This is a genomic window from Pseudomonas sp. FBCC-B35 (assembly GCF_059133755.1).
Genome location: NZ_CP101439.1, coordinates 2,673,091 through 2,898,965 on the forward strand (window position 1 = coordinate 2,673,091; position 225,875 = coordinate 2,898,965).

At 61.4% G+C, this 225,875-nt stretch carries 218 protein-coding genes, 6 tRNA genes and 4 pseudogenes (2 of these 228 only partly in view); 118 read left to right on the forward strand and 110 right to left on the reverse strand.

The window, feature by feature from the left end:
* Both NMB38_RS12170 and NMB38_RS12175 read right to left on the reverse strand, forming a co-directional pair.
* Positions 1-273, reverse strand: partial view of an acyl-CoA dehydrogenase family protein gene (locus NMB38_RS12170; protein WP_028686368.1) — the beginning only. It extends 792 nt beyond the left edge of the window; the window shows 273 of its 1,065 coding nt (coding positions 1-273); its start codon is at positions 271-273; its stop codon lies off the left edge, out of view.
* 99 nt (positions 274-372) lie between these two features.
* Positions 373-936 carry a carboxymuconolactone decarboxylase family protein gene (locus NMB38_RS12175; protein ID WP_023535132.1) on the reverse strand — a complete coding sequence of 188 codons (564 nt, stop codon included), beginning with the start codon at positions 934-936 and terminating at the stop codon, positions 373-375.
* Positions 937-1,038: 102 nt separating this feature from the next.
* On the opposite strand from NMB38_RS12175, the gene NMB38_RS12180 reads away from it, so the two are divergent.
* Together NMB38_RS12180 and NMB38_RS12185 are read left to right on the forward strand one after the other, a co-directional pair.
* On the forward strand, positions 1,039-1,950 hold the full coding sequence (locus tag NMB38_RS12180) for an AraC family transcriptional regulator (protein WP_049695867.1): 912 nt from the start codon (positions 1,039-1,041) through the stop codon (positions 1,948-1,950).
* Positions 1,951-2,161: 211 nt separating this feature from the next.
* Positions 2,162-3,787 carry a methyl-accepting chemotaxis protein gene (locus NMB38_RS12185; protein ID WP_049695866.1) on the forward strand — a complete coding sequence of 542 codons (1,626 nt, stop codon included), beginning with the start codon at positions 2,162-2,164 and terminating at the stop codon, positions 3,785-3,787.
* Positions 3,788-3,835: 48 nt separating this feature from the next.
* On the opposite strand, the gene NMB38_RS12190 is transcribed toward NMB38_RS12185, so the two are convergent.
* Entirely contained in the window at positions 3,836-5,242 is a 1,407-nt protein-coding gene (locus tag NMB38_RS12190) for a purine-cytosine permease family protein (RefSeq protein ID WP_049695865.1), read from the reverse strand.
* A 316-nt stretch (positions 5,243-5,558) separates the two neighbouring features.
* On the opposite strand from NMB38_RS12190, the gene NMB38_RS12195 reads away from it, so the two are divergent.
* The 10 genes from NMB38_RS12195 to NMB38_RS12240 all read left to right on the forward strand — a co-directional run bounded on the left by NMB38_RS12195 (position 5,559) and on the right by NMB38_RS12240 (position 14,681).
* Positions 5,559-6,044 carry a flavin reductase family protein gene (locus NMB38_RS12195; protein ID WP_023535123.1) on the forward strand — a complete coding sequence of 162 codons (486 nt, stop codon included), beginning with the start codon at positions 5,559-5,561 and terminating at the stop codon, positions 6,042-6,044.
* Between the two features lie 99 nt (positions 6,045-6,143).
* Entirely contained in the window at positions 6,144-7,184 is a 1,041-nt protein-coding gene (locus tag NMB38_RS12200; protein WP_049695864.1) for an LLM class flavin-dependent oxidoreductase, read from the forward strand.
* 247 nt (positions 7,185-7,431) lie between these two features.
* Entirely contained in the window at positions 7,432-8,028 is a 597-nt protein-coding gene (locus tag NMB38_RS12205; protein WP_028686370.1) for an amino acid synthesis family protein, read from the forward strand.
* Positions 8,029-8,095: 67 nt separating this feature from the next.
* Positions 8,096-8,929 carry an alpha/beta fold hydrolase gene (locus NMB38_RS12210; protein WP_027914827.1) on the forward strand — a complete coding sequence of 278 codons (834 nt, stop codon included), beginning with the start codon at positions 8,096-8,098 and terminating at the stop codon, positions 8,927-8,929.
* Positions 8,926-10,407 (forward strand): aldehyde dehydrogenase, encoded by a 1,482-nt coding sequence (locus tag NMB38_RS12215; RefSeq protein ID WP_028686371.1) that lies wholly within the window; start codon positions 8,926-8,928, stop codon positions 10,405-10,407. Before NMB38_RS12210 ends, NMB38_RS12215 begins: the two co-directional genes overlap by 4 nt.
* 12 nt (positions 10,408-10,419) lie before the next feature.
* The gene (locus NMB38_RS12220) at positions 10,420-10,905 is read left to right on the forward strand and encodes a flavin reductase family protein (protein ID WP_027914825.1); all 486 of its coding nucleotides are present in this window, start codon (positions 10,420-10,422) and stop codon (positions 10,903-10,905) included.
* A 75-nt stretch (positions 10,906-10,980) separates the two neighbouring features.
* The gene (locus tag NMB38_RS12225) at positions 10,981-11,370 is read left to right on the forward strand and encodes a carboxymuconolactone decarboxylase family protein (RefSeq protein WP_028686372.1); all 390 of its coding nucleotides are present in this window, start codon (positions 10,981-10,983) and stop codon (positions 11,368-11,370) included.
* A 91-nt stretch (positions 11,371-11,461) separates the two neighbouring features.
* Positions 11,462-12,214: a GntR family transcriptional regulator gene (locus NMB38_RS12230; protein WP_023535134.1), complete on the forward strand. Its 753-nt coding sequence runs from the start codon at positions 11,462-11,464 to the stop codon at positions 12,212-12,214.
* A gap of 2 nt (positions 12,215-12,216) precedes the next feature.
* Complete coding sequence (locus NMB38_RS12235; RefSeq protein ID WP_028686373.1) at positions 12,217-12,780, forward strand: NUDIX hydrolase; 564 nt, start codon at positions 12,217-12,219, stop codon at positions 12,778-12,780.
* Positions 12,781-12,863: 83 nt separating this feature from the next.
* The gene (locus NMB38_RS12240) at positions 12,864-14,681 is read left to right on the forward strand and encodes an ATP-binding protein (protein ID WP_027914823.1); all 1,818 of its coding nucleotides are present in this window, start codon (positions 12,864-12,866) and stop codon (positions 14,679-14,681) included.
* 10 nt (positions 14,682-14,691) lie between these two features.
* On the opposite strand, the gene NMB38_RS12245 is transcribed toward NMB38_RS12240, so the two are convergent.
* Positions 14,692-16,875 carry a response regulator gene (locus NMB38_RS12245; RefSeq protein ID WP_490806066.1) on the reverse strand — a complete coding sequence of 728 codons (2,184 nt, stop codon included), beginning with the start codon at positions 16,873-16,875 and terminating at the stop codon, positions 14,692-14,694.
* Positions 16,876-17,011: 136 nt separating this feature from the next.
* Positions 17,012-17,716: an NUDIX hydrolase gene (locus NMB38_RS12250; RefSeq protein ID WP_027914821.1), complete on the reverse strand. Its 705-nt coding sequence runs from the start codon at positions 17,714-17,716 to the stop codon at positions 17,012-17,014.
* A 138-nt stretch (positions 17,717-17,854) separates the two neighbouring features.
* Between NMB38_RS12250 and NMB38_RS12255 the strand changes: the two genes are divergently transcribed.
* From NMB38_RS12255 to trbK (NMB38_RS12265), 3 genes are all read left to right on the forward strand, one after another.
* On the forward strand, positions 17,855-18,505 hold the full coding sequence (locus NMB38_RS12255; RefSeq protein WP_027914820.1) for an isochorismatase family protein: 651 nt from the start codon (positions 17,855-17,857) through the stop codon (positions 18,503-18,505).
* Positions 18,502-19,704: a nicotinate phosphoribosyltransferase gene (pncB, locus tag NMB38_RS12260; protein WP_028686376.1), complete on the forward strand. Its 1,203-nt coding sequence runs from the start codon at positions 18,502-18,504 to the stop codon at positions 19,702-19,704. The genes NMB38_RS12255 and pncB overlap by 4 nt, the downstream gene beginning before the upstream one ends.
* 96 nt (positions 19,705-19,800) lie before the next feature.
* On the forward strand, positions 19,801-20,046 hold the full coding sequence (gene trbK / locus NMB38_RS12265; protein WP_023535077.1) for an entry exclusion lipoprotein TrbK: 246 nt from the start codon (positions 19,801-19,803) through the stop codon (positions 20,044-20,046).
* A 152-nt stretch (positions 20,047-20,198) separates the two neighbouring features.
* On the opposite strand, the gene NMB38_RS12270 is transcribed toward trbK (NMB38_RS12265), so the two are convergent.
* On the reverse strand, positions 20,199-21,089 hold the full coding sequence (locus NMB38_RS12270; RefSeq protein ID WP_494354793.1) for a LysR family transcriptional regulator: 891 nt from the start codon (positions 21,087-21,089) through the stop codon (positions 20,199-20,201).
* A gap of 110 nt (positions 21,090-21,199) precedes the next feature.
* Here NMB38_RS12270 and NMB38_RS12275 point away from each other — a divergent pair, with 110 nt between their 5' ends.
* Together NMB38_RS12275 and ppnN are read left to right on the forward strand one after the other, a co-directional pair.
* Positions 21,200-22,261: a YeiH family protein gene (locus tag NMB38_RS12275; protein ID WP_490806067.1), complete on the forward strand. Its 1,062-nt coding sequence runs from the start codon at positions 21,200-21,202 to the stop codon at positions 22,259-22,261.
* Positions 22,262-22,393: 132 nt separating this feature from the next.
* Positions 22,394-23,767, forward strand: a complete 1,374-nt coding sequence (ppnN, locus tag NMB38_RS12280) for a nucleotide 5'-monophosphate nucleosidase PpnN (RefSeq protein WP_023535126.1) — start codon at positions 22,394-22,396, stop codon at positions 23,765-23,767.
* Positions 23,768-23,918: 151 nt separating this feature from the next.
* Here ppnN and NMB38_RS12285 read toward each other — a convergent pair whose 3' ends face one another.
* The 3 genes from NMB38_RS12285 to pssA form a co-directional block, all read right to left on the reverse strand.
* A complete protein-coding gene (locus NMB38_RS12285) occupies positions 23,919-25,067 on the reverse strand; it encodes a GGDEF domain-containing protein (protein WP_225806644.1) in 1,149 nt (382 codons plus the stop codon).
* A 195-nt stretch (positions 25,068-25,262) separates the two neighbouring features.
* Entirely contained in the window at positions 25,263-27,809 is a 2,547-nt protein-coding gene (locus NMB38_RS12290; RefSeq protein ID WP_490806068.1) for a bifunctional diguanylate cyclase/phosphodiesterase, read from the reverse strand.
* A gap of 101 nt (positions 27,810-27,910) precedes the next feature.
* The gene (gene pssA / locus NMB38_RS12295; RefSeq protein ID WP_404691291.1) at positions 27,911-29,236 is read right to left on the reverse strand and encodes a CDP-diacylglycerol--serine O-phosphatidyltransferase; all 1,326 of its coding nucleotides are present in this window, start codon (positions 29,234-29,236) and stop codon (positions 27,911-27,913) included.
* Between the two features lie 52 nt (positions 29,237-29,288).
* Between pssA and cahR the strand changes: the two genes are divergently transcribed.
* Positions 29,289-30,281, forward strand: a complete 993-nt coding sequence (gene cahR, locus NMB38_RS12300) for a transcriptional regulator CahA (protein WP_281211954.1) — start codon at positions 29,289-29,291, stop codon at positions 30,279-30,281.
* 15 nt (positions 30,282-30,296) lie between these two features.
* On the opposite strand, the gene NMB38_RS12305 is transcribed toward cahR, so the two are convergent.
* The 7 genes from NMB38_RS12305 to NMB38_RS12335 all read right to left on the reverse strand — a co-directional run bounded on the left by NMB38_RS12305 (position 30,297) and on the right by NMB38_RS12335 (position 38,411).
* Positions 30,297-31,508, reverse strand: a complete 1,212-nt coding sequence (locus NMB38_RS12305; RefSeq protein ID WP_242809511.1) for a M24 family metallopeptidase — start codon at positions 31,506-31,508, stop codon at positions 30,297-30,299.
* A 149-nt stretch (positions 31,509-31,657) separates the two neighbouring features.
* Complete coding sequence (locus NMB38_RS12310; RefSeq protein WP_023535082.1) at positions 31,658-32,536, reverse strand: DMT family transporter; 879 nt, start codon at positions 32,534-32,536, stop codon at positions 31,658-31,660.
* 167 nt (positions 32,537-32,703) lie between these two features.
* Entirely contained in the window at positions 32,704-34,116 is a 1,413-nt protein-coding gene (locus NMB38_RS12315; RefSeq protein ID WP_125922282.1) for a DOPA decarboxylase, read from the reverse strand.
* A 119-nt stretch (positions 34,117-34,235) separates the two neighbouring features.
* Positions 34,236-35,180, reverse strand: coding sequence for a LysR family transcriptional regulator (locus NMB38_RS12320; RefSeq protein WP_140174230.1), 945 nt, complete (start codon positions 35,178-35,180; stop codon positions 34,236-34,238).
* A gap of 100 nt (positions 35,181-35,280) precedes the next feature.
* Positions 35,281-35,991, reverse strand: coding sequence for a YebC/PmpR family DNA-binding transcriptional regulator (locus NMB38_RS12325; RefSeq protein ID WP_028686384.1), 711 nt, complete (start codon positions 35,989-35,991; stop codon positions 35,281-35,283).
* Between the two features lie 123 nt (positions 35,992-36,114).
* Complete coding sequence (gene tam / locus NMB38_RS12330; protein WP_027914809.1) at positions 36,115-36,891, reverse strand: trans-aconitate 2-methyltransferase; 777 nt, start codon at positions 36,889-36,891, stop codon at positions 36,115-36,117.
* A gap of 110 nt (positions 36,892-37,001) precedes the next feature.
* Positions 37,002-38,411, reverse strand: coding sequence for an amino acid permease (locus NMB38_RS12335; protein WP_027914808.1), 1,410 nt, complete (start codon positions 38,409-38,411; stop codon positions 37,002-37,004).
* Between the two features lie 323 nt (positions 38,412-38,734).
* On the opposite strand from NMB38_RS12335, the gene NMB38_RS12340 reads away from it, so the two are divergent.
* On the forward strand, positions 38,735-40,159 hold the full coding sequence (locus tag NMB38_RS12340; protein WP_140174228.1) for an aminotransferase-like domain-containing protein: 1,425 nt from the start codon (positions 38,735-38,737) through the stop codon (positions 40,157-40,159).
* A gap of 182 nt (positions 40,160-40,341) precedes the next feature.
* On the opposite strand, the gene NMB38_RS12345 is transcribed toward NMB38_RS12340, so the two are convergent.
* The gene (locus NMB38_RS12345; protein WP_050437964.1) at positions 40,342-41,319 is read right to left on the reverse strand and encodes a polyprenyl synthetase family protein; all 978 of its coding nucleotides are present in this window, start codon (positions 41,317-41,319) and stop codon (positions 40,342-40,344) included.
* A gap of 186 nt (positions 41,320-41,505) precedes the next feature.
* Here NMB38_RS12345 and fni point away from each other — a divergent pair, with 186 nt between their 5' ends.
* The 5 genes and pseudogenes from fni to NMB38_RS12370 all read left to right on the forward strand — a co-directional run.
* Positions 41,506-42,552 carry a type 2 isopentenyl-diphosphate Delta-isomerase gene (gene fni, locus NMB38_RS12350; RefSeq protein WP_110607221.1) on the forward strand — a complete coding sequence of 349 codons (1,047 nt, stop codon included), beginning with the start codon at positions 41,506-41,508 and terminating at the stop codon, positions 42,550-42,552.
* Positions 42,549-43,826, forward strand: a complete 1,278-nt coding sequence (locus tag NMB38_RS12355; RefSeq protein WP_494354794.1) for a glycosyltransferase — start codon at positions 42,549-42,551, stop codon at positions 43,824-43,826. Before fni ends, NMB38_RS12355 begins: the two co-directional genes overlap by 4 nt.
* Positions 43,811-44,977, forward strand: coding sequence for a lycopene beta-cyclase CrtY (crtY, locus tag NMB38_RS12360; protein WP_027914804.1), 1,167 nt, complete (start codon positions 43,811-43,813; stop codon positions 44,975-44,977). Before NMB38_RS12355 ends, crtY begins: the two co-directional genes overlap by 16 nt.
* Positions 44,974-46,464 carry a phytoene desaturase gene (locus NMB38_RS12365; RefSeq protein WP_028686387.1) on the forward strand — a complete coding sequence of 497 codons (1,491 nt, stop codon included), beginning with the start codon at positions 44,974-44,976 and terminating at the stop codon, positions 46,462-46,464. Before crtY ends, NMB38_RS12365 begins: the two co-directional genes overlap by 4 nt.
* Positions 46,461-47,393 (forward strand): annotated as a pseudogene (locus NMB38_RS12370) (phytoene/squalene synthase family protein); the annotation flags it as partial. The gene NMB38_RS12365 and the pseudogene NMB38_RS12370, both read left to right, overlap by 4 nt.
* Here the strand turns inward: NMB38_RS12370 and NMB38_RS12375 are convergent.
* A complete protein-coding gene (locus NMB38_RS12375) occupies positions 47,317-47,868 on the reverse strand; it encodes a sterol desaturase family protein (protein ID WP_080992844.1) in 552 nt (183 codons plus the stop codon). The pseudogene NMB38_RS12370 and the gene NMB38_RS12375 sit on opposite strands and share 77 nt — an antisense overlap.
* Positions 47,869-48,105: 237 nt before the next feature.
* On the opposite strand from NMB38_RS12375, the gene NMB38_RS12380 reads away from it, so the two are divergent.
* Entirely contained in the window at positions 48,106-49,041 is a 936-nt protein-coding gene (locus NMB38_RS12380) for a LysR family transcriptional regulator (protein ID WP_027914800.1), read from the forward strand.
* Here NMB38_RS12380 and NMB38_RS12385 read toward each other — a convergent pair.
* Positions 49,011-50,222, reverse strand: coding sequence for an MFS transporter (locus NMB38_RS12385; RefSeq protein WP_059183944.1), 1,212 nt, complete (start codon positions 50,220-50,222; stop codon positions 49,011-49,013). The genes NMB38_RS12380 and NMB38_RS12385 overlap by 31 nt on opposite strands.
* 192 nt (positions 50,223-50,414) lie before the next feature.
* On the opposite strand from NMB38_RS12385, the gene NMB38_RS12390 reads away from it, so the two are divergent.
* Positions 50,415-51,785, forward strand: coding sequence for an 8-oxoguanine deaminase (locus NMB38_RS12390; RefSeq protein WP_494354795.1), 1,371 nt, complete (start codon positions 50,415-50,417; stop codon positions 51,783-51,785).
* Between the two features lie 123 nt (positions 51,786-51,908).
* Here NMB38_RS12390 and NMB38_RS12395 read toward each other — a convergent pair whose 3' ends face one another.
* Positions 51,909-52,400, reverse strand: a complete 492-nt coding sequence (locus NMB38_RS12395) for a GNAT family N-acetyltransferase (protein WP_049695852.1) — start codon at positions 52,398-52,400, stop codon at positions 51,909-51,911.
* Between the two features lie 119 nt (positions 52,401-52,519).
* Here NMB38_RS12395 and NMB38_RS12400 point away from each other — a divergent pair, with 119 nt between their 5' ends.
* From NMB38_RS12400 to NMB38_RS12410, 3 genes are all read left to right on the forward strand, one after another.
* Positions 52,520-53,140 carry a biliverdin-producing heme oxygenase gene (locus tag NMB38_RS12400; RefSeq protein ID WP_028686392.1) on the forward strand — a complete coding sequence of 207 codons (621 nt, stop codon included), beginning with the start codon at positions 52,520-52,522 and terminating at the stop codon, positions 53,138-53,140.
* A 148-nt stretch (positions 53,141-53,288) separates the two neighbouring features.
* On the forward strand, positions 53,289-53,675 hold the full coding sequence (locus NMB38_RS12405) for a VOC family protein (protein WP_027914795.1): 387 nt from the start codon (positions 53,289-53,291) through the stop codon (positions 53,673-53,675).
* Positions 53,676-53,745: 70 nt separating this feature from the next.
* Positions 53,746-54,315: a hypothetical protein gene (locus NMB38_RS12410; protein ID WP_027914794.1), complete on the forward strand. Its 570-nt coding sequence runs from the start codon at positions 53,746-53,748 to the stop codon at positions 54,313-54,315.
* Positions 54,316-54,356: 41 nt separating this feature from the next.
* Here NMB38_RS12410 and NMB38_RS12415 read toward each other — a convergent pair whose 3' ends face one another.
* Positions 54,357-55,283 (reverse strand): alpha/beta fold hydrolase, encoded by a 927-nt coding sequence (locus tag NMB38_RS12415; RefSeq protein ID WP_027914793.1) that lies wholly within the window; start codon positions 55,281-55,283, stop codon positions 54,357-54,359.
* A 176-nt stretch (positions 55,284-55,459) separates the two neighbouring features.
* Entirely contained in the window at positions 55,460-58,012 is a 2,553-nt protein-coding gene (locus NMB38_RS12420; protein ID WP_128610426.1) for a UvrD-helicase domain-containing protein, read from the reverse strand.
* Positions 58,013-58,055: 43 nt separating this feature from the next.
* Between NMB38_RS12420 and NMB38_RS12425 the strand changes: the two genes are divergently transcribed.
* Positions 58,056-58,472 carry a hypothetical protein gene (locus tag NMB38_RS12425; RefSeq protein WP_494354796.1) on the forward strand — a complete coding sequence of 139 codons (417 nt, stop codon included), beginning with the start codon at positions 58,056-58,058 and terminating at the stop codon, positions 58,470-58,472.
* 766 nt (positions 58,473-59,238) lie between these two features.
* Complete coding sequence (locus NMB38_RS12430; protein ID WP_027915730.1) at positions 59,239-59,937, forward strand: pirin family protein; 699 nt, start codon at positions 59,239-59,241, stop codon at positions 59,935-59,937.
* 28 nt (positions 59,938-59,965) lie between these two features.
* Here NMB38_RS12430 and NMB38_RS12435 read toward each other — a convergent pair whose 3' ends face one another.
* Positions 59,966-60,457, reverse strand: coding sequence for a cysteine hydrolase family protein (locus tag NMB38_RS12435; protein WP_027915729.1), 492 nt, complete (start codon positions 60,455-60,457; stop codon positions 59,966-59,968).
* 279 nt (positions 60,458-60,736) lie between these two features.
* Between NMB38_RS12435 and mrdA the strand changes: the two genes are divergently transcribed.
* Positions 60,737-62,632 (forward strand): penicillin-binding protein 2, encoded by a 1,896-nt coding sequence (gene mrdA, locus NMB38_RS12440; RefSeq protein ID WP_027915728.1) that lies wholly within the window; start codon positions 60,737-60,739, stop codon positions 62,630-62,632.
* A gap of 14 nt (positions 62,633-62,646) precedes the next feature.
* On the opposite strand, the gene NMB38_RS12445 is transcribed toward mrdA, so the two are convergent.
* Positions 62,647-63,273, reverse strand: a complete 627-nt coding sequence (locus NMB38_RS12445) for a glutathione S-transferase family protein (protein WP_490806129.1) — start codon at positions 63,271-63,273, stop codon at positions 62,647-62,649.
* 227 nt (positions 63,274-63,500) lie between these two features.
* Between NMB38_RS12445 and NMB38_RS12450 the strand changes: the two genes are divergently transcribed.
* From NMB38_RS12450 to pdxR, 6 genes are all read left to right on the forward strand, one after another.
* Positions 63,501-63,821, forward strand: a complete 321-nt coding sequence (locus tag NMB38_RS12450) for a DUF2388 domain-containing protein (RefSeq protein WP_110606684.1) — start codon at positions 63,501-63,503, stop codon at positions 63,819-63,821.
* Positions 63,822-63,940: 119 nt separating this feature from the next.
* The gene (gene glcD, locus NMB38_RS12455) at positions 63,941-65,440 is read left to right on the forward strand and encodes a glycolate oxidase subunit GlcD (RefSeq protein ID WP_254286859.1); all 1,500 of its coding nucleotides are present in this window, start codon (positions 63,941-63,943) and stop codon (positions 65,438-65,440) included.
* Positions 65,440-66,495, forward strand: coding sequence for a glycolate oxidase subunit GlcE (gene glcE / locus NMB38_RS12460; RefSeq protein WP_490806130.1), 1,056 nt, complete (start codon positions 65,440-65,442; stop codon positions 66,493-66,495). The genes glcD and glcE overlap by 1 nt, the downstream gene beginning before the upstream one ends.
* Positions 66,496-66,504: 9 nt before the next feature.
* Entirely contained in the window at positions 66,505-67,755 is a 1,251-nt protein-coding gene (gene glcF, locus NMB38_RS12465) for a glycolate oxidase subunit GlcF (RefSeq protein WP_345956239.1), read from the forward strand.
* Between the two features lie 161 nt (positions 67,756-67,916).
* Positions 67,917-68,255, forward strand: a complete 339-nt coding sequence (locus tag NMB38_RS12470; protein WP_033695131.1) for a hypothetical protein — start codon at positions 67,917-67,919, stop codon at positions 68,253-68,255.
* Positions 68,256-68,336: 81 nt separating this feature from the next.
* On the forward strand, positions 68,337-69,770 hold the full coding sequence (pdxR, locus tag NMB38_RS12475) for a MocR-like pyridoxine biosynthesis transcription factor PdxR (RefSeq protein WP_281212177.1): 1,434 nt from the start codon (positions 68,337-68,339) through the stop codon (positions 69,768-69,770).
* On the opposite strand, the gene NMB38_RS12480 is transcribed toward pdxR, so the two are convergent.
* Positions 69,763-70,938 (reverse strand): CynX/NimT family MFS transporter, encoded by a 1,176-nt coding sequence (locus NMB38_RS12480; protein ID WP_490806131.1) that lies wholly within the window; start codon positions 70,936-70,938, stop codon positions 69,763-69,765. The genes pdxR and NMB38_RS12480 overlap by 8 nt on opposite strands.
* Positions 70,914-71,414 (reverse strand): nucleoside deaminase, encoded by a 501-nt coding sequence (locus NMB38_RS12485; RefSeq protein WP_490806132.1) that lies wholly within the window; start codon positions 71,412-71,414, stop codon positions 70,914-70,916. The genes NMB38_RS12480 and NMB38_RS12485 overlap by 25 nt, the downstream gene beginning before the upstream one ends.
* 193 nt (positions 71,415-71,607) lie before the next feature.
* Between NMB38_RS12485 and NMB38_RS12490 the strand changes: the two genes are divergently transcribed.
* Positions 71,608-72,045 (forward strand): carboxymuconolactone decarboxylase family protein, encoded by a 438-nt coding sequence (locus tag NMB38_RS12490; RefSeq protein ID WP_028686398.1) that lies wholly within the window; start codon positions 71,608-71,610, stop codon positions 72,043-72,045.
* Positions 72,046-72,422: 377 nt separating this feature from the next.
* On the opposite strand, the gene NMB38_RS12495 is transcribed toward NMB38_RS12490, so the two are convergent.
* Positions 72,423-72,884 (reverse strand): thioredoxin domain-containing protein, encoded by a 462-nt coding sequence (locus NMB38_RS12495; protein WP_088523204.1) that lies wholly within the window; start codon positions 72,882-72,884, stop codon positions 72,423-72,425.
* A 131-nt stretch (positions 72,885-73,015) separates the two neighbouring features.
* On the opposite strand from NMB38_RS12495, the gene NMB38_RS12500 reads away from it, so the two are divergent.
* From NMB38_RS12500 to NMB38_RS12515, 4 genes are all read left to right on the forward strand, one after another.
* Positions 73,016-73,507 carry a DUF1543 domain-containing protein gene (locus tag NMB38_RS12500; protein ID WP_027915717.1) on the forward strand — a complete coding sequence of 164 codons (492 nt, stop codon included), beginning with the start codon at positions 73,016-73,018 and terminating at the stop codon, positions 73,505-73,507.
* 35 nt (positions 73,508-73,542) lie between these two features.
* Positions 73,543-74,511 (forward strand): 5'-nucleotidase, encoded by a 969-nt coding sequence (locus NMB38_RS12505; RefSeq protein ID WP_110606680.1) that lies wholly within the window; start codon positions 73,543-73,545, stop codon positions 74,509-74,511.
* A gap of 44 nt (positions 74,512-74,555) precedes the next feature.
* Entirely contained in the window at positions 74,556-75,326 is a 771-nt protein-coding gene (locus NMB38_RS12510) for an SDR family NAD(P)-dependent oxidoreductase (RefSeq protein WP_027915715.1), read from the forward strand.
* A gap of 72 nt (positions 75,327-75,398) precedes the next feature.
* Positions 75,399-76,163, forward strand: a complete 765-nt coding sequence (locus tag NMB38_RS12515) for a hypothetical protein (protein WP_104926300.1) — start codon at positions 75,399-75,401, stop codon at positions 76,161-76,163.
* Positions 76,164-76,215: 52 nt separating this feature from the next.
* On the opposite strand, the gene NMB38_RS12520 is transcribed toward NMB38_RS12515, so the two are convergent.
* Both NMB38_RS12520 and NMB38_RS12525 read right to left on the reverse strand, forming a co-directional pair.
* Positions 76,216-76,533, reverse strand: coding sequence for a hypothetical protein (locus NMB38_RS12520; RefSeq protein WP_027915713.1), 318 nt, complete (start codon positions 76,531-76,533; stop codon positions 76,216-76,218).
* Between the two features lie 109 nt (positions 76,534-76,642).
* Positions 76,643-76,831 (reverse strand): hypothetical protein, encoded by a 189-nt coding sequence (locus tag NMB38_RS12525; RefSeq protein WP_033695128.1) that lies wholly within the window; start codon positions 76,829-76,831, stop codon positions 76,643-76,645.
* 113 nt (positions 76,832-76,944) lie between these two features.
* Here NMB38_RS12525 and NMB38_RS12530 point away from each other — a divergent pair, with 113 nt between their 5' ends.
* On the forward strand, positions 76,945-77,403 hold the full coding sequence (locus NMB38_RS12530) for a GNAT family N-acetyltransferase (protein ID WP_104926301.1): 459 nt from the start codon (positions 76,945-76,947) through the stop codon (positions 77,401-77,403).
* A 135-nt stretch (positions 77,404-77,538) separates the two neighbouring features.
* On the opposite strand, the gene NMB38_RS12535 is transcribed toward NMB38_RS12530, so the two are convergent.
* Positions 77,539-77,763, reverse strand: a complete 225-nt coding sequence (locus NMB38_RS12535) for a hypothetical protein (RefSeq protein WP_027916042.1) — start codon at positions 77,761-77,763, stop codon at positions 77,539-77,541.
* A 119-nt stretch (positions 77,764-77,882) separates the two neighbouring features.
* Positions 77,883-78,944: an aldo/keto reductase gene (locus NMB38_RS12540; RefSeq protein ID WP_027916043.1), complete on the reverse strand. Its 1,062-nt coding sequence runs from the start codon at positions 78,942-78,944 to the stop codon at positions 77,883-77,885.
* Between the two features lie 222 nt (positions 78,945-79,166).
* On the opposite strand from NMB38_RS12540, the gene NMB38_RS12545 reads away from it, so the two are divergent.
* Positions 79,167-79,673 (forward strand): GNAT family N-acetyltransferase, encoded by a 507-nt coding sequence (locus tag NMB38_RS12545; protein WP_027916044.1) that lies wholly within the window; start codon positions 79,167-79,169, stop codon positions 79,671-79,673.
* A gap of 3 nt (positions 79,674-79,676) precedes the next feature.
* On the opposite strand, the gene NMB38_RS12550 is transcribed toward NMB38_RS12545, so the two are convergent.
* Positions 79,677-79,847, reverse strand: coding sequence for a DUF2986 domain-containing protein (locus NMB38_RS12550; protein ID WP_080992843.1), 171 nt, complete (start codon positions 79,845-79,847; stop codon positions 79,677-79,679).
* Between the two features lie 78 nt (positions 79,848-79,925).
* On the opposite strand from NMB38_RS12550, the gene NMB38_RS12555 reads away from it, so the two are divergent.
* From NMB38_RS12555 to NMB38_RS12565, 3 genes are all read left to right on the forward strand, one after another.
* A complete protein-coding gene (locus tag NMB38_RS12555) occupies positions 79,926-80,792 on the forward strand; it encodes an AraC family transcriptional regulator (RefSeq protein ID WP_049695843.1) in 867 nt (288 codons plus the stop codon).
* 29 nt (positions 80,793-80,821) lie between these two features.
* Positions 80,822-81,208: a cupin domain-containing protein gene (locus NMB38_RS12560; protein ID WP_027916046.1), complete on the forward strand. Its 387-nt coding sequence runs from the start codon at positions 80,822-80,824 to the stop codon at positions 81,206-81,208.
* A 107-nt stretch (positions 81,209-81,315) separates the two neighbouring features.
* A complete protein-coding gene (locus NMB38_RS12565; RefSeq protein ID WP_027916047.1) occupies positions 81,316-82,479 on the forward strand; it encodes an AAA family ATPase in 1,164 nt (387 codons plus the stop codon).
* 74 nt (positions 82,480-82,553) lie between these two features.
* Here the strand turns inward: NMB38_RS12565 and NMB38_RS12570 are convergent, their stop codons facing one another.
* From NMB38_RS12570 to NMB38_RS12580, 3 genes are all read right to left on the reverse strand, one after another.
* The gene (locus NMB38_RS12570) at positions 82,554-84,128 is read right to left on the reverse strand and encodes an aldehyde dehydrogenase (NADP(+)) (protein ID WP_027916048.1); all 1,575 of its coding nucleotides are present in this window, start codon (positions 84,126-84,128) and stop codon (positions 82,554-82,556) included.
* An 88-nt stretch (positions 84,129-84,216) separates the two neighbouring features.
* Positions 84,217-85,206: an AraD1 family protein gene (araD1, locus tag NMB38_RS12575; RefSeq protein WP_132578402.1), complete on the reverse strand. Its 990-nt coding sequence runs from the start codon at positions 85,204-85,206 to the stop codon at positions 84,217-84,219.
* Positions 85,207-85,235: 29 nt separating this feature from the next.
* Positions 85,236-86,543 carry an MFS transporter gene (locus NMB38_RS12580; protein WP_027916050.1) on the reverse strand — a complete coding sequence of 436 codons (1,308 nt, stop codon included), beginning with the start codon at positions 86,541-86,543 and terminating at the stop codon, positions 85,236-85,238.
* Between the two features lie 184 nt (positions 86,544-86,727).
* On the opposite strand from NMB38_RS12580, the gene NMB38_RS12585 reads away from it, so the two are divergent.
* The 3 genes from NMB38_RS12585 to NMB38_RS12595 all read left to right on the forward strand — a co-directional run bounded on the left by NMB38_RS12585 (position 86,728) and on the right by NMB38_RS12595 (position 92,800).
* Positions 86,728-88,461: an IlvD/Edd family dehydratase gene (locus NMB38_RS12585; RefSeq protein ID WP_027916051.1), complete on the forward strand. Its 1,734-nt coding sequence runs from the start codon at positions 86,728-86,730 to the stop codon at positions 88,459-88,461.
* 234 nt (positions 88,462-88,695) lie between these two features.
* Positions 88,696-89,418, forward strand: coding sequence for a FadR/GntR family transcriptional regulator (locus tag NMB38_RS12590; RefSeq protein WP_027916052.1), 723 nt, complete (start codon positions 88,696-88,698; stop codon positions 89,416-89,418).
* A 244-nt stretch (positions 89,419-89,662) separates the two neighbouring features.
* Positions 89,663-92,800: an autotransporter domain-containing protein gene (locus NMB38_RS12595; RefSeq protein ID WP_140174223.1), complete on the forward strand. Its 3,138-nt coding sequence runs from the start codon at positions 89,663-89,665 to the stop codon at positions 92,798-92,800.
* Between the two features lie 189 nt (positions 92,801-92,989).
* Here the strand turns inward: NMB38_RS12595 and NMB38_RS12600 are convergent, their stop codons facing one another.
* Positions 92,990-93,703 (reverse strand): hypothetical protein, encoded by a 714-nt coding sequence (locus NMB38_RS12600; RefSeq protein ID WP_049695840.1) that lies wholly within the window; start codon positions 93,701-93,703, stop codon positions 92,990-92,992.
* 471 nt (positions 93,704-94,174) lie between these two features.
* Between NMB38_RS12600 and NMB38_RS12605 the strand changes: the two genes are divergently transcribed.
* Both NMB38_RS12605 and NMB38_RS12610 read left to right on the forward strand, forming a co-directional pair.
* On the forward strand, positions 94,175-94,417 hold the full coding sequence (locus NMB38_RS12605; RefSeq protein WP_027916055.1) for a hypothetical protein: 243 nt from the start codon (positions 94,175-94,177) through the stop codon (positions 94,415-94,417).
* A gap of 115 nt (positions 94,418-94,532) precedes the next feature.
* Positions 94,533-94,805, forward strand: coding sequence for a DUF3077 domain-containing protein (locus tag NMB38_RS12610; protein WP_028686410.1), 273 nt, complete (start codon positions 94,533-94,535; stop codon positions 94,803-94,805).
* Between the two features lie 23 nt (positions 94,806-94,828).
* Here the strand turns inward: NMB38_RS12610 and NMB38_RS12615 are convergent, their stop codons facing one another.
* Positions 94,829-96,007, reverse strand: a complete 1,179-nt coding sequence (locus NMB38_RS12615; RefSeq protein ID WP_104926306.1) for a multidrug effflux MFS transporter — start codon at positions 96,005-96,007, stop codon at positions 94,829-94,831.
* Positions 96,008-96,151: 144 nt separating this feature from the next.
* Here NMB38_RS12615 and NMB38_RS12620 point away from each other — a divergent pair, with 144 nt between their 5' ends.
* From NMB38_RS12620 to NMB38_RS12630, 3 genes are all read left to right on the forward strand, one after another.
* Positions 96,152-97,021 carry a LysR family transcriptional regulator gene (locus NMB38_RS12620; RefSeq protein ID WP_490806133.1) on the forward strand — a complete coding sequence of 290 codons (870 nt, stop codon included), beginning with the start codon at positions 96,152-96,154 and terminating at the stop codon, positions 97,019-97,021.
* 166 nt (positions 97,022-97,187) lie between these two features.
* Positions 97,188-97,598: a VOC family protein gene (locus NMB38_RS12625; protein ID WP_027916059.1), complete on the forward strand. Its 411-nt coding sequence runs from the start codon at positions 97,188-97,190 to the stop codon at positions 97,596-97,598.
* Positions 97,599-97,759: 161 nt separating this feature from the next.
* Positions 97,760-100,375 (forward strand): GAF domain-containing hybrid sensor histidine kinase/response regulator, encoded by a 2,616-nt coding sequence (locus NMB38_RS12630; RefSeq protein WP_494354797.1) that lies wholly within the window; start codon positions 97,760-97,762, stop codon positions 100,373-100,375.
* A 51-nt stretch (positions 100,376-100,426) separates the two neighbouring features.
* Here NMB38_RS12630 and NMB38_RS12635 read toward each other — a convergent pair whose 3' ends face one another.
* The 7 genes from NMB38_RS12635 to pcaQ all read right to left on the reverse strand — a co-directional run bounded on the left by NMB38_RS12635 (position 100,427) and on the right by pcaQ (position 105,997).
* Positions 100,427-100,597, reverse strand: a complete 171-nt coding sequence (locus NMB38_RS12635) for a hypothetical protein (RefSeq protein ID WP_166741483.1) — start codon at positions 100,595-100,597, stop codon at positions 100,427-100,429.
* Positions 100,598-100,823: 226 nt separating this feature from the next.
* Complete coding sequence (gene pcaC / locus NMB38_RS12640; protein WP_027916060.1) at positions 100,824-101,225, reverse strand: 4-carboxymuconolactone decarboxylase; 402 nt, start codon at positions 101,223-101,225, stop codon at positions 100,824-100,826.
* Positions 101,226-101,243: 18 nt separating this feature from the next.
* Complete coding sequence (gene pcaD / locus NMB38_RS12645) at positions 101,244-102,032, reverse strand: 3-oxoadipate enol-lactonase (protein WP_490806135.1); 789 nt, start codon at positions 102,030-102,032, stop codon at positions 101,244-101,246.
* Positions 102,033-103,403 (reverse strand): 3-carboxy-cis,cis-muconate cycloisomerase, encoded by a 1,371-nt coding sequence (locus tag NMB38_RS12650; protein ID WP_028686414.1) that lies wholly within the window; start codon positions 103,401-103,403, stop codon positions 102,033-102,035.
* Between the two features lie 206 nt (positions 103,404-103,609).
* On the reverse strand, positions 103,610-104,215 hold the full coding sequence (gene pcaG, locus NMB38_RS12655; protein ID WP_027916063.1) for a protocatechuate 3,4-dioxygenase subunit alpha: 606 nt from the start codon (positions 104,213-104,215) through the stop codon (positions 103,610-103,612).
* A 12-nt stretch (positions 104,216-104,227) separates the two neighbouring features.
* Positions 104,228-104,947, reverse strand: a complete 720-nt coding sequence (gene pcaH, locus NMB38_RS12660; RefSeq protein WP_027916064.1) for a protocatechuate 3,4-dioxygenase subunit beta — start codon at positions 104,945-104,947, stop codon at positions 104,228-104,230.
* 120 nt (positions 104,948-105,067) lie between these two features.
* A complete protein-coding gene (gene pcaQ, locus NMB38_RS12665) occupies positions 105,068-105,997 on the reverse strand; it encodes a pca operon transcription factor PcaQ (protein ID WP_027916065.1) in 930 nt (309 codons plus the stop codon).
* A 681-nt stretch (positions 105,998-106,678) separates the two neighbouring features.
* Between pcaQ and NMB38_RS12670 the strand changes: the two genes are divergently transcribed.
* The 4 genes from NMB38_RS12670 (at position 106,679) to NMB38_RS12685 (ending at position 112,116) form a co-directional block, all read left to right on the forward strand.
* The gene (locus tag NMB38_RS12670) at positions 106,679-109,096 is read left to right on the forward strand and encodes a glucose/quinate/shikimate family membrane-bound PQQ-dependent dehydrogenase (protein WP_206405382.1); all 2,418 of its coding nucleotides are present in this window, start codon (positions 106,679-106,681) and stop codon (positions 109,094-109,096) included.
* Between the two features lie 115 nt (positions 109,097-109,211).
* A complete protein-coding gene (locus tag NMB38_RS12675) occupies positions 109,212-110,492 on the forward strand; it encodes a carbohydrate porin (protein ID WP_125922245.1) in 1,281 nt (426 codons plus the stop codon).
* 329 nt (positions 110,493-110,821) lie between these two features.
* Positions 110,822-111,271 (forward strand): type II 3-dehydroquinate dehydratase, encoded by a 450-nt coding sequence (aroQ, locus tag NMB38_RS12680; protein WP_242809541.1) that lies wholly within the window; start codon positions 110,822-110,824, stop codon positions 111,269-111,271.
* Positions 111,268-112,116 (forward strand): shikimate dehydrogenase, encoded by an 849-nt coding sequence (locus tag NMB38_RS12685; protein WP_490806136.1) that lies wholly within the window; start codon positions 111,268-111,270, stop codon positions 112,114-112,116. Before aroQ ends, NMB38_RS12685 begins: the two co-directional genes overlap by 4 nt.
* A gap of 216 nt (positions 112,117-112,332) precedes the next feature.
* Here the strand turns inward: NMB38_RS12685 and NMB38_RS12690 are convergent, their stop codons facing one another.
* A complete protein-coding gene (locus tag NMB38_RS12690; RefSeq protein WP_027916070.1) occupies positions 112,333-113,004 on the reverse strand; it encodes a TetR/AcrR family transcriptional regulator in 672 nt (223 codons plus the stop codon).
* A gap of 128 nt (positions 113,005-113,132) precedes the next feature.
* Entirely contained in the window at positions 113,133-115,040 is a 1,908-nt protein-coding gene (quiC, locus tag NMB38_RS12695; RefSeq protein ID WP_028686419.1) for a 3-dehydroshikimate dehydratase QuiC, read from the reverse strand.
* A 302-nt stretch (positions 115,041-115,342) separates the two neighbouring features.
* Here quiC and NMB38_RS12700 point away from each other — a divergent pair, with 302 nt between their 5' ends.
* Together NMB38_RS12700 and NMB38_RS12705 are read left to right on the forward strand one after the other, a co-directional pair.
* Positions 115,343-116,719 (forward strand): MFS transporter, encoded by a 1,377-nt coding sequence (locus NMB38_RS12700; protein ID WP_323157856.1) that lies wholly within the window; start codon positions 115,343-115,345, stop codon positions 116,717-116,719.
* Between the two features lie 218 nt (positions 116,720-116,937).
* Positions 116,938-117,167 (forward strand): annotated as a pseudogene (locus NMB38_RS12705) (hypothetical protein); the annotation flags it as partial.
* A 71-nt stretch (positions 117,168-117,238) separates the two neighbouring features.
* Here NMB38_RS12705 and NMB38_RS12710 read toward each other — a convergent pair.
* The 9 genes from NMB38_RS12710 to thrS form a co-directional block, all read right to left on the reverse strand.
* Positions 117,239-117,315 (reverse strand) — tRNA-Pro (locus NMB38_RS12710).
* 111 nt (positions 117,316-117,426) lie between these two features.
* On the reverse strand, positions 117,427-117,783 hold the full coding sequence (locus NMB38_RS12715) for a MerR family transcriptional regulator (protein WP_003250681.1): 357 nt from the start codon (positions 117,781-117,783) through the stop codon (positions 117,427-117,429).
* Positions 117,764-118,066, reverse strand: coding sequence for an integration host factor subunit alpha (ihfA, locus tag NMB38_RS12720; protein ID WP_003250679.1), 303 nt, complete (start codon positions 118,064-118,066; stop codon positions 117,764-117,766). Before ihfA ends, NMB38_RS12715 begins: the two co-directional genes overlap by 20 nt.
* Positions 118,067-118,070: 4 nt before the next feature.
* On the reverse strand, positions 118,071-120,452 hold the full coding sequence (gene pheT, locus NMB38_RS12725; protein WP_059183861.1) for a phenylalanine--tRNA ligase subunit beta: 2,382 nt from the start codon (positions 120,450-120,452) through the stop codon (positions 118,071-118,073).
* A gap of 33 nt (positions 120,453-120,485) precedes the next feature.
* A complete protein-coding gene (pheS, locus tag NMB38_RS12730; RefSeq protein WP_027916075.1) occupies positions 120,486-121,502 on the reverse strand; it encodes a phenylalanine--tRNA ligase subunit alpha in 1,017 nt (338 codons plus the stop codon).
* Positions 121,503-121,611: 109 nt separating this feature from the next.
* Positions 121,612-121,968: a 50S ribosomal protein L20 gene (gene rplT / locus NMB38_RS12735; RefSeq protein ID WP_003250671.1), complete on the reverse strand. Its 357-nt coding sequence runs from the start codon at positions 121,966-121,968 to the stop codon at positions 121,612-121,614.
* Between the two features lie 27 nt (positions 121,969-121,995).
* Positions 121,996-122,190, reverse strand: coding sequence for a 50S ribosomal protein L35 (rpmI, locus tag NMB38_RS12740; RefSeq protein WP_003250667.1), 195 nt, complete (start codon positions 122,188-122,190; stop codon positions 121,996-121,998).
* Positions 122,191-122,252: 62 nt separating this feature from the next.
* A complete protein-coding gene (gene infC, locus NMB38_RS12745) occupies positions 122,253-122,804 on the reverse strand; it encodes a translation initiation factor IF-3 (RefSeq protein ID WP_173645890.1) in 552 nt (183 codons plus the stop codon).
* Positions 122,804-124,726: a threonine--tRNA ligase gene (thrS, locus tag NMB38_RS12750; RefSeq protein ID WP_027916077.1), complete on the reverse strand. Its 1,923-nt coding sequence runs from the start codon at positions 124,724-124,726 to the stop codon at positions 122,804-122,806. The genes infC and thrS overlap by 1 nt, the downstream gene beginning before the upstream one ends.
* Positions 124,727-125,062: 336 nt before the next feature.
* Between thrS and NMB38_RS12755 the strand changes: the two genes are divergently transcribed.
* Positions 125,063-125,368 (forward strand): hypothetical protein, encoded by a 306-nt coding sequence (locus NMB38_RS12755; RefSeq protein WP_027916078.1) that lies wholly within the window; start codon positions 125,063-125,065, stop codon positions 125,366-125,368.
* A gap of 162 nt (positions 125,369-125,530) precedes the next feature.
* Entirely contained in the window at positions 125,531-125,743 is a 213-nt protein-coding gene (locus tag NMB38_RS12760) for a cold-shock protein (RefSeq protein ID WP_027916079.1), read from the forward strand.
* Positions 125,744-125,848: 105 nt separating this feature from the next.
* Here the strand turns inward: NMB38_RS12760 and NMB38_RS12765 are convergent, their stop codons facing one another.
* Positions 125,849-126,169: an I78 family peptidase inhibitor gene (locus NMB38_RS12765; RefSeq protein WP_027916080.1), complete on the reverse strand. Its 321-nt coding sequence runs from the start codon at positions 126,167-126,169 to the stop codon at positions 125,849-125,851.
* A gap of 258 nt (positions 126,170-126,427) precedes the next feature.
* Here NMB38_RS12765 and NMB38_RS12770 point away from each other — a divergent pair, with 258 nt between their 5' ends.
* On the forward strand, positions 126,428-126,640 hold the full coding sequence (locus tag NMB38_RS12770; RefSeq protein ID WP_027916081.1) for a hypothetical protein: 213 nt from the start codon (positions 126,428-126,430) through the stop codon (positions 126,638-126,640).
* Here NMB38_RS12770 and NMB38_RS12775 read toward each other — a convergent pair.
* The 7 genes from NMB38_RS12775 to NMB38_RS12805 are packed head-to-tail and all read right to left on the reverse strand — an operon-like array spanning position 126,612 to position 133,527.
* Positions 126,612-127,613 (reverse strand): nucleoside hydrolase, encoded by a 1,002-nt coding sequence (locus tag NMB38_RS12775; RefSeq protein ID WP_104926313.1) that lies wholly within the window; start codon positions 127,611-127,613, stop codon positions 126,612-126,614. The two genes, NMB38_RS12770 and NMB38_RS12775, sit on opposite strands and share 29 nt — an antisense overlap.
* Before the next feature lie 49 nt (positions 127,614-127,662).
* Positions 127,663-128,061: a D-ribose pyranase gene (rbsD, locus tag NMB38_RS12780; RefSeq protein WP_027916083.1), complete on the reverse strand. Its 399-nt coding sequence runs from the start codon at positions 128,059-128,061 to the stop codon at positions 127,663-127,665.
* The gene (gene rbsK / locus NMB38_RS12785) at positions 128,058-128,966 is read right to left on the reverse strand and encodes a ribokinase (RefSeq protein WP_028686424.1); all 909 of its coding nucleotides are present in this window, start codon (positions 128,964-128,966) and stop codon (positions 128,058-128,060) included. Before rbsK ends, rbsD begins: the two co-directional genes overlap by 4 nt.
* Before the next feature lie 9 nt (positions 128,967-128,975).
* Entirely contained in the window at positions 128,976-129,998 is a 1,023-nt protein-coding gene (locus tag NMB38_RS12790) for a LacI family DNA-binding transcriptional regulator (RefSeq protein WP_494354798.1), read from the reverse strand.
* Between the two features lie 3 nt (positions 129,999-130,001).
* A complete protein-coding gene (locus NMB38_RS12795) occupies positions 130,002-130,997 on the reverse strand; it encodes an ABC transporter permease (protein WP_028686425.1) in 996 nt (331 codons plus the stop codon).
* Positions 130,994-132,547 (reverse strand): sugar ABC transporter ATP-binding protein, encoded by a 1,554-nt coding sequence (locus NMB38_RS12800; RefSeq protein WP_145279760.1) that lies wholly within the window; start codon positions 132,545-132,547, stop codon positions 130,994-130,996. The genes NMB38_RS12795 and NMB38_RS12800 overlap by 4 nt, the downstream gene beginning before the upstream one ends.
* Positions 132,548-132,567: 20 nt before the next feature.
* The gene (locus NMB38_RS12805) at positions 132,568-133,527 is read right to left on the reverse strand and encodes a sugar ABC transporter substrate-binding protein (RefSeq protein ID WP_027916088.1); all 960 of its coding nucleotides are present in this window, start codon (positions 133,525-133,527) and stop codon (positions 132,568-132,570) included.
* A gap of 375 nt (positions 133,528-133,902) precedes the next feature.
* Between NMB38_RS12805 and NMB38_RS12810 the strand changes: the two genes are divergently transcribed.
* Both NMB38_RS12810 and NMB38_RS12815 read left to right on the forward strand, forming a co-directional pair.
* The gene (locus NMB38_RS12810; RefSeq protein ID WP_028686428.1) at positions 133,903-134,991 is read left to right on the forward strand and encodes an asparaginase; all 1,089 of its coding nucleotides are present in this window, start codon (positions 133,903-133,905) and stop codon (positions 134,989-134,991) included.
* Between the two features lie 458 nt (positions 134,992-135,449).
* Positions 135,450-135,953: a hypothetical protein gene (locus NMB38_RS12815; RefSeq protein ID WP_088523184.1), complete on the forward strand. Its 504-nt coding sequence runs from the start codon at positions 135,450-135,452 to the stop codon at positions 135,951-135,953.
* A gap of 85 nt (positions 135,954-136,038) precedes the next feature.
* Here the strand turns inward: NMB38_RS12815 and NMB38_RS12820 are convergent, their stop codons facing one another.
* Complete coding sequence (locus NMB38_RS12820; protein WP_241015237.1) at positions 136,039-138,036, reverse strand: TonB-dependent receptor family protein; 1,998 nt, start codon at positions 138,034-138,036, stop codon at positions 136,039-136,041.
* 266 nt (positions 138,037-138,302) lie between these two features.
* Between NMB38_RS12820 and NMB38_RS12825 the strand changes: the two genes are divergently transcribed.
* Together NMB38_RS12825 and NMB38_RS12830 are read left to right on the forward strand one after the other, a co-directional pair.
* Positions 138,303-138,548: a DUF1654 domain-containing protein gene (locus NMB38_RS12825; RefSeq protein WP_028686430.1), complete on the forward strand. Its 246-nt coding sequence runs from the start codon at positions 138,303-138,305 to the stop codon at positions 138,546-138,548.
* A gap of 7 nt (positions 138,549-138,555) precedes the next feature.
* Positions 138,556-139,245, forward strand: coding sequence for an endonuclease (locus NMB38_RS12830; RefSeq protein ID WP_028686431.1), 690 nt, complete (start codon positions 138,556-138,558; stop codon positions 139,243-139,245).
* Positions 139,246-139,263: 18 nt separating this feature from the next.
* Here NMB38_RS12830 and NMB38_RS12835 read toward each other — a convergent pair whose 3' ends face one another.
* The 3 genes from NMB38_RS12835 to NMB38_RS12845 all read right to left on the reverse strand — a co-directional run bounded on the left by NMB38_RS12835 (position 139,264) and on the right by NMB38_RS12845 (position 140,280).
* Positions 139,264-139,833, reverse strand: coding sequence for an SPOR domain-containing protein (locus NMB38_RS12835; RefSeq protein ID WP_027916094.1), 570 nt, complete (start codon positions 139,831-139,833; stop codon positions 139,264-139,266).
* A gap of 133 nt (positions 139,834-139,966) precedes the next feature.
* A tRNA-Val gene (locus tag NMB38_RS12840) sits at positions 139,967-140,043 on the reverse strand.
* A 160-nt stretch (positions 140,044-140,203) separates the two neighbouring features.
* Positions 140,204-140,280, reverse strand: a tRNA-Val gene (locus tag NMB38_RS12845).
* Positions 140,281-140,479: 199 nt separating this feature from the next.
* Between NMB38_RS12845 and NMB38_RS12850 the strand changes: the two genes are divergently transcribed.
* Complete coding sequence (locus NMB38_RS12850; RefSeq protein ID WP_027916095.1) at positions 140,480-141,763, forward strand: NAD(P)/FAD-dependent oxidoreductase; 1,284 nt, start codon at positions 140,480-140,482, stop codon at positions 141,761-141,763.
* A 149-nt stretch (positions 141,764-141,912) separates the two neighbouring features.
* Here NMB38_RS12850 and NMB38_RS12855 read toward each other — a convergent pair whose 3' ends face one another.
* Positions 141,913-142,596, reverse strand: coding sequence for a peptidase C39 family protein (locus tag NMB38_RS12855; protein ID WP_027916096.1), 684 nt, complete (start codon positions 142,594-142,596; stop codon positions 141,913-141,915).
* A gap of 221 nt (positions 142,597-142,817) precedes the next feature.
* On the opposite strand from NMB38_RS12855, the gene NMB38_RS12860 reads away from it, so the two are divergent.
* The gene (locus NMB38_RS12860) at positions 142,818-142,994 is read left to right on the forward strand and encodes a hypothetical protein (protein ID WP_165919234.1); all 177 of its coding nucleotides are present in this window, start codon (positions 142,818-142,820) and stop codon (positions 142,992-142,994) included.
* Between the two features lie 49 nt (positions 142,995-143,043).
* On the opposite strand, the gene NMB38_RS12865 is transcribed toward NMB38_RS12860, so the two are convergent.
* Both NMB38_RS12865 and NMB38_RS12870 read right to left on the reverse strand, forming a co-directional pair.
* The gene (locus NMB38_RS12865) at positions 143,044-143,796 is read right to left on the reverse strand and encodes a TerC family protein (protein ID WP_027916097.1); all 753 of its coding nucleotides are present in this window, start codon (positions 143,794-143,796) and stop codon (positions 143,044-143,046) included.
* A 29-nt stretch (positions 143,797-143,825) separates the two neighbouring features.
* Positions 143,826-144,065 carry a hypothetical protein gene (locus NMB38_RS12870; protein ID WP_027916098.1) on the reverse strand — a complete coding sequence of 80 codons (240 nt, stop codon included), beginning with the start codon at positions 144,063-144,065 and terminating at the stop codon, positions 143,826-143,828.
* Between the two features lie 132 nt (positions 144,066-144,197).
* Between NMB38_RS12870 and nhaR the strand changes: the two genes are divergently transcribed.
* From nhaR to NMB38_RS12885, 3 genes are all read left to right on the forward strand, one after another.
* The gene (gene nhaR, locus NMB38_RS12875) at positions 144,198-145,091 is read left to right on the forward strand and encodes a transcriptional activator NhaR (RefSeq protein ID WP_028686432.1); all 894 of its coding nucleotides are present in this window, start codon (positions 144,198-144,200) and stop codon (positions 145,089-145,091) included.
* A gap of 82 nt (positions 145,092-145,173) precedes the next feature.
* On the forward strand, positions 145,174-146,385 hold the full coding sequence (sstT, locus tag NMB38_RS12880) for a serine/threonine transporter SstT (RefSeq protein WP_027916100.1): 1,212 nt from the start codon (positions 145,174-145,176) through the stop codon (positions 146,383-146,385).
* Between the two features lie 75 nt (positions 146,386-146,460).
* On the forward strand, positions 146,461-147,108 hold the full coding sequence (locus tag NMB38_RS12885; RefSeq protein ID WP_104926315.1) for a YceH family protein: 648 nt from the start codon (positions 146,461-146,463) through the stop codon (positions 147,106-147,108).
* A 3-nt stretch (positions 147,109-147,111) separates the two neighbouring features.
* Here NMB38_RS12885 and NMB38_RS12890 read toward each other — a convergent pair whose 3' ends face one another.
* From NMB38_RS12890 to NMB38_RS12925, 8 genes are all read right to left on the reverse strand, one after another.
* Positions 147,112-147,300 carry a hypothetical protein gene (locus NMB38_RS12890; protein ID WP_027916102.1) on the reverse strand — a complete coding sequence of 63 codons (189 nt, stop codon included), beginning with the start codon at positions 147,298-147,300 and terminating at the stop codon, positions 147,112-147,114.
* Between the two features lie 146 nt (positions 147,301-147,446).
* Positions 147,447-149,009: an alkyl hydroperoxide reductase subunit F gene (gene ahpF / locus NMB38_RS12895; RefSeq protein WP_027916103.1), complete on the reverse strand. Its 1,563-nt coding sequence runs from the start codon at positions 149,007-149,009 to the stop codon at positions 147,447-147,449.
* Positions 149,010-149,195: 186 nt separating this feature from the next.
* On the reverse strand, positions 149,196-149,759 hold the full coding sequence (gene ahpC / locus NMB38_RS12900; RefSeq protein ID WP_028686434.1) for an alkyl hydroperoxide reductase subunit C: 564 nt from the start codon (positions 149,757-149,759) through the stop codon (positions 149,196-149,198).
* Positions 149,760-150,007: 248 nt separating this feature from the next.
* Positions 150,008-151,363: a glutathione-disulfide reductase gene (gorA, locus tag NMB38_RS12905; protein WP_027916105.1), complete on the reverse strand. Its 1,356-nt coding sequence runs from the start codon at positions 151,361-151,363 to the stop codon at positions 150,008-150,010.
* 148 nt (positions 151,364-151,511) lie between these two features.
* Positions 151,512-152,351 carry a UTP--glucose-1-phosphate uridylyltransferase GalU gene (gene galU, locus NMB38_RS12910; RefSeq protein ID WP_027916106.1) on the reverse strand — a complete coding sequence of 280 codons (840 nt, stop codon included), beginning with the start codon at positions 152,349-152,351 and terminating at the stop codon, positions 151,512-151,514.
* Between the two features lie 183 nt (positions 152,352-152,534).
* Positions 152,535-153,446 carry a c-type cytochrome gene (locus NMB38_RS12915; protein WP_049695791.1) on the reverse strand — a complete coding sequence of 304 codons (912 nt, stop codon included), beginning with the start codon at positions 153,444-153,446 and terminating at the stop codon, positions 152,535-152,537.
* Entirely contained in the window at positions 153,443-154,093 is a 651-nt protein-coding gene (locus NMB38_RS12920) for a c-type cytochrome (RefSeq protein ID WP_490806145.1), read from the reverse strand. The genes NMB38_RS12915 and NMB38_RS12920 overlap by 4 nt, the downstream gene beginning before the upstream one ends.
* A 77-nt stretch (positions 154,094-154,170) precedes the next feature.
* Entirely contained in the window at positions 154,171-154,533 is a 363-nt protein-coding gene (locus NMB38_RS12925; RefSeq protein WP_104926717.1) for a hypothetical protein, read from the reverse strand.
* 159 nt (positions 154,534-154,692) lie between these two features.
* Between NMB38_RS12925 and NMB38_RS12930 the strand changes: the two genes are divergently transcribed.
* The 8 genes from NMB38_RS12930 to csrA all read left to right on the forward strand — a co-directional run bounded on the left by NMB38_RS12930 (position 154,693) and on the right by csrA (position 160,471).
* On the forward strand, positions 154,693-154,995 hold the full coding sequence (locus NMB38_RS12930; protein WP_027916110.1) for a DUF1883 domain-containing protein: 303 nt from the start codon (positions 154,693-154,695) through the stop codon (positions 154,993-154,995).
* 8 nt (positions 154,996-155,003) lie between these two features.
* Positions 155,004-155,174: a hypothetical protein gene (locus tag NMB38_RS12935; RefSeq protein WP_088523181.1), complete on the forward strand. Its 171-nt coding sequence runs from the start codon at positions 155,004-155,006 to the stop codon at positions 155,172-155,174.
* A gap of 39 nt (positions 155,175-155,213) precedes the next feature.
* A complete protein-coding gene (locus NMB38_RS12940) occupies positions 155,214-156,290 on the forward strand; it encodes an NAD(P)H-dependent flavin oxidoreductase (protein ID WP_104926318.1) in 1,077 nt (358 codons plus the stop codon).
* Positions 156,291-156,406: 116 nt separating this feature from the next.
* Positions 156,407-157,159, forward strand: a complete 753-nt coding sequence (modA, locus tag NMB38_RS12945; protein WP_027916112.1) for a molybdate ABC transporter substrate-binding protein — start codon at positions 156,407-156,409, stop codon at positions 157,157-157,159.
* The gene (modB, locus tag NMB38_RS12950) at positions 157,159-157,839 is read left to right on the forward strand and encodes a molybdate ABC transporter permease subunit (RefSeq protein WP_027916113.1); all 681 of its coding nucleotides are present in this window, start codon (positions 157,159-157,161) and stop codon (positions 157,837-157,839) included. The genes modA and modB overlap by 1 nt, the downstream gene beginning before the upstream one ends.
* A gap of 1 nt (position 157,840) precedes the next feature.
* Positions 157,841-158,932: a molybdenum ABC transporter ATP-binding protein gene (gene modC / locus NMB38_RS12955; RefSeq protein ID WP_028686440.1), complete on the forward strand. Its 1,092-nt coding sequence runs from the start codon at positions 157,841-157,843 to the stop codon at positions 158,930-158,932.
* Between the two features lie 71 nt (positions 158,933-159,003).
* Positions 159,004-160,026, forward strand: a complete 1,023-nt coding sequence (locus tag NMB38_RS12960; RefSeq protein ID WP_027916115.1) for a DNA topoisomerase IB — start codon at positions 159,004-159,006, stop codon at positions 160,024-160,026.
* 253 nt (positions 160,027-160,279) lie between these two features.
* Complete coding sequence (gene csrA, locus NMB38_RS12965; protein WP_027916116.1) at positions 160,280-160,471, forward strand: carbon storage regulator CsrA; 192 nt, start codon at positions 160,280-160,282, stop codon at positions 160,469-160,471.
* Between the two features lie 41 nt (positions 160,472-160,512).
* On the opposite strand, the gene NMB38_RS12970 is transcribed toward csrA, so the two are convergent.
* The 3 genes from NMB38_RS12970 to NMB38_RS12980 are packed head-to-tail and all read right to left on the reverse strand — an operon-like array spanning position 160,513 to position 163,488.
* Positions 160,513-160,866 carry a response regulator gene (locus tag NMB38_RS12970; protein ID WP_027916117.1) on the reverse strand — a complete coding sequence of 118 codons (354 nt, stop codon included), beginning with the start codon at positions 160,864-160,866 and terminating at the stop codon, positions 160,513-160,515.
* An 11-nt stretch (positions 160,867-160,877) separates the two neighbouring features.
* Positions 160,878-162,323, reverse strand: coding sequence for an ATPase domain-containing protein (locus NMB38_RS12975; RefSeq protein WP_028686443.1), 1,446 nt, complete (start codon positions 162,321-162,323; stop codon positions 160,878-160,880).
* A 10-nt stretch (positions 162,324-162,333) separates the two neighbouring features.
* On the reverse strand, positions 162,334-163,488 hold the full coding sequence (locus tag NMB38_RS12980) for a two-component system sensor histidine kinase NtrB (protein ID WP_027916119.1): 1,155 nt from the start codon (positions 163,486-163,488) through the stop codon (positions 162,334-162,336).
* Between the two features lie 290 nt (positions 163,489-163,778).
* On the opposite strand from NMB38_RS12980, the gene NMB38_RS12985 reads away from it, so the two are divergent.
* Positions 163,779-163,863, forward strand: a tRNA-Leu gene (locus NMB38_RS12985).
* Between the two features lie 59 nt (positions 163,864-163,922).
* Here NMB38_RS12985 and NMB38_RS12990 read toward each other — a convergent pair.
* The gene (locus NMB38_RS12990; protein WP_027916120.1) at positions 163,923-164,111 is read right to left on the reverse strand and encodes a hypothetical protein; all 189 of its coding nucleotides are present in this window, start codon (positions 164,109-164,111) and stop codon (positions 163,923-163,925) included.
* A gap of 432 nt (positions 164,112-164,543) precedes the next feature.
* On the opposite strand from NMB38_RS12990, the gene adhP reads away from it, so the two are divergent.
* Complete coding sequence (gene adhP / locus NMB38_RS12995) at positions 164,544-165,554, forward strand: alcohol dehydrogenase AdhP (RefSeq protein WP_028686444.1); 1,011 nt, start codon at positions 164,544-164,546, stop codon at positions 165,552-165,554.
* 99 nt (positions 165,555-165,653) lie between these two features.
* On the opposite strand, the gene NMB38_RS13000 is transcribed toward adhP, so the two are convergent.
* Positions 165,654-165,887: a hypothetical protein gene (locus tag NMB38_RS13000; RefSeq protein WP_088523180.1), complete on the reverse strand. Its 234-nt coding sequence runs from the start codon at positions 165,885-165,887 to the stop codon at positions 165,654-165,656.
* Positions 165,888-166,254: 367 nt separating this feature from the next.
* Here NMB38_RS13000 and NMB38_RS13005 point away from each other — a divergent pair, with 367 nt between their 5' ends.
* The 4 genes from NMB38_RS13005 to NMB38_RS13020 all read left to right on the forward strand — a co-directional run bounded on the left by NMB38_RS13005 (position 166,255) and on the right by NMB38_RS13020 (position 168,932).
* Positions 166,255-166,476 carry a hypothetical protein gene (locus NMB38_RS13005; protein ID WP_027916123.1) on the forward strand — a complete coding sequence of 74 codons (222 nt, stop codon included), beginning with the start codon at positions 166,255-166,257 and terminating at the stop codon, positions 166,474-166,476.
* A gap of 35 nt (positions 166,477-166,511) precedes the next feature.
* Positions 166,512-166,748, forward strand: coding sequence for a hypothetical protein (locus NMB38_RS13010; protein WP_490806146.1), 237 nt, complete (start codon positions 166,512-166,514; stop codon positions 166,746-166,748).
* A gap of 129 nt (positions 166,749-166,877) precedes the next feature.
* The gene (locus tag NMB38_RS13015) at positions 166,878-167,864 is read left to right on the forward strand and encodes a DUF1852 domain-containing protein (protein WP_494354799.1); all 987 of its coding nucleotides are present in this window, start codon (positions 166,878-166,880) and stop codon (positions 167,862-167,864) included.
* Between the two features lie 27 nt (positions 167,865-167,891).
* Positions 167,892-168,932 carry a methionine synthase gene (locus tag NMB38_RS13020; RefSeq protein ID WP_027916125.1) on the forward strand — a complete coding sequence of 347 codons (1,041 nt, stop codon included), beginning with the start codon at positions 167,892-167,894 and terminating at the stop codon, positions 168,930-168,932.
* Positions 168,933-169,154: 222 nt separating this feature from the next.
* Here the strand turns inward: NMB38_RS13020 and hcnC are convergent, their stop codons facing one another.
* From hcnC to NMB38_RS13050, 6 genes are all read right to left on the reverse strand, one after another.
* A complete protein-coding gene (gene hcnC, locus NMB38_RS13025; protein WP_494354800.1) occupies positions 169,155-170,393 on the reverse strand; it encodes a cyanide-forming glycine dehydrogenase subunit HcnC in 1,239 nt (412 codons plus the stop codon).
* 1 nt (position 170,394) lies between these two features.
* On the reverse strand, positions 170,395-171,789 hold the full coding sequence (gene hcnB, locus NMB38_RS13030; protein ID WP_028686448.1) for a cyanide-forming glycine dehydrogenase subunit HcnB: 1,395 nt from the start codon (positions 171,787-171,789) through the stop codon (positions 170,395-170,397).
* On the reverse strand, positions 171,786-172,091 hold the full coding sequence (hcnA, locus tag NMB38_RS13035; RefSeq protein WP_033736522.1) for a cyanide-forming glycine dehydrogenase subunit HcnA: 306 nt from the start codon (positions 172,089-172,091) through the stop codon (positions 171,786-171,788). The genes hcnB and hcnA overlap by 4 nt, the downstream gene beginning before the upstream one ends.
* A 210-nt stretch (positions 172,092-172,301) precedes the next feature.
* The gene (locus tag NMB38_RS13040; RefSeq protein WP_080992834.1) at positions 172,302-172,997 is read right to left on the reverse strand and encodes a lipopolysaccharide kinase InaA family protein; all 696 of its coding nucleotides are present in this window, start codon (positions 172,995-172,997) and stop codon (positions 172,302-172,304) included.
* A 207-nt stretch (positions 172,998-173,204) separates the two neighbouring features.
* A complete protein-coding gene (gene umuC, locus NMB38_RS13045; protein WP_028686450.1) occupies positions 173,205-174,479 on the reverse strand; it encodes a translesion error-prone DNA polymerase V subunit UmuC in 1,275 nt (424 codons plus the stop codon).
* Positions 174,469-174,897, reverse strand: coding sequence for a LexA family protein (locus NMB38_RS13050; RefSeq protein ID WP_027916131.1), 429 nt, complete (start codon positions 174,895-174,897; stop codon positions 174,469-174,471). Before NMB38_RS13050 ends, umuC begins: the two co-directional genes overlap by 11 nt.
* A 103-nt stretch (positions 174,898-175,000) precedes the next feature.
* Between NMB38_RS13050 and NMB38_RS13055 the strand changes: the two genes are divergently transcribed.
* Entirely contained in the window at positions 175,001-175,720 is a 720-nt protein-coding gene (locus NMB38_RS13055) for an SOS response-associated peptidase family protein (RefSeq protein ID WP_027916132.1), read from the forward strand.
* Positions 175,721-175,843: 123 nt separating this feature from the next.
* Complete coding sequence (trbK, locus tag NMB38_RS13060) at positions 175,844-176,089, forward strand: entry exclusion lipoprotein TrbK (RefSeq protein WP_042139095.1); 246 nt, start codon at positions 175,844-175,846, stop codon at positions 176,087-176,089.
* Positions 176,090-176,317: 228 nt separating this feature from the next.
* On the opposite strand, the gene NMB38_RS13065 is transcribed toward trbK (NMB38_RS13060), so the two are convergent.
* On the reverse strand, positions 176,318-177,577 hold the full coding sequence (locus NMB38_RS13065) for an MFS transporter (RefSeq protein WP_027916134.1): 1,260 nt from the start codon (positions 177,575-177,577) through the stop codon (positions 176,318-176,320).
* A gap of 349 nt (positions 177,578-177,926) precedes the next feature.
* Here NMB38_RS13065 and hglS point away from each other — a divergent pair, with 349 nt between their 5' ends.
* Together hglS and NMB38_RS13075 are read left to right on the forward strand one after the other, a co-directional pair.
* Positions 177,927-179,309 (forward strand): 2-oxoadipate dioxygenase/decarboxylase HglS, encoded by a 1,383-nt coding sequence (gene hglS, locus NMB38_RS13070; RefSeq protein ID WP_028686451.1) that lies wholly within the window; start codon positions 177,927-177,929, stop codon positions 179,307-179,309.
* Between the two features lie 81 nt (positions 179,310-179,390).
* On the forward strand, positions 179,391-180,278 hold the full coding sequence (locus NMB38_RS13075; RefSeq protein ID WP_027916136.1) for a LysR family transcriptional regulator: 888 nt from the start codon (positions 179,391-179,393) through the stop codon (positions 180,276-180,278).
* A 42-nt stretch (positions 180,279-180,320) separates the two neighbouring features.
* Here the strand turns inward: NMB38_RS13075 and NMB38_RS13080 are convergent, their stop codons facing one another.
* The 3 genes from NMB38_RS13080 to sohB form a co-directional block, all read right to left on the reverse strand.
* The gene (locus NMB38_RS13080) at positions 180,321-180,521 is read right to left on the reverse strand and encodes a hypothetical protein (RefSeq protein ID WP_027916137.1); all 201 of its coding nucleotides are present in this window, start codon (positions 180,519-180,521) and stop codon (positions 180,321-180,323) included.
* Positions 180,522-180,995: 474 nt separating this feature from the next.
* A tRNA-Cys gene (locus NMB38_RS13085) sits at positions 180,996-181,069 on the reverse strand.
* Positions 181,070-181,220: 151 nt separating this feature from the next.
* Positions 181,221-182,240 carry a protease SohB gene (gene sohB / locus NMB38_RS13090; RefSeq protein ID WP_027916138.1) on the reverse strand — a complete coding sequence of 340 codons (1,020 nt, stop codon included), beginning with the start codon at positions 182,238-182,240 and terminating at the stop codon, positions 181,221-181,223.
* A 196-nt stretch (positions 182,241-182,436) separates the two neighbouring features.
* Here sohB and NMB38_RS13095 point away from each other — a divergent pair, with 196 nt between their 5' ends.
* The 4 genes from NMB38_RS13095 to NMB38_RS13110 all read left to right on the forward strand — a co-directional run bounded on the left by NMB38_RS13095 (position 182,437) and on the right by NMB38_RS13110 (position 185,593).
* On the forward strand, positions 182,437-183,147 hold the full coding sequence (locus NMB38_RS13095; protein WP_027916139.1) for a histidine phosphatase family protein: 711 nt from the start codon (positions 182,437-182,439) through the stop codon (positions 183,145-183,147).
* 56 nt (positions 183,148-183,203) lie between these two features.
* Complete coding sequence (locus NMB38_RS13100) at positions 183,204-183,521, forward strand: SCP2 sterol-binding domain-containing protein (protein WP_027916140.1); 318 nt, start codon at positions 183,204-183,206, stop codon at positions 183,519-183,521.
* A gap of 199 nt (positions 183,522-183,720) precedes the next feature.
* Positions 183,721-184,788, forward strand: a complete 1,068-nt coding sequence (locus tag NMB38_RS13105; RefSeq protein WP_028686509.1) for a phosphotransferase family protein — start codon at positions 183,721-183,723, stop codon at positions 184,786-184,788.
* Positions 184,789-184,825: 37 nt separating this feature from the next.
* On the forward strand, positions 184,826-185,593 hold the full coding sequence (locus NMB38_RS13110; RefSeq protein WP_027916142.1) for an SDR family oxidoreductase: 768 nt from the start codon (positions 184,826-184,828) through the stop codon (positions 185,591-185,593).
* Here the strand turns inward: NMB38_RS13110 and NMB38_RS13115 are convergent, their stop codons facing one another.
* A complete protein-coding gene (locus NMB38_RS13115; RefSeq protein ID WP_104926322.1) occupies positions 185,594-186,415 on the reverse strand; it encodes a class I SAM-dependent methyltransferase in 822 nt (273 codons plus the stop codon).
* A gap of 104 nt (positions 186,416-186,519) precedes the next feature.
* The gene (locus NMB38_RS13120) at positions 186,520-186,870 is read right to left on the reverse strand and encodes a hypothetical protein (RefSeq protein WP_023535507.1); all 351 of its coding nucleotides are present in this window, start codon (positions 186,868-186,870) and stop codon (positions 186,520-186,522) included.
* 118 nt (positions 186,871-186,988) lie between these two features.
* Between NMB38_RS13120 and NMB38_RS13125 the strand changes: the two genes are divergently transcribed.
* The 3 genes from NMB38_RS13125 (at position 186,989) to NMB38_RS13135 (ending at position 190,805) form a co-directional block, all read left to right on the forward strand.
* Positions 186,989-187,276, forward strand: a complete 288-nt coding sequence (locus NMB38_RS13125) for an RcnB family protein (protein WP_027916144.1) — start codon at positions 186,989-186,991, stop codon at positions 187,274-187,276.
* Positions 187,277-187,434: 158 nt separating this feature from the next.
* The gene (locus NMB38_RS13130) at positions 187,435-189,264 is read left to right on the forward strand and encodes an SLC13 family permease (protein WP_494354801.1); all 1,830 of its coding nucleotides are present in this window, start codon (positions 187,435-187,437) and stop codon (positions 189,262-189,264) included.
* A gap of 119 nt (positions 189,265-189,383) precedes the next feature.
* Positions 189,384-190,805: a GGDEF domain-containing protein gene (locus NMB38_RS13135; RefSeq protein WP_027916146.1), complete on the forward strand. Its 1,422-nt coding sequence runs from the start codon at positions 189,384-189,386 to the stop codon at positions 190,803-190,805.
* 657 nt (positions 190,806-191,462) lie between these two features.
* On the opposite strand, the gene NMB38_RS13140 is transcribed toward NMB38_RS13135, so the two are convergent.
* Entirely contained in the window at positions 191,463-191,816 is a 354-nt protein-coding gene (locus NMB38_RS13140) for an SH3 domain-containing protein (protein WP_027916147.1), read from the reverse strand.
* 211 nt (positions 191,817-192,027) lie between these two features.
* On the opposite strand from NMB38_RS13140, the gene NMB38_RS13145 reads away from it, so the two are divergent.
* The 4 genes and pseudogenes from NMB38_RS13145 (at position 192,028) to NMB38_RS13160 (ending at position 194,994) form a co-directional block, all read left to right on the forward strand.
* A complete protein-coding gene (locus tag NMB38_RS13145) occupies positions 192,028-192,213 on the forward strand; it encodes a hypothetical protein (protein WP_494354802.1) in 186 nt (61 codons plus the stop codon).
* Positions 192,214-192,620: 407 nt separating this feature from the next.
* Positions 192,621-193,103, forward strand: a pseudogene (locus NMB38_RS13150) (MCP four helix bundle domain-containing protein); the annotation flags it as partial.
* 141 nt (positions 193,104-193,244) lie between these two features.
* Positions 193,245-194,246, forward strand: a pseudogene (locus NMB38_RS13155) (methyl-accepting chemotaxis protein); the annotation flags it as partial.
* Between the two features lie 220 nt (positions 194,247-194,466).
* Positions 194,467-194,994 (forward strand): ProQ/FinO family protein, encoded by a 528-nt coding sequence (locus NMB38_RS13160; RefSeq protein WP_027916150.1) that lies wholly within the window; start codon positions 194,467-194,469, stop codon positions 194,992-194,994.
* A 116-nt stretch (positions 194,995-195,110) separates the two neighbouring features.
* Here the strand turns inward: NMB38_RS13160 and NMB38_RS13165 are convergent, their stop codons facing one another.
* The 7 genes from NMB38_RS13165 to nicC all read right to left on the reverse strand — a co-directional run bounded on the left by NMB38_RS13165 (position 195,111) and on the right by nicC (position 203,841).
* Complete coding sequence (locus NMB38_RS13165; protein ID WP_104926323.1) at positions 195,111-197,327, reverse strand: TonB-dependent siderophore receptor; 2,217 nt, start codon at positions 197,325-197,327, stop codon at positions 195,111-195,113.
* A gap of 188 nt (positions 197,328-197,515) precedes the next feature.
* The gene (locus NMB38_RS13170) at positions 197,516-198,808 is read right to left on the reverse strand and encodes an OprD family porin (RefSeq protein WP_049695780.1); all 1,293 of its coding nucleotides are present in this window, start codon (positions 198,806-198,808) and stop codon (positions 197,516-197,518) included.
* Positions 198,809-198,943: 135 nt separating this feature from the next.
* Entirely contained in the window at positions 198,944-200,257 is a 1,314-nt protein-coding gene (locus tag NMB38_RS13175) for an MFS transporter (protein ID WP_028686515.1), read from the reverse strand.
* 209 nt (positions 200,258-200,466) lie between these two features.
* A complete protein-coding gene (locus tag NMB38_RS13180) occupies positions 200,467-201,108 on the reverse strand; it encodes an N-carbamoylsarcosine amidohydrolase (RefSeq protein ID WP_028686516.1) in 642 nt (213 codons plus the stop codon).
* A 15-nt stretch (positions 201,109-201,123) separates the two neighbouring features.
* A complete protein-coding gene (locus NMB38_RS13185; protein ID WP_028686517.1) occupies positions 201,124-201,876 on the reverse strand; it encodes a maleate cis-trans isomerase family protein in 753 nt (250 codons plus the stop codon).
* A 13-nt stretch (positions 201,877-201,889) separates the two neighbouring features.
* Complete coding sequence (gene nicD / locus NMB38_RS13190) at positions 201,890-202,696, reverse strand: N-formylmaleamate deformylase (RefSeq protein WP_027916156.1); 807 nt, start codon at positions 202,694-202,696, stop codon at positions 201,890-201,892.
* A complete protein-coding gene (nicC, locus tag NMB38_RS13195) occupies positions 202,693-203,841 on the reverse strand; it encodes a 6-hydroxynicotinate 3-monooxygenase (protein ID WP_027916157.1) in 1,149 nt (382 codons plus the stop codon). Before nicC ends, nicD begins: the two co-directional genes overlap by 4 nt.
* A 326-nt stretch (positions 203,842-204,167) precedes the next feature.
* Between nicC and NMB38_RS13200 the strand changes: the two genes are divergently transcribed.
* The 4 genes from NMB38_RS13200 to NMB38_RS13215 all read left to right on the forward strand — a co-directional run bounded on the left by NMB38_RS13200 (position 204,168) and on the right by NMB38_RS13215 (position 209,995).
* On the forward strand, positions 204,168-205,220 hold the full coding sequence (locus NMB38_RS13200; protein ID WP_028686518.1) for a 2,5-dihydroxypyridine 5,6-dioxygenase: 1,053 nt from the start codon (positions 204,168-204,170) through the stop codon (positions 205,218-205,220).
* 69 nt (positions 205,221-205,289) lie between these two features.
* Positions 205,290-205,766 carry a MarR family winged helix-turn-helix transcriptional regulator gene (locus tag NMB38_RS13205; protein ID WP_028686519.1) on the forward strand — a complete coding sequence of 159 codons (477 nt, stop codon included), beginning with the start codon at positions 205,290-205,292 and terminating at the stop codon, positions 205,764-205,766.
* 195 nt (positions 205,767-205,961) lie between these two features.
* Complete coding sequence (locus NMB38_RS13210; RefSeq protein ID WP_028686520.1) at positions 205,962-206,435, forward strand: (2Fe-2S)-binding protein; 474 nt, start codon at positions 205,962-205,964, stop codon at positions 206,433-206,435.
* Positions 206,432-209,995 (forward strand): molybdopterin cofactor-binding domain-containing protein, encoded by a 3,564-nt coding sequence (locus NMB38_RS13215; protein ID WP_494354803.1) that lies wholly within the window; start codon positions 206,432-206,434, stop codon positions 209,993-209,995. Before NMB38_RS13210 ends, NMB38_RS13215 begins: the two co-directional genes overlap by 4 nt.
* 2 nt (positions 209,996-209,997) lie before the next feature.
* Here NMB38_RS13215 and NMB38_RS13220 read toward each other — a convergent pair whose 3' ends face one another.
* Both NMB38_RS13220 and NMB38_RS13225 read right to left on the reverse strand, forming a co-directional pair.
* Positions 209,998-210,636: a TetR/AcrR family transcriptional regulator gene (locus NMB38_RS13220; protein ID WP_027916162.1), complete on the reverse strand. Its 639-nt coding sequence runs from the start codon at positions 210,634-210,636 to the stop codon at positions 209,998-210,000.
* A gap of 212 nt (positions 210,637-210,848) precedes the next feature.
* Positions 210,849-210,936 (reverse strand) — tRNA-Ser (locus tag NMB38_RS13225).
* Positions 210,937-211,069: 133 nt separating this feature from the next.
* Between NMB38_RS13225 and NMB38_RS13230 the strand changes: the two genes are divergently transcribed.
* From NMB38_RS13230 to NMB38_RS13265, 8 genes are all read left to right on the forward strand, one after another.
* The gene (locus NMB38_RS13230; protein ID WP_023534840.1) at positions 211,070-211,741 is read left to right on the forward strand and encodes a Bax inhibitor-1/YccA family protein; all 672 of its coding nucleotides are present in this window, start codon (positions 211,070-211,072) and stop codon (positions 211,739-211,741) included.
* A gap of 226 nt (positions 211,742-211,967) precedes the next feature.
* Positions 211,968-213,347 carry a nucleobase:cation symporter-2 family protein gene (locus NMB38_RS13235; protein WP_145279820.1) on the forward strand — a complete coding sequence of 460 codons (1,380 nt, stop codon included), beginning with the start codon at positions 211,968-211,970 and terminating at the stop codon, positions 213,345-213,347.
* A gap of 68 nt (positions 213,348-213,415) precedes the next feature.
* Positions 213,416-213,808 (forward strand): sulfurtransferase complex subunit TusD, encoded by a 393-nt coding sequence (gene tusD / locus NMB38_RS13240; protein WP_027916164.1) that lies wholly within the window; start codon positions 213,416-213,418, stop codon positions 213,806-213,808.
* A complete protein-coding gene (tusC, locus tag NMB38_RS13245; RefSeq protein WP_027916165.1) occupies positions 213,809-214,168 on the forward strand; it encodes a sulfurtransferase complex subunit TusC in 360 nt (119 codons plus the stop codon).
* Positions 214,168-214,464 (forward strand): sulfurtransferase complex subunit TusB, encoded by a 297-nt coding sequence (gene tusB / locus NMB38_RS13250; protein ID WP_027916166.1) that lies wholly within the window; start codon positions 214,168-214,170, stop codon positions 214,462-214,464. Before tusC ends, tusB begins: the two co-directional genes overlap by 1 nt.
* Positions 214,461-214,796: a TusE/DsrC/DsvC family sulfur relay protein gene (locus tag NMB38_RS13255; RefSeq protein ID WP_145279822.1), complete on the forward strand. Its 336-nt coding sequence runs from the start codon at positions 214,461-214,463 to the stop codon at positions 214,794-214,796. The genes tusB and NMB38_RS13255 overlap by 4 nt, the downstream gene beginning before the upstream one ends.
* Positions 214,793-215,794, forward strand: a complete 1,002-nt coding sequence (locus tag NMB38_RS13260) for a glycosyl transferase family protein (protein ID WP_145279824.1) — start codon at positions 214,793-214,795, stop codon at positions 215,792-215,794. The genes NMB38_RS13255 and NMB38_RS13260 overlap by 4 nt, the downstream gene beginning before the upstream one ends.
* A 94-nt stretch (positions 215,795-215,888) precedes the next feature.
* The gene (locus NMB38_RS13265) at positions 215,889-216,851 is read left to right on the forward strand and encodes a glutathione S-transferase family protein (protein ID WP_028686526.1); all 963 of its coding nucleotides are present in this window, start codon (positions 215,889-215,891) and stop codon (positions 216,849-216,851) included.
* 27 nt (positions 216,852-216,878) lie between these two features.
* Here the strand turns inward: NMB38_RS13265 and NMB38_RS13270 are convergent, their stop codons facing one another.
* Positions 216,879-217,661, reverse strand: a complete 783-nt coding sequence (locus tag NMB38_RS13270; RefSeq protein ID WP_033695162.1) for an SDR family NAD(P)-dependent oxidoreductase — start codon at positions 217,659-217,661, stop codon at positions 216,879-216,881.
* Between the two features lie 87 nt (positions 217,662-217,748).
* Entirely contained in the window at positions 217,749-218,780 is a 1,032-nt protein-coding gene (locus NMB38_RS13275) for a sigma-54-dependent Fis family transcriptional regulator (RefSeq protein WP_282478695.1), read from the reverse strand.
* 159 nt (positions 218,781-218,939) lie between these two features.
* Between NMB38_RS13275 and NMB38_RS13280 the strand changes: the two genes are divergently transcribed.
* Complete coding sequence (locus NMB38_RS13280) at positions 218,940-219,863, forward strand: LysR family transcriptional regulator (protein WP_042139073.1); 924 nt, start codon at positions 218,940-218,942, stop codon at positions 219,861-219,863.
* 69 nt (positions 219,864-219,932) lie between these two features.
* On the opposite strand, the gene NMB38_RS13285 is transcribed toward NMB38_RS13280, so the two are convergent.
* From NMB38_RS13285 to NMB38_RS13295, 3 genes are read right to left on the reverse strand one after another with little or no spacing between them, the layout of a single operon-like run.
* The gene (locus tag NMB38_RS13285; RefSeq protein WP_042139069.1) at positions 219,933-220,724 is read right to left on the reverse strand and encodes an SDR family NAD(P)-dependent oxidoreductase; all 792 of its coding nucleotides are present in this window, start codon (positions 220,722-220,724) and stop codon (positions 219,933-219,935) included.
* A 12-nt stretch (positions 220,725-220,736) separates the two neighbouring features.
* Entirely contained in the window at positions 220,737-222,617 is a 1,881-nt protein-coding gene (locus NMB38_RS13290) for a TRAP transporter large permease (protein WP_282478696.1), read from the reverse strand.
* Positions 222,617-223,648, reverse strand: coding sequence for a TRAP transporter substrate-binding protein (locus tag NMB38_RS13295; protein WP_028686529.1), 1,032 nt, complete (start codon positions 223,646-223,648; stop codon positions 222,617-222,619). The genes NMB38_RS13290 and NMB38_RS13295 overlap by 1 nt, the downstream gene beginning before the upstream one ends.
* 388 nt (positions 223,649-224,036) lie before the next feature.
* On the opposite strand from NMB38_RS13295, the gene NMB38_RS13300 reads away from it, so the two are divergent.
* Both NMB38_RS13300 and NMB38_RS13305 read left to right on the forward strand, forming a co-directional pair.
* Positions 224,037-225,206, forward strand: a complete 1,170-nt coding sequence (locus tag NMB38_RS13300) for an acetyl-CoA acetyltransferase (protein ID WP_049695770.1) — start codon at positions 224,037-224,039, stop codon at positions 225,204-225,206.
* Positions 225,203-225,875, forward strand: partial view of an acyl-CoA synthetase gene (locus NMB38_RS13305; protein ID WP_197873737.1) — the start only. Its footprint extends 908 nt past the window's final position; 673 of the gene's 1,581 nt are visible here — the first part of the coding sequence; its start codon is at positions 225,203-225,205; the stop codon falls past the right edge of the window. The genes NMB38_RS13300 and NMB38_RS13305 overlap by 4 nt, the downstream gene beginning before the upstream one ends.

Below are 225,875 nucleotides of genomic sequence, written 5' to 3' on the forward strand. Positions count from 1 at the left end.
CAGCCCGGCATTGGGGCTCTGCAGCAGGTACTCGATGAAGGCCCGCTGCCCCCAGCAAACGAAGGCCGTCGCCAGTGAACGGCTGGCAATGGCTGCGATGGCCTCCACGGCATCGGTGATCTGACCACCTGAACCACCCAGGGCAGGGTCAATACCAACGCGCAGCAGCTGCGACTGGGCGATCTGCGACAGCACCCGTTGCGGCTCGCACTGGCCTCGGTCGATGGCTTCGGCATTGGCATCCAGCCACTGTCCAAATGCGCACTCTTGCATGTGTTCTTGCTCCTTTTGAAACGCCGCGGCCGCCTGGCGACCCGTTCACGGCCAATGGCCGCTCCTGCACCGACCGCCGTGCGGCGGGTTGCCTGCGCCTTATGCAGACGGCTGTTGCCAGCGGTACTTACCCAACTCATCGTTGAGCGGCGTCTGGGCGAACACATTAGCAAAGTTGCACAGGGTTGCGAGGCTGACGCCCAGAATCACTTCCAGCGCATTGCCCTCGGTGAAGCCGGCGTCACGAAAAGCCTGGTAGGTTGCCGGGCTCACGTCGCCGCGGGTAGCGATGACTTCGCGGGCAAACGCCGCCAGGGTTTCATAACGCGCGTCGGGAAGCTCACCGCGCGCGCGCAGGGCGTCGACCACTTCATGGGGCAGCTTGGCTTTATTCAGGGCCACTGCGGTATGGCCCGCCACGCAGAAGTCGCAACCGTGCTGGGTGGCGGCGATCAACTGCACCACTTCGCGCTCGGCCAAGGTCAGCTCCGACTTACCGTTCAACGCCGAAACGGTGACATAGGTCTCCAGCGCAGCTGGCGCATTGGCCAAGACACGCAGCAGGTTGGGGATGAAGCCCGAGTTCTTCTGGGCGTTTTCAAGGAACGGTTTGGCCGCCTCTGGTGCGGTCTGCAGGTCGTGTAGGGTAATGCGCGAGGACATGGGGTAATCTCCTTTGCCGTGTATCAGTACAGTCTGTTGGTTATAAGAAGTACGCTCCATATTCATCAGTCGTTTTTACTTGCTCCTGAGTGTTTGCCTTAGATGATTTCGTCCAGCCATCTCGTCGAGCGGTTATTAGAAAGCCTCGAGCTAGACGCCAGCCTGTTTCATGTCGGCCGTTACTGCGGGGGTTGGCACGCCAGCACCCACGGCATGGGTCACGCCAGTTTTCACCTGGTCGTGCAAGGCGGCTGCTGGCTGCACGCCGATACCCTCGAACAGCCAGTGCGCCTTGAGCGCGGCGACGCCGTGTTCCTGCTGCGTGACGTAAGTTATCGGCTTGCCAGCGAAGCCGATGCAGCGCAGGCCTGCGCCCAACCACGCCAAACCATGCAGCCCCTGGATACCCAAGCCAGCGATGGGGTGGGCCTGGTCTGTGGATTCTTCCATTTCAGCAGCGGCCTCTCGGCACTGATCATCGACGCAATGGCCGACCTGATCATCCTGCGCGCCGAGGATCCCGCTGGCAGCGCTGCACGGGCGTTGTTCGATCTGATCCTGGAAGAATGCCGGCGCGCCAACGGGCCGTCTCAAGTCTTGCTGGAGCGGCTGACGCACCTGCTGTTCCTTTATGCCTTGCGCCAACAGGTGCATGGCGCTCAGCCGCTGGGAGGGCTGATCGCCCTTGCCCGCCAGCCGGCGTTTGCCGACTTGCTCGAACAGTTGATCAAGGCCCCTGGGGCCATCTGGACGCTGGAGCGCATGGCGGCGTGCACGGGCTTGTCGCGCTCGGCGTTCTTCAAGCGTTTCAGCGAGCTGGCCGGGCAGTCACCCGGCCAAGTGCTTTTGGCACTGCGCATGCGCCATGCCAGCCAGCTGCTGCGCGCTGGCCATACGGTCGAGCAGGTTGGCGTCCAGGCGGGGTATCAATCTGTAGCGGCGTTCACGCGTGCCTTCGCCAAGGCAGTGGGTGTTCAGCCGGGGGCGTATCGGCGTCAGCAAGGGCGAAGGTGAAGCCGCTTCCAGCGCCTGCGTGCAGGGCATTGGCGCTAGCATCTCGTTACATTGCATGACTGTCCTACAATAATGGCTTTATGTCATCATCCGCGCGTTTAAGTTCATCGCACTCCCCCTCCCGCCCCATAGCCTCTCCAGAGCCTGGCGCCGTCCCGAACGGCTTGCGCCAACGCGCCTCGCCCCTGCACGCCTTTCCTAGGAGCCTTCAATGCATTTCAGGAACATGAAGATCGGCATTCGCGCAGCCTGCGTGTTTGCCTTGTTGGGCATGCTGATCCTGACCATGGGGCTGGTCGCCCTGTATGAAACACAGCAGATGGATGAGTCCACGGATGAGATTCGCCTGACCTGGATGCCCACCGTCATGTCGCTCAGTGCAATCAACAGCAACCTGGGCCGTACGCGCGCCCTCACCCTGCGCGGTGCATTGGAAGAAGACGCCAGCGAGCGCACCCGCTACCTGAATACGATCCAGAACATCGAACGCGAATTGGATGAAGGCTTCGAGGCCTACGTGGCAACCATCGTGTCCAGTGAAGACCGCGCGCTTTTCGAAACGGCCCGCAGCGCCTACCAGCACTACCACGAGCTTCAGGAGACGGTCTTGGCCGAGCTTTCGGCCGGGCGCATGGACACTGCTCGCCAGCTGATCAACGGCCCGCTGACGGCGCGTGCCGAAACGATGATGCAAGCCATGTCCACGCTCATCGCCTTCAACGCCAAAGGCGCAGAAGCTGCCTCCCAGCTGAGCAGTGACGTGGCCGATGAGGCATTCGTGGCCATTATCACGGCATTGGTGGTGATCCTGCTGGCACTGGTGATGATCGCCTACCTGCTCACACGCAGCATCATCGTGCCGCTGGCCGAGGCCGTCACCGCCGCAGAGCGCGTGGCGGCCAGTGACCTGACCCAACCGATCAAGGCCCAGGGCCGCGATGAGCCCGCCTTGCTGCTGCAAGCCTTGGCCCGCATGCAAGCCAACCTGCGCCAGACCATTGCCCGCATCGCGGCCTCCTCGGACCAACTGGCGTCGGCGTCCGAAGAGCTGCACACCGTGACGGAAGACACCAGCCGCGGCCTGCACCAGCAAAGCGCAGAAATCGACCAGGCTGCCACGGCTGTCAACCAGATGACCGTCGCCGTGGAAGAGGTCGCCAGCAATGCCGTGAGCACGGCGGACGCGTCCAAAGGCGCAGACCGCACGACCCGTGACGGCCGCGATCAGGTCAACCAGGCATTGCAGTCTATCGAGCAGTTGGTCGCCGATGTCACCGGCACGTCGGCACAGGTGCAGCAGCTGGCCAGCAGCGCCAATGAAATCACCCGGGTGCTGGACGTGATTGGCGCTATCGCCGGGCAGACCAACCTATTGGCACTCAACGCCGCCATTGAGGCGGCGCGAGCAGGTGAAGCAGGCCGAGGGTTTGCTGTAGTGGCCGACGAGGTGCGCGCCCTCGCCCACCGTACTCAACAATCGACTGCGGAAATCGAACACATGATCGCGGGCATCCAGAACGGCACCGAACGCGCCGTGACGGCGATGTCCAGCAGTCAGGGTCGAGCGGCCGGTACGTTGGAGGTAGCGCAAGGTGCAGGGCGGGCGCTTGAGGTCATCGCCCAAGCCATCGCCTCGATCAACCAGCGTAACCTGGTGATCGCAAGCGCCTCGGAGGAGCAGGCTCAGGTAGCCAGAGAAGTGGATCGCAACCTGGTCAACATCCGTGATCTGTCCATGCAGACTTCGGCCGGGGCCAACCAGACCAGCGCAGCAGCGCAGGATCTGTCACGCCTGGCGGTAGACCTCAATGCCATGGTTGCGCAATTCAAGGTGTAATCCTCAGAAAGGGGCCGTCCAGCGGCCCCTCCACGTGGAGCCCTAGGCTCACTTGCTGACGCTGACCACGCGCCCCACGTTCTGCGCTACCTTGCCACGGGTCGCCAGGCAGTAGTACAGCGGCACCGTCACGAGCAAACCGAACAGCCACGACAGGTCGGCCCCTTCGACGATGTTCGAGTAGGGGCCGACATACAGTGCAGTGTTGGCGAATGGCAACTGCACCAGAATGCCGCAGGCGTAGGCAATGATCGCGTGGTGGTTGAAGCGGCCATAGATGCCACCGTCGGCGCTGAAGATCGAGGCGATGTCGTACTGGCCTTTCTTGATCAGGTAGAAGTCGACCAGGTTGATCGATGCCCAGGGCACCAGCACCAGCAGAAGCGCCAGGATCAGACCGATGAACTGGCCGATGAAGTCGGCCGATGCATTGAGCGCGACCAGTGCGCAGGCCACCAGGATGACGCTGGCCAGGGCCACACGCACCTTGATGCTCGGCGTCCACTGGGCGAAGAACGTCTGAATTGCCGTCACGATCGAAAGCACGGCGCCGTACAGGTTCAGGGCGTTATGGCTGATGATGTTGAGCAGAAACAGCACCATCAGGATCGGCCCGAGCCAGCCGGTCGCCTGCTTGACGGCATCCATTGCATCGGTGCCTTCGGGCACGCATAGCACGGCGACTGCACCGAAGCTGAAGCACAGGATGGTGCCCAGGGTGGCGCCGAAGTAGGTCGCCCAGAATGGACGCGCGATGCCCACTTCACGCGGCAGATAGCGCGAATAGTCGGAGGTGTACGGCGAGAAGCTGATCTGCCAGATCGTGCCCAGCGACACGGTGGCGATGAACCCGGACAGGTTGAAGGCGCCACGGCTGAAGAAGTCGCCCGGCAGTACCTGCGTGAACATCATGATGAACCCAGCCAGCAACGCCGAGCCCATGACCCAGGTGCCGATACGGTTCAGGATGTGGATGAAGCGATAGCCAACGATGCCAATGGCGGTGGCACTCAAGGCGCCGATCACGATCGCGCCGGGCATAGGGACCATGGGTGCGATGCCGTGGATCGTCTTGCCTGCCAGTACGATGTTGGAGATGAAGAAGCCCACGTAGATCAGCGCGGTGAAGAAAACGATCAGCAGCGCGCCGTAGCGTCCGAACTGCCCCCGGCTCTGCACCATCTGCGGGATGCCCAACTGCGGCCCCTGTGCAGAGGCCAGGGCAATCACCACGCCTCCGAGCAAGTGCCCCAGGACGATAGCGATCAGTCCCCATAGCAGGTTCAGGTTGAACACCTGGATCACCATGGCGCCGGTGACGATGGGCAGTGGCGCAATGTTGGTGCTGAACCAGAGGGTAAACAGGTCGCGCGCCTTCCCATGGCGCTCGGCAGGTGGAACGTAATCGACCGTGTGATTCTCGACAAACTGATGTTGCGACGACGGTTGGGACATGATTTTTAGCTCGAAAGGTCGTTTTTATCGTTGTAAGGAAACCGCATCTAGGCGGCCTCTCAGCTGAAGACCATATTATGGTATTCCAAGGTTTTGACAATACTGATCCGTATTTCAAATTGTCAGCTGATACGATTTAGCGAGTACCGCAATTCGTTCGTTTACGCGTATACCCCTTGAACTGCGCGGCTTTGAACCATTCATCGCAGTGTTAGCCAAGCCGAAAAATGTGCTTGCAAAAAAGGTATTACGGTATACCATCAGACACATCAACGATAAAAACCGCGGCCCACCGCAGCTTTAAGAGGTACATCAGATGATCGACGCAACCGTCTACAAGAACGTCCTGGGTTCCTTCCCTTCTGGCGTTACCGTCATCACCACCCTGGACGACGACGGCTCGGTTGTTGGCTTGACCGCCAGCGCCTTCTCATCCCTGTCGATGGACCCTCCCCTGGTGCTGTTCTGCCCCAATTACACGTCCGACTCCTACCCGGTGCTGATCAAGCACAAGCGCTTTGCCATTCATTTGTTGTCCGGTAACCAGCAGGCCGAAGCCTATGCTTTCGCCAAGAAGGGCAAGGACAAGGCGGCCGGTATCGAGTGGTCGTTGAGCGCGCTGGGCAACCCCATCCTCGCCGGCGCTACCGCCGTGATCGAATGCGAGCTTTGGCGCGAGTACGAAGGGGGTGACCACGCGATCATGGTCGGCAAGGTCCACAACCTGATCGTGCCGGAGCAAGCGCCGCTGCCGATGGTGTACTGCCGCGGAAAAATGGCCAGCTTGCCCGCGCTCGCCTGATCTCTGCACCGCTGAACGCACTTGGCGGGAAGCAATGTTCTGCTCGCCGCGATACCCGGCTTTACGCCGGGTGACACAACCAGTCCGAGGAATGCCCCCATGAAATTTTCGTTGTTCGTGCACATGGAACGTTGGGATGAACAGGTCAGCCACCGCCAGTTGTTCGAAGACCTCACCGAACTGACCTTGATGGCCGAAGACGGCGGTTTCAGCACCGTGTGGATCGGCGAACACCACGCCATGGAATACACCATTTCGCCAAGCCCCATGCCATTGCTGGCTTATCTGGCGGCGCGTACCGAGAAGATCCGCCTGGGCGCCGGCACCATCATCGCCCCGTTCTGGAACCCGATCCGCGTCGCCGGCGAATGCGCTTTGCTCGATGTGATCAGCAACGGGCGCATGGAAGTGGGCCTGGCCCGGGGTGCCTATCAATTCGAATTCGATCGCATGGCCAATGGCATGCCAGCCACCGATGGCGGCAAGGCACTGCGCGAGATGGTCCCGGTGGTACGCAAACTGTGGGAGGGTGACTACGCCCATGAAGGCGAGGTGTACAAGTTCCCGACCTCCACCAGCGTACCCAAGCCGTTCAATGCTACGCCGCCCATGTGGATCGCGGCCCGCGACCCTGACTCGCATAACTTCGCCGTGGCCAATGGCTGCAACGTGATGGTCACGCCGCTGATGAAGGGCGACGAGGAAGTGCTGGACCTTCGCAACAAGTTCCAGGCCGCCCTGGACAATAACCCCGACGTGCCTCGCCCACAATTGATGGTGCTGCGCCACACCCACGTGCACAGCCCGGCAGAGCCGGACGACTGGAAGGTAGGGGCCAGCGCGATCTCTCGTTTCTACCGCACCTTCGACGCCTGGTTCGGCAACAAGACCACGCCGGTCAATGGGTTCCTGGAGCCCAGCCCGGAAGCGAAGTTCGCCGAAGTCCCTGCCTTCGAACTTGAGAACATCCGCAAGAACACCATGATCGGCACACCGGAAGAAATCATCGCGCGCATCAAGTACTACCAGGAGCTGGGCGTCGACGAATTCAGCTTCTGGTGTGACAACAGCCTGCCCCACGCTGAGAAGAAAAAATCGCTGGAGCTGTTCATCAAGGAAGTGATCCCGGCGTTCACCTGAATCCCATTACCTGATTTCTTGCGGGACATGCCCGCTCGCGTGGGCCAATTGGCACCGCGCGAGCGGGTTTTTTTCAGCCCAACGTTAAGTGCTGCGCCGCTTGCTTGATACAGATGCGATGCAGACCTGCACATCAGCTCACCTTTCGTCCCGGCTGGATGAGAAAACACCACGCAGTGCTTGCAGAACAAATATTATGGTATACCATCAGACAACAAGATCTGATCACACCGTACAGGAGCCCCCCATGAGTTTTGAAATTCGCAAGATCGTCACCTACTCCGAAGAGACGCGTATCGAAGGTGGCAAGGCCACTGACAAGCCGGTCACCATGGTGGGCCTGGCGGTGGTCATCAAAAACCCTTGGGCTGGCCGTGGCTTCGTCGACGACCTTAAGCCCGAAATCCGCGAGCATTGCTCGGAATTGGGCGCGCTGATGGTCGAGCGTCTGACCGCCGCCATCGGTGGTGCCGACAAGATCGAGGCCTACGGCAAGGCTGCAGTGGTGGGCGCCGACGGTGAAATCGAACACGCTTCGGCCGTCATCCATACCCTGCGCTTCGGCAATCACTATCGCGAAGCCGTGCAGGCCAAAAGCTACCTGAGCTTCACCAACAAGCGTGGTGGCCCTGGCACGTCGATCCAGATTCCGATGATGCAAAAAGACGACGAAGGCCTGCGCTCGCACTACATCACCCTGGAAATGCAGATCGAGGACGCACCTCGCGCCGATGAAATCGTGGTAGTTCTTGGCGCTGCCGATGGCGGCCGCCTGCACCCGCGCATTGGCAACCGCTACATCGACCTGGAAGAACTGGCGGCCGAAAAGGCCAACGCTCAATAACAACAATCAAGCCGGGCCTGGGCGTGGCGATTCTTCCACCACGCCCGACCTCAAAGGAGCGCCCTCCATGATTCAGCCCGTCGCTGAACATACCCCCGCCGGCACCAGTTACCTGTCCGTCGGTCAGGGTCAACCCGTGGTACTCATTCACGGCGTGGGCCTGAACAAGGAAATGTGGGGCGGTCAGATCGTTGGCCTGGCCAACGACTACCGCGTCATCGCCTATGACATGCTCGGCCACGGCCAGAGCGCCTTGCCCCCGGCCGACGTCGGCCTCGAAGGTTATGCCGCCCAGTTGGCCGAGGTGCTCGATCACCTGCAACTGAGCCAAGCCATCGTCATCGGTTTCTCCATGGGCGGCCTGGTCGCACGTGCCTTCGCCCTGCACTACCCCCAGCGCATCGCTGCCCTGGTGGTGCTCAACAGCGTTTTCAACCGCAGCCCCGAACAGAGCGCCGGGGTCATCGCCCGTGCCGCTCAGGCAGCAGAGCTGGGCCCGGACGCCAATGTCGAGGCGGCACTGGACCGCTGGTTCAGCCGCGAGTACAAGGCGGCCAACCCGGCCCAGGTCGCTGCCATCCGTCAGGTGCTGGCCAGCAACGACCCACAGGGTTATCACACCACCTATTCGCTGTTTGCCACCCAGGACATGTACCGCGCAGGTGATCTGGGCAGCATTCAGGTGCCGACGCTGATCGCCACAGGTGAGCTCGATACCGGCTCTACGCCGGCCATGGCCCGCCAGCTTGCCGCCCGTATCCCGGGTGCGCACAGTGTGGTGCTGACCGAGCAGCGGCATATGATGCCGGTGGAGGCGCCGCGCGAAGTGAACAAGATGCTGCTGGACTTTCTCGCCAAAGCCCGCAGCCTGACCGAATCAGCCAAGGGGATTGTGGCATGACCCTCGTTCGTTTTCAGATGTGCATCGACGGCCAGTGGTGCGATGCACAAAGCGCCAAGACTTTCGACAGCCTGAACCCGGCCACCGCACAGCCCTGGGCACAGCTGCCGGACGCAGGCGAAGCCGATGTGGAGCTGGCGGTACAAGCCGCCCAGCGGGCATTCGAAAGCCAGGCCTGGCGGGCCATCACTGCCACGGCCCGTGGCAAGCTACTGCGCCGTCTCGGTGACCTGATCGCCGAGAACAAGGAACACCTGGCCCAGCTGGAAAGCCGTGACAACGGTAAGCTGATCCGCGAGACCCGTGGGCAGGTAGGTTACTTGCCAGAGTTCTTCCATTACACCGCAGGCCTGGCCGACAAGCTCGAAGGCGGCACGCTGCCGTTGGACAAGCCGGACCTGTTCGCCTACACCGTGCACGAGCCTATCGGTGTGGTTGCCGGGATCATCCCGTGGAACAGCCCGCTGTACCTGACGGCGATCAAACTGGCGCCGGCACTGGCCGCGGGCAATACCATCGTACTCAAGCCCTCCGAGCATGCCTCGGCGACGATTCTGGAGCTGGCGCGCCTGGCGTTGGAAGCCGGGTTTCCGGCTGGCGTTGTCAACGTGGTCACCGGCTACGGCCCGAGCACCGGCGCGGCGCTTACCCGTCACCCGCTGGTGCGCAAGATCGCCTTCACAGGCGGTGCGGCCACCGCTCGCCACGTGGTGCGCAGCAGCGCCGAGAACTTCGCCAAGCTGTCGCTGGAGCTGGGCGGCAAGTCGCCGAACATCATTTTTGCAGACGCCGACTTGGACAGCGCCATCAATGGTGCCGTGGCGGGGATCTATGCCGCGTCTGGACAGAGCTGCGTGGCCGGCTCGCGCCTGCTGGTGCAGGACGAAATCTTCGATGAATTCGTCAAGCGTCTGATCGAGCGTGCCCAGCGCATTCGCATTGGCAATCCCCAGGACGATGCCAGCGAGATGGGCCCTATGGCCACCGCTCAGCAATTGGCCGTGGTCGAGCAGCTGGTCGCCGCGGCCAAGGCCGAAGGCGCCAAGCTGCACCTGGGCGGTAAACGGGCCGAGGTCGATGGCGGTGGCTGGTTCTACGAGCCGACGCTGTTCGAATGCGACAGCAATTCGATGAGCATCATGCAGGAAGAGGTGTTTGGCCCGGTGGCGGCTGTCATCCGTTTCAAGACCGAGCAAGAGGCGCTGGCGATTGCCAACGATTCACAGTTCGGCCTGGCCGCTGGTATCTGGACCCGCGACCTGGGACGTGCCCACCGCCTGGCGCGCGACGTGCGCTCGGGGATCATCTGGGTCAATACCTACCGCGCCGTGTCTGCCATGGCGCCCATCGGTGGGTTCAAGAACAGCGGCTACGGACGCGAAAGTGGCATCGACTCCGTGCTGGCCTACACCGAACTGAAAACCGTGTGGATCAACCTGTCCACCGCCCCCATGCCCGACCCCTTCGTGATGCGCTAGGAGGTAATACCGATGATCGAACCCGGCATCTACAAAGACGTGATGGGCTCCTTCCCCTCCGGAGTGACGGTCGTCACCACCCTGGACGCCGAGGGTGGCATTGTCGGCATCACCGCCAGTGCCTTCAGCGCACTGTCGATCGACCCGGCGCTGGTGCTGTTCTGCCCTAACTACGCCTCCGACACCTACCCGATCCTGCGCGACAGCAAGCAGTTCGCCATTCACCTGCTGTCGGCAGGCCAGACGGCTGAAGCTTATGCCTTCGCGGGTAAAGGCAAGGACAAGGCCAAGGGCGTACAGTGGCACCTGAGCGCCTTGGGCAACCCGCTGCTGGACAATGCCACGGCGATCATTGAGTGCGAGCTGTGGCGAGAGTACGACGGCGGCGACCATGCCATCATTGTCGGTGCCGTGAAAAACCTGGTACTGCCCGCCGAGCCGATGACGCCCATGGTGTACCACAAAGGCAAGCTGGGCGCCCTGCCCCCATTGGGCTAAGGCCCGCCTCTTCCAGGGGCCGCGCTGGCGTCTCACCCTCGTTTGCGCCCCCTGTTCTATTTCGGAGTAGCGTGCATGAACAATGAAAAGTACGAAAAAGGCCTGCAGATACGCACCCAGGTCCTAGGCGAAGACTATGTGAACCGGTCAATCCAGAATGCCGACGCATTCACCCAGCCGTTGCAGGAACTGGTGACCGAGTACTGCTGGGGCCATGTCTGGGGCCGCGAAGGCTTGTCGCTCAAGGAGCGCAGCATGATAAACTTGGCCATGATTTCGGCACTCAACCGGCCACACGAGCTCAAGCTGCACATCCGCGGCGCCTTGCGCAACGGCCTGAGCCGCGAGCAAATACGCGAGATTCTGCTCCAGGTCGGCATTTATTGCGGCGTCCCGGCGGCGGTGGACAGTTTCCGCCTGGCCCGGGAAGCGTTCGCCGAGGCCGACGCGGAGTCCACCCGTTAACACCGGGCTGTTCGTACCCACGCAAGGAGCACCCAGGGCCGTGGTGCCCCGTTTCGGTCGTGGCCGGGCAGCCTTATTCAGAGCGCACTCGATGAAACGCCAGCCACTGGACGACAGCTTCAAGGTCAATCGCAACCCCGTTACCCTGCGCGAAATCGTGCTCGACAAACTGCGCGGCGCGATCATGAACTTCCACCTGCTCCCAGGCGATCGCCTGGTCGAGCGCGACCTGTGCGACCGCCTCGGCGTCAGCCGCACGTCCGTGCGTGAAGCCCTGCGCCACCTGGAATCCGAGGGCCTGGTGGAGTTCGCCGATGCCAAGGGCCCGCGTGTTGCGATCATCACCCTTGAAGATGCGCGCGACATCTATGAGTTGCGGTGCGTACTCGAGGGCCTGATCGTGCAGCTGTTCACGCTCAATGCCAAGGCCAAGGACATCCGCGCGCTGGAACGAGCCCTGGCCGTCAACCGTGAGGCGTTGGAGGAAGGTGAGCTGCAGCAGGTGCTCGAGTCGGTGCAAGGATTCTATGACGTGCTGCTGGAAGGTTCAGGCAACCAGGTTGCGGCGCAGCAGCTTCGTCAGTTGCAGGCGCGCATCAGCTACCTGCGTGCCACATCGGTATCCCAGGCCAACCGCCGCGGAGCCAGCAACCTGGAAATGGAAAAGATGGTCGAGGCCATCAAGAGCGGCGACCCGCTGGTAGCCCACCAGGCCTCGGTGGATCACGTGCGTGCCGCGGCCAAGGTTGCCCTGGATTACCTGCGCCAGAAACAAGACGACAATGCCAAGGTTCGCGATATCGTCGCCCCCCTGGCCCTCAAGGAACCTCGCATAGGCCGCTGATCATGCCCAGTGCTCCCCGCTACTGCCCTCATTGCACCACGACGCTGGCCCAGGGCACGCCTGCGGGAGACACCCATGAGCGGCTGCACTGCGCCAGCTGCGGCTACATCCATTACATCAACCCCAAGATCATTGCCGGTTGTATCATCGAGCGCGACGGTAAATACCTGCTGTGCCAGCGCGCCATCCCCCCTCGCCCCGGCACCTGGACGCTGCCGGCAGGCTTCATGGAAGCGGGCGAAACCACCGAGCAGGCGGCGCTGCGCGAGGTGTGGGAAGAAAGCGGCGTACGGGCAGAAATCGTCTGCCCCTACTCCATTTTCAGCGTGCCGAAGATCAGCGAGGTCTACATCATCTTCCGCGCCTTCGTCACCGAGGAAACGGGCCAGTTTGGCCCGGAAACCCTGGCCTATCGGTTTTTCGAGCCAGAGCAGATCCCGTGGGATGACATCTATTACCCCGCTATCCGGCAGATTCTCGAGCGATACATTCTCGAGCGTCAGGCCGGTGTCTACGGGATCTACACGGGCAACGATGACGTCGGCAAGGTGCATTTCATTCGCTGACTGGCCAAGCGCCATAAAACGCTCGCCAATCTTGCCTCAAGGGTGCACCCTAGAGCCCCCTGTTTCAATGATCGGCAGAGCAGATGGCGAAGTGGCTAGCAGGCGGCGGCGCGATGGCCGACCGTATTCTTGGGCATGACTGGGCGTGCACCTCGTTAGGTCCGCTGGAAAACTGGCCCGATACCCTCAAGACCACCTTGGCGCTGTGCCTGGGCTCGCACTTTCCACAGGCTGTGCTGTGGGGGCCCGATCTGCTGACCTTTCACAACGATGCCTTTCTTCCGATTCTAGGGCGCAAGCCGGTGGCGCTGGGAGTGCCGTTTGCAGAGGTCTGGCAGGAGGCATGGGACGATATCCGCTGCATGGCCGACAGGGCCTTCAAGGGCGAAGCGGTCTACATCCAAGACTTCCCCCTGGTCATCGACCGTAATAGCGGACCGGAGCGTGCCTACTTCACGTTCTGCTACAGCCCTATCCGTGACTTGCAGGGCAATGTGCTTGGAATGCTCGATACCGTTACCGAAACCACGGCGACCGTGCTCGCCAACCAACGGTTGGCGTTTCTGGACGAGCTCGGTCGGGCAGTGGCCCAAGCGGTTGATCCTCAGGAGATCATGGCGACGACCACACGCCTGCTCGCCAATCACCTGGGGCTATCAGGTTGTACTTACGCGGTCATGCAATCCGACGATGATACCTTTACGGTCTGTGGCGAAGCGCTGACCGACGCAAGCCCCTCATTGATCGGAGAGCATCGCCTGCGAGATTTCGGCAAGCAGGCGAATGAACGACTGCGCAGCGGGCTGGCATTGACGCTCGATGATTGCAGGCAGGAACTTCCCGATTCTGAGGCGGCTGTGTTTGCAGCCCTCGGGATCGCCGCCACGTGCTGTGTGCCGCTGATAAAAGGCGGGCGGCTTACCGCCTTGATGGCGCTCAACAGCACGTCGGCGCACGCGTGGACCGAATATGAGCGGGCGTTGCTCGGTGATGTGACCGAACGCAGTTGGGCACATATCCAGCATGCCCAATCCACGGGCGAAACGCAGGCCGCCCTGCTGGCGCTCGAGGCGCTCAATACGAGCCTGGAGCAACACGTACGGACCCGCACTACGCAACTGCTGCACACCGAAGCGGAGCTGCGCCAGGCCCAGAAGCTTGAGGCCATCGGCCAGCTTACAGGTGGTGTGGCGCACGATTTCAACAACATATTGACCATCATTCATGCCTCGCTGCACTTCTTGCAGCGTCCAGGCTTGGACGACGACCGACGCATGCGCTATCTACGCACCATGGTCGAGACGGTCGAGCGCGGCTCCAAACTGACCGGCCAGCTGCTGGCATTTGCACGGCGCCAGGCCTTGAACCCGCAGGTGTTCGACGCAGCGGCGCGGCTGGCAGCCATGGCCGACCTGTTCGACACCGCAGCAGGCGCCAGCATTGACGTCGAGCTGGACTTGCCCGCTTCGCCGTGCCATGTGCGCGCCGACGTTAGCCAATTGGAAACGGCGGTCATCAACCTGATGCTCAACGCCCGCGATGCCATGGCTGCGGTGGGCGTCGTGCGCATACGTCTCGAAGCCCACCAGCACTTACCGGTAGGCCGCGATGAGGTCCCCGATCCGTGCGCGTATGCTGCCATTTCTGTAACCGACACGGGCGTTGGCATCAGTACGGAGCTCTTCGAGCGTATATTCGACCCCTTTTTCACCACCAAGCCTGCCGGGCAAGGCACTGGTCTGGGCTTGTCCCAGGTATTCGGTTTCGCTAAACAGTCCGGCGGGGATATCAAGGTCAGCAGTGTTCAGGGCCAGGGGACTACCTTCACCCTCTACCTGCCGCAACAGTCGCCCGCCGCCTTGCTGGAGCAAGAGCAGATGTGCAGCCTGCAAAAAGGCTGATGCTGGCGTGTCAGCGTCGACTGAGGGAAGCCCCCGCCAGCAGGCGCGCCACACTCTGAGCGAGTTCGGCGCGTCGATAAGGCTTGCGCAGTACTTCGAAACCGCTTAGCTGGCGCGGCGTCAGGTTCGCATAGCCCGTAATGATCAGCACCGGCAGCTCGCTGTGATGCTGGCGCATTTGCTGGGCAAAGCGTACGCCAGTCATCTCGGGCATGACATGGTCGGTCACCAATACATCAGGCAGCCACCCCTTTTCCACCAGGCGCAGGGCGGCCACTGCACTTGGCGCCTCGGTCACCTCGTAGCCCAGGTCGCGCAATTGCAAGGCCGTTGCGTGACGCACGATTTCTTCGTCGTCCACCAGCAGTATCCGGCTCGGACGCTCGGCCACAGGCCCGTCGCAGGGCTCGATGTCACGGTGGGTGGGCAATGCGTCGCTGGCCGGCAACCATAGCGTCGCCTGAGTCCCTTGGCCTGGTATGGAATGAATCTCGAACCCACCGCCGGATTGAACCGCCAATCCTTGGACCATTGGTAAGCCCAAGCCAGTCCCCTTGCCCACCTCCTTGGTAGAAAAGAAAGGTTCGATGCACCGCCTGAGTTGTTCATCGTCCATGCCGCAGCCGTTGTCCCTGACCTGAATCCATACCAAACGTTTGCCCGCAAGGTCCTCGGGCGGCGCCAGGCAGTGGGTGTCATCACCGGCGATGATTTGCAGCTGGCCGGCGCCGCCGATGGCGTCGCGGGCATTGACCGCCAGATTCAATAGGGCCAACTCCAGTTGGTGCGGGTCGACCACGACGCAGGGTAATGACGGATTGATATTCACGTGCACGGCAATGGTGGGCCCGAGCGAGCGCGCCATCAACTCGTGCATGTCCTCGACCAGGGCTGCCAAGGACACAGGTTGCGGTTTGAGTGTCTGGCGGCGTGCGAAGCTGAGCAGGCGAGCGACCAGGTTGCGCGCACGTTCAGCTGCCTGCAGGCCACCGTCGATCAGCCGGGGCGCGCGATCGGTCTGCGGATGGCGGCGCAACAGCTCGAACGACCCAATGATCGGCGTGAGCATGTTATTCAGGTCGTGGGCGATACCACCGGTCAATTGCCCGATCATTTCCATCTTGTGGGCTTCGTGCAGTTGCATCATCACCGACTCGCGCTGGGCCAGCGCCGTGGCAACTCGCTCCTCAAGGCTCTGGTTGAGCAGATGCAACGCCTGTTCGGCGCGGGCGTGCAGGATTGCAGCCCACACTTGCTTGGCGGTCTCTTCCACAAGCTGGCAGTCCTCCTCGAAGCACCCTCGCGCATCACTGAAATGAACGGCCAACACGGCCTCCAGTCGCCCCCCGCGCAGCACAGGGGCATGCAAGGTGGTGCTTATGCCCGCCAGACAAGGCTCGGGCTGTTCATAGCTATGTTGAACGGTCCTGCCGTCGCTCAATTGCTCATACAAGTCGGTACCGAACGTCAGGTACGAATGCGTGCCCACCAACGACGTCACGCCCTCGGTCCAGTCGTGACTGACCTTGAAGCCGACACCGTCGCCTTTGTCTTCACCGAAGCAGACCCTGGCCGCCCCCAACTCCTGCGCCAGGCGTTGAACCGCATAGGACTCGATGCGCGCAGCATCACCCAGCCCAGGCAATGTGCGGCTCAATTCCAGAAGAAACGCCTGGCGCTGGTGGAAGCGCACGCGGTCAGTGGTCTCTGTGACCAGGCACAAGACACCGCCAACGCTTGCATCAGCCTCGCGCACGGCAGAATACGACACATCGAAATACACCGTCTCACCGTGCCCACGGCGCTCGATATAAAAAGCGCGGTCCTTGGCCGAAAACGTCTGCCCGGTGTCACGCACACCGCGCAGCAACGGTTCGAGGTCATCCCACAGCTCGGCCCAATTCTCACGCGCCGGGCGCCCGAGGGCTTGCGGGTGCTTGTTGCCGATGGTGGGCGCATAGGCATCGTTGTACAGCGCGACATAGTCCGGGCCCCAGAACAGCACGACCTGGGTCTGCGCTGGCAGGAGCGTGGCCATCGCGGCCTGAAGGTGCGGGGACCAGCCATGTGGCGTCCCAAGTGGAGAATCCTGCCAGTTCATCGTTTGAAGCAGACGGCCGATCTCACCGCCATTGAGCAGGAAGCTCAGCGGTGTGGAGGTGTCATCGATCAGAGAGGTTTGGAGCGATCTCATGTCAGGGGAATCCGCGGCACAGGCCATCCATCTCTGGATAAGAGGCATTGACTCGCGGTTCGTTCCACTGAGATTGATCAGTCGTTCAATGTCGGCACTGGCCCTACCTCGCGCGGCCAGTCTGCCGGGTCGATGCTCAACTGCCCTCCGGCAGCAAGCTACGGTCGAACATGAACGGCCCCTGCCCTTGCGCGGTGTACTGGTACAGTTGCTGCGGGCGCCCCATGGGTGGTTGATTCTTTTCGCCTGTGTCCTTGACCCAGCCCAGCACGCGCAAGCGCTCCAGGCGCTTGCGCAGCGATGTCGCGTTCACAGGCTGGCCCAGGCAGGCTTGCATGGCCCCCAGCGCATCGAGGACGGTGAACCGGGTGTCGAGCAGGTACAACGGCAAACTGCTGTAGACGGACTTGGCCGCGAGCCGCTCATGGGCTCGGCGCGCCAGCAGGTTGTGATCGAATGGCAGCAGCACCCTGCGTTCCACCACGTCGGCGAGGTCGAAAAAGGCCAGCTGCTCATTCTCGACTTCCTGGCAGGCGGGCAACAGCGCCAGGTAACAGGTGCTCAACGACCAGCCCCGTGGATCGCGAAAGGCATTGCCTTCGGTAACGACTTGCTCCAGATAGTGCGGCTGGACGCGCGCTTTCTCGCTCAAGGCGCGGTGGGCAGCGCTCTCAAGGCTGGTATCAGGGGTGCGCCCATTGATGATCACACCGGGTAGTGCCCATTGACCATGGTGCGGTTCTCGCTCACGGCGATGCAGAAGCACCTGCAGGTGCTCACTGCCAGGCGGCAGGCGCAGCGCGACGATGTCGACGCTTGCCAGGACTTCAGCTGTACTCACTCGTAACTCCTTGACTGAAGCTTTTTATAGTTCACTAGAGCGAATAAGTAAATCGGCATCATGCACCCTATTGACGGACACTTGACATACATAGTTCACCAGATGGATTATGTAGCCATTCCAGCGAGGAGAGCCACCATGAAAATCGCCAGCTTCGATGTCGACGCACAACTAGGCTTCACGTGCCATGCGCCTCAGGAACTCCCAGTCCCCGACGGTCACGAAATCGCACCCGACCTCAACGCCATGGCACAGCGGGCCGACCTGCGGCTGGGCAGCAAGGACGCGCATCCCGCCAATGCCGCATGGGTGGTGGCCGACGCCACGCAGATGCTGCAGCCGCTGACACTTGCCAATGCGGACCTCACCTGGGTCAGCCACTGCATCCCTGGTACCCCCGGTTTCGAGCTGCTGCCGGGCCTCCCTGCCCCCATCGAGTACGACTACTTTGTGTGGAAAGGCGTGGAGCCCGACCTGCATCCCTATGGCGCCTGCTATCACGACCTGGCCGAACGCCGCTCCACGGGTGTTATCGAATACCTCAAGGTGCATCAGGTGGGTGCCGTGATCGTAGGCGGCCTGGCGCTCGACTACTGCGTGCGCACCACTGCCCGGCAACTGCGTCAGGCCGGGTTCGAGGTGCTGCTGTACCTACCGGCTTGCCGTGCCCTGACCCAGGCCGGCGCGATAGAGGCCTGCGGCGCCCTGGCTGGCGAAGGTGTGAAGCTGTGCGGCGACGAGTCGGCCCTCGACCATCAACTGGCCCTGATCAAGGAGCAAGCAGCATGAGTGACAGCGTATTTGGCCCACGGATCGTTCAGAACCTGCTGGACACCGACTTCTACAAGATCACCATGATGCAGGCGGTGCTGCACAACTATCCCAATGCGGAGGTGGAGTGGGAGTTTCGCTGCCGCAACGGTGAGAACCTGGCCCCGTATCTTGCAGAAATCCGCTACCAGGTCGAGCAACTCGCCGAAGTCACGGTCACCCAGGACCAGCTTGCTTACCTTGAGAAGATCGCCTTCATCAAGCCTGACTTCATCCGCTTCCTGAGCCTGTTCCGCTTCAACCTGCGCTACGTGCATGTTGGCCTCGACGACGCCGGCCAGTTGGCGATACGCGTGCGCGGCCCCTGGCTGCACGTCATTCTGTACGAAATCCCGTTGCTGGCGATCATCAGCGAGGTTCGCAACCGCTACCGCTACCGTGAAGTGGTGATCGAACAGGTACGCGAACAGTTGTACCGCAACCTCGACTGGCTCAGGGCCGAGGCCAGCAGTGAAGAATTGGCAGGCTTTCAGCTAGCGGATTTCGGCACTCGCCGACGCTTCTCCTACCGGGTGCAGGAAGAGGTGGTGCACATCCTCAAGCGCGACTTCCCAGGCCGCTTCGTCGGCACCAGCAACGTGCACCTGGCGCGGGAGTACGAGCTGCGGCCGATTGGTACCATGGCGCACGAGTGGTTCATGGCCCACCAGCAGCTGGGCCCTCGCCTCGTGGACAGCCAGGCGGCAGCCCTGGAGTGCTGGGTGCGCGAGTACCGCGGCCTGCTGGGTATCGCCCTTACCGACTGCATCACCATGGATGCCTTCCTTGGCGACTTCGACCTCTATTTCGCCAAGCTCTTCGATGGCCTGCGCCATGACTCGGGCGACCCGCTTGCCTGGGCGGAGAAAGCCATCGCGCACTACCACCGGCTGGGCATCGACCCTAAGACCAAGACCCTGATCTTCTCCGACGGCCTGGACATGCCGAAAGCGCTTGAGCTTTACCGCGCATTGCATGAGCGCATCAACGTGAGCTTTGGCATCGGGACGCGACTGACCTGCGACATCCCAGGGGTCGAGCCGATGAACATGGTGATCAAGATGACAGCCTGCAACGGTGCGCCGGTAGCCAAGATTTCGGACAGCCCTGGGAAAACACAGTGCCGGGATGAAAATTTCGTGGCCTATTTGAAGCATGTGTTCAACGTAGGCGCGTGACTTTCTGCAGGTGGCATTGCAAGGCCTGGGTCCGTATCATGCCTTCCGGTTCAACACTCAACTCCACTTTCAGCGCACCAGGAGAACGATCGCGATATGGACATCAAATTGGCAAAGCTGGTCACGGCAATGGGCTTGGCAGCCTTGCTCGCAGGCTGCAGCGAGGAAACGGTGCCCGAGCCTACCGCTGACAACTGTACCCCGCAGATGCAGGAGAAAATTCTGGCGGATTTGTCCAAAGAGGCCAATCGCAATACCTTTACCGCCAACTGCAACAGCTTCCTCCAAGCGCGCAAGCACACCGACTGGACCTTCAAGAAGAGCCCGAAAGACGATTTCTGATGAAGTACTGGCGGCCCTGGCAGCACACGTGCGGCGTGGCCGCCGGGCCGCTGGCCCTGATCACCGGCGAGTTATTGCCTGGCTTCGCTCTACGCCAGCGAGCACGGTCAGCCTCAGTTCAACGGCCAGTATCGTCGTAACTCGCCGCGTCGCTAGGCCGAAGCGCCGAGGAAAGCCACACACAGATCGTGAAAGCGGGCAGCCGCTCGAGAGGGTGAGCCTGTGTGGGGCAGCACTATCGAGAACCGACGAGTCAGTGAACGCGGCCCCACCCGGACCTTGCGCAAGACCGTATTTTCATGACGAATCGACAGGGCGGACACGAAGCCTACGCCCATACCTGCGCGCACTGCTTCCTTCACCCCCTCTACGCCAGCAATCTCCAGGCCGATCTTCATCGGCAGTTGATTGTTGGCAAATGCTTGCTCGACGACCTGGCGCACGCCCGAACCCTGCTCACGGAGCACTAATGGGAAGCCTGCCACGTCCTTCAAGGAGCGAGGTTCGGCGCCAGCCAAGGGGTGTGCGACCGGGACGATGGCGACGATTTCGTCCTCAAGCCACTCCGTCACGCCAGTGCCCACGGGCAGGTCTCGCCCCGGTGGCCCTTCTATCAACGCCAAATCCACGCTACCCAGAGCACCGACGATTTCGGCGGTGTTGCCCTGTACGGTGGTAATCGCTACCTGCGGGTAGAGTGTCTTGAACTGGGCGATCAGGTACGGGAGCAGGTAGCTTGCAGGCGTAGTGCTGGCACCGATCCGCAATGTGCCTCGTTGAAGGCCGCGCATTGCTTCGCGAAGTAACCGGGCCTGATCGAATGTATCGCGCAGCCGAGTCGCATGCGCCAGGAGCTGTTCGCCTGCTGCCGTGAGGCGCACCCCGCGCCCGGCCCGATGATAAAGAGGCTCACCGAACGCTTCCTGCAGTAGCTTGAGTTGACCAGACACCGCCGGCTGCGACAGATGCAGGGCCACTGCTGCATGGCTGATGTTGCCATGTTCGGCGACGACGGCGAAGGTTATAAGCTGTTCAGGGGTCATTCCGCAAAACTATCAGCTAAATGGATACTCTGCATTCCAGATTACGATTTTTCATAAGCTTATAACCAAATTATTGTGGTGCTCATTGATTCCGCTCGCTGGAGAATCCCATGACACCCGCCCCTAGTACGCCCCCTGACGCACCTGTCGCGCACCGCTGCGCAGTGCTCAAGGGCGTGATTTTCGTTACGGTTCTCGCCCTTGGCGTCAGCCAGGTGGCTGCCCTGCCCCTTTTTGTCCAACTTGGCCTCAGCCCGTTGATCCTTGGCATTATTGCCGGGGCGTTCTGCGGCAATGTGCTGGAAGATCGCCTGCCGGCCGGCTATGGCCCGGGCATACACCTCTGCGCCCGGGCCCTGCTCCGTGTAGCCGTGGCCTTGTTCGGCCTGCGGATCAGCCTGCAGGAAATTGCACACGTTGGCTGGCCTGGCTTGGTGATCTCGCTGCTGGTGATCAGCAGCACATTGGCGATAGGCGTGTGGTGCGGCATGAAACTGCTCGGGCTTGACCGGGAGACGGCCCTGCTTACGGCTGCAGGCAGCGCCATCTGCGGGGCTGCGGCCGTTTTGGCTTTTGAATCGACGCTGCGCAGCGCGCCGCATAAAAGTGCGGTGGCCGTGGGCAGCGTGGTGCTGTTCGGCACGGCGTCGATGTTTTTCTATCCCTTTTTGATTCAGGCCGGCTGGCTGCACCTGGATGCCCAGACCGCTGGGCTTTGGCTGGGTGGCACGCTCCATGAAGTGGCTCAAGTAGTAGGCGCCGCCAGTACCCTTGGCCCTGACGCCAGCCATGTAGCAACCATCGTGAAAATGACGCGCGTGATGCTGCTGGTGCCCGTCCTGTTACTGGTTGGCTTGTGGATCAGCCGTACCCCACGGGCTGGCGTGGTGCCCGGCAAGGGTCGGCTCTCGGTGCCTTGGTTTGCTTTTGGGTTTCTGGCACTGGTGGCGATCAATTCCCTTCAGATTCTACCTTCCAACCTGCGCGAGGCCGTCAACGGCCTGGACACCTTCGCATTGACCATGGCCATGACGGCACTGGGCATGGAAACTCGGTTCGAGCAGATACGCCATGCTGGGCCTCGCGTGCTGGCGACTGGGGCGATTCTGAACATGTGGTTATTTGGGGGTGGCTTGGCCATTACCCTCGCCGTGCAACGGCTGGTGGGCTGATTGTTTGCCAATGCGCGCAGCTGGAGCGGCCATGAAGTACCGGGCTTTTTTTGCAGGCCTCTCGTTGCCGCTTCCATTTCTCGGTATGGTGTGGTGAAAGAAGGATGTTTTACCCGCACAGGAAAGACTTAGATGCCCCAACGCCATGTCATCAATGCATCCGTCAGCCCCAAGGGCAGCCTAGAAACGCTGTCCCAACGTGAAGTACAGCAACTGAGCGAAGCCGGCTCCGGCAGTCTCTACACCCTATTCCGCCAGTGCGCCCTGGCCATCCTCAACACCGGCGCCCATGTCGACAATGCCAAGACCATCCTCGAGGCCTATCAGGATTTCGAAGTACGCATCCATCAGCAGGACCGAGGCGTTCGCCTTGAACTGCTCAATGCCCCAGCGGACGCCTTCGTCGATGGCGAAATGATCGCCAGCACCCGGGAGATGCTGTTCAGCGCCTTGCGCGATATCGTGTATACCGAAAGCGAGCTGGCCAGCCAGCGCATCGACCTGGAAAGCTCTCAAGGCATCACCGACTACGTGTTCCACTTGCTGCGCAACGCCCGCACCTTGCGCCCTGGCGTCGAGCCGAAGATGGTGGTGTGCTGGGGCGGTCACTCGATCAGCACCGAGGAATACCAGTACACCAAGAAGGTGGGCCATGAACTGGGCCTGCGTAAACTGGACGTGTGCACCGGTTGCGGCCCGGGCGTCATGAAAGGCCCGATGAAAGGTGCCACCATTGCCCATGCCAAACAGCGCATGCAAGGCAGCCGCTACCTGGGCCTGACGGAGCCAGGCATCATCGCTGCCGAGGCGCCCAACCCGATCGTCAACGAACTGGTGATCCTCCCAGACATCGAGAAGCGCCTGGAGGCGTTCGTGCGGGTCGGCCACGGCATCATCATCTTCCCGGGTGGTGCAGGCACGGCAGAAGAGTTTCTGTACCTGCTGGGGATCCTGATGCATCCGGATAACCAGGATGTGCCCTTCCCGGTCGTGCTGACGGGCCCGCGCAGTGCAGAGCCCTACTTGCAGCAGTTGCATGCATTCGTCGGCGCGACGCTCGGCGAGGCAGCGCATCGGTTGTACGAGATCATCATTGACGACCCGGCTGAAGTGGCGCGCCACATGGTCGAGGGGCTCAAACAGGTCAAGCAGTTCCGTCGCGAGCGCAACGATGCGTTTCATTTCAACTGGTTGCTGCGGATCGAAGAGAGCTTCCAGCGCCCCTTCGACCCCACCCACCAGGCCATGGCTGACCTGGATTTGCGTCGCGAGTTGCCACCCCATGAGCTGGCAGCCAATTTGCGCCGGGCGTTTTCCGGCATTGTGGCGGGTAACGTGAAGGACAAGGGCATCCGCCTGATCGAAGAGCACGGGCCCTATCAGATTCGCGGTGACAGTGCTGTGTTGGATCCGCTGGGGCGTTTGTTGCAAGCCTTCGTTGACCAGCATCGGATGAAGTTGCCGGGCGGGGCGGCTTATGTGCCTTGCTATCAGGTGGTGACGTGACCCACGGTTCGCAGCGAGGCACCTAGCGACCTCCGTTGAGCGGCCTTGCCGGGGCCGCTCTGCGGCCCATCACGCGGGCAGCGAGACCTACAGGGCTGTACCGGTACGCCCACGGCGCACTAAGTTCAGGCCGGCAACGCTAATACGTCACTCAAGAAAACCCACCACTGGCGACCTGCCGTTCTACGAATCGAATGCTATTCCGCCCTGCGCGCTTGGACGCGTACAGCGCCGCATCCCCTTGCTCGATCAACGCCGCCAGACTCGCTGGCGCCTGGTCAAACACATTCACCCCAATGCTCAACGTCACCGCTGCAGGTGTCGGTACCGCCCCGCCGGCGTAGGCCTGAAACTGCTCTCGCAAACCCTTGGCCAACCCCAGGACGCCTTCACGGCTCGCCCCACTGAGCAAAATCACGAACTCATCCCCGCCTAACCGCGCGGCCAAAGAGCGCTCTGGTAACACCGTACGAATCATTTCACTCAACGCCACCAGCAACCTGTCCCCTGCCGCATGCCCATGCAGGTCATTGACCAGCTTGAAGTTGTCGATATCGATCAACAACAACGCCGCAGGCCGTACATTACTGACCTCCTTGAAGAAAGGCCCCGCACGCACTTCCAGGGCACGCCGGTTGTACAGCGCAGTCAGCGGATCCCGTGCTGCCAGCCGAGCGATACGTTCTTCGCGACGGTAACGAACCGTGCCTGTCATCGACAAGGCGATCATCATGATCGCCATGGCGCCTTCCACCAGGGAGACCTGGATGATCAACCCTCCGAAACTGGCCAGGTCAATCAACGTGCCCGGCGCAATCGCAATGATCGCCTTGATCACGTAGAACAACCCATGCACCAGAAGCACATACCGCAACTGGACTGCACCTACGCTCAGCGATTGCCCATGGGGCTGGAGCAGGCTACTGGCCTTGAGGGTCAGGGCGGCAACCAGAAGCGAGTTGGCCATCAGCATGACTTTCGACCACTCCGGGCCTGCAGGCAGCAATAACAGGGCGAACCAGATCAGCACGATCACCAGCCAGGCGCGCGAAATTCGGTCTTGGGTGAAGCGCAGCACGCCTAGCAGGAAAAGCCCATGGGCCACGACCAGCAGGCCATTCGCAAACCAGATGCCGATGAATAAAAGGCCAACGCCTCGCAGCAGCGCCAGCGTGCAACCGACGGTGATGGTCGCAAAACCGGCGCTCCAGTAAAGCAGCGACGACTCGCGGACACTGCGCCACTCTATCGCCAGGTAAAGCGCAGCCGCTGCCGCCAGGGCTATGGAAATGGTGAGCATGGTAGGTGGGTCTAGCGCCATGGCGGGTGTAGCCTATCGAAGTGGTTCGTAAAGGCGGCGATTGTATGCGCTCGCGCAGGATTTTCAGAGCAGTTGACGACCGCGTGCGCCAGACTTTCCTGCTGCTGTGACCGGGTGTGCATGAAACCGGAATCTTGCCGGTCCGGCGCCCCGGCAAGGCCCCTCCAGGCCTGTTCAATCCGAGGTATATGACGGAGTGGCCGCCGAGGTCATCAACTTGATCAGCGCCTGATTGTTCACCGGCCGGCTCAAAAAGTATCCCTGGACCTCATGGCACTGGTCATCACCGAGCAAGGCGAGCTGCTCAGCTGTTTCCACCCCCTCGGCCGTGACCGTCATGCCCATTGCGTTCCCCAGGCTGATGATCGCCTGCACCACGCTGCGGTCACTGCTGCTCTTGCCCAGCGACTGAACGAACCGACGATCGATCTTGATGCTGTCGAACGGGTAGGTACGCAGGTAGCCCAGTGATGAATAGCCTGTCCCGAAGTCGTCCATGTTCAAGCGCACGCCAAGTTCCTTCAACGCGTTCATCGTCTGCAGCGCGCCTTCGACATCGTTGAGCATCACGTTCTCGGTGATCTCCAACTCCAGCCGGTGTGCAGGTAGCCCGGTGGTGCGCAGAGCCTCGGCCACATCGCGCACCACGTCGCTACGGCTGAACTGGGCAGGCGACATGTTCACGGACACGATCACTTCGAGCGGCCAAGCGCCCGCCTCACTGCACGCTTGTTGCAGCACCCAATTGCCCAGCAACACGATCACATCGCTTTGTTCGGCCAAGCCGACAAAATCATCCGGCATCAACAACCCAAGGCGGGGGTGCTCCCAGCGCACCAGCGCTTCGGCGGAGGCGATCGTTACGCCATCCACCTTGAACCGCGGTTGGAAATGCAAACGTAATTCCCCACGGGGGATGCCCTCGCGCAGCTCCTGTTCGAGTACACGCTTCTCAAGCAGCGCAGCGCTCATCTGCGTGGAGAAATACCGCCATGTGTTCTTGCCCGATTGCTTGGCCCCGTACAGCGCCACGTCGGCATAACGGATCAGGTCGCTGGGGCCACCCGGGTAATCGTCGGACATGACCACACCCAGGCTGGCGCCTACCTGGACCTTATGGTGCTCCACCGCCATTGGCTGCTTGAGGGTGTCGATGAGCCGGGCGCAGAACCGGTCGAGTTCATCACGCGCGCCCGGTGCGATCAGGACAATCACGAACTCATCGCCACCCAGGCGCGCGACCAGATCGCTGGAACGGGTCATTTGACCGAGCCGCATCGCCACCTCCATCAACACCGCATCACCGGCCGGGTGGCCGAGGCTGTCATTGATCGGCTTGAAGTTGTCCAGGTCGAGCATCAGCACGGCCCGCGACACCTTGGCGCTGTCCTCGAGGAAGCGGAACAGCTTGTTGCGGTTGGGCAGCCCGGTCAGGGCATCATGTTGGGACAAGTGCTGAATTCGGGCATGGGCTGCCACCTCATCGGTGATGTCGGTACAGGTTCCGCGGAATCCCTTGCAGATGTTGTGCTCGATGATGGCTCTGGCCGCAATTCGGCATTCGCGTCGCTGCCCGGCCTTGTCCAGGTACTGGCAGCGCAGCGTGCCGGTAGACTCGCTGGCGCCCAGGCCGTGCAGCCAGGTTTCGACATGACCGGTTTCACAATCGAACAAGGCGCAGATCGGCTGATTCAGCCAGTTCTGGGCGTCGTGCCCGGTCAACTCGGCAAAGCGTGGTGAAAGATAGATCAGCTGCTGCTGCGCATCGGTCTCCCAGATCCAGTCGGAGGCCGCCTCGGCCACGGCTTTGAAGCGCGTTTCGCTGGCCTCCAGTGCCCGCTTGGAAATAGCCAGCTGATGGTAGCTGCGGTCAATGTCGGCGCTGGTGCGCATGGCATAGCGTGCGAGCAGTACCATCAGCGCCAGGATGATGAGCAGCGCCACAGCCAGCGGTGCGAACACCGCTTGCAGCAAATCGCTACCGGGCTGGTCCATGCGCCAGGTCAAACGATAGGGAACCTCCTGAAGTGGCAAATGCCCCATGTCTTGCGCAGCATAGTCGCTCGCGGTGATAACCAGGTCCGTGAGGCCGGCCGTCTTACCCATCTGACTCAGCAAGTCGGCTTCGATCATCCGAATGAAGACCATCACCGAGTTATGCTCCGCCAGGCTGTCGGCGAGCGCAGGAGGACGTATCACGGCAGAGGTGAAGACCGCAGGCTGGCCAGCAAACATGACGTAGCCCGATGCCGGTTGTTGTTGCGCCATGGCCTGGCGGGCCTGTTGCAGGACGCGATGGCCTTCGGGGCTGAAGTGATCGAAACCCAGGTCGGTCAAACGCCCTTGCACGACCGCATAGAGCGTACCCTGATCGTCAAGGACGAACACGCCTGCATAGCCATCATCGCTGTAGAGCGTGGCACCCACGTTACCTTCCTCGAACGCCCATTGCCGGTCTGCTGGACGCGCCAGATGATCGTAGGCAGCCTGCCAGGAAGCATGGGTCCACAGGTAGCTGCGCTCGGTCTTGTGCAACTGTGCCAGGGCCGCGCCCGCATGAAATCGGCTTTGTTCCAGCTCCCGCTCATCGAGCGAAACGGCGATGCGGTACAGCGACACCAGCCCCAGCGTCATCGCCAACAAAAGCAGGCTCGAAAAGGCAAATACAAGATGGCGCATCACACGGCTGCGCGGCGAATCAGTGCCAAAAGCTGCTTCCATTCCTTGAGCGCCTATTGTCTGGGATGCACTGGGTGGACCAACAGCGTGCCTGGCCGATCAACGCAATCGACCATCGAGCAGGCCAACTACCCGTCCCTGCCCTACAACACCCGCTTGATCAACGGTTCCAACCGACTATAGCGTAGCCTGCGCAGCAGCTTGCGCACGGGCTTGGGGTGTTCGGCCTTGACGCCCAATGCGCGGGCAGAATCGATAGCCGGGGCGTGCTCACGCAATGCGCTGAGTTCCTTCTCGCACGGCTCCCGCCATTGCCCAAGGGGGTCATCGATAAGCAGGCCGTTTTCCAGGTCCAGGTTGAAGCCGCGTGGGTTCAGGTTGTTGCCGGTCAGCAGGCAATAACGCTCATCGACCCACACGCCTTTGGCGTGAAAGGTGTGTCCTGGGTCGTTCCACAGCCTGATCTTCAGCTGACCGCTGGCCAGCAAAGGCTCGCGACGCCGCGCAAAGGCCCGCAGGTTGTCCTCGTACAGATAAGGCAATGCCCCGCTGGCATGGAATGGCTCTCCCGGAGGGACGTAGAAGTCATTGGCGGTACGATGGCCGACGATGAACTCTACCCGCACGCCTCGTACCAACGCATCGTCAATCTCGCGCATCACGACGCGAGGCGGATTGAAATACGGTGTGCTGATGACGATACGTTCCCGGGCCACGGCCAGTAGCGCGCACACGGTCTTGTTCAAGGCATTGCGCCTGCCAACGCCGATCAGCGGAATGACCCGCAGGTGCCCCGGCTCGGTTGCAGGGCCCGGTGCGTACGTAAGCCGGCGCATCCGTGCCCGCAGGCGGCGGATGTCACTGCGAAGATCGGCGGTGGAAGGCGCTGGAAGGTCCAGGCGCGGCGTGGCCTGCGGGTGGAGCAGCCGCTGCACCAGGTCGACCATGCAGTCGGCCAGGGCCTTGCTGTGAAACAGGTGGTAGCGATCAAGCCGGTAACGGTCGAACCGATGGAGGTAGACGTTGTTGAGGCTGGCGCCGGTGTAGATGACGCAGTCATCGATGATGCTGCCCTTGAGGTGCAGCACTCCGAAGAGCTCGCGGGTCTGCACAGGCACGCCATGGATCGCAATGTCCAATTGGCGGCTCTGGCGTTCGGCCTGGTACCAGGCTGCATTGCCAGGCTGCCTGCCCGCCCCCAGCAGGCCACGCCGGGCCCGGAACCAGTCCACCACGACAGTTATTTCAAGCGCTGGACGCGCCGCCTTGGCCTGATAGAGTGCGTCCAGCACCTCCTGGCCGGCCTCGTCATGTTGCAGGTAAAGCGCCACGATGACGATACGCCGGGTGGCTGCGCCGATACGCTCGAGCAAGCAGGCCCGGTAGGCCTGGGCATCCGGAAGCACTTCGATCGCATCGGCAGCCAACGGGTAGCCGGGCAACTGGGCCAACAGGTTTTCTGGGTTCACTTGCAGCCACCTTCTGGGCAAACTATGCCCCAGCTTGCACAGGAATCGCCCAATGGTCCACCCCGCTTCGGTAAATCCGCAGTCCGGCACGGTCAAGACATTCGGTTTTCTGATCATGCCCAACTTCACCACCATCGGCCTGGCGTCGGCGGTCGAAACCCTGCGCATGGCCAACCTGGCGGCATGCCGGCCTGTTTTTCGCAGCGTACTGATCGCGGCACAAGGGGCGCCGGTCACCGCCAGCAACGGCATGCGCGTGCTGCCCGATTGCACGCTCGATGACGCGCCAGCGCTGGACGTACTGTTGGTAGTGGGCCCTAATCCCATCGAGCGCGGCCCTGCCACCGGGGCTTACCTGCGCTGGCTGCGCGAACGGGCCAAACAACGCCTGCCGATTGGGGGCATCTGCACCGGCAGTTACATGCTCGCCAAGGCGGGGTTGCTCGACGGCTACCGCTGTACCATTCATTGGGAGGACCTGCCAACGCTGCGAGCACGCTTCCCGAACATCATATGCTCGCAGCAGCTGTTCGAACTGGACCGCGACCGTTACACCTGCTCAGGCGGTGTCGCCGCCATCGACATGATGCTGCAACTGGTGGCTCGCGAGCCGGGCGGCCAGGGCATTGCCGCCAAGGCCGCCGAGCTGCTGCTGTGCGACCGTGTGCGTAGCGAGCGCGAACGCCAGCGCGTTTCGCTAAGGACCTTGCTGGGCACTGCGCAACCGCGGCTCAGCCAAGTCGTTGCAATCATGGAAGCCAACCTTGAGGAGCCTTTGGCGCCCAGCGAGCTGGCCAACCTGAACGGCATCACCGTGCGCCAGCTCGAGCGCCTGTTCAAGCACCAGCTGCAACGCACGCCTACACGCTATTACCAGGAACTGCGGTTGTCCCACGCCAGGCAGTTGCTGCTGCAAGGCGACGCGCCAGTTGGCGACGTCGCGCTGGCCTGCGGCTTCGGTTCGGCGGCGCACTTTTCCAAGGCGTACAGCCGACTGTTCGGTGTTTCGCCTTCTGCGCAGCGCCGCCTGGCAGCTTTGCGATGACAGCGCGCTTGTCGCTTATTGGCAGATGACGTTGTGCTGCGGCCCACAGGGGAACTGGGTAATGTTGTCTGCCCCCTGCTCGGTCACCACCAGGATGTCATGCTCGCGATAGCCGCCTGCCCCTGGCAGGCCCTGGGGCAGCATGATCATGGGCTCGATCGACACCACCATGCCCGGCTCCAGTACGGTGTCGATGTCCTCGCGCAACTCCAAGCCGGCCTCGCGCCCGTAGTAGTGGCAAAGCACGCCGAAGGAATGGCCGTAGCCGAAGGTGCGGTATTGAAGCAGGTCATGCTGGCGGTAGATTTCATTGAGCTCAGCGGCAATGTCGCAACAACGTACGCCTGGACGGACGAGGCTTTGGCCTGCCTCGTGCACCTGGACGTTCACCTGCCACAGGCGCAGGTACTCGTCCGAGCAATGATCGAGGAAAAGTGTGCGTTCCAATGCGGTGTAGTAGCCGCTGATCATGGGGAAGCAGTTGAGGCTGAGGATTTCACCCTTGCTCACACGACGGCTGGTCACTGGGTTGTGGGCGCCATCGGTGTTGGGCCCGGATTGGAACAGCGTCCAGGTGTCCATCAACTGGCTGTCGGGAAAGCGCCTGGCAATGTCCCGGACCATGGCCTGGGTGGCATGCATGGCTACCTCGAACTCCGGCGCCTGGTCAGCCAGCGCCTCGATCACCGCCGCGCCGCCAACATTGGCGACCTGTGCCCCCTGGCGGATCAGGGCCTGCTCTTCAGCCGACTTGATCAGGCGCAAGCGCATGCAGGCGGTGCTGATATCGACCAGCTCGGCAAGCGGGTAGCACCCCGCGAGCGCGGCATGGGTGTGTAGCGTCAGGTGGTCGCCCTCCACGCCGATGCGTCCTGCCCGCGGTAGCGCCTGGCGCAGGGCGGTGAAAAAACTGCCCTGCCGCCAGTCGGTGTAGACGATGTTGTCGGTGCCGACCGACCGGCGCCACGGCTGACCGCCGTCGATGTTGGCGCTGATCAAGACGACCTGATCAGGGGTGATCACCACGGCATAGGCGCGTCCGAACGCGCAATAGAGGTAGTCACTGTAGTAGTTGACGTTGTGATAGGAGGTCAAGACGAGTGCTTCGAGCTGCTGAGCGCTCATCAGGGCGCGCACCTCGGCATGCCGGCGGGCATATTCTTGAGCCGAGAACGTCGCCACGGCCTTCTGGCCATTGCGAATTCTGAGGGTATCGGGCATGTGCATGAGCGTGATTCCTTGGGGTTGTGAGCACGCAAATCAGGCCGGCCGCCTGAAATCATTGCAGCACGCAACCGGCAAGCACGTTTGTACCCAAGCGACTTCGAATTGGCAGCAGCACTGCCTTTCACATCTGCAGTGTCACTGGCCAGTGGCTAACGCCGCCGTTGCATCCAGGCTGCCCCCAGCCCGCTAAGGCAGATCACGCAAATCCCGATCAGGCTGAGCGTATCGGGGGTCTGACCATAGAACACCAGGCCCAGCAGGCCCGCAAAGATGATCTGGCAGTAGCTGAAGGGCGCCAACAGCGCAGGCGCTGCCAAACGGAAGGCCTGGGTCAGCAGCAAATGAGCGGTCATGCCGAAACCACCCAGCGCCAGCATCAGCAAGGCATGGTCCCAGCGCGGCGTTTCCCAGAAAAACGGCACCAGCGCACTCATGGCCAGGGTGTTGCACAGCCCTGCATAGAAGTTGCTGGTGGTCGGGCTGTCGTGCGCCGCCAGAATGCGGGTCAGCAGTTGGTAGAAGGAAAAGCCCAGCGCCGAGCCGAACGGGTACAGGATGGCGGGCGTGAACAGGGCCCCGCCTGGGTGCACGACGATCAGCACCCCGAGAAAGCCCAATACCACTGCCACCCACTGCGCTACCGTGACCCGTTCCTTGAGCAGTGGCACGGACAAGGCAGTGACCAGTACAGGTGCAAGGAAGTTGACCGCAGTTGCTTCGGCCAGCGGCAGGTACTGCAACCCAGACGTGAACAGCAGGCTGGTGCTGAGCAGGCTCAAAGCGCGCAAGGTTTGCAGCAGCGGGCGCCGGGTGCGCAACACGTTGAGGCCAGAGCGAGGCAGGAAAATGCCAGCCATCAACAGCGTGTGCACCACGTACCGCGCCCACACCACCATCACGATGGGGTACAGCCCCCCCAGGAACTTGGACAAAGCGTCGTGGCTGGCGAACATGAACGTGGCGCACACCACCAACACGATGCCACGAAGCGGTTGGTTGACGCCGGACAGCGGGGTACTGGAACTCATGGCTCTCTCGAAGTGGACGCAAAACCGCGCTGCGCCATTATGAAGCCGCGCGCACGCCCCGATTGGGCGTGGCAGCAGGATTCTAGAAGAGATACCGGGAGCGCGGAAGTTCAATCATCACCGCAGTCTCTTTTTTCTCGTGGCAACGGTTACCTGCGCCATCGTTGTCAGCCCTGCACCACGTGCTGCAGCCTGGCCCAGAGGCGTTGCACGTCCTCCCTCTCAGTGTCCAGGGCGCCGATCGACACACGTACCATCCAGCGCCCGTCTAGTACGGCGGGGGTTACATAGGCGTCACCTGATGCATTCAGACGCTCGGCCCAGGCTCGGGTGTGAGCGTCCAGCGCCTGGCCGGCCATCCCTTCAGGGCAATGCCGAAGGCACAGCGTCTGCAACGGCACTGGTGCGAGCAACTGCCAGTCGCTGGCCGCGCGCACCTGCTCGGCCAGCCACCTGGCATTGTCCATGTCCCTGCGCAGCCGGGCTTGCAAGGCCTCGACACCTTCTGCGCGCAACATGAACCATAGTTTCAACGCGCGGAACCTGCGCCCCAAGGGTATGCCCCAGTCGCGCAGGTTCTTGACCTGCCCATCGACCGAAGACTGCAAGTAACTGGGGTTGGTGCTCATCACGCGCACAAGGTGCTGGGGATCGCGCACATAATAGACCGAGCAGTCGAACGCGACCCCTAGCCATTTGTGCGCATTGACGACGACCGAATCGGCGAGCTCTATCCCATCCCACATCCAGCGGCACTCGGGCACTATCATCGCCGAGCCGGCCATGGCCGAGTCCACATGCAGCCACAGGCCATGTTGCTGGGCCAGGGCGCCGATGGCGCGCAGCGGATCGAGGGCCGTCGTGGCGGTGGTGCCACAGGTGGCGACGACCGCACACGGCCGATTGCCAGCCGCCAGGTCCTGTTCGATGGCCTGCTCCAGCGCAGTCGGACACAGCGCATAGGCTTCATCGGTCGCGATCAGGCGGATATTGTCGCGACCGAAGCCTGCCAGCAACGCCGCCTTGTCCACCGAACTGTGGGCATGGGCGCTGACGTACACGATCAGGGGCTTGTCCTGGCCCTGAAGCCCGTGACGGACCAAGGCGTAATCACTCGAGCGCTCACGGGCACAGATGAGCGCGACCAGGGTGCTGGTCGAGGCGGTGTCCTGAATCACCCCGCTCCACTGCGGCGACAGGCCGAGCATCTGGCGCAGCCAGTCCAGGGTCGTTTCTTCCAGCTCGCTCAATGCTGGGCTCGATTGCCACGACAACCCCAGTACGCCAAGCCCGGTACTCAGGAAGTCCCCCAGCACGGAGGACAACGTCCCGTTCGAGGGAAAATAACCGTAGAAATCCGGGTGCTGCCAATGGGACAGGCCCGGCATGATCAACTCATCCACGTCCTTGATAATCGCGTCGAAGGGCTCGCCCTGTTGCGGCGCGGCCGGCGGCAGGGCCGCCTTCAGGTAACCGGGCTCGACCTGGGCCATGACCGGACGCTGATGCACGGTCTGGCGGTAATCGGCGATCAGGTCGATCAGTTGATGGCCATACTGGCGAAACTCTTCGGGGGTCATGCACGTGCTCCTGTGGTGGGCGCCTCACCGCCTGATGGCGGTCAATGCGCGCCGGCGGCTGGCAGAGAGCAGTGTAGAGCGCGTCGCCTGCGCGAAGAACCGCGCCTTGCGCATAGCTGCTATGGCAAATGCGCAAGGCCGCCCTGTACACCGAATTGCGATTGGCGCCACAGCTCGAACACCCGGTTTCGAAACCAGCGATGCTCGGCCGATGCCTGCAGGCGTTGGTGCCACACCACCCAATAACGCTGACTGTGCTCGACGAACCCCAACGGTCGCCAGGCCAGCGGATGCAGGCGGCACAGTTGGCGGGCGATGTGTTCGGGTACGGTAGCCACTGCCTGGCTGGTGGCGACCACCTTTACCGTGGCGCAAAAAAACGGCACTTGCAGGCTGATGCGCCGTTGCAGGCCCTGTGCACGCAGGTGCTGGTCAATGAAGCTGTCCTTGTCCCCGCCACCGGAGATCCGTACATGCCTGCACGCCAGGTAATCGCTTTGCGAAACCCACCCATGGACAGTAAAGGGGTGGTCTTGCGCCATCAGGCACACCGCCCGATCCTCGCCGAGCAGACGCCCGTGCACATTGGGCGGCGATTCATCGAACAGGGTGGTGGCAAGGTCGATCTCGCCACTGGCGAGCAAGTCATACTGCCCGGCTTGCCAGGTGCGGTACTCCAGGCTGATGCCTGGCGCTTCCTGCTCCAGCGTCGTCACCAGCAAAGGCAGCATATGCTCGGCGACATAATCGGAAGCAGCCAGGCAAAAGCGGCGTTGGCAGCGGGCAGGCTCGAATACCGCAGGCTGACGAAGTGCCTGCAGCTCGTCCAACACCTGGCGCAAGGGCTCGCGTAGCGTCTGGGCATGCTCGCTCAGTACGTAGCCCCGGCCTTGGCGGACCAGCAGCGGATCGTCGAAGGCCTCGCGAAGTTGAGCCAGTTGACGGCTCAAGGCCGACTGGCTCACGCCCAGGCGCTCAGCCGCCCGACTGAGGTTCTTCACCTGCAGCAGGTGGTCGAGCGCACGCAGGTGCGCAAGGCTGAGCGTGGCAAAGGCAGGATTCACGGCAGCTCCAGCTCGGGGCACGCCTCGGTGCAGCGCTGCCCAGCCATCACCTGTACAACACGCCTGGCAATGGGCAGCATCGGCAAAGGGGGGCTCGAGCTTACTGCGTCAAGCCAACGTAGACGTTCTGGACGTCATCGTTTTCGTCGATGGCTTCGAGAAACGCCTCGACTTCGGCCAGGGCTTCGGCGCTCAGGCTCGAAGCGCTCACCGGGTTTTTCGGGGTGTAGCCGATCTTGGCCGACGTGACGGTGAAACCGTGCACCGGCAGGGCCTTCTGCACAGCGTCCAGGTCGGTGGTATCAGTGATGAACAGGGTAGCCCCCTCCTCTTCTCCTTCTTCGAAGTCCTGGGCCCCGGCTTCGATGGCAGCCATCTCAGGATCAGCGTCACCGTTGGGGGTGGCTTCGATCAGGCCGACATGATTGAAGTCCCAGGAGACCGAGCCGCTGGCCCCTAGCTGACCCTTGCGGAACAACACGCGAATTTGCGCCACTGTGCGGTTGACGTTGTCAGTCAGGCATTCAACGATCAGCGGAACCTGATGCGGGGCAAAGCCTTCGTAGCTGACAGCCGCATACTGCACGGCATCGCCATCCAGGCCGGCACCCTTGCGAATGGCTCGCTCCAGGGTTTCGCGAGTCATCGAGGCCTTCTTGGCCTGTTCGATGGCCAGGCGCAAGCGCGGGTTCATGTCCGGGTCGGCGCCGGATTTGGCGGCAATCTGGATTTCCTTGGACAGCTTGCCCATGACCTTGCCCTTGGCATTGGCCGCGGCTTCTTTATGTTTGGCTTTCCACTGTGCGCCCATGTCGACTCTCTTGTTTCAACGGCCGGTTCAGGAAGCGACCGGCACAAAAAGTGGGAGCAGTTTATACGCCTATGGGGAAGGATCGACAACCGTCTGCGCTGCACCGACACCTCACCCGACGACTTAACGGGTGGCAACCACGAATAAGCGCGGAAACGCCAGCAGCACCTTGCCGTCGGACGCTGGCGGGTAGGCGCTTTGCATGGCCTGCAGGTACATCTGCAGGAAGTCTTCCTGCTCCTGCGGCTGCAGCCGCGCCAGGTAAGGCCGCAAGGCCGAACCCTTGAACCACTGCACCACGCCCTCAGCGCCGTCGACCAACGGGTGGTGGTAGGTGGTGCGCCACACCTCGACGCGGGCGCACAGCGGGCTCAACAGGTCGTAGTAGAACGCCGCGCCATGGCGCGGCGGCAACGTGAAGTCGTCGAATTTGGCCGCCCACGGGCCCCGGCGGGCGATCTCGCGCAACGCGGTGTGCGCGGGCTCCTCCAGGTTATCGGGCGTCTGCACCGCAAGGCTCGCCCCTTCGCTGAGCTGACGCACCAGGTGCGGGTAGAGCTGCCCGTGGTCGGGCACCCACTGCAACGAGGCGTTGGCCAGGATCAGGTCCTGGGGCTCAGGGGCGGACCAGCCTGCGATGTCCGCCGTGACCATGTGCACGCGCGGGATGCACAGCCGCTTGCGCGCTCGGGCCTTCTCGATCATGTCTGGGTCGCTGTCCAGCGCGGTCACCTGCGCGTCGGGACAACGTTGCAGCAGGACCTCGGTGGAATTGCCCGGCCCGCAGCCCAGGTCGGTCGCGTGTCGCACCGGGCGCGGCGGCACGGCCCCCAGCAGATCGCGCACCGCCCGGGTGCGTTCGTCTTCGAACAAGGAATACTGGGTTGCAGACCAGGACATGGCGACGTTCTCCGATGAGCGATGCTCTGAAGCATATGCCATCTGTCGCCCAAAACGCGAAGCGGCCGGCCCCTTTGAGGGAGCCGGCCGCTTCGCAAAACCAATGAGCCTTAGTGTCGAGGCGCGCTGCGCATCTGGTGCACAACCCCCATCGCCACCACCAGCGCCGCCGCGATGCCGGTGGAGATCACCAGGATCTGGTAGTCAGGCATGAACGCCATGGTCACCAGGGCTGCCACGATGAAGGCGATCACCAGGTAGGTCAGCCACGGGAACAGCCACATCTTCAGGCGCACTTCCTTGCCTTCGGCAATCAGCTTGCGGCGCATGCGCAGCTGGGAGAACGCGATCACCAGGTACACCAGCAGGGCAATCATGCCCGTGGTGTTCATCAGCGTGTCGAGTACGTCCTTGGGGCGCAGGGTCTCGCTGAAGTTGATCAGCGCACACACCACCGCCACCGCGCACGAGCCCATTATCGCGTACACCGGCACGCCAGTGCCGGCACGGGTGATCTTGAAGAACGACGGCGCGTCGCCACGCTGAGCCAGGGAGAACAGCATGCGCGAGGCGGTGTAGTGGCCGGAGATCAGGCAACTGCTCACCGAGGTCAGCACCACGAAGTTCATCAGCAACTCGGCGTAAGGCACGCCCAGCAGCTCAAGGGTACGGCGATAGGCGCCGTAGCCGGAGACGCCCAGGTGCGGGTCATTCCACGGCACCAGGCAAACGATCAGGAAGATCGAGCCTACGTAGAACAGGCACACGCGCCATACCACCGAGTTGGTGGCCTTGACGATCTGCGCAGCCGGGTCCTTGGCCTCGGAGGCCGCAATGGTCACGATCTCGGCGCCAAGGAATGCGAACATCACCCCCAGCAAGGCTCCGATGACCGTGGTGATGCCATTGGGCATGAACCCTTCGGCGGTGAGGTGGGTAATGCCCCGCACCTCGCCGAATTGCCAGATGTTGAGCACCGCTGCGGTACAGACGATCAGGAAGCAGACGATCGCGATGACCTTGATCAGCGCGAACCAGAACTCGAACTCCCCGTAATGCTTGACGTTGAAGAAGTTGACCGTGATCAGCAGCAACGTCGTGGCCAGCACGAACACGTTGACACTGACGTCCGGGAAGAACCCATGCAGGATCTTGCCGGCTACGTAGGCTTCCCAGGCCATGAGAATGACCCAGTACCACCAGTACAGCCAGCCGATGGTGAAGCCAGCCCAGCGCCCAATGGCGCGGTCGGCATAGGTGGAAAACGAGCCCGTGTCGGGTGAAGACGTTGCCATTTCGCCAAGCATGCGCATGATCAGCACCACGAGGATGCCGCCTGCCAGGTAGGCCAGCACCGCGGCCGGCCCGGCGCTGTGGATCACGCTGCCGGATCCTACGAACAAGGCGCCGCCGATGACCCCGGCGATGGACATCATCGTCAGGTGGCGCGACTTCAGCGAGGCACTGAGCTTGCTCTCGTGCCCGCCGTTCGCGGTGGTGGTTGTGGATGTTGCGTCCATCAGTTGTGTACCCCGTGCTTCTTTTTATCCAAGGAAAACCGTGAAACCCCGATGGCTGGCGGTTTCACCTGTACATCAGTGCTAATGCGCGCAGGAGGTGTGAACGAACACACGCAGGCCATCCATGGCGGCCTGCTGACGCGCCCCAGGGCTGAGGCCTGGAGCGAACTGAACATGCTTTGTGTGGCGATATCCGACACCTAATGTAAAAATGTCCATCGCAGAGAGCCATGCACAGTGGCATGAAACTCGCACTGCACTGTACAGGTCGCCAACCCTATACACCGGGCCAGCACCTGGCGTTACACACCTGAAGGTCCCCCATGCTGCAATTGAATCCAGACGCTTCCACACCGTTGGTCAACCAGATCATCGACGGCCTGCGCACCCTGATCGACACCCAAACGCTCAAGCCTGGCGCCAAGGTGCCGTCGATCCGCGCCTTCGCCGCCACCTACTCGGTCAGCACGTTCACCGTGGTGGAAGCCTATGATCGCCTGGTCGCCCAAGGGCTGCTGGTGAGCCGCGGCAACGCTGGCTTTTTCGTCAATCGGGCTGCCGCTGAGCTGTTGGACACGCACACGGCAGACCCTGACGCAAGCCGACCAACGTTCAACACCGAGTGGTACCTGCAGCAGATCTTCGAAACCCGGCAGTTGCCGTTCAAGCCAGGCTGCGGTTGGCTGCCCAACGACTGGATGTACGAAGACGGCTTGCGCCGAGGGCTGCGGCAGGTGGCTGGCAGCCCGCTGGAACTGTCCGGTTACGGCGATCCCATGGGGTTGCCAGAGCTGCGCGCGTTGACGGCGCAGAACCTGCAGCAGGATCTGTCGATCGTCGCCAATCCCGCTCAGCTGATGTTGACCCACGGCGCCAGCCAGGCCCTGGACCTGGCCGTGCGTACGCTGGTCCGCCCCGGTGACGTGGTGCTGGTGGACGACCCTGGCTACCCCAACCTGATGAGCATCCTGCGTACCCAAGGCGCAACGCTGCTGGGGGTGGCGCGCACGCCCAATGGCTACGACCTCAATCAGCTCGAGCAGTTGCTGGCGCAACACCGGCCCACGGCCTTCTTCACCCAGCCTCACCTGCACAGCCCAACGTGCTCGCGCACACCGCTGCCGCAGTTGCATCGCCTGCTGCAACTGGCCAGCCAGCATGGCTTGCGGCTGGTCGAAAACAACCTGTACGCCGACATGATCGCCGAACCGCAACCCTGCCTCGCCAGCCTTGACCACTTGCAGCAGGTGGTCTACGTGGGCAGTTACTCGAAAAGCATCTCACCCAATGTGCGGGTGGGCTACCTGCTGGCCAATCCGGAACTGGCGCAACAATTGGTACACCTGAAAATGCGCTCGGGCCTGACCACCTCGCAGGTCATGGAGCGGGTCGTCTACGCCGCCATCATCGACGGTCGCTGGCGCAAGCACCTCAAGCGCCTGCGTCAACGCCTGGCCGAGGCGCATCAACGGGTGGGTGCGCATCTGCACCGACTAGGCTTCGAGCTGTTCACGGAATCGAACGAGGGGATGTACATCTGGACCCGCCATCCCTCGATCCCCGACAGCGCGCTGTTGCTCGATGACGCGCTCGAAAAAGGCATCATGCTCGGCCCTGGTCAGCTGTTCATGGTGGACGCCAGGGCAACGGGCTGGATGCGTTTCAACGTGGCGTTCAGCCTTGACCCGGTCATGTGGGAACTGCTGGAAAAGGTATTTGCCAGGCATGCCAGGCGATTGGATCAGTGAGTTTGGAATTGCTGGGGCGCCCTAGGTTCGCCTCTGCAGGATCCGCGGCCCCGTGGAGGAGCGACCGCGCCGGGCCTCCGGCGAGCTGAAAAACTTGGGGCCGCTGCGCGGCCCATCGCGGCCGGTCCTACACGAGACCGCGTAGACCCTCGGATTCGCGCTGTGGCACGTCGTCCTGCGTCTTACACGTGATGCACGACTGCCCCACCCACCGCAAGCCCGCTCAGGCCTTGACGCCATACGGTGCTGCCGCCAGCCGGCACACCCTTCGAAGCGAACACCTTGCGCAAGACCCCGCCAATCGGTGAGGCCTGAAGGCCCAGGCTGGTCAGGCACTGTTCGACGCTCTGCAAATGGGCTTCCAACCGCTGGCGCACCTGCATCTCGCCACACATGGCCAGCAGGGTCGACTTGCCTTGGTCCAACCCCATGCTCTTGCCGCTCTCAGGGTCACGGTCATGCAAATCATCGTGCAATTGAAACGCTTGCCCCAATTCCCCCGCCAACTGCTGCAAGGTGCCCTGCTGGGTTTCGCCAGCCCCCGCCAACCGGCCGGCCATACCCAGCAAGGCCGAGAACAAGGCCCCGGTCTTGAGTTGATTGGTCTGGGCAATTTCAGCCGCCGTGCGCGGCCGTGCACCGTCGCGCAGATCCTGCAACTGCCCCTTGACCAGCCCATCGGCACCGATTGCCGAGGTGAGGGTCACGACCAGGTCGCTGCGCACATCCGGCCCGACCGTCTGCAACCCCGCCACAACCCCGAACGCACGGGAGAGCAGGGCAATGGCCGTCAACACTGCCACATCTTCCCCAAACGCCAGGTGCAAGGTAGGGCGACCGCGGCGCAAGGCGGCGTTGTCCATACAGGGGAGGTCGTCCAGTACAAGGGAGGCTGCATGCACCATCTCCACGGCGCAGCCGAGGTCGAGCGCGGCGTGTGGGCATGCGCCCAGGCCTTGTGCCGTGAACAGTAACAGCAGGGGCCGCAAGCGCTTGCCTGGCGCCAGGGTGCAGTCGCGCATGGCCGCAACCACTAGGTCACGCTCGTGACCTGCCGATGGCAGCAATGCCGCCAGCCGGGCTTCTACGGCCGCATGTGCGACGGCCAGTGGCTGATCGTGATCAGCGCCAGCGCTGTGCGGGGGGGCGATGGTCGTCATCCTTGCCTCTCGATGTGGGCGGCCCATTGACCGTAGATGAAAAAGGAACGACTGATAGGCGCCGTTGCCTGATGCTTTGCTTTTTATGAGCTTAGCTATACAAAACGGGTAGTGTTGTACAACTTGTCTGTCCTAAGCACACAGACCGCACGTACCTCAGGATGATTCCCTGGCAGTGGAGCCGGCATGAACAAAAGCCCGTTGAGTCAACGCAAGGATGATCACCTCGATATCGTTCTGGCCGCCGGCACCACCTCGCATGGGGTCGATGCTGGCTGGTCGGCGCTGCGTTTCGAACATTGTGCACTGCCTGAGATGGCCCTGGAAGACGTCAACCTGGGTACCGAGCTGTTCGGCATGGCACTGCGCGCACCGCTGCTGATCAGTTCGATGACCGGCGGTGCTGAGCGGGCACGGTTTATCAACCAGCACCTGGCCGAAGCTGCGCAGGCTTTGGGCCTGGCCATGGGCGTGGGTTCGCAGCGAGTTAGCTTGCGCAGCGGCCAGGACCAGGGGCTGACCACGGAGCTGAGAAGGCTCGCACCCGACGTCCCGCTCCTGGCAAACCTGGGCGCCGCCCAGTTACGCGAGGCTGATGGTGTAGACCTTGCCCGCCGTGCGGTCGATACACTCGATGCCAGCGCCCTGATCATTCATCTCAACCCCTTGCAGGAGGCCGTTCAGCCCGAGGGCGACCGCAACTGGAACGGGGTGCTCGCCTGCATCGAGCACGTCGCCGGGCAGCTTCACGCGCCCATCATCGTCAAGGAAGTAGGCGCCGGTATCTCCCCAGGCGTGGCCCGGCAATTGTACGACGCTGGCGTGTCCATGATCGATGTGGCCGGCGCCGGCGGCACGAGCTGGGCCGCTGTCGAGGCGGAGCGCGCCAATGACCCTGCCGAGCGTGCGGTGGCAATGGCCTTCAGCGGCTGGGGCATTCCGACCGCCCAGAGCCTGCTTGCCGTGCGCCGCGCCGTGCCCACGGTTGGTCTGATCGCCTCGGGTGGGGTGCGCGATGGGGTGGACGCGGCCAAGGCCATCCGCCTGGGGGCGGACTTGGTGGGCCAGGCTGCCGGCGTGCTGACGTCTGCGATGGCGTCTACCGAAGCGGTGATCTCACATTTCGACGTGATCATCCGGCAACTGCGTATCGCCTGCTTCTGTACCGGCTCCGCCACGCTGGCGCACTTGCGCCGGGCCCGACTGGTCAATGCCCAGCTCGACCTCAAATGAGCCACTTCGCCCTGGTCGCCCCACCCTACCCCAGCCATTTTGCAGCCATGCAGGCGCTGGGCGGCGAGTTGGTCGAACGCGGCCATCAGGTCAGTTTCTTTCACCAGCCCGAAGCCGAACGCTGGCTGAGTGACTCGCGGCTGGGCTTCGTCGCCATTGGCCATGCCGAGTGCCCGCCGGGCAGCCTTGACCTCGCCATGCGTCGCGTGGCCGACCCCGCCGGGCCGCTGCGTCTGCGTCGCTTGATCAAGCAGTTGGCGCACACCACCGGCATGCTGATCAGCAACCTGCCGCAGGCCCTTAGGGACCATCGGGTCGACGCGATGATCTGCGACCAGATGGAACCCGCAGGCGGCTTGGTGGCCGAGGCTTGCAACCTGCCGTTCTTTTCGGTGGCCTGCGCGTTGCCGATCAATCGCGAACCGGGCTTGCCATTGCCCGTGATGCCCTTCGGGTTCGGCTTGGATGCGCGCCTCTACGAAGGCAGTGCTCAAGTCCATGACTGGCTCATGCGCCCGCTGCACGACACCTTAGTGCAGGCGTGTCATCGCCACGGGCTGCCACCGCGCAGCGGTGCCCATGAGTTTCTCTCGCCGCTGGCCCAGTTGAGCCAGACACCTCTGCATCTGGATTTCCCAAGAGCGGATCTACCCAAGCACTTTCACGCCGTCGGCCCTTTACGCAGCACGCCCTCCCAGGCGAGCCCCAACTGGTCTTTCGAATCCGGCAAGCCTTTGGTATTCGCAAGCCTGGGAACGCTGCAGGGCCACCGGTTCGATCTGTTTGCACGGATTGCCAAGGCTTGCCGGGGCCTGGATGCCCAGTTGCTGGTGGCTCACTGCGGCGGGTTGGACGCGCATCAGCAGGCACGGCTACGCCAGATCGGTGCCACCGTCGTGACCGACTTCGCCCCCCAGCACTGGGCTGTGCGACAAGCCAATGTGGTGATCAGCCATGGCGGCTTGAACACGGTGCTCGATACCGTGTGCGCCGGCACACCGCTGCTGGTCATGCCCATTGCATTCGATCAGCCCGGCGTGGCCGCACGGGTGCGCCATCACCGCTTGGGCCGGGTGCTCTCCAAACGTGCCAGCGCATCGGCCATTGGCCAAGCGTTGCGTCAGCTGCTTGATGAGGCTGCACCACGTGATGCGGCGCTTGAAGCCGAGCTTGCCACCTGCGGTGGCGTACAGCGCGCTGCCAGCCTCATCGAAGCCGCTCTGCGCAGTGGCCAGCCCAGCATTTCGGAGAATGTACCGTGCCCTATGACCTGATCCTGGTAGGTGGGGGGTTGGCCAACGGCCTGATCGCCTGGCGACTGCAGCAGCTGCGCCCGCAATGGCGCGTGTTGTGCCTGGAGCAAGGGCCGGTCCTGGGCGGCAACCATACGTGGTCCTTCCACGACGCCGACCTTACTGCCGAGCAACTGCGCTGGCTCGCCCCGCTGGTGGAACAGCGCTGGCCTGCGTACCACGTGCACTTCCCGGCTTTTTCCAGGCGCATGGAAGGCGGCTATGCGAGCATTACCAGCGAGCGTTTCGCGCAGGTGATCACCCCAGCCCTCGGCCCGAGCTTGCGCACCGACTGCGCGGTCGCCGAAGTGGGTGCCAGCCATGTCACGCTCGCCAGTGGCGAAACCTTGCACGCCGCGGTGGTGATCGATGGCCGGGGCATGCAGCACAGCCCTCACCGGGTCCTCGGCCAGCAGGCGTTCCTCGGGCAGGTCGTACGTCTGACGGCCCCCCATGGCTTGGTCGCACCGATTCTGATGGACGCACGGGTACCTCAAGGCGAGGGCTATCGCTTTGTCTATGTCCTGCCGTTCACGGCTGACACCTTGCTGGTGGAGGACACCCATTACGTCGACAGCCAGGCGCCCGCCGCGCAGCAGCTGCGCCAGCACATCGAGTGCTACCTGCAGCAGCGCGGCTGGCACGTCGCCGAATGCCTGCGTGAAGAACAGGGCGTATTGCCGATTACCCTGGTCGACGACTTTCCTGCCTGGTGGAACGAACAGCACGGGCCGCTCGCCGTTGGCCTGCGGGCCGGATTGTTTCACTGCACCACGGGTTATTCCCTGCCCGATGCCGTGCGCCTGGCCGACTGGTTGTCAACGCAAGCGCTGGAGGACACGGCGTCGCTCAAGCCCGCGTTGGGCGCCTACCTGCATCGACGCTGGCGTGAGCAAGGGTTCTATCGCCTGCTCAACCGAATGCTGTTTCTGGCCGGCCGGCCGAACCGTCGCTGGCAGGTGATGCAGCGCTTTTATCGATTGCCTGAGGGGCTGATCGCCCGTTTCTACGCAGGCCAGAGTACGCTGCGTGATCGCCTGCGGATCCTGTGCGGCAAACCGCCTGTGCCCGTCGGCGAGGCCATGAAGGCTGCCTTGCGACACTCCCCTGCCCATTTCAAGGATTATCCATGAGCAACGAACGATCCGCCCTGGTCATCGGCGCAGGCCTTGGCGGCCTGGCCCTAGCCATCCGCCTGCAGGCCGCGGGTATCCCCACGACCTTGCTCGAGGCGCGCGACAAACCAGGTGGCCGCGCTTACGTCTATCACGACCAAGGCTTTACCTTCGACGCAGGCCCCACGGTGATCACCGACCCGAGCGCCATCGAAGCCCTGTTCACCCTCGCCGGCCGGCCCATGCATGAGTATGTGGAATTGCTGCCGGTAACGCCTTTCTACCGCCTGTGCTGGGAGGATGGCCGGGCATTCGACTATGGCAATGACCAAGCCGACCTGGAGCGCCAGATCGAGGCCTTCGAGCCCAAGGACGTGGAAGGCTATCGACAGTTCCTGGCCTATTCCAAGGCCGTGTTGCAGGAAGGCTATATCAAGCTTGGCGCAGTGCCCTTCCTGTCTTTTCGCGACATGCTGCATGCCGGCCCGCAGTTGGCTCGCCTGCAAGCCTGGCGCAGCGTCTACAGCATGGTGGCGCGGTTCATCAAAGATGACCAACTGCGCCAGGCGTTCTCGTTCCACGCCTTGCTGGTCGGGGGTAATCCCTTCGCCACGTCCTCGATCTACACGCTGATCCATGCGCTGGAGCGCACCTGGGGTGTCTGGTTCCCCAAAGGCGGCACGGGCGCGCTGGTGCAGGGCATGGCCAAGTTGTTCACCGACCTGGGCGGCACCCTGGAGCTCAATGCCGAGGTGGCCGCGTTCGAAACCCAAGGCAGCCGCGTGACCGGCGTGCGCACCCAGGACGGGCGGCGCTGGCGGGCAGACGCAGTCGCCTCGAATGCCGATGTGGTGCACACCTACTCCGACCTGCTGGCCGAACACCCTCGCGGTGAACAGGAAGGCAAGCGGCTCAAGGGCAAGCGCTTTAGCAACTCGCTGTTCGTGGTGCACTTCGGGCTCAAGCGCACGCAGCCGCAACTGCGTCATCACACGGTGTGCTTTGGCCCGCGCTACCGGGAGCTGATTGACGAAATCTTCAACGGTCACGAGCTTGCCGAAGACTTTTCACTCTACCTGCATACCCCCTGCGCCACCGACCCTAGCCTGGCCCCGGAAGGATGCTCGAGCCACTACGTATTGGCGCCCGTACCGCACATGGGCAACGCGGCCATCGACTGGGAGGTGGAAGGGCCACGGTTCCGGGACAAGATTCTCGACTACCTGGAACGTCACTACATTCCAGGCCTGCGCGAGGACTTGGTCACCTGCCGCACCTTCACGCCGCTGGACTTCCGCGAAGAACTTAATGCCCACCTGGGGTCGGCGTTCTCTCTGGAACCCATCCTGACCCAGAGCGCCTGGTTCCGCCCGCACAACCGTGACAGCGAAGTGAGCAATCTGTACCTGGTGGGGGCAGGCACGCACCCAGGGGCCGGTGTGCCAGGCGTGATCGCCTCGGCCAAGGCCACCGCAGGCCTAATGCTCGAGGACCTGGGCGCATGACCGCACCGAACCACGACCAGTTGCTTGCCCATGCCGAACACAGCATTGCCGTAGGTTCGAAAAGCTTTGCCGCAGCAGCCCGGCTGTTCGATGCCCACACCCGGCGCAGCGCTGTGCTGTTGTATGCCTGGTGCCGCCATTGCGATGACGTGATCGATGGTCAGCAAGCCGGGCATGATGCGGTGGTCATCAGCCAGGAAGAAGCGCAGGTGCGCCTGTTGGATCTGCAGCGTCAGACGGAGGCCGCCTGCGCGGACTTGCCCGTGAACCAGCCGGCCTTCGCCGCACTGCGCGAAGTGGCCAGGCGCCACGGCATTCCCCGCGCCGAAGCCTTCGACTTGCTCGAAGGCTTCGCCCAGGACGTGTCCGCCTGCCGCTACCAGACCCTGGATGAGGTCATGGTCTACTGCTATCACGTAGCAGGTGTGGTGGGCCTGATGATGGCCAGGGTCATGGGTGTTCAAGATGCCCGCGTGCTGGACCGGGCCTGCGACCTGGGCCTGGCCATGCAGCTGACTAACATCGCCCGGGACATCGTCGATGATGCCAAGGTCGGGCGCTGCTACTTGCCTCAGGCTTGGCTGTCGGAATTCGACCTCAGTGCAGACGACCTGGCCGATGTGCGTCATCGCGCAGCCGTCGCTACCTTGGCCAGGCGCCTGGTCGCCCACGCCGAACCCTACTACGCCAGCGCCCAGGCCGGGCTGCAGGCCTTGCCGCTTCGCTCGGCGTGGGCAGTGGCCACGGCAGGCCAGGTTTACCGGCGCATCGGCCTGAAGGTCGACAGCGCCGGGGTCGACGCCTGGGACGGCCGGCTGTCTACGTCAAAACTCGAAAAGGTCGGTGCCTTGGTCACGGGGTTTTGGCAGGCGCTGAGCTGTCGGCTGCATCGCCACCCTCAGCGCCCAGCTCGCCTGTGGCAGCGCCCTTCGCCCGCAGCGGCCCCCCATGCAGCGCCCGAAGTTGCCGACGCAGCCGTTCGATAGTGGGTACGTACAGAAAACCGAACGACACACAGCCTTCGCGCCCCTGCACGGCATGATGAAGCCGATGTGCCTGGTACAGGCGCTTGAAGTAACCTTTGCGCGGGACCACTTTGAAAGGCCAGCGCCGGTGGACCAGGCCGTCGTGGGCAACGAAATACAGGACACCGTAGGCCGTCATGCCTGCGCCTACCCATTGCAACGGGTACCAGCCGGCATTGCCCAGGGCGATGAGAATGATCGCCAGCACGGCGAACACCGCGGCGTAGAGATCGTTCTTCTCGAAGATCCCGGTGCGTGGCTCATGGTGCGAGCGGTGCCAGCCCCAGCCGAAGCCGTGCATGATGTACTTGTGAGCAAACCAGGCCACGCCTTCCATGGCGGCCAGGGTGCCGAAAAAGGTGAGTAACGTCAGGGTCATGCGCAGGCTATCCAGGCAAGAGGGAACATGGGGGCAGTCCTTTGGTGCGTCGGGGCCCGGTGGGTACAGCATGATCTACCCAAGGCGCTGGCGCAAAGCCTATGAGTGTGCAAGATGGGCTGGTGTTCCGTTGGCAACGCGCTATCCAGCCCTGCCCGATGCTTTAACCCTGAAACGCCATCTCAGGATCCCTTATGCTGCCGGGGTCTGCACCACGAACCCATGTAAAGGCCGGCCATGCACTCCTCAGAACGACTCAAAGGGATCGACGTCTTCGTCGCGGTCGCCGACCTTGGCAGCTTCACGGCAGCGGCCGGGCGACTGAGCCTTACCAGCTCGGCGGTCAGCAAAAGTATTGCGCGCCTTGAGGCGCGCATGGGCGTTCGCCTGTTCGAGCGCACCACACGCCGGTTGTCGCTGAGCGAGGCCGGCGTGGTTTTCTACCGCACCTGCACGTCGGTGCTGGCCGATCTGGAAGAAGTCGAACACACCCTCGCCACGACGGGTAATGAACCTCACGGACGGGTACGCATTGACCTGCCCGCCTCCTACGGTCGCCTGCACGTGCTGCCGCTGATCCTAGCGTTCACCCGGCAGCATCCGCTGCTACAGCCGCACGTATCGTTTTCCGACCGTTTCGTCGATCCGGTGCAGGAAGGCATCGACATCGTGGTACGCATCGGCGGCCCCGATACATGGCCCGCCGCCCTGGGCCATCAGTACTTTGGCGCCCAGCGCCTGATGTTCTGTGCAGCCCCCGACTACCTCGACACCTACGGTACGCCGCAAAGCGAGGAGGACCTGGAGCACCACCACTGCGTGGGCTATGGGCACACCGACGGCTTGGTCAGCCCGTGGTTCTTCAAAGGGCGCCAGCCTGGCGAGATGGAGCGTCGCACGGTACAGCCGCGCATCGCCGTAGGTGATGGCGAAGGCGAGGTCGCGGCGGTGCTGGCCGGCCACGGTATAGGGCAGCTACCCACCTGGTTGACCCAGCAGCACCTCGATCAAGGACGGATGATCGAGGTGCTGCCGGAGCTGGCGACCGATGGCCTGCCGATGAACCTGGTCTGGCTCAAGCGTCGCGAGCACCTACCCAAGGTGCGTGCCTTGCTCGATTACCTGTTGCCCAGGCTCGCGCCTCACGGCACGCGTGCCGCCGAACCCGTCTGAGGTGCCAGCCTGGCTACCACGGGCACTGCCAGCAGCGCCAGCACCGCGACTGCGGCGGCCACATAACCGAGGTAGGCAATCCCCAGACCGTCGATGGTCATGCCACCGAGCACCGCACCCAGGCCGATGCCGGCGTTGGCAGCCGACACGTTGGCAGTACCAGCCAGTGCCTTGGCGTGGCTCACCGACGCCATGACGCGCACCTGGCAAACCGGGTAGAGCGCCGTGTTGGCGACACCCCACAAGGCCAGCGCCAGGCAGAAAACCAGGCCTGCATGGGCCAAGGGCACCAGCGCGGCCATGCCGATCGCCAGCAGCACCAGAAAGCCCGCGGTAGCCTTGAGAACGGAGTGGTCGACGGCACGCCCCCCGATCCAGTTACCCAGCAGGCCAACGGCACCGAAGCCCATCAGCCACCAACCGGTGTGAGCCGGGGCCACACCCGCCACACGCTCGAGCAGGTCGGCCAAGTAGGTGTAGCCGGTGAACATCGCGGTGAACACCAGAATCGACAGCAGCACGTTCGCCACGAAGAAGCGTTCGGTGAAGATCCGCGCCTGGCGGGCAAAATCCACCTTGGCGGTACGGGCCACGTGGGGCATCCAGACGCTCATCGCCACGGCCATCACCAGCGAAAGCACCGCCAGCGCCCAGAACGCGCCACGCCAGCCCAACGCGTCAGCGGCCAACGTGCCCAGCGGGATGCCCAACAGCATGGCGGCAGAGATGCCGAGGTAAACCTTAGACACCGCGCGCCCTGCATGCTCGGGCCCCGCGAGGTGCCCTGCTGTCTCGCTGGCGGTCCCCCAGAACACCGGTAATGCCAATGCCGGTATGACACGTGCAACGGCCAGTACCCAGAAATTGTCGGCCACGGCCGCCAGGGCATTGGCCGCGGCAAAGACCAGCAAGATGGTGATGAACAGCCGTTTACGGTCCAGGTGCGCCAGCATGGCCGTGAGGAACGGCCCTGCCAACATGACCGTGAAGGCGAACAGCGTTACCAGTTGTCCCGCCATGGAGATGGACACCCCCAGGTCGCGACTCAGGGCAGGCAAAAGGCCCACAATGAGAAACTCGGTGGTGACGATCAGGAAAGCGGAAAACGCAAGGATGGCAATACTGATGGCTGCCCGTGGAGCTTCGTCGACGGGTGAAGCGGTGGAAGATGCGGCAGGCATGGAAAAACTCTCAAGACGTTGGCCGCCAGTCTATTCGATCGCGCAGGTCTTATTTTTGGCCGATTTTCACATATGGGTTGACGCAAATTCACCAATCAGCTCAATGTATACAATTTTCCCGTTTCCTGATTACATAGCCGCGTCGCCTACGACGCTGGCCATCGCCGGCGCGTATTGCAACAGGCATCAACCATGTCATCTGCACACACTTCAAGAACGCTACTGATCAAAAATGCCCAACTGCTCGTCACCATGGATGGCGAGCGTCGCGAAATCCGCGGCGGTGGGCTGTACATCGAAGACAACCTGATCAAGCAGGTTGGCCCCAGCGAAACCCTTCCCCAACAGGCGGACGAGGTGCTGGACATGTCCGGCAAGGTGGTCATCCCTGGGCTGGTCAACACGCACCACCACATGTACCAGAGCCTGACCCGGGTAGTGCCAGCCGCCCAGGACGGCGAACTGTTCAACTGGCTCGCCCAGCTGTACCCGATCTGGGCACGGCTCACGCCCGAGATGATTTCAGTCTCGACCCAGACGGCCATGGCTGAGCTGATCCTTTCCGGTTGCACCACCTCGAGCGATCACCTGTACATCTACCCCAACGGATGCAAGCTCGACGACAGCATCCATGCGGCTGCCGAAATTGGCATGCGTTTTCATGCTGCTCGCGGCAGCATGAGCGTGGGTCAGAGCCAGGGCGGGCTGCCGCCGGACTCGGTGGTGGAAAAGGAAGCGGATATCCTCAAGAAGTCCCAGCGCCTGATCGAGGACTACCACGATGCCAGCCATGGCTCGATGCGCCGGATCGTGGTCGCGCCCTGCTCGCCCTTCTCGGTCAGCCGCGACCTGATGCGCGAAGCGGCTGTTCTGGCTCGCCAACATGGTGTATCGCTGCACACGCACCTGGCCGAAAACGTCAATGACATTGCCTACAGCCGGGAAAAATTCGGCATGACCCCTGCCGAGTACGCCGAGGACCTGGGGTGGGTCGGGCCCGACGTGTGGCACGCTCACTGCGTGCAACTGGACCAGCATGGCATCGAACTGTTCGCCCGCACCGGTACCGGGGTCGCCCATTGCCCATGCTCGAACATGCGTCTGGCTTCCGGTATCGCTCCGGTACGCGCCATGCGCGATCATGGCGTTCCGGTCGGGCTCGGGGTGGACGGATCGGCGTCCAACGACGGTGCCAGCATGATCGGCGAGGTTCGCCAGGCCCTGCTGCTGCAACGCGTAGGGTTTGGCCCGGACGCGATGACGGCCCGTGAAGCACTGGAAATCGCTACCTTGGGCGGTGCCAAGGTGCTCAACCGCGATGACATCGGCGCATTGGCACCGGGCATGGTCGCCGATTTCGTCGCCTTCGACCTGGGCCATGTAGCCTACGCCGGCGGCCATCATGACCCGCTTGCAGCGCTGGTGTTCTGCACCCCGACCCAGGTGCATACCAGCGTCATCAACGGCAAGGTGGTGGTCAGGGAAGGTCAGTTGGTGACTGTCGACCTGCCACGGGTACTCGAGCGCCACAACCGCCTGGCCTATCAGTTGGTCGCGGGCTGATAAAGGCGGTGCCTTAAGGTGCTGGCTGCCAAGTGCCTGCGGGGCTGCATAGCAGCCCATCGCCGGCAAGCCAGCCCCCGTCTGACGGCAAGCTCACCCTGTAGGCACCGCACGGCAACAGGCTTACAGCACCATCACCATCTCGTGCCACGCCATGCCGCCGTGGTCGGAAGGTGACGGCTGGACGTACTTGTAGCCCAGCTTGCGGTACAGTGGCACGTGCTGTTCCTTGCACATCAAGTGGATGGTCTGCTTCGCGCAGGCTTTCATCCGCAGAATGAACGCTTCCATCAACCGCTTTGCATGACCTTGGCCCTGGTAAGCCGGGTCGACCACCACCGACATGATCACCACGTTGGGGGCATCGGGGTCATGCCCGACCAGCTCCTTGAACGCTTCGTCCGACATCACGACCTGATGGGCGCAACCACTGTTGATGAAGCCCACGATGGCCCCGTCGCTTTCAAGCACTAGAAAACCTTGTGGATACTGACTGATGCGCGTCTGGATCTTTTCCAGCGTGGCCGCTTCGTCTCCCTCGTAAGCACCGATCTCGATGGCGTGGCAGCGGCTGGCGTCCTCCAGGGACGGCGTACGGAACTGAAGCGAAGGCATGACCGGCTTTTCCTTTGGGTCTGAACGATACGGCGACCATGATAACCGTGCCTGACGCTTGCTGCGATGCTCACCGCCACGCATCATGGAGGCCTTTCTGCCCGCGACGGACTCACCGAATGATCGCAGTACCCGTGCCACCCCTGGAGACGAGCCGTTGCAAACGCCTCAAAGCGGCCACCCACCGCGAACATGACGGTGTCGATCAGTTGGTCATGGCCGCCCACCCTTTTCAGGACAGGGCGCGCTATGCGCGCTTCCTGCTGGTACAGCATCATTTTCACGGCAGCCTCTTGGGACTTTACGAAGACCCCCACCTCAATACGTGGCTGCCGGGCCTCTCGTCGCTGTCGCGGTTTGCAGCGGTCGAGCAGGACATTCGCGACGTGGGACAACTGCCACCTGCCTTGCCGACGAGCGTGAAGGTAGACCCGGCCCATGCACTGGGCTGGCTGTATTGCAGCGAAGGATCGAACCTGGGCGCCGCTTTCTTGTTCAAGCACACCCAGCGCCTTGGCCTGGACGAAGGCCTGGGTGCGCGGCACCTGGCAGCGCACCCGCAAGGACGGGCGCTGCATTGGAAGGCGTTCGTGAGCGCAATCGACGGCCTTGAACTCGACAAACAACAGGAAGCTGGCGTGATCGCCGGCGCCATCGCAGCCTTTGAAGCCTATCGGACGAAGGTCACCGAGGTATTCGCCGCTGACCTGCAAGCCGCTGCGCACACCTGCGAAGGCTGAACGCTTGTGCTGCATTGGCCAGTGGCCAGCTTGCGGCCCGGATACGCCGATGGCATGAACAAAATAGCGATTTGATGCTGGGCTGGATTGCCAAACGCCATGGGCCGTCTTTACTGGTACTTAACGACCCCGGCATAGGTGTGCGCCCATGAAGATCATGCTCACCCGTATTCTTGTCGACGACCAGGCCAAAGCGCTTGCCTTCTATCATTACGTATTGGGCTTCGAACCCAAACAAGACCTCGCCATGGGCCAGCACCGCTGGCTGACCCTGACCTCGCCCAACGACCCCAACGGCGTGCAATTGCAACTGGAGCCAGAGGTGCATCCCGCGGCGAAAGCGTACAAGGCTGCGCTCAAGGAAGACGGTACCCCCACCGCGATCTTCGCGGTGCGTGACATTCAAGGCGAATATGCCCGGCTATCCGCTGCCGGTGTCAAGTTCCACCAGGCTCCCGCCGAGGTCGATAACGTCTTGACTGCAATCTTCGACGACACCTGCGGCAACCTCATCCAGATTACCCAGTTACACTGACCGCCCCTTGCAAACCGCCTGCGCCAGTTCAACTGGCGCGGCCCTACCGATCGTTGCCCAAGGACATGCGATGCGTCATGAGTTCGACGAAGTGCTCAACGACCTGGTCGACTACTTTCTGCTAGGTGACATTCAACTGCTTGAGCGCTTCAAGCAGGAGCATGGCCTGCCTGACGACCTGGCCCACGAATTCACCCATCATGACAGCGGCGACATGGCCGTGCGCGACGGCGTGGTGCTGCCTGTGGCCGGCGTCGACAACCTCCCCTATCACGTGGTGTTCACGCTCGATGGGCAAATGCCCAAATTGCGCGAGCCGGGCAGCCGGCTCAAGCACCAGCGCGGTGGTTATTCGCTGAACGTCGAGCATGGCGCTGTGATGCTGTACACCTGGCGCATCCTCCAGTACTTCACCCCCAAGACACTGGGCGACTTGATGGCGCGCTACCGTGAGCCCGGCCGCCCGGTGATCGAACTGGACAACGGTTGGTATGAGGTCGAAGTCCTGGCCGGTGCGTGCGTGCGCGATGGGCTGTACGAGCCCACCTTCGAGTTCGTCCTGAGCAAGCGTAGCGGGCGTGTGGCGAACACCACCGCGGACACGGGGTACAGCTTCAGCCTGCGAGGCTACTTTGACTAAAGCCAGTGTGTCTGAACGAATGGCGCAACCTTACCTGGGCGCTACTCGTTGACCAGCCGCTGCAACACGGCGCCTTCATGGCGCGCGAGGATACGTAGCAGTTGATCAACCAAGGCACGGTCCGGCGCATCGAGGTGGAAATGGTGGCCGCCTGGGTGCCAGGACACTTTCGCCTGGGGCGGCAATGCCGCTTCACGGCGGTCGAAAGCCTCGCCAGTGAAAGCGCCCTGCCGGCCGAACATCAGGTACAGCGGGCAGCGAATCTGGCTGAGCAGCGCGCAAGCTTCAGGCTCGGTGAGCGGCATGGGCTCTGGGAGCACCAACCGCGGGTCGTGTCGCCAGCAATAACCGTCGTTGAGCTGGAGCAAGTCGCGCAGCGCTAGTAACCTTGCCGCTTCTTGGGACAGGTCGGTGTCGAGCCGTTCGCGGCGCTGCGCCAGCGCGCTGTCCAGATCGTCGAAGCGTTGCACGTCCCGCTCGTTGAAGCCCTGCATCTGCGTACGCTGGACCATGCGCTTGAGGCGATAGGCCCGTGCCAGGTGCTGCACGCGGTCATGCTCGGCTACGGTGAATGGTGCTCCCATACCGTCGAGGAAGGTCATGCTCGCGATCCCGCTGGTCATGGCGGCCAGCAGCGAAGCCACACCGGTGCCCATGCCGTGCGCCAGCACATGGAATTGCCGCATGCCAAGGCTTTCGGTGACCGACAGCATGTCCTCGGCGTGCTCCCACAAGTAGTAGCCGCTGTCATGACGACGATGGTCGGAACGTCCGTGGCCGACCAGGTCGGGGGCTACCACGAAACAGCCATCGAGCAGGGGTGCCAGGCGCTCGAACGAGGCGGCGTTGTCCAACCAGCCATGCAAGGCCAGTACGGGAATGCCATCCTCCGGGCCCCAGCAGCGCACCGCCACTTCGATGCCATTGATGTCCAGCGGGTGATCCTTGGGTGTGGTGGTTGATCGCATGGGGATGCTTCCTGATCGGCAGCCTGATGCACGTACACCAGACCGAACACGCCACCGCATTCCACGACGCCTGTCGTCTGCGGCAACCCTTGCGCCGGAGCGCGCATGGCGCCGACAGGTCACCTTGGCGCAAGCCAGTGGCCACCACTGGCCCCTTACCGACGGTGACTTAACCGTCACCGACCCCGGCAGTCTTCGAAACAGTCCTGGCGGCCATCGACGCGGCTGGAAGCGCGAGCGGCCACGGCGGCGTCGCCATTGGCCGGTTCCACGTGCCAGTAGCAATGCTGAACTGCTCGGGTCACGGCCACATAGGCCAAGCGCTGCACCTCCTCTTTCTGGGCGGTGTCGAACGGCTGCGGGTCGCCCGCCTTGCCCAGGCCCGCCTGGCGATACACCTGGTTCTTGTAGGGCGAGCTGGTCAGGTACTGGCAGTCGCCCAGCATGAACACCGCATCGGCCTGCAAGCCCTTGGCGCTGTGGTAGGTGAGTTGGCGAAGACGCCGCTGCTCGGCGGGCACTGCTGCCTCGGCCTGAAGCACAGGTTCCAGGTGTTCGCTCATCGCTGCCCGGTCATTGCCCTTGCGGTAGAGCATCAGCACCGACTCGCCGCGCTGGTAATGCTCGATGAGGGTCTGGCCCAGGGCGGCCTCGTCACGCTCGAAGACCTTGACCGGTGAACCGGCAAGTTCAGCGGCAGGGCCAGCGGCTCGGGCCTTCTTGCCGGCGATGGTGGGTGTGCCCTTGACCAGGTGCTCAGCGGCATCGATGACCTGCTGCTGGCAGCGATAGTTTTCCACCATCATCACTCGAGTGCTGGCGGGCGTCGGAAACGCCTTGGTGAATTCGGTGAAGTACTTGGGCGAGCTGCCTCGCCAGCCATAGATCGACTGCCAGTCATCGCCCACGCACAACAGGGACGAGTGCTGAGCATGGCGGCCGACATTCATCCCGGGCCCGCGCCTGCGGATTTCGCGAAGGGAAGCCCGCAGCCAGCTGACGATTTGCGGCGAGACGTCCTGGAATTCATCGATCATCAGATGCGCCAGCGGCCGTAGCAGCGGGTCGGGCAACAGCTGCAGGTTTTCCGGATTGTTTTCCCCGAACAGCGCGAACATGCGGTTGTAGCTCATGACCGGAGGGACCTGATCAAGCAGATGCGCTTCGAACGCCTTCCAGTAAAGGGCTAACGCTTCGAAGAACAGCGCGTCGCTGTCGCCTGGCACGAAGCGCATGTCGGCAATCGCCGTGTTCACTTCGAGCCCGAGGTTTTCGATAAAGCCCGCGGCACTGACGAATGCGTCGAGCAGCGGCGCGGCGGACAGCTCGCCCTTGACCTTGTATTCAAACCCCGGCCCCGTCACGGCGTCGCCCGCCAGCGAAGCGGCCAAGCGCCGGGCCATGGCGTAGTTGTCCAGCCAGATCAACGGCTGGTCGCAGAATGCCTGCAACAGGGTTCGTTTGACTGCCCACTCCCCGCGTACGGCCAGCTTGGCGCCGGGTCGTTGGTACTGGGCACTCTCGGAGGGGTCGAAGCCCAATACCACCAAGGGCCCTGTGGCACCCAACCGGCCGTGTACATGAAAACGGCATCCACGGATCTCCACGGTGTCGCGCGTCGGCTCAATGCCCTGGATCGGCCAAGCGCCTGCTGCGAACCACAGGTCCTCGATCACATCGCACAGCTCTTCGTCGCGTTGCGCAGCCAGCTGCGTCACCTGGGCGCGTTTCTGCACCTCGGGGTTATCCGGATCCACTGGCTTGAGTTGCAAGGCTTCGTTGCGCAAGTGGCCGATCAGCTCGGCAAAGCGCGGGCTGTCCGCCAGCAGGGTGCTGTAGCAATGATTGAGCTGTTGGCGCTGGGCATCGTTCAGGCGCAGGTCGAACGGGTTGCTGTCGGCCTCGGCCTCGCGCCCGGCGGGCATCTCGTTGCCCAGGGTCTCGAATGCGCGCACGTGCTCGAACCCAGGCAGGCTGCGCACCAGGGGCAGGATGCGGGAGTGGAAGGTGCGAACCAGTTCGCGCGCCTGTGCCGGTTGCAGGTGAACATCCCACAGCGCGAACACCTGCACCAAGCGCTTGATGAAGTCCTTGCGCGACTCGCGGGTGAAGGTGACGACCGTCATCGCGTCGAGTTCGTAGCCCAGGTAGTGACGCAGCAGCAAGATTCGCAGCACCAGGGAGGTGGATTTGCCCGCCCCTGCCCCGGCCACCACGCAGGTGGAGGGTGTGTCGCTGAAGATCAGTTTCCATTGCGCGGCGCTGGGTTGCGCGTGGCTGGGCAGGCGCTGGGCGACGTCGGCCTTGAAGCGTTTCTTCAGGTCGGCGGTCAAGGCCAGTCGCCAATCCTCGAACAGGTGATCGTCCTGGCCGGGCACGGCCGGGGTGTCGGGGCGATGGTCACGGATGACCAGCACTTGCTGGCCTGCCTCGTACCCTTGCGCATGGCCACGTTCGTACCCTGCGCGCTGGCCTTCGTCACGGCCCTGGTGCTGGCCATCGGCATGGCCCAGCCACCAGGAATGAGGGTGTTGCGCCTGAATGCGGGTCAGGCCACGCCCAAGGCACTGGGCGATGAGCCGTTTAAGCCAGGGTAGCCGTGTGGGTGGGGTCAGTTCGGCGAGGGCCTTGGGTTGCTCGTTGGCCACAGTCACTCCGTTGGCAGCAAAATCAGCCGGCAATGTTCGCCGCAATGGCGCAAAAGCGCCAGCGAATGCGTAGGAAAACATCGGGGGTCACGGCTGGGGCAAGGGGGAGTAGGCTTGCGCGGTCTTGACCGAGGGTGACGTACGCTGGGTTAGCGGCCCATCGCGCTCGGTTCGGCGCCCTTCAAGGCCGCTTCCGCAGGGGAAAGAGTGTATCGTTGAGCCATATGCGAGGCTCAAGCCATTCAATCAAGTCAAGTTTGAAACTTTTAATTCCAATATCGTAGTTAAGATTATTGCTGTTATTGCTGTTATTGCTGTTATTGCTGTTATTGCTGTTATTGCTGTTATTGCTGTTATTGCTGTTGCAGTTGATCTTGATCTTGATCTTGATCTTGATCTTGATCTTGCTTTTGATCTTCGCGACTTCAGAAGGCCGAACGCAGGTCTTGCGGAGGGAGGTGACAGGCATGGATGCCTGTCAAGCGCTGGGCCCCAGGATGGGGCCTACAGCGCGGTCCTCCCGGGAGCAAGACCGGAGTGAGGGAACCCCGAAGCGCAGCGTAGGGGCCGTATGAACGGAGCGCAGCCTTTTTTGGTTACTTTTTGTGGCGTTTGACAAAAAGTAACTCGCCGTAAGGGCGAAAAGGTGATTAAGCGTCGCCATCGCAAATGGACTATGCTCAATATCAACACCCACACCAATGCAATCAAACTTCAAACTTCAAACTTCAAAGCGTGGGCGCATACAGCAAGTTGGTATTCATTGGCGCGGGTGGCGCACAGTCACCCTTCCGCCCTTACGGCGGCTCACTTTTTGTCTTGTCAAAAAGTAAGCAAAAACCGCCTGCTCCTATCAGCCGGCCCCTACGCTACGCTCCGGGGTTCCCTCGCTCCGGGCTTGCTCCCGGGAGGACCGCGCTGCAGGCCCCATCCTGGGGCCCAGCGCTTGACGGGCATCCATGCCCGTCACCTCCCTCCGCAAGCCCTGCGCTCGGCCTCCTGAAGTCGCGATCTGTGTTGCCTGGTCTACCGCGCGCTTAGAAGCAAAAGCAAAGCAACGGCAACGGCAACGGCAACGGCAACGGCAACGGCAACGGCAACGGCAACGGCAACGGCAACGGCAACGGCAACGGCAACGGCAACGGCAACGGCAACGGCAACGGCAACGGCAACGGCAACGGCAATATAGGGGGTTACCTCAAAAAAGGTATCTATTTGTTCGATTAAAAAAAGCCGATATTTACGCTTATTTTAGATGTTTCATTAGCGCATGATGGTCCCATTCCACCCCTTGAAGGAGTCCGATCATGCTTCAACTACGACCATTCAACACCCTCGGCGCGGCCAACCACGGCTGGCTCGATGCGCACCACCACTTCTCATTCGCCGAGTACTACGACCCAGCACGCATGCATTGGGGCAACCTGCGCGTCTGGAACGACGACATCATCGCCGCTGGCAGCGGCTTCCCGCCCCACCCTCACCGGGACATGGAAATCATCACCTACGTCCGCGAAGGAGCCATCACCCATGAAGACAACCTGGGCAACAAGGGCCGAACCGAGGCCGGCGACGTGCAGGTGATGAGCGCCGGCACGGGCATCGCGCACAGCGAGTACAACCAAGAGGACAGCGACGCGCGCATTTTCCAGATCTGGATCGTGCCCGAGCGCAGTGGTGAAGCACCGTCCTGGGGTACACGCCCGTTCCCCAAGGGTGAACGCGGCGAAGGCTTCGTGACCCTGGCCAGTGGTAGGGATGGCGATGAAGGCAGCCTGCCGATTCGTACCGATGCCCGCCTGGTCGCCGCAACGCTGCGCGCCGGAGAAACCGCCGAATACCGGTTCGACCCCAAGCGTCGCGGCTACCTGGTCCCGGCCAAGGGCCGCATCGAGGTCAATGGGCTGAAAGCCAATGCCCGAGACGGCGTGGCCATCGCCGAAGAAACGCTGCTGCAGGTCACAGCCCTGGAAGACAGCGAAATCGTGCTGGTTGACGTTGCCTGAGACAGTAGCACCCAGCCGGGCCAGTCCCTCAAGGATTGCCCGGCTGGGCCAACTCAGCCAACACCTCGGCGGACGTGGTGACCTGGCGGAAATGATGCGCCCACAAGGCGATGCCCATCTTCGCCGAGCGATCCAGCGAGGAGCCGACCGTCATGTCAGTCACCAGCGTCGGCATCAACCCGGCGTCGAACAGCGCGAAACCGGCTGCCAGCACACAGGTGTCGGTCTGCAAACCGCTCACCAGCACACGCTGCACCCCCAGACGGTGCAGGTACTCGATCATTTCGGTACCCGGCCCGTAACCATGCTTGATGAACACCTGATCGGCTTCGATCAGGCTTTCATCCTGGGCAGCCGGATGCCAGCCCAATTGCCGCTCGAACGGTGTCACCCGCTCATCGTGCAACTCGACCGAGGCGATGGTAGGTATATTGGCCGACAGCAGTCGCAGCCCGTCGATCAACCATTCCGGCGGGCTGAATGTGGACTGGACGTCCACGATGAGCAGGACCTGACGCATGAGCACCTTCTGTCATGAAAAAAGCCACGGAGTATACCCGCCTGGGCCTAAAGAGCGCGTTGAAGCCAAACCTGCTGGTGCGGGACAGTACTCGGCAAGGCTGATGAACAAATCTTCATGCAGGCCTGAGCCCCACAGGCTCGGGCGGCCTGGGCCTGGGTCTGCTCACCATGCGGCTACGCGCCTTGAGGCAGGCATGCAGCTTGCGTAGCATCACTGCCCCATCCGGTACCAGGCAGGACCCACGCCTGCGCGCCCAGCCTTCTACAGACAGAGCCCATGCCCCAACCGATCCCCCTCAAGGACCATGAAAAGGAAAAGCACCTGGTCAACCGCCGGCTACTGGCCTGCGCTGCGCTGGTCTTCAGCCTGGTCGCCATCCTGATTGGTCGGTTATATGTGCTGCAAGTCATCCAGCATGACCAGCAAAGCGCCGTCTCGGAGAACAATCGCGTCCATGTACTGCCGATCGCACCCGAGCGAGGCTTGATCTACGACCGCAATGGCACCGTGCTGGCCGACAACAAGCCCAGCTTCGACCTGACCATGACCCGTGAACGGACCGGCGGAGACAGCGCCAAGGTGCTCGACACCCTGACCCAGGTCCTGGGACTGGATGAGGAGGACCGCAAGCAGTTCGACAAGGATCTGCGACGCGGGCGCAAACCCTTCGAACCGGTCACCTTGATGGTGGGCTTGAACGAAGAGCAGATTGCCTTGATTGCCGTCAACCAGTTCCGGTTGCCGGGCCTTGAAGTCGAGCCGCAATTCATCCGCGAATACCCGCTGGGCGAGCACTTTGCCCATTCGGTCGGATACGTAGGGCGCATCAACGAAAAAGAAGCCAAGACCCTGGACAGCACCGAGTACCGGGGTACTCAGTCGATCGGCAAGACGGGCATCGAACGCTTCTACGAAAGTCAGTTGCACGGCCACGTAGGCTATGAGGAAGTCGAGACCAATGCCCAGGGCCGGGTGATGCGCGTGCTCAATCACAAGGCCCCTACCCCAGGCCAGGATATCGTGCTGACCCTCGATGCCCACCTGCAATTGGCGGCGGAAAAGGCCCTGGGCGAGCGCCGTGGCTCGGTGGTGGTGCTGGACCCGGCCAACGGCGATGTGCTGGCGATGGTCAGTAACCCGGGCTTCGACCCCAACCTGTTCGTCAAGGGCATCAGTTTCAAGCAGTACGCCCAACTGCGCGACTCCATCGACCGCCCCCTGTTCAACCGCGTGCTGCGCGGGCTGTATGCCCCAGGTTCGACGGTCAAGCCCGAGGTGGCCATTGCCGGGCTGGACAGCGGCGTGATCACGCCGGGCAACCGGGTGTTCGACCCGGGTTACTACGAGCTGCCCAATTACGACCACAAGTACCGTAACTGGAACCGTAGCGGTGATGGCTGGGTGGACATGTACACGGCGATCATGCGCTCCAACGACACCTACTTCTACGACCTGGCGCACAAACTGGGTATCGAGCGCTTGCACGACTACATGGCTGAGTTCGGCCTCGGCCAGAAGGTGTCGCTGGACATGTTCGAAGAAGCAGCCGGGCTGATGCCTTCGGCCCAATGGAAGCGCGCGACCCGCCGACAGCCTTGGTTCCCGGGTGAAACGTTGATCCTGGGCATTGGCCAGGGCTACATGCAGGTCACGCCGTTGCAGTTGGCCCAAGCCACCAGTCTGCTGGCCAGCAAGGGCGTATGGCACCGCCCGCACCTGGCGATGACCGTCGGTGGCGATGCGCCGGTCGACCCCAACCCCATGCCCGATATCGTCCTGCACGACAAACGCGCCTGGGACCAGGTCAGCCAAGGTATGCAAATGGTCATGCACGACCCGCGCGGCATCGCGCGTGCTGCCGCTGCCGGCGCGCAATACCGCATTGCCGGCAAGAGCGGCACGGCCCAGGTCGTGGCCATCAAGCAAGGGGAACGCTACAACCGCAACAAGACCCTGGAACGGCACCGTGACAACGCCTTGTTCGTCGGTTTCGCTCCGGCCGAGCACCCTAGCGTGGTCGTGGCGGTGATGATCGAAAACGGCGAAGCCGGTGGGCGGGTCGCAGGTCCGGTAGTCCGCGAGGTCATGGACGCTTACCTGCTGGACGATCAAGGTCATCTCAAGCCCGAGTACGCCGGCAGCTCGGCGGTCAAGCCACCTGCCCACGGCTGAAATCGGCTATCCGTTCAGGGCGCGACGCGGGGCATCAGATCGTAGGGGTGCTGCCAGCCTGGCAACGCCTGCAGGCGGGCTTTCCAGGCTTCGATGTGCGTGTACTGCTGCACGTCCATACCGGTGTCCTCGGGCATGAACACATAACCGGCCAGCGACAAGTCGGCGATGGTCGCCCGCGCGCCGACCATGAATGGCGTGCCGGCCAGGTGCCCATCGACGATGCGGTAGGCTACGGCGGCGCGCTCGCGCAGAAACGTCGTCACCTCGGTTTCGCCCGTCTTCTTCAGGCACAACAGAAAGCGCAGCGCCGCGTAATAGCTGGTGAACTTGTGGTTGTCGAACAGCATCCAGCGCCAGATCTCACGCCGATCTTCTTCATGCTCCGGGCCGAACTGGCCTGTCTGTGCGCTCAAGTACTCGAGGATCAACGCCGACTGGGTCAAGCAGGTGCCCGCATGCATCAGCACCGGCACCTCACCCTGCTCGTTCACCTCATCACGCCACACCGGGTCGCGGGTCTGGCCGTTGAAGAAATCTACGAACACTGGCTGCCAGTCCTGGCCGGTCAGCTCGAGCATTAGCGCAGCCTTGTACGCATTCCCGGATTCGGCGAAGCAATGCAACGTGTATTCAGACATGGTGCAGCCCTCGATGGCTGTCAGGGTGGGCCCCTGAGCAGAGCACGCGGGTGGCGGTACGGTCAACCGGGCCTGGCGTCGATGGTTGCCAGGCCGGTTGACCAGCCCCATCCTGTCCCGTATGAGCAGACCATCGGCTAACGCTTCGGTGATGGAACTCCACCCACCTGCGTAGCCTCTCACCAATAGTGGTAATCCCCTGGGCTTCATCTATTGGAGAACACGACATGCGCCAACTTGCCCTCGTACCCGCACTGCTGCTTCTATTGCCTGCCGGCGCTGCCATGGCCCGCGTCGACGGCCGCGACATTGCCACCTCGGCCGGTGTCTCGGCTTCGCTGTACTCAACGTTCAAGGATGACAAGCGCATCATTCCTGCCCGTGACGAGCTGTCTGCATTCGTCGCCAGCGGTGGTGCCATTCGTGGTGCCTACGTGGAAGCTGCCTTGCAGCAAGCACGCAAGGAGCACCCCGGCCTGCAAGTCAACGATGAAGAACTCGCTCGCGCCATTCTCTCCCAGGACGACCCTCTGGTCGCCCAACAATGACTGCCGCCGGCGTTGGCTTTCGTAGTGGCCAACGCCGGTCGTAGCCCGCCCTGCAAGCCCTGGGCCCGAACTGGGGCTACACTCGTCATGACCCCATAAAAACAAAGCATCCAAGTGAGATGGCGATGTTGTATGACGAACGCGTCGACGGAGCGCTGCCAACGGTTGACCGCGCGCTTTTGATCCAGTCCCTGCGCGATGCACTGCCCGATCTTCAATTGCTATGCCGCGATGAGGACCTCAAGCCGTATGAGTGCGACGGTCTGGCGGCGTACCGCACGGTCCCGTTGCTGGTGGTGTTACCCGAGCGCGTGGACCAGGTACAGGTTGTGCTGCAGATCTGCCACCGGCTCACCGTACCTGTCGTGGCTCGCGGCGCCGGAACCGGGCTGTCTGGCGGTGCCATGCCCTTGGCCAAAGGCGTGTTGCTGGTCATGGCGCGGCTCAATCGTGTTCTTGAAGTCAGCCCCCAGGGCCGCTTCGCCCGCGTCCAGCCGGGCGTTCGCAACCTGGCCATTTCCCAGGCCGCCGCCCCTTACGGTCTGTACTACGCCCCCGATCCCTCATCGCAAATTGCCTGCACCATCGGCGGCAATGTGGCTGAAAACGCAGGCGGCGTGCATTGCCTGAAGTATGGTCTGACCGTTCACAACATCCTGAAACTGGAAGTGCTTACCGTGGCAGGTGAACGGTTGACCCTGGGTAGCGATGCGCTCGACAGCCCTGGGTTCGACCTGCTGGCATTGTTCACAGGCTCCGAAGGCATGCTGGGGATCGTCACCGAGGTGACCGTACGGCTGCTGCCCAAGCCACCCGTGGCACGGGTCCTGCTGGCCAGCTTTGACCGGGTCGAGGACGCCGCACGGTCCGTCGCCCACATCATTGCCGCCGGCATCATCCCCGGGGGCCTGGAAATGATGGATAACCTGGCGATTCGCGCTGCCGAGGACTTCATCCATGCCGGGTATCCAGTGGAGGCAGCCGCCATCCTCTTGTGTGAACTCGACGGCGTCGAGGCCGATGTGCAGGAAGACTGCGAACGGGTTGCCGCGCTGTTCACCCAGGCCGGCGCCTGCGAGGTGCGGCTGGCGTGTAACGAGGCACAGCGTGCACGGTTCTGGGCGGGACGCAAGAATGCCTTCCCTGCCGTAGGCCGCCTGTCCCCGGACTATTACTGTATGGACGGTACGATTCCGCGGCGTGAATTGCCTTACGTGCTGGTGCGGATCAGTGAAATGGCGCGCGAACATGGGCTGCGGGTGGCCAACGTGTTCCATGCGGGTGACGGTAATATGCACCCGCTGATCCTGTTCGACGCCAACCGGCCTGGCGAACTGGAGCGGGCCGAGTCCCTGGGTGGAAAAATCCTTGAACTGTGCGTGGCCGTGGGGGGAAGCATCACCGGTGAGCATGGGGTTGGCCGGGAGAAGATCAACCAGATGTGCGCCCAGTTCACTCATGACGAGCTGCGCGTGTTTCACGCGGTCAAGGCTGCATTCGACCCGCAGGGCTTGCTCAACCCTGGCAAGAACATTCCCACGCTGCACCGCTGCGCCGAATTCGGTGCGTTGCACGTGCACCATGGGCAGTTGCCCTTCCCTGCCCTGGAGCGGTTTTGATGGACGCGGACCAGGATGCAAGCCAGGCGCTGCTTGACCAGGTACGCCAAGCGCTGGATGCAGGTACGCCCTTGTGCATACAGGGCAGCGGCAGCAAGGCGGTGATCGGCCATGCCGTCCACGGGCAAGTACTTGATACACGCGGCCATCGCGGCATCGTCAGTTATGACCCCACGGAGCTGGTGCTGACGGCTCGCGCCGGTACGCCTTTGCGCGACATAGAGGCCGCGCTGCAGGATAACGGACAAATGCTACCGTGCGAGCCACCGCACCTGGGCCCGGGTGCCACCTTGGGCGGCATGGTGGCGGCTGGCTTGTCCGGGCCCCGGCGGCCCTGGGCAGGATCAGTGCGCGACTTCGTGCTGGGCACACAGGTAATCACGGGCCAGGGCAGCTTGCTGCGCTTTGGCGGCCAGGTAATGAAAAACGTAGCCGGGTATGACCTTTCACGGTTGCTGGCAGGCAGTTTCGGCTGTCTGGGCGTGTTGACCGAGGTATCGCTCAAGGTCCTGCCCGTGCCGCGGCACTGCGTAAGCCTGCGCCTTGGAATGGACCGCAGCCAGGCCTTGGCCGAGCTCACGCGCTGGGGCGCGCAACCGCTGCCGCTGAGCGGCGCCTGCCACGATGGCCAAGCGCTGTTCGTGCGCCTGGAAGGTGGCGAGGGTTCGGTAGCGTCGGCCCGCCAGCGCCTTGGCGGCGAGTGCGTGGACGGCGAGTTCTGGACGCAACTGCGTGAGCAGCGCCTGGCATTCTTCACCCAGGGCAGCGAACCCTTGTGGCGTGTGTCGGTACCTCTCGCGACAGGAGAACTGGACCTGCCAGGGCGCCAATGGCTGGACTGGGCAGGCGCCCAGCGTTGGCTGCGCACGGATGCCCCAGCCCACGTCATTCACCGCATTGCCGAGCAGGCTCGCGGCCATGCGCTGTGCCTTACCCCAGGCCAGGCCCACTATCCGCCGTTGTCGGAGCCGCTGATGCGCTACCACCATAGCCTCAAGGCCCAGCTGGACCCCAAGCGCATTTTCAACCCTGGCCGTCTGTACCCGGACCTTTGAGGGCAGCCTATGCAGACCAACTTGAGTGACAGCGCACGCACGCTCGAGCGCGCCGACGAGGCAGAACGTATCTTGCGCGCGTGCGTACACTGCGGCTTCTGCACAGCGACCTGCCCCACCTACCAACTGCTTGGCGATGAGCTCGATGGCCCGCGTGGACGTATCTACCTGATCAAGCAGGTGCTCGAAGGCCAGCCCGCCACTACCAGCACTCAGGCTCACCTGGACCGATGCCTGTCGTGCCGCAGCTGCGAAAGCACTTGCCCGTCGGGTGTGCGTTATCACGACCTGCTGGACATCGGCCGGGCCGTCGTGGAGCAGCAGGTGCCACGGCCAATGGGCCAGCGCCTGTTGCGTCACGGCCTGCGCTTTACGATGGTGCGCCCCGCTGTTTTCAGAGCCCTGCTCCGAGCTGGCCAAGCCCTGCGCCCGTGGCTACCGGCGCAGGCCCGGGAAAAGGTTCCGCTGCGCAAGGCAGCTGACCTGACGCGCCCTGCCGTACGCCACCGGCGACGCGTCCTGATGCTCGAGGGGTGCGTGCAACCGGCATTGTCACCGGCGACCAACGCCGCGGCGGCGCGCCTGCTCGACCGCGTCGGCATCAGCGTGACCCCTGCACCGGCCGGGGAGTGCTGTGGAGCCATCGATTTCCACCTCGATGCCCAGGAGCAAGGCTTGCAGCGCGCACGACGGCGCATCGATGCCTGGTGGCCGGCCGTCGAGGCCGGCGTCGAGGCGATCGTGATTCCAGCGAGCGGCTGCGCCGCGTTCGTGCGCGAGTATGCTCACCTATTGGCCGCTGACCCGGCCTACGCAGCCAAGGCGGCACGGGTCAGCAGCCTGTGCCGTGACCTGGTGGAAGTCCTGGGTGATGCGCCTATCGAGCAGTTGGCGGTACCCGCCGGGCGGCGCCTGGCGTTTCATTGCCCATGCACGCTGCAACATGCCCTGAAACTGGGTGGGGCTGTCGAAGCGCTACTGATCCGGATAGGGTTTACCTTGACGCCGGTTACCGATGCTCACCTGTGTTGTGGCTCGGCAGGCACCTACTCGCTGACCCAGCCAGGGATGTCCAGGCAGCTGCGCGATAACCGGCTGGAGGCCCTGGAACGCGGGCAACCGGACGAGATAGCCACCGCCAACATTGGCTGTCAGGTGCATTTGAATGGCGCAGGGCGCACTGCGGTTCGGCACTGGGTAGAGATCGTCGAAGAGGCAGTCAGGCACGCAGAAGACCACGCCGGGACGCACAAGGAGTAGGCGGCCCTGCTGCCGTGAGCATCTCGATCACCGCACGTTTGAGCGTTGCCCATTCATGTGATTGGGATTTTTCACCGGCCACCTTAGGAACCGTCCTACTTGTCGCTTGGCATGGCAGAAAACATGATCGGCGCAGTCGCCCCTCACACAGGACGCTGCGCATGCTCGACACTCCGCACCTTCTTGCCGAACTGCGCAGCAACCTGCGCGAACTGCTTACCCATGATCTGACCAACCCGGACCAGGACCCTCATCTTTCTGGTGTCATGTTCTTCTGTGTCACCGATGAGCAATCCAGACAACTGATCGAGCGAATCGAACTGCTCGCCAGTGAAGCGTTCTTCGACGTCCGGGGCCGAGCCATTACCCATCACATGAAGGCCGTCGCACAGGAAGGCGTGCTCATCAAGCGCTGCCGCAGCGCCCCTGCGGACGAAACACGCATCCGCATCATCCTATCGGGCAAAGGCTATATCACGGTGAGCATGGCCAGGTCGTAAGCGATCTTGCTACTGCAGGAGCAAGCGCCTTTGCCGTACGCAATCCGCTATCCTGAGCGCTCTCTTGCTCTGGAATGCCCCATGGAACTGCATATTCGCCTGGAGGGCCGCAAAGGTTTGGCTGCCCAGCTCTACGCGCAATTGCGCGCGGGGATCGAGCGCGGTCACCTGGCAGCTGGCAGCCAGTTGCCGCCCAGCCGCCTGTTGGCCGAGCAACTGGGCGTGTCGCGCAAGACCGTCGCGGACGCCTATGCACGCCTGACCCAGGACAACCTGCTGAGCGCGGTGGTCGGCCGGGGGACGTTCATCAATACGCTTGAACCCAAGCGCAGCGCGCGGCCACGTGCCTTGACCCTTGCCGGCGATGCGTCGCTCAGGCGCTGGCAATCCCGCGCCACCGTGCTAGGCCAACGCCAAGCGCTATCGACGGTGCGTTATGACTTCATCGGCGGCGTGGCGAGCAAGGCACTATTCCCGTTCGACCTGTGGCGCAGTTGCCTGAACTACGCCGTGCGGCGGAGCCAGCATCACCCCCAGCGGCACTTCCCAGCCCAGGGCCTTGCGGAGCTGCGCGAGGTCATCGCCCACCACATCGCCTACGCCCGGGGCGTGCACTGCACGGCTGACGATATCCTCGTCTGCAACGGCGCACAGCAGGCCCTGGACTTGATCGCCAGGGTGCTGGTAGCGCCTGGCTGCAAGGTCGCGATGGAAGACCCGGGGTACCCGCCGGCACGGCAGTTGTTCCTGGCCTTGGGCGCCCAGGTGCAGGGGGTGCCGGTGGATGACGAAGGGTTGTGCGTTGACCAGATAGCCGAGGGCACGCAGCTGATCTATGTCACCCCTTCGCACCAGTTCCCACTGGGTATGCCGATGGGCGAAACACGCCGGCGAGCGCTACTGGCCCGGGCAGCCGCATTGGGCGCACTGATCATCGAGGACGACTACGACTGTGAATTCCGCTATCAAGGGCCCAAGGCCGACGCGCTGCAGCGTCTTGACTCCCATGGCCTTGTGGCTTACGTCGGCACGTTTTCCAAGACCTTGCTTGCGGAGCTGCGCCTGGGTTATGCCGTTTTGCCAGAGGCCGTGCTCAAGGCCAGTTGCGTGGCCAAGCAACTGAGCGACTGGCACAGCCCGACCCTGCTGCAGTGGGCCCTGGCCCGTTTCGTGGAACAGGGGCATCTGAACCGGCACATCCGCCGTTGCCATGAAGTGTACAGCGCACGCCGCGATCGCTTGTTGCAGCGGCTGGACGACGACCTTTCCCCTTGGCTCAGGGTCATTCCCGCCGAGGCCGGTTTTCATCTAAGCGCCTTGGCGCAACCAGGGGTCGATGTGGAGGACCTGGTAGAACAAGCCCGCAAGGTCGACCTGGGCATTTACTCACTTGCCCCGTTTTTCAATGAAACGCCAGTGCGCCCAGGGCTGTTGATGGGCTTTGGTGCCATTGAAATGCTCGACATCGACCCGGCACTCGACCGGCTGCGCGATACCCTGCGGCGAATCAGCTGAGGGCAGCGACGCTATCGACCGCGGCGGGTCGAGCCAAGGCCTTCGCGTAGCTTTGCGGGCTGAAGGCCAACGTCACCAGCAGCATCGTCACCACGCTGGCGATGAGCACAATCCAAGCGCTTTGAAAATCACCGTCGAGCGCACGCAGCCACCCGACAATGTATGGCACACAGCCGGTGATGATGAAGCCGATACCCTGGACGAAACCCGCCAGGCCGCCGGCTTCGGCTGGCGTAGGAAGATGTTCGAGGGTCAGGGTCAGGCTTTGGCTGAAACAGGCGCCCAGCCCGAACCCGATCAACGCTACCCAAAGCCCGGGTGCTGCGGTGGGCGCCATCAGCAACCCCATGAACCCCACCAGTTGGATCGACAGCGCCAGCGCAAGGCCTGGACGCCGATCTACCCAGCGCCTGAGCAGCAGCGGCAGGCCCAATGCGCCCAGTACTTGGAACAGGGTCATCAGCCCCACCAGGTCGGCGCCGCCCTGTGCGCTGCCACCCTGCTCCAGGTAAAACGCTGGAAACCAAGCGACCATGCTGGTGTAGCCTCCGTTGATGAGGCCGAAATACACCGCCAGTAACCAGGCCCGTCGGTGGCCAAACCAGTGTCCGCTGACTGTTTTGAAGACAGGGGCTTGTGCGTTGCGTGGCCGCAAGATGAGCCATGCCAGCATGGCAACCAGCGCCGGCGCGGCCCAGACCCCAAGTCCCACCTGCCATTGCCCGGCATACTCGGCCAGGTGCGGGCCCAGCACAGCAGCCAGCCCGCCGCCGCTCATCAAAGCAGCCGAGTACAGGCCCATTGCGCCAGCAAGCCGCCCTGGAAACCAGCGATTGACCAGGCCCGGCATCATGCCCTGCACCACCGCCACGCCCAGGCCGGCGAGCACTGCGCTGGCAAGCAGTGCCCAGGCACTTTCGAGTTGCAACCGCCAGAGACACGCCAGCGCGATGGCCGCCAGACCACCGAGCATGCCGGCCTGTTCGCTCAACCATCGGCGTGACCAAGGGTGCAATAATGGCACCGCTCCCATGCACAACACCGGCAGCGCCGTCAGCAATGCCGCTTGCTGATAACCCAGGCCGGTACTGATGCGCATTGGATCGAGCAAGGGGCCGATGCTGGTCAGAATCGGTCGCAGATTCAACGCCAGCAGCACGACCAGCATCGATCTCCAGACTGCTGTCGTTGGGCATTGGCCTGTTGCCACTGAGCGTACAGCCCATTTTCGCCGTCGGGCTTGAGGGCGCGTAGCGGCAATGACTGCTGCTGAGGCGCACGGGTCATCTGCGCGTACACGTCAGCGGTGGACAGCCCGTAAGGCTGGCCTTCCTCGTTGTCATACGCGAACCAGGCCTGGCTGATACCGCACAGGTGCATGGCCGCCAGGCACATGGGGCATGGGTGGCCGCTGGCATACACCTCTGCGCCATCCAGGCGAGCGCGCCCCAGCGCCTGGCTGGCCTGGCGGATGACTTGCATCTCGGCATGGGTAGTCGGGTCTTGTGAGCGGTGGATTTCATTGACACCGCGCGCAACGACTTGGCCCTTATACACCAGCAGGGCACCGAACGGCCGGCCTCCGGCTGCGATGTTGGCGCGTGCCAGTTCGAGGGCTTCGCGCATGAAACGGACGTCGGGCATGGCTCAATCTCCTTGGATGGGACGGGTCATTATCCTGAGTCGGCGGCAGTGACAGAAATGAAGAGATTGGATGCCTGTCAGTGGGGATGCGAATGGCGGGATTGGCCTCCCCGAAGATCAGCGGATTGGCTATCGGACGTATCGGCGGCCGAGGGTATTGTGGCGCCACCCTAATGCGTTTCTGGAGAGCGCCATGCAACACCGCATCGACTGGTCGAAACAAGCCCCTGACGCCTACAAGGCCATGGCAGCCCTGGAGCAGGCGTTGACCCGCACAGGCCTTGAGCATGATCTGCTTGAACTGGTGCGCTTGCGCGCATCGCAGATCAATGGCTGCGCGTACTGCGTCAACCTGCACGCCAACGACGCGCGCAAAGCCGGGGAGCGCGAGGCCCGCCTGCAGACGTTGTGTGTGTGGCGAGAGACGACTTACTTCACGGAGCGTGAGCGAGCGGCGTTGGCGTGGGTCGAAAGCCTGACACGGCTGGCCGATTGTGGTGCCCCACAGGGGGAATATGAGGCGCTGCTGGAACACTTCGAGCCAGCGGAGGTGGTGAATCTGACGCTGGCTATCGCGACGATCAATGCGTGGAACCGGTTCGGCGTGGGGTTTGCCATGGTGGCGGGTTGAGGACGTCTGGTGTTTGCTTCAGTCTTCTCTGATTGGAAGCAGCAGTAGCAACATCCAGCTATGCCGCATGTTGAATCGTTGCACATCCCTCGAAGGCCACTCAGTTCCAGTGTGGAAGCGGACTTGCCGGGGCGCCGGGCCGGCCGCGATGGGCCGCATGGCGGCCCCAGGATTTCAGTTTCGCAGCTCACATCGCCAAAGCCGCAAAGCGGCCACACACCTTCAAGTTGCGAAGCCTGGCTCCTGGGTTGCTCGGCCCGTCGCATCCACCGCTGATGGCTGAGCGTGATGCGGTAGTGTCCTGGTGCGGCAAGAAGCGTGTCCTTGCTCCAAACCCAGGCGCTTGCGCGTTGCGCTTCAACGGTCACGCCACTGCATCAACCCCCTGCAACCCGCCCAGCCATCTTCACCAGTGCCTGCCTCAAACTGGGTAAATCACTGTACCGCTGCTCTGTCACCACTTTGCCGTCCTGAACCTCCAGCCATTGCACCGATTCGCGGTCCCCGCCATAGCTCTTGGCCACCTCGCCGTCCCGATCCAGCAAAATCCGGTAATTGGCCGACCGCATGGCAGGCACCATCACCGCTGCCACCATGCTGGGCATCTTCTCGATGTCCGCGACGAACACCACGCCCCGCGCTTCAAGATAGCCCTCTGGCGTATGCTCGACCGCATTGTTGACCAACCGTGCAGTGGCCATGCTGCGCGCAACCATGACCACGCGGGTCTTGTCGTCCAACGTGAACGCCTGGTCGAACTGGTCATTCAACGTCCAGTGCTCGGCGGCTTGCACCAGGGGTGCACAGAGCATCGCCAGGAACAGAAAAGGAGTGCGCATCTTGCTATCTCGCAGTCAAAGGTTCGCCCACACTAGCCTTCTTGTGCCCAGGCGCCAAGCACTGCGCTTGAAGCGGCGTGCGGATGCTGCAAAATGACGCCATGCGATGATCGATTCAACAAGGAAACCTCATGCTTTATATCGTCATGCTGGGGGGACGCCATGCAGGGGCCAAGATCGAGGTCCACGACATGGTGTTCGCCCAGGCACCCAGCCTGCAACAGGCCTATGCGCAACTGCGCGACGCATGGTTCGGCAGCCAGCAGGGGCTGCACATCGATGCCTGGCTGGAAGTGGACGGCGTGGATGGCATGCGAGTGGAGTTGCACCCCTACCCTGCAAAACGCGGTGCGCTGCGCCTGTACTTCATCAACCTGGGCGGCTACGAACGCGGTGTGTTCGGCGAAGCGCACCGCTATGTGCTGGTCAGCGCCCGCAACAAGGCCGATGCCAAGGCATTGGGCAAGCAACACATGCAGGCCGGCTGGCTCAAGCCGCACACCGATGCGGTGCTGAGCGTGGACGACTGTCTGGCCATCGACTGCGTGGACGGGCTGTACGTGCACCTGGTCGAAGGGCCGCACAAACCGGTCGTTTCGCGTAACGACTACATCCCCCTCTGACTTTGCGCCTCTGCCGGGGCCGTAGGGAGTTTCCCATGCCTTACCCCATCGAACAGAAACTGGTGATTGGCGTTGCCTCCAGTGCGCTGTTCGACCTTACCGTTTCGGACGACATCTACACCCAGGAGGGTGTCGAAGCGTACCGATGGCATCAGGAACAGAACCTGGATAAGCCCTTCCCCAAAGGCGTGGCGTTTCCGTTTATCCGTCGTTTTCTGCGTATCAACCAGGCGTTCCCCGAGCAGTTGCCCGTCGAGGTGGTGTTGCTATCGCGCAATTCGCCGGAAACGGGCCTGCGGGTATTTCGCTCGATCAACCACTACGGCCTGGACATCACCCGCGCCGCGTTCATGTCGGGCCGTTCACCGTATGAGTACATACCAGCGTTCAACGCATCGCTGTTTCTGAGCGCCAACGAAGAGGACGTACAGAAAGCCATCGACGCCAATTACCCCGCAGGTCGTGTTCTGCCGACCCGTGTCTACGATGACGAAATCGATACCGAGCTGCGCGTAGCGTTCGACTTCGATGGCGTGATCGCCGACGACGAAGCCGAAAGCGTCTACAAGCGTGGCAACAGCCTGGATGAATTCCAGGCCCACGAGCAGGCCCATCAGCGCGTGCCCCATACGCCTGGGCCCTTGGCCGACCTGTATCGCAAACTGTCGCTGATTCGCACGCTCGAAGACCGCAAGCTCGAAGATGACCCGCACTACAAGCGCATCCTGCGCATCGCCATTGTCACGGCACGCAATGCACCTTCCCATGAGCGGGTGGTGACGACCCTTAAAGATTGGGGCGTATCGCCCGACGAGTGTTTCTTCCTGGGCGGCATGGAGAAACCCCGCGTCTTGTCGATTCTCAAGCCTCATGTCTTCTTCGATGACCAGCGCAGCCACCTGCACTCGCCTGCGGGCGATTTGCCGATGGTGCATGTGCCCTTTGGGGTGGCGAACCGGATACCGACGACTGAACCTCATGTCGATGGAAATCCGGATGACTGAGGCGGTCTACCCTTGACCGAAACGATGGCCAGAGAGTGCCTGTCATGAGTCTCATACCAGGGTTGGACGAGAACGCCTGCGTGCTGGTCTGCGGGGCCAGCCGTGGAATCGGGCTCGCGCTGTGCAACGCGCTGGCGACCCGCGAAGACGTCGATCAGCTGATAGCGGTGTCGCGCCGCGCCACGCAGAACCAGGCATTGAGGGCGCTGGCCGACGCTCACCCCAATCGTGTACTACTGGTGGACTGCGACGCGCGCGAGGAGGCCAGCCTGGGCGCCATGGCCGCGCAAGCAGGCGAGCGATGTGTGCACTTGCACCTTGTCATCAGTACCTTGGGGATCCTGCATCAGGAAAACGCCAAGGCCGAAAAGTCACTGGCGCAATTGGACCTTGCCAGCCTGCACGCAAGCTTCACCACCAATGCCTTCGCCCCGGTTTTGTTGCTGAAACACCTGCTGCCTTTGCTGCGCAAGCAACCTGCAACCTTCGCTGCACTGTCCGCCCGCGTGGGCTCGATCAGCGATAACCGTCTGGGGGGTTGGTACAGCTACCGGGCCAGCAAGGCGGCGCTGAATCAGTTGCTACACACAGCCAGTATCGAACTCAAGCGCCTGAACCCTAACGCGACCGTTCTGGCCTTGCACCCGGGTACAACGGACACGGAACTGTCAAGGCCGTTCCAAGGCAACGTGCCTGAGGGCAAACTGTTCGAGACGACGTTTGCCGCGCAGTGCATCGTGGAGCTGATCGGGCGTCTCGGACCGAACGTGACGGGCAGCTTCTGGGGCTGGGACGGTCGCAACATCCCCTGGTAGGCATCAGTGGCGGGCATCCGGGCATTCAACAGGGTAAAGTCGGCACTGTCTTGAGAGCCGGAACGCGCCGCGATGACCTTGTTCTACCTGAAACTTGCCATTACCCCTTTGCTGATGTGGGCCATCTCTCTCGCTTCCAGGCGCTGGGGTGGGTTGCTAGGGGGGTTACTGGCGGGCATGCCCATCACGTCGGGGCTGGTGATGACCTTCCTGAGCCTGGAGCAAGGGACAGACTTTGCCCTGAACGCCGTGCCCGGAGCACTGGGCGGCCTGGCAGCCGTGCTCGCTACCTACGCCTTCTACCTGTATGCAACACGCAGGCTTGCCATCGGGGCTGCTGCGGGCTTGGCGATCGTCTTCTACGGCTTGGTCGCCTATGTGCTTACGCACTGGGGCCATTTGTATGTGTCGATAGGCGTAGCGCTGGCGCTGATCGTACTTCTGATCGTCGCCAGCGGGCGTGAACCCAGGCCTGAGGCGCTGGCACGTGTACGGCATCGTTACTGGGAAATCCCCTTGCGCATGATCTCGGCAACGGCGTTGCTGATGATCACCACGCACCTGGCAGCCTGGCTTGGACCCCAGACCAGCGGCATGCTCGCGCCAATCCCGGTCATCGCTTGGCCATTGATGGTATTTGCTCACGTGCAGAACGGGCGCGCGGGGATGGCGGCCATGGTGCGCGGCAACGCCATAGGCGCAGTGGGTGTGCTGGCGTTCTACCTGATGTTGTCGGGTCTGATGAGGGCTTTGGGGGTCATGCCGACCATTGTGCTGGCAATGGCCACGGCGGTTGCGTTGACGGTAGCGCTGGCAGGCCTGCTGCGCCGCCGCTAGCGCTGTCCAAAGGCGCTGTGGTCAGCCCCAGCGCCTCGGATTTAACCCTGTATCACGGGTGTTCTTGCGACACCGAGTTGTTCGCTTCCACGTCCTTCATGTCTTCCTCGAGCGCTGCATCCCCTGCGCCAGGGTCTTCATGGGTGCGTGCGGTACCATTGTCACGTGGCACCTGGCTGTCCTGGTCAGAGCCTGGATTACCTGGGGGTGGATTCCAGTCCTCGGGGCGCTCGCCGCCAGCGTGGCCGGCACCTTGCTTGGGTTCCGAAGGGGTCTGCTCAAGGCCTGAACCGTGCCCCTCGCCTGTGTCCGGGCTGTTCTGCGCCGGGCCTGGGTAGGGTGCTGCAGGACCATTATTGTCGATCGGCATATGCATTCTCCTGATTGAGGCGCTGAAATAGCGTGAGTCTGGTCAAAGCGGTTGCCGCTGGCATCCGTGCCAAATCGGCGAGGCGTGGCTGGACACTTAACGACGCCCGTTATTCTCTGGGCGTATTCACATCCATGGGCGGCTGCTCGGAATCCTCCATGTCTCCACCCTCCTCTTCGTTCATGAGCGGATCATCGTCCGGATCAGGTATGGTCGGGTTGTCAGGGTTCACCGACGGGTCCGGTGAAACGGGCATGTCATCGTCAGCGCCGTCCTGTGCCATGGGATCTCTGTTCATTGCCGCGTACCTCGAAAGAATGGATGAGGCCTACAGTTATTCGAGAACAGCGCGGGCGCAGGGGTTCGATCGGGTCGAAGCCCGTCCGTCGCAATCGAGGGGGGACGAGGTTGATGGCAAGGGTGATCAGAGCGGCGAGCGTCCTGGACGCTGAAAGCATCAGCCGGGTTATCCTGGCTGCACTGCGCCACAGCAACGCAGCAGACTATGACGCCGCCACATTGGCGCGCGTGGCGCGCGCTTTCACGCCCCAAGCCGTGGTCCAATTGCTGGACAGGCGGGTTGTATGGGTGGCCTTGGAGAGCGACGTGGTCGTCGCAACGGCAAGTCTTGAGAAGAGCGTAGTGAGAAGTGTATTCGTTGACCCGAGCTACCAGCGCCAGGGTCTTGGCGAACAACTGATGGGCTACATCGAGCAAGAAGCGCGGGACACTGGGGTACGGCAGTTGCAGGTGCCTTCTTCACTCACTGCTCAAGGTTTCTATGCCAGGCTAGGTTATACGGCCGTTCGTGAAGTGCGCTATGGAGACGAGCGAACGGTGGTCATGGCGAAGGTGATGACTGCGAGCTGACTTAGGGTGCTGAGTACCTTGCGCGCTCTTTCAAGCCCTGCACATCTCGTGTAGGAGCCGTCTTGCCGGGGCGCCGGACCGGCCGCTCCCTCCTGGGATTAAGCCAGTACCGCCTTGAGCCCACTAGCCAGCTACTTAGGCCACCACGATGTCCGTCAACCCCAATACCTCGGCCTGCGCCAGGATCTCATTGGGCGTGGCGTCGGCCGAAGGCATCACCAGGCTGTTCTCGCCGTCGCCAAAGTGCAGCACGATCAGGTGCCAGGCGGCCTCGTGCAGGGCCAGCTCAGGCTGGTCCAACTCAAAAGTATGGTCGGTCGAATTGCCATTGAGCGAGTAGCGAACAGTGAAGGCGTGCATGAGCACCTCGGTCTAGGTTGGGGACTCATTACTTGACCGGTGAGACAGGAAATAATTCACACAACTCCCGAGATCGCCTCGCCAAGCAGGCAAGACGACCCGGTATCCGGCGGCGCAGACTACTTCATGGTCTCTCGGTACAGCTCGATGAACGGCGCTTCAGCAGGATCGATGCGGTCCATGCCAGCGGCAATGCGGTGCCAGTAGGGGTACTGCGGCGCGATGCGTGTGGCCTGTTCGATCTGCTTCAGGTCCTCTTGCGTCAATACAAGGTCTGCCGCCTGCAGATTGTCTTGCAGTTGATCAAGGGTGCGGCCAGCGGTAATCACGCTGGTAATACCCGGGCGATCCTTCAGCCAGGCCAGGCAGACGCGTGACGGCGAGCAACCGTGGCGTTCGCCGACCGCGATCAAGGTCTCGATGATGTCGTAGGCGCGCTCACGATCGTGCACGTAGGGTTCCGGCCAGTCATTGCCCTGACGTGTGCCCTTGGGCGTCTGCTGGCCACGACGGACCTTGCCGGTCAACAGGCCTTCACCCAGCGGGCCCCAGACCAGTGTGGCAAAGCCTTGGTCAATCGCCATCGGCAGCAACTCGTACTCGGCCTCACGCGATTCGGGCGTGTAGTAGATCTGCTGTGAAACAGGCTGTTGCCAGCCGTTCAATTGCGCGCTGCCCAGGGTTTTCATCATTTGCCAGGCAGTGTAGTTGGACGTACCGAAGTAACGGATCTTGCCGCTTTGCACCAGATGATCCAGTGCTGCCAGGGTCTCCTCCACTGGCGTCACGCCGTCCCAATTGTGGATCTGATACAAGTCGATATGGTCGGTCCCCAGGCGCTTCAAGCTGGCCTCGCATGCGCGAATCAGGTGATAGCGCGAAGCGCCGCTGTCGTTGGGGTTGTCGCTCATCGGGCTGCGCGCCTTGCTGGCCAGGATGATGGACTGGCGACGCTCGCCCAAGGCCTTGCCGACGATTTCCTCGGCCAGCCCATGTGAATACAGGTCGGCGGTGTCCACCAGGTTGACCCCGGCGTCGAACGCGGCCGCGAACATGCGCTTGGCCAGGTCCACATCGACGCTGCCGGTTTTCTCGAACGAGCCTCGTCCGCCGAAAGGCACCGTGCCAATGACCAGCTCCGAAACCAACAGACCGGTGTTGCCGAGTGCGCGATATTTCATGGAAACCTCCAAAGCAAAAGACTAGAAATACCGACGTACCTGCGCGCTGAAACGTTCAATCGGAAGCTTTTGACGGCGTTCTGCGCCAAACCAGCGTTTGCAACAACGACAGTCGACCGCTTGCCAACCCAGCACGCCTGTCGTGATCCCATCCGCAGGTGGCAAAGGCGCTAAGCCACAGGCATGCTGGCAAGCTGTTCAGTGGACGACGCGAGATGAACGATGCAAACACCCTGCACCACGTACTACCTTGAAATGACCTCGCCAGACGAACTGGTGGAAAAGCCCCAGCGCCCGGATTTGCATATCGTCGAATGCGAGGTGCCACAACCAGCCTTCAACCGCTTTCTGTACACGTTGGTCGGCACGCCCTGGTCGTGGGGCGACCTGGACGCCTGGAGCGAGGCGCAGTGGCAGGCGCAGGTCGAGCAGGAAGCTCACCGCACCTGGGTGGCTTATCACCGGGGCGCCATTGCCGGTTATTACGAACTGTATCGCCCTGATGGGAGCAACGCCGAGATCCGCTACTTCGGCTTGGCCCCGCAATTTCTGGGCGCAGGCTTTGGCGGTCCGCTGTTGAGCCAGGCGGTGCGTAGCGCCTGGGCTTGGCCCGGCACGCAGCGTGTATGGGTGCATACCTGCACCCTGGATCACCCTGCCGCGCTGGGCAATTACCAGGCGCGCGGCTTCAGGATCTACAAGCAGGAAGAAACCCTGTCAGACGCCTGAGGTTCAGGCCTGCGAATCGCGCTGCGCTGCGGCATCCGCGGCCGCTTGCAGCGCCAGCTTCTCGCGATCGGCCTTGCTGATGTACTTGGGCTTGGTACTGCGCGGTGCCAGCTTGGCGCTGGCCTTCTTGGCGTGTGCCTTGAGCAGTTGCTTGATTTTCTTCTGACGGTTCATGGTGGGTTCTGGTGAGGTGGATTGGGGCTTATGATAGCGCGTTGTCTTTCCTTTCCGTGAACCGCCGGGACCTGTGCCATGAAACGTTCGTCCAACATGCCCCCGGTTTCGGACTGGGTCATCCGCAGCCAGCAACATGGGGCTGTCGAGCGGATCGAAGCGTGGTTCGGTAGTCATGGCTATGATCCTCATCGGCATGACACCTACTCCGTCGGCCGTACCTTGGCCGGGGTACAGAGCTTTCATTACAAAGGCTCGTTGTGCCACGGCATTGCGGGCAACACGCTGGTGTTGCACCCCGATGAATTGCACGACGGCATGGCCGGCACCGAGGCAGGTTTTCGCTACCGCATGGCCTACATCGACCCTGCGCTGATTCAGGCCGCACTGGGCGGGCAGCCGCTACCGTTCGTGCCTGGCGGGCTTTCCAGTGACCCGCGCCTGTTCCATGCTAGCGAACCGTTTGTGCAGGCTGTGGACCATCCCCTCGAGCAGCTGGAAGAGCAAGACGCCATCTATGACCTGGCCATGGCGCTGCGCGCTGTCGCGGGCAAGCCACGCGGGCGCAAGCGCCTGGATTACCGGTCCGCCGAACGCGCCAAGGCGTTCATTCTGGAGCACCTGCACCTGGGCATCACCCTGGAGATGCTCGAGCACGCCAGCGGCCGTGAGCAATGGAGCCTGTCTCGGGACTTTCGGGCCCTGTACGGCACCAGCCCTTATCGCTTCGTCACCCTGAGGCGACTGGACAATGTGCGTCGGTTGTTGCTCGATGGCTTCACCCTGGTCGACGCTGCCTTGGCGGCAGGCTTTCACGATCAGAGCCACATGACCCGACACTTCACCCGCAGTTATGGGGTGTCGCCGCTACGCTGGCTCGAACGCCTGCGGCCAGGGCAGCAACGTGCAGGATCGTACAAGCGTGCAGGCACTGAGCTGCAATAGGCTGCGTGCTCCAACCAGGAGTAACCACCATGTACGAATCCAGTCAACACACTCAGCCCCATCCGATAAACCTGAACCAGAAAGCGTCGATGATCGACAGCCAATGGAGCCCCAGGGTTGTTGCACAGATGAACGACTACCAGTTCAAGGTTGTACGCATCGAAGGGGAATTCATCTGGCATGCGCACCCGGAAACCGATGAAGCCTTTCTGGTACTCGAAGGGACGCTGCGCATCGACCTGCCGCAACGCAGCGTCCATGTAGCGCCCGGCGAGTTGTTCGTGGTGCCGCGGGGTGTACAGCATCGAACAGCGGCCGAGGGCGAGGCCAAGCTGCTGATGATCGAGCCATGTGGCGTCCTCAACACTGGCCATGAGGGCGGTGAGCGCACGGCGCCTAATGATCTGTGGATCTAGCCATCGCCGTCAGCGATTGGCCCGCGTCGGCTGGTCGACATGGGCAAGGGTTGGCCTCGGTGCTTGATTGAGGCCAAACTTGCACCATCGTCGATGGGAAGAACGCCATGCTCACTACCCTGGCCATCAGCAATTATCGCTCCATCAATCACCTTGTCCTGCCACTGGGCCAGCTCAACGTGGTAACCGGAGCCAACGGCAGCGGCAAGTCGAATCTGTACAAAGCGCTGCGCCTGCTGGCCGAAACGGCACAGGGCGGGGTCATCCAGGCACTCGCCCGCGAAGGTGGGCTGGACTCGACCTGGTGGGCGGGCCCGGAACCGAGTGCACGCATGATGCGCGGTGAAGTGCCGATCCAGGGGCAGCACCCGCGCGATGCCCGTCGCCTGCGGCTGGGCTTTGCCACCGAGGATTACGGATTCGCCATCTCCTTGGGGTTGCCCATCCCCCTGGCTTACCCCTCAGCCTTCATCCTCGATCCGGAAATCAAAAGTGAGACCATCTGGGCAGGTGGGGCTTACCGACCTGCCTCGGCGCTGGTCGAGCGCAAGAATGCGTTGGTGAAGGCTCGTGAAGGTAACGCCTGGACAATACTTGATCAGCATGCCGACAGTAGCGAAAGCTTCTTCAGTGTGGTGGGCCGCCCACGGCAGGCACCGGAAATCGGGCAGTTGCGCGCCTTCATCAACAGTTGGCGTTTTTACGATCACTTTCGGATCGATCGGGATGCACCCTGCCGCCAGCCCCAATTGGGCACCCGCTCGCCAGTGCTGCATCATGACGGGCGTAACCTTGCCCCCGCCTTGCAGACCATCATTGAAATCGGTGACGTGGAAGGCCTCAATGCCGCGCTGGAGGACGCGTTCCCCGGCAGCCGCCTGGACATCGATGCTCCCCCTGGCGGGCTATTCTGCGTACGGCTGCTCCAGCATGGATTGCTCAGGCCATTGACCTGCGCAGAACTTTCGGATGGGACCTTACGCTATCTTCTGCTGATGACCGCCCTGCTGACGCCCAGGCCACCGGCCCTGATGGTGCTCAATGAGCCGGAGACCAGTCTGCATGTAGCCTTGCTGCCGGCCTTGGCCCGGCTGATCATTCGCGCGTCCGAGCACAGCCAGGTGTGGGTCGTGTCGCACAGCGCGCCATTGATCGAAGCCCTCAGCCAATGTGAGGATTGCAACCTGCTAGCCCTGGACAAGGTGCAAGGCAAGACGCAACTCAAAGACGTGGGCCTGCTGGACGAGCCGCTGTGGCGGTGGACTGACTGAATGGGGTTCATCAAGCAAGCGCCGCCTGACCCTCACCAGACGGCACACACTCAGGTACCAGTACCGTCAAGCCTTCATGCAAGCGCCTCGCGGCTATGCTGCCCGTCGATCAGGCGCAGCAGGCCCAGCGGGTTGGCGTTCTTGAGGGCGTCGGGCAGCAGCGCGTCCGGATAGTCTTGAAAGCAGACGGGCCGCAGGAAGCGGTCGATAGCCAGGGTGCCTACTGAAGTACCGCGCGCATCGGATGTAGCGGGGTAAGGCCCGCCGTGCACCATCGCCTCGCACACTTCGACGCCAGTCGGGTAGCCATTGACCAGCAGGCGCCCGGCCTTGCGCTGCAACACCGGTACCAGCGCGGCGAAGCGCTGGATATCTTCAGCCTCAGCGACCAACGTGGCCGTCAGTTGCCCCTGCAGCGCTTCGAGGGCCCGGCGCAGTTCGGCTTCGTCAGCCACTTCGATGGCGACCGTGGTAGGTCCGAACACTTCTTCCTGAAGCACTTCATCGCCCTGCAACAAAAGGCTCGCCTGCGCCATGAACAACTGGGGCTGGGCTTGGTTGCCTTCCTGTGCGGACCCGGCCAGGTGGCGTATCCCTGGGTGCTGGTGCAGGCGCTGGACGCCGGCGCAATAGCTGCGCAGGGTTCCGGCATTGAGCATGGTCTGGCTAGGCTCGTCACCCAGGTGCGCGCCTAATTGCGCCAGGAAGTCGCTGAAGGCTTGGCCAGCGATACCGATGACCAGCCCCGGGTTGGTGCAAAACTGCCCACACCCCATCACCACCGAGTTGGCCAGCTCCCGGGCGATCTGTGGGCCACGCGCTTGCAGCGCACCTGGCAGCACCAGCACCGGGTTGATGCTGCTCATTTCGGCAAACACCGGTATCGGCTGCGCACGAGCAGCCGCCATGTCGCACAGGGCACGCCCACCTTTGAGCGAGCCAGTAAAGCCTACGGCTTGAATCATCGGATGGCGCACCAAGGCCTCACCTACCCCCCCACCGTAGATCATGTTGAACACGCCAGCGGGCATACCGGTCGCCACAGCGGCCCGCTCGATGGCTTCGCCGACCCACTCGGCCGTGGCCATGTGCCCGCTGTGCGCCTTGACCACCACCGGGCACCCTGCCGCCAGCGCAGCGGCGGTGTCGCCACCGGCCGTGGAAAAGGCCAAGGGAAAATTGCTGGCGCCGAATACCGCCACCGGACCCAGGCCGGTGCGGTACTGACGCAGGTCAGGCCGTGGCAGCGGCTGGCGTTGGGGTTGTGCGCGATCGATGCGGGCGCCAAGAAAGTCGCCGCGCCGCAGCACCTTGGCGAATTGGCGCATCTGGTTGCTGGTGCGGGCACGCTCGCCTTGGATACGCCCTGCTGGCAAGGCGGTTTCTCGGCATACGGTGGCGACGAAGGTGTCGTCCAATGCATCGAGCTGATCGGCAATAGCGTCGAGAAACTGCGCGCGGCGCTCGGGCGCCAGGGCACTGTATGCGGGGAAAGCGGCTTCGGCGGCCTGGGCTGCTGCGTCCACTTCTTCGGGGGTAGCCTGGCTGAAGGTGACCGGCAGGGCCTCCCCGGTGCAGGCATCGAGGCTGTGCAGGCGCACGCTGCCCGCGGCGCTGCGTTGGCCGCCAATGAAATTGCTTCCAGTCATGATGACTCCTGAATTAAGAAATTGAAGTGGCCGCACGTGACCGCTTCCCTGGGCCACGGGGCACGTACTCTGAATGACAGAGGTGGGCTTACAGGCTTTTCACCCTCCCTGGCCGCACCTGCTTGGCTGCTGGCGCAATGGCGTTGCGCAGCGGCTCTCCGAAGGCCGACAGGCTGATTTCGAAGGTATCGCCGGGCTGAGCCTGGATGCCGTCGGCGAACGACAGCGTCGCGGTGCCGAAGTAGTGCACATGAATATCGCCAGGTCGCAGGAACTGGTCGTATTTGAAGTGATGGAACTCCAGGTTCTCGAAGCTGTGGCACATGTTCTGCTCACCCGACAGAAAGGGCTTGCTCCATACCGGTTGGCCATCACGCAGGATGCGGCTGGTCCCTTCGAGGTCCGCCGGCAGCGCACCCAGCCGTAGCTCCGGTCCGAAACTGCAGGCGCGCAGCTTCGAGTGGGCCAGATAAAGGTAGTTACGCCGCTCCATCACATGGTCGGAGAACTCGTTGCCCAGCGCGTAGCCCAGGCGATAGGGCGTGCCATCAGGGCCGATCAGGTACAGGCCGACCAACTCAGGCTCCTCTCCGGCATCCTCGGCGAACGCCGGCAGCGGCAGGTCTGCCCCCGGGCGCACGACGATGGCACCGTCGCCCTTGTAGAACCATTCCGGCTGTGCGCCCACCTGCCCTGCAGGTGGCCGGCCGCCTTCCATGCCCCATTGGAACATGCGCATGCTGTCGGTCACGGCGTCCTGGGCCTGCTGCTGATGCATCTTGTCGCGCGTGGCGGCGCTACCCAAGTGGGTCAGGCCAGTGCCGGTCACCAGGCAATGGGCAGGATCGGGGTGATCCAGCGGCGGCAGCACCCGGCCCTCGGCCAACAGCGCCCGGTAATCGTGACGCTCACCCAGGCTCAATACCTGCACGTGGTCGGCCAGGGTCCGGCCAGCGGCAATGGCCTGCTGGGCCAGCTCGCGGGTGGTGTCGGTGCCACATACGCGCAACACGTACTCACCTTCCACCACGCCGACATGGCGCTGGCCGGTGGCGGTTTCAAATTGGATCAATCGCATGGTCGTACTCGCTTGTCGGTTGCGAAAAATTATCGGGAGGCGCCGGCCACTTGAGCGGCCGCATCACGCTGTCGGCGCTCCAGCCGGGTGTAGACAACCCCGGTAAGCAGCACCCCAAACAGGGTGACCAGGGCCAGGAAATACAGCCCGGACGACAGGTGACCTGTGTGTTCTTTCAAGGCGCCGATGCCAAATGGGCCCAGGTAGCCGCCCAGGTTGCCGATCGAGTTGATCAAGGCAATGCCGGCCGCAGCGCTGGCCCCGGAGAAGAATCGCCCAGGCAGGGTCCAGAAGATCGCCGTGCACGAAAACAAGGCGAACGCCACCAGGCACAGTGCCGCCAGTTGCAACGCCGGCACGCTCAACCAGGCGCTGAGGAACAGCCCCGCTGCGGCCAGGGCATACAGCAGGCCAAGATGACCGTAACGGTCGTTGAGGCGGTCCGAGCTGCGCGGCACGACCAGCAAACCAATGATGCCGAACAGGTAGGGCACCGCCGACACGAAACCGGTGACCAAGTCACTGCCGCCGAACTGGTGGATCAAGGTGGGCAGCCACAACCCGAGCCCGTAGATGCTCAGGGTCATGGGCAGGTAGAACAGCGCCAACAGCAGCACGCGGCTGTCCTTGAGTGCATGCAGCGGGTTGCCGTGGCGGGTCTGGCCGTATTCACGCAGGTCATCGGCCAGCTGTTCCTGCAACCAGGTGCGTTGCGCGTCGCTGAGCCAGCGTACCTTGGCCGGGCCATCGGGCAGCAGGCGCAGGGTGGGCCAGGCCAACAGCACCGCAGGGGTCCCGATGCAGATGAACAGCCATTGCCAGCCGTGCAGGCCATAGGTGCCGTCCAGACCCAGCAATGCGCCGGAAAGCGGCCCTGTGACCAGCATCGCCAACGGCTGGGAAAGGATGAACAAACCCAGAATTTTGCCGCGATGACGCACGGGGTACCACTGAGTGATGTAGTACAGCACCCCCGGAAAGAACCCCGCCTCGGCTGCCCCTAGCAGAAAGCGCATCACATAGAAGCCGTTCGGCCCGGTCACGAATGCCATGCCAATGGTGATGGCGCCCCACGTAAGCAAGATGCGCGCAAACCAGCGGCGTGCGCCAAAGCGGTCCAGCAGCAAGTTGCTGGGCACTTCGAACAGAAAATAGCCGATGAAGAACAACCCGGCGCCCAGGCCGTAGGCAGCATCGCCCAGGCCAATGTCGGCGCCCATGTGCAGCTTGGCAAAGCCGACCGCCGAGCGATCGACATAGGCCACCAGGTACAACAGGACCAGAAAAGGGATGAGCTTGAGTGTGATCAGGCGGACGAGCCGCTGCTCCTGAATCATGGCGATGTCTCCAATTGTTCTTGTAATGGGTACAACACCAGGCCGAGGTTTTTTGGCAGACCGCTGACCTAGGAAATTGATCTTATAGTATTACTATTTAAAACGACAAGCCTTCACATGTTCGTTTTTTGGCGATACATTTGGCGGCATAAAGACAAATAGTAATACTAATAAGGTGTCCATCATGTCCGATAGCAAGCCCTCACTGCGCTCCGCCCAATGGTTCGGTACCGCCGACAAGAACGGGTTCATGTACCGCAGCTGGATGAAGAACCAGGGCATTCCGGACCACGAGTTCCAGGGCAAACCGATCATCGGCATCTGCAACACCTGGTCGGAGCTGACCCCGTGCAACGCGCATTTCCGCAAGATCGCCGAGCACGTCAAGAAAGGCGTGTTGGAAGCAGGCGGCTTCCCGGTCGAGTTCCCAGTGTTCTCCAGCGGTGAATCCAACCTGCGCCCCACGGCCATGCTCACGCGCAACCTGGCGAGCATGGATGTGGAAGAAGCCATTCGTGGCAACCCGGTCGATGCCGTGGTGCTGCTGACCGGTTGCGACAAGACCACGCCTGCGTTGCTGATGGGCGCGGCCAGCTGTGATGTTCCGGCCATCGTGGTGACCGGCGGGCCGATGCTCAACGGCAAGCACAAAGGCAAGGATATTGGCGCCGGCACTATCGTGTGGCAGATGCACGAGGCCTATAAGGCCGGCCACATCGACCTGAACGAATTTCTCTCTGCCGAGGCAGGCATGTCGCGCTCAGCCGGCACTTGCAACACCATGGGTACGGCTTCGACCATGGCCTGCATGGCTGAGGCGCTGGGCACTTCGCTGCCGCACAACGCCGCCATCCCTGCCGTGGACGCGCGCCGTTACGTGTTGGCGCACTTGTCGGGCATGCGCATCGTGGACATGGTGCGCGAAGACTTGCGGCTGTCGAAAATCCTCACCCGCGAAGCCTTCGAAAATGCCATCCGGGTGAACGCAGCCATTGGTGGCTCGACCAACGCCGTCATTCACCTCAAGGCCATCGCCGGGCGCATTGGCGTAGACCTGCAGTTGGAGGACTGGACGCGGGTGGGACGGGGTACGCCGACGCTGGTCGACCTGCAACCTTCGGGGCGTTTCCTGATGGAGGAGTTCTATTACGCCGGCGGTCTGCCGGCCGTGATCCGGCGCCTGGGGGAGCATGGGCTGCTGCCCAACCCGACTGCGCTGACCGCAAACGGTAAAAGCCTGTGGGACAATTGCCACACCGCGCCACTTTATGATGAGCACGTCATCCGCCCGCTGGACAAACCCCTGGTGGCCGACGGGGGTATCTGCATCCTGCGGGGCAACCTGGCGCCCAAGGGCGCAGTGCTCAAGCCTTCGGCGGCCACGCCTGCGCTGATGCAGCATCGGGGGCGCGCCGTGGTCTTCGAGCACTTCGAGGACTACAAGGCTCGCATCAACGACCCAGACCTGGATGTGGACGCCAACTCGATCCTGGTGATGAAATATTGCGGGCCCAAGGGTTATCCCGGCATGGCCGAGGTGGGCAACATGGGGCTGCCGGCCAAGCTGCTTGCCCAAGGCGTAACCGACATGGTGCGCATCTCAGACGCGCGCATGAGTGGCACGGCCTATGGCACCGTAGTGCTGCACGTTGCGCCAGAGGCTGCCGCAGGTGGGCCCCTGGCCGTGGTACGCGAAGGCGACTGGATCGAGCTGGACTGCCAGCAAGGCCGCTTGCACCTGGACATCGACGAGCAGGAGCTGGCCGGCCGCCTGGCGGATCTGCAGCCACCGCCACAGCTGATTACCGGGGGGTATGCCAAGCTCTATCTGGACCATGTGATGCAGGCCGATGAGGGCTGCGACTTCGACTTTCTCGTCGGCTGCCGCGGGGCGGCGGTGCCCAAGCACTCTCACTAGCCCAGGGAAATTACCCCAAGCGGGGCCGTGACTGGCTCAATACAATAGGGGCGCACAGTGCCGCTTGCCGCTCTAGCGGCCGTGGAGCCGTCCATGCACCGACAGCTCCCGCGCCCGCTAGAGCGCCGAGGCCCGCAGGGACCACCTCTGTCCGCCCTCAAGGCGCTGCAAAACAGCCCTGCATTTATCAGTGCTATGATGCGAGCCCCGCCAGAAGGACCTCGCACAACCCCCATGAACTACCGCCAGCCCTCAACGCGCAAGAGCATGCACGCTACCTTGGTCCAGGACCTGGGCCTGCAGATCGTGTCCGGCCAACTCGCCCCAGGGCAGAAGCTGCCGTCCGAGGCAAGCCTGTGCGAAACCTACGCGATCAGTCGGCCGGTGTTTCGCGAGGCCATGCGCGCCCTCACGGCCAAGGGCCTGGTAGAAGCGCGCCCCCGCGTCGGCACCCTGGTCAGACCCCGCCATGACTGGCACATGCTCGACCCCGATGTGCTGCACTGGCTGATGCAGGCAACGCCGCAACAGGAGTTCTTCAATACCCTGTCCAGCGTGCGCTGGGTCATTGAGCCCGCTGCCGCCGCCTTGGCCGCCACCAATGCCACGACAGAGGACGTAGCGTCGATTGGCGAGGCTTATCAAAGAATGGAGGCAGCGCGTACCCCGGATGAGCGGCTGCAGCCAGACCTGGACTTTCATGCCCGTATTGCCGACGCCACCCACAATGACCTGCTCGCCTACCTGTGCAACATGCTGTCGATGGCGTTGCGCGAATCAGTGCGCTTTTCCAACCAGCGCCCCAATTTTGATGAGCTCGCCCTCCCCCGACACAAAGCCATTTTGACAGCTATCCAGAACGGCGATGCGCTTGGCGCCCGGCACGCCTCCCTGGTGCAGCTCGAAGATGCCCGTGTGGCGCTGAGCAAGGTGCTGGGGCAGGACCCGGCGAGCTGAGGGCCTAGGGCCATAACCAAAAGGCCATTACTGGCGTAACAGCCTTTGAACGCGGCGGATCGGCCACCTGTGGCTGAGAAGTGTGCAGTGCGTCACAGTGGGCGCCCCACTAGCACACTCGTACTATTTCACCGTCTTGGGTCGCTCCCGATACTCCCCCTGTTAACCGCCGTATACAGGAACACCAAGCCCTTCGGGCTCGGTGGCCACGCAGGTGGCATCTCATGGAGTCTCCGGAGTCGTTATGAACCCTTTGTTCAAGTTATCCCCCCTCACCTTCGCGATAACGCTCGCCATGGCCCCCGGCGCGTACGCGGCCGACTATGTGCTCGACAGCGGTCAGGACACCTTCAGCAGCGACCGAGGCATTGACGGCGCTGTGGTGCTGCGCCCCAGCAACGGCACGCCGTCCACGCTTACGCTCAACAATGGCGCCCAGGTCACCAGCTTCGGCGGCCGAATCGGTGGGTCGTCCACCAACGACGCGGCCAGCACGGCGATGGCCACGGTCATCGTGCAGGGCCCTGGTACGCGCTGGAACGTGCCACGCACCGGCGCGGTGCTGGGTAACACCATCGTGATCGGTGGCGCCGGGCAAGGTACTCTCAACGTGCTTGGCGGTGGGCAGGTGTCGGTGCGGGACCTGCAATTGAGTGACAATGGCAATGCCGGCAACGCCCTGTCGCGGGCCAACCTGCTGGTCAGCGGCCAGGGCTCGAAAGTAGACACCGTCAACGTCACGTCCGGTGGCGTGTTCCTGTACGACTCGCGCATCAACCTCAAGGATGGTGGGCAACTGGTCAGTGAGCGCGTGGCCATCAACTCGATCAGCGAACTGTCGGGCGCTGGCACCCGCTGGGACAACACCGGCACCTTCAGAAACCGCAACGACCTGAGCCTGAGCGACGGCGCCGTATTGACCAGCGACTCCATGGCGCTGGGCTCGGCCAACGTCAGCCGTAACACCCAGGTCAATGTCTCCGGTGAAGGCACCCGTCTGGCCACGCGCGCCATGACGCTGGGCACCACGACATCCAGCACCATCCTGACCCTGTCCAACGGCGCCGAGCTGAGCAGCGCCGACGGCATCGACATCAGCGAGCTGACCAGCATCAACTCCGCCGCCCGTGGCACGCTAAGCATCGGTGGTGCCGTCGTGCGGGACGATGCGCGTACCGACATCGATGCCATCAGCGCCGGTTCTGCCCAGGCGGCGGGCCGTCTCGATCCGCAAACCGCCATTCGCTTCGGCGCCGGCAGCGGTGCGCTGGCGTTCAACCATACCGACAGCAACCTGCAAGTGAACAACCGCATCAGTGGCGCGGGCCGTGTGTACGCGTTCAGTGGCGACACCACCTTGGGCGGCGACCTGACGGGCCTTTCCGGCAGCACGGTAGTGCGTGGCGGGCGGCTGGTACTCGACGGCGATGTAGACCAGACCAACCCACGAGGCACGTCATTGCTGAGTGTGGGCAACGGCACCTTGGTGGTCAACGGTACCGTCGGGCATACCGACGCTTCTGGCAACTACAGCAACCGTGCCCAAGTACTGGCAGGTGGCGTGCTGGCCGGTAACGGACAGGTCGGGAGCACGCAGGTAGCCTCGGGCGGTACGCTGTCGCCAGGTGAAGCGGCACTCGGCACCTTGAACATCAAGGGCGACCTGGACATGGCCGAAGGCTCCAGGTACGCCGCCGACATTGCAGGCAATGGCGGCGCCGACCGGGTTAACGTCAGCGGCAGCGCAACCCTGCGCGGTACGCGTGTAGACGTGACCACCCTCAACGATGCGCAAAGCTATCAGACCGGCCAGACCTACACCCTGCTGGCCGCCCAGGGCGGCGTGGTGGAGGGCGCAGCAGCAGGTACCGCGTATGCGCAGGCGTTCACCAACTCGGCATTTCTCAATGTCAGCCTGCAGCGCACCGCCAATGAACTGAACCTGACCATTGCGCAGAAAGGCACTACACCGCCTGTCGAACCACCTGTGGAGCCGCCTGTGGAGCCGCCTGTGGAGCCTCCCGTGGAACCGCCGGTACAGCCACCTGTAGAGCCCCCGGTCGAGCCGCCCGTGCAGCCGCCCGTGCAGCCGCCCGTGCAGCCGCCGGTCGAGCCACCTGTCCAACCCCCGGTGCAGCCGCCTGTAGAACCGCCCGTCGAGCCCCCGGTGCAGCCCCCGGTCGAGCCACCCGTGGAACCCCCGGTACAGCCGCCGGTCGAGCCACCTGTTCAACCGCCAACGACAGGCACCCCGGGCATCTTCCAGACCGTGGCGCTCACACAGAACCAGTGGAATACGGCGGGTGCCCTGAGTGGATTGCAACAAAGCGGCGACCCCCTGCGGCTTTACAACAACTTGCTGGTACTGGATGCAGCCAGTGCCCGCAATGCCATCGATCAGCTGTCCGGTGATTACCACAGCAGCACGGGCACCGCGCTGATTGCCAACAGTCAGGTCGTGTCTGGGGTGCTCGGCACCCGCGTTCGGGGTCTGTTGGACAACAACACCGTGCGCATGCCGACAGGGGCATCGAACCTGATGCCGGCCACCCCAGAGGCGCAAGGCGGCGCATGGGCACAAGTGTTCGGCAACTGGTCGAAGCTCGATGGCAACAACGGCGCCAGCGGCTTGCACCAACGCACCGGCGGTGTGCTGATCGGCGCAGACGGCAGCATCACCCAGGATTGGCGTGCCGGCGTGTACGGCGGTTATAGCCGCTCCAAGTTCGATGCCGATGACCGCGATGCCAAGGGTCACAGCGACAACTATCACCTGGGCCTGTACACCGGCGCCCAGATCGACGCGCTGCGCCTGAGTGCAGATGTGGGCTACACCTGGCACAAGCTCGACAGCAGCCGCAACGTTGCGTTTGCCGGTTACAGCGACCATCTCAAGGGCAAGCGCGACGCCAACACGCTGCAAGCCAGTGGCGAAGCGGCCTACCGCATCGGCCTGGGCGCGGTGGCGTTGGAGCCGTTCGTAGGGGTGTCCTACGTGAACTACGACGCCGACCGTTTCCGCGAAAAGGGCGGCGCAGCGGCCCTGAACGTGTCGAGCGAGAAACAGGACACCTGGTTCTCCACGGTCGGCATGCGGGCCTCGACCCACACACGCGTGGCCAATCACGATACCCAACTGTTCGGCTCCCTGGGCTGGCGCCGAGCCTACGGCGACCTGGACCCACGCAATGAGCAGGCGTTTGCAGGCGGACCGAACTTCGAGGTGCAAGGGATTGCCCAGACGCGAAACGTGGCACTCACTGAAGTGGGGGCGAAGGTGCAGCTGAACCGTCAGACCGATGTAGGGCTGTCGTATCAAGGGCAGTTTGGCTCTGATTCCCGGTTCCATTCGGTCAATGCCGGGATCACGGTTCGCTTCTGAGGAGCGGCGGGGGTAGAGCCCCCTGCCCGCCATAGTGACTGCTACATCCGGGGCTGCCAGGCAGCCTTGGATGGGCTGCGCACGCGCTCGCACAAGATCAATCCCCTGCGGTTGTGCAGGGGCGCCAGCCCATAGCGGCACAACGCTGCCTCAAACAGAGAGATCACATTACCTCCGGCCCGCGCTCACTCAGGGGCGCATCAGCGGCTCGATCCCGATCCACGTCTTGACCGGTTGATAGCACAGTTGCAACGGTGGGATGGCGACGTCCTGACCCTGCACCTGCAGATTGCCCAGGTGAATGGTCCACTTGGACTCGGCGTCAAACGTGTCCGTCGGGAAAATCACATAAACGGACCCGTAACGCTTGTTGTTGGTGATCTTCGGAATTTTGCTGTGCACTTCGTCTGCGTTGATGTCATACGGCGAAGGTCGCGCCTGCTGCGGCGCGAATGTCGGATAGTCATATACCGGGCCACCCAGATAAAGCTCGGGTCTGGCATTCAATCGCGAACCGTCATTGAGGGTGATGAACGCCTGCCGGCTGTCATAGAGGATGGGTATCGGCGCGGCCCCGCGTGCGGAACCGGACGCAGGCCGCTGACGCCCCTCGTTGTAAGCGATCAGTTGTACATAGAATTCCGGTCGCGGGTATTTTTCCCCTGGGTACTGTACATGCAGCACCTGCTCGAATGGTTCGTCGCGCCAGCGCGCGGAGTAGTCATAGAGGTAGGTTTCGAGGTGGATGGCTCCGCCGTCTGGCAGGCCTGCAACCTGAAATTCGTGCTTCGTTTCGCAAACATCCGCGTACGCTGCGCGCTCCCGTTTCCACGGCACGCAGGCAGTAAGCGAGGCTGCACAAAAAAAGATAAGGAGTGAAAGCGTGCGCGTGCGATAAGTCATGACCGGCCCTGGTCTGGCGTGATGAGTGATTTCAGGTACTGACGCGTGGGTTCGATATCCATGTTGCCCATAGGCGAACGTACCAAGGTATTGGACAAAGGTGGATGAGCTAGGTCCGTGTGTTCAATCATCGAAGACGCCAAGGGGTGACAGTGCAGCAATCGCATTGCGAAAAAATCAGATTTAAGCCCTTCCCTGTAGGCCATTTCCCAAAGATACTCCCTGCGCCCATTTGTTGTTGCACATGAACGGTGTGGATTCTAGTCTCGCCGGGTCGCTGCCAATTCAGCGACCGGTTTTGACGGACCGAGAACGCTGCCTCATGTGCACACTTTATGGTGGCTGTACGTGCGGGCACCCTGTGGTGCGCCGAGTGCCAACGTCTCGGTCCGTCAACCCGCGTACAGCTACCACCCTCATTGCTTGACGGCCTGAATGTGGTAGTTCCTCCTTCCACGTTGGAGTTGAACCATGCTCAAGATCGTCCCCGATCCCCCTCTTCACAGTGGCTCCCTTGAAGACATTTTGGTCCAGGCCACCGAATACGCCACGTGCGCGGCCGCCGTGGTGCAACAGGCCATGTCACTGGGTTTCAGGTCGCCCGCTTCGGTGCTGATGCTGACCTCTCTGCATGAACTCGAGACGCTGAAGGCTCTGCTCGAGTCAGCGGTAACGCATGTCCAGATGCGACCGAAGCATCCAATCTGCCATTGACCCGTAACTGTTAAAAAGTGCGCTCGCATGGCGAATCGTCCGTTCACCCCGCTGGGTGTTGGTTCGCCAGCGATGTGGCTCGTGCAAGCACTGCACCCTTTTGAGGAGAACGAAGATGTCCGGAGAAGAAACCACGTTTACCGTTGGCCAAACCACCTTCTATCAGGGCACCGACCAAACAAGCCCTCTCTTCCGTATCGAGCCCGGTATACCCTGTGAGATGGCCCGCGAGCAGGCCTCGGAGCTGATGGGTTACGCTCGGGACATGACCCTTGACGGCTTGATGGAAGACAAGCAGCACTTGATCTGGGCTTCCCACTACCTCTGCGCGATGGCCAAGGCCTTGCTTGACGACGCGCAACTGGGCGAAGCGCTGAGCCAGCATTAAGCGTGCAGGCCAACCCGAGCGCGCTACCCTCGCTGCGCCGGTTGCTTGCGATAGGCCAAAGGGTTGCACGCAGACAATGCCACACAGCTCAACACCGCCACCGCCCCGGCGAGTACACCAAACCCTGTGCCTGATACCGCACTCACACCCATTGCCACAACGGCTGCGCTGCCAATCTGGCAAAACCCCACCAACCCCGATGCAGTGGCCGCATGCCCATGTTCGCTGGCGATAGCCCCCGAAATCGCCAGCGACAACGACGAGCCGTTGGCCAGGCTGACCAGGCACATCGGCAGCACCACGGCCGTCACGCTGCGCCACCCCATGGTATAAGCCAGAAGAAAACCCATGGCGCCCAGTACGAAGCAGGTAATGCCTATCGCGACAATACGGTCGTAAGGCAAGCGGTCAAGCAACCGCCGGGCCAACCGGTTAGCTCCGATGATGCCCAAAGTAAGCGGCACGTACAGCCACCCGCTTTGCGCCTCGCTCAAGCCTGCTTGTACGAAAAGAAATGGCGACTGCGTCAAATAAACGAACCAGGCGCAGTAGATTGAACACACCACTACTGTGTAGCGGCAAAAGTTGCGGTCACCCAGTACGCGGCCGAAGCCGGCGAAGAGTCCCGTCCTGGTACGCGTCGCGACCGGTAGCGTTTCAGGCAATACAAACAGTGCCAGAAGCAGTGCTAGCGCCCCGAATGCGGCAACGAACAGAAAGTCGGCTCGCCAGCCGAACGCCACGGCCAAGTGCCCGCCGATTGCGGGGGCCAAGGCCGGCGACAGTGACACAAGGGGGTAAACCACGGCGTAGACTTTCGCCGAAGTGCGCTTGTCGCAGGTATCGGCAATCAACGCGCGACCAATCACCAGCCCCGCCGCTGCTCCCAGCGCTTCTACCATACGCCACGCTATAAAGCCCATGTAGCTGCTGGACAGCGCGCAGCCCATGGAGCCCAGCAGATAGAGAACGCCACCGGCCAGCAGCACGGGCTTGCGTCCACGTCGGTCAGACAGTGGGCCATAAACCAACTGCGCAAAAGCCAGTGCCAGCAAATAGAACGAGACGGTTTGCGGCATTTGCCAACTGGCAACGCCAAATTCAGTGGCCATGCCCGGCATCGCGGGTAGGTAGATATCCGAGGCGACGAGGCCGAAGGCGCTCAGCATGGCGACTGTCAGGATGAAAGATAAGCGAGGCATGGTGCTCCTGATACCCGGCTTAAGCCGGCTGCGTGATTCGGACGGTGATTCAATCCCGCTATGTTATGCAGCGTGCATCAATGCGAAAATGCACGTAATCGCAGCCCAGGGCTGCATATTTGCATCTTCAGGAAGCGTGCATTGATGAATTGGGATGACGTACGCATTTTCCTCGCGGTACACCGTGCCGGCACCCTGCGGGCCGCAGCCACGGCGTTGGGCATCGACCAAACCACAGTCGGTCGGCGTCTGGCGGGGCTTGAGCAGACGCTGGGCAGCCGACTGTTTCTTCGCAGCACCGGTGGCCTGGCGTTGACTACCACTGGGCAACAGCTCGTACAGAAGGCTGAGGAGATGGAGCGGATGGCCGTCTCCTTCGAGCGCCAGGGTGAGGGCAACGATCCTCATCCATCGGGTGAGGTGCGCCTCACCACCACCGATGCGCTGGCCGTGGATTTCGTCATACCTGCGATCGAGCAACTGCGGGTCACTCATCCGCAGGTGCGGGTAATTCTGACCACCACCACTCGTCTACTGGACTTGGGGCGCAGGGAGGCCGACGTGGCCGTGCGCACCGTACGGCCGGAGCAACCTGACCTGATCGTGCGCCGGCTGGCTCACTGGCCTGTGGGGCTGTATGCGGCACAGCGGTACCTTGACCTGCGTGGAAAGCCAGAACCTGGCAGCGCCTTGGTAGGCCATGACATCGCCCTTTACCAACAAAGTGTAACTGCCCGGCAGGACGATACACTGGCGGGAGAGCCCAGGTCCGGCGGCCGGGTAGTCGCGGAGCTGGACTCGAGCCTCATGTTGGCGACCTTCGTGCGCGCCGGGCTGGCCCTGGGTGAACTGCCGGAATACATGGCCCAGCGCGATGCCAGTTTGGTGCGCGTCTGGCCTGATCGACAGCGGGCCACGCCCTATGAAGCCTGGCTCGTGTTGCATCGGGACCTGGCACACACGGCACGGGTGAGGGTTGTAGTGGATGCGATTGTTGCGGCTTTTGCCGAGTGAGGGTCATCTAGGCGCTGCTGGGCCTAACCCCTCATCGCCAGTGAGCCTTAAGCTTTCTGAACCCAGCTACCCAGGGCGTGACATCTGACTGGGTGAGCGATGGCATTGCCTTTCTCAGATGAGCTGTGTGTTACTGCTGTCGATCAACGGATCTTATGGAGCGTACATGTTCAGCCACATTCAGCTAGGTGCTCGCGACCTGCCGGCCATGATCAGGTTCTACGATGCCGTACTTGCCACCCTGGGGCTTGTCCGCATGCCCGACAACCACGATGGCGGCCCGCAGGGTGCTGGATGGCAAAGGCCGGACAGGGAGTGGCCTCAGTTCTACGTGCAACTGCCGTTCAACGGACTGCCGGCGACATGGGGAAACGGCGTGCAAATAAGTTTTGCCGCCGCTTCGCAGGATCAGGTGCAGGCGGCATGGCGTACAGCCTTGGCGATGGGTGCTCAAGATGAGGGCGCACCTGGGTTGAGGCCGCAGTATGCCTCGGATTACTACGGTGCTTATTGCCGGGATATTGAAGGGAACAAACTCTGCTTTGTGCATGCAGCTGGCGTGATGTCGCCAACATGATCAAACAGGACGAATTCCCCACCTTGTTAGTGCTAGAGGTGGGTTTTTCTGAGAGACTCCCGGTTCTACGCGTCCGCCAGTAAACGCCGGTAACGCACTCCCCTTCTTTTTCGCACTGACCAGACTACAGATCAAGACGCTGTGGCCGTTGGGAGATTCGTTTGCGCAATGATTCCAAGCACCCGGCCAGCGATGACCGCCTCAACCACGTGCTCAATGCCAGCGAGCGCCTGGCCAGGGCCGAATCCGTGGAAGAAGTCGTTGCCGTGTTGCGAGACAATGCACGCGCGGCGGTAGGAGCTGAAGGTATTACAGTCATCCTCGAAAATCACGGCAAGTGCCTCTACGTAGCCGAGGATTCGGCATCTGCCCTATGGCAAGGGCAGGATTTTCCAGCCGACACCTGTGTTTCAGGGTGGGCCATGCAGCATCAAGAAACGGTTGTCATCGCTGACATTCGGCTCGACTCACGCATACCCAGCCAGGCGTACTCCTCGACTTTCGTCCGCAGCCTTGTGATGGTGCCCATCGGGCGGCCTTTGCCGGTGGCTGCGTTGGGCGCATATTGGTCCGAGGCAAAAGACCATGATCTCGATACGATCAACAGATTGGAGAACCTGGCGCGGCTGGCAACGATTGCCATCGAAAATGCGCGTCTGACCCAAGCGCGTAACCGTGGGGCGGCACTTGCAGCGGCGCAAAACCGAATCCTGGCACTGGCGGTTACATCGACCCCTCTGAGCACCACGCTGGAGGCGATCGTTCGCGAGGTGGAGGGGCTATCGGTTTCAGGTTTCGTTGGGAGCATTCTGCTCTTTGATGAGCGGGTAAGCCATGTGCACCACTGTGCAAGCCCCAGCCTGCCTGGCGTCTACCGTGAAGCCCTTGCGGGCGCCCCCATCGACTTGGAGCTGGATGCCTCGAGCACCCTGGCGGCATTGGACATCAGCACCCGCTCTAGGTGGGCCACCCTTGGCGATTTGACCTTCGAACATGGGCTGCACCCCTGCTGGTCGACATCGATCCGTTCAGCCCAGGGCGAAGTGCTTGGCCTATTCGTCCTGTACCACGCTGAGCGCCGGGAACCACTGCCCGCCGATATGGAAATCATCGATTTCGTGACCCAGACCGTGGGGCTGGTCGTGCACCGCTCCCGTTCGGACTGCGCGGTTCGTTCCAGTGAGCAGAGGCTGCGTCTGGCAGTTGACCATGCTGACGTAGGCTTCTGGGACGTGGATTTTATCAATGACACGCTGGTATGGCCTTCGCAGACCAAGGCGATGTTCGGGATGTCAGCTGACGCGCCGGTCACCCTCCAAGATTTCTATGCAGGCATACACCCTGACGACTACGAGGCAACGATCGACGCATTCGCGGCAGCGATCGATCCGCTGCGCCGTGCACTCTACGACGTGGACTATCGAACCGTCGGCCGCGATGACGGCATCGTACGCTGGGTGGCGGCCAAAGGCCGTGGCGTCTTCGACCACGCCGGCCGGTGCTTGCGCGTGACCGGGACAGCGATAGACATCACTGCTCGCAAGGTCGCCGAAAACGCGCTCAAAGAGCTCAACGCCTCCCTCGAAGAGCGGATCGCCAGAGCCATTGCAGAGCGTGAAGAAGTACAAAAAGCATTGCGTCAAAGCCAGAAGATGGAAGCGATGGGGCAACTTACCGGCGGCGTCGCTCACGACTTCAACAACCTCCTCACCCCTATCGTCGGCACCCTGGACATGCTCCAGCGCCGGGGCGTGGGCGGCGAACGCGAGCAACGGCTGATCGCTGGTGCGATGCAGTCGGCAGAACGTGCCACGACGCTTGTCCAGCGGCTGCTTGCCTTCGCACGTCGACAACCCCTTCAGACGAGTTCGGTGGACGTGGCAAAGTTATTGAACGGCATGGCCGACCTTGTGGCCAGCACCATTGGGCCTCAAATCAAGGTCGTGGTCGATGTTCCGGCAAATCTGCCAGCGGCCATCGCGGATCTCAATCAACTTGAGATGGCCATGCTCAATCTTTCGGTGAATGCGCGTGACGCGATGCTTGACGGCGGCACGATGCGCATTTCCGCCAGCACGGAAATGGTCGACATTGACCACCGCTCGAAACTTCCGGCAGGCGAGTACCTGTGCCTGTCAGTTGCTGATACGGGGATTGGCATGGATGCGACCACCCTCGCCCACGCGGTGGAGCCATTCTTTTCAACCAAAGGTATCGGCAAAGGCACCGGGCTGGGCTTATCCATGGTGCATGGCTTGGCCTCGCAACTTAACGGTGCGCTCACCCTTCATAGCGCTCCAGGGCTAGGTACGAATGTAGAGCTTTGGCTGCCTCGCAGCACAACCGAACCCAATGAGGCACTGCGCATCGACCCACTCCAGGAGTCACCGCTGGTGCGCGGCACCGTGCTGCTGGTGGACGACGAAGAACTGGTGCGGGCAAGTACGGCGTACATGCTCGCTGAGCTGGGATACTGCGTGGTCGAGGCTGCGTCCGGTGAGCAGGCATTGGAATTGATGCACACTAAACAGCCGTTCGACCTGCTTGTCACCGATCATCTCATGCCCGGCATCAGTGGGACCGAGCTGGCTAGAGCGGTTCGCATTAGCAGACCTGACATTGCGATTCTGATCATCTCCGGCTACGCAGAACGTGAAGGCATTGATCCGGCGCTGCCTCGGCTCAACAAACCCTTTCGAAAGTATGAGTTGGCCACAAGGTTAGCTGGGCTGCGCGGCGGATCGAGGGACGCGCCTTTATTGCCTCAGGTGGTTTGACGGGTCAGATTTTGCAGTTGCACTCATCCATCAGTTAGGCAAGTACGCGCCTCAGGCCCGCTTGCGATACCCAGCTATGAGCAATGCCAGCCCAGGCGTCAGCAAGCCGACTGCGGTATACCCGAAAGCGGCCTGCCCTGAGGCGCCAACGGCTGCAAATGCCGTACCCACGGCAATCAGGGGTATGGCGACGAAGTAAAACGGTTTAGCTACCTTGCTCATATCGAACCTCCTGTTAGCACTCATGTGTGCGGGGCATCCAAGCTTACATGCACGCGTGTTCGGTAGGGTAGCCATGCTTGACCAAGCCCCCCTACTTGAACGCCGATAACTACAGCCCGCTTCGACCGTTCGAAAAAGTTAGTACGTAGGGCTGCGCCGCGTTGCAACCGTAACTGCCCGCTCGGCGATTGATGGCGCGTCTTTCAACCCTGGCGACTCGAGGCATTCATCTGGCAGAATCGAGGGATTCCACGCCAAGCTCGTCCCACACCGATTCGGCCAGGTGGAAGGTGGCGTTGGCAGCCGGGATGCCGCAGTAGATGGCGCTCTGCATCAGCACCTCCTTGATTTCCTCTCGCGTTACGCCGTTGTTCCTGGCCGCGCGCAAATGCAGCTTCAGTTCACCTTCGCGGTTCATGCCGATGAGCATCGCAATAGTGATGAGGCTGCGTGTGTGGCGCGACAGGCCCGGGCGAGTCCAGATATCGCCCCAGGCATGGCGGGTAATCATTTCCTGAAACTCCTGGTTGAACGGCGTCAGGTGCTTGAGACTGTGATCAACATGGGCTTCACCCAGCACAGCGCGGCGTACCTGCATACCAGCTTCGTACCGTTGTTTCTCGTCCATCGGATGGTCCTCGCGCGCTTAGGCGGTCAGGAAGGCCAGCACGTGCTGGCTGAAGGCATCACTGGCCTGCACGTTGGAAAGGTGCGCGGCGTGGAGTTCGACCAGCTCGGCACCGACAATGCGCGCCTGCATCAGGCGGCCGTGCTCGATGTTAGTCACCGGATCGCTGCTGGCGCAGATGATCAGTGTCGGCACACCGATAGCACCGAGCTGCTCGCGATAGTCGGCGTCGCGCACCGCAGCACAACTGGCGGCGTAGCCTTGCGGTGAAGTCTGGGCCAACATGTCGACAATGGGCTCGACCTTGGCGGGCTCGGCCTTGGCGAAGTCGGCGGTGAACCACCGTGAGATCGAGGCATCGCGCAGATCGCGCATGGCCTGAACGCCACCGGCCAGCACGACTTCGATGCGCGAATTCCACACCTGCGCATTGCCGATTTTTGCAGCCGTGTTGCAAAGCACCAGGCGCTCGATACGCTCAGGGGCATGGATCGCCAGCCGCTGGCCAATCAGCCCACCCATGGACAGGCCGCAGAAGCTTGCCCGCTGAATATCAAGTCCGTTGAGCAACGTCAGCACGTCGCCCCCAAGTTGTTCGATGCTGTAGGGGCCCTCGCTGACCAGCGACCGCCCATGGCCTCGGGTATCGTAACGAAGTACTTGAAAGTGCTCGGTGAAAGCCACCATTTGCGCATTCCACATGTGCAGGTCGGTGCCCAGCGAGTTGGACAGCACCAATACGGGCGCACCAGGCGGTCCTTCGAGTTGATAGTTGAGGTCGCCATCGGCAAGTTGTAGGGTAGGCATCTAAAGCTCCTCACGCGAAACGTTCGAATGTTCAGCGACAGCACATTGGACCCATCGGCGCGCTTGACCGAGGTATTGGGCCGGGTCGAGCAGGCGATCAAGCTCAGTGGCACAGAGCTGTGCGCTGACTTCGGTGTTGGCCGACAGCACTGCGCGAAGGTGAGTCCCCTCCTCCACCGCCTCGCGGCAACACTGTTCGATCAAGTGGTGGGCGGCATCCCGTCCGATGCGCTGCGCCAGAGAAATGCTCACCGCCTCGGCCAGTACCAGACCTTGTGTCAGTTCGATATTGCTGCGCATGCGCTCGGCATCCACCTCCATCCCAGATACCACCAGCAACGCCTGCTGCAGTGCGCCGGAAATCATGCAACACAGCTCCGGAAGGGTTTCCCATTCTGCATGCCATAAGCCCAGACTGCGTTCGTGCTCCTGCGGCATGGCCGCGAGCATGGTGGAGACCAGCCCTGGCGCGCGTACGGCGACGCCGATCAGCACGGCGGCGCTGACCGGGTTGCGTTTGTGCGGCATGGTCGAAGAGCCACCCTTGCCCGGCGCGGAAGGTTCGAAAACTTCACCGACCTCGGTCTGCATCATCAAACTCAAGTCCCGGCCCAGCTTGCCCAGGCTGCCGGCGATCAAGCCGAGCAGGCTCGCGAACTCGACCAGGCGATCGCGATGCGTATGCCAAGGTTGTTCAGGCAAATTCAGCCCCAACTCGCGGGCCAAGGCCTCGCTGACTGGCCAAGCCTGCTCGCCCAATGCTGCCAGGGTGCCGGAAGCACCCCCGAACTGGAGCACCAGTAGACGTGGCTTTAGCTGCTCAAGGCGCTGGCGGTGGCGAGTCACTACACCGAGCATGCCTGCCAGTTTCATGCCCAAGGTTACCGGCGTGGCCTGCTGCAACCAAGTGCGCCCGATCATTGGGGTATCGGTATGACGCTCGGCCTGCGTTGCCAAGGCGTTGGCCAGATCGGCGAGATCGCTTTCGAGCACCTCGACAGCGGCGCGCAGCTGTAGCACCAAGCCACTGTCCATGACGTCCTGGCTGGTGGCGCCATAGTGTACGTAGCGTTCTGCGTCTGGGCTTAGGGCGGCGACGCGCTTGCCCAGCGCCTTGACCAGTGGAATCGCCGAGTTGCCAGCGCTGACGATTGCATGTGCCAGCTCCGCCGGATCGTAGAGGTCGGCGTTGCAGGCGGCGACGATCGGCGATAGCACCTCAGCGGGAATCAAACCGGTGCTCGCCTCGGCACGTGCCAACGCGGCCTCGAAATCCAGCATACCCTGCAGTCGTCCACTGTCGCAGAAGATCGCACGCATGGCCGGCCGGGTGAAATACAAGTCGAAAAGTAGATTGCTTGGGCTGCTCAAGCGGGTACTCCAAAAATCGGGAAAGTTATCTGGTGCACAGCGTCTGCCTCAGGGGCCCACCGGCAAAATCAGGACCGCTGCGCGGACCTTCTTTCGAGCTGAGAGGCCGCAAGGGCAGCTCAGGCCCGTTCGACAGCCAGCGCGCCAAGCCCTGACTACGCTCCTGGCGACGGCTCGGCAACAGAGCCAGCGCCAAATGGGTACGCTCAGCAGTCAAAAAAAACGGTTTCCCCCTCGCCTTGGATCCGCATATCGAAACGGTAGGCCAGATTGCCGTTCACCTCACAGCGTTTGGCGATCAACGTCTGGCGACGCTGTGGCTGCTCGATCAAGTTGAGTACCGGATCGTCCTGATTGGCCTGGACTTCATCATCGAAGTAGATACGCGTATGCAGGTGGATATTGATACCCCGGGCGAAAAGCAACACGTTGATGTGCGGTGCCATCGGCACTCCAGCGGCGTTTTTCACGACACCCGGCTTCACCGTCTGCAACGTCCACTCGCCCGCATCGAAGGTCGTGGCGGTACGGCCGAAGCTGTTGAACGACTTCTCCAAGTCAAAGCGGGTGTCGTAGACCCCTTCATGGTTGGCCTGCCAGATTTCAAGGAAGGAATCGCGCACTAAATGGCCATTGCCATCATAGACATGGCCGAACAGCAGAATGTGCTCGCCAGGGGCATCTGGCTTGGCCAGTTGATTCCAGATTTCCTGCGGACGTGGGGCAACACCGGCGGCTTCCAGAGCCAGTCCAATATGAACGTAAGGTCCGGCGGTCTGCGAAGGGGTTTCGGGCAGCAGTTCAATAGGCATGTGCGTGAGTCCTTAGCGATCTTCGAAGTGCGTCTTGCGCTGGCCGCGCAACACGATGTCGAAACGGTAGGCCAGGCAATCCATGGGGTTGGCCATGCCCATGTCGAGCTTGGCTATCAGGCTCTGTACCGCTAGCGGGTTTGCGATCGACTTGACGATGGGGCACATCGCAATCAAGGGGTCGCCTTCGAAATACAGCTGGGTGATCAATTTAGCGGAGATCGACGGGCCACTGATGGAGAAATGGATATGCGCTGGCCGCCAGTCATTGGGTCCGTTACGCCACGGGTACGGGCCGGGCTTGACGGTACGAAACATGTAGTTGCCTGCGCTATCTGTCAGCGTGCGGCCGACACCCCCAAAGTTAGGGTCGATCGGTGCCAAGTAGCGGTCGTTCTTGTGTCGATAGCGGCCACCAGCATTGGCCTGCCACATCTCCACCAAGGTATGCGGGATCGGCTTGCCGTATTGGTCCATGACCCGGCCGGAGACGATGATGCGCTCGCCGATCGGCAGGCTGCCGGTGTTGAAGTTGAGCAGCAGGTCGTTGTCATGATCGCCCATCTTCAGGTGCGAAAAGTCCGGCCCTGTGGTCTCCGAAATAGACTGCGCAATGCTCACCAACGCCTGTCGCGGCGAGCGGGTGATCGACGTTTTATAATCGGGCGTAAGGGCTTTGGGGTGCCAGTTGCGGTCTCGTATGACGAAACGGCCGGTGTCCAGTTCGGACATGGCGGTCTCCTGTTGTTGGCGTTATAGGAGCCTGGAAACTATCAGGCATGTGCGCCGCAGTTTCCGCGAGCCTGCCGGATCTGAAAACTGAAAAGGCGCCGCGTATCCATAACCAACAGGTTATGGATACGCGTGCACGCGATACTCCTGGCCTAGCTCGCGCAACACTTCCTGGCACCAGCGTGCGCCGAGGGACAGTGGTAAGGCGGCGTTGCTGCAGATGCCCACCGAGCCACCCCCCTCTTGCAGCTGCGGCGCCAGTTCCACCAACTCCCCTTTGGCCAGGGGGCTGCGCACGGCATCGGTCGGCGCCACCCAAACCGCTTCGCTGGTATCGACATAACGCCGGCTCAGGCTTAATGACAGGGTTTCCAGTCGTCGATTTGGCAAACGCAGACCGTGCTCGACGAGCAGGCTTTCGATGCGTTTGCGGATAGTAGTGCCAACTGTCGGAAGGACCATTGGATAGTCCTCCAGCGCGACCGTATCGAAAGCCCTCTCGAGCAGTGGATGGCCGGCTCGTACCACCAGGGTCAGGGGCTCGTTGTAGAGATGCTCGAAGGTCAGTCCTTGGATCTGCGGACTATCAGTCATGCGCCCGACGACCAAGTCCAGCTCGCCCACGCGCAATTGCGACAGAAGAGGCGCGCTGGGCCCGGTAACCACGCTGATCACCAGCGAGCAATGGCGCCTGTGCAGACGGCGCACCACCTCCGGCAGAAACTCGCCCTCGACCGTGGACAGCACGCCAAGGCGCACGTTGCTGGGTTGGAAGTCTCCGCCGCGTAGGCTCTCCACCCCTTCGCGCAGTGTCTGCACGCTGGGCCCGGCATAACGCAGGAAGACCACCCCGGCCTCAGTCAGCGTGGCGCCTTCCTTACCACGCTCGAACAACTGTGCGGTCAGCGCATCCTCTAGCTCCTTGAGCGTCTTGGAGACGGCAGGCTGGCTGATCGCTAGCCGATCGGCTGCACGCGCCAGGCTGCCTAGGCGTGCCACCTCCAGGAAGCACTGCAGGTGACGAAACTTGATGCGTTTGTCGATGCTCATCGGTCACTCCAGAAGGCCTTGGGCCACTACCCCGTGCCGGGTTAGAACACGCCGTGAACGTACACCAGCACGCAAAGGCTCATCGGGTCGGAGAACGCCTGTACCGTCATACCGGTGTAGCCAAATTGCGCTTGGCCTCCTGGAGCAGGCGCTGAGTGATCAAATGCAGCATTTTGCTCGTAATTGACCTCACGGCGGCCGATTACTATAAACGCCGTAACGCCGACATCAAACGCTCACGTTGGGCTGGCTACCCGTCAAGGACCTATTACTGCCCAAGGTAGACGTGGCACAGGCAGAGAAACAACAGCGCATAAATCGACGGTGAGCATAAATCGCTGATGCGCCGGTAACTCAGGTGGTCATTTTCGTCGATCACTGGGGTCCACTGTGGCCAGCCAATGTCCGTCAGAAAGGTCAGATTGATGAGACCGGGCGGCTGCCAGGTCTGATGCCTGAAAGCTCAACCTACACATAGCCGTGACAAATCGATGTTTTTGACGAAATTTTCACGTCATTAAACTCGGCATGTTATAGAAAATTACCTACACATTTCGATAATTTCGTCGCATCTTGGCAACGTTGGCGTTGCAATACGCTATCTCGGAGATAAATGTACTAACTTGTTAATTAGCTTGCTAAGGGCTTATGCTTTGCGCATTCCATCGCGAGATCCTTGGCATGAACGACTCACCGCGCGCATCTGGCGCCTCGAAAATCATTCTGGTTGGCTTTGGCGCGGTCATCGCCCTGCTTGGCCTACTGCTGGCTGCTGGCGGCATCAAGCTGGCCAGTCTGGGCGGCTCTTGGTACTTCCTTATCGGCGGCTTGGCCATGGCGATCGCCGGTATCCTGATCGCCCGCAGCAAGGTCGCTGGGGCCTGGCTGTATGCCGCGTTCCTGCTCGGCACCGCACTGTGGGCCGTGATTGATACCGGACTGGTGTTCTGGCCATTGTTCTCGCGCCTGTTCATGTTTGCCGTGATCGGTACCGTCGTCGCGCTGGTGTACCCGCTGCTCAAGCGCGCCAACGGTACCGGTACTGGACGCGGTGCCTACGCTGTCGCTGGTGTGATGGCGGTAGCGGTTGTGGTCGCGGCCGGCAACATGTTCGTCGCCCACCCAAGCGTGGCCCCGACCGGAATAGGCCCGGGGCTGACCGCAGTCGCACCTGCGCATGCGCAAAAAGACTGGGCTCACTACGGCAATACCGAAGGGGGGAGCCGCTTTGCCGCCCTTGATCAGATCAACCGCGGTAACGTCGACAAGCTGCAGGTCGCCTGGACCTACCACACCGGCGATGTCGCTATCAGTGATGGCAACGGTGCCGAAGACCAGCTGACCCCGCTCCAGGTCGGCAACAAAGTATTCATCTGCACGCCGCACAACAATCTGATTGCACTCGATGCCGACACCGGCAATGAGCTGTGGAAAAACACCATCAACGCCCAATCGAAAGTCTGGCAGCGCTGCCGCGGCCTGGCCTACTTCGACGCCACTGCGCCACTGGCCCAGCCCACCCAGCCGAACAGCTCACCCGTCGTTGCAGCTGCGCTAGCGCCTGGCGCCAACTGCCAGCGCCGCCTGCTGACCAATACCATCGACGGTCGCCTGATTGCAGTCGACGCTGACACTGGCGAGTTCTGCCAGGGCTTTGGCACCAATGGTCAGGTCAACCTGAAGGCTGGCCTGGGCGATGTACCGGACTCCTTCTACCAGCTGTCCTCGGCACCGCTGATGGCCGGCACCACCGTGGTTGTTGGCGGCCGTGTTGCAGACAACGTACAGACCGACATGCCAGGTGGCGTGATCCGTGGCTTTGACGTCATCACTGGGCAAATGCGCTGGGCCTTCGACCCAGGCAACCCTGAGGACCGCAATGCCCCCGCCGACGGCAGCACCTACGTGCGCAGTACGCCGAACAGCTGGGCGCCGATGTCCTATGACCCTGCGATGAACACCGTGTTTCTGCCGATGGGCTCATCGTCCACCGACATCTACGGTGTTGAACGCAGCAAGCTCGACCACACTTACGGCGCCTCGGTATTGGCCTTGGACGCCACTACCGGTGACGAGAAGTGGGTTTACCAGACCGTCCACAACGACCTGTGGGACTTCGACCTGCCGATGCAGCCGAGCCTGATCGACTTCACCAAGGACGACGGCCGGACCGTCCCTGCGGTGGTAATCGGTACCAAGGCCGGGCAGATCTACGTGCTCGACCGTGCTACCGGCAAACCGCTGACCCAGGTCGACGAGGTGCCGGTCAAGCCAAGCAACATCCCCAACGAGCCGTACTCACCCACTCAGCCCAAGTCGGTCGGTATGCCGCAGATCGGTGCTCAAACCCTGACCGAATCGGACATGTGGGGCGCTACGCCATACGACCAACTATTGTGCCGCATCGACTTCAAGAAGATGCGCTATGACGGCCTTTACACCGCACCTGGCACCGACGTATCGCTGAGCTTCCCGGGCTCGCTGGGCGGCATGAACTGGGGCAGCATCTCCACCGACCCGGTGCATGGTTTCATCTTCGTCAACGACATGCGCCTGGGGCTGTGGAGTCAGATGATTCCGTCGCAGAATCAGGCTGAAGCTGCCAGTGGTGGCGAAGCACTGAACACCGGGATGGGGGCGGTACCGCTCAAAGGTACGCCGTACGCAGTGAACAAGAACCGCTTCCTGTCGATTGCCGGAATCCCGTGTCAGGCGCCACCGTTCGGCACCCTGACCGCAATTGACATGAAGACCCGCCAGGTCGCCTGGCAAGTGCCGGTCGGCACCGTTGAAGACACGGGTCCGCTTGGCATCCGCATGCACCTGCCGATCAAGATCGGCCTGCCAACGCTGGGCGGCACCCTGTCGACCCAAGGCGGCTTGGTGTTCATTGCCGGTACCCAGGACTTTTACCTGCGCGCCTTCAACAGTGGCAACGGTGAAGAAGTCTGGAAGGCTCGCTTGCCCGTCGGCAGCCAGGGTGGCCCGATGACTTACGTGTCGCCCAAGACCGGCAAGCAGTACGTGGTCGTCACCGCAGGCGGTGCCCGCCAGTCGACTGACCGTGGCGATTATGTAATCGCCTACGCCTTGCCATAACTGGCGCCTCTCCCGTACAGCACGAGGCCGCTTCTGCACACACGTTGCAGTGGCGGCCTCATGCATTTAGCGGCGCCGTTCATCATCACCTTGCGATTTCCAGGAAAGCTGCGCAATGTCCTTCGTGTTCCGTTTGTCCCCTGCTCCCATCACCGCCGGCCTGCTTCTGGTCCTGGCCAGCAACGGTGCCATGGCCGAAGCCGATCTGCTGCGCCGCAGCACCTTCACTGGCGACTGGGGCGGCCTGCGCCATCAATTAGAAGACAACGGCGTCAAGTTCAGCGCTGACTACAGCGGCGAAACCGCCTACAACGCCGATGGCGGTCTGCACCGCTCGGCGCGCTATTCGCAGAACATCAAGCTTGGCGTGCAGTTCGACTTGTCCCGCTTGTACGGACTGGACAACGCCGGCAAGGTCCAACTGAGCATCAACGACCGCCGCGGGCACAGCGCTTCGGAAGAACTGGTAGGCAACCGCCTGCCGATCCAGGAAAACTTCGGTGGCCTGTACACCCGCCTCACCGAGCTCAGCTATGAGCGCAACTTTACCCCGGCGCTGAATATCAAGCTCGGCTACATGGCCATGGGCAACGACCTTGGCGGCCTCGACAGCGGGATCCTGTGCAACTTCATGAATGCCGGCTTTTGCGGGCATCCGCTGAACATGTCCGGCGGCAGTGGCTGGACCAATTACCCCAACGCGCGGCTCGGTGCACGGGTCAAATACGACCTGTCGCCAGCCTGGCAAGTGCGCGTGGCGGCGTTCAATGTCGACCCCGAGAGCAATGGCAACTCCAGCCGTGCCTGGAAGCTTGGCCCCAAGCACACCACAGGCACGGTGGTGCCGGTGGAGCTGGTGTACAGGCTGCTGGGCGAGCTACCGGGTGAGTACAAAGTGGGTTATTACTACGACAGCTCAAACGTCAAGCGCACTGGCCGCAATGACGAAGTGGCCGGCCGTGGTGGGCACTACCTGCTGATCGATCAGGCGGTATGGAATGACCCGGGCGTGGCAGGCCGCAGTTTGCATGCCTTTGGTCAGTACTCGGCATCGAGCAAGGCTGCATCGCCGTTTACAAAATGGTATGGCACGGGTGTTGTGCTGTATCAGCCGTTTGCAGGGCGCCCGCGGGATACCTTGTCGCTGGGCTACGGCCGCGCCGTACCGAACCCCCGTAGTCGAGCTGTGCTGGAGGATGCAGCTGCGCGCAATGATCAGGAGTTCCCGACCATCGACAGTGCCGAGCAGTTGATCGAGCTGAGCTATGGATATCAGGTCACACCCTGGCTCAATCTGCGACCGGATCTGCAGTACATCATCGAGCCTGGGGCATTTACCGGCGCTGATATTGATAATGCGCTGGTAGTCGGATTGCAGGTCAAGGCCAGTTTCTGAAGCGCTCTGGATGGCACGGCTTGGTAGTCCTTTCCGCTTCCTGGGTGTCCTCTCGTCATGCTTGCAGCCCCTGGGGTCGGGGCAACGAGACGCCCCGTGGTCGGGCATGGCGATAGCTAGAGGGCGCGAACACGGCTGTAGCAACAAAGCTACGCGTGGAACTGTATGACAGGCCCCAACACAGCGCATTCAAGTTTCGCGCTGCCAGGCAGCCGAACTTCGTGGTTCGGTAATCGCACATATTCAACGCGCAATCACGTACATCGATTGACGAATTAACCAGATAGTACAAACATCGGAGCTCCCAATAACAACACAGTGATCTGCCAATGACGCCCCGCATCCTCGTGCTCAACGGCCCCAATCTCAATCTGCTTGGCACCCGCGAGCCGGACCAGTACGGTCGCGAAACGTTTAGCGACCTCGCTGACAGCTGCGGCGCCAGCGCTCGCGATCTGGGCCTGGACATCGAATTCCGCCAGACCAACCACGAAGGCGAATTGATCGAATGGATCCACGCTGCCCGCAGCCGTTGCGCCGGTATTGTGATCAACCCAGGCGCGTGGACCCATACGTCGGTGGCCATTCGTGATGCACTGGTGGCCAGCGAGCTACCGGTGATCGAAGTGCACTTGTCCAATGTGCACAAGCGCGAGCCGTTCCGGCATAACTCATTCGTTTCATCGATTGCAGTCGGGGTGATATGCGGTCTGGGCAGCGCAGGTTATCGCATGGCGCTGGCACACCTTGGGCACATGTTTGTCGAGCAAGCAGCATGAGCGAGCAAAGCATTCTGGTTGGCCTGATTGGCCGCGGCATCCAGGCATCGCGCACCCCTGCTCTACATGAGTGTGAGGGCGACGCGCAATCGTTGCGTTACGTGTACCGGCTGATCGATGCCGATGAGTTAGGACTCAAAGACAGCGCCCTGCCCGATTTGCTCGATGCTGCTCAGCGCACCGGTTTTACCGGACTCAACATCACCTTCCCGTTCAAGCAAGCGGTCGTGCCGTTGCTCGATGAACTGTCCGATGAGGCGCGTAGCATCGGCGCGGTCAACACGGTGGTCTTCAAGGACGGCAAGCGGATCGGCCACAACACCGATTGCCTGGGCTTCGCCGAGGGGTTCAGACACGGCCTGGCTGACGTCCAAAAACGGCGTGTGGTGCAGATGGGCGCCGGTGGCGCCGGGTCTGCCGTCGCCCATGCGCTGCTGACCGAAGGTGTCGAACAGTTGGCGCTGTTCGACATAGATTTCGCCCGCGGGCAAGCTCTGGTCGACAACCTCAACGAGCGCTTCGGTGCAGGCCGAACCAGCCTTGGCATTGACCTGGCCGCCACCCTGGCTGACGCCGATGGCCTAGTCAATACAACGCCGGTGGGTATGGTCAAGCTACCGGGCACACCCGTGCCCGTCGGATTGCTGCATGCACGGCTATGGGTCGCCGAGATCATCTACTTCCCGCTTGATACGCCACTCCTGCGCCACGCTCGAGCACTCGGTTGCCGGACCCTGGACGGTGGCAAGATGGCGGTGTTCCAGGCGGTCAAGGCATTCGAGCTGATCAGCGGCAATGCTGCTGATGCTGGCAGGATGCAGGCGCATTTCGCCAGCATGGACTGAAGTGAGCTCGCCTGTTGGTGTAGATACCTGACACTGACGGGCCCAGGGCGCCTGATCAGGCAGTCGTTCATGAGCGCCGCACCGTGCTGATGCCCTTGCCGGACCGCTTCGATGCATTCGCCGTGGATCAGCCCAGCAAGGGCATCACGCTTTGGCTGCTCAATGACGATCAGGCGTTTTGCGGTCATTGGGCAGGTACAGCACGTGCCGTCTCTTTCATGCCTGGATATAGCGCAGCACCACGTCGCCGATCATCTGTTTGTGGCGCTGCTTGATCTGCTCGTCGGTCATATCGATCTGGAAGATCTCACCGAAGGTGTGTCGGTTGGAGACCCGATAGAAGCAGAACGAGCTCATCAGCATATGCAGGTCGATGACTTCGATACCCGCGCGAAAAACGCCCTCGGCAACGCCGCGTTCCAGCGAGCGGCCGAGCGTCTTCAACACCACGCTGCTCATCTCGCGGATCACCGGTGATTGCTTGACGTATTCGCCATAGTGGATATTTTCGGTCGAGACGATACGCACGAAGTCGACGTTGTGATCATGGTGATCGAAGGTGAACTCCACCAGTCGGCGGATGGCCTGCTCCGGCGGCAATGACTCCAGATCCAGGCTGTGCTCGGTCTTGCGAATGTCGCCATAAAGCTTGACCAGGCACTCGACGTAGAGCTGCTCCTTGCTGCCAAAATAGTAATAGATCATGCGCTTGGAAGCAGCGGTACGCTCGGCGATGGCGTCGACGCGGGCACCGGCCAGGCCCTGCTGGACGAACTCGCCAATTGCGGCCTGAAGGATATCCTCGCGGGTCTTCTCCGGGTTGTTCTTGCGCGATTTACGGCCCCCGTCGGAGGCAGGCTCGCCAAGGCTGACTACGGAATCATTCATACCCACTCACAGCCTGATTATTGGAATGGGTGGGATTATCCGTCACTGGTGCGACGCAGGGAAGCGCGCGGAGGGTGGCACCGGTCAGGTTTTGTCACAGGGGCGCCGGCCCAGGGCCGGCATCTGCCTTACAACACCGGTTTGCGCGGGGCCCCGCTGCGGGCTTTGGCCATGGCCGCCAGGCGGACCGCAACATTGGCAGCGCCATAACCGGCATACCCACCCTTGCGCTGAATGATTTCGAAGAAGAAACGCTTCTCGAAGGGCTCGGTATACACATGGAACAGCTCGCCACCCTGCGCATCACGGTCGTACAGCACATTGTAGTAAGCCAGTTCGCTAAGGAATTCGTCGTCGAAATCAAACCTGGCCGCGAGGTCATCGTAATAATTCAACGGGATCTCCAGCAGCGGCACGCCAGCGTTTTTCGCCCGCGCCACCTCGCCAAAGATGTCGGCACAGTCAAAGGCGATGTGGTGCACTCCCGAACCACGGTAGCTTGACAGCGCGTGAGCAATTGCGGTGTTGCGATTCTCGGAAATGTTCAGTGGCAGGCGCAGTGTGGAGCATTGGCTGCGCAAGGCACGGCTCTTGACCAGGCCATAGGGATCGGGCAAGACCACTTCGTCGTCGGCCTCGAAGTCGAACAGGCTCTTGTAGAACAGCACCCAGCTGTCCAGCGATTCGGCCGGAATGGCCAGGGCCATGTGATCAATGCGTTGCAGGCCGCCGCCAGCGTCGGGGGCGGCATCCAGGCGGAAATCGCTGTCGTAGATGGTATGCCCGGCACCTGCCTGCTCGACCAAGTAGATCAGGCTGCCATCCGGCGAACGCACGGCCGGGATCTCGCGTTCGTTGGGCCCGACCAGGCCACGGAACGGCTGACCACCGTAGGCGGTAGCGCGCTGCAAGGCGGCCTGAGCGTCCTTGACCCGTAGTGCGATGGCGCACAACGAGGGACCATGGGCTTCGAAGAAGTTGTGTGCAAATGAATAGGGCTCAGCGTTGAGCACGATGTTGATATCGCCTTGACGCAGCAGTCGAACACCCTTGCTGCGGTGAGCGCCGGCTTCGACAAAACCCAGACGCTCGAGCCAACCACCCAGACGTGCACCGACTGACTCATCGACGGCAAACTCAAGGAATTCTACACCGTCGTAGGCACTGGCGGGGGCTGGGTCAAACAGTACCCCAGGCTCGATCCGCTGGGCTTCGTGCTGCAATTGCAGGCGCGTCTTTTCTTCCAGATACAGGAGTGAACGCAGTCCATCGGCGGCAATCTGCCGGGTAGGTGCGGCGCGAAAGCCATCGTTGAAGATTTCCAGCGACAACGGCCCGCGGTAGCCGGTTTGCAGAATCGGTGCGAGAAAGCCCGCCAGGTCCATCTCGCCCTGCCCTGGGAAGCAGCGGAAATGACGGCTCCACTCCAGTACATCCATGGCCAGGATGGGTGCATCCGCCATTTGCACGAAGAAAATCTTGTCGCCTGGAATCTGACGGATAGCGCTCGGGTCGCCCCGCAGTGACAAGGTATGGAAGCTGTCGAGGATCACGCCCAGCCCCGGATGATCGGCCTGGCGGACCAGGTTCCAGCCCTGCTGGTAGGTATTGACGTGCCGGCCCCAGGCCAACGCTTCATAGCCAATACGCAGGCCGCGGACACCGGCGCGTTCGGCCAGCAGCCGCAGGTCGTCGACCAGAAGCTGCCCATCGCCCAGTGCGTCCGCCTGACTGTTGCTGCACACCAGCATCAGATCAGTGCCTAATTCCTGCATCAGGTCGAATTTGCGTTCGGCGCGCTCGAGGTTTTTCTGTAGACGCTCGCGGCGACAGCCTTCGAAATCGCGAAATGGCTGGAACAGGGTGATGGCGATGCCTAGATCGGCGCACATCTGACGGATCTCGCGCGGGCTACCGGCGTAGTAGAGCAGGTCATTTTCAAAAATCTCGACGCCGTCAAAGCCGGCTGCGGCGATGGCTTCGAGTTTCTCCGGCAGAGTGCCGCTCAAGGATACGGTGGCAATCGAACGCTGCATGCTGGGGTTCCCTTTATTTGAAAGGCATCAGCCAACGAACCCTTGCAGGCGCTTGGCGCACTCGATTATTCGCGGGTAAAGTCACGCCATCAATGGGTTTTGTACGAAATGGTTAGTTTTCGTTCGATTACCGAACGAAAGCGGGTTTATCGAATTGATTCGCCGCTCACGCCTGGTTGAACATGGATCCAGTTACAGATCATTCGAGCATTTCACTGCCCTGCGAACGCTCAGCAGATCCTGACCTACAAGCCCAGCGTCACGACCTAACAAGTTCAATAACAAGAACAACGGAGACAACAATGGCTCACTCCAGCTCCCAAGCTAAGAAAGCGACCGCCAGTGGGTGGATAGGCTCGGCCCTCGAGTACTATGACTTTTTTATCTACGCCCAAGCCGCAGCTCTGATCTTCCCGCAGTTGTTCTTCCCTTCGATGGACCCCACGATGGCCATCATCGCGTCGCTGGCAACTTATGGCGTCGGTTACCTGGCCCGTCCCGTGGGTGCGGTTGTCCTCGGTCACTGGGGCGATACCCGCGGTCGCAAAAACGTTTTGCTGCTGTGCATGTTTCTGATGGGTATTTCGACCATGGCCGTAGGCCTGCTGCCCACTTACCACGACATTGGCATCATTGCCCCAATTGTTCTTGCGCTGCTGCGCCTGGTTCAGGGCTTTGCAGTCGCTGGTGAAATCTCCGGTGCTAGCGCCATGATCATGGAACATGCGCCCTTCGGACGGCGAGGTTACTACGCCAGCTTCACCTTGCAGGGGGTTCAGGCCGGTCAGATAATGGCTGCTGCGGTGTTCCTGCCACTGGCCTACTTCATGCCAAGCGAAGCGTTCAGCGATTGGGGCTGGCGCATTCCTTTCCTGCTCAGCGCATTCGTGCTGGTAGCCGGTTTCATCATCCGCAAGGAGGTCCATGAGACCCCGGCCTTCGTCGAGGGCGAACAGGTAGACAAGATCGCCCGCTCGCCCGTCAAAGAAGCCTTCAAGTACAGCTGGAAGCACATGGTGCTGGTCGTGTTCATGGCGCTGATGAACGTCATTCCGGTGGTTGCGACGGTGTTCGGCGCAGCCTATGCAGTTCAGCCGGCCTACGGCATTGGTTTTGACCAAAGCGTCTACCTGTGGATCCCAGTAGTGGGCAACATCGTCGCAGTGCTCTTGATCCCGTTCGTTGGTAGCCTGTCTGACAAGATCGGCCGGCGTCCGATCATGATCACTGGCTGTCTGGGCTCGGGGCTGCTGGCTTTCGGTTATCTGTATGCGATCAGTATCCAGAGCGTGCCGCTGGCCTTTGCCGCTTCGATCCTCATGTGGGGTATGGTCTACCAAGGCTACAATGCAGTTTTCCCAAGCTTCTTCCCGGAGCTGTTCAACACGCGCTACCGCGTCTCGGCCATGGCCATCGCACAGAACATCAGCACCATGTGCACCGCCATGCTGCCAGCCATCTTTGCTGCCATTGCACCACCGGGCTCGGACAACATCTGGCTTATTGTGGGGGGGTCGGCGTTTTTCATCACCTGCATCTGTGCCTTAGCCGCCTATGTCGCGCCTGAGACATACCGCTTGGCGATGGAAGATCTCGGCAGCCCAGATGCCAAGCCGATCGATGAAAATGCATACGGCGCCCTCTGCCAAGACAGGCTCAAGCCTGCTGCCACTCACTGAAAACCGGTCGGGGCGGCATGCAGCCCCACCCGCCAGCGCCCATTCGCCACGCAGCATCAGTCAAAGTTTGAGTCAGCCAGCTCGGTGTTGCCCTGTATTCAGCGACGCTCAGGCAGGGTCATTGCCGAGACGGCAATGACCGAGTCATCTTCCAGCCACGCTGGCACGCTTGGCTGATAGCGCTGACCGCTGCCGACGAGCGCAGCACTGTAGTCTAGGCCTCGATCAGGATTCACAATTTCGAGCATACTTTAGGTCGGCGCCTGAAGGCTGCAGGGTGAACCAAAGAAGACCGCAAGCCGTCTTAGGACACAAGAATGGCAGCGTGACCAATTACTCTCCGGGCACGGAGATCAGCCAACTCATTGAGGCGGCAAACAAAGTTCCAGCCAGGGACTGGTTGGCCAAGGCTGAGCAGGTTGAAGAGGAACCATGCGTAACACCCTGAGAAGTCACGCAAAAGTCACGGACATGAAAAAGGCCACCCCTTTCGGAAATGGCCTAAGTCATTGAATATAATGGTCGGGACGGAGTGATTCGAACACTCGACCCCTTGCACCCCATGCAAGTGCGCTACCGGGCTGCGCTACGCCCCGACTCGGTTTGAAGCATGTTCTCGTTACCGCTGAGAACGATGAAGAAGATACCCTAACCTTTTGATTAATGGAAGCTTTTTTTCAAAAATTTCCACTCATCTTAAACAACGGTCACTTCTTCAACACCACCAGCACATCTTCCAGCTCCACAATCATCTGACGAATCAGCTGTTTGTACTGGCTCGACTCATCCTTGGCCTCATCACTGGAAAGCCGCAAGCGCGCCCCGCCGATGGTGAAGCCCTGGTCGTAAAGCAATGCGCGGATCTGGCGAATCATCAGCACGTCTTGGCGCTGATAATAACGCCGATTGCCCCGCCGCTTCACAGGATTGAGCTGATCGAACTCCTGCTCCCAATACCGCAGCACGTGCGGTTTTACAGCGCAAAGTTCGCTCACTTCACCAATGGTGAAGTACCGTTTGCCCGGTATGGGGGGCAGTTCGTCGTTATGGCTTGGTTCCAGCATAGGCCTCAACCCGGGCCTTCAACTTCTGCCCTGGACGAAAGGTGACGACGCGCCGTGCGGTGATCGGGATTTCTTCCCCAGTCTTGGGGTTGCGGCCCGGCCGTTGGCGTTTATCGCGAAGGTCGAAGTTGCCGAAACCGGACAACTTGACCTGCTCGTTCTCTTCAAGTGCGTGCCGAATTTCTTCGAAAAACAGCTCGACCAGCTCCTTGGCCTCACGCTTGTTAAGCCCCAGCTCCTCGTACAGCCTCTCGGCCATCTCAGCTTTCGTCAGAGCACCCATGCCGTTATTTCCTTAACGTGGTGTTCAACCTTTGTTCGAGCGAGGTGAGGATAGTGTGCAAGGTAGTGTTCACCTCATCGTCGTTAAGAGTGCGCGATGGATGCTGCCAGGTCAAGCCGACTGCCAGGCTTTTTCTATCAGGATCAATGCCTTTACCCTGGTAGACATCAAACAGCCTGAGGTCTGTGAGCCATTCGCCTGCATTGTCACGAATTACGTCAAGTACGTCTTGAGACGCTACATCACGTCCTGCGATCAACGCCAGGTCACGACGGGTTTCCGGGAACTTGGACAGCTCGCTGAATTTCGGCAACCGGCCTTCGACCACATCGGCCAGCACCAACTCGAAAACGAAGACTTGACGGTCCAGGTCCAGGGCTTTTGCAAGCTCGGGATGGAGCGCGCCCAAATAGCCAACAACCTTGCCTTCACGCTGGATTTCAGCCGTCTGACCAGGGTGCAAGGCTGGATGCTTGCCAGCGACGAAGGTGAAATCGTCCAGCGCGCCGGAATAACCCAACAAGGCTTCCACATCGGCCTTCACGTCGAAGAAGTCGATGGTGTCACGGCCATTGGCCCAGCCTTCAGGCAAGCGGCTGCCCGTAACGACGCCGGCAATCATCGGCTCCTGCGCCAAGTTGCCCAGTTGGCCAACGAAACGCAGGCCACTTTCGAACAAGCGCACCCGGTCCTGCTGGCGATTGAGGTTGTGCTGCACTGCCTTGACCAGGCCCGGCCACAAGGAGGCACGCATGGCCGCCATGTCGCTGGAGATGGGGTTGGCCAGCAACAGTGGCTCTACGCCTGGGCTGAACAACTCGAACAGTTTGGGATCGATGAAGCTGTAGGTAATGGCTTCCTGATAACCACGAGCAACCAGCAGACGACGCAGGTTCGGCAGCTCGCCACGGGTTTCCGGACGGGCTTGCGGCGCCAGGCGTGCCTGCGGGTAACGCACGGGCAAGTTGTTGTAACCGTACAGTCGCGCGAGCTCTTCGATCAGGTCGACTTCAAGGCTGATATCGAAGCGGTGGCTCGGAACGTTGACCGTCCACTGCCCTGCCCCGTCCGCCTCGGTAGCCAGACCAAGGTTGTTGAGCAACTGCTCGACCTGGGCCGGGTCCATTTCCATGCCAAGCATCTGGGCGATGCGCTCGGCACGCAAGGTAACCGGGGCGATGCTGGGCAGGTGTTGTTCGCTGACGGCTTCGACGATGGGGCCGGCTTCACCGCCTACCACTTCCAGTAGCAACGCGGTCGCACGCTCCATGGCTTCACGGGCCAACTGGGAATCGACGCCGCGCTCGTAACGGTGCGAGGCATCCGTGTGCAGGCCGTAGGAGCGGGCTTTGCCTGCGACGGAAATCGGCTCGAAGAACGCGCTTTCCAGGAACAGATCGCGGGTTTTGGCAGTATCGACGCCGCTGTGCTCGCCGCCCATGACGCCGGCGATGGCCAGGGCGCGGGTGTGGTCGGCGATGACCAGGGTGTCGGCACGCAGTGCAACTTCCTGGCCGTCTAGCAGGACGAGTTTTTCGCCCTCTTCGGCCATGCGCACGCGAATGCCGCCGTTGATCTCTGCCAGGTCAAAAGCGTGCATCGGCTGGCCGAGTTCGAGCATCACGTAGTTGGTGATATCTACGGCAGCGTCGATGCTGCGCACGTCGCTGCGGCGCAGACGCTCGACCATCCAAAGCGGCGTCGGCTTGCTCAGGTCAACGTTGCGGATCACCCGACCCAGGTAACGTGGGCAGGCAGCCGGCGCTTGGACCTCGACCGGGCGTACTTCGTCGTGCGCGGCAGCCACGGCGGGTACCAGCGGGCGGGTAACCGGTACGTCGTACAGCGCGCTGACGTCGCGGGCCAGGCCAGCGATCGACAGGCAATCACCCCGGTTGGGGGTAAGTCCGATTTCGATACTGGCATCATCCAGACTCAGGTACTGGCGAATGTCCTCGCCTACCGGCGCATCGCTGGCCAGTTCGAGCAGACCGTCGTTTTCTTCACTGATCTGCAATTCCGCCGCCGAGCAGAGCATGCCGAAGGACTCCACACCGCGCAGCTTGGCCTTCTTGATCTTGAAGTCGCCAGGCAGTTCGGCGCCGATCATGGCAAACGGGATCTTGATCCCTGGCCGTGCGTTAGGCGCGCCGCACACGACCTGGAACGTCTCCTGACCATTGCTGACCTGGCACACACGCAGCTTGTCGGCGTCCGGGTGTTGTTCGGTGGCAAGGATTTCACCCACCACGATGCCGCTGAACTGGCCAGCAGCAGGGGTTACGCTGTCGACTTCCAGGCCGGCCATGGACAGGCGGGCCACCAGTTCGTCACGGGAGACTTGCGGGTTTACCCAACCGCGCAGCCACTGTTCACTGAATTTCATGCTGTTCTTCTCCTGAAGGTTGCGTCGATTGGCTTAGCGGAATTGGGCTAAGAACCGCAGGTCGTTGTCGAAGAACAAACGCAGATCATTGACGCCATAGCGCAGCATGGCCAGGCGCTCGGCGCCCATGCCGAAGGCAAAGCCCTGGAATTCTTCAGGATCGATGCCCGACATGCGCAGCACGTTCGGGTGCACCATGCCGCAGCCCATCACTTCCAACCAGCCGGTCTGCTTGCATACCCGGCAGCCATTGCCCGAGCACATGACGCACTGGATATCCACCTCAGCAGACGGCTCGGTGAAGGGGAAGAACGATGGACGGAAACGCACCGCCAGTTCTTTTTCGAAGAACACACGCAGAAATTCTTCGATGGTGCCCTTGAGGTCGGCGAAATTGATGCCGCGGTCAATCAGCAAGCCTTCGACCTGGTGGAACATCGGCGAGTGAGTGATATCCGAGTCGCAGCGGTAAACGCGGCCAGGGCATACAATGCGAATGGGTGGCTGGGTGGACTCCATGGTCCGTACCTGCACCGGCGATGTGTGGGTACGCAGCAGCATGTTGGCGTTGAAATAGAAGGTATCGTGCATCGCCCGGGCCGGATGGTGGCCCGGGATGTTGAGCGCTTCGAAGTTGTGATAGTCGTCTTCGACTTCAGGACCTTCGGCAATGCCGTAGCCAATGTGCGTGAAGAACTGTTCGATGCGTTCGAGTGTACGGGTGATGGGGTGCAAGCCACCGGTGGCCTGGCCACGGCCTGGCAGGGTCACATCAATGCATTCGGCAGCCAGGCGAGCGCTGAGCTCGGCTTCTTCGAAGGCTGCCTTGCGTGCGTTCAGCACAACGGTGACGCGCTCTTTGGCGTCGTTGATCAGCGCGCCCACTTTGGGCCGCTCCTCGGCTGGCAGGTTGCCCAGGGTCTTCATCACCTGGGTCAGCTCGCCCTTCTTGCCGAGATAGTTGACCCGGATCTGTTCCAGGGCATTGATGTCTTCAGCGCGCTCCACGGCCTCCAGGGCTTGGGAGACCAGCGCATCCAGGTTTTCCATGTACAGACTCCAGATACGAAAATAGGGGAAGAGCTTTGAAGGCTCTTCCCCTATCGATGACGTTCAATGCCCGGCGACGCAAGCGTCGCCGGGTGATTGTCGCGGGTACTTAAGCCAGAACGGCTTTAGCTTTCTCGACAATCGCAGCAAACGCCGCTTTTTCGTTCACTGCCAGATCGGCCAGAACCTTACGGTCGATTTCGATCGAAGCCTTTTTCAGGCCAGCAATCAAACGGCTGTAGGACAGACCGTTGGTGCGGGCACCGGCGTTGATACGAGCGATCCACAGTGCGCGGAACTGACGCTTCTTCTGGCGACGGTCGCGGTAGGCGTATTGGCCTGCCTTGATGACCGCTTGCTTGGCAACACGGAATACGCGCGAACGTGCACCGTAGTAACCTTTAGCCAGTTTCAGAATTTTCTTGTGACGCTTACGGGCGATGACGCCACGCTTAACACGAGCCATGAGTAACTTCCTCTATCTTAACCAGAATTAACGTACGCGCAGCATGCGCTCGACTTTTGCCACGTCGGACGGGTGCAGCAAGCTGGCACCGCGCAGTTGACGCTTACGCTTGGTCGACATTTTGGTCAGGATGTGGCTCTTGAAAGCGTGCTTGTGCTTGAAGCCCGAAGCGGTCTTCAGGAAGCGCTTCGCAGCACCGCTCTTGGTTTTCATTTTTGGCATGTTGGAACTCCGCATTCGATAAAAATTACACAATAATCATCAGGCCTGCCGTGCCCGGGAGATTACTTCTTCTTTTTGGGGGCGATGACCATCATAAGCTGGCGTCCTTCCATCTTAGGATGCTGCTCGACGGAACCGTATTCGATCAGGTCAGCTTCAACCCGCTTCAACAGCTCCATGCCCAGCTCCTGGTGGGCCATCTCACGACCACGGAATCTCAGAGAGATCTTGGCCTTGTCCCCTTCGGTAAGGAAACGTACCAGGTTGCGTAGTTTTACCTGGTAATCCCCTTCTTCCGTCCCTGGACGAAACTTGATTTCTTTAATCTGGATCTGTTTCTGGTTTTTCTTGGCTTCGTTGGCCTGCTTCTTCTTCTCGAAGAGGTGCTTGCCGTAGTCCATCACCTTGCAGACGGGCGGAAGCGCGTCTGCAGAGATTTCCACCAGATCCAGCTTCGCTTCTTCAGCGATACGAAGCGCTTCATCAATCGAGACGATGCCAACCTGCTCGCCGTCTGCGCCAATTAACCGAACCTCGCGGGCCGAGATATTCTCGTTGATCGGGGCCTTCGGTACAGCACGTTTATCATTTCTCATTTCACGCTTAATAGTCATTACTCCGTTGTTTGGCGACCACGCCGGGAAACCGCTTGCGTCAGGAGCTCAGCGAACTGGGCGACGGGCATGGAGCCCAGGTCAGCGCCTTCGCGAGTACGCACTGCTACGGTCTGCGTTTCGACTTCGCGGTCCCCTATAACCAAAAGGTACGGGACCTTGAGCAAAGTATGCTCACGGATTTTAAAGCCGATCTTCTCATTTCTCAAGTCCGACTTGGCACGGAAACCGCTACCGTTCAGAGTTTTCTCAACTTCAAGGGCAAAATCGGCCTGTTTGTCGGTGATATTCATGATCACCGCCTGCGTCGGCGCCAGCCAGGCAGGGAACACGCCGGCGTAGTGCTCGATCAGCATGCCGATGAAGCGCTCGAACGAACCCAGAATGGCGCGGTGCAGCATGACCGGGCGCACGCGGCTGTTGTCTTCGGCGATGTAGCTGGCGTCCAGACGCTCCGGCAGGTTCGGGTCGTACTGCAGGGTGCCGCACTGCCAGTTACGGCCGAGGCAGTCACGCAGGGTGAACTCGATCTTCGGCCCATAGAAGGCGCCCTCGCCCGGCTGGTATTCCCACTCCAGGCCAGATTCGTTCAGGGCATCGGCCAACGCGCCCTCGGCACGGTCCCACAGCTCTTCGGAGCCAACACGCTTGGCCGGACGGGTGGACAACTTCATGGCGATGTCGCTGAAGCCGAAGTCCTTGTACACATCCAGGGTCAGCTTGATGAAGTCGGCCGCTTCTTTCTTCACCTGCTCTTCGGTGCAGAAGATGTGGGCATCGTCCTGTACGAAGCCGCGCACACGCATGATGCCGTGCAGGGCGCCAGATGGCTCGTTGCGGTGGCACGCACCAAACTCGGCCAGGCGCAGCGGCAGGTCGCGGTAGCTCTTGAGCCCTTGGTTGAAGACCTGCACGTGGCAGGGGCAGTTCATTGGCTTGACTGCGTAGTCACGGCTCTCCGACGACGTGGTGAACATGTTCTCGGCGTAGTTGGACCAGTGGCCCGAACGCTCCCACAGGATGCGGTCGACCACTTGCGGGGTCTTGATTTCCTGATAACCGTTCTCGCGCTGGACATTACGCATGTACTGCTCGAGCACTTGGTAGACAGTCCAGCCGTTAGCGTGCCAGAACACCATGCCCGGTGCTTCTTCCTGCAAATGGAACAGGTCGAGCTGCTTGCCGATCTTGCGATGGTCGCGCTTCTCGGCTTCTTCGATGCGCTGGATGTAGGCCGCCAGCTGCTTCTTGTCCGCCCAGGCAGTGCCGTATACGCGCTGCAACTGTTCGTTCTTGGCATCGCCACGCCAGTAGGCGCCGGACAGCTTGGTCAGCTTGAATGCCTTGAGGAAACGGGTGTTGGGCACGTGCGGGCCGCGGCACATGTCCACGTATTCTTCGTGATAGTACAGGCCCATGGCCTGCTCGTTCGGCATGTCCTCGACCAGGCGCAGCTTGTAGTCTTCGCCACGGGCGGTGAACACGTCGATGACTTCAGCGCGCGGAGTCATCTTCTTGATGACGTCGTAGTCCGTGTCGATCAACTGCTGCATGCGCTTCTCGATGGCCGCCAGGTCATCCGGCGTGAAGGGCCGCTCGTAAGCGATATCGTAATAGAAGCCTTCGTCGATCACAGGGCCGATCACCATCTTGGCGGTCGGATACAGCTGCTTCACCGCGTGGCCAACCAGGTGGGCGCACGAGTGACGAATGATCTCCAGTCCCTCTTCATCTTTGGGGGTGATGATCTGCAGCGTAGCGTCGTTCTGAATCAGGTCGCACGCGTCGACCAGCTTGCCGTCTACCTTGCCGGCAACGGTGGCCTTCGCCAGACCGGCGCCGATGGATGCGGCGACCTCGGCAACGGACACGGGGTGATCGAACGAACGCTGGCTGCCATCGGGAAGAGTAATGGTGGGCATTGGCGCCTCCTCTCCTAGTGGTGACCCCTACCAAAGGTCACGTGGGTTGGGATGAGCCAGTACAAGATCCGAACCTGCCTTCCGTTTGACGGGAAGCCTGCCTCACAGTGGCAGAAGCCTTTGGGCTTGCGGGGACGAACCAGAGTGACTGGAAAGAAAATAGAACAGCAGCGGGGACGTTGTCAGCTGCAAGCCGGGCATGCTAGCACGCAGTCAGAGCCGTGCGCAGGAATATTTGGAAATTGCCGCCGGCGGTGAACTTCCGCGACAGCTTCCCTATCAGACGTGTGGAAGCAACCTGCTCTTGATGAGAACTGACCCAAGGAGTAATCGGTTATGCGAGTTCCGTCTCTTCTGGCCCTTGCGGCCGCTGGCGCCCTGCTGATGCCAATGGCCGCGAACGCTGGCAACTTCCCTGCCGGCAAGGAAAATGCCTATATGGCCCAGTGCACGCAAGTTGCCACTGGTCAGGGCGTTGATGCCGCCGCAGCGAAAAAGCACTGCGACTGTGGTGCACAAGCGATCAAGAAGAATTTCTCCGACGCTGAAATTGCCGACCTCGACAGCAAGGATGGCGTTGACGCCAAACTCATGCAAAAGGCGCAAAGCGTCGTGAAACAGGCCTGCGCACCTAAAAGCTGACGCTGTGTAGCTGCCGGTGATCCGGCAAGAAATTGCGCTGGATCACACTGGGGTGAAGGTAAAAGACGCGACAGCCGCAGAATTAGACTATGATGTACCCGTGCTCCGTAGCTTCGGCCACATTGCACCACCGAAAATACTAAATGTTCTGGAGATTCACCCATGTCCAATCGCCAACAAGGCACCGTCAAGTGGTTCAATGATGAGAAAGGCTTCGGCTTCATCACCCCAGCAGGCGGCGGCGACGACCTGTTCGTTCACTTCAAAGCCATCGAATCTGACGGCTTCAAGAGCCTGAAAGAAGGCCAAACTGTTTCCTTCGTCGCCGAGCGCGGCCAGAAGGGCATGCAGGCTGCGCAGGTTCGTCCGGAGTAATTCGGATAGCCGTAAAAAAACCCGCCCTCGTGGCGGGTTTTTTTTGACTTGGCTTTGACGGCTCACGTACAGGGCACAGGCGCCCTCGATACGTGAGTTAGATCTTTAGCCGCAGTTGACGCGTGTCACGCGCCCTTGCTCGTCGACGTTCAAGTTGAGCCGCTCTGAGCGGTATTCCAGGGTCACCACATCGTGGGGCTTGAGGATGCGCGCCATTTGCGAACCGCTCGCCTTGCGGGCCTGCTCCAGCAGCTCTGCGCTCCCCATCTTGCCCACTGCAAAATCAGCGCCGCTGGCCTGGCAGCGTCCATCATTGCCCGCAGGTGCCTCAGGCACTTGGCCGCCACTGGAGTCTCCACCAGTGCTGCAGCCCGCCAGGACAGCAGCCACCGCCAGGGTCGCCAGATAAGCACGGGTACGTAACATGAAGCCTCCTAGATCATTTGGGAACTGCCTGATCCGACAGCCTCACCTTAAATTCGTTGCAAAACTGGCCAAGTCTGCACCATCAGGGCGGCTGATGGGGGACACAATCGTGACCGAATTTTACCGCCCGGCCCACACGCCGCTTGGTTTGGCCTGCAAAGTCATGATTTACTTTAAGAAGTGAAGGCATAGTGCCTGCTACGAATGCCAGGTTTGGACGTTCGTTCTTTCATCCCGCGCCGCAAGCGAGAGCTTTTCATGAGCACCCACAGCATCGATGCCGACATCAAGGTCAAATGGGCGGAGGGGCAAAGCGCCTATAGCCCCAGCACCCCGGAGGAGTTGCTGCTGATCGCCATCGACCTCCTGGTACGCGACCGCGGCGCAGAGGCAGCGCGCGGCTTCATCGACCAGGTGGTCGAACGGTATGCGCCACGCCTTGCTACTTCAAACGCGCCAGCCGCTCGCTAAGCAGGTCGAACAGCCCCTGGGCATCCCCCTCCTCTACCCACATGACATTGGCCGGTTGCTTGAGCACCCCGTACCAGTCTGCCACTGTCTGGCCGAAGGTCGGCCCCTCGCGGGTGTCGATCGTCATGTGGATCCGCCGGCCGCTGAACTGGTGGGGTTTAAGCAGATAGGCGATGACGCTGGCGTCATGCACCGGGCCACCGGGCATTCCGTATAACGCCATGTCATGGGTGATGTAGGCATTGAGGATGTCCACCACACGCTTGCTGGCCTGTGTGTTGACGCCGGCCAGTTGCTTGAGCCGTGCGTCGCTGGTCAGCAGCTTGTGGGTAACGTCCAGGGGCAGGTAGGTCAACGGTACGCCACTTGCCAGTACCACGGCAGCCGCGTGTGGGTCGGCATACAGGTTGAACTCGGCCGCAGGTGTGATATTGCCACCGTTGAAATGAGCCCCGCCCATCACCACCACTTCCTTGATGCCCTTGGCGATCTCCGGGCGCTGGATCAAGGCCAGCGCCAGGTTGGTCTGTGGCCCAAGCATGGCCAGCGTCACGCTGTGTGGCGGGGCGGTATCTAGCGTGTCGACCAGGTACTGAACAGCGTTGCCGCTCGCCAAAGGCTGCTTGGGTTCATGTACCTCTACCCCGGTGACACCTTCTTCACCATGCACTTCGGCCGCGTAAATGGGGGCGCGCACCAAGGGGCGACCCGCACCGGCGTACACCGGAATATCCTCACGGCCTGCCCATTCGCGGGCAAGACGGGCGTTACGGGCGGTCTTCTCCAGACGCACGTTGCCGGCAACTGTCGTGATGGCACGAATCTTAAGCTCATCAGGCGAAGCCATGGCCAGAAAGAGTGCAACCAGATCGTCAGCCCCCGGATCGGTGTCGATGATCAAGTCGATGGGTGCCGCTTGTACGGCAGACGCTGCGGCCATGAAAGCGAGTCCTTGAAGCAGGGGTTTTAGCATGACGAGGCACTCCTGTTGCCAGTGGATAACGAGTAGGAAACCGTCAGTGTCAGAACGTTACGCCAGACACCAGGGCGATATTGCTGTAGGGCTGGCACTCACCCGTGCGTACCATGGCCCGCGCCTTACGCGACAGTAGCTTGAATGCTTCATGGGGCATGTATTCACGCTCGCCCAGCGTGCCCTTCAGGCGCTCGATTTCTGCAAAAGCCGGCGGCGCCACGGTTTGTATTTCTTCGGCCAACAGGTGACGCTCGACCTGCAGTTCGCTCAGCACACAACGCAGCACACTGGCGAAATCAGGCAGCCCCGGGGTGACGGCCAAGTCGATCAGCTCGACGCCGGGCGGTACGGGTAACCCGGCATCGCCGATGATCAGGATGTCGCCATGGCCCATGCTGGCAATGGTCCGGGACAGTGCAATGTTCAGCAAGGGCGTCTTCTTCATGGCAGTAGCTCCGCGAGCCTGGGAATGGAAGGTTGCGCGCCGGCGCGGGTCACCGACAGGGCAGCAGCCCGTTGCCCGAAGCGGATTGCCTCGCCCTCCTCCAGGCCCTGCACCAGCCCCGCCGCAAAGCCTCCGATGAAGGTGTCCCCTGCGGCAGTGGTGTCCAAGGCTTGCACCACGGGTGCTGGATAATGCTGGTGGCCAGCGGGCGTGACCAACAAGGCACCTTGTGCGCCGAGGGTGATGATCACCTTGCCAGCTCCCAGCGCCAGCAGGCGCGCGCCCGCCAATAAAGCGCTGGCCTGATCGTGCACAGCAACACCGGTCAGCGCCTCGGCCTCGCTTTCGTTGGGCGTCAGGTAATCGACATGGCTGAACCATTCGGCGGGCAGCGGCCCCGTTGCCGGCGCCGGATTGAGTATCACCCGCTTGCCGAGCTGACGACCCCTGGCCAACGTCCAGGCCACGGTAGCCAATGGCACTTCAAGTTGGCAGATGATCACCTGCGCCGCCTGCAGCAGGCCGTCGAAGCGCGCTACGGCGTCTGGCACCAGCAACCCGTTGCCCCCAGGCACGATCACGATGCAGTTCTGGCTGGCCGCATCCACGGTGATCATCGCCACCCCTGTGGACACGCCGGTGCAGGTGACCACGCCCTGGCAGTCAATGCCTTCTACTTTCAGGGCATTGCGCAATTGCGGGCCGTAGGCGTCATCGCCTACGCAGCCAATCATTGCCGCGCTGGCGCCCAGCCGCGCGACCGCCACGGCCTGGTTGGCCCCCTTGCCTCCGGCGGCGGTGAAGAAGGTATCGCCGGCCAGTGTCTCGCCAGGCCGTGGCAAGCGTTGGGCGCGCGCCACCAGGTCCATGTTGAGGCTGCCGACTACCACGACCTTGGCACTCATGTTGTTTCCTTAGCGGTAATCGTTGAACAGGTCCGGGCGCGGCCCGGTGGACTCGCGCAGAACGATGCGCGGGGTGATGATGCGCTGCTGCGATGCGCTGTTGCAGGGCTGAGCGATACGCGCCAGCAGCAGTGCCGCAGCGCTCTCGCCAAGCTCGCGGATCGACTGCCCCACTGTGGTCAAAGGTGGGTAGACGTAGCGGCTCAGCTCGATGTCATCGAAGCCGATGACCGACAGCGCACCCGGCACGTCAATGTGGCGCTCGGCCGCTGCGCGCAATACGCCGAAGCCGATCATGTCGTTGCCCGCGAAGATGGCCGTCGGCCGCGCCCCTGCCAACAGCTCGGCAGCTGCAGCGTGGCCGCCGGGGCTCGTGAAGTCGCAGTGGCGCACACGCTCAGCGGCCACGGTAACGCCCGCCTCGGCCAAGGCCCGACGAAAGCCGCGCAGGCGCATCTGCGTCACCCCGGTTTCTGCTGGCCCACCGATGTAGGCAATATCCCGATGGCCAAGCTCCAATAGATGGCGCGTAGCCAGGTAGGCGCCCAGCTCGTGATCGATGCGCACCAGGTCGGCGTCGACGCCTTCGAGCTCCCGGTCCACGATGACCATGGGTGTGCGAACCCCTGCAAGGCTTTGCAACAAGTCGTCATCCTGCCCTACCGACCCGACCACCAGCCCATCGATGCGCTTTTCGAGCAGCACGCGCAGGTAGTTGCGCTGTTTTTGGGGATCGTCGTCGGAATTGCACAGGATCACGCAGTAGCCATTGCGCTCGCAGGCGTCTTCAATACCTCGGGCCAGCTCGGCGAAGTAAGGGTTGACGCTGTTGGGCACGAGCAAGCCGATGGTGGCCGTGCTGCGCGCCTTCAACGACCGCGCGACGGCGCTGGGCACGTAGTCCAGTTCCCGAATGGCGGCCTCGACTTTGAGCCGGACAGGCTCGCTCACCGGTCGCGTTTTATTCAACACATGGGACACTGTGGTGTAAGAAATCCCCGCCAGCGCCGCGACGTCTTTGATGGTTGCCATGGTTCAGTTCCGCCGGGCTGCGCGCCGGCTGCGATAAGTGTCGAGCACCACGGCAATAACGATCACAGCCCCGGTAATGATGCGCTTGGTCGGCTCACTGGCCCCGATCTGCGCAAGGCCTGCCGCCAGCACCGAAATGATGAGCACGCCAAAAAAGGTGCTGATGACTGAGCCACGCCCACCCATCAGGCTGGTACCGCCGATCACGACAGCGGCAATCACCTGCAACTCCAGGCCGGAGCCCGCGTTGGGGTCGGCTGCTTCCAGGCGCGACACCTGAAACAACGCAGCCAGGCCAGCCAGCAGCCCCATCAGGGCGAAGACCAGCACCTTGTAGGGACGCGGGTCGATACCGGCCAGGCGCACAGCCTCTTCGTTGGTGCCGATCCCGATCAGGTAGCGCCCGAATATGGTACGGGTGAGTACCAGGTGAGCGATCACGATCACCAGCAAGGCGATGATGAACGCGGGCGATATCCCGAAGGCTATCGGGTTGGAAAACCAGGCATAGGCATCACCAATGTAGGCCGTGCGCGAATCGGTGAACTGGTAGGCCAGGCCGCGAGCCATTTCCAGCACCCCCAGCGAGACGATGAACGAAGGGATACGCCAGGCCACGGTGACGACGCCGGTAACGCTGCCAGCCAATGCGGCTACCGCCATGCCCAGCAGTGCAGCCGGCACGATGCTCCAGCCCCAGCCAAGGATCGCCACGCTTACAGTCGATGCGGCCAGGGCCAGCACCGAACCGACCGACAAATCGATGCCGCCGATGATCAGCACGAATGTCATACCCACGGCCAATACCATCAGGTCAGGTATCTGGTTGGCCAGGGTACTGAAGGTACTGTATGACCAGAAATGGCTGCTCAGCATCGAGAACAGCACGATCATCGCCAGCAAAGCGCCGGCCAGGCCCAGGTAAGTACCAAGGCCCAGGTAGGTGCCGCTGCGGCGTGCCGGGGCAGCGCTTTGGTTTTCGAGCGGTGTGGTTTTCATGCGTCCATCCTGGGGGCTGCAGGGTGCAGCAGTGCGTCACGTTTCTGATAGCCGGCGAAGGCTGCCGCCAGCAACTGGTCCTGGGTCCAGTGGTCACGTTCGAAGGTGTCGATCAAGCGACCGGCAGACAGGACCGCGATGCGGTCGCAGATCAGCATCAACTCGCGCAGGTCGCTGGAGACCACGACCAAAGCCTTGCCCTGCCGCGCGAGTTCGGCGAGCAACCCGTAGATATCGAACTTGGCACCGACGTCGATGCCGCGCGTGGGCTCGTCGAACAGCAAGACCTGGCAATCGCGCTCAAGCCAGCGGCCGATCACCACCTTCTGCTGATTACCACCCGACAGCTCGCCAACGACCTGATCGGCGCCGGCACTGCGAATGCGCATGGCCTGTATTTGCCGCTCGGCCAGTTCGCGTTCGGCTCCGCGGTCCAGGACACCGGCCCGCGACACAGCACCCAGGTTGCCCAGGGCGATGTTGGCGCTGATCGACTGGCTCAACAACAGGCCTTCGCCCTTGCGATCTTCAGTGATCAGGGCAATACCCGCGCTGACGGCGGACTTCGGCGAATCGATGGTGACAGGCAGCGGCGGCTGGCCAAGGGCGATGCTACCGCTGTCAGCGCGGTCGGCGCCGTAGATCAACCGCAGAAGCTCGGTACGACCCGCGCCGATCAGCCCGGAGATACCGAAGATTTCCCCTGCACGGACTTCGAAGGACACCTCACGCACCTTCTCACCCCGGCTGAGCTTGTCCACCCTGAGCAATGGACCACCGATGGAGCGGCGGCCCAGGTCGATGTGTTCTCCCAGCTCACGCCCAACCATCAGGTTGACCAACTCGGCGCTGCTGTAGCGCTGGATCGGCTCGTCGCATACCAGCCTGCCGTCGCGCAGCACGACGATGCGTTGCGCGACGCGCTGCAGTTCTTCGAGCCGGTGGGAGATATAAACGATGGCCACCCCCCGGGCGCGCAAGCGCTCGATCTGGGTGAACAGCAACTCGACCTCGCGGGCGGTCAACATGGCGGTGGGCTCATCGAAGATCAGCACGTGGCAGTCTCCGATCAGGTTGCGGGCAATCTCGACCATTTGCTGGTGACCGATGCCCAATTCTCCGACCGGTGTATCGGGGTCAATCGCCTCGAGCCCGACCTGGGCCATGGCATCGACAGCCATCTGGCGCAAGCGCTTCTGGCTGATCCAACCGAAGCGGCTGGGTAGGTTGTCCAGAAACAGGTTTTCTGCGACGGTCAGGGTGGGTAACAGGTTCAGTTCCTGCATCACCATGCGCACGCCGAGGCGCTCGGCCTCGCTGCGACTGACCGGCGCATATGCCTGCCCACGGTACAGCATGTGCCCGGCAGTGGGGGTTTCCAGGCCGCTGAACAACTTGGACAAGGTGCTCTTGCCGGCGCCGTTCTCGCCGGTCAAGGCCAGTACCTCACCAGCACGCAGCTCCAGGCTCACCTCGCCCAGCACTGGCTGGGCGTACGTCTTGCCGAGGCCGCGGGCAGTCAGGACCACGTCATGGACCGATGCGGACATCGCCGTGTCTCCTGGCAGCATCAAGGCTTCTTCGTGATCAGTTCGACCGGGGTCTGGATGACGTTATCGGCATCCACATCGGGCTTCTCGCCCTTGACCATTTTCAGCGCGGCCTGGATACCGAACACAGCCTGCTGGCTAGCTGCCTGGTCAAGCGTTGCCAGTACGCGGCCATCGGCAATCATGGGCTTGATGGCATTGATGTTGTCGTAACCGACAACCTGCACCTGGCCAGCCTTGCCAGCGGCTCGTACCGCCGAGACTGCACCCAAGGCCATGCTATCGTTGCCCGCCAGCAATGCCTTGAGCTCAGGGTATTCGTTGAGCATGGACGCAGCGACGGCATTACCCTTGTCGATTTCCCAGTTGCCGCTCTGTGTAGAGACGATCTTGATTTGCGCAGCGTCCATCGCATCCTTGAAGCCTGCGGTACGCTGCTGGGCATTGGTCGTGGTCGGCACGCCTTCGATGATGCCCACCTGATCGCCCGCCTTGAGTTTTTCCTTGGCCAGGTACTCGCCCACCAGGCGTGCGCCTTTGCGGTTGTCAGGGCCTACGAACGGTACGCTGATGCCTTTGCTCTTGAGCAGTTCAGGGTCAAGGCGGTTGTCGATGTTGATCACCACCACCCCCTGGTCCATCGCCTTTTTCACAGCTGAGACCAATGCCTTGGAGTCGGCCGGCGCGATCACCAGCGCCTTGGCACCGGCGTTGACCATCTGCTCGACGATGCGGATCTGCTCGCCCGTGTCGGTCTCATTCTTGATGCCGTTGGCAACCAGGTCGAATTCGTCTGCATGGGTTTTCTGGTAGGCCTTGGCGCCGTCTTCCATGGTGCGGAAAAACTCATTGGCCAATGACTTCATGACCAGCGCCACCTTGGGTTTGTCTTCGGCATGAGCAGCAGACAGTGGCAGGGCCATGGTCAAAGAAGAAAGAACAGCGGCGGCCAACAAGCGGCCTGGGAAAGGCAGTTTCATGGGCGATGACTCCGAATCTTGTTTTTTTATCGGAAAGCAAACGTTTGCGCTGGGTAACTATGCGAACGCGGTAGGCGTTTGTCAAATACGTTTAGCTGAAGCCAGCGCAAGATTATCCGTAAATTTCCGGATAACCGAACACGTTTCCCTACAATTAATCGGGTTTTCGAATGAAATACTTCCGGCCCTGATTACGCAAGTCATTCGATGCCCCGGCCAAAACATCATCCTCAACAGCGCCCGCTGCGGGGTTGAACCTGTCCGAGCGCGGTGTCACGAGCTGTTACAGAGGCCCCCGGGGACCTGGTACGGAACATGCCTTACCGACTGCGCGACGTACTAAAACCATCTCATTAGGAAGAGAGCACAAAAACGATGAATGCCGCACTTAAATCCTTTGCCCCCAGCGCACTCGCCCTGCTGCTGATCCTGCCAACCACGGTTTCGGCCGAAGAAGCCAAAACCCAGCAGAAGCTCGCCAACGTGGTCATCCTGGCAACCGGCGGCACGATAGCCGGTGCCGGTGCCAGCGCCGCCAATAGCGCCACTTACCAGGCCGCCAAGTTGGGCGTCGACAAATTGATCGCCGGCGTACCCGAACTGGCAGACCTGGCCAACGTGCGTGGCGAGCAGGTCATGCAGATTGCCTCCGAGAGCATCTCCAACGACGATCTGCTCAAGCTGGGCAAGCGGGTGGCTGAGCTGGCCGACAGCAAGGACGTGGATGGCATCGTCATCACCCACGGTACCGATACGCTGGAAGAAACCGCCTACTTCCTGAACCTGGTCGAAAAAACCGACAAGCCTATCGTGGTCGTCGGCTCCATGCGCCCCGGCACCGCCATGTCGGCAGACGGCATGCTCAACCTGTACAACGCCGTCGCCGTCGCCAGCGACAAGCAGTCGCGCGGCAAGGGCGTGCTGGTGACGCTCAATGATGAAATCCAGTCGGGCCGTGACGTCAGCAAGTCCGTAAACATCAAGACCGAAGCCTTCAAGAGCGCCTGGGGCCCGATGGGCATGGTCGTGGAAGGCAAGTCCTACTGGTTCCGCCTGCCAGCCAAGCGCCACACCCTAGACTCGGAATTCGACATCAAGCAGATCAGCAGCCTGCCTCAGGTGGACATTGCTTACGGCTACGGGAACGTGACCGATACGGCCTACAAGGCGTTGGCACAGAACGGCGCCAAGGCGCTGATCCACGCAGGCACCGGCAACGGTTCGGTATCTTCGCGCGTAGTGCCCGCACTGCAGGAGTTGCGCAAGAATGGCGTGCAGATCATTCGCTCTTCCCACGTCAACCAGGGTGGCTTCGTGCTACGTAACGCTGAGCAGCCTGACGACAAGAACGATTGGGTAGTGGCACATGACCTGAATCCGCAGAAAGCGCGCATCCTGGCCATGGTCGCCATGACCAAGACCCAGGACAGCAAAGAACTGCAGCGGATTTTCTGGGAATATTGATCAACCCTGTAGTAACCGGTGCCATCTGTGGCACCGGTACTTGGGAGCTAGGTAAACTTGGCGCTTACAGCTACATGGCTGAAATATAATGCTCAGGCATCACATTTTGCCGGCAATAAACCAATGGATACCCGAGCGCATTCCTCATTCCGAAAGCGCACTCCTAGCACGCCGTACACTTTCACAGTTAACACCCTTCACGTTCAGCGCACACCCGTTAATTCGAAAACTGTCAGCGCGTACTGACAGCGCCATTTCGCAACGCGCAAAACCTCACGCAAAGCCGAAAAACCAATACCCTAGTAGAACGCCCTCCTGGCTTGACGAAGCCTCATTGCCGAATGCTTTAGATCGCCTAGCCAAATGCATGTTTCGATAGTATTGAAGCACCCGTTCGAATAAGCGTACCTGCAAGCGCTCGTGCTACGCTACCGTCCCAATCGCCAAGGACCACCGTAATGAATTCGAAAACAGCCTCTGCAGCCCTAATCCTCCTCATTGGGTCCATTGTCTCCCCCGCGTGGGCCAGTACAGCACAGGCCATCAACTCGGTGAAACAGGGAAAAGCGGTATGGGAGTTCTATGAGTCAGCGGTCGCTGACCCAGCCCAGATAACCTTGCTGTCAATTGACATTGAGGCCACTTTCCAAGATGACCCCAATAACTACAAAGACCTCAATAATACATTTGCAGAGAATATGGGCTGGTTCAAAAAGGGCACAAGAGGGTCAGACCTGCTTGTGCTGCGCTCAGAACCGTCGTCCCATTCAGAACATGGTCGCTATTCAATCACTTTCAAGGATCTTAGTGCTAAAGAATGTCGGTTCCTGGCGAGCTATCCATCATTCAAGGATCGGTTTGATCATCTGGAAGTGAATCAAACTAAAACCGCGGCTGCTTCGTCATGCAAATCCAAGCTGTTCGGGTCTGATGACAACGCAATCAAATTCGTAAGCCGTTAGTCAAAACTCAAGCCTCCATGCTCAGCCCAAGTGTCGATGCGCGACGCTTGAGCTATGGGTACACGGTGTGCTCGCTTCAACCTCACTACTTGAACTGATATTCCAAGCCAGCACCGGCGTACCACGAACGCCCTGGGGCTGCCTCGTAGTAGCGTTTATTGCTGTCACCGACAATCACCGAACCCACGTATTGACGGTCGAACACGTTGTCCAGACGCACCAGTTGATGGAAAGTCCAGGGGCCGACCTGCTGCTCGAAGCGCGTGCGCCAGTTGAACACAGCATAGGCAGGCGCAGCTTTCTGCTGGTTGCTGTCCTCGACGAATACCTTGCTACGGTACTGCCCCTCGAACCCCATGCTGACCGAAGCGGTCGGTTTCCACACCACTTCTGCATACAGATTGTCTCGCGGCACGCCCGGCAAGCGATTGCCACTGTCGATGACTTGTCCGCCTTGCTTGAAGTCATCGGCGTAGCGAGCGTCGGTATGGGTGAACACCCAGGTGGTCTGCCAGTGCTCGGCAAAGTCGCTCTGCATGCTGGCTTCAAAACCCCGGCGCACGGTCTGCCCGGCGTTGTGATAGCTGGTGCGGCCGTTGGTGGAATTATCGACCACGATTTCGTTCTCCGTGCGGATCTCGAACAGGGCAGCATTCAGCCGCGTGGCCGCGCCCAGGCGATATTTCACTCCTAGCTCATATTGCTTGCTGGTGGCCGGGTCCAGCCCGAAGTTGAAACTTTCCTGCAAGCCTGGCGCATAGGCCATTTCAGCCTGTGTAGGCGTTTCGAAGCCCTTTCCTACGCTGGCATAGCCACGCAGATCAGGCGTGAAGGCGTACATCACCGACAGCGTCGGGTTGGCCTGCTGATAGCGCTTGACACCGCTGGCGTCACCGTTTTCCAGGTAGTGGTCATCGACCTTCATCTTCATGGTGCTGTAGCGCACGCCCAGCTCGCTGGTCCAGTTGCCGATTTCCCAGTGCGCCTGCACATAGGGGTCCAGGCTGGTCGCGATGTCTTTCTCGTCGCGCTTGAGCTCGCCCTTGACCCCCAGTTGGTCGCCACGGAAGTTCTGGAAGCCCCGACGGTCATCCGTGCTCTGGTCGTAGTCGGCACCCACGGTGAGCGTGAAATGGCCGGGAACGGCCGGTACCGGCTGAATCCAGCGCAGCGTACCGCCGTGAAACTCGCGGTCAAAATCCACCACACCGCCACCGCGCTGGCTGTTGGAGGCGATTTGCCGAGGAATCGACAGGTACTGCACCACGCTCCGACGCCCTGCGTAGAGATTGAACTGAAGGGTAGCGTCGCCAACGTAGCGCTCGTAGTTCATGCCCACCTGCTGGTGATCGATGCTCTTGCGCGTGTTGTAGTCCCTTGCGCCATCGGCGACCGAACGTGGGTCGTGCTTGTAGCTGGACCAAAGCTGACCCAGCGGGTCTTGCGTGTTGTTCTGTTCCAGGCTGCTGTAGATCAGCGCCAGGCGTGAATCGGTATCCGGCCTGATGTGCACCTTGGCGAACGTCTGGTCGCGCTTGGCCGCGCTATGGTCGCGATACCCATTGGTGTCCATGCGCGAAGCGTCCAGCACGAAACCCCCGATCTCGTTGCCCCCCTGTGCCGACAGGTGATGCTTGCTGAAGCCATCGCTGCCAAAGGTGGTTTCGGCTCCCAGGCGAGCCGGCCCCACCCCGTCACGGCTGAACATCTGGATGACACCGCCAGCGTTGCTGCCATACAGCGTAGCGGCCGGGCCGCGCAGCACCTCGATACGGTCGGCCACATCCAGGTTCAGCGTGGCTGCCTGGCCCTGTCCATCCGGGGTGCTGGCTGGGATACCATCGCTGAGCAGCTTGATACCGCGCACGCCAAATGCAGAGCGAGCACCAAACCCGCGGGATGATATCTGCAGGTCCTGGGCATAGTTCTGGCGATTCTGCACCACTAGGCCAGGGACCTTCGTCAGCACCTCTGACAAGTTGACGCCAAGTTGTCCATCGGTGCCATTGGACAGGTCGACCGTGTCCACCGAGAACGGCAGATCGAAGCTGCTGGTAGGCGCGTAGGCACCCGTGACAACCATCGGATCGATAACGATCGCGGTTGCCGGGTCGGCCCAGGCTTGATTATGAGAAGTGACACCACCGACAAACAGCAGGGCGAGGTGCGTGGAAGAGGTAACGCGTAAGACCAATCGATACATGAGCAATTTCCGGAAAGTGCCGCTATTACAGCAGACCCTGGCCTGAATCGCGAACATGGCGAGGGCGATCCACAGAACTTTCCCTTCAAACTGTTGCGAAATCCCTTACAGTGAAATACTGTACGTGCATACAGCAAAAAAAGGAAATGCCTGTGTCTACCTCCTCGCCCTCACCTGCCAGCTACCAACAATTGGGCATGCGCATTCAGAAAATCATCAACAACCCCATTGCCCAGCGCAGCCGGGCGGCTTTGATTTTTCGCTTGGAACAGGAAACACCAGAGGACTGGGACACGTTGCTGGCCGAGATTGCCGAAAATGACAACGTTACCCTCGCCCACCGCGACGATGGTGGCGTACAGCTTTTCTGGACCGTGCCCAAGGAAGACTGACCGCGCCATGAGAGTTTCGCTTATTGCAGCAGCCTGCCTGCTGATGGCTCCGCTTGCCTATGCCGATGCGCCCCGCACGTTCCAGGAAGCCAAGAAGGTGGCCAGGCAACTCTATGCACCACAATCCACCGAGTTCTACTGCGGTTGCAAATACAACGGCAACAAAGTCGATATGGCTTCATGTGGGTATTCACCACGCAAGAATGCCCAACGCGCTTCACGCATCGAGTGGGAGCACATCGTGCCGGCCTGGCAAATCGGCCATCAGCGCCAGTGTTGGCAAAGCGGCGGTCGTAAGGCCTGCTCGCAGCACGACGAGGTATACAAACGCGCCGAAGCCGACCTGCACAATCTGGTGCCAAGCGTTGGGGAGGTCAACGGCGACCGCAGCAACTACAGCTTCGGCTGGCTGCCGGAACAACGTGGGCAATACGGCCAATGCCTTACCCAGGTGGATTTCAAGGCCAGGAAGGTCATGCCGCGGCCTTCGATCCGCGGCATGATTGCACGCACCTATTTCTACATGAGCAAGCAATACAACTTGCGCCTCTCAAGGCAGGACCGTCAGCTGTTCGAGGCATGGAACAAGACGTATCCGCCGCAGCCTTGGGAGTATCAACGTAACCAGCGGGTCGGGTGCCTGATGGGGCACGGTAATGCGTTTGTAGGGCCGGTCGACCTCAAGGCGTGCAGCTGATCGACCGGCCACGAGCGCTTAGCGGGCTGCGCCGTGCTGGATGACCACCGAGTCGGTGCCAAGCTTGGCCATGACTTCATCGCGACGGGCCTGCGCCTGCTCCCGGGTAGGAAATGGCCCCAGCAGCACCACAGGCTTGCCGTCCCGGTACTCCACCGAAGACGGAATACCTTTCTCGATCAGACGCGCGGTCATGTCGCTGAGTGCACCCATGTTGGCGCCCTGGACCACTTCGACGTCCCATCCCTCTGGCGCGGGCTCACCTTCGAGCGCTTGCGCACGGCGCTGCAATTCAGCACCCCCACACAGCTCCCGAATACGCAGGTTGTCGCCATTGTCGTCGACAATGATTTCGTACTGACCGTCGCGTTTGATGGCCACATAGCTGCGGTAGGCCTGGAATTGGCCGGCATCGTCCTTGCCGCGCACCTGACCGCAGATCGTACCCTGCGTATCGATGCGAACGTTACCGAACTTGGCGGTCTTGGGATTTTGCAGGTGTTCGGCCACACGCTTGTGCACGCCCTCCACCTCGTTGTCACAGCCCGCCAGGGCCAGCACTGCCATTACCACCACCAGTTTGCGCACGCGTGTACCTCCAGGTTCGAAGAGGCGGATTCTACCACGCGAGACTGAGCATCGAACTGCGGCCAAAGGTTACAGGCTGATTCCGCCGGGCATGCAAAAAGGGCGATCATTTCTGATCGCCCTTTTTGGGATTTGGTAGGCACAATTGGACTCGAACCAACGACCCCCACCATGTCAAGGTGGTGCTCTAACCAACTGAGCTATGTGCCTGTCGTGTGGTGCGCATAGTAGAGACTCACTGAACACCTGTAAAGCTTTTTTTTCGATATAAATCAAAAACTTTCGAGCAGCCGGAGAATTGGAGCCCTCTAAGAGCTTCCAAAGCTAAACGCAAAAAAGGGTGACCCTTGCGGATCACCCTTTTTCAATTTGGTAGGCACAATTGGACTCGAACCAACGACCCCCACCATGTCAAGGTGGTGCTCTAACCAACTGAGCTATGTGCCTGTCGTGGTGCGCATTCTACGCAATTACAAAGGCGTGTCAACAGTTTTTTTGAAGCTAACCCACTGAATTGCAAACTCTTTATAAAGAGGCGTCAGGCGCGAGCACTGTTCATGATTTTCGGCGGACGACTAGCGGGTGTTTATTATTATTGATAGCATCGCTACATTCGTTAAAAATATAAAACACGAGGTTCTGCAGCATGGCTAACACCCCCTACCCCCAGTCCTACTACGCCGCCTCGGCCAACCCGGTGCCGCCACGTCCGGCGCTGCAGGGTGAGGTGCAAACCGATGTCTGCATCATCGGCGCGGGCTACACCGGCTTGTCCAGCGCCCTGTTCCTTCTGGAAAATGGCTTCAAGGTAAGCATTGTCGAAGCGGCCAAGGTAGGCTTCGGCGCATCGGGCCGCAACGGTGGCCAGATCGTCAACAGCTACAGCCGCGACATCGATGTCATCGAGCGCACCGTGGGTGCTCGCCAAGCCCAGCTGCTAGGCCAGATGGCCTTCGAAGGCGGGCGCATCATTCGCGAGCGGGTGGCCAAGTACAACATCCAGTGCGACCTCAAGGACGGTGGCGTGTTCGCTGCGCTGACCAGCAAGCAAATGGGTCACCTGGAATCGCAAAAGCGCCTGTGGGAACGTTTCGGCCACAACCAGCTGGAGCTGATGGATCAACAGCGCATCCGCGAAGTGGTGGCCTGCGACAACTACATCGGCGGCATGCTCGACATGAGCGGCGGGCATATCCATCCACTCAACCTGGCCCTCGGCGAAGCTGCTGCGGTCGAATCGTTGGGCGGCACCATCTATGAACAAACTCCGGCGGTGCGCATCGAGCGCGGCGCCAACCCGGTCGTGCATACCCCACAGGGTAAAGTGCGCGCCAAGTTCATCATCGTGGCGGGCAACGCCTACCTGGGCAACCTGGTCCCGGAGCTTGCCGCCAAGTCGATGCCTTGCGGTACACAGGTCATCACGACCGAACCCTTGGGCGATGAACTGGCGCGCACACTGCTTCCCCAGGACTACTGCGTCGAAGACTGCAACTACCTGCTCGACTACTATCGCCTGACCAGCGACAAGCGCCTGATCTTTGGAGGCGGCGTGGTTTATGGTGCACGGGATCCGGCCAACATCGAGGCGATCATTCGTCCGAAGATGCTCAAGGCCTTCCCGCAGTTGAAGAACGTCAAGATCGACTACGCCTGGACCGGCAACTTCCTGCTCACCTTGTCGCGTCTGCCACAAGTCGGCCGTATCGGTGACAACATCTATTATTCCCAGGGATGTTCAGGCCACGGGGTCACCTATACCCATCTGGCAGGCAAAGTCCTGGCCGAGGCCATGCGTGGCCAGGCGGAGCGGTTCGATGCCTTTGCCGGGCTGCCGCACTACCCCTTCCCGGGCGGTCAGATGCTGCGCGTGCCCTTCAGTGCCTTGGGCGCTTGGTACTACAGCTTGCGTGACCGTCTGGGCTTCTGAGTCAAGGCGTGGCAACCAGTAAAGGGCTGCCACTGGCGTGATGGGGTTCACTCATGTTCGCCGGGCCGCGTTGCGGCCCATGCCGACCAGCCCAGCGCCCCGGCAAGGCCACGCCTTCAGTGACCGTGGGAAGCCTGATGCGAGCAGCCTCACTTGAGGCTGTCCAGGGCCTGCCTGGCCGCCAGTTCCTGGCCCGCACGCGCCAGATCGTCAGCGGCCTGTTGCCAGCGCTGACGGTCAACGTTCGCCGGCAACTCCCCCGGCGGCTGCACCAGGATTGCCCAACGGCCCTCTTTCGCCCAGGCAGAGGCGAAATCGTCGAATGCCATCACCAGGCGGCGCTGCATGCCTGCACGCATCAGCACACGCTGTTTGTAACGGTCATACCCTATCAATACCGCATACCTGGGTTCGCTCCACCATGCCGAACCGTCCTGGTAGCGAACCAGCACCGGGTTTCCAGCGGCCACCTGCGTCAACAAGGCATCTAGCCGCTTGTCCAAGGGGTACACCACCCTACCGTAGTCGCGCGCAACGCGCGGGATGCTGGTATCTAGGCTGTCGATACCTGTGGGCAGGTTCAGCGGCTGATCGAGCAGCCCAGGCGTGATGGGCGCACCTTGCTGCGACAGAATCGCGGCCAATGCCATGGCTGCGCTGTGGTTGGCGTTACCGCGGTAGAACGGAACGCTGCTGAGCTCCACCCGCTGGGGCAGGCCCTGGAGTGCGGTAGAAGGTGTCCCGGCACAACCTGCCAAGGTGACACCCAACCAGCACGCCAGGATGAGCTGGCGAACGACCTTGGTCGGCGACGAGAAGGTGAAATTGGGCATGGATACTCGCTTGCTGAACGCAGGGCAGGCAGCGCCCTGCTGTGTTCGCGATGATAGGTCCCACAACGATGGCGGTACAGTCCGACAGGGCATGTTGGCGAATCATCTCGGCACCGCAGGCGTTATTCGATGGAACGTACCCACGCAAGGGCTACACTAATCAAGTGTCTGGAAGGCAATCGCTGGCGTATCAAGCGCTCGCCGTAGAGATGGAGGCACAAATGAATATGACCTTGGCAATCATCATGCTGGTGTGCATGTGGCTCAGCGTTGCAGCGGCCATGCTCTGGGGCGTACTGCGCATCGCACGGCGGCACGCTCAACCCGTTGCGCAACCACAGCCACGCCCTCAACCCGCCCCTGCACGGCGTGCTCCACACGCAGCAGCGGCGCACTGAACCCACCTGAAACATGCAGCGAATGGGGCGCCATGCGCCCCGCCTGCTGTCACCCTTGCTTGGCCTCACGCTTCAGCCGTGCTCGACGCGCCAGGATATTCAGAATCTCGATAGCGGTTGAGAACGCCATGGCGGCATACACATAGCCCTTGGGCACGTGGGCTCCGAAGCCCTCCGCGATCAGCGTCATGCCGATCATGATCAGGAAACCGAGCGCCAGCATGACAACGGTTGGGTTGTCGTTGATGAAGTTGGCCAGCGGATCGGCCGCCACCATCATCACGATCACGGCAGTGATCACGGCGATGATCATGATAGGCAAGTGCTCAGTCATGCCTACTGCGGTGATAATGCTGTCTACCGAGAACACAATATCGAGCAACAAAATCTGGAAAATCGCTGCGGCGAAGCCCAAGGTAACGGTAGAAGAAGCCTTGGACTCTTCCTTGGCACCGTGTGGGTCGACGTTCTCGTGAATTTCCTTAGTGGCCTTCCACAGCAGGAACAGGCCGCCGGCGATCAGGATCACATCCTTCCAGGAGAAGGCGTTGCCAAACACCTCGAACACAGGGTCGGTCAGCTGCACGATCCAGGCAACGGTGCTCAGCAGTGCCAGGCGCATCACCAGTGCCATGCTGATACCGATGCGGCGTGCCTTGGAGCGATACGCGACTGGTAGTTTGTTGGTCAGGATGGAGATGAAGATCAGGTTGTCGATACCCAGTACAACTTCCATGGCCACCAGCGTGGCGAGCGCCACCCAGGCTGTCGGGCTAGCGGCAAGTTCCAGCAAATATTCCATTGTTCACATCCTGTCACGCGGGTTGGGGATCAAATGTCCTGGGTTTCGGAAGCGGTGTCATCTTGCTCGGGCTCTCGCCGGTCGGTCCCAAGCGCGTCGCTCAAGGCCTGCTGGGCCGCCTGGTTGGTTTGCTCGATCACCTGCTGAGCCGACTTCGCCGCCTGGTCAAGCACTTGCTGGGCAGACTTCTCGGCCTGATCGCAGCCGGCCAGGGCCAACAGCGTCATGCTCATGACCAGCGCAGTACCCATTGATTTGAAATACAGCATAGGCGCCTCCGGAATGATGTGCGCAGGCTCGTATCCGCCTGAATGAAGTGGATTCTAGAGGGCGCAATACTTCTGTAAAATTCGTATTTTCAAGCGATATACTTCGGTTTTTCCGAATCGGCATCTGCGCTAATGCTTAACTATCGCCAGCTCCACTACTTTTGGGTGGTAGCCCGAACCGGCAGCATCGTTCGGGCGAGCGAGCAATTGAATCTGACGCCACAGACCATCAGCGGTCAGATCACGCTATTGGAACAGGCTTATGGCGTCGAGCTGTTCCAGCGGGTTGGCCGGCAATTGGAACTCACTGAGACCGGACGCCAGGCGCTGACGTATGCCGAGCAGATGTTCCAGCTGGGGGGCGAACTCGAAGCCATGCTGCGTGCCGGCCCTCAGGAGCAGATCCTGTTCCGGGTCGGGGTGGCTGACGTGGTGCCAAAGTCCATTGTCTATCGATTATTGGCACCCACCATGGAGCTTGAGAACGTGCTGCGCATCAACTGCCGTGAAGACAAGCTGGAGCGGCTCCTGGCCGACCTTGCCATTCAGCGACTGGACCTGGTCATTTCAGACAGCCCGATGCCGCCCCACCTGGACATCAAAGGGTATAGCCAGAAACTGGGAGAATGCGGCCTGAGCTTTTTCGCAACCCCAACATTGGCCCTTCAGCACGATGGCCCGTTCCCTGAATGCCTGCACGATGCGCCGCTGCTCATACCCGGGCAAGAAACGGTGCTGCGCAGCCGCCTTCTACGCTGGCTTGGTGATCAACATCTTCAACCGCGCATCGTCGGCGAGTTCGACGACAGTGCCTTGATGCAGGCGTTCGGGCAGTCTGGCAGCGGCATCTTCGTGGCGCCCAGCGTGATTGCCGAAGAAGTGTGTCGGCAGTATGGCGTACAGTTGATTGGGCAAACCGAGGCCGTGAACGAGTCCTTCTACGCCATTTCGGTCGAGCGCAAGGTCAAGCATCCTGGCATCGTTGCCATCACCGAAGGGGCGCGACGCGAACTGTTCAACTGGTAGCGCTCCCACAACGGGCAGTAAGTGCCTGGGCGAGGTCTATGGTAAAGTCCAGCCCTTTTCGAATTTCAGGACCTCGCAGCGCATGACACCGCTTCTTCGCCTTCTCAACCGCACCGGCCTGGTGACGCAAATCGTTATCGGCCTGGTGGCAGGTATCGCGCTTGCCCTGATCGCCCCCACCGTTGCCCGTGACCTGGGCTTTCTCGGTACGGTGTTCGTCAGTGCCTTGAAGGCGGTGGCGCCAGTGCTGGTCTTCGTTCTGGTCATGGCATCGATTGCCAATCACCGGCACGGACAGGAAACCCACATCCGCCCCATCTTGGGGCTGTACTTGCTCGGCACATTCGCCTCGGCTGTCGTGGCGGTGGTTGCCAGCATGGTATTTCCTTCACACTTGGTACTGAACGCAGCGGATGCCGCCCTGAGTGCACCGGGCGGCATCGGTGAGGTGTTGAAGAACCTGTTGCTCAGTGCGGTCGACAACCCGATCAACGCGTTGCTCAATGCCAATTTCATCGGCGTGCTGACCTGGGCTATTGGCCTGGGCATCGCGTTGCGCCGCGCCGGTGACACCACCCGCAAGGTGGTCGACGACCTGTCCAACGGCGTCACGCTGATCGTGCGCATCGTCATTCGCTTTGCGCCACTGGGCATCTTCGGCCTGGTCACCTCCACCTTGGCTCAGTCAGGGCTCAAAGCCATGTTGGGGTACCTGCACCTGCTGGCGGTACTGATCGGGTGCATGCTGTTCGTCGCCCTGGTCATGAACCCGCTGATCGTATTCTGGAAAACCCGTCGAAATCCCTACCCACTCACCCTGCTGTGTCTGCGCGAAAGCGGCATCACTGCATTTTTCACCCGCAGTTCGGCAGCCAACATCCCTGTGAACATGGCGTTGTCCGAACGCCTTGGGCTGCATGAGGATACTTATTCGGTATCCATTCCGCTGGGGGCCACGATCAACATGGCTGGCGCTGCAATCACCATCACCGTATTGACGCTGGCGGCGGTGCACACCTTGGGGATTCCCTTGGACCTTCCCACGGCAGTGTTGCTCAGTGTGGTAGCGGCGGTCTGTGCCTGCGGTGCGTCCGGTGTGGCCGGCGGCTCCCTGCTGCTCATCCCATTGGCCTGCAGCTTGTTCGGCATTCCCAGTGAGATCGCCATGCAGGTTGTGGCGGTGGGGTTCATCATCGGCGTGCTGCAGGATTCTGCCGAGACCGCGCTCAACTCCTCCACCGACGTGCTGTTCACCGCAGCAGCCTGCCAGGCCGAAGCGCGCCGCAGCGCCTGATTTAGCCGGGCCGTCTTGCGGCCCTCCCCTCATACACCTACGCTAATGGCCTTTTCCCAGCAATGAGACAGGGCCATGTCCGAGCAAGACACCACCACTGAAGGTCGCTTGAGCAGCGTCGAGATTCGCGTGCTCGGCTCGCTGATCGAGAAACAGGCCACCAGCCCGGAAAGTTACCCGCTTACCCTCAACGCCCTGCTCCTGGCCTGTAACCAGAAGACCAGCCGCGAACCGGTGATGAACCTTACCCAGGGCCAAGTGGGTCAGGCGCTGCGCAGCCTCGAAGCACGACAGATGGCACGCTTGCAGATGGGCAGCCGCGCCGACCGCTGGGAACACCGGGTGGACAAGGCGCTGGAATTGGTTCCTGCGCAGTTGGTGTTGATGGGGCTGATGTTCCTGCGTGGCCCGCAAACCTTGAGCGAGTTGCTGACCCGTAGCAACCGCCTGCACGATTTCGACGACACCGACCAAGTTCGCCACCAGCTAGAACGTCTGGTGTCACGGAACTTGGCCGTGCACCTGCCGCGTCAGGCTGGCCAGCGTGAGGACCGTTACACTCATGCGTTGGGTGACCCGGCAGACATCGAAGCCATTCTGGCTGCAAAGCAGCAGGAGAGCTCAATGCGAAGTGGTACCAGCACGGTTACGCAGGATCGAATCGAGGCACTTGAAGCGCGCATCGCTGCACTGGAAGCGCGGCTGGACGCACTAGGCGGCTAGTCTTCAGCGGTCTGATTTGGGGAAGTTGCGGCAGCTCTTGCGCTCGGTCATTTCGCGATCGCTTGGGCGCTGGTCGACAAACACCGTGTGGCCGTTGCTGTAGATCTCAAGGTAGCCCCAGTGCAGGTCTTGTTCAGTCTGCCCGGGCTTTGGCGGCACTAGCCACCAGGGTTCGCGGCTGATCAGGGTCATGGCGTGGCTCCTGAGGGGTCTGCTTGTAAGCATAGACACCCTCATGGCTCGTGGGTTTAGCCAGGCCCATGACAAGACCCCCGCATGCGCTGCGCCATGGGGCACGGCCAGTTCATGCGAGGGTTGCGGTTCTGCTGAAATGTCGCTTATGCAGGCGCGGAGGTGCGGATCAGGTGGTCGAAGGCGGCCAGAGACGCCTTGGCCCCTTCGCCAACGGCGATCACGATCTGCTTGTAAGGCACCGTCGTCACGTCACCTGCAGCGAACACACCGGCAATACTGGTCTGCCCTCTGGCATCGACGATGATTTCGCCGCGTGCCGACAGTTCAACGGTGCCTTTGAGCCAATCAGTGTTCGGCAACAGACCGATCTGAACGAAAATCCCCTCCAACGCCAGCTCATGCTCGATGTCGCTGGTGCGGTCCTTGTAGCGCAGGCCAGTCACTTTCTCGCCATTGCCGATCACTTCGGTGGTCAGTGCCTGGGTGATGACCGTCACGTTAGGCAAGCTGTGCAACTTGCGTTGCAGCACCGCATCGGCACGCAGCTGGCTGTCGAATTCAATCAACGTCACCTGCGCCACGATACCCGCCAAGTCGATCGCCGCTTCCACGCCAGAGTTACCACCACCGATCACCGCCACGCGTTTGCCCTTGAACAACGGGCCGTCACAGTGCGGGCAGTAGGCCACGCCACGGCCACGGTATTGCTGTTCGCCCGGCACATTCATTTCGCGCCAGCGAGCACCGGTGGCCAGGATGACCGTCTTGGCCTTGAGCGAAGCCCCGCTCGCCATGCGCACTTCATGCAGGCCACCGTCGGTAGCCGGAATCAGTGCTTCACCGCGCTGCAGGTTCATGATGTCCACGTCATACTGCTTGACGTGTTCTTCAAGCGCGGTGGCCAGTTTCGGGCCTTCGGTTTCATGCACGGAAACGAAGTTCTCGATGGCCATGGTGTCGAGCACCTGCCCGCCGAACCGTTCGGCGGCCACGCCAGTGCGGATACCCTTGCGCGCGGCATAGATGGCGGCAGAGGCACCCGCCGGGCCACCGCCTACGACCAGTACATCGAATGCTTGTTTGGCGTTGAGCTTCTCGGCCTGACGTGCGCCGGCGTTGGTGTCGATCTTGCCAAGAATTTCTTCAAGGCCCATGCGCCCCTGGCCGAACACCTCACCATTGAGGTACACGCTGGGCACGGCCATGATCTGGCGGGCATCGACTTCAGCCTGGAACAACGCACCATCGATGGCTACATGGCGCACGCTGGGGTTGAGCACCGCCATCAGGTTCAATGCCTGGACCACATCCGGGCAGTTCTGGCAGGACAGCGAGAAGTAAGTCTCGAAGTTGAACTCACCTTCCAGCGTCTGGATCTGCTCGATCACTTCCAGGCTGGCCTTGGAGGGGTGGCCGCCCACTTGCAGCAGCGCCAGCACCAGGGAGGTGAACTCGTGGCCCATGGGAATACCAGCAAAACGCAGGCTGATGTCGCCGTTGGGGCGATTGAGCGAGAACGAAGGGCGGCGGGCGTCGTCGCCATCGGCTCGCAGGGTGATGAGGCTGGACAAGCCGGCGATTTCCACCAGCAGGTCGTGTAATTCGCGGGACTTCGCACCGTCGTCGAGGGAGGCAACGATCTCGATCGGCTGGGTGACCCGCTCCAGGTAGGTTTTCAGTTGCGATTTAAGCGTGGCGTCCAACATACGGGCGATTTCCTTTTTCAAACTCAGATACAAAAACGCCCAGGCGAAGTCGCCCGGGCGTTTGACGGGGCGGTAAGTGGTTCAGCTGTGGCGGCTGCTTACCGCCCGCGTTTGGCACATGACTGGCTGCTCATCCCGCAAGGCCTGTGCGGCGCTGCCGCTGCACAGGCGCTTATCGGGCGACAATCAGATCTTGCCGACCAGATCCAGCGACGGCGCCAGAGTGGCCTCGCCTTCTTTCCACTTGGCTGGGCAGACTTCGCCTGGGTGGGCGGCGACATACTGGGCAGCCTTGACCTTGCGCAGCAGCTCGGTGGCGTCACGACCCACACCGCCGTCGTTCAGCTCGACGATCTTGATCTGGCCTTCGGGGTTGATCACGAAGGTACCGCGGTCCGCCAGGCCGGCTTCTTCGATCAGCACGTCGAAGTTGCGGGCGATCACATGGGTCGGGTCGCCGATCAGTGGGTACTGAATCTTGCCGATGGTGTCCGAGGTGTCGTGCCACGCTTTGTGGGTAAAGTGGGTGTCGGTGGAAACACCGTAGATCTCAACGCCCAGTTTCTGGAACTCGGCATAGTTGTCAGCAAGGTCACCCAGCTCGGTCGGGCAAACGAACGTAAAGTCGGCTGGATAGAAGAACACGACAGACCATTTGCCTTTCAGGTCGGCTTCGCTGACCGGGACGAACTCGCCCTTGTGGTAGGCAGTGGCGTTGAACGGTTTGACCTGGCTGTTGATGATAGGCATGAGAGACGCTCCTTCATGGGTTGAAATCAGTTGACGGAGAGAATCCTAACCGCATGGACCGATAAAGGCTCATTGGCAAACCTGATGCTCATGATTGGTTTTGGCTATGAGTGGGACAGGTTAGAGAGCGCTTCCCGCGGTAATGCCCAAGCGCGCGGCTAGCCTATGAAACCGACCGCGCATGGGGCGACGATTACGTAATCGTCGCCCCGCAAGCAGGCCGCACGTTGCATGCGGCCTGGGCTGAGTCAGCGGGTCACCGTGCGCAGAGTCACGAACTCTTCCGCTGCCGTGGGGTGCACGCCGATGGTTTCATCGAACTGTTGCTTGGTCGCGCCCGCCTTGAGTGCGATGCCAAGGCCCTGGATGATCTCGCCTGCATCCGGCCCGACCATGTGGCAACCCAGTACCTTGTCGGTCTTGGCATCTACCACCAGCTTCATCAAGGTCTTTTCCTGAATGTCGGTGAGGGTCAGCTTCATGGCGCGGAAGCGGCTTTCAAAGACCTTGACCTCGTAGCCCTGCTCGACGGCCTGTTCTTCAGTGAGCCCTACCGTGCCGATAGGCGGCTGGCTGAACACGGCCGTGGGGATGTTCTGGTAATCCACGGGGCGGTACTGCTCCGGCTTGAACAGACGCCTGGCCACAGCCATGCCTTCGGCCAATGCCACCGGGGTCAACTGCACACGGCCGATTACATCTCCAATGGCCAGGATCGAAGGCGCCGTGGTCTGGTACTGATCGTCTACGCGCACGTAGCCCTTGTCATCAAGTTCGACACCAGTGTTTTCCAGGCCAAGGTTGTCCAGCATTGGACGCCGGCCGGTGGCGTAGAAGATGCAGTCGGCAACCAGTTCCCGCCCGTCCTTGAGCGTCGCCTTGAGGCTGCCATCCTCAAGCTTGTCGATGCGCTGGATGTCAGCATTGAACTGCAAATCGAGCCCGCGCTTTTCGAGCTCCTCCTTCAGGTGAGTGCGCACCGAACCATCGAAGCCGCGCAGGAACAGATCGCCGCGGTACAACAACGTTGTCGCGGCGCCCAGCCCTTGGAAGATCCCGGCAAACTCCACCGCGATGTAGCCGCCGCCCACCACCAACACCCGCCGCGGCAGGTCCTTGAGGTAAAACGCTTCGTTGGAGGTGATCGCCAATTCCTTGCCCGGGATGTCCGGCACCTGGGGCCAGCCGCCAGTGGCGATCAGGATGTGCTCGGCACTGTAGCGCTGGCCTTCGACTTCGACCTCGTTAGGTCCGGTGATGCGCGCATGACCTTGAACCAGGGTCACGCCGCTGTTGACCAGCAGGTTGCGGTAGATACCGTTGAGCCGTTCGATTTCACGGTTCTTGTTGGCAATCAGGGTGCCCCAGTCGAAGTGCCCTTCTTCCAGGGTCCAGCCGTATCCAGCCGCCTGCTCCAGCTCATCAGCCACATGGGCGCCATACACCAGCAGCTTTTTGGGCACACACCCCACGTTGACGCAGGTGCCGCCCAAATAGCGGCTCTCGGCAACCGCTACCTTGGCGCCAAAACCGGCAGCGAAACGTGCAGCGCGCACGCCACCGGAGCCGGCGCCAATCACGAACAGATCAAAATCGTAGGCCACTTTTCGTTCTCCAAAAAAAAGCTGCAAGCTTCAAGCGGCAGGCTGCACGAACGGGCAGCGTGGCTTGTCACTTGCAGCTTGGTACCGGCAGTTTCAAGCTTCAAGCATCAGGCAGCAAGAAAAAATGCGCCTGGCTTGCAGCAGGGGCTCAGTAAGCCTTGCCAGCCTTGTAGTAGTTCTCGAAGCAGAAGTTGGTCGCGTCGATGTAGCCCTCGGCGCCACCGCAGTCGAAACGCTTCCCTTTGAATTTGTACGCGATCACGCAGCCGCTCTGGGCTTGCTTCATCAAGGCGTCGGTAATCTGGATCTCACCGCCTTTGCCGGGCTCGATGTTCTCGATGATATCGAAGATGTCGGGCGTCAGGATGTAACGGCCGATGATGGCCAGGTTGGACGGCGCATCCTCGGGTTTGGGCTTCTCAACCATGTTGGTGACACGGAAAATGTCGTCACGAATCATGTCGCCGGCAATGACACCGTATTTGTTGGTTTCCTGCGGATCGACTTCCTGAATGGCGACGATCGAGCAACGGAACTGGTTGTACAGCTTCACCATCTGGGTCAGCACGCCATCGCCTTCCGGGTTGACGCACAGGTCATCGGCCAGCACCACTGCGAACGGCTCGTCGCCGATCAGGGGACGGCCAGTGAGGATCGCGTGACCCAAGCCTTTCATTTCGGTCTGACGGGTGTAGGAGAACGAGCACTCGTCCAGCAGGCGACGAATGCCTACCAGGTACTTCTCCTTGTCGGTGCCCTTGATCTGGTTTTCCAGCTCGTAGCTGATGTCGAAGTGATCTTCCAGTGCGCGCTTACCGCGGCCGGTAACGATGGAGATCTCGCTCAACCCTGCATCCAATGCTTCCTCAACGCCGTACTGGATCAACGGCTTGTTGACCACTGGCAGCATTTCCTTCGGCATGGCTTTGGTGGCTGGCAGGAAGCGAGTGCCATAGCCGGCTGCCGGGAACAAGCATTTCTTGATCATAAACGTCCTTAACAAAGGCTAGGCCTGGGGGTTACGGCGCAGTCTAATCAGGCGGCGGTCACCTTACAATGCCCCGCCTGTGGCCGATCGTTGGGAACATAGAGGCAACCGCTCACGGATAGTTCAAAGGGCCGCCCAATATTCCTGACCGGTACGTCATCCTTCCAGGCCCTTGCCTGGCCATCAGCGACCGGTGCCCTGCCCGATCAACACGCCTTCGACCTTCTGGCCGTAGAGATTGACCCCATCATTGGCATGGAACTTCAGGCGGGTTTTCTCGATGGAGCCCTCTACCAACCTCGGGTCCTGGGGCCGCTCGTGCCGGTTTATCCAGGCCGCCACGTCCCAGGCCTGCTGGTCGCTGAGCGAGCCCGGTCGACCCAGCGGCATGTTGTACTTGATGAATGACGCCGCCGTATTGATCCGGTGCATGCCCGCCCCCCAGTTGTAGGCGTCCCTGCCCCATAGCGGCGGCATCACATACTCGCCCGCCACCTTCTGGCCTTCGCCCTTCTTGCCGTGGCAGATCGCGCACTGCTCGAGGTACACCTGCTGCCCACGCTTGAAGTCATAGCCCCCCGCTGGCGGCGCCACTTCCGGATAGCCTCGCCCGGCCAACGGCACACCGGTCGGCGCTTTGGTAGAGAGCCAGTAGGAATAAACCGACAGCGCGGTCATCTCCGGGCTGTCAGCCGCCGGCGGCTTGCCGTTCATGCTGAACTGAAAACATCCCTGGATTCGCTCGGCATACGTGTTGACCTTGTCGTTTTTCTTTCGGTAGGCCGGGTACATCGGGTAAGCGCCCCACAGAGGGGCCGAGTGCGCCATGCGCCCTTGATCAAGGTGGCAATTAGAGCAGTTCATGCCGTTGCCAACCGCTTCAGGCATCAGACGTCGGGTATCGACGAACAGGGCGTGCCCCTCGCGCACCCTCTTCCCAAACGCATTGTCCGGCAACTCGCCCTCTGCCGGCGGCACGAAGCGCGGTTGCGCCTGTGCATTCGGCACTTTGAGCTGGGACTGGTCTTCCATGGTCACGGGGCTGGCGTGAACGCTACCTGCTGCCAGCAGCAGGGCTGTAAGCAAAGGCTTCATGGCTTGGCCTCCAGGTTGGCAGGAAGAGCGAAAAACGCGGAAACGGCCGTGATCTCGTCGGGGGTCATGGCCTTGGCCACGCCGACCATCAACTGGTTGGGGTCGTTGCTGCGCGTTCCATCACGCCAAGCGTTCAGTTGAGCCGCCAGATAAGCGGCGGGCTGGCCAGACAACGGCGGGAAATGCTCGCCTACGCCGCCACCGCCTGGGCCATGGCACTGGATACATCCAGGGACGTGCCGGTTCCAGTCGCCATAAAGCGCAAGCCGCAGCGTTGGATCATTGGCGATTTGCTGACGACGCAGGTCACCGGTTGCCGGCGCCGGCAAGCTGGCCAGGTAGGCACTCACCGCTGTGATCTCGTCCTCGGACAATGCCTTTGCCAAGGGCGCCATGACCGCCTGCTCTCGAGTACCATTGCGCCAGTCACGCAGTTGCTTGCTCAAGTAAGGGGCCGGCAGGCCGGCGAGCCGTGGGAAGCCTGCTGCGCCGATACCGTTGCCATCGGCACCGTGGCATCCAATGCAGGCGAGGGCTGCAGGGTCGGCGCCCCCTTGGGTAAAGACTTTCTGGCCATCTGCAGCGTGGGCCGATGCCCAGGCCAGGGACATCAGGCCACCGATCACCATGACGCTGAATGGTCTCATCACGAACCTCCTTTTCTATTGTTATATGCTTAGGCCCAAAACATATAAGCAAAAGGAGGTCGGTCACTTGCGCTGGGTCAATCCCCGGAAATACAAGCCGTCGCGGCTTTACGCACATCACCCGGGCGCAATGGGAAGTTGCTCAGACGTTCATGCAACTTGATGCTGCTGCCATTGTTGCCACGCTGGCTGATATCCAGAAGCGCGCCTGGGCCCTCGCCTGGCGAAAACTTCTGCGGCACGATCAAGCGCAATCCATCACCGCGTTTTTCTTCCGTCAACGGGCCACGCGAGTCGGCCAGCCGGACCTTCACGCAGTCGGCATATTCACGTGGCGTCTTGCCTGACATCACATCCATCGTCTCATGGGATTGTTCTAGGTCAGACACACTGGCGCACCCGGCCAGGGTCAGCATCCACGCCGCCAACATCCACTTCATCTGCTGCACCTCTGTCATCAGGAACACCGTTCGACCGTAATCTGGCTCTTTTGCTCCCTGTACTGGCAGATTTATCTGCGCCCGGTCAGCAGCCCGGCGCGCTCACCGCGCATCGTGTTATCGTGCGCGTTTGCAAAACCAGACTTTGCGGAGCCACACATGAAATTCGTACACCAGCGCGAGCACCTCAACGAGGACGACATCGTCGTCATCGAGTGCTCCCAGCGCTGCAACATCCGTCTGATGAACGACGCCAACTTCCGCAGCTTCAAGAATGGCGGTCGTCACACCTATCACGGCGGCCACTTCGACAAGTTTCCCGCCAAGATCACCGTGCCCAGCACCGGTTTCTGGAACATCACCATCGATACCGTGACGACCCGCCCGATCTCGGTCACGCGCAAGCCCAGCCTTACGCACAAGATCAAGATCATCCGTCGTTCCTCGTCGCAGCTCAGGTAAGGCCAGCCATGACCCAAACCATCAAGTACGTCATCAAGTACAAGCTCGAAGGCCAGCGCCGCTGGGATTTCGCCCTCATGTCAGACGACTCTCGGGAACAAGCGCTACAAGCCCTGCGCAAGATCCATGGTGAAGACGTGGACAAGGTCAGCGACATCCAGGTCAGCAAGGCACTCTAATCGCCCAGTCTCCATCCATTGCGCCTGAAGGAGCGTCGCATGAGCCAGTGGCCCGATCGCCGTGTTCTCGATTTGCTGGGTATCGAACTGCCCATCCTTCAAGCGCCGATGGCCGGGGCATCAGGTACGGCGATGGCTATTGCGGTAAGCCAGGCCGGTGGGCTGGGCGCATTGCCTTGCGCCATGCTCACGCACCAGCAGGTACGCGAGCAAATCGGTGTCTTTCGAGCCGCCAGCCCTGGCCGCGCCCTGAACCTGAACTTCTTCTGCCATCAGGTACCGGCATCCGATGCTGACGCCCTCACCGCTTGGAAGCAGGTGCTCGAGCCCTACTATCGAACGCTGGGGGCTGATTTCGAAGCACCTGCACCGGTGTCCAACCGCGCGCCTTTCGACGAACACAGCTGCCAGCTGGTCGAGAACCTGCGCCCTGAAGTGGTGAGTTTTCACTTCGGCCTGCCTCAGGCTGACCTGCTGCGCAGGGTCAAAGCCAGTGGGGCCCGAGTACTGTCCAGTGCCACAACCGTCGAAGAGGCACGCTGGCTGCAGGATCGCGGCTGTGATGCGATCATCGCCATGGGTTATGAGGCTGGCGGGCATCGCGGCATGTTCCTCAGTGAAGACATCACCACCCAAATCGGTACGCTTGCGCTGGTGCCGCAGGTGGTCGATGCCGTCGATGTCCCGGTGATTGCGGCCGGTGGCATTGGCGATCACCGTGGTGTGCTGGCCGCACTGGCATTGGGTGCCTCTGCGGTGCAGATCGGCACCGCCTACCTGTTCTGCCCCGAAGCCACCGTGTCGCCGTTTCATCGGCAGGTGCTGGACAGCGCGTCCGCCAGCGACACGGCCCTGACCAACCTGTTCACCGGTCGCCCGGCCCGCGGTATCCATAATCGCCTGATGCGCGAGCTGGGCCCCATGAGCGCGCAGGCACCCCGGTTTCCGCTCGCAGGTGGCGCATTGATGCCACTGCGGGCAATCACTGAAGCCCAAGGCAGCAGTGATTTCAGCAACCTTTGGGCAGGCCAGGCACTACGCCTCGGCCGGCACTTGTCCGCTGCAGACCTGACCCGTGACATTGCAGACAAGGCATTGGCTCGTCTGAACCGCTAACCGGACCGATCGAGCGCGCCGTGCCTTGCTTGAGCCTCGATCCAATAAAAACAGCTGCAAGCAACTGGCGAAGCGCTATATAGTCAGGCATATAACGAAAACCAGGAGCTTTCCCAATGCGTTCTCGCCTGCCTTACCTAGCCGCCCTCGCCAGCCTGATTACCCTGAACACTGCCTGGGCCGACGAGGTCCAGGTGGCTGTCGCTGCCAACTTCACCGCACCCATCCAGGCCATCGCCAAGGACTTCGAGAAGGACACCGGCCATAAGCTGATTGCAGCCTACGGCGCTACCGGACAGTTCTATGCCCAGATCAACAACGGTGCCCCTTTCGAAGTGTTCCTGGCCGCAGACGACAGCACCCCGGCCAAGCTCGAGAAAGAGCACGCCATCGTGCCAGGCTCACGCTTTACCTACGCCATCGGCACGCTGGCCCTGTGGTCGGCCCAGCCTGGGTATGTGGATGACAAGGGCGCAGTCTTGCAGCGCAATGCATACCAGCACCTCGCGCTCGCCAACCCGAAGACCGCCCCTTACGGCCTGGCGGCCACGCAAGTGCTAGAAAAGCTCAAGCTGACCGAGGCGACGCGCGACAAATGGGTAGAAGGTCAAAATATCACCCAAGCCTTCCAGTTCGTCTCTACCGGTAACGCAGAACTGGGCTTCGTGGCGCTGTCGCAGATCTTCAAAGATGGCAAGGTGCAGAGCGGTTCGGCCTGGATCGTCCCGGCTTCCTTGCACGACCCCATTCGTCAAGACGCGGTGATTCTGGAAAAAGGCAAGGACAACCCGGCTGCCAAGGCCTTGGTGGACTACCTCAAGGGCCCCAAGGCAGCTGCGGTGATCAAAGCCTATGGCTATGAAATCTGATGCCGCTCGATGCCAGTGACCTTGGCGCCATCTGGCTCACCCTGAAGCTGGCCAGCCTGACCACCCTGATTCTTTTAATCGTAGGCACACCTGTTGCCTGGTGGCTGGCACGCACGCGGTCATGGTTTCGCGGGCCGATAGGCGCCATCGTTGCCCTGCCCTTGGTGCTGCCGCCGACGGTGATCGGGTTTTACCTGCTGATTGCACTAGGCCCGCATGGCTGGCTTGGCCAAGGGATTGCGGCACTGGGCCTGGGCAATGTGGTGTTCAGCTTCTCGGGCCTTGTAATCGGCTCGGTCATCTACTCGATGCCCTTTGTGGTCCAGCCGTTGCAAAACGCTTTTGCCGCCATTGGCAAGCGCCCCATGGAAGTGGCGGCCACGCTGCGCGCCGGGCCCTGGGACAGTTTCGTGCATGTGGCGCTACCACTGGCCCGTCCGGGTTTCATCACCGCCAGCATCCTGGGTTTTGCCCACACCGTAGGCGAGTTTGGTGTCGTGTTGATGATCGGAGGCAACATTCCAGACAAGACCCGCGTGGTATCCGTGCAGATCTTCGACCATGTCGAGGCGATGGCCTACACCCAGGCGCACTGGCTCGCAGGCGCCATGCTGGCGTTCTCTTTCTTGGTGCTGCTGTTGCTGTACGCAGGCCGACGCGGCAATGCGGGCTGGAACTGACATGACGCACTCGATCGTGGCACGCCTGAAACTGGCACGCGACGCTTTCACCCTGGACGTCGACCTGCAACTGCCAGGGCGCGGTATCAGCGCATTGTTTGGACACTCCGGCTCGGGCAAAACCAGTTGCCTGCGCTGTCTGGCCGGGCTGGAGCGCCCTGGCCAAGCGTATGTGGAAATCAATGGCGAGGTCTGGGAGGACACCGCTCGTGGCGTCTTTCTACCGCCCCATCAGCGCCCGGTGGGCTACGTCTTCCAGGAGCCCAGCCTGTTCGCGCACCTGACCGTGCGTGGCAACCTGGAGTTCGGCTGGCGCCGTGTGCCGTGGACCCAGCGCAAGGTGGACCTGGAACACGCCAGCGAGCTGCTGGGCATCGGCCACCTGCTGGCGCGCCGGCCCTCGACGCTATCGGGTGGCGAGGCGCAACGCGTCGGGATTGCCCGCGCGCTGCTCAGCAGCCCCCGGCTGCTGCTGATGGATGAGCCCCTGGCTGCCTTGGACGGGCCCCGCAAGCGTGAAATCCTGCCTTACCTCGAGCGCCTGCACGAGGAACTGGACGTGCCTGTGGTTTATGTCAGCCACGCACAGGACGAAGTGGCGCGGCTGGCTGACCACGTCGTGCTGCTGGAGCATGGACGTGTGGTAGCGAGCGGCCCGGTTGCCCCTACCTTGGCGCGTCTGGACTTATCGTTGGCTCAGGGCGAGGATGCCGGCGTGGTGCTCGAAGGCCAGGTGACAGGCCATGACCCGCACTACGACCTGCTTGAACTGCGCTTGCCTGGCAACAACGGGCTCGTACTACGTTTCGCACACCCCATCCGGGCCCTGGGCAGCGCCTTGAGGGTCAAGGTCCACGCTCGCGATGTCAGCCTGGCGCTCACCGCCGACGGCACCTCAAGCATCCTCAACCGAGTGCAGGTTCAGGTACGCGCCACCCACGCTGCCGACAACCCAGCCCATTTATTGGTCAGCCTGGATGCCGACGGCAGCACCCTGCTCGCCCGTATTACGCGTTTCTCGGCGGACCAGCTTGGGGTACACCCAGGCCAGCGCCTGTATGCACAGATCAAATCGGTTGCATTGCTGAGCTGACGCGCAGAAATGGAGCAACGGCCAAGCGGCCGTTGTCCATTGATCAGTGACTTGATCGAGGCCTGCCGCCCATGCTCGACTGCCCGCTTCCCGAAACCCTGCATTACGTCGACGACAGCCAGCCCGGCTTGACTCGTCGCCGCTGGCGCGACCGCTTCATCTACCTGGACGCCAATGGTGAACGGGTCCGCGACCCTGAAACACTGGCACGTATCGCCGCACTGGTGATCCCACCGGCCTATACCGATGTCTGGATATGCGCCGACCCGCAAGGGCACTTGCAGGCCACTGGCCGCGATGCCCGTGGCCGCAAGCAGTACCGCTATCATGCCCAATGGCGTGAAACCCGTGACCAGCACAAATACGGCCGAATGCTCGCCTTCGCCCAGGCATTGCCAAAGCTGCGCTCACAATTGGAAACCCACTTGTCACGACCGGGCCTTGACCGTGAAAAGGTCATGGCCCTGGTAGTCAGCCTGCTGGACCATACCCTCATCCGCATTGGCAACCAGCGCTACATGCGCGACAACAAGTCCTATGGGCTGACGACCCTGCGCAATCGACATGTAGAGGTCAAGGGCAGTACCATCCGCTTTCAGTTCCGTGGCAAGCGTGGCGTCGAGCACGATGTGACGCTGCGTGACCGACGCTTGGCGGCCTTGCTGAAGCGTTGCATGGAACTGCCCGGCCAAGCGCTGTTCCAGTATCTGGATGCCGATGGCCAGCGTCACAGCATTGGTTCGAGCGACATCAATCAGTTTTTGCAACAGTTGACTGGCGCCGACTTCACGGCCAAGGACTACCGTACCTGGGCCGGCAGCAGTCTTGCGTTGGACCTGCTCAGACCCTTGGCCTGGGAGCCTGAAACCGAGGCCAAGCGCCAGGTCGCTGCCATTGTCAAACAAGTCGCCTCGCGCCTGGGCAACACCCCCGCCGTGTGCCGACGCTGCTATATCCACCCAGCGGTGCTGGAGCATTACACACTCGGGCGGCTGGCCGCCTTGCCCAAGAGCCGAGTGCGCAAGGGGCTGGACCCGGAAGAGGTCGCTTTGCTGGTCTTTCTCAAGGCATTGGAACAGCAGGCCGCACATTGAGCTTGTCTATCCACTCCATGATGCAAAGGTATTTCCTATTGAACGAGGCCCCCACTATCCTTCCCGACAGAGCACCTTGTCCTACAAATCCTTTATACGGTAGCTGGCTGTTCGCATCCCTTCTTCGTGCCATAGATTTTGACATTTTGGGAATTACTAGGCTTCTAAAGCGTCTTTAATGGAAGGAAAAGGGATAGGCTCCCACCGCTAGCGCACATGGCCTGCGGACTTTTTTATCACCAAGGAGAAGTACATGCTGATACTCACCCGTAAGGTTGGCGAGAGCATCGTCATCAACGATGACATCAAAGTCACCATTCTGGGCGTCAAAGGGATGCAGGTGAGAATAGGCATCGACGCACCCAAGGACGTTCAAGTGCACCGCGAGGAGATCTTCAAACGCATCCAGGCCGGCAATCCGGCCCCTGAGAAGCAGGACGATTGACACCGATCATTCAAGCGGGCTGCAGGGATGCGCCCACAGCCTTAGCCCTTCAGTAGGCCACGCACGGTCGCAATCATCTCGCCCATGTCGAATGGCTTGTCGAACACTGCCGCGAATAATGTCGGGCATCCCTCGCTGGCCTGGGCGCCGCTCATGAGGATGACCGGCAGCGTTCGCAAGGCAGGATCTGCCCGCATGGCACGTACCAGCTCCTGACCATTGAGCACGGGCATCATGTAGTCGGTGATGACCAACTGCACCTGTACGCGTTTGAGTACCTCCAGCGCTTTCTGGCCGTTACTCGCCTTTTCGATCGCATACCCTTCGTCTTCCAGGGCAAAACCCAAGATCTCGGCTATCAGGTATTCGTCGTCGACGATCAGCACAGTCTTCATGTAAGAGAAACCTAAAGGCTCCCTTGCGGCACAGCTGTGCCAGAAAGGGCCCCGCTGGTGCCTTCGAACGCTCTACGCAGTGAGATCCCAGACGATGCGATTACAAGCTCATGCAAAGACGCGTCGTGAGCACTGTCGCGTACTTTCAGGATGGAGAGCATTCGGCGCAAGGTGCCGTCGTGCTCAACGAATCGCATCAACACCAGGTTGTCGACGATGCTTGATAAATCGGGCGCTGGCGCAGTGATCTCCGCACCAAAGATATCGCGCATTTCCCAGGTCAGCATCACACTCACCTCTCGATTGCGCAGCTCTCCGGTCAACGCGCGAAAAAAGGCATTCAGACGGTCAGGCTCCGTGGACAGGCGGCTCCATGCGCCCAGGCTGTCGATAAGGACTCGCTTGGCCCCGGTTGCCTGCACCTGTTCGATCAAGCGCGCACCCAGCTGATCCAGCAGCACCTGCGTACAAGGCTCCCAGCACAGTGTCAAGCTCTGGGTCTGTTCCATGGCTGCAAAGTCGTACCCCAGCGAAGCCGCCTTGATGCGCAGGCGATCGGGTGATTCGTAGAAACCGAAATGCAAGCCGGGCGCCTGGGGTGTGCTGGCCGCCAGAAACGCCATGCCAAGCGAGGTCTTGCCAATGCCCGACGGGCCGATCAGAAGCGTTACAGAGGCGCAGGACAGTCCGCCATCGAGCATGTCGTCGAGCGTCGACACACCACTGCTGATCCGTGATGCAACCGCACTAGCGGGCGCACTGGGCTTGGCGAACAACGACTCCAGACGCGGAAACACCCTCACACCGGTATCGTCGATCAGGCACTCGTGACGCCCGGACAAGGCTCCACTGCCACGTGTCTTGCGCAACTGAATCGTGCGAACGGCGCGGCTACCCATCATCTGCTCACCCAGTTCGATCACGCCGTCGACCATCGTGTGTTCAGGGCTGCCTTCTTCGAGCCGCGCACTGGTCAACAACAGTACGGTGCAGCCAGCAAAGGCTGCATGACCTTGCAGCGCCGAGACGAATTTTTTGGTATCGAGCGATGTTTCGGCACGTAGGCGGGCATTGAGTACGCCATCGACGATGAGCAGGCTGGCCTTGTGTCGACTGATCTCCTGCCTCAGCAACCTGACCACGGCATCAAGGCCATCCTGCTCCAGGGTGTCGAAGGCGCTGACGAACTGGATCTGATCGCCGACCATCGAGGGGTCGAAGAAGTCCAGCGTGCCCAAGTATTGAAATAGCCGCTCATGGGACTCGCTGAGCAACGTTGCCACCAGCGCCCGGCCCCCCTTGCGCACATGCTCGCAGGCCAGTTGGTTGGCCAGAATGGTCTTGCCTGCGCCAGGTGGGCCCTGCACGATGTACGACGCACCCGCCACCAACCCACCTTTGAGCAGGGCATCGAGCCCGTCGATACCTGTCAACAATCGCTTGAGTGTCTGAGTCATGCTGTGCCCCTCACGGCTCGGTAACTGGCTGGCTTGAATGAACGGGCAAATACAGCCGCATGCACGTGCCGACCCCCAGCTCGCTTTGCACGCTGATGGCACCGCCGCTTTGCCTGGCAAATCCGTACACCTGGCTCAGGCCCAGGCCGGTGCCCTGACCGAAGGGTTTAGTGGTGAAAAAGGGTTCGAAAATACGTGGCTGTACCTCCGCCGCCATGCCCTCGCCGCTGTCTTGCACCTCGAAGCACACGAAGTGGCCGTGCAGGCCATCGACCTCACCTGTCAGCGACACCGCTTCGACGGTCAGCACGATGCGGCCTTCCTCGGCTATAGCATCCCGGGCATTGAACAGCAGGTTGAGCAACACCATTTGCAACTGACCAGCATCCACTTCGATGATGGGAAGATCGGGCTGCACTCGCGCATCCAGTGTGACCGAACTGGGCAGTGCGTGAACAAGCAATCCATGAGTGGCGTCGATCAGTTTGGCCGGCTCTATACAGGTCACCTCGAGCTTGCGATGACGCGCAAAGCTGAGCAGCTGACGGGTCAGGTCGGTGCCGCGCTGGCCAGCTTCCAGAATGTTGTGCAGCATGCGCTGAACGCGCTCTGGGTCCGGGGCGGCAAGGGCCAAGCGTGCAGAGCTGAGGATAATGGTCAGCAGGTTGTTGAAATCATGTGCCAGGCCACCGGTCAACTGACCCAGCGCCTCGAGCTTCTGAGCCTCGAACAGCTGCGCTCTGACGGCGTCCAGTTGCATCGCTGACTCACGGCGGTCGGTAATGTCCCGCGTGACCTTGGCAAGCCCGACGACCTGGCCTTGGTCATCGCGAACCACATCGAGGGCCACCAATGCCCAGAAGCGCGTGCCGTCTTTGCGCTGGCGCCACCCTTCATGCCGCGACACCCCCTGTTCGAGCGCTTGACGCAACAACTGCTCAGGCTTGCCTTCGGCGCAGTCTTCAGGCGTGAAGAACAGGGAAAAATGACGCCCCACCACTTCATCGGCGCTATAGCCCTTGATCCTCTGGGCGCCCGCATTCCACGAGGCGATATGGCCGGTGGTATCGAGCATGTAGATGGCGTAGTCCACCACCGACTGGACCAATTGCTCGTAACGATGAGCAGGCATATCTGAATTGACCTGGCAATCAGTTGAAACCATGCGAGCTCCATCGGCACGGCAGGTGAACATCATCCAAACGGCTAGAGCTCAGACCTTGACGCACGCTGTTCACCTTCATTGCGCAGTCGTCGGCCCGACCATCACATCCAGTGACTTGGCTAACATTGGGCCAAGCTCATGACACTGTCAATCGGCCAGGTGTGATGGGATGCGATGTGCGGAATATGGCAGCCAAGGTTGACTCTGCTATAACGGTGGGTTATAAAGCCGCCTTGATTGCACAGCCCTTCTGTCTGAAGTGAGCCGGCCCCCGTGGCCCTTTCAAGCGTGCGAGTGTGGTGGAATTGGTATACACAGCAGACTTAAAATCTGTCGGCGTGAGCCTTGCGGGTTCGAGTCCCGCCACTCGCACCACATCCTGAAGAAGGCGCCCAAGGCGCCTTTTTTGTTGCCTGTCTTTTGCTGGCCCGCCATCACTCATCCTCGCAGTCGTCGAACCACGCAGGATGATCGCGCTCTTCTTCTTCCAGCGCGTCAAGCGATGGCATCTCGATCTCGTCTTGCGCCCCATGGGCATCCGGCTCGAGCGCGTCTTGTTCATCGTGAAATTCATGATCCAGCAAATGATCATGCTCAGGTTCGTGCAGGTCGTCGTCGCGCATAATGAGCCTCGATTCAAGTGGCACGCCTGTATAGGCTCAACGGCTTCTGCGGTCAACGCCGCAGTGACTTAATCCCAGGTTAACGCCCTGCGTTCAACGTAGGAGCTCTCCCTTCAAGACGTTGTTGGCCCGCTCGTTCCTGGCGGGCATTTTTTTGTCGGTCAGCAGGGCCTGCCACTGCCCAGTCGCACATTTTCTTCACGTACGACGTACCCATCACCTTCTCTTCACGAAATGATCACATTCGCCTTGGCACTCTGACCGTGCTCCGTATGTTCTTGCAGCCCGCCGCATTCTTGCCGCGGGCTTTTCTTTTTGTCGCCGCCCTCAACGCCACCGCCTTCCTATCACCTGCGGCAGTTTTCCACTTGCAAGCGGGCGCTATTCTGCATGGGCTAGCTTCAAGTCAACCGAATAGACACGGAGGTTCGTATGAAAGCTGCTGTCGTAGCCCCAGGCGGTCGCGTTGAGGTGGTCGAAAAACATGTTCGCCCTCTCGAATACGGCGAGGCCCTGCTGAAAATGCAGTGTTGCGGCGTTTGCCACACTGATTTGCACGTCAAGAACGGTGACTTCGGCGACAAGACGGGTGTTGTGCTGGGCCATGAAGGCATTGGCGTGGTGCAGGACGTCGGTCCTGGCGTAACGTCCCTCAAACCGGGCGATCGCGCCAGCGTGGCCTGGTTCTATGAGGGCTGCGGCCACTGCGAGTATTGCACCAGCGGCAATGAAACGCTGTGCCGGCAGGTCAAGAACGCCGGTTACACCGTAGACGGTGGCATGGCCGAGGCCTGTATCGTCAAGGCCGACTACTCGGTAAAGGTACCGGAAGGGCTATCGTCCGCTGCGGCCAGCAGTATCACCTGCGCAGGCGTGACCACGTACAAGGCAGTCAAGACGTCCAACATTCGTCCCGGCCAGTGGATCGCAATCTACGGCCTCGGCGGGCTGGGCAACCTGGCACTGCAGTACGCCAAGAACGTCTTCAACGCCAAGGTCATTGCGATTGATGTCAACGAAGAGCAACTGCGCTTCGCGACTGAAATGGGAGCCGATCTTACCATCAACCCCTCCAGCCAGGATGCTGCCAAGGTCATCCAGGCCCAGACCGGTGGCGCCCATGCCGCTGTGGTTACCGCCGTGGCCAAGGGCGCCTTCGATTCGGCCGTCGATGCTCTGCGTGCCGGTGGGCGGCTGGTGGCCGTGGGGCTACCGTCAGAAGCGATGAACCTGAATATCCCGCGCTTGGTGCTCGATGGCATTGAGGTCATCGGTTCGCTGGTGGGCACGCGCCAGGACCTGCAAGAGGCCTTTCAATTTGCTGCCGAAGGCAAGGTGGTGCCAAAGGTCAGCCTGCGCCCCATCGAAGACATCAATCAGATCTTCGAAGAGATGCTCGATGGGCGCATCAAGGGCCGGATGGTGATCCAGTTCGAGGGCTGAACGAGGCCCTCCACTCAAGCTGTGTGCAGCGGGCAGCGGCCCTGTTCATCGGGGTCGCCAGCCACTGCAAGGGTGGCTGCAGACCGCTGAGCGCCGTGCTCAACGGCCATGACCTCGCACCGCATAGGCCGACGTCGTCGCTTTTCTGCTGCGCCCTTCATAGACCCAGACCTGAGATCCTGGCAACTGCGCCATGACCTCGGCTTCCTCCGCTTCTGCACGCGGTTTCTCACAGGCGTCTTTGGCCTTTGCACACGCCTGCGCACGCTCACGCTCGTCCGATGCCGCCTTGAGCATCTTGTTCAAAGATTCGACCATACTGGAATAGTCCATTGCCTGACTCCTTTGCGGAAGGTGTTCACCTGATGAGCCTGATCATAGCGAGCCAACCTTTCAGAAACTGGCAACGCAAAACGCAATAAATCGTGGGTCTCTTACTTGATGACCCCCACTGCCGCGCGAGGTTCAGCCAAAGCGATCAACAGGTACCTTGAGACTAGCAGTCCCTGCTGTGTTTATCTGTCCCCGCCTCCACATCAGCCATGATCTCCACGCGCCTCGAACAGTTATCAAGGCGCTGCTACGTTCGTCGGAGAAGGTCACCAACAGCGAAGTATTGCGCTCTACTTACACAGGAGTCCCCGTTCAAGGTCCAGGTTCTATGGGACGTGGACGTTTCTGCTCAACCGGAGTAATCGTCATGACAGAAGAAGAAGCGAGTGATGTTGTAACGCGCATCCAACACGAACTCAGCCATCAAGCTCGTGTTGCTACGCGCATTGAAATACATGATCTGGGCCTCTGGGCACGTCTGGAGAAGGCGCACTTCACGACGACCATTCACGGCAACCAGTTGTTCGAAAAACCCGTCGTGATCGTACCCAGGTGCGATGCGTCATACACCATCCTTTACACCTGTTGAGCCAACGCGTTAACCGGTCGCCACGGGAGTCTCGAATGAGTATCCGTAGTATTAAGAGGAACCTGCCTGCTGATCCACACAAGCCAGGGTGGGTACTGGGCTGGGGCGTGTTGAGAGATCGTCATCCGTGGCATTTTGTCGACGTCTACGCTGACCAGCGTACGGCCCACATCGAAGCCCAACGTCGAGGGAGTGGGTATGTGGTGGAATATGGCGCTCATCGCCTGGGCTCGAATGACTTTGTCTGTGGCGTCAGCCTTCCTGAAGGCTGACGCGTGCGCCTGGCTTCATGAGTCCTCTTGATCCTGTGCTGAAATCAATTCAGTAGGGATACCTGTGCGCTCACTCTAAGATGACCCCCACTTTACAGGGACAGACTCAACGAGTGGACCTCAATACTCATGACGCATCAAGCCATTACCTACTCGCTCAAACGCACGCGATTTGACGAACATTATTGCCCGTGCGAAAACACGCGGCTGACCACCAACTTTGCCAACTTGGCAAGGGGTTCACTTCGCGAACAGAACCTTCGCCACACACTGGGCATGATCAATAATCGCTTCAACGCGCTGGCCCACTGGGACAACCCTGCCGGTGACCGCTACACCGTAGAGCTGGATATCGTATCGGTGTACATTCACTTTACAACCGAGGTCACGCATACGCCGCTGCCCTTGATCGAAATACTGTCCACTGCCGTCATTGATCATCACACCGGCCAGCGTTTGCCGGGCATAGCCGGCAACAACTTTTCGTCCTATGTGCGCGATTACGATTTCAGCATCGTGCTGCCCGCCTATAACGTCCACCGCCCGGACTTCAGTGCCCCTGCCGATTTTGGCGTGCTGCACGGTAAACTTTTCAAAGGGTTTGTGGGCTCATCGGTTTACCAGCAACACTTTATCAAGCCACCGGTCATTTGCCTGAGCGTGTCAAGTAGCAGAACCTATCAGCGCACGGGGCATGACCACCCCGTGTTGGGCCAAGAGTACCGGCAGGATGACTATTCATTGACCGATGCTTATCTCAAGCAAATGGGCTTGCGTGTTCGTTATTTCATGCCTGCAGGCAGCCGGGCGCCGCTGGCCTTGTACTGTTCGGGCGACTTGCTCAATGACTACACCTCATTGGAACTGATCAGCAGCTTGAGCACGATGGAAACCTTTCAGAAAATCTATCGTCCCGAAATTTATAACGCCAATGCAACGGCCGGCGCCACGTATCAGCCTAGCCTGCAACACGAAGACTACTCTTTGACGCGCATTGTTTACGACCGTGTAGAGCGCAGCCGTTTGGCCGTTGAACAAGGAACGTTCGCTGAGGCCCACTTCATCAAGCCTTACCACACGCTGCTCGAACAATGGTCTGCACACTTCGCAGGTTGATCGCCTCCTCGCACAAGGTCGAATTTCATGAACACATTGCTCCCCACCTCTACCGCTGGCAGCTTGCCCAAGCCGACCTGGCTGGCTCAGCCCGAAACCCTCTGGTCACCTTGGAAACTGCACGGCGATGCCTTGCTCGAAGGCAAGCAGGACGCACTGTGCCTGGCGCTGCACGAACAGTCGAGCGCCGGGATAGACATCGTCAGTGACGGCGAACAGACGCGTCAACATTTCGTGACCACGTTCATCGAGCACCTGAGCGGCGTGGACTTCGAGAACCGGCAGACTGTGCGCATCCGTGATCGCTACGACGCCAGCGTTCCGACAGTGGTAGGTACCGTGGCCAGGCGCAAGCCCGTGTTCGTCGACGATGCCAGGTTCTTGCGCGCGCAGACTCGACAGCCTATCAAGTGGGCGCTCCCAGGGCCCATGACCATGATCGACACGCTTTACGACAGCCACTACAAGAGCCGCGAAAAGCTCGCATGGGAGTTTGCCGTGCTGCTCAACCAGGAAGCCAGAGAGCTGGAAGCTGCAGGTGTCGACATCATCCAGTTCGACGAACCCGCCTTCAACGTGTTCTTCGATGAAGTGAACGACTGGGGCATCGCCACGCTCGAGCGGGCGTTGGAAGGCCTCAAATGCGAGACAGCAGTGCATATCTGCTACGGCTACGGGATCAAGGCCAACACTGACTGGAAGAAAACCCTGGGTGCCGAATGGCGCCAGTATGAAAAGGCGTTTCCCAAACTTCAGCAATCGAGTATCGACATCGTGTCGTTGGAATGCCAGAACTCACGCGTACCCATGGACCTTATCGAGTTGATCCGCGGCAAGAAAGTCATGGTCGGCGCAATCGATGTGGCCACGCACGCTATCGAAACACCCGAGGCCGTTGCCGATACGCTGCGCAAGGCGCTGGCATTCGTGGACGCCGACAAGCTCTACCCATGCACCAATTGCGGCATGGCGCCCCTGCCCCGCTCGGTTGCCCAAGGCAAATTGCGCGCACTGACAGCAGGCGCTGCAATCGTGCGGCAGGAATTGTCGGGTGCAGAGGGGCAATGAGCGCACGTTAGTTTGCATTCGACAGTCGTCCTCCGCGGCAAAACTGAACACACTGGCGCCACTGAATTGACCGTTCAGTGGCTAGCGGCGACCACCCGAATCAAGGGTTTGCGCCTTGGCGTCTGCCGCACCCTTTGCCATGGCCAAATCGATCAGCACATCTTCACGCATTGCCTGACGCACAGCCTGGCGAGCCGCTTTCACACGGCCCGCCAGGCCCTCTCACGCCGGCAGCGCCACCTTGCTGAACCGCTGCGCCAGAAACGGGGTGATGTCCAATGGCAAAGCCTCCTCGTGGACCACCTTGTCCAGCATTACCCCCGTGATTGCCGAGGTCAGCACCCCGGTGCGGAAATGCCCGCAGGCGTTGAAATAACCCGGCATCTCATCCACGGGCCCGAGGATGGGTAGCTCATCGGGCGAGCCTGGCCGCAGGCCGGCCCAGGTACGCTTGAGGTTGACCTGTTCGAGTGCCGGGACGCAGCGTATGGCGCCCTGGACCAGGCTGCTGATCTCCGGGAAAGTCGTGGTGACATCGAAGCCTTTCTCCTCGGTGGTGCTCCCGATGAGAATCTCCCCATTGTCCTTTTGCGCCATGTAGCAGTCACTGGTGGTGATGCACCCATCAAGCAGCTTGGGTAGGCGCTCGGTCAACACGATCTGCCCCTTGACAGGTTTGACGGGGATGGACGTGCCCGTGGCCCACTCACTCAATTCGGCAGCCCAGGCGCCGGCCGCATTGATCAGGGTGTCGCAATGGAAGTCACCGGCCTGTTCGGTACGAACCCCTTTGATGCGTCCGCCCTGATGCAACACGCCAGTGACACGCGTGTTGAGATACAAGTCGACGCCATTTTGCCGTGCGCCTTCCATGTAGGCGTCCCCCAGGCGAAACGGGCTGAGCTGGTGGTCGCAGAGAAACTCCAGCGCACCGTGCGCGTTTTCGGTGACCGATGGCTCCGCCTTGCGAAGTGCCTGGCGGTCCAGCCAGCGGATCTGTGACTGCAGATGAGGGATGTGCTTGACGATGTGCTCGGCGTAAAGCTGATCCTCATCGTCCTGGATCACGTACTTGAGTCCAGTGCGCTCGAACTTGAAGTCCACCCCGTGGCGCTCGATCAGCTCCTGGTGCAATTGCGGATAAAGCGCATTGGACTGCAACGCCAGATCGAAGAAACATTGCGGCAGGATGTGCGGGGTGCTCGAGTCCACGGCCACCGCCGCACCGTGAGCTTGGCGCTTGGCCTGGGAAGACAGCATGCGAAAGAAAATCACCCCGCAGCCCAGGCCCACCGATTCGCCGATGGCCCACAGCCCGCCTGCCGAAGCACGTGTGGCATTGCCGGGCCGCTTGTCGTCGATCAGGGCAATGCGCAGGTTGCCGCGCTTGGACAGCTGGTACGCGCAGGACGCGCCGATTACACCGGCACCGGCAATCACGATGTCATAGGTCTTGTTCATGTCAGGCCTCCGTGCCTGCGTGCTTGAATGCCGAAAACGGTACCGGGTCTACCGGGAATCGCGGCCGCAACCAGCCTACGTCAGCACGCCCCGTCGCGGCGCGCAGGCGATCGCTGCAATAGCCCACGCACATGCGTCCCTGGCAGTCCCCCATGCTCACCCGCGTGCGCATCTTCAGCCCGGCCATATCCTGAACCCCCTGCTCCAATGCCAGGTCGATGGCCTCGCGCGTCACCTGCTCACAGCGGCAAATCACCGTGTCAGCCTGTGGCAGCTCGACCTGTGCTGGCCCCCGCGCGGTATAGCGCTCGACGCCAGAGCGAAAACGCTTGATGCTTGCCAACTGGCCCAGGTAACGCTCGCGCCGTTCAATGGCCTGCGCAGCGTTCAGCACGCCACGCTGCTGCAGAATTGACACAGCCGCGATGCGTCCGGTCAGCATTGCTGCCTCCCCTCCGCGTATGCCGGCCATGTCGCCTGCCAGGTGAATATGCTCCAGGCTGCTTTGCTGCCATACGTTGCACTCGGCGCGCAGGTAGCCATCGGTGCTGTAACCATGGGCAAGCCCTAATTGCTGGCTAAGCTGCGTACGCGGGATGAAGCCGTAGCCTACCGCCAGCGTCTGCACCGACTCGCGACGCACATGGGTCATGTCCGCTTTCCAGGCATCGTCGTAGGGCGCCACGCTGACTTCGGTCAACTCACCTTCGCCCCGCGCCTCGACCACGCCCCAGCCATAGTGCATGGGAATGCCGTGCAGCTTCAGGTAGGCCAGCATGCTCAGGCCGTCGAGGAACAACTGGGGCTTGTTCATCAGCGCCAGGCTCTGGCGTGCGATACGGTTGAACGCACAGGCCTCGTACACCCCCGCCACCTTGGCACCGGCGGCGTGCAACTGACAGGCAACCAACGGCAGTAACGGGCCTGTACCAGCGATCAGGGTCGTACCCAATGGCTTGACCACGTTACTTTTGATCTGCAGCTGCAACCCGCCGAGCAGCATGACGCCCGGCAGGGTCCAGCCCGGGAACGGCACATTGCGCTCATGGCAACCGGCTGCCAGGATCAGTTGCTCGAAGGCCAGCGACTGCAACTGTTCCTGCTCGTCGAGTACTACCAGGCTATGGTCATCACCGCCCACGACACGGCTATTGAGCCGCAGGTCGATAGACTGCGCACGGGCGGCGAAGTCGGTGTGCAGTTTACCCAGAGCCTTGCTGTAGCGAGCGCCCAGGTAGCCCAGGTCGACACCTGCGCGCAGCGGGCCACGATAGACCACCCCGCCGGGGCGCGATGCCTCGTCGATCAGCGTGCAGCGCACGCCCGCGTCCACCAACTCGATGGCGGCAGCCATCCCCGCCGACCCCCCTCCGACAATGACTGGATGCCCGCTCATACCCGCGCCTCCCCGACAATCGGATTGACTTGGGTTTCGACGCGCATGCCGGCCCGCACCAGCGTCTGACAGGCGCGCCGCTTGGGGCGTCCATCGATAGCGACCAGGCAGCAATGGCATACGCCCATGCCGCAGAAAGCGCCGCTGACCTGGCCATGGTCGTTGAGGGCGAGCTGACGCACGCCCACGGCGTTGAGCACACTTAGAACAGTTTCGCCCGGGGCGGCAGTCACGGCCGTGCCGTTGATGGACAGGGGGATTTGTTCAGCCGAGAGTGGCTGTATATCGAGGGTTCGTTCCATGAAATGTCGTCTGCCTTCCGTGATTGAAAGACAGACAGACTACGGGAGGCGTCAGGCCAGAAAATTGACCTGAGACGGGGTTTTAAAGCTTTTTTACAGCCCTTTTTGAGCGCTGCAAGCAAGCCCTCTACCTGGTGAAGAACGTTTGTAAGCGAAGCCGCCTATTGCCGCTGCAATCAACGCTTCGCAGCCCCGACACTTCACATGCCGTCAGAGGAATCGCTCCACATCCCTGCCGAACACCTGCCGATAACCTTTGCAAAACGCCTCCCACTCGGCCGTTGCCCAGTCAGACCTGCGCTTGACCTGTCGTAGGTCGTGGCGGCTGGCTTTCATTGCGGTCAGCCGCTGCCTGGCTTTCTCGAAATCCAGCAACGCGATCTTGATGCCCGACTCGTCGAAGGCGACGAACACATGCTTCAAGTACAGGCAACCATGCTGCCAGCGGCCAAGGTTCAGCGTGGCCAGTGCACGCCCATACGCTTCAAGAATGTCGTGGTGTAGCTTGGGCTCGATGGTCTTGTCCAGGCCTTGGAGGTAAAAGTCTTCAAGCGATACATAACCGTCCAGCGCTGCCGTGACCATCACCGCACGCCACTCACCGTCCTGCTTGTGGACGTCGCTGTGCAGCAGCAATGGCGTAGCGACGCCCAGCGCGGCAGCGGCACGCAGCGCCTTGGCCTCACGGGCCACTGTCGGATAGCCGAACGGGTGCACAAGGCTACGGTAGATATGGCCGACCTGCTGCTTCTTGTAGAACGTGAAGCCGTCGAGCTCGACCTTCAATACACCGCTCTCACCGCCCCTGCGGATATTCGGCGGCTCTACCCACACCCCAGGAGCACTCAGAATGGCCTGCACCGGCGGGTGAGAGGCCTCATGGCCAGACGCGCTAACGTGTTTCATTAAAACCTGCTGAATATTGAGCCACACTGCGGCAAGGGGCGAAATATATCAGCCAAATCTGAAAGAAAGCGATTATTGCGACACGGCGTTGATCGTTTTTTACAGGGATGAACAGACAAAACTGCGGGCACAATCGCCATTGTCTGACAATCCTGCAACCGCCAAGCCTCCGTCGCGCCCGCTCGTCAGCGTCAAGCCGCTTCGCACTCAACCCCTGATGGTCCATAGTTGATCGATTCGGGTGGTGTAGGACTGGCTCATCATCTCCCGTTTCATGCCCCATTCCGGCGCGGCTGGCACGCTGGCTGCACGGACCGTCCCCCTGCCCCAACGCTCATTGATGCTGTCCAGTACTTCCATGAGACGATCGCAGGCCGCCGATTGCCTTGAGGCGAACAAGTCCCCCGAAAAATCACCCGGTTGACGCAGGTCCATCAGCAACACCTCCGCCTTGCTGTAACGAAGCCCCGGCCGAAAGATGCGCTCCACGGCATCGGTAGCCAGCTGGGTCATCAGCAACGTGTCGCAGGTCGGATAGGGAAGCTCCACCCATGCGCCTTGAGCATGGTGCACTTCGTTCGGGTTGAACATGCCCGTGCGGATGCTCACCCGCATGCGCTTGCACACCGATCCCTGGGCCCTGAGCTTTTCGGCGGCACGGCCGACGTACGTGGCCACTGCCTGCTTGATCGGCGCCAACTCGCTCAGGCGCGTGCCGAACATTCGGCTGCTGCAGATTTCCTGCTTGGGCGGTTCGACATCGTCCAGCTCCAGGCAAGGCGTGCCTGCCAGTTCCCTGGCCGTCTTTTCCACCACCACGTTGAAGCGTTGCCGTAACGTCCAGGCATCGGCGCGGGCCAAGTCCATCGCCGTTCGAATGCCCATGGCCTCCAGGTGCGCCGTCATCTTGCGCCCAATACCCCACACCTCCTTGACCGCAGTATTGCGTAGCACCCAATCCCGTTTTACCGGGTCGGTGATGTCCACAACGCCGCCAGTGTGGCTCTGCAGTCGCTTGGCAGTGTGGTTGGCCAGCTTGGCCAAGGTCTTGGTACGTGCGATACCTACACCGACAGGGATGCCGGTGCACTGGGCAATGCGCAAGCGCAGCCGGTGCCCGAACAACGTCAAGTCCTGGGTCATGCCCGTGAGCTCAGCGAAACATTCGTCGATGCTGTAGACCTCGGTGGCAGGCACCATCGCTTCGATCAGCGTCATCACCCGCTCGCTCATGTCGCCATACAGCGCGTAATTGCTACTGAATGCCACCACACCGTGCCGACGGAGTTTTTCCCGCGCCTGAAAATAAGGCTCGCCCATTTTCACGAATGGCTTGGCGTCATAGGACCGGGCAATGACACAACCGTCGTTGTTGCTCAGCACCACGATCGGCGTCTTCGCCAGATCAGGCCGAAATACGCGCTCACAGCTGGCGTAGAACGCGTTGCAGTCGATCAGCGCAAATATTGGCTCACTGCGCATGATCGCGGACGCTATAGCGCACCACGCCCCAAATGAGCAGATCATCACCCTCCATGACATAGCGCGGGGGGTAGGCTCGGTTCTCGGACTTCAAGATCACCACACCGTCACGTCGGTGCAGGCGCTTGCAAACGGGCTCACTGTTGATGGCCGCAATCACGATATCCCCGTGCTCGGCTTCGCGCCCCCGGTCCACCACCACGATATCGCCCGAATAGATGCCAGCGCCTTGCATGCTGTCACCCTCCACTTTCACCAGATACACATGCGGTGCGCGGATGTCGAATAACTCATCGAGGGATATGTAGCCCTCAAGATGATCCGCGGCAGGCGACGGAAAACCGGCCGGAACGTAATACGAATAAATCGGAAGTGGTTCAGAGCTGCCACGTGGCGCGCCCAGGAAGGTGATGGTCATGAGAGAAAGTCCAATGCAAACTGTATGCATATACAGTTAATCTGGCATCGGCGGACGGGTCAATCCTGAACGTGTGAATTTCTGACGGACGAGAGGTGAATACATGTGCGGACGCTACTCGATCTACGAGTCGATGGATCACTACTTGCGACAGCTGGCGCTGGACTTGGTGGTGATCAACGGCTACGACCATGAACCGGTTGATCGCTATAACGTGGCGCCTTCTACCCGCGTCGAAGTTATACGCCAGGCTGAGGCAGGTCTGCACGTAGACAAAGTGAAGTGGGGATGGTCGCCTCGCTGGGCCAAAGGCAAGCGACTCGACCCTATCAATGCCCGGGCCGAAACCGTAGCCACTGGCAAGTTTTTCAAGGGTCTGTGGCCACATGCAAGAGCGCTCGCCCCTGCCAATGGCTGGTTCGAATGGCTGCCAGATGCGCAAGATCCCAAGCGCAAACAACCCTACTACATCACCAGCGCCGACGGTGCACCGCTCTACTTTGCCGCGCTTGCCGAAGTTCACCAGAACCTTGAACCAGACGCGCACGATGGTTTCGTGATCATCACGGCCGCCGCTGATCAAGGCTTGATCGATATTCATGACCGAAAGCCCCTGGTGTTGGCGCCGCACCTTGCCAGGGAGTGGCTGGACCCCGCCACTTCAACGCAGCGAGCCGAGGCGATCGTGGCGACAGGCTGCCGTCCGGCCACTGACTTCCGCTGGTATCCGGTCGACAAGGCCGTTGGCAATGTTCGCAACCAGGGTGCGCAACTGATAATGCCGATTGCCGAACAGAGCAGGCAAGGTGATCTCGAATTCTGAAAAGGGCGTTATGCGTGGATGTGCCAGCCAAAACACTCAGCTGGCGTGATAGTCTGCGCACCCGCTGGCTGGCTAGCAGACAACTTGGACGCACCTTGAAATAGACCGACGAAGGATTCCGTCATGGACAGAAAACGCGCCCTCCTCCTCCCGCTTGTTGGGTTGATCACCCCGCTGGCAGGCTGCACCGAAGAGAAAGTGCCCGAGCCAACGGCAGACAATTGTGGCCCGCAACTGTACGGAAAAAACCTTGCCAGCTTGTCAAAGGATGCAAACCGCAATGTGTTCATCGCGAACTGCGAAAGTTTCCTGGCGGCGAAGAAAATGACGGAATGGAAGTTCGAGAAAAGCCCCAAGGGCAAGTACTGAGCGGCTGGCCGAGGTGATTGCCAATCCGATGATCTAGCCGCAGGGTCGTCAAGCTTGCCGAGCAGGAACACCGCCTTTACAGGCGGCGTTTTCAAGCAGACTCAGGGCGCTCAGTCCTTCGCGTACGAGCACGCCTTTAGCAGAAGCGGTGACTGCACTGGGTCATTTCTTGGAAAGGTGAGCCAAGGTTTACCGAGCACGCGCCCCCGCCTTATCGGCCACCACCGATCATTCACGAGCCGGATCGAATTGTTTCTCACGGATGCACAGCAGCGGGATCATGCCGCAAAGGAAATAAGCAGCGCCAACGATCAGGAAACCGACACCGATCGAGCCCTGGCTGGCGAAGAAGCCAATGGCAGCCGGTGACACCGCAGCACCGATACGCCCGATATTGTAGGCACCGCCAACCGCAGAGCCACGGAACTTGGCCTCGAAGCTTTCCGTCATGTACGTGGCGTTGACGCTGTAAGGCACGCCATAGAGGAAGCCGAAGACGATCAACAGCCACAGAATGTTTTCCGGCTGGTTGAACAGCACGATGATCGGCAGGAACAGCGCCGTCCCCAGGCAACCCGCGGCAAACACTTTGCGCCGCCCGAACTTGTCCGCCGCCATGCCGGCGATGACCTTGCCAAGGATCGAAGCGGTGTAGGTGCCGACCAGGAACGTGGTCATCTGCTTGAACGCCATGCCCAACTCGGTCTCCAGGTAGCTGGGCATCCAGTTGTTGACGCCATAGTTACCAAACTGCAAGAAGCCTGCAGTCAGCGACCAGAGAACGAACATCTTCGCGGCATTGGGGTTGGCGAAGATCTGTTTGTACTTGCCGCCCTCCACACGCTCACGCGCCTTGCGCTCTGCACGATCGGCACTCTGCAAGCGGGTCCAGGTCGAAGGTTCCGGCACCATCTTGTGCATCAGCAGGGCAAGAATCACCGGTGTGACGCCCACGAAGAACAACGTGCGCCAGCCGTAGCTTGGCAGTATCCAGGCAGCGAGCAGCGTTGCAACGATATACCCGACCGACCAGCCCGCTTGCAGGCTGCCAAGGACGGTATTTCGGAACCGGGTAGGTACGTACTCGGCCATGAGTGTATTACATGCAACGTACACCGAACCAAGGCCTAGGGCCGAGACAAAGCGGATGATCGCAAACTGTACATAGTTCTCGGTAAAGCCCAATAGCCCCGTACCGAGGCTGAACAGCAGCACACTGAGCACCACGGTGCGCACCCGCCCAAGGCGGTCGGTTGCCCAGCCACCGTAAATGCCCCCAACAGCCATGCCGGCCAGGGTGCAGCTGCCGAGCATGCCTGCCTGCAGGCCAGTCAGGCCGAATTCCGTTTTGAGCGTGGCCAGGCTATAGGCCAGGATCATGACATCGGCGCCATCGATGACCATCGTCAGGAAGCAAAACACGAAGGCTGTGATCCAGGTCCGCTCGGTGGACGCGGCGATGACCCCGGCGGGGTTAGGGTTGTGCATGTTTTATCCTTATTATGGCGGGTTACGACGTGCCTGTTCCGGCACTACACGGCGCTGCAGTAACAGCGCAGGCGGCGGGCACAGCCCACCGTCAAAGGCCGTCACAACCTGCGGTAAAAGCTATGTTCACGCAAACGAAAAAATATCGGGCCTGCATTCCCGGTAGGAATGGCCTGATTTGCAAGGTACAAGCCGCTGTGACTGCCGACTCAGCATGCCGTGGCACTGCCGGTGCACGTACCAGACGCCACGCATGCGAAAAAGTCAGGCAGCGATTCGGTTAATTCGTTTGCCAGGGCGGCGCGTCACCGTGATCAATGCAGGCCTCGAATTTTCCAGGAGGCTCACCATGGACCCGGTCCGTTTCATGCACCCCGATGCAATCCGTGCGCTTTTCAGTACCGCCCTGTCAGCGATGTACAAGCAGGAGGTACCGCTCTATGGCGATTTGTTGGACTTGGTCGCCGAAGTCAATGCCCAGACCCTGGCCGCTCAGCCTGCATTGGCAGAACGACTGCGTAGCAGCGGTGACGAGCAGCGCCTGAGCGTGGAACGCCATGGCGCGATCCGTGTTGGAACGGCCGAGGAGCTGCAAGGCTTGCGCCGACTGTTTGCAGTCATGGGCATGTCGCCAGTTGGCTACTACGACCTGAGCATCGCCGCCGTGCCAGTACATGCCACCGCATTCCGACCTATCGAGGCAGCGTCGCTGCGCGCCAATCCGTTCAGGGTGTTCACCTCGCTGTTGCGGCTCGAATTGATCGAAGACCCACAACTGCGTGAACAGGCCTGCCAGTTGCTGAGCGAGCGGACCATTTTCACCCCTGGCGTAATGGCGCTCATCGACCGCCACGAATGTGACGGCGGACTTACCGATACGGACGCTCAAGCGTTCGTCCAGGAGGCGCTGGAAACCTTTCGCTGGCACCAGAGCGCGACGGTCAGTACCCAGCAATACCGCGCCCTGCATGACCAGCATCGCCTGATCGCTGACGTGGTGGCGTTTCGTGGGCCGCACATCAACCACCTCACGCCCCGCACTCTCGACATCGACCGCGCTCAGGCCCAGATGCGTTCGCGCGGCATGACCCCCAAGGCAGTCATCGAAGGGCCACCGCCGCGCCAGTGCCCAATCCTGTTGCGCCAGACAAGCTTCAAGGCCCTGCAGGAAGCGGTGACCTTTGCTGGTGGTGATGGGGCACCGGGGCATCACACGGCTCGTTTCGGAGAAATCGAGCAGCGCGGCGCGGCGCTGACACCTGCGGGCAAAGCACTGTATGACCGGCTGTTGAGCCAGGCCAGGCAAGCGCTGGGCGCAGCACCATCGGCGGACAATGCCGAGCAGTATGCGCACCTACTCAAAACGGCATTCAGCGCGTTTCCTGACGACTACGCCTCGCTGCGCACGCACAAGCTCGCTTACTTCAATTATTTCGTGAGGGATGCGGCTAAAGCGCGTGGGACGGATCTCGAAACGCTGATCGAACAAGGCGCGGTCGGTTTCGAGCCACTGGTGTATGAGGACTTCCTGCCTGTGAGCGCTGCCGGGATCTTTCAGTCCAACCTCGGCGACAACACCAAGGCCGACGCCATGACGCAAGGCAACCAGCAGCAGTTGGAGGCAGCGTTGGGCGCTCGCGTGATCGACGAGACGACCCTGTACGCCCAGGCCCAGGCGCAATCCATCGCGTCCTGCTTGCGCGCGCTTGAAATCCAGGCAACCAGCGCATAGATTGGCCGACCGCCCAGCCGCCCAGGCCCAGGCGGCTCGTCCGGCCTGCCTGGCCATAGTCTTAGGTGATGCCTGCAAGCCATGCACAAGAAATTGCTTCCGTCCATGATGTCGCTGCAGTGCTTTGAGTCCACTGCCCGTCATGCCAGCTTCACCCTCGCTGCCCGTGAACTGAACCTGACGCAAAGCGCCGTCAGTAAGCAGGTCGCTCAACTTGAGCAAATGTTGCAGCGTCGGCTGTTCAATCGGTTGCGTGGCGGCTTGCAACTGACCGCCGTGGGCGAGCTGTACCTGAGCGAAGTTGGCAAGATCCTGAGCCAAACGGACATCTCGACGCGCTTCATCCTAACGTTCGATGGCCAGGCAGAAACCTTGAGAATCGCGACCCAACCGACATTCGGCTCGCGCTGGCTGATTCCTCGGCTGCCGGCATTCAGCGCAGCGTATCCGCACGTGCGGCTAAGCGTGCGCAATGAACTGGAGCCGTTCGACCTGTTACAGGCCAAGGCGGACGTTGCATTCTTCTATGGGCGTGGCACCTGGCCCGGCGCCCAGTGCGTCGAGCTGTTTCGCGAAGACGTCGTGCCCGTGTGCGCCCCTGCCCTGCTGCTGCACCGGCCGCTGAAGGCTATCGATGACATTCACAGCCATACGCTCTTGCAGTGCGTTTCGCGACCCGAGGCGTGGCATGACTGGCTGGGTGCTCAGGCGATGACATCCAGAAACAGCTACAGAGGCCCGCAGTTCGACACCTTCGACCTGTGCATTCGCGCAGCGATCGCAGGGTTGGGTGTGGCCTTGGTACCCAGGTTCATGGTGACAGAAGAACTGCAGCGCGGCGCCTTGCTGATTCCCCTGCACTACTATGCACCCAGCCCGGATGCTCACTACGTGGCCTATGCGACCCAGAGCCACGATTCACCGAAGATCCGCAACTTCGTGGACTGGGTGTGCGAGCAGACGTCTTGAGCGGACCTGCGTCCGCGCCTCATGCACCCGCATGAGCGGGAGCTACCACTTGTCCGCCATGTAAAACATGCCGCCACCCAGCGCGGTCAGGAACAGCCCGCCCAGCACGTCTGTCAGCAAGGCCTCGCCATGAATGTACGCTTCGATTTGAGTGGCAAGAAACAAGACGGCCAATACCAGAACCACGGCCGATACGCGGCGCTGAATCTTGAACCTGGATTTTTCGGGGCCGATCCACCACATGCGCATTTTCCTTGAGCGGGTTGAGTATTGAACCTTAGCTACATCACCAGCCGTTGACCAACGACCAGGTGTGAACGCCGCTGGCCAGTGTCTTGGCTCGGAAGGTAAACGCACTGCGCCAGCGTAGTATCACAAGGTCGTCATAAGGTAAGCCGCGAAGCCCTTGGCGACGCGCCAAGGCTTCAAGGCGGACAGGTGGTCGAACACTCGGCTGGAGTTGCCTGCCAGCCCTGCAAGCACAAGGTAAACAACCCACTTTCGCAGCGCCCTTGAGATTTTTCTTTTCATGACTCGAAACAAAGGGTGCGCCTCGGGAAAATCCTACCGCTTGAAGCGAAAAAGCCCAAGATCCAGTGCGCAGTTGATCCAAACCGCGCCAGCATTGACCAGCTCCCTTTGGCTGCTGAGCACTGGAGAAAATCGCGGGCATTAAAAAAGCCCCGCAACCCAAAGGGCTGCGGGGCTTTCGAATGGTGGAGGCCGAGGTCGGAATCGAACCGGCGTAGACGGATTTGCAATCCGGAGCATAACCACTTTGCTACTCGGCCTCAAAGTCAGGATCTAGCGGCTTACACCTCGCTATCTCCCCGAAACACTGCGCCTTTAAAGCGTGCTGCGTTTCGATGGGCGCCATTATGTCTACATTCACGTAACCGTGCAACCCCCTGAACGAAAAAAAATTTCAGCAGGTTCAAGGTGTTAGCGCAGACGGCCAAGTTTGCTCCACAACCCTACCAGCGTATTCTCCACGGTGCCGCTGGCCGCCATGCCAATGCGCTCCTGCAGGCTCTTGCGCTCTGCGAAGTGCAGGTGGAACAGGTTGGCACTGCGCGCGCGTTCGCTGAGGTATTCATCGCTGGTCTGCAACGTGTCCACCAGCTTGCGGTTCAGGGCTGCAATGCCCAGCCACACTTCACCGGTGGCCACTTCATCGATGTGCAGCTGGGGGCGGTAGCGGGCGACGAAGTCCTTGAACAGTTGATGCGTGACATCCAGGTCTTCCTGGAACTTTTCCCTGCCCTTTTCGGTGTTTTCACCCAGCACGGTAAGGGTGCGCTTGTACTCACCGGCAGTCAGCATCTCGACATCGATGTCGTGCTTCTTCAACAGGCGATTGATGTTGGGCAACTGTGCCACGACGCCGATGGAGCCGAGCACCGCAAAGGGTGCGCTGATGATCTTCTCGCCGATGCAGGCCATCATGTAGCCGCCGCTTGCAGCCACCTTGTCGATGCATACCGTCAAGGGGATGCCGGCCTGGCGAATGCGGGCCAGCTGGGAGGCAGCCAGGCCATAGCTGTGCACCAGCCCGCCCCCGCTTTCCAGACGCAGTACCACCTCGTCTTGAGGGGTGGCGAGGGTGAGCAGTGCGGTGATTTCGTTGCGCAGGCTTTCGGTTGCAGATGCCTTGATGTCGCCATCGAAATCGAGCACGAAGACCCTGGCTTTTTCGTCCGCCTTGACCTTGCGGGTTTTCTTCTCGGCCTTGGCCTGCTGCTTGCGTAACGCCTTGAGCTGAGCCTTGTCGAACAGGCCTGATTCCAGCCGCTCGCGCAGGTCCTTGTAGAACGCGTTCAAGCGGGTAACCTGCAATTGCCCACCCGGTTTGCGCCGCCCTTTACCGCGCAAGCCGGCAATGGCCGACAGCACGATGAGAACAGCGATGACCAGGGTGGCGGTTTTGGCGAGAAAGCTTGCGTACTCGGCAAGAAACTCCACGGTGACTCCTTCGATAGCTGCGCCAGAAGGCGCGTGAATGGTACAAGCATACCGGTGCACCCCAGGCGCTGCCAGGGGATGTAAACGCTGGCAACACCTTTCAAACGACCTTTTCAAACGCTTGTATGTTTTTTCGTTGACAGCGCTGTGCACCGCACCCTAACCTCGGCAGCAACCTTCAACAGCGGAAGCGTTCGTGGGCAACCTCTACCTGATTCGACATGGCCAAGCCTCCTTCGGCGCACAGGACTACGACGTGCTGTCGCCCGTTGGCGTGCGCCAGAGCCAGGCGCTAGGTGAGCACCTTGCCCAGCTAGGGATACGGCTGGAGCGGTGTGTGGCGGGCGATCTGCGCCGCCAGCAAGACACTGCCCGCCTGGCCCTTCAAGCGATGCAGGCCAGTGGCAACGCCGTGCCGGCTGTTGAGACCGACGCTGCATTCAATGAGTTCGACGCCGATGGGGTGATTCGCGCGCTGTTGCCTGGCTTGTCGATAGACGAGCCCAACGCGCCAGAAATCCTGAGCAACGTCACGCATCACCGCAGCGAATTTCAGCGCCTGTTCGCACTCATGGTGCAGCGCTGGCACGCAGGCACCCATGGCAGCGACGAACTGGAAACCTGGGAAGCGTTCACTGCCCGCGTACGCGAAGGGCTGAACCGCGTGCTGGACAACGCAGGCAATGGCGACAACATTGCCATTTTCACCTCCGGTGGCACCATTGCCGCCTTGCTGCACCTGGTTTCAGGCATAACCCCGGATCAGGCATTTGCCTTGAACTGGCAAATAATCAACACGTCGCTGAGCCAATTGAAGTTCAAAGGCCGCGACGTGGCATTGGCTTCTTTCAACAGTCAAGCCCATGTGCAACTGTTGAGGACGCCGGCGCTCATCACCTATCGGTGAGCCCGGCCTGTTGTGTCCCTGCGGGGACGTGAAAATCACTCTATAAGGAATGCGCCATGACCTCCGTAGCTGATGCCGTCAAAAAGATGCAAGAGAAATTCAACCCATCCGCTGCCCAAGGCCTGGACCTGGTATTCGGCTTCAACATTACCGATGAAGACAAGCACTACGCCCTGATCGTCAAGGACGGCACCTGCCAACTGCAGGAAGGCGAGAACCCGGACGCCAACTGCACGTTGGTGATGGACAGCGAAACACTCAAGGGCATCGTCAGCGGCGAAACCGACGGCATGCAGGCCTTCATGGGTGGCAAGCTGCGCGTGGAAGGCGACATGATGCTGTCGATGAAGCTCAGCGAACTGTTCCCGTCCTGAGCAGCATCCCTGGATGACCCTGAACCGAAGCCCACAAGGCTTCGGTTTTTTTTGGTCCGGCGTTTGTCGGCACGGCAAGCATCAAGGGCATTGATCGACCAGCAACACCCCGGCCAATGGCGACCTGGGACGCTTGTCCCAACCAAGCGCAAGCATTAGATTGCAAAATAGTCCGCGTGATCGAGAATAAGGAAAACCCATGACGCTCACCGACGAGTCTACGCAAGTACGTTCCGGCGAAGAGCTTGACCTGGCAGCCATCGACGGCTATCTCAAGGCGCACATTGACGGCCTGGCCGGCGCGCCCGCCGTCAGCCAGTTCCCGGGTGGCGCGTCCAACCTCACTTACCTGGTCAAATACGCCGATCGAGAATTGGTCTTGCGCCGACCGCCGTTCGGGCAGAAAGCCAAGTCGGCGCACGACATGGGCCGTGAGTTTCGCATTCTCAACCAGCTCAACAATGGGTTCCCCTACTGTCCCAAGGCTTATGCGTACTGCACCGATACCCGCCTGATCGGCAGTGAGTTCTACGTCATGGAGCGCGTCAAAGGGATCATCCTGCGCTCGGACATTCCCGCGGCACTGAACCTTGACGCTGCACGCACAACGGCCTTGTGCAAAAGCTTCATCGACCGCTTGGTGGACTTGCACCGTGTGGACTACAACGCCTGCGGCTTGAGCGACCTGGGTAAGCCCGACGGTTACGTGCAGCGCCAGATAGAAGGATGGGCCAGCCGTTACGACAAGGCCATGACCCCCGACGCCCCGCGCTGGGAGCAGGTCAAGACCTGGTTGCGTGAGAAGATGCCTGCCGACCACGCCACACCTGCCATCGTGCATAACGACTATCGGTTCGACAATGTCATCCTGGATGCCGACAACCCGATGTGCATCATTGGCGTACTGGACTGGGAAATGGCCACGCTGGGCGATCCTTTGATGGACCTGGGCAACAGCCTGGCGTACTGGATTCAGGCAGACGACCCGGCGCCAGTACAACTGATGCGCCGCCAGCCGAGCAACGCTGCGGGCATGCTTACCCGGCGCCAGTTCGTGGACTATTACGCCGAGCGTGCAGGCATCGACCTGGACAACTTCGATTTCTACTACTGTTACGGCCTGTTCCGTCTGGCCGGCATCGTCCAGCAGATCTACTTCCGTTATTTTCACGGCCAGACCCAGGACAAGCGCTTCGCCCAGTTCATTCACATGAACCGGCTGCTGGAGCAGATGACCTTGCAGGTCATTGCCAAGTCGAGCCTCTGATAACCAACGCACCTTACGACCACAAGGGACCAGCAGCATGCCGCATACCCACCTGTTCGACCTTCAGGGCAAGATCGCCTTTGTTTCCGGGGCCAGCCGAGGCATTGGCGAGGCAATTGCACACGTGCTGGCGCAGCAAGGCGCACATGTGATCGTCTCCAGTCGCAAACTCGAGGGCTGCCAACACGTGGCCGATGCCATCATCGCGGGCGGCGGCAAGGCCACGGCAGTGGCGTGCCACATCGGCGAGCTGGAGCAGATCCAGCAGGTATTCGCCGGCATACGCGAGCAGTTCGGGCGCCTGGACATCCTGGTGAACAATGCCGCGACCAACCCACAGTTTTGCAATGTGCTGGACACAGATCCAGCGGCGTTCCAGAAAACCGTGGATGTGAACATTCGCGGCTATTTCTTCATGTCGGTGGAAGCAGGCAAGCTGATGCGCGAACATGGCGCCGGCAGCATCATCAACGTGGCGTCGATCAATGGCGTATCGCCTGGCCTGTTCCAGGGCATCTACTCGGTGACCAAGGCGGCAGTGATCAACATGACCAAGGTGTTTGCCAAGGAGTGTGCGCAGTTCGGGATTCGCTGCAACGCCTTGTTGCCGGGCCTGACCGACACCAAGTTTGCATCGGCATTGGTCAAGAACGAGGCTATCCTCAATACCGCGCTACAGCAGATCCCGCTCAAACGCGTGGCAGACCCCAAGGAAATGGCCGGGGCTGTGCTGTACCTGGCAAGCGACGCCTCCAGTTATACAACCGGGGCGGCGCTCAACGTAGACGGTGGCTACCTGTCCTGATCAGGTTTTGACGGCTGTCAGGGTATAACTCAGCGGCAGGCGAGCGGGTTGCTCGCGCAACCGCCACTCCCCGTCCGGGCCCTTGTCCATTTGCCCCGGCAGTGCCTCCCACGGCACGCTTTGGTGTTCTACCAGCGCTGTCAGCTGCAACCCGTTGGCCATCAACGCGGTGATCAGCTCGCCCAACCCGTGGTTCCACTCGTGGGTCTGGGTGTTGGCCAATCGCTGCGAGGTGGCCACATAGGTCTCGTCGCTCTGCCATACGGTTGGCTGCTCGCATTCGAAATACGGATAGTCGAGCTGCAGGCGGTCCTGATGGCCTTCATTGACCGCCCACAGCATGGGGTGCCCCTCGCGCAAGAAAAGCCGGCCACCGGGTTTGAGCAGGGCTGCCATGGTGTGTGCCCACGGCGCAATGCGCGGCAGCCAACACAGGGCGCCGATGCCGGTATAGACCAGATCGAACGTGCCTGCCGGTAACACCTGGGCTGCGGCGTACACATCGGCCTGATGGTAGTCGATGGGCGTAGCGCACAGGGTTGCCAGGCGCCGGGCCTGCGCCAGGGAGGCCGGGGAGAAGTCCAGGCCGCACACATCGGCGCCCAGCCGGGCAAGCGAAAGCGTGTCGGTGCCGATGTGACATTGCAGGTGCACCGCCCTTTGCCCCTCGATATTGCCCAGCATCGGCAGGTCGAACTGAACAGTCTGTGAAAGGTGCGCAGGGCGTTGGACGTACTGATCGAACTGGTAGTCCTGCGAGGCTGCGTGCAGCGGTGCGCGCTCGTCCCAATTGGCTTGGTTCAGCTGTGATGAAGGGTTCACGGCGACATCCTTGATGGGTAATGGGGCATGCTAGCGGCCGATGCCACACACCTGACAGCGTTCGGATGCTAAAAAGTGTAACGCCCTGGCTCGCCCCTTGCCCGTCAAAGACAGGTTGCAGCCGCCGCCCGGCGCTGCAACGAGACGCCGTTGTCGTTCTGGGTGTAGTAATCGACACGCGCACCGCCGTCCTGCGGGTAGACATCGACGAACGTTTCGGCCTCGCGGGTATAGACGGTAAAGCCACCTTGCTTGCGCGGCTCCAGGTAGCCGCTGGCGTCCTGGCCGAACACACGCTCTTCCTGCCACCCGTACTGGATGCACTGGGCAACGCGTTCAGGCGCCTTGCGCGAATTCATGTGCGTAGTGGGTTGGCCGCTACGGGCCGCATCCATGGTCGCAGAAGCACAACCGACCAGCAGCACGGCTGCGGCCACGGGCAGAATCACACGCATGGTCCATCCTCGAAATCATTTAAGTAAGGAGGCGACTCTAGCACTGGCATGCACGAGAGTGAATTGTGGCGCGACTTTCGCTGTCTTAGCACAAACACCACGCAACAAGGAAACCGCCATGAAACTGCACTACCTGCTCCTCGCTGCCCTGCCCTGCCTGCCCATGGTCGCCACTGCAGCGACGTCTACCGACGATAGCGTGCAGAATTCGGCCACCCACAACCGTGAACTGAAAGAAGGCGACAAAGCCCCGGATCAATACAAGCGCGACAATGAGGCCATCAAGGACTGGAAAGCCAAAGGCCTGCCGGCACCGGAGAAGGAAAGCCATTGGGTAAGCATGGGCGATCGTTACGTCCTCGTACAAACGACCAATGGCGTGGTCCTGGCCATCCGCACCAAATGATCCATTGCTCGGGCGGGTGTCAGGTACCTGACACCCGCCCGAGCACCCGCGTCGTCCCTCCCCGATAAACACTGCAATACATCAACACCTCGTTCACGCTCAGGTGGCACACTACCGGCTATCGTTCATGTGCCCTGTGTGAAGGAACACCTTTCCCGATGAATCTAGAGCTGACATGGGTGCTGGCCCTGCTTGCCATTGTCGTCGTGCTGTTCATCATCAACCGTCCACGCATGGATGTCGTGGCGCTGCTGGTGATCGTGGCATTGCCGTTGTCGGGCGTGCTGACGATCGAACAGGCGCTCGCAGGTTTCAGCGACCCGAACGTCGTGCTAATCGCTGCGCTGTTCGTCATCGGTGAAGGGCTGGTGCGCACCGGTATCGCCTATCGCATCGGTGAGTGGATGAGCGAACGGGCGGGCAACAGCGAGGCCCGACTGTTGGTACTGCTGATGGTCGCGGTGGCCGGCCTGGGCTCGGTCATGAGCTCCACGGGAGTAGTGGCCATCTTCATACCGGTCGTGTTGAGTATTGCCGCGCGTTTGAAACTCTCGCCCAGCCGCCTGATGATGCCGCTGAGTTTTGCCGGCCTGATCAGTGGCATGCTCAGCCTGGTGGCGACCCCGCCCAACGTGGTGGTGCACAGCGAACTGGTACGCCATGGTGAACAAGGCTTCTCGTTCTTCAGCTTCACGCCCTTTGGCTTGGTGGTACTGGTGCTGGGTGTGGGCTACATGCTTCTGACCCGACACTGGCTCAATGGCGAGGTGCGCAAGGATGGACGTGTCGAAACCCGGCGGACCCTGCTGGACCTGGTTCTGGACTACAAACTCAATGGTCGTGAGCGTCGCTTGCGCATTCGCCCCCAATCACCGCTGATCGGCCATACCCTGGGCGAGCTGGAGCTGCGTACCCGCCATGGGGCCAATGTCATCGGCATCGAACGTCAACACAAGTTCACCACACGCGTCATTTCGCCTGATTCCAATACCGTGCTGCACCAGGGTGATGTACTGCTGCTGGATCTGTTTGCCAGCCGCGACGATTTGCGCAGCCTGTGCCAGACCATGCAACTGGAACCCTTGCACTTCAAGGCCGCCTACTTCATCGACCAATCGCAGGAGGTAGGCATGGCCGAGGTGTCCCTGCCACCGGGCTCGCAACTGATCGGCAAGAGCATCCTCGAGCTGGGCTTTCGCTCGCGCTACGACCTCAACGTGGTGGGCTTGCGCCGGGAGCAGGCGGCCGTGCAAGACCAGTTGGTCGAAGAAAAGCTGCGCCTGGGCGACACCCTGCTGGTGGTCGGGCCGTGGAAGGCGGTACGCCAGCTACAAGGCAAACCGCGCGATTTTCTGGTGTTGAGCTTGCCGGCCGAGATCGACCTGGTGGCACCTGCTCGCCGGCGCGCGCCCCAGGCGTTGTTGAGCCTCGCGGTGATGGTTGGCCTGATGGTCAGCGGCGCGGTGCCCAATGTCATGGCAGCGTTCATTGGTTGCCTGTTGATGGGCGCAGGCCGTTGTGTCGACATGAACAGCGCCTACCGTTCGATCCATTGGCAAAGCCTGATACTGATCGTAGGCATGTTGCCATTTGCCCAAGCCTTGCAGAAAACCGGTGGCATAGACTTGGCCGTCGGGGCGCTGGTGAATGTGCTGGGCGACGCCGGGCCCAGCGCCATGCTGGCCTGCCTGTTCGCGGTCACGGCAGTGATCGGGCTGTTTATCTCCAACACTGCAACCGCAGTGCTGATGGCACCGGTTGCCATCTCGACCGCAACGCAGCTGGGCATGTCGCCCTACCCCTTTGCGATGACAGTGGCGCTGGCGGCCTCGGCGGCCTTCATGACGCCGGTGTCTTCGCCGGTGAACACGCTGGTGCTTGGCCCTGGACAATACCGATTTGCGGACTTCGTGAAGATAGGGGTGCCGTTCACGCTATTGGTGATGGGGGTCACGGTGGTCATGGTGCCGTGGTTCTTCGGGCTGTGAAGTAGGCGGCATACGCAAAAGCTTCGAGCTGGGCAGATTGACATCAACTAGCCGGAACAACACACTGATGCGCAATTGCCCCAGGTGCGTTCAGCGGTCGTCCTGGATATCGTTTCCGCTTGCCGGTCGAGCCCATGGTTTTTCCAGCCCAATCGCGCTTGTTGCCCTACGCCGCACTGTTCAGCCTGACCTTCGCGCTTACCATTGGCGGCATTCTGGCTCGCCCGATCGAATCCCTGTCCTTGTTCTGGCCAGTCAATGCCGTACTGGCAGGCGTGTTGCTGCGCTATCCACGCCAGGCAACTGTGGCTGGCTTCGTGTTGATGTGGTTGGCCATGGTTGGCGCGGACCTGCTCTGTGCGAGTGCCCTGGGGCCGGCGCTGTGGTTCAACCTGTGCAACATGGGCGTCGTGGTCACCGTTTGGCAATTGCTATCGCGCTTGCCGCGCCTGCATCGGCGCATGCGCACGCCCCACGGGGTGCTGAGTGTGTTTGGCGCATGTGCAGCCGGGGCCTCGGTGGCTGCGAGCCTGGCCTCGGTGATGGCTGCCCCCTGGTTCGAACAGTCCCTGCGCAGCACGTGGCTGGCGTGGTTCAGCGAGCAGTTTTCCACCGCAGTACTGGTGCTGCCGGTGATGCTCACCGCACCGGCCGCGCGTACCTTGCTGCGTGGTGGGAGCCAAAGGATTCGCCTTGCGCCCCTGATGGTCATGCTGGTGTCGCTGGCGTTCAGCATCGCGTTCGGCGGCCCCGGCGCCATCGCGTTTCCGATCGCAGCCCTTTTGTGGTGTGCTTGGACGTACTCGCCCTTCCTGGTTTCGTTGTTGACGCTGACAGCCGGTAGCACGTTGATCGTTGCCGTTGCCCAGAGCCTCATGCACTTCAGCGTGCCGCAGAGCGAGTCGGGTGTAACGGCGCTGATGTCGGCGCGCCTGGGCATCGCCATGCTGGTACTGGGGCCGCTGGTAGTGGCCTGCGTGACCCAGGCCAATCGCAGCCTGCTTGCGCGTTTGGCGCACCAGGCCACCACCGACCACCTTACGGGCACTTTGAGCCGCAGCGCTTTTACTCGACGTGCAAACGCGCTGCTGGAGAGTCGTCAGCATCAGCAATTCCTGCCACTGACGCTGATGATGCTGGATATCGATCACTTCAAGTCCATCAACGATGCCCACGGGCACGCCGTTGGCGACCAGGTGCTGCGCCAGTTCGCCGATGCGTTGCAGGAACAGTTACACAGCGGCGAAGTATTCGCGCGCATGGGTGGCGAGGAGTTCGTGATCATCGTGCCAGGGCTTGCACCGGACAGGGCGCAATTTACGGCCGAGCGCCTGCGCCGTGCCGTTCAGGACCTTCAGGTGGAGCAAGCCGGCCAGCGCTTGCAGATCACCGTCAGTATCGGTCTGGCAGGCTGCGACGAAGGCATGCCGACGCCAGACCTGACCACACTACTGGCCAGCGCCGACAAGGCGCTTTACCTGGCCAAGGCGAAGGGACGCAATCGCGTGGAGCAAGCTGAGCCGCAGCGTCGAGCCATCTGAGGCTTCTGCTGCGCGCTCACTGAAGTCAAGCAGCTTCACCCGGCAACTCGAGATCATCGCCGGTCCATCAAGCCAGTTGATAAGGCGGTTTGGGCAAAGAGAATGTGTGACGGCTCCGCTCGATTAGGCAGTCCAAAAGCCAGGCGAAATGTTGCTCAATTTCTGCTCAATTTAACGGAGCCCGCCGGGGGCTTGGGTTACAGCACGTTATCCACAGACCTACCCACTTTTTCTGTGGACAGATTTCCCAGCCTGGAGAACGACTTATCCCACTTCGACCATTGAACAGATGCGCCGGACAGATCGGCGGCTGTGATAACGCCGAGCCTGAAGACTGACTGGGGATAGCGCTGGAATGCGGCGCAAACGACAAGCCCGCCTGGGCACTGGAAACCCGGCGGGCTGAAAAGGGAAATGGTCATGCGATCAACTGGGAGGAATGGTCCCCAGCAGCCCGATCATGATGGTCAACAGCAGGAAACCACCCAGGAACAGCGCCAGCTTGCTCATTGAAACCTCGACAGTGTGATACGGAATGACGTTATTTTCCGTTCTTCACTGATATGGTTACAGATTCAGGTTTGTAGAAAAAAAGCAGATCAGATCAGGAATGGGCGCCCCACGTAGCCGTCCACCGTAGCGCGGGGTCGTTTACCTTCACATCAGTTGCTGGAGCTTGCCGACAGGTAACCACCCCAGCTCCCCATCACCATGACGACGACACCATAGCCAGCCGTTGAGCAGGCGCAACCGCTCAACCAACTGGCCTGGTTCCACATCCAGCTCGTGGGCGCAATAGTGATCCAACGCCCTACCCTGATTGAAGTCCAGGCGCTCGATAAGCTGCTCCGGCACCCAGCCTGGCTCCTGGCCCGTGCAACTGCACAGGTACCAGTCCTGCATGCCCGGCTCACTCTCAAAACGCGGCCCCACTTCCAGCAGCGTGCCTTGAGCGAAACGCAGAGGGCGTCGGTAGGCACTGCGATGCCGCTCGATCACGATGAAATGCACAGGCCTCTCCTTGGCCGGAAACCCTCGAGCCTAGCAGAAGCTGCAGAAGTTGCTGCCTCGCAGCCTCTTTGTAGGAATATGTATCCCGCGATGTAGGAGGTTTCCTTAGACTTCGTTCTCGCTGTATGAAAGATCAGTTTATGAGGTGGAACTGACCTGTTACGGTCAGCCTTTCCTACAACAGCAAGGACGCTATCGTTAAGAGAACTCTATGGACGACTACAATGAGCCGGCGTTGAGACTTCAAAAAACCCTGTTGAACCTGCGCCGCGAGCGATACAAGCTCAAAGGCGAAGGCAAGTACGATGAGGCCAGCGCATTGGCGGTATCGATAGCGCGAATCGAAACCACGCTGGCACAACTGCCGGCGGCGTTTAAGCCTGACACACTGCAATAGCCCCAGCGGCCTCGGCCCTTACGAGGGGCGGGGCTGCCTGTTTCCAAGGCTCACAGCTAACATTCGATACTCGCGCGCCTTCAAACAGGCCTATGTTGACGAACGATTCAAAGACCTGCGGCCGATCCAATCAGCATTTTCTTGATCCAGATCAATACGAAATAAATTGTTACCTAAATAACCCTGCACAATGACCATAAGAACAGGCTCGCGGTGTGCTGAAAACCACGGCAATTGAGCGATCCAGCGGCGAACTACGCCGTTCGTAAACTGCTTATGTTTATTCTTAAAGTTTATTGCTTAAGGTGCCGATAGCTGTTTCAACGAGAGGGCTGCAGCCTTATTACCACGGTCACCCTGCTGGACTTGCTTAGCCTAGCAAGCATTGCTACACCAAGGAGCTACACATGTATTTTCGGAACTTGAAAATTGGCACACGCGCGGCTGTCATCTTTACGCTGGTCGCCCTCCTCGTACTGATCCTGGGGCTGGCATCGTTGTACCGCATGCACACGATGGACAAGGCCACTGACGAAGTGCGTACCGAATGGTTACCGTCAATCATGCTGCTGGACGAGGTCAGCATGAACCTGGGCCGCGCCCGAGCACTGACCTTGCGCAGCGTTCTGGAAGAAAGCCCCAGCGCCAGGGCCGCGACATTGGACAAGATCGCGGACATCTCCAAGCACTACCAGGAACAAATCAACACGTACAAGGCAACAGCGACAGAAGAACGAGACCGGGCCCTGTACGACGCATTTCTGGCCAGAAGCGAGACCTACCATAGGTTGCAGGACGCAATTCTTGACGCTGTACGCAGGAACGACATTGCAGAAGCGACCCGCCTGGTCAACGGTGAACTGGCCAACTACGCCGACGCAATGACGAAGTCGCTGATCGAGCTGACCCAGTACAATTCCAACGGCGCAACCAACGCCTCCCAAATCAGTACAGACGCCTATGATCAGTCCTTCTCGATCATCACGGCGACTATCGTCGGCATCATCGTACTGATGATTGCGCTGGCCATCATGCTGACCCGCAGTATCGTGCGGCCTTTGAGCGAAGCGGTGGCCGTCGCCGAGCGGGTGGCCTCGGGTGAGCTCAACCAGGTCATCACGGTGACGGGTAGCGACGAACCCGCGCTGTTGCTGCACGCCTTGTCCAGAATGAAAGACAGCTTGCGCGAGACGATTGCCGGCATCGCAGCCGCCTCCGACCAGCTCGCCTCGGCATCCGAAGAGCTGTTCACGGTCACCGAAGACACCAGCCGCGGCCTGCATCAGCAAAGCGCCGAAATCGACCAAGCCGCCACGGCCGTGAACCAAATGACCGCAGCGGTTGAGGAAGTGGCCAGCAATGCCGTCAACACCGCCGATGCCTCCAAAGGTGCAGACCAGACCACCCGTGAGGGCCAGCAGCGGGTCAATGATGCGCTGCAATCCATTGGTCAGCTCGTCGGCGATGTCACGACCACTTCCCAGGAAATCGAACAGCTGGCCACCAGCGCCAACGAGATCAGCCGGGTACTGGATGTCATCGGCTCGATCGCAGGCCAGACCAACCTGCTTGCGCTCAACGCTGCCATCGAGGCTGCGCGCGCCGGTGAAGCCGGCCGTGGTTTTGCCGTGGTCGCCGACGAAGTCAGGGCGCTGGCGCACCGAACCCAGCAATCGACAGCCGAGATCGAAGGCATGATCACAGGCATTCAGTCGGGCACCGAGTCTGCAGTCGGGGCCATGCACGCCAGCAAAGGGCGGGCGTCAGGCACCCTGGAAATCGCCCAATCCGCAGGCCAGGCACTGAACACGATTGCCGAAGCCATTTCGTCCATCAACCAACGCAACCTGGTGATCGCCAGCGCCTCCGAAGAGCAGGCCCAGGTGGCCCGCGAAGTGGATCGAAACCTGGTGAACATCAGGGACCTGGCGATGCAGACCTCGGCCGGCGCGAACCAGACCAGCGCCGCCGCCCAGGAGTTGTCACGCCTGGCTGTGGACCTGAACGCGATGGTCGCCAAGTTCAAGGTCTAGGGCTGGATGACAGAGGAGCAGCGGCCTGTCGGGAAAGCTTGCACCGTGCCCCTGGGGCAAGGATTCGCGCCATTGTGTGACGCAAATACCGCTGCCCTGGAGCAAGACCGTCGTGGGTTTCTGTAAAAAAAGCGACGATTTGTGCCTTTTGGGCTGCTCACCGGGGCTGCATCGCATATCCTTGCACCACGCAATCAACCTTGAAGCAGTGAATTGAACGATGAGCTTTGAACAACTGGCAGCGCTACGGGATCGCCTGCGGGCTGAAAAAGAGCAGCAACAGGCAAGCGCCCCAGCGCCGGCCAAGCGCAAGCCCCCGCAGAAGACCAAGCCGCGTGAACTGGACCCGGCAGTGGCCGCCATCTGGCCGCTGCAGAAGCACTTCCCGTTGGCCTTCCCTGTCAACCCTGCGCCGAAAGTGCCGCTCAAGGAGGGCATCTTCAAGGATGCCGAGCAACACCTGGAGCTGCTGGGCATTACCCGTGAGCAACTGAAGCTGGGCATTTCCACCTGGTGCCGGGGCAACCGCTACTGGACCAGCATGGTGGAAAACGCCCCGCGCCTGGACCTTAACGGTGAGCCGGCAGGCGTGGTGACCGCCGCCCAGGCGATCCATGCCAAGCGTCAGGCGGCCCAGCAGCGTAATCAGGAACGCCGCAAGCGAGCGCAAGCCAAGGCACAGACCGCTGCGCCTGCAGCACAGGGCGAGGCTGCAGACGAGCCGGCAGTGGAACAGGCCGCTGAGTAAAGGCTTGGTCTGAGCAAGCGCCCATCGCCCGTTCGCCAAGTGCGCGGGTGATGGGCGCTGCGGGCTATCACATGGCCGCCGACTGGCCGAGTGTACAGCGCAACCTGGTCATCGCCTCAGAGCCTCCAATCCAGGCTGACCATCATCGTACGTGGCTCACCGTGGTACACGCCGTTGTAGAAGCCGACGTTGTTGTAGTAATGCTCGTCGAACAGGTTCTTGACGTTGACAGAAGCAGTCAGGTGCTCATCGATCCGGTAGCGCGCCATCAGTCCAACCACCGAAAATGCCTTCTGGCCGATCTCGTCCTTGGCCGTGATGATTCGATCACCGTCGCGCCCTACCGGTCGGTTCGCCAGCCTGAAATTGTCGCTCTGCCAGTCCAGGCTTGCCCCTACGGTCAATGCTGGTGTTAGGGCATAGGTGCTGGACAAGCGCACCAGGTTCAAGGGTTGTTCGGTGTTCTTTCGCTTTTTCTCGGCCGTGGCAGCATGCGTATAGCTGTAGCCCAGGCTCATCTGCCACCCGGTCATCACCTCGCCTGCGACTTCAGCCTCGAAACCTTCGACAACCACGCCCTTGCCACCGCTTTTGTAGAATACTTCGTTGCCATTGGGCGGCACTGAGTCGTCTTGTTCCGCCACGTTGTCCTGCTTGCTGCGAAACACTGCCGTGCTCAGGTTCAGGCGGTCAGCGAACAGGCTGCCCTTGAGCCCCACCTCATAAACCTTGCCTACGATGGGCTCCAGGTACTGCTTGTTGACGTCTCTCACGGTTTGCGGGTTGAAGATATCGGTGTAACTGACATAGGCGGTGAACTGGTCGGTCAGATCGAAGAGTACGCCGGCATAGGGCGTCCACTGATCATTCTGAACCTGCTTGGTAGTGGACTGATCGGTAACTTGCAGGGCATCACCGTAATCCCACTCCCGCTGTTGCGTCTGCCAACTGCCGTAGCGGCTGCCAATCACGATGTGCAGGCGATCCGTGGGGTTCAGACGTGTTGCAATGTAGCCGGCCTTCTGACGAATGCTGGAGCGCGAACTGTCCAGCCCGGTTTCGAGGTCATAGAACGTAGGTGTGGCCCCCATGTACTTCCAATCGGCAATCGTCTCGAAACCGTCGGGTACAGGCAGATCAAGGCGGTGGGGTTCACTGTCGCGCCGTCGCGACTCGCCGTAACCGATCATGAAATCATGGCTGCGGCCGAACAACTGGAAAGGGCCCGCGAGGTTGAAGTCCAGCGCGTCCATCTGCTCGGAGCCCCCGAAGTGCGAGTACCAGGCCTGCATGCCGCTACGGTCGGCTTCGGGGAAGCCATTGCCCCCATAGTAGACCTTTCCGTCGCTGTCGCTTTGCCGGTGGGTATACGCCACCTTCATGACCCAGTCGTTGGCCAGATACTGGTCGAGGGTAGCGAATACCGTCTGGTCTTTGAGCGGCCAGGAAGACCAGGGCGCACTGAGGTTGGTGGAACGGGGCAAGTTGGCTTTGCTGCCGTCGGCGTTCCAGAACGGTACCGTGCCCCAGGATGACCCTTGCACATGCTTGTTCTGATAGTCATACCCCACCGCCAGCACGGTGCTTGGGGTCAGGTCGGCTTCAAGCACGCCGTAGGCCACTTCACGCTGGGTGGCATACTTGTCCATGAACGACTTGTTGTCGCGGTACGCCAGCACGGTGCGTCCGCGCAGACGGCCGTCCCAGCCCAGCGGGCCACCCACGTCCAGGTAGCTGTAGTAATTGTCGAAACTGCCACCACTTACACCACTCTTTACCGCCAACGCGTGCGTAGGGCGCTTGCGAACCATTGCGATGGTGCCCGAGGGATCGCCTGCACCTGTGGTCAAGCCTGTGGCCCCACGCACGACTTCGATTCGATCGTAGATGATGGTGTCGGAGTCGGACTTGAGCCCCGAGAACGTGTTGAGCATGCCATCGATCTGGAAGTTGTTGATGGCGTAACCACGCGAATAGTAGCTCGGTCGCTCCGAGTCATTGCGTTGCACCGTAACTCCCGTGACGTGAGCCATGGCCTCGGACAGGCTGTTGAGCTGGAAGTCGTCCAGCTGCTGGCGGGATATGACCGAGACCGATTGGGGTGTCTCCTTGATCGAGAGATTCAACCGGGTGGCTGCGCTCATGCTACCGGTGGTGTAGGAGCCACTGCGTTCAGTGACGCTGCCAAGGCCGGTAGCAATCACATCGGTTGAGCCCAGCTCCAGCACGGGGCCGTCTTGGCTTGCCTGGGTATCGGCAAAGGATGGCGGGCAGATTAAGCAAGCGTACAGGCCGAGGGTGAAGGTAGTGGGATGGGAAATGGACGGGGGCATTGCGAGCTGACTCCTTGCGCATGAAAATCCGTGCGCGCAAATCTACATCATAATCATCCTCATATGATAATTAATCGCATAAACCGCTACAGCTGAGCGGGGTTGTACACCTGGTCGCTTTTAGCCGGCCAGGTGCACGTCTGAGGTGGCCGTTCGTCGTGCTCGCCTGATGGTGTCCGCTACAACCTCTAGAACAGCTTCATGGTATAGCTGAGCACCACGCGGTTCTCGTCGATATCTGTTCGGTAATTGGAGCGAGCCATCACATTGCGCACGCGCACGCCGAGCCCCTCCAGCGGCCCACTTTGCACCACGTAGGCCAGGTCCAGATCCCGCTCCCGATCACGCCCTTCAAAGCCCAGCCCGGTTTTGACCTCCCGGCCTTGTACGTAACGCAATGTCGAGGTCAGCCCGGGGATCCCCCATGCCGCAAAGTTGTAGTCATGCCGCACCTGCCAGGAACGCTCCCCAGGCGCCGAGAACTCGTAGGTCGGCAGGGTATTACCCATCGGGTTGGTGTTGGCGCCCACCTGGATGAAACCGTCCTCCCCGCCTATCTGCTGGTAGCCCACGTAAAACGTATGCCCGCCCGTTTTCGCCGAGAACAGGCTGAACAGCGCATGGTTGTCATAGTTGCCGGCAAGCTTGCGCCCATCCTCGCGGGCCTGGAAATAGCCGGCATTCACACCCAAGGTCCAGTGACCTAGGGGCTCGGCGTGCTTGAGGCTGTAGAATCGCTGCTGGTAGATGTCCCGCAGCTGCGCCTGCCATACCCCAACGCTGGAGCGGTTGTCGTTGAAGGCATAGTCGGCGCCCAGGTAATTGAAGCGGTCACTGGTAAAGCGGGCCAGCCGCGCGGGGTTGATGGGGTCGTTGACCAGCGCATACATTTTCTGACTGTTGGACGAGTCGCGCAGGCTGGTGGAGCGAAATTGGCCGGCACTGAGCGTCAGCCCAGCAAACTCATGTGACTCCAGCATTGCGCCCTGATAAGTCGGTGGCAGCAGGCGCAGGTCGCTGAACAGCAACACAGGCAGATTGGGCATTAATTCCCCCACCTTCAATTCGGTTTGGGAAACCTTGAACTTGAGCGCCGCGCCCACGCGGCTGTAATGGTCGGCGGACGTGCCGCTGTCAAGGCTTGGCAGTAGGCCTGAGCGTGCATGTTCGGGGCTGCTGTCGAGTTTGAAACCCAACAGGCCGATCACATCGACCCCGGCACCAATGATGCCCTGGCTATAACCTGAGCTGGCGTTGAGGATGAAGCCCTGCGCCCACTCCTGAGTACGCGATTGGGTGCTTGCTCCCTTGATATCGGCGTAGTCGCGGCTGAAGAAATAATTGCGAGCCTGGAGGGTCGCACGGGCGCCTTCGATGAAACCGACCTCTTCAGCCGGTGCCTCGGTACACAGCGCGGCTGCGATGCAGCCGCCAGCCAGGCGTGCCTTCGGGAAAAAACGCGGTGCAGTGCAAGCGTGCATGGGGCGATTCCTGAAATTCGGGCAACAGCAATCCACCGGCGAGACAAACGCCCGCCGACGTGCAGATTGCATTGAGAATGAGTGGGCAGGCCGGCATCGGCCGGCCTGCCCTACCGGGCGTGAAGCGCTGGACCGCTAGCGGTTGACCAGCTTCGCTGGCAGGGCGATGACCAGGAAGCAACTCAGGAGCAAGCAGCCGGCGAACACCCACAGCGCCGCGTGGGAAGTACCGGTCCAGTCAGTGACCAGGCCCATCAGCGAGTTGCTGACCAGCCCGGCAATGTTTGCCACCGAACAGGCCAGGGCAAAACCGGTGGCGGCTGCCGTTCCTTTCAGGAAGGTCGCCGGCAGGCTGAAGAACACCGGCACCGCACCAATGATCGCGGCCGAGGCGACTGCGAACAGGAATACAGTCATGACCAGGTTCTGGCTGAACAATGTGCTGCTGGCCATGGCGATGGCGCCGACGATGAATGGAACGATGATGTGCCAACGACGCTCACGGTGACGGTCGGAGCTGGCGCCGATCATCAGCATGCCGGCCAGTGCGGCGAGGCTCGGGATGGCAGTGAGCAAGCCGATGTGGAACGTGTCGCTTACCCCTGCATCGCGGATGAAGGTCGGCATCCAGAAGCCCATCGCGTAGGCGCTGAGCAGGATCGAGAAATCGATACCGCCGAGCATCCACACCTTGAGGTTGAAGAACCCGTCACGGAAACTGTGCTTGCTGTCCTTGCCCTCTGCATCGTCGGCGGCAAGGTCTGCTGCCAGCTGAGCCTTGTCTTGGCTCGACAACCACTTGGCCTGCTGGAAGTGATTGGGCAAGGCCCAGAAGGTCAGAATGCCGAGCAGCACGCTGGGGATCGCCTCCAGCAGGAACAGCCACTGCCAGCCATGCAGGCCGTGGACCTGATCGAAGTGCCCCATGATCCACCCCGAGATAGGCCCACCGATCACGCTCGACAGCGGCAGCCCGATCATGAACAGGGCGATGATGCGCCCGCGTCGGTAAGTGGGGTACCACATGGTCAGGTAGAACAGTACCCCTGGCAAAAACCCTGCTTCGGCCGCGCCGAGCAGAAACCGCAGGATGTAGAACTGGGTGGTGGTGCTGACGAACATGGTGCACGCCGACAACAGGCCCCAGGTGATCATGATGCGGGCGATCCACAGCTTGGCACCGACGCGCTGCAGAATCAGGTTGCTGGGCACTTCGAAAATGATGTAGCCGACGAAGAACAGCCCGGCACCCAGGCCATAGGCGGCGGTGCTGAACTGCAGATCTTCGAGCATCTGCAGTTTGGCGAAGCCGACGTTGATACGGTCCAGGTAGGCGGCAAGGTAGCAAAAGCACAGGAAGGGAATGAGCCTCCAGGTGATCTTGCTGTACAGCGCTTTGGTGCCCTGATCAATGTCGCTATGGACCGTGGTTGCATTCGCAATTGGCATTTCCTGTCTCCTGGCGGGCGACTTTGTGGTTGTTTTTAAGGCCAGCAGTTTTCGACGCACAAGGACCGTCGCGCGCTACACGCGACAGGCCCAGGCCACGCCTGAAAAACCCCGAGTGCTCCTGCGGGGCGACCGCCCGGACAGCAGGCGGTCATGAACGTGCTTCCGGCACCGTTCCTTGATTGTTATTGGGTAGGCGCCTGCCGGTGTCAGCCGGTCAATTGCCTGAATTGCGCCATCGCTTCCTGGCGGGAAACCACATCGCCGTACTTACTGTCGATGTCGAACAGGTTGGCGTGGTGCGGGTGGTCATGGCGATCACCCACACATTCGCGCACCACGATGGTTCGAAAGCCATGCTGCATCGCATCTACCGCGCTGGCGCGGATGCACCCGCTGGTGGAGCAGCCGGCCAAGACCACGGTGTCCACTCCTTGGGCGTGCAGCAGCGGCGCCAGGCTGGTGCCGAAGAAAGCGCTGGCGTACTGCTTGCTCAGCACCACCTCCTCCGGCTGTGGGGCAACGGCCTCGCAGAACGCCGCCAAGGGGTTACCCTCGACCATGTCCTTCATCACCGGCGCCTTGCGCACCCATACCCCGCCATCGACAAAATGCGGGGGCTGGTAGCGGATGTTGGTATGCACCACCAGGATGCCGCAATCGCGGGCTAGCGCCAGCAGGTCCGCGGCCTGCGCCACTGCCGTGACGACGCCTGGGGCGTACAGCGCAGCCCCCGGCGTGGTATAGCCCTGCATGAAGTCGATCATCAGCAGCGCCGGTGCGCGACCAAAACCGATACGCTGCCCCCATACACCCTGATAGTTGTCCCGAGCACTTTGTGCCTCGCTCATGTCCATCTCCCGATTTCAATAGGCGCCCGACAGCAAGGCGCCGGCACCTGGCACCACCGCCTCGAGGTCCAGCGCCTTGAGCATGGCGTAGGTGGTAGCGATGGCAGCGGTGACCACAGGCTTGCCGGTCTGCGCCTCGACTTTGGCCACGGCCGGCAACGACTGCATCTGCACGCAGGCCGACAAGACCACCACATCCACCCCTTCAAGGTTCATGCCGGCGACGATACCGGGCAGGTTGGCGGGGTCGTGACGGGCCACGGCCAGGTTGTCGGGAATCTCCAGGGCACGCCAGTCTTGAACCTCGAAGCCTTCTTCGCGGATATAGTTCACCACAAGCTCGGTCAGCGGCTTCATGTACGGGGCGACGATGGCGATGCGCTTGGCCTTCATCACATGCAAGGCTTCGACCAGCGCTCCGGCACTGGTGATGACCGGCGCCAGTGCATCATTATCGGCAGTCGCCTGCCTGAGGCGCTGTTCGGATTGCCGGTGATAGCCCAGGCCCATGGCCATGATCGCCACCAGGCAGGCGTAGCCCAGTACATCGACCCTGGCATCGGACAGCTCCACCGCGCAGCGGTCGGACTCGGCATCCATGGCCGCCAGTTCTTCCTTTCTCACCTGCTTCATGCGCATGCGGCTGGAATGAAAGGTGAAGCGCTCCGGGCGGATGGCTTGGCGCGCGTTGAGCATCGCCGGTATCTCGGTTTCCATGGTGGTGTTGGAACTCGGCACGATCTGGCCGATGCGGTATAGCTTGGTCATGTCTCGTGCTCCTTCAGGCAAGGGATCGATCGAGGAAGAGGCCGAATGCAGCAAAGAAACCATCGAGGTCGTCCCAGGGAATCATGTGCCCAGCGTTGGCAACCTGTACGACCTGAATGTCAGGCTTGAGCTCACGGATTTCGGCGATGTCGCACGGCTCGATTACCCCGCCACGCCCAGCCACCATCAACAACGCCGGCTGGCGTACAGCGGGCAGGTACTGATGGATGTCTACCTCGTGGAAGTCATCGAAGGCCCGCACGATCGCAGGCTCGTAACAGGTGTGCAGCCACTCGGCCCTCAGCGCCAACTGCTCGTCGCTCCAGGTGGCGCAATAGGTGCGCATGTCCTCGCCACTCATACCCATGCTGGCCTGGCGAATGGAATCGACATACCAGGGCAGCTTGCTTGGGTAGGCGCGGCGCCCTGGCCCGGATACCGGCGGGTCGACCAGCACCAGCTTCTGCAAGCCTGGCGCGCCGTTGGCAGCGGCACGAATCGCGAACCGTGCGCCCATCGAGTGCCCAACCAAGTGATAACTGTCCAGCCCCAGCGCGGCGGCAAAGGCGGGAATGTCGGCGGCACAGGCATCGGTGGCGTAGTCCAGATCGGGGCCGCTTGACGACAAACCACGCCCGCGCACATCCAGCACGTAAGTATCGAAGTGCTGGCCAAGGCGCTCGGCGACGAACCCCCAGGTAATCGCCGGGCTGGTGATCCCTGGCACCACGATCAGCGCATGCCCCTTACCGCCATAGCGCAGGTAATGCTGGCGGATACCATTGGCGTTCACATGGCCGCCAGTCACGAAGGTAGTCATGCGGCCTCCCCGCTCTTGAGCGGCTGACCGTACAGGTCGTAGCCGTATACCCAGGCTGGATCCTCCTGCGTATAGAGCCAGGTGTTGGCGTTGGATACCGACTGCACCTGGGAGGCTCGCTCTTTACGGTTGGCCTCGTACAGGGCAAAGGCGGTGCGGTGGTCCGACAGACCGGTCTCCTGCAGGCAGCGCGTCAACATGGCCGCATCCTCGATGGCCATGCAGGCGCCCTGCGCCATGTGCGGTTTCATCGGATGACAGGCGTCACCGAGCATCACCAGACGCCCACGGCTCCACAGCGGCAGCGGGTTGCGATTGCGCAGCGGCCACTTGGTGATCGATTCGGTGGCGTCGATCAGCTTCTGGACGGTGGGGTGATAGCCCTCGAAGGCAGCGCGCATTTCTTCCTGGCTGCTGTCCACGTAGGCGCCCTGGAAGTCCCACGCCTCGTGGGGCACACCGGTCACGAAGTAGTATTCGTCGCGCTTGGCCGTGGTGTAGTAGACCATCATGTGCCGGTCTTCGGACCACCACTTGACGCAGGGCTCGAATGCGTCGGCATGCTGCGCCAGGTTTACCCCACGGATCAGCGCACGGTGCGCCACCCAGCCGCTGTAGTTCGGCGCTTCGGCACCGAGCAATTCTTCGCGGATCTTGGAGTGGATGCCGTCGGCCCCTATGACGATGTCGGCGACCGTGTGGGTGCCATCGGCGAAGTCCAGACGCACCTGATCACCCTCATCGATGATCTTTTCCAGGCGTTTGCCGAAGTGCACGGTACCCGGCTTGATGGCATCGATCTGCAGCGCATGCAAGTCACCCCGGTGGATGGTGATGTAGGCCGCACCGTATTCGCGGCGAGCATGCTCACCCAGTGGGATGCGCGAGAGGTAATCGCCGCTCTGGCCGTCGCGGCTGAACCAGAAGTCCGGGTGCGAACCCATGAGTTCCAGCTTCTGCTCCAGCCCCATGCGCCGAAAGATCTTCATGACGTTGGGGCCGATGTGGATCCCGGCACCCAGGCGGGTGAACGCCGGGGCCTGTTCGTACACCTCGACATCGAAGCCGGCCTGCTGCAGCAACGTTGCTGCTGCCGCCCCACCCAAACCCGCGCCGACGATTGCGATTTTTTGGCTTCCCCGCATGGAGAGTCTCCTGTTGTTCTGATGTGTGGCAAGCGGCATGGCCGCGAGTCATTTACAGCGTATACACTTTAAATGGCTCTTAGGAATAGCCTTGCTAAAATATTTTCAAACAGGTGATCGAACGGCAACATGGCCGTTTGTTACCGCATAACTGGGAGATGAGTTGTTTGGTAACGTCTCAAAGATCACTTGCGTTGATCGAATGAATGCGCTCTTATCGCTCAGGTTATGGCGTACACACTGTTTTTTGTGCGCCAAGATAAAGCGTCGAGCACTGCGATGGTGCACCGCTTGATGCCGCCAGAGGCCACCCAGGAGAACCCACAATGCCGGTGAGCAATGCACAACTGACCCAGATGTTCGAGCACGTACTGAAGCTGTCCCGTGTGGACGACACCCAGAGCGTGGCCGTCCTCAAGAGCCATTACTCCGATCCGCGCACGGTCAACGCCGCGATGGAAGCGGCGCAGCGACTAGGGGCGAAGGTCTACGCCGTGGAACTGCCGGCGTTCAATCACCCGACCGCCATGGGCCGGGACATGACCGCCTACTGCGGGGACACGGCACTTACCGGCAATCTGGCGGCGCAGCGCGCACTGGAAGCCGCCGACCTGATCGTCGACACGATGATGCTTCTGCACTCCCCCGAGCAGGAGCAGATTCTCAAGACCGGCACCCGCATTCTGCTGGCGGTGGAACCAGCCGAAGTGCTGGCGCGCATGCTGCCCAACGAGGACGACAAGCGCCGGGTACTGGCTGCCGAAACCCTGCTCAAGCAGGCCCGCAGCATGCATGTGCGGTCCAAGGCTGGCAGCGACTTCCATGCCCCGCTCGGCCAGTACCCGGCAGTCACCGAGTACGGCTACGCCGACGAGCCGGGGCGCTGGGACCACTGGCCCAGTGGATTTCTGTTCACCTGGCCAAACGAGGACAGCGCCGAGGGCACGCTGGTCCTGGATGTAGGCGACATCATCCTGCCGTTCAAGAACTATTGCCGCGAGCGCATCACGCTCGAAATCGAAAAGGGCTTCATCACCGGCATTCATGGCGGTTTCGAGGCCGAGTACCTGCGCGACTACCTCAAGTACTTCAACGACCCTGAGGTTTACGGCATCTCGCACATCGGCTGGGGCTTGCAACCGCGCGCCCAGTGGACTGCCATGGGCTTGCACGACCGCAACGACGGGATGTGCATGGATGCCCGCGCGTTTTACGGCAACTTCCTGTTCTCCACAGGCCCGAATACCGAAGTGGGCGGCAAGCGCAAGACCCCTTGCCACCTGGACATCCCGCTGCGCAACTGCGATATCTACCTGGACGATCAGGCCGTGGTCATGGCCGGGGACGTGGTCGCGCCCCAGCAATCGCTGGCGCGATAACGGTTATACTGGCCGGGCGCTCCGCTATTGGCGGCCGGCCAGCTCCTTTCCACCAGCCCAAAGCCTCTCATGCCGAACACGACTCCCCCCAGCAGCGCCCCACACGACACCGCCCCCTACGACGTTACCGAACAGGTGGGTCACTTGCTGCGCAAGGCTTACCAGCGGCACACGGCGATCTTCCAGCAGCAGGCTTGCGACCCACAGTTGACCTCCATTCAATTCGTCACCCTGTGCGCCCTGCGCGATCACGGCCCCAGCTCTCAGGCCGAGTTGATCAAGGCAACGGCCGTGGACCAGGCGACCATCCGCGGGATCGTCGAGCGTCTGAAAGCACGTGAACTGGTGCAGCTCTCGCCAGACCCGGGAGACCGGCGCAAGGTGATCGTCACGCTCACCGACAGCGGCGCGGCCTTGCTCGATGCGATGATTCCCTGCGCCCGGCAGATCAGTGAACTGAGCATGGGCAGCCTCAATGCCGCTGAGCGCGTCGCCATCTTGTACCTGCTGCGCAAGATGATCGACAGCGACGACGGCGCGGCCTGAGCCACACCACTGCCGGACACCCCTTCGCGCGCCCTGCCTGAGCCACCGATTCGGTGAGCTCATTTTTCATGCCCTGCTCATCCGAATGCCTGGCCTGCTTCTTGCTCGCTCATTTCATGTAGTGAGTACTTACCGAAATGCACGCACCCTGTGGGTGCTTCGGTAGCGCAAGTCACCTCCAGAGATGAGCCCACCATGCAAACAACCCTCTCCGTGCGGGTCAACGGCCAGTCGTTCGAAGTCGACGCCCTGCCTGAAACGCCCTTGCTGCTGATCCTGCGCAACGACCTGTGCCTGAACGGCCCCAAGTACGGCTGCGGCCTGGGTGAGTGCGGGGCATGTACGGTGATCATCGACGGCGTGGCCGCCCGCTCCTGCATCATCCCCCTGGCCGGAGCCGTCGGCCGGGAGATCACCACCCTTGAAGGGCTGGGCTGCAAGCGCGCGCCGCACCCTGTGCAGCAGGCGTTCATCGACGAGCAGGCAGCCCAATGCGGCTACTGCATGAACGGCATGATCATGACCGCCACGGCCCTGCTCAATCGAATCCCCCAGCCGAGCGACGAACAGATTCGCAACGAACTGTCCGGCAACCTGTGCCGCTGCGGCACTCACGTCGAAATCCTGCGCGCCGTGCGCCGCGCCGCCGACACCCGGAGAAAAGCATGAACCACTCGCAACAGGTGCCCAGCCGTGACCAACTGCTGGCCAAGACTGGGGTGCTGCTGATCGTCGATCAGATCACACCGCCTTCCGGCCCGGTGGCCAAGGGTGTGACGCCCGAGCCCCGGGAGCGCGAACTGGCGCTGTTCATCGCCGTCTGTGACGACGGCAGGGTCTATGCCTTCAATGGTCACGTTGACCTGGGTACCGGTATCCGCACCTCGCTGTCGCAGATCGTCGCCGAAGAGTTGAACCTGCGCATGGACCAGGTGCACATGGTGCTGGGCGACACCGAGCGGGCGCCCAACCAGGGCGCGACCATCGCCAGCGCCACCCTGCAGATTTCAGCCGTGCCGTTGCGCAAGGCTGCGGCGACTGCGCGCCGTCATTTGCTGCAACGGGCGGCACTGCGCCTTGGGTGCGAGCCCGAGTCGCTGCGCATCGAAGAAGGCACGGTCCTCACCGACGACGGCACTGCACTGAGTTATGCCGAACTGGTAAAAGGGGAAAACCAGCAACTGCACATTGCCGAGGATGCGCCGCTCAAGCCCATTGAAGACTACACCTTGGTCGGGCGCAGCACTGCCCGCGTGGACATTCCCGGCAAGGCCACGGGTGAACTGACCTACGTTCACGACATGCGCCTGCCCGACATGCTGCACGGGCGAGTGATCCGTCCGCCCTATGCTGGCCATGACAGCGGCGACTTCGTTGGCAACAGCCTGCTGGCCGTCGATGAGTCATCCATCGCCCACGTACCCGGCGTCGTGGCCGTGGTCGTGATCCGCGATTTCGTCGGCGTGGTTGCCGAGCGCGAGGAGCAGGCCATTCGTGCCGCGCAAGACCTGAAAATCAGCTGGAAGCCCTTTACCGGCAAGCTGCCCGACCTGAGCGATGTGGCCCAGGCCATCCGCGACAACCCGAGGGTCCAGCGCACGGTGCTGGACCAGGGCGATGTCGATGCAGGCCTTGCCAATGCCAGTCAGCGCCTGAGCCGTACCTATCTATGGCCGTATCAGCTGCATGCTTCGATTGGCCCATCATGCGCGCTGGCCGACTACACGCCTGGGCAGATCCGCGTGTGGTCTGGCACCCAAAACCCACACCTGCTGCGCGCTGATCTGGCCTGGCTGCTGGCCTGCGGCGAGGAGCGCATCGAAATCATCCGCATGGAGGCTGCCGGTTGCTACGGCCGTAACTGCGCCGACGATGTCTGCGCCGACGCCGTGCTGCTGTCGCGTGCTGTGCTACGCCCCGTGCGGGTACAGCTGACCCGCGAGCAGGAACACGCCTGGGAACCCAAAGGCACTGCACAATTGATGGAGATCGACGGCGGCCTGAACGAAGATGGCAGCGTGGCTGCCTATGACTTCCAGACCAGCTATCCGTCCAACGGCGCGCCGACCCTGGCCCTGCTGCTCACTGGCGCGGTGGAGCCGGTACCGGCCTTGTTCGAAATGGGCGACCGCACGTCGATTCCACCGTATGACTACGAACACATGCGCGTGACCATCAACGACATGACGCCGTTGGTGCGCGCTTCGTGGATGCGCGGTGTGTCGGCCATGCCCAACAGCTTTGCCCACGAATCGTACATCGATGAGCTGGCGTTCGCAGCGGGTGTCGATCCGGTGGAATATCGGCTCAAGCACTTGTCCGACCCGCGTGCCATCGACCTGGTCAAGGCCACCGCCGCCCGCGCCGACTGGCAGCCGCATACCCAGCCCATGCAGAGCCAGGGCGAAGGTGACGTACTGCGCGGGCGCGGCTTTGCCTATGCGCGCTACATCCACAGTAAATTCCCAGGCTTTGGCGCCGCATGGGCGGCGTGGGTGGCTGACGTGGCCGTTGACCGGCGTACCGGTGAAGTCGCCGTCACCCGCGTGGTGATCGGGCATGACGCCGGGATGATGGTCAACCCCGAGGGCGTGCGCCACCAGATCCACGGCAATGTCATTCAGTCCACCAGCCGCGTACTCAAGGAGCAAGTCAGCTTCGAAGCGTCGACCGTGGCCAGCAAGGAATGGGGCGGCTACCCGATCCTGACCTTCCCCGAGCTGCCTGCCATCGACGTGATGATGCTGCCGCGTCAGCACGAAGCACCGATGGGCAGCGGCGAATCCGCTTCGGTACCCAGCGCCGCTGCCATTGCCAACGCCATCTTCGATGCCACCGGCATCCGCTTTCGCGAGCTGCCGATCACGGCCGAACGGGTGCGCGCCGCCCTTGGCGCCAATGACCAGGGGCCTGGGCCCTCGGCCCCGGCGCAGCCTGCAAGCAAACGCTCAAAGTGGTGGTTCGGCGGTCTGGCTGGGGTGTTGGGCGCAGCCTTGGGCATGCTTGCCACCGCCCTGCCCTGGCGCAGTGAAATCGCACCGGTTACGCCGCCCGGTGCTGGCAGCTGGAGCGCCGCGATGCTCGAACGCGGGCGCCAGGTGGCAGCGGCCGGCGACTGCGCCGTGTGCCATACCGTCAGCGGCGGCAAGGCCAATGCCGGCGGGTTGGCCATGCACACGCCCTTCGGCACGCTCCACACCACCAACATCACGCCCGATCCGGAAACCGGCATTGGCCGCTGGTCATTCGCCGCCTTCGAACGGGCCATGCGCGAAGGCATCAGCCGTGACGGCCGTCACCTGTACCCCGCGTTTCCCTACACCTCGTTCCGCGTCATCAACGACGCCGACATGCAAGCGCTGTATGCCTACCTGATGTCGCAGACCCCGGTACGCCAGCAAGCGCCCGCCAACCAGATGCGCTTCCCGTTCAACCAGCGACCGCTGATGGCTGGCTGGAACGCCCTGTTTCTGCAGCGCGGTGAATATCAGGCCGACCCGCAGCGCAGCGATCAGTGGAACCGCGGCGCCTACCTTGTCGACGGTCTCGGTCACTGCACGGCGTGCCATTCGCCGCGCAACCTGATGGGCGCCGAGAAAGCTGGCAGCAGCTACCTGGCCGGCGGGATGGTCGATGGCTGGGAAGCACCGGCCCTCAATGCGTTGGGTAAATCATCCACCCCGTGGACCGAAGACGAGTTGTTCAACTACCTGAGTACCGGATTTTCTGACAAACACGGTGTGGCGGCCGGCCCCATGGGCCCGGTGGTCAGCGAGCTGGCGACGCTGCCGGAAAGCGACGTGCGTGCCATCGCCCATTACCTCGGCTCACTCGATGGCGAACCTCAGTCGCAGGCGACCAAGGCACCGCCGCCGGCTGAAACACACGTTTCATTGAGCAATGGCGAACGCGTGTTCAAAGGCGCCTGCATGGCCTGCCACAGCGATGGACTGGGGCCGAAACTGTTCGGCGTCAGCCCGTCGATGGCGGTGAACAGCAACGTTCACAGCGACCTGCCAGACAATCTGCTGCGGGTGATACTGCATGGCATCCCTACCCCCGCCACCCGTGACCTGGGCTACATGCCAGGCTTCAAGGACAGCTTGTCGGACCGACAGGTAGCCGATCTTGCGGCGTACCTGCGCCAGCGTTTTGCAGGTGACAAGCCCGCCTGGCAAGGGCTCGCCGCCACGGCCGCGCAGGTTCGCGCCAACCCAGGCAGCCATTGAGGTCAGCGGCGCAGACCGCGCAGGACAAGGTCACTGATGAACGCCAACCAGTCGGCCTTGGCCTTGGGGTCTGCCAGGTCCACGGCCAAGAACGAACTGAGCGTATGGCGGTTGGAGTTATAGAAATAGCAGAGCGAAGCAATCATCAGGTAGGCGTGGGTGATGTCGATGTCGTCGCGAAACAGGCCTTTCGCCTGGCCCGCGTCGATGATCGGCCGCAGCACGCCAACCGCTTCGCCCGACAAGGCCTTGAGGTTTTGCGACTTGCGCGCATGCTCGCCTTGGTGAAGGTTCTCAGTGGCCAGCAGGGTGACGAATTCGGGGTGTTGCACGTAATAATCCCAAATGAATGCCACCAGCGCACGCACCGCCTGTTCAGGGTTGGCCAAGTCCAGCTGCAGCCCGGCTTCGGCCTGGTTGAAGCTGGCATAGATGTGCTCCAGCACACTGATGAACAGCTTTTCCTTGTTGCCGAAGTAGTAGTAGATCATTCGGTCGTTGGATTTCGCCAGGCTGGAAATCTGCTCGACGCGCCCACCGGCGAAGCCTTCCCTGCTGAAGACCTGTACGGCAGCCTTGAGGATGTTGTCCCGGGTGCGGTCGGCCTGTTGGGCACGGATACCGGTTTTGCGCGTTTGCATGGAGGTCCCTGTGGAGGTGACGAGGGGAGTCACACTGCCATATTAGATGGGTATTGCGTAGCCTTTGGGCGAGAGGATCGGTGCGAGCGAGGGAGGTGTGACTCAAGTACTGCGATTGGCAACGACGGACACGAGCAGGGCTTGGGCAAAAGGCGGAAATCGTTCGGACACAAAAAAGCCCTGAATTGTCAGGGCTTTTTTGTAGAGAGTAGTGGCGGAAGCGTAGAGATTCGAACTCTAGGATAGTTGCCCATCGACGGTTTTCAAGACCGTTGCCTTAAACCACTCGGCCACGCTTCCAGCTGCTTTCCGGCCGCAATAATACCGGAATGAAACACGCTGTCAAACTCTCTGTGTCGCGGGTTGCAGGAGCTCTGGTAGACTCCTACCATCCTCGACGTTTCATATCACAGGTTCACCAAGGAGTGTCGCCATGCGCGAACAGGATTATGCCGTACACCACGGCCAGCAGGTCGAGCAGCAGGAGATCAGCAAGGTCCTGCGCAACACGTACAGCCTGCTGGCACTGACCCTCGCTTTCAGCGGCCTGATGGCCTTCATCTCACAGCAGATGCGGTTCGCGTACCCGAACGTGTTCGTCGTGCTGATCGGCTTCTATGGCCTGTTCTTCCTCACCGCCAAGCTGCGCGACTCGGTATGGGGCCTGGTCTCCACCTTCGCCCTCACCGGTTTCATGGGCTTCATTCTCGGCCCTATCCTCAACCGCTACCTGGGCATGAGCGGCGGCGCTGAAGTCGTCAGTTCGGCCTTCGCCATGACGGCGCTGGTGTTCGGTGGCCTGTCGGCCTATGTGCTGATCACCCGCAAGGACATGAGCTTCCTCAGCGGCTTCATCACCGCAGGCTTCTTCGTCCTGCTGGGTGCGGTCGTGGCCAGCTTCTTCTTCCAGATCAGCGGCCTGCAACTGGCCATCAGCGCCGGCTTCGTGCTGTTCTCGTCGGTGTGCATCCTGTTCCAGACCAGCGCCATCATCCACGGTGGTGAGCGCAACTACATCATGGCGACCATCAGCTTGTACGTTTCGATCTACAACCTGTTCATCAGCCTGCTGCAGCTGTTCGGCATCATGGGTCGTGACGACTGATACAACGACGTGTGTGAAGAAGCCCGCCTACGCGGGCTTTTTTGTCCCTGCCGTTTCTACCGAACATGCGCAGTCGCAGCGGTGGCTGCGCTCAGACTTATTGACTTAAAAGTCAGGTAACGAAGGCGATGATCGTCGAACAGGCGGCTAACCGGCATTCCCCTACCGCATTCCCCATTCTGCCCGTAGAATGCGCTCCTTTTTTATAGACGGGCAGCGCTGCGCAATGAGCTCACAGGAACATAGCCCAGGTGCGACAGCGCCTGACAACGAACTGGTACTGGGTCTGGAAGACAAGCCGCGGCTGCTCATCGGCTTGCTGGCGGCGCTGCAACACCTGCTGGCGATCATTGTGCCCATCGTCACTCCTGGCCTGCTGATCTGCCAGGCGTTGGGCGTCTCTGCTCGTGATACCAACCTGATCGTGTCCATGTCCCTGGTCATCTCCGGCATCGCCACCTTCATCCAGTGCAAACGCTTCGGCCCCTTCGGCGCCGGCCTACTGATCGTGCAAGGCACCAGCTTCAACTTCGTCGGCCCGCTGATTGCCGGCGGGGCCTTGATGGTCAAGCAAGGCACGCCTGTAGAAGGCGTCATGGCCGCCATTTTCGGCGTGGTGATTGCAGGCTCTTTCGTCGAGATGGGCGTCTCGCGCATCTTGCCTTTCGTCAAACGGCTGATCACTCCGCTGGTAACGGGCATCGTTGTGCTGATGATTGGCCTGACCCTGATCAAGGTCGGCCTGATCAGCATGGGCGGTGGTTTTGGCGCCATGGCCAACGGGACCTTTGCCAACGGCGAGAACCTGCTGCTGTCAGGCGTGGTGTTGGCAATCATCGTCATCCTCAACCGCATACCTGTGGTCTGGCTGCGCAGTTGCGCCATCGTCATCGCACTGGCGGCGGGCTATGCCCTGGCCGGCTACCTGGGCCGCCTGGACTTTACCGGCATGCATGAGGCCGCGCTCTTCCAAGTGCCGACACCTTTGCACTTTGGCCTCGGTTTTTCCTGGGCACTGTTCATCCCGATGCTGGTGATCTACCTGGTGACCTCTCTGGAGGCCATCGGTGATGTGACGGCCACCAGCAAGGTCTCGCGCCAGCCCGTGGAAGGCCTAGTGTGGATGCAACGGATCAAAGGCGGCGTGCTGGTCAACGGCGCCAACTCACTGCTGGCTGGCGTGTTCAACACGTTCCCAAGCTCGATCTTCGCCCAGAACAACGGCGTCATTCAGCTGACGGGTATCGCCAGCCGTCACATCGGCGTATGGATTGCGGCGATGCTGATACTGCTCGGCTTGTTCCCCAGCGTTGCCGGGGTGATCCAGGCGGTTCCGGAGCCTGTGCTGGGCGGCGCGGCCATGGTCATGTTCGGTGCCGTGGCAGCTTCGGGTATCAATATCCTGGCCAGCACCCGCCTCGATCGCCGCGCCCTGTTGATCATCGCCGTATCGCTGGCCTTGGGCCTGGGCGTGGCACAGGTACCCGAGTTCCTCGCCCATATGCCAGCGGCCATTCGCAATGTGATGGAGTCGGGGGTTGCCACCGGAGGCATCTGTGCTTTGGTCCTGAACTGGTTCTTGCCTGAGGGCAAGGAGAAGGCCTGACGACCACAGGCCTGCAGCAGCCAGGCCTTTTTGTTTATCATGGCGCGATTCCATAGCACGAGTTCGCCATGAAATTCGCTATCGCGGTGTTTTCCCCCGCACAGGCGCCCGCTTCCCGCCGGGCGCTGCGCTTTGCCGAGGCAGCGTTGGCTGCCGGGCACGGCATCACCCGCTTGTTCTTCTACCAGGACGGTGTGCACAGTGCTTCATCCAATGTGGTAGCCCCTCAGGACGAACAGGACATCGCGCAGCAATGGCGCACGTTCCTACAGGCCAACCAGCTGGATGCGGTGGTGTGCATCGCCGCTGCCCTGCGCCGTGGCGTATTGGACGAACGCGAAGCCAGCCGCTATCAGCGCCCTGCCGTCAACCTGCAGCAACCCTATGAACTGTCCGGGCTCGGTCAGCTGCATGAAGCCGCGCAAACGGCCGACCGGCTGATCTGCTTTGGAGGCGATTGAATGGCCAAGTCCATGTTGATCATCAGTCGCCAGGCGCCCTGGAGCGGGCTATCTGCTCGCGAAGCGCTGGATATCGTCCTGGCCGGCGGCGCCTTCGATCTGCCGCTGGGCATGTTGTTTCTGGACGATGGCGTGTTCCAGCTTGCCTGCGACCAGCACCCCACCGCCCTTGAGCAAAAAAACCTGGCGGCGAACCTGCAGGCATTGCCCATGTTCGGCGTGGACGCGCTATACGCCTGTGGCCACAGCCTGGCACGGCGCGGCATGGCCCACGCAAGCCTTGGCCTGCCGGTAGAGGTACTCGACGATGCGCAGCTTGCGGCATTGATCGCACAGTTCGACCAAGTGGTGACGCTCTGATGACAACCCTGCATGTAATAGCCCACTCCCCGTTTGGTGACGAACGCCTTCACAGCTGCCTGCGCTTGCTGGGCAGCGAAGACGCCGTACTGCTGTGTGGCGATGCGGTCTACGCCCTGCTCTCGGGCAGCGAGCCTTTGCGTCTGCTGGAGCAGGCCGAGTTGGTCGGTCGCCTCTATGCCCTGGAAGAAGACATGCAAGCCAGGGCCATTTCTTCCTCGCTGGCAACGACGGTCGACTACCCAGGCTTCGTTGCGCTGTCCCTGCACCATGACAAGGTCAACAGCTGGTTATGAACACGCTCGATATCGAAGGCAAGGCCATTGTCCTGGACAAGGACGGCTTTCTGGTCAACCTTGAGGACTGGTCACCGGCCACCGCGCAAGGCTTGGCCACCCGCGAAGGTATTGCCCTGACGCCTGACCACTGGGAAATCCTGTCATTGCTGCGAACGTTCTACCAGGAGTACCAGCTCTCGCCCGCCACGCGCCCGCTGATCAAATACGCAGCGCTCAAGCTGGGCCCGGAAAAGGGCAACAGCGCCCATCTGAATCGCCTGTTCAATGGCACTCCCGCCAAACTTGCCGCCAAGCTGGCGGGCCTGCCCAAGCCGACCAATTGCATATGACCAGCCCTCGCCCACTGACCCTGGAAACCCCCGCTGAACACCCCTTCGCCGAGTACGTACGCATCCTTGGCAAAGGCAAGCGTGGCGCGCGCGGCCTGACACGCGAAGAAGCCCGCGCAGCCATGGCTTTGCTGCTGGAAGGTAAAGTCGAAGACGCGCAGCTGGGCGCCTTCCTCATGCTGCTAAGGCACAAGGAAGAAAGCGCAGAAGAGCTCGCCGGCTTCACCGAAGCGCTGCGCACGCACCTGCAAGCGCCTGCCATTGCAGTGGACATCGACTGGCCGAGCTATGCCGGCAAGAAGCGCCATTTGCCGTGGTACCTGTTGGCGGCCAAGTGTCTGGCCGGCAATGGGGTGCGTATCCTGATGCACGGCGGCGGCGCGCACACCGCAGGCCGCCTGTACAGCGAGCAACTGCTCGCGCTGTTGCACATTCCCCTGTGCCGCGATTGGCAGGCTGTCAGTGAGGCCCTGGACCATCACCACCTGGCTTTTTTCCCACTGCAGGACTGGGCGCCTCAACTTCAGCGCATGATCGACCTGCGTAACACCCTGGGCCTGCGCTCGCCGATCCATTCCCTCGCACGGGTGCTGAACCCGCTCGGCGCACGCTGTGGCCTGCAGAGCATCTTCCACCCGGGTTACCAGGCCGTACACCGCGAGGCCAGTCGGTTGTTGGGCGATCATGCGGTAGTGATCAAAGGTGACGGTGGCGAAATCGAGATCAACCCGGATGTCATCAGCCATCTCTACGGCACCACTGACGGTAAGGCCTGGGACGAAGAATGGCCTGCGCTGAGCGAGCGTCGGCACGTCAAGCCGGCATCGCTTGAGCCCGAGCACATGCTGGCCTTCTGGCGTGGTGAAGTTGAAGACAGCTATGCCCAAAAAGCGGTGCTGGCCACAATGGCGCTGGCGCTTCGCGGGTTGGGGCAAGACCGCGAGCAGGCGTTTGCCCACGCGCAAGGGTGGTGGGCTGATCGCGATCGATCGATTTAACCGATCATACCGCCCCACTCTTTGCGCTATTGGTTCGAACGTCTTTCTCTAGACTGAGCTCCAACGACAAATCGCTTTTGTTAAGGAGCTCATCATGGGCCTGTTGGTCGACGGTCGCTGGCATGACCAGTGGTATGAAAACGGCAAGGACGGCGCGTTCAAGCGTGAAGACTCGCAGCGGCGCAACCCGCTGCCTGCCGCCGAGCCGGGTCGTTACCACCTGTACGTTTCGCTGGCCTGCCCCTGGGCGCATCGCACCCTGATCATGCGCGCGCTCAAAGGCCTTGAGCCGCTGATCGACGTCTCGGTGGTCAGCTGGCTGATGCAAGGTGACGGCTGGACCTTCGACCGTCAGAACGGCTCATCCGGCGATCACCTCGATGGGCTCAAGTACCTGCACCAGCGCTACACCCAGGACGATCCCCATTACACTGGCCGCGTGACGGTGCCGGTGCTGTGGGACAAGCACGAAAACCGCATCGTCAATAACGAGTCGGCGCAGATCGTGCGGATGTTCAACCATGACTTCAATTCGCTGACCGGCAACCTGCTCGACTTCTACCCGCAGCCGTTGCGAGCGGACATCGACGCCTTGAACGAACGCATTTACCCGGCGATCAACAACGGCGTCTACCGCGCCGGCTTCGCGACGACACAGCAGGCCTACGAAGCGGCCTTCGACGAGGTGTTCAGCGAGTGGGATCACCTCGAAGACGTGCTCAGCCGACATCGCTACCTGGCAGGCGAGTACCTCACCGAGGCCGACGTACGCCTGTTCACCACGGCGGTACGCTTCGATGCCGTTTACCACGGCCATTTCAAGTGCAACCTGCGCCGTCTGAGCGACTACCCCAACCTGACCCACTGGCTGCGGGAGTTGTACCAATGGCCAGGGGTAGCCGACACGGTAAACATGCAGCACATCCAGAACCACTACTACCTCAGCCACACCACCATCAACCCCAACGGGATCGTGCCAAAGGGGCCGCTGTTGGACTTCAGCCTGCCCCACGATCGCGCTCGCTTGCCCGGGAAGGGTATATGGGGTGGGAGCTGAATCAGCCTGTGCCCTGGCCAGATGGCATCAGTCGCGCATGAACCCGCCATCGACGTCCATGATCTCGCCGGTCACGAACCCGGCCTCCCGCGAGGCCAGGAAGCATACGGCGGCGGCGATGTCGCGCGGCGTGCCGGCGCGGCCAAGCGGCATCTGTGCGAGCACTTCGGCCCTGGCCTGAGGCGCTAGCGCGCTGGTCATCTCGGTGTCGGTCAGCGCCGGCGACACGGCATTGACGGTGATGGCATAGGGGCCGGCTTCTCGCGCCAGCCCTTTGGTCAACGCGATCACCGCGCCCTTGGCTGCCGCGTAGCAGCTATTGCCCAGCAAGCCCCCCCCACGCTTGCCTGCCACCGACGCGATATTGATGATGCGCCCACTCTGGCGCGCCATCATGCCCGGCAGCACGGCCTTGGCGCAGAAAAACACGCTGTTCAGGTCAATGGCCATTACCCGGTTCCATTCCGCAGTGGTGACCTCCAGCAAGGGGCCGGTCGAAACGATCCCTGCGTTGTTCACCAGGATGTCGACCCCTCCCAACATAGCTTGCACCTGGCCCACCATAGCCTGCACCTGGGCCTCATCGGCAACATCCGCTCCCACCCCAACAGCCTCGATCCCGACTTCTCGCAACCGAGCCGCAGCCGCCTCGGCCGCCTCGGCATCCAAATCGCACACCCCTACTCGTGCACCGGCCTGGCCCAGTGCCATGGCGATCGCATGGCCAATGCCACGGGCAGCGCCCGTTACCAGGGCCGTGCGGCCGGTCAGGGTGAAATTGAGTGCAGCATGCACAACGGGAGTGCTCATGATCGTCATCCATCGAAAGTGGCCGCAGCCAGGCGCGCCTGCTCATTGGCAGCAGGCGGTCGTCAAAGGTGTTGGAGGGTCAGGGCATCAGGCGGTGCCGCAGGCGCCGAGCGCCAACTGCTCCTTGAGCGGGGGAATGTCCAGCCGGCGCATCACCCGGTACAACGAGGGCCGGCAAATCCCCAGAGCGCGGGCCGCCGCCGACATGTTCCAGTGGCAGCTCTGCAAAGCGTGCAACACGTCACTGCGCTCATCGCCTGACGGGGCCGCCCGGCGGATGGGTGTGATGTTGGCAGGCAACGCAGCCGGGGCCTGGCACTGCTCGAGAACGTCCAGCGGCAGGTCGCTGCGCAGCATACGCGGGCCTTCCATCACTGCGCATGCGTAGCGCACGACCGCCCGCATCTGGCGCAGATTCCCAGGCCAGGTATGGGCCATCAGCAAACTCCACACCTGCGCCAGTACCTGGCGAGGGTCACAGCCTGGAAGCTCATGGGCCACCATGTTGCACAGCAGCTCACCACGGTCCTGACGCTCGCGCAGCGGCGGTAACTGCACTACGCCTGTGGCGATGCGATAGAACAGGTCCTCGCGGAAACTGCCCTCGGCAACACGCGCCGAGAGGTCCTGGTGCGTCGCGCAGACCAGTGCGAAGTTGACCGGGATGCTGCGCTCGGCACCCAGGGGCGTCACCTCACGTTCGGCAATCACCCGTAGCAGGCGCGTTTGTTGTTCCAGGGGCATGTCGCCGATTTCATCGAGAAACAGCACGCCGCCATCGGCTTGCTGAACCTTGCCTTTCTTGCCGCCCGGCAGAGCACCCGAAAACGCCCCGCGGCTGTAGCCGAACAGCTCGCTTTCGATGAGGGTTTCGGGAATGGATGCGCAATTGAGCGCCACCAATGGCGCCGCGCGGCGCAGACTGTGTGCATGCAGAGCGCGGGCGAGGATTTCCTTGCCGGTACCGGTCTCTCCGCGGATCAGTACGGCGATGCCACGCTCCATCAGCCGCAAGGCCCGGTTGAAGGCCTGGCGCACTCCAGGGTCACTGTCTTGAGCGATGTTGCACGCCTCCACGACGGGTTGGGGCGCACGCACGGCAGGGTTACAAGCGGTCATTAGCGTCACCTTTTTTCTTGTTCTATAGCTTTTGACTATGTCGACGGGCGGGCTTGTGACACCGCCTGGGCCGAATGACGTTGCACGGTTCACATTAGGGAGGCGCAGTTATATTTTCCAATACATAATCATGCATCGACTGATACCTTCGAGAGCATCATGATCGAGCTGAGGCATCTGCAGTATTTCCGCACGCTGGCCGAAACCCTTCACTTCGGCCGCGCGGCCGAGCGCTTGCATATTTCACAGCCACCGCTGTCGCGGCAGATCGCGCTGTTGGAAGAAGAACTGGGGGTCAAGCTGTTCGACCGTTCACGGCGCAGGGTCGAGCTGACGGAGGCCGGCCAGCGTTTCTACCTCGACACCGGCACGGTGTTCGCCGCCTTCGAGCAAGCCAAGCGCAATGCACTGGCCGCCGCGCGCGGTGCGGCGGGGGCGCTTTCCGTGGGGTTCATGATGTCCACCGCCTACAGCATCACACCGGCGATCACCCGCCGTTATGCCGCGCTGTTTCCCCAGGTGAACTTGAAATTGACCGAGACGCTGCCATTGGACCTGGCTCAGGACATCACCAGCGGCAACAAGGATGTAGCGATCATGTACCGGCCTCAGGACTGCACGGGCCTGGAAACCGTCACGTTATACCGCGAGGAAATGACCCTGGTACTGCCGCCCGGCCACCGCCTGGCCGAGCAAACCGTTGTGGAGCCACGTGAGCTTGCCGGTGAAACCTTCATCATCGTGCCACGGCGTATTGCTCCTGCCCTGCATGACATGATCTGCAACTACTGCCTCCAGCATGGGGTCACCCCGAACATCGGCCTTGAGATCAATATGCAGCAGACCATCGTCAACCTGGTGGGCGAAGGCCTGGGGGTGGCTATGGTCCCCCGGTCGATGCGCAACATGCGCCTGGCCAGCACCAGCTTCAGGCCCCTGCGCGAAGCACCGGTCATCGAAGTGGTGGCCGTGTGGAAGGCCGACAACCACAACCCCTGCATTGCCACCTTCGTCGAGACGGCCCTGCAAGCCGGGGAACAGGCGACTCGAGAGGATGAGGCGCAACGCGGCGCAGAGCAGTGAGGAACTGATCTGGAAGCCGGCGAATTGTCATGTGAGGCCGAAATCCTGGGGCTGCTCGGCAGCCCCCGCTCAAATCTCCAGAATCCCGGACGCCATGAACCCCCCGTCCACCGGGATCACATGCCCACTGATGTAGGACGCATCATCGGACGCAAGAAACGCCACCGCCCCCGCCATCTCCGCCGGTGTGCCATAACGGCGCAAAGGCACCGCACGGGCATAGGATTCGCGTGTCGCCGCAGAATGCAGTGTCTGCGTCAAGGGCGTGTCCACCGGGCCCGGGGCAATGCCGTTTACCGTAATGCCATGCTCGGCCAGTTCGATGGCCATCTGCCGGGTCAGGCCGATCACCGCTGCCTTCGACGTGCCATACGCGGTGCGCCCCATGCTCGCCCGCATGCCGCTGATGGAGGCAACGTTGATGATGCGTCCCCACCCGTGTTCGCGCATCACCTGCGCAGCGTGCTGGCTGCACAGCAGTGTGCCGGTCAGGTTGACGTTCATCAGCCGCTGCCAGCCTTCCAGGTCCGTGTCCAGAAATGACTGGGTGCGAGCGATACCGGCATTGTTGACCAATACATCACAGCGCCCGCAGCGCGCGCGCAGCTCATCGAACAAGGCCGTGATCGACGCTGCATCACCAATGTCGATCACCAGCGCCAAGGCATCGATGCCCTGCTCGCGCAACCCCTCCACCCTAAGCTCGGCAGCCTGCAGGTCGATGTCGGCCACCACCACCGTGTGGCCATCATGCCCCAGGCGTTCAGCGATGGCCGCGCCGATCCCCATGGCCGCACCGGTGACCAGCGCCACGCGGCCCACGGCAGTTGCAGGCAAAGTCTTTTTCGCAAATTGGCTCATGTCAGCGCTCTCTTAAAGGAAACCGATGGAAATCCACGGGAAACAGGCAACGATCACCAGCGCCACCAGCAACGCCCCGAGGTACCCCCAGACGCGGCGAATGACATGATCGGATGACGTCTTGCTGATGGCGCACGCAGCGTAGAAACCCACACCCAAAGGCGGTGCGAACAAGCCGATGCCCATGGCCAGGATCACGACCATGGCGTAGTGCACCGGGTGGATGCCGAGCATTTCGGCCAGGGGGAACATCAGCGGGCCGAACAGCACGATGGCCGGGATACCCTCCAGCACACTGCCCAAAATCAGGAAGGTGAGGATGGTCACCACCATGAACCCCATCACCCCGCCGGGTATGTCCTCGATCAGTTCTACCAGCGACTGCGAGAAGCCCGATTGGGTCAGCGCCCAGGCCATCGCCGAGGCCATGCCGATGATCAGCAGGATCGCCCCGGACAAGGCCGCCGCTTCCAGCAACATCGGGTACAGCCGGCGCCATTCGATATGGCGCATGAACAGGTGCATCACCAGCCCCACCAGCACCACGTAGGCCACACCGATGGTCGAGACTTCGGTCGCGGTGGCCGCCCCTTCCAGCACCGCCACCCGGATCAGCAACGGCAGCGCCAGAGCCGGCAGGGCAACCAGGAACGTCTTGGCCACGCGGGACAAGGGTGCCCGCGCAATCGCCGGCGCTTCGTCCTTGCGCGAGCGCCACCAGCACACCACCGCAATGGCCAGGGTGGCCACCACCGCAGGCATCAACCCGCCAATGAACAGCGCCGTGATCGACACGCTGCACACCGCACCGATGGTGATCAGCACCAAGCTTGGCGGAATCGTCTCGGTCATCGCCCCTGTGGCCGACAACAGCGCTGCCAACTCTTCAGGCTTGGATCCGCGCCGCTTCATTTCAGGAAACAGCGCCGGGGCCACTGCCGCCATGTCGGCAACCTTCGACCCTGAAATACCCGACACCAGGAACATCGCCCCCAACAGCACGTATTGCAGACCGCCACGCACGTGCCCCAGCAGCGAGGCCATGAAGTCGATGAGCGTGCGGGCCATGCCCGACAACTGCAGCACCACACCCAGCAACACGAACAGCGGCACGGCCAGCAGGACCATGTGCGACATGCCTTCGTCCATGCGACCGACCACGATCGACAGGGGCGCGTGGGTCGCCAGGGCCAGGTAAGCCATGGTCGCCGTGCCGAACGCAAAGGCAATGGGGATGCCGCCGAACACGCAGGCGCCCAGCAGCACCAGGAAGAACACCACCAGGTTGTAGTTGCCCATCGCTGCCAGTACCGGCTGCGCCAGCCACAAAGCGGCGGCTACCGTAGCCACGACTGCCAACCCGGCCATGAACTGGCGCACGGTCGAATAACGGGCCATGCGCGCGACGGCCGCCAGCAGCATCAGCACCGCTCCAACGGGCAGCGCCGCAGCACGCACGCCATCGGGAATGCCCAGCGCCGGGGTGGTGATCCACATCTGTTCGTGGGAATGCTGCATGGCCGGCGAGATGATCATCGCCACGAACAGGCAGACGATCAGCGCCGACAAGGTTTCGCTGAAACCGCGCCAGGCCTGCGGCAGCTTGTTGACCAGCGCCGACATGCGCATGTGCTCGCCGCGGTCCAGCGCCAGTACGGCGCCGAACATCGCCAGCCAGATGAACAACGACGAGGCCAGTTCGTCGGACCAGATCAATGGGCTATGCAGCACGTAGCGGGCAATCACGCCGGCCAGCAGCACGCAGGTCTCGATCACCATCAGGGCAACCGCGATCACGCCCACCAGGCGCATGGCCCACTGGTTGAGGCAGATGAGCACCCGGGCCGGCAGGCGCTGCGAAGCGGTGGAGGCCGGAAGCGCTGGCGCGCGCATCACGCCAGCTTCCCGGCGTATTGTTCAAGGATGCTCCAGGCCTGGTCGCCGAACTTGTCGTGCCAATCGGCGTAGTAATTGGCACTGCGCAGCTTGTCGCGAAACGGATCGGCAGGCGCCTCGACCAGTTCCAGGCCTTGTCCTTTCAAGGTATCGCGGGTACTGCCTTCGAGCTTGGCCAGGTCCTGGCGTTGGCCTATCACCGCCGCGTCGATGTGCTTGCGCAGGATCGCCTGCATATCCGCCGGCAGGCGCCCGATCGAGGCACTGTTGCCGAGCATCCAGAAGCCATCCCACACATGGTTGGTCAGCGAGCAATATTTCTGCACTTCGTAAAGTTTGGCCGTCGACACCAGGGTCATGGGGTTTTCCTGCCCTTCGACGATCCGGGTCTGCAAGGCCGAATACACTTCGGCGAAGTTGATGCTGGTCGGCGCAGCTTCCAGAGCGCGGAAGATCGACATGATGATCGGGCTGGGCGGAACACGCAGTTTCATGCCGCGCAAGTCGTCCGGGCTCGCGACCGGTCGGGTGCTGGTGGTGGTAACGCGAAAGCCGTTGTCCCACATGTGGTCGAATGCGAACAGGGTGCCGGTCTTGGCGATCTCAGCGCGCACATGCTCACCCAAGGCACCGTCCATGGCGCTCCACACCTGCTGGTAATCCTTGAACGCAAAGCCTACGGCGCTTATCTGCACCGACGGCACCATGGTGCCCAGGATCACGGGCGAGAGGGAAAACAGATCGACCGCCCCGGAGCGCACCTGGGCAAGGGTATCGGTGTCGCTGCCCAGCTGGCTGCTTGGAAATACCTGCACCACCAAGGCGCCGTTGGTCTCCTCCTTGATGGCCTTGGCCATGGCCCGGGCGCGCACGTTCATGGGGTGGCTGATGGGCAGGTTGTTGGCAAACTTGAGTTTGAAGTCGGCAGCCCGGGCACCAGTGCTGTAGAGGCCCAGGCCGGCAGCGGCAACGGCCGCCGATGCCAGGGAGGCCGTCTTGATGAAGGAACGGCGGGTGAAATCGCTCATGAAGCTCTCCTGACCTATTTGTTCTTATTGATCGAGTGGGATACGGCGATGGTGCAGATGACTTTGCAATAGAGGTGCCACACTCAAGCGGATGTACGGTGTAGCGTAGTGGGCATCCGCCATACGCGCTTAACTGCTTGATTTTAAAATGCTAAATAAAATCCACTGACGCGTCTTGCTGTGCCAGTGGGCATCTCGCCACTGCCTGAGTGTGTAACAGGTGTCTCCCTTGGGTGTCGCTTGCCAAGTCAAGGCGACACCTGTAGCACGTGCTCGCTACCCGTCGCCACCGTCGAACGTGCCACGAATGCGCGTGGCAGAGCGCTTGCCGCAGGCCTGGCACCGTTCTTGCCCTCGACCTCGCCAACCCCGAGCGAGGATTACTCTCATGCATTCACCCCTCATCAACGGCTGGTACCACGCCCCCTTCGGCAAGTTTCCCGACATCGACCCCGAGCGCATGATGGCTGACGCGGCCCTCGGCGCCCTGAATCACGCAGGGCTCGATGCACAGCAGATCGATTCGGTACACGTCGGCCACTTCAATGCAGGTTTTCTCTACCAGGACTTCCCGTCCGCCCTGCTCGCCAATCACCTGCCAGCACTGCGTTTCACTCCGGCCGTGCGCGTGGAGAACGCCTGCTCCACCGGTTCAGCGGCGATTCACTCGGCCTTGCACGCCGTGCTGAGCGGACAATCGCGCCATGCCCTGGTAGTGGGCTTCGAGAAGATGAACAGCCTGCCCACGGCCGAGGTGGGGAAGATCCTGCTCAAGTGCTGCTACACGCCCGAAGAAGCCAACATCGAGAACGGCTTTGCCGGGGTGTTCGGCAACATCGCCAGCGCCTACTTCGATCGCTATGGTGATCAGTCCGACGCACTGGCCATGATCGCCGCCAAGAACCACGCCAACGGCGCGCTCAACCCGTATGCGCACATGCGCCGCGACGTGGGCTACGACTTCTGCCGCACACCCTCGGACAAGAACCCCTTCGTGGCGGGGCCCCTCAAGCGCAGTGATTGTTCACTGATCAGCGACGGCGCGGCCGCCCTGGTGATCAGCCGGGGCGATCAACCCACCGGGAGCGGCCAGGCCGTTCGCTTTCGCGCAGCCGTCCAGGTCAACGACTTCCTGCCATTGTCACGGCGCGACCCCACGGTATTCGAAGGCGCTGCACGTGCCTGGCAGCAGGCGCTGAGCCAGGCGCGCCTGACGCTGGACGACCTGTCCCTGGTGGAGACCCATGACTGCTTCACCATCGCCGAACTGCTCGAGTACGAGGCCATGGGCCTGGCCGAACGCGGTCAAGGCGCACGGGTAATCGCCGACGGCGTCAGCCGCAAGGACGGCAGGCTCCCGATCAACCCTTCCGGTGGCCTCAAGTCCAAGGGCCATCCCATTGGTGCGACCGGCGTCTCGATGCACGTGATGGCGGCCATGCAGCTCACCGGCCAGGCCGGCGACATGCAACTGCCGCGCGCAGACCGAGCCGGCGTATTCAACATGGGCGGGGCCGCCGTGACCAACTACGTGAGCATTCTGGAGAGCGTGCGATGAACGGAATCGACAATGTCATGAACCTGGGGGAGTTGCTGGCCCAGGTGGCTAGGCGTTTGCCTGACCTGCCAGGCTTCATTCGCGGCGATCACCAGGTGTCATGGCGCCAACTGCTGCACCGTGTTGACAGCATCGCTGCCGCGCTGCGTGCACGCGGCTTGGGCAAGGGCGACCGCTTGCTGGTGCACTCGCGCAACAACCTGCCGCTGTTCGAAAGTGCCTGGGTGGCCTTTCGCCTGGGTATGGTCTGGGTGCCCACCAATGTGCGCATCACCCCACCCGAAGCCGCCTACCTGGGCAGTTCCAGCGGCGCAGTAGCGATGCTCTACGACGAGGGTTTCGGCCATTATGTGGACGCTGTGCGACAGGCATCACCGGCACTGCAGACCGTAATTGCAATGGCGGCGCCACGCCCGGGTGAACTGGCCTACGCTGCCCTGCTCGATGAAGGCGCCCAGCTTCAGCCAGGGTTTCGCCCTGCCGAGGTGAACTATAACGACCCGCTCTGGTTCTTTTACACCTCGGGCACCACCGGGCACCCCAAGGCAGGGGTACTGACCCACGGGCAAATGGCGTTCGTGGTCAACAACCACTTGGCCGACCTGATGCCCTGCCTGAGCCAGCAGTCACGTTCGCTGGTACTGGCCCCCTTGTCCCACGGGGCCGGTA

Coding starts and splice junctions, on each gene's coding strand:
- NMB38_RS12175 (WP_023535132.1), bottom strand. CDS start 936: ATGTCCTCGCGCATTACCCTACACGACCTGCAGACCGCACCAGAGGCG.
- NMB38_RS12180 (WP_049695867.1), top strand. CDS start 1,039: ATGATTTCGTCCAGCCATCTCGTCGAGCGGTTATTAGAAAGCCTCGAG.
- NMB38_RS12185 (WP_049695866.1), top strand. CDS start 2,162: ATGCATTTCAGGAACATGAAGATCGGCATTCGCGCAGCCTGCGTGTTT.
- NMB38_RS12190 (WP_049695865.1), bottom strand. CDS start 5,242: ATGTCCCAACCGTCGTCGCAACATCAGTTTGTCGAGAATCACACGGTC.
- NMB38_RS12195 (WP_023535123.1), top strand. CDS start 5,559: ATGATCGACGCAACCGTCTACAAGAACGTCCTGGGTTCCTTCCCTTCT.
- NMB38_RS12200 (WP_049695864.1), top strand. CDS start 6,144: ATGAAATTTTCGTTGTTCGTGCACATGGAACGTTGGGATGAACAGGTC.
- NMB38_RS12205 (WP_028686370.1), top strand. CDS start 7,432: ATGAGTTTTGAAATTCGCAAGATCGTCACCTACTCCGAAGAGACGCGT.
- NMB38_RS12210 (WP_027914827.1), top strand. CDS start 8,096: ATGATTCAGCCCGTCGCTGAACATACCCCCGCCGGCACCAGTTACCTG.
- NMB38_RS12215 (WP_028686371.1), top strand. CDS start 8,926: ATGACCCTCGTTCGTTTTCAGATGTGCATCGACGGCCAGTGGTGCGAT.
- NMB38_RS12220 (WP_027914825.1), top strand. CDS start 10,420: ATGATCGAACCCGGCATCTACAAAGACGTGATGGGCTCCTTCCCCTCC.
- NMB38_RS12225 (WP_028686372.1), top strand. CDS start 10,981: ATGAACAATGAAAAGTACGAAAAAGGCCTGCAGATACGCACCCAGGTC.
- NMB38_RS12230 (WP_023535134.1), top strand. CDS start 11,462: ATGAAACGCCAGCCACTGGACGACAGCTTCAAGGTCAATCGCAACCCC.
- NMB38_RS12235 (WP_028686373.1), top strand. CDS start 12,217: ATGCCCAGTGCTCCCCGCTACTGCCCTCATTGCACCACGACGCTGGCC.
- NMB38_RS12240 (WP_027914823.1), top strand. CDS start 12,864: ATGGCGAAGTGGCTAGCAGGCGGCGGCGCGATGGCCGACCGTATTCTT.
- NMB38_RS12245 (WP_490806066.1), bottom strand. CDS start 16,875: ATGAGATCGCTCCAAACCTCTCTGATCGATGACACCTCCACACCGCTG.
- NMB38_RS12255 (WP_027914820.1), top strand. CDS start 17,855: ATGAAAATCGCCAGCTTCGATGTCGACGCACAACTAGGCTTCACGTGC.
- pncB (WP_028686376.1), top strand. CDS start 18,502: ATGAGTGACAGCGTATTTGGCCCACGGATCGTTCAGAACCTGCTGGAC.
- trbK (WP_023535077.1), top strand. CDS start 19,801: ATGGACATCAAATTGGCAAAGCTGGTCACGGCAATGGGCTTGGCAGCC.
- NMB38_RS12270 (WP_494354793.1), bottom strand. CDS start 21,089: ATGACCCCTGAACAGCTTATAACCTTCGCCGTCGTCGCCGAACATGGC.
- NMB38_RS12275 (WP_490806067.1), top strand. CDS start 21,200: ATGACACCCGCCCCTAGTACGCCCCCTGACGCACCTGTCGCGCACCGC.
- ppnN (WP_023535126.1), top strand. CDS start 22,394: ATGCCCCAACGCCATGTCATCAATGCATCCGTCAGCCCCAAGGGCAGC.
- NMB38_RS12285 (WP_225806644.1), bottom strand. CDS start 25,067: ATGCTCACCATTTCCATAGCCCTGGCGGCAGCGGCTGCGCTTTACCTG.
- NMB38_RS12290 (WP_490806068.1), bottom strand. CDS start 27,809: ATGGAAGCAGCTTTTGGCACTGATTCGCCGCGCAGCCGTGTGATGCGC.
- cahR (WP_281211954.1), top strand. CDS start 29,289: ATGGTCCACCCCGCTTCGGTAAATCCGCAGTCCGGCACGGTCAAGACA.
- NMB38_RS12305 (WP_242809511.1), bottom strand. CDS start 31,508: ATGCACATGCCCGATACCCTCAGAATTCGCAATGGCCAGAAGGCCGTG.
- NMB38_RS12310 (WP_023535082.1), bottom strand. CDS start 32,536: ATGAGTTCCAGTACCCCGCTGTCCGGCGTCAACCAACCGCTTCGTGGC.
- NMB38_RS12315 (WP_125922282.1), bottom strand. CDS start 34,116: ATGACCCCCGAAGAGTTTCGCCAGTATGGCCATCAACTGATCGACCTG.
- NMB38_RS12325 (WP_028686384.1), bottom strand. CDS start 35,991: ATGGGCGCACAGTGGAAAGCCAAACATAAAGAAGCCGCGGCCAATGCC.
- tam (WP_027914809.1), bottom strand. CDS start 36,891: ATGTCCTGGTCTGCAACCCAGTATTCCTTGTTCGAAGACGAACGCACC.
- NMB38_RS12335 (WP_027914808.1), bottom strand. CDS start 38,411: ATGGACGCAACATCCACAACCACCACCGCGAACGGCGGGCACGAGAGC.
- NMB38_RS12340 (WP_140174228.1), top strand. CDS start 38,735: ATGCTGCAATTGAATCCAGACGCTTCCACACCGTTGGTCAACCAGATC.
- NMB38_RS12345 (WP_050437964.1), bottom strand. CDS start 41,319: ATGACGACCATCGCCCCCCCGCACAGCGCTGGCGCTGATCACGATCAG.
- fni (WP_110607221.1), top strand. CDS start 41,506: ATGAACAAAAGCCCGTTGAGTCAACGCAAGGATGATCACCTCGATATC.
- NMB38_RS12355 (WP_494354794.1), top strand. CDS start 42,549: ATGAGCCACTTCGCCCTGGTCGCCCCACCCTACCCCAGCCATTTTGCA.
- NMB38_RS12365 (WP_028686387.1), top strand. CDS start 44,974: ATGAGCAACGAACGATCCGCCCTGGTCATCGGCGCAGGCCTTGGCGGC.
- NMB38_RS12375 (WP_080992844.1), bottom strand. CDS start 47,868: ATGACCCTGACGTTACTCACCTTTTTCGGCACCCTGGCCGCCATGGAA.
- NMB38_RS12380 (WP_027914800.1), top strand. CDS start 48,106: ATGCACTCCTCAGAACGACTCAAAGGGATCGACGTCTTCGTCGCGGTC.
- NMB38_RS12385 (WP_059183944.1), bottom strand. CDS start 50,222: ATGCCTGCCGCATCTTCCACCGCTTCACCCGTCGACGAAGCTCCACGG.
- NMB38_RS12390 (WP_494354795.1), top strand. CDS start 50,415: ATGTCATCTGCACACACTTCAAGAACGCTACTGATCAAAAATGCCCAA.
- NMB38_RS12395 (WP_049695852.1), bottom strand. CDS start 52,400: ATGCCTTCGCTTCAGTTCCGTACGCCGTCCCTGGAGGACGCCAGCCGC.
- NMB38_RS12400 (WP_028686392.1), top strand. CDS start 52,520: ATGATCGCAGTACCCGTGCCACCCCTGGAGACGAGCCGTTGCAAACGC.
- NMB38_RS12405 (WP_027914795.1), top strand. CDS start 53,289: ATGAAGATCATGCTCACCCGTATTCTTGTCGACGACCAGGCCAAAGCG.
- NMB38_RS12410 (WP_027914794.1), top strand. CDS start 53,746: ATGCGTCATGAGTTCGACGAAGTGCTCAACGACCTGGTCGACTACTTT.
- NMB38_RS12415 (WP_027914793.1), bottom strand. CDS start 55,283: ATGCGATCAACCACCACACCCAAGGATCACCCGCTGGACATCAATGGC.
- NMB38_RS12420 (WP_128610426.1), bottom strand. CDS start 58,012: ATGTTTTCCTACGCATTCGCTGGCGCTTTTGCGCCATTGCGGCGAACA.
- NMB38_RS12430 (WP_027915730.1), top strand. CDS start 59,239: ATGCTTCAACTACGACCATTCAACACCCTCGGCGCGGCCAACCACGGC.
- NMB38_RS12435 (WP_027915729.1), bottom strand. CDS start 60,457: ATGCGTCAGGTCCTGCTCATCGTGGACGTCCAGTCCACATTCAGCCCG.
- mrdA (WP_027915728.1), top strand. CDS start 60,737: ATGCCCCAACCGATCCCCCTCAAGGACCATGAAAAGGAAAAGCACCTG.
- NMB38_RS12445 (WP_490806129.1), bottom strand. CDS start 63,273: ATGTCTGAATACACGTTGCATTGCTTCGCCGAATCCGGGAATGCGTAC.
- NMB38_RS12450 (WP_110606684.1), top strand. CDS start 63,501: ATGCGCCAACTTGCCCTCGTACCCGCACTGCTGCTTCTATTGCCTGCC.
- glcD (WP_254286859.1), top strand. CDS start 63,941: ATGGCGATGTTGTATGACGAACGCGTCGACGGAGCGCTGCCAACGGTT.
- glcE (WP_490806130.1), top strand. CDS start 65,440: ATGGACGCGGACCAGGATGCAAGCCAGGCGCTGCTTGACCAGGTACGC.
- glcF (WP_345956239.1), top strand. CDS start 66,505: ATGCAGACCAACTTGAGTGACAGCGCACGCACGCTCGAGCGCGCCGAC.
- NMB38_RS12470 (WP_033695131.1), top strand. CDS start 67,917: ATGCTCGACACTCCGCACCTTCTTGCCGAACTGCGCAGCAACCTGCGC.
- pdxR (WP_281212177.1), top strand. CDS start 68,337: ATGGAACTGCATATTCGCCTGGAGGGCCGCAAAGGTTTGGCTGCCCAG.
- NMB38_RS12480 (WP_490806131.1), bottom strand. CDS start 70,938: ATGCTGGTCGTGCTGCTGGCGTTGAATCTGCGACCGATTCTGACCAGC.
- NMB38_RS12485 (WP_490806132.1), bottom strand. CDS start 71,414: ATGCCCGACGTCCGTTTCATGCGCGAAGCCCTCGAACTGGCACGCGCC.
- NMB38_RS12490 (WP_028686398.1), top strand. CDS start 71,608: ATGCAACACCGCATCGACTGGTCGAAACAAGCCCCTGACGCCTACAAG.
- NMB38_RS12495 (WP_088523204.1), bottom strand. CDS start 72,884: ATGCGCACTCCTTTTCTGTTCCTGGCGATGCTCTGTGCACCCCTGGTG.
- NMB38_RS12500 (WP_027915717.1), top strand. CDS start 73,016: ATGCTTTATATCGTCATGCTGGGGGGACGCCATGCAGGGGCCAAGATC.
- NMB38_RS12505 (WP_110606680.1), top strand. CDS start 73,543: ATGCCTTACCCCATCGAACAGAAACTGGTGATTGGCGTTGCCTCCAGT.
- NMB38_RS12510 (WP_027915715.1), top strand. CDS start 74,556: ATGAGTCTCATACCAGGGTTGGACGAGAACGCCTGCGTGCTGGTCTGC.
- NMB38_RS12515 (WP_104926300.1), top strand. CDS start 75,399: ATGACCTTGTTCTACCTGAAACTTGCCATTACCCCTTTGCTGATGTGG.
- NMB38_RS12520 (WP_027915713.1), bottom strand. CDS start 76,533: ATGCCGATCGACAATAATGGTCCTGCAGCACCCTACCCAGGCCCGGCG.
- NMB38_RS12525 (WP_033695128.1), bottom strand. CDS start 76,831: ATGAACAGAGATCCCATGGCACAGGACGGCGCTGACGATGACATGCCC.
- NMB38_RS12530 (WP_104926301.1), top strand. CDS start 76,945: ATGGCAAGGGTGATCAGAGCGGCGAGCGTCCTGGACGCTGAAAGCATC.
- NMB38_RS12535 (WP_027916042.1), bottom strand. CDS start 77,763: ATGCACGCCTTCACTGTTCGCTACTCGCTCAATGGCAATTCGACCGAC.
- NMB38_RS12540 (WP_027916043.1), bottom strand. CDS start 78,944: ATGAAATATCGCGCACTCGGCAACACCGGTCTGTTGGTTTCGGAGCTG.
- NMB38_RS12545 (WP_027916044.1), top strand. CDS start 79,167: ATGCAAACACCCTGCACCACGTACTACCTTGAAATGACCTCGCCAGAC.
- NMB38_RS12550 (WP_080992843.1), bottom strand. CDS start 79,847: ATGAACCGTCAGAAGAAAATCAAGCAACTGCTCAAGGCACACGCCAAG.
- NMB38_RS12555 (WP_049695843.1), top strand. CDS start 79,926: ATGAAACGTTCGTCCAACATGCCCCCGGTTTCGGACTGGGTCATCCGC.
- NMB38_RS12560 (WP_027916046.1), top strand. CDS start 80,822: ATGTACGAATCCAGTCAACACACTCAGCCCCATCCGATAAACCTGAAC.
- NMB38_RS12565 (WP_027916047.1), top strand. CDS start 81,316: ATGCTCACTACCCTGGCCATCAGCAATTATCGCTCCATCAATCACCTT.
- NMB38_RS12570 (WP_027916048.1), bottom strand. CDS start 84,128: ATGACTGGAAGCAATTTCATTGGCGGCCAACGCAGCGCCGCGGGCAGC.
- araD1 (WP_132578402.1), bottom strand. CDS start 85,206: ATGCGATTGATCCAATTTGAAACCGCCACCGGCCAGCGCCATGTCGGC.
- NMB38_RS12580 (WP_027916050.1), bottom strand. CDS start 86,543: ATGATTCAGGAGCAGCGGCTCGTCCGCCTGATCACACTCAAGCTCATC.
- NMB38_RS12585 (WP_027916051.1), top strand. CDS start 86,728: ATGTCCGATAGCAAGCCCTCACTGCGCTCCGCCCAATGGTTCGGTACC.
- NMB38_RS12590 (WP_027916052.1), top strand. CDS start 88,696: ATGAACTACCGCCAGCCCTCAACGCGCAAGAGCATGCACGCTACCTTG.
- NMB38_RS12595 (WP_140174223.1), top strand. CDS start 89,663: ATGAACCCTTTGTTCAAGTTATCCCCCCTCACCTTCGCGATAACGCTC.
- NMB38_RS12600 (WP_049695840.1), bottom strand. CDS start 93,703: ATGACTTATCGCACGCGCACGCTTTCACTCCTTATCTTTTTTTGTGCA.
- NMB38_RS12605 (WP_027916055.1), top strand. CDS start 94,175: ATGCTCAAGATCGTCCCCGATCCCCCTCTTCACAGTGGCTCCCTTGAA.
- NMB38_RS12610 (WP_028686410.1), top strand. CDS start 94,533: ATGTCCGGAGAAGAAACCACGTTTACCGTTGGCCAAACCACCTTCTAT.
- NMB38_RS12615 (WP_104926306.1), bottom strand. CDS start 96,007: ATGCCTCGCTTATCTTTCATCCTGACAGTCGCCATGCTGAGCGCCTTC.
- NMB38_RS12620 (WP_490806133.1), top strand. CDS start 96,152: ATGAATTGGGATGACGTACGCATTTTCCTCGCGGTACACCGTGCCGGC.
- NMB38_RS12625 (WP_027916059.1), top strand. CDS start 97,188: ATGTTCAGCCACATTCAGCTAGGTGCTCGCGACCTGCCGGCCATGATC.
- NMB38_RS12635 (WP_166741483.1), bottom strand. CDS start 100,597: ATGAGCAAGGTAGCTAAACCGTTTTACTTCGTCGCCATACCCCTGATT.
- pcaC (WP_027916060.1), bottom strand. CDS start 101,225: ATGGACGAGAAACAACGGTACGAAGCTGGTATGCAGGTACGCCGCGCT.
- pcaD (WP_490806135.1), bottom strand. CDS start 102,032: ATGCCTACCCTACAACTTGCCGATGGCGACCTCAACTATCAACTCGAA.
- pcaG (WP_027916063.1), bottom strand. CDS start 104,215: ATGCCTATTGAACTGCTGCCCGAAACCCCTTCGCAGACCGCCGGACCT.
- pcaH (WP_027916064.1), bottom strand. CDS start 104,947: ATGTCCGAACTGGACACCGGCCGTTTCGTCATACGAGACCGCAACTGG.
- pcaQ (WP_027916065.1), bottom strand. CDS start 105,997: ATGAGCATCGACAAACGCATCAAGTTTCGTCACCTGCAGTGCTTCCTG.
- NMB38_RS12670 (WP_206405382.1), top strand. CDS start 106,679: ATGAACGACTCACCGCGCGCATCTGGCGCCTCGAAAATCATTCTGGTT.
- NMB38_RS12675 (WP_125922245.1), top strand. CDS start 109,212: ATGTCCTTCGTGTTCCGTTTGTCCCCTGCTCCCATCACCGCCGGCCTG.
- aroQ (WP_242809541.1), top strand. CDS start 110,822: ATGACGCCCCGCATCCTCGTGCTCAACGGCCCCAATCTCAATCTGCTT.
- NMB38_RS12685 (WP_490806136.1), top strand. CDS start 111,268: ATGAGCGAGCAAAGCATTCTGGTTGGCCTGATTGGCCGCGGCATCCAG.
- NMB38_RS12690 (WP_027916070.1), bottom strand. CDS start 113,004: ATGAATGATTCCGTAGTCAGCCTTGGCGAGCCTGCCTCCGACGGGGGC.
- quiC (WP_028686419.1), bottom strand. CDS start 115,040: ATGCAGCGTTCGATTGCCACCGTATCCTTGAGCGGCACTCTGCCGGAG.
- NMB38_RS12700 (WP_323157856.1), top strand. CDS start 115,343: ATGGCTCACTCCAGCTCCCAAGCTAAGAAAGCGACCGCCAGTGGGTGG.
- NMB38_RS12715 (WP_003250681.1), bottom strand. CDS start 117,783: ATGCTGGAACCAAGCCATAACGACGAACTGCCCCCCATACCGGGCAAA.
- ihfA (WP_003250679.1), bottom strand. CDS start 118,066: ATGGGTGCTCTGACGAAAGCTGAGATGGCCGAGAGGCTGTACGAGGAG.
- pheT (WP_059183861.1), bottom strand. CDS start 120,452: ATGAAATTCAGTGAACAGTGGCTGCGCGGTTGGGTAAACCCGCAAGTC.
- pheS (WP_027916075.1), bottom strand. CDS start 121,502: ATGGAAAACCTGGATGCGCTGGTCTCCCAAGCCCTGGAGGCCGTGGAG.
- rplT (WP_003250671.1), bottom strand. CDS start 121,968: ATGGCTCGTGTTAAGCGTGGCGTCATCGCCCGTAAGCGTCACAAGAAA.
- rpmI (WP_003250667.1), bottom strand. CDS start 122,190: ATGCCAAAAATGAAAACCAAGAGCGGTGCTGCGAAGCGCTTCCTGAAG.
- infC (WP_173645890.1), bottom strand. CDS start 122,804: ATGACTATTAAGCGTGAAATGAGAAATGATAAACGTGCTGTACCGAAG.
- thrS (WP_027916077.1), bottom strand. CDS start 124,726: ATGCCCACCATTACTCTTCCCGATGGCAGCCAGCGTTCGTTCGATCAC.
- NMB38_RS12755 (WP_027916078.1), top strand. CDS start 125,063: ATGCGAGTTCCGTCTCTTCTGGCCCTTGCGGCCGCTGGCGCCCTGCTG.
- NMB38_RS12760 (WP_027916079.1), top strand. CDS start 125,531: ATGTCCAATCGCCAACAAGGCACCGTCAAGTGGTTCAATGATGAGAAA.
- NMB38_RS12765 (WP_027916080.1), bottom strand. CDS start 126,169: ATGTTACGTACCCGTGCTTATCTGGCGACCCTGGCGGTGGCTGCTGTC.
- NMB38_RS12770 (WP_027916081.1), top strand. CDS start 126,428: ATGAGCACCCACAGCATCGATGCCGACATCAAGGTCAAATGGGCGGAG.
- NMB38_RS12775 (WP_104926313.1), bottom strand. CDS start 127,613: ATGCTAAAACCCCTGCTTCAAGGACTCGCTTTCATGGCCGCAGCGTCT.
- rbsD (WP_027916083.1), bottom strand. CDS start 128,061: ATGAAGAAGACGCCCTTGCTGAACATTGCACTGTCCCGGACCATTGCC.
- rbsK (WP_028686424.1), bottom strand. CDS start 128,966: ATGAGTGCCAAGGTCGTGGTAGTCGGCAGCCTCAACATGGACCTGGTG.
- NMB38_RS12790 (WP_494354798.1), bottom strand. CDS start 129,998: ATGGCAACCATCAAAGACGTCGCGGCGCTGGCGGGGATTTCTTACACC.
- NMB38_RS12795 (WP_028686425.1), bottom strand. CDS start 130,997: ATGAAAACCACACCGCTCGAAAACCAAAGCGCTGCCCCGGCACGCCGC.
- NMB38_RS12800 (WP_145279760.1), bottom strand. CDS start 132,547: ATGTCCGCATCGGTCCATGACGTGGTCCTGACTGCCCGCGGCCTCGGC.
- NMB38_RS12805 (WP_027916088.1), bottom strand. CDS start 133,527: ATGAAACTGCCTTTCCCAGGCCGCTTGTTGGCCGCCGCTGTTCTTTCT.
- NMB38_RS12810 (WP_028686428.1), top strand. CDS start 133,903: ATGAATGCCGCACTTAAATCCTTTGCCCCCAGCGCACTCGCCCTGCTG.
- NMB38_RS12815 (WP_088523184.1), top strand. CDS start 135,450: ATGAATTCGAAAACAGCCTCTGCAGCCCTAATCCTCCTCATTGGGTCC.
- NMB38_RS12820 (WP_241015237.1), bottom strand. CDS start 138,036: ATGGTTGTCACGGGTGCCTACGCGCCTACCAGCAGCTTCGATCTGCCG.
- NMB38_RS12825 (WP_028686430.1), top strand. CDS start 138,303: ATGCCTGTGTCTACCTCCTCGCCCTCACCTGCCAGCTACCAACAATTG.
- NMB38_RS12830 (WP_028686431.1), top strand. CDS start 138,556: ATGAGAGTTTCGCTTATTGCAGCAGCCTGCCTGCTGATGGCTCCGCTT.
- NMB38_RS12850 (WP_027916095.1), top strand. CDS start 140,480: ATGGCTAACACCCCCTACCCCCAGTCCTACTACGCCGCCTCGGCCAAC.
- NMB38_RS12855 (WP_027916096.1), bottom strand. CDS start 142,596: ATGCCCAATTTCACCTTCTCGTCGCCGACCAAGGTCGTTCGCCAGCTC.
- NMB38_RS12860 (WP_165919234.1), top strand. CDS start 142,818: ATGAATATGACCTTGGCAATCATCATGCTGGTGTGCATGTGGCTCAGC.
- NMB38_RS12865 (WP_027916097.1), bottom strand. CDS start 143,796: ATGGAATATTTGCTGGAACTTGCCGCTAGCCCGACAGCCTGGGTGGCG.
- NMB38_RS12870 (WP_027916098.1), bottom strand. CDS start 144,065: ATGCTGTATTTCAAATCAATGGGTACTGCGCTGGTCATGAGCATGACG.
- nhaR (WP_028686432.1), top strand. CDS start 144,198: ATGCTTAACTATCGCCAGCTCCACTACTTTTGGGTGGTAGCCCGAACC.
- sstT (WP_027916100.1), top strand. CDS start 145,174: ATGACACCGCTTCTTCGCCTTCTCAACCGCACCGGCCTGGTGACGCAA.
- NMB38_RS12885 (WP_104926315.1), top strand. CDS start 146,461: ATGTCCGAGCAAGACACCACCACTGAAGGTCGCTTGAGCAGCGTCGAG.
- NMB38_RS12890 (WP_027916102.1), bottom strand. CDS start 147,300: ATGACCCTGATCAGCCGCGAACCCTGGTGGCTAGTGCCGCCAAAGCCC.
- ahpF (WP_027916103.1), bottom strand. CDS start 149,009: ATGTTGGACGCCACGCTTAAATCGCAACTGAAAACCTACCTGGAGCGG.
- ahpC (WP_028686434.1), bottom strand. CDS start 149,759: ATGCCTATCATCAACAGCCAGGTCAAACCGTTCAACGCCACTGCCTAC.
- galU (WP_027916106.1), bottom strand. CDS start 152,351: ATGATCAAGAAATGCTTGTTCCCGGCAGCCGGCTATGGCACTCGCTTC.
- NMB38_RS12915 (WP_049695791.1), bottom strand. CDS start 153,446: ATGAAGCCTTTGCTTACAGCCCTGCTGCTGGCAGCAGGTAGCGTTCAC.
- NMB38_RS12920 (WP_490806145.1), bottom strand. CDS start 154,093: ATGAGACCATTCAGCGTCATGGTGATCGGTGGCCTGATGTCCCTGGCC.
- NMB38_RS12925 (WP_104926717.1), bottom strand. CDS start 154,533: ATGAAGTGGATGTTGGCGGCGTGGATGCTGACCCTGGCCGGGTGCGCC.
- NMB38_RS12930 (WP_027916110.1), top strand. CDS start 154,693: ATGAAATTCGTACACCAGCGCGAGCACCTCAACGAGGACGACATCGTC.
- NMB38_RS12935 (WP_088523181.1), top strand. CDS start 155,004: ATGACCCAAACCATCAAGTACGTCATCAAGTACAAGCTCGAAGGCCAG.
- NMB38_RS12940 (WP_104926318.1), top strand. CDS start 155,214: ATGAGCCAGTGGCCCGATCGCCGTGTTCTCGATTTGCTGGGTATCGAA.
- modA (WP_027916112.1), top strand. CDS start 156,407: ATGCGTTCTCGCCTGCCTTACCTAGCCGCCCTCGCCAGCCTGATTACC.
- modB (WP_027916113.1), top strand. CDS start 157,159: ATGCCGCTCGATGCCAGTGACCTTGGCGCCATCTGGCTCACCCTGAAG.
- modC (WP_028686440.1), top strand. CDS start 157,841: ATGACGCACTCGATCGTGGCACGCCTGAAACTGGCACGCGACGCTTTC.
- NMB38_RS12960 (WP_027916115.1), top strand. CDS start 159,004: ATGCTCGACTGCCCGCTTCCCGAAACCCTGCATTACGTCGACGACAGC.
- csrA (WP_027916116.1), top strand. CDS start 160,280: ATGCTGATACTCACCCGTAAGGTTGGCGAGAGCATCGTCATCAACGAT.
- NMB38_RS12970 (WP_027916117.1), bottom strand. CDS start 160,866: ATGAAGACTGTGCTGATCGTCGACGACGAATACCTGATAGCCGAGATC.
- NMB38_RS12975 (WP_028686443.1), bottom strand. CDS start 162,323: ATGACTCAGACACTCAAGCGATTGTTGACAGGTATCGACGGGCTCGAT.
- NMB38_RS12980 (WP_027916119.1), bottom strand. CDS start 163,488: ATGGTTTCAACTGATTGCCAGGTCAATTCAGATATGCCTGCTCATCGT.
- NMB38_RS12990 (WP_027916120.1), bottom strand. CDS start 164,111: ATGCGCGACGACGACCTGCACGAACCTGAGCATGATCATTTGCTGGAT.
- adhP (WP_028686444.1), top strand. CDS start 164,544: ATGAAAGCTGCTGTCGTAGCCCCAGGCGGTCGCGTTGAGGTGGTCGAA.
- NMB38_RS13000 (WP_088523180.1), bottom strand. CDS start 165,887: ATGGACTATTCCAGTATGGTCGAATCTTTGAACAAGATGCTCAAGGCG.
- NMB38_RS13005 (WP_027916123.1), top strand. CDS start 166,255: ATGACAGAAGAAGAAGCGAGTGATGTTGTAACGCGCATCCAACACGAA.
- NMB38_RS13010 (WP_490806146.1), top strand. CDS start 166,512: ATGAGTATCCGTAGTATTAAGAGGAACCTGCCTGCTGATCCACACAAG.
- NMB38_RS13015 (WP_494354799.1), top strand. CDS start 166,878: ATGACGCATCAAGCCATTACCTACTCGCTCAAACGCACGCGATTTGAC.
- NMB38_RS13020 (WP_027916125.1), top strand. CDS start 167,892: ATGAACACATTGCTCCCCACCTCTACCGCTGGCAGCTTGCCCAAGCCG.
- hcnC (WP_494354800.1), bottom strand. CDS start 170,393: ATGAACAAGACCTATGACATCGTGATTGCCGGTGCCGGTGTAATCGGC.
- hcnB (WP_028686448.1), bottom strand. CDS start 171,789: ATGAGCGGGCATCCAGTCATTGTCGGAGGGGGGTCGGCGGGGATGGCT.
- hcnA (WP_033736522.1), bottom strand. CDS start 172,091: ATGGAACGAACCCTCGATATACAGCCACTCTCGGCTGAACAAATCCCC.
- NMB38_RS13040 (WP_080992834.1), bottom strand. CDS start 172,997: ATGAAACACGTTAGCGCGTCTGGCCATGAGGCCTCTCACCCGCCGGTG.
- umuC (WP_028686450.1), bottom strand. CDS start 174,479: ATGCGCAGTGAGCCAATATTTGCGCTGATCGACTGCAACGCGTTCTAC.
- NMB38_RS13050 (WP_027916131.1), bottom strand. CDS start 174,897: ATGACCATCACCTTCCTGGGCGCGCCACGTGGCAGCTCTGAACCACTT.
- NMB38_RS13055 (WP_027916132.1), top strand. CDS start 175,001: ATGTGCGGACGCTACTCGATCTACGAGTCGATGGATCACTACTTGCGA.
- trbK (WP_042139095.1), top strand. CDS start 175,844: ATGGACAGAAAACGCGCCCTCCTCCTCCCGCTTGTTGGGTTGATCACC.
- NMB38_RS13065 (WP_027916134.1), bottom strand. CDS start 177,577: ATGCACAACCCTAACCCCGCCGGGGTCATCGCCGCGTCCACCGAGCGG.
- hglS (WP_028686451.1), top strand. CDS start 177,927: ATGGACCCGGTCCGTTTCATGCACCCCGATGCAATCCGTGCGCTTTTC.
- NMB38_RS13075 (WP_027916136.1), top strand. CDS start 179,391: ATGCACAAGAAATTGCTTCCGTCCATGATGTCGCTGCAGTGCTTTGAG.
- NMB38_RS13080 (WP_027916137.1), bottom strand. CDS start 180,521: ATGTGGTGGATCGGCCCCGAAAAATCCAGGTTCAAGATTCAGCGCCGC.
- NMB38_RS13100 (WP_027916140.1), top strand. CDS start 183,204: ATGACCTCCGTAGCTGATGCCGTCAAAAAGATGCAAGAGAAATTCAAC.
- NMB38_RS13105 (WP_028686509.1), top strand. CDS start 183,721: ATGACGCTCACCGACGAGTCTACGCAAGTACGTTCCGGCGAAGAGCTT.
- NMB38_RS13110 (WP_027916142.1), top strand. CDS start 184,826: ATGCCGCATACCCACCTGTTCGACCTTCAGGGCAAGATCGCCTTTGTT.
- NMB38_RS13120 (WP_023535507.1), bottom strand. CDS start 186,870: ATGCGTGTGATTCTGCCCGTGGCCGCAGCCGTGCTGCTGGTCGGTTGT.
- NMB38_RS13125 (WP_027916144.1), top strand. CDS start 186,989: ATGAAACTGCACTACCTGCTCCTCGCTGCCCTGCCCTGCCTGCCCATG.
- NMB38_RS13130 (WP_494354801.1), top strand. CDS start 187,435: ATGAATCTAGAGCTGACATGGGTGCTGGCCCTGCTTGCCATTGTCGTC.
- NMB38_RS13145 (WP_494354802.1), top strand. CDS start 192,028: ATGGACGACTACAATGAGCCGGCGTTGAGACTTCAAAAAACCCTGTTG.
- NMB38_RS13160 (WP_027916150.1), top strand. CDS start 194,467: ATGAGCTTTGAACAACTGGCAGCGCTACGGGATCGCCTGCGGGCTGAA.
- NMB38_RS13165 (WP_104926323.1), bottom strand. CDS start 197,327: ATGCCCCCGTCCATTTCCCATCCCACTACCTTCACCCTCGGCCTGTAC.
- NMB38_RS13170 (WP_049695780.1), bottom strand. CDS start 198,808: ATGCACGCTTGCACTGCACCGCGTTTTTTCCCGAAGGCACGCCTGGCT.
- NMB38_RS13175 (WP_028686515.1), bottom strand. CDS start 200,257: ATGCCAATTGCGAATGCAACCACGGTCCATAGCGACATTGATCAGGGC.
- NMB38_RS13180 (WP_028686516.1), bottom strand. CDS start 201,108: ATGAGCGAGGCACAAAGTGCTCGGGACAACTATCAGGGTGTATGGGGG.
- NMB38_RS13185 (WP_028686517.1), bottom strand. CDS start 201,876: ATGACCAAGCTATACCGCATCGGCCAGATCGTGCCGAGTTCCAACACC.
- nicD (WP_027916156.1), bottom strand. CDS start 202,696: ATGACTACCTTCGTGACTGGCGGCCATGTGAACGCCAATGGTATCCGC.
- nicC (WP_027916157.1), bottom strand. CDS start 203,841: ATGCGGGGAAGCCAAAAAATCGCAATCGTCGGCGCGGGTTTGGGTGGG.
- NMB38_RS13200 (WP_028686518.1), top strand. CDS start 204,168: ATGCCGGTGAGCAATGCACAACTGACCCAGATGTTCGAGCACGTACTG.
- NMB38_RS13205 (WP_028686519.1), top strand. CDS start 205,290: ATGCCGAACACGACTCCCCCCAGCAGCGCCCCACACGACACCGCCCCC.
- NMB38_RS13210 (WP_028686520.1), top strand. CDS start 205,962: ATGCAAACAACCCTCTCCGTGCGGGTCAACGGCCAGTCGTTCGAAGTC.
- NMB38_RS13215 (WP_494354803.1), top strand. CDS start 206,432: ATGAACCACTCGCAACAGGTGCCCAGCCGTGACCAACTGCTGGCCAAG.
- NMB38_RS13220 (WP_027916162.1), bottom strand. CDS start 210,636: ATGCAAACGCGCAAAACCGGTATCCGTGCCCAACAGGCCGACCGCACC.
- NMB38_RS13230 (WP_023534840.1), top strand. CDS start 211,070: ATGCGCGAACAGGATTATGCCGTACACCACGGCCAGCAGGTCGAGCAG.
- NMB38_RS13235 (WP_145279820.1), top strand. CDS start 211,968: ATGAGCTCACAGGAACATAGCCCAGGTGCGACAGCGCCTGACAACGAA.
- tusD (WP_027916164.1), top strand. CDS start 213,416: ATGAAATTCGCTATCGCGGTGTTTTCCCCCGCACAGGCGCCCGCTTCC.
- tusC (WP_027916165.1), top strand. CDS start 213,809: ATGGCCAAGTCCATGTTGATCATCAGTCGCCAGGCGCCCTGGAGCGGG.
- tusB (WP_027916166.1), top strand. CDS start 214,168: ATGACAACCCTGCATGTAATAGCCCACTCCCCGTTTGGTGACGAACGC.
- NMB38_RS13255 (WP_145279822.1), top strand. CDS start 214,461: ATGAACACGCTCGATATCGAAGGCAAGGCCATTGTCCTGGACAAGGAC.
- NMB38_RS13260 (WP_145279824.1), top strand. CDS start 214,793: ATGACCAGCCCTCGCCCACTGACCCTGGAAACCCCCGCTGAACACCCC.
- NMB38_RS13265 (WP_028686526.1), top strand. CDS start 215,889: ATGGGCCTGTTGGTCGACGGTCGCTGGCATGACCAGTGGTATGAAAAC.
- NMB38_RS13270 (WP_033695162.1), bottom strand. CDS start 217,661: ATGAGCACTCCCGTTGTGCATGCTGCACTCAATTTCACCCTGACCGGC.
- NMB38_RS13275 (WP_282478695.1), bottom strand. CDS start 218,780: ATGACCGCTTGTAACCCTGCCGTGCGTGCGCCCCAACCCGTCGTGGAG.
- NMB38_RS13280 (WP_042139073.1), top strand. CDS start 218,940: ATGATCGAGCTGAGGCATCTGCAGTATTTCCGCACGCTGGCCGAAACC.
- NMB38_RS13285 (WP_042139069.1), bottom strand. CDS start 220,724: ATGAGCCAATTTGCGAAAAAGACTTTGCCTGCAACTGCCGTGGGCCGC.
- NMB38_RS13290 (WP_282478696.1), bottom strand. CDS start 222,617: ATGCGCGCGCCAGCGCTTCCGGCCTCCACCGCTTCGCAGCGCCTGCCG.
- NMB38_RS13295 (WP_028686529.1), bottom strand. CDS start 223,648: ATGAGCGATTTCACCCGCCGTTCCTTCATCAAGACGGCCTCCCTGGCA.
- NMB38_RS13300 (WP_049695770.1), top strand. CDS start 224,037: ATGCATTCACCCCTCATCAACGGCTGGTACCACGCCCCCTTCGGCAAG.